143 protein-coding genes and 4 pseudogenes (2 of these 147 cut by a window edge) are annotated in these 230,686 nt (G+C 73.1%); 75 read left to right on the forward strand and 72 right to left on the reverse strand.

All coding sequences use genetic code 11. From position 1 onward, the window contains the following. Together OG948_RS03425 and OG948_RS03430 are read right to left on the reverse strand one after the other, a co-directional pair. Positions 1-4,369, reverse strand: partial view of a non-ribosomal peptide synthase/polyketide synthase gene (locus OG948_RS03425; RefSeq protein WP_406293721.1) — the beginning only. Its footprint begins 21,596 nt before the window's first position; the window shows 4,369 of its 25,965 coding nt (coding positions 1-4,369); it begins with the start codon at positions 4,367-4,369; its stop codon lies off the left edge, out of view. After that, positions 4,366-14,058, reverse strand: coding sequence for an amino acid adenylation domain-containing protein (locus OG948_RS03430; RefSeq protein ID WP_406293722.1), 9,693 nt, complete (start codon positions 14,056-14,058; stop codon positions 4,366-4,368). Before OG948_RS03430 ends, OG948_RS03425 begins: the two co-directional genes overlap by 4 nt. A gap of 664 nt (positions 14,059-14,722) precedes the next feature. On the opposite strand from OG948_RS03430, the gene OG948_RS03435 reads away from it, so the two are divergent. From OG948_RS03435 to OG948_RS03455, 5 genes are all read left to right on the forward strand, one after another. Then, positions 14,723-15,415 (forward strand): alpha/beta fold hydrolase, encoded by a 693-nt coding sequence (locus tag OG948_RS03435; RefSeq protein WP_406293723.1) that lies wholly within the window; start codon positions 14,723-14,725, stop codon positions 15,413-15,415. A gap of 17 nt (positions 15,416-15,432) precedes the next feature. Next, positions 15,433-17,367 carry an ABC transporter ATP-binding protein gene (locus OG948_RS03440; RefSeq protein ID WP_406300171.1) on the forward strand — a complete coding sequence of 645 codons (1,935 nt, stop codon included), beginning with the start codon at positions 15,433-15,435 and terminating at the stop codon, positions 17,365-17,367. 189 nt (positions 17,368-17,556) lie between these two features. Further along, positions 17,557-17,982, forward strand: a complete 426-nt coding sequence (locus tag OG948_RS03445; RefSeq protein WP_395867992.1) for a GntR family transcriptional regulator — start codon at positions 17,557-17,559, stop codon at positions 17,980-17,982. Between the two features lie 4 nt (positions 17,983-17,986). After that, a complete protein-coding gene (locus tag OG948_RS03450) occupies positions 17,987-18,901 on the forward strand; it encodes an ABC transporter ATP-binding protein (RefSeq protein ID WP_406293725.1) in 915 nt (304 codons plus the stop codon). After that, positions 18,898-19,938, forward strand: a complete 1,041-nt coding sequence (locus OG948_RS03455; RefSeq protein ID WP_406293727.1) for a hypothetical protein — start codon at positions 18,898-18,900, stop codon at positions 19,936-19,938. Before OG948_RS03450 ends, OG948_RS03455 begins: the two co-directional genes overlap by 4 nt. Before the next feature lie 158 nt (positions 19,939-20,096). On the opposite strand, the gene OG948_RS03460 is transcribed toward OG948_RS03455, so the two are convergent. Beyond that, on the reverse strand, positions 20,097-21,680 hold the full coding sequence (locus OG948_RS03460; protein WP_406293728.1) for an MBL fold metallo-hydrolase: 1,584 nt from the start codon (positions 21,678-21,680) through the stop codon (positions 20,097-20,099). Positions 21,681-22,144: 464 nt separating this feature from the next. On the opposite strand from OG948_RS03460, the gene OG948_RS03465 reads away from it, so the two are divergent. Beyond that, on the forward strand, positions 22,145-23,884 hold the full coding sequence (locus OG948_RS03465) for a fatty acyl-AMP ligase (RefSeq protein ID WP_406293730.1): 1,740 nt from the start codon (positions 22,145-22,147) through the stop codon (positions 23,882-23,884). 72 nt (positions 23,885-23,956) lie between these two features. Further along, entirely contained in the window at positions 23,957-24,253 is a 297-nt protein-coding gene (locus tag OG948_RS03470; protein WP_406293731.1) for an acyl carrier protein, read from the forward strand. Here the strand turns inward: OG948_RS03470 and OG948_RS03475 are convergent. The 5 genes from OG948_RS03475 to OG948_RS03495 all read right to left on the reverse strand — a co-directional run bounded on the left by OG948_RS03475 (position 24,231) and on the right by OG948_RS03495 (position 28,692). Beyond that, complete coding sequence (locus tag OG948_RS03475; RefSeq protein WP_406293732.1) at positions 24,231-24,380, reverse strand: hypothetical protein; 150 nt, start codon at positions 24,378-24,380, stop codon at positions 24,231-24,233. The two genes, OG948_RS03470 and OG948_RS03475, sit on opposite strands and share 23 nt — an antisense overlap. Before the next feature lie 13 nt (positions 24,381-24,393). Next, a complete protein-coding gene (locus tag OG948_RS03480; protein WP_406293733.1) occupies positions 24,394-26,511 on the reverse strand; it encodes a radical SAM protein in 2,118 nt (705 codons plus the stop codon). Between the two features lie 52 nt (positions 26,512-26,563). Continuing rightward, positions 26,564-27,670, reverse strand: coding sequence for a hypothetical protein (locus OG948_RS03485; protein ID WP_406293735.1), 1,107 nt, complete (start codon positions 27,668-27,670; stop codon positions 26,564-26,566). A 230-nt stretch (positions 27,671-27,900) separates the two neighbouring features. Further along, positions 27,901-28,260, reverse strand: coding sequence for a hypothetical protein (locus tag OG948_RS03490; protein ID WP_395868007.1), 360 nt, complete (start codon positions 28,258-28,260; stop codon positions 27,901-27,903). 42 nt (positions 28,261-28,302) lie between these two features. Further along, entirely contained in the window at positions 28,303-28,692 is a 390-nt protein-coding gene (locus OG948_RS03495; RefSeq protein WP_406293737.1) for a hypothetical protein, read from the reverse strand. 468 nt (positions 28,693-29,160) lie between these two features. Between OG948_RS03495 and OG948_RS03500 the strand changes: the two genes are divergently transcribed. The 7 genes from OG948_RS03500 to OG948_RS03530 all read left to right on the forward strand — a co-directional run bounded on the left by OG948_RS03500 (position 29,161) and on the right by OG948_RS03530 (position 41,751). Then, complete coding sequence (locus OG948_RS03500) at positions 29,161-31,464, forward strand: TOMM precursor leader peptide-binding protein (RefSeq protein ID WP_406293738.1); 2,304 nt, start codon at positions 29,161-29,163, stop codon at positions 31,462-31,464. Between the two features lie 131 nt (positions 31,465-31,595). Beyond that, complete coding sequence (locus OG948_RS03505) at positions 31,596-33,185, forward strand: SagB family peptide dehydrogenase (protein WP_406293739.1); 1,590 nt, start codon at positions 31,596-31,598, stop codon at positions 33,183-33,185. Next, a complete protein-coding gene (locus OG948_RS03510) occupies positions 33,169-33,984 on the forward strand; it encodes an HlyD family efflux transporter periplasmic adaptor subunit (protein ID WP_395868014.1) in 816 nt (271 codons plus the stop codon). The genes OG948_RS03505 and OG948_RS03510 overlap by 17 nt, the downstream gene beginning before the upstream one ends. Beyond that, positions 33,981-36,251, forward strand: coding sequence for an NHLP family bacteriocin export ABC transporter peptidase/permease/ATPase subunit (locus OG948_RS03515; RefSeq protein WP_406293740.1), 2,271 nt, complete (start codon positions 33,981-33,983; stop codon positions 36,249-36,251). The genes OG948_RS03510 and OG948_RS03515 overlap by 4 nt, the downstream gene beginning before the upstream one ends. 150 nt (positions 36,252-36,401) lie before the next feature. After that, positions 36,402-39,428 carry an NHLP bacteriocin export ABC transporter permease/ATPase subunit gene (locus OG948_RS03520; RefSeq protein WP_406293741.1) on the forward strand — a complete coding sequence of 1,009 codons (3,027 nt, stop codon included), beginning with the start codon at positions 36,402-36,404 and terminating at the stop codon, positions 39,426-39,428. Positions 39,429-39,496: 68 nt separating this feature from the next. Then, entirely contained in the window at positions 39,497-40,882 is a 1,386-nt protein-coding gene (locus tag OG948_RS03525) for a cytochrome P450 (protein WP_406293743.1), read from the forward strand. After that, on the forward strand, positions 40,879-41,751 hold the full coding sequence (locus OG948_RS03530; protein ID WP_406293745.1) for a class I SAM-dependent methyltransferase: 873 nt from the start codon (positions 40,879-40,881) through the stop codon (positions 41,749-41,751). The genes OG948_RS03525 and OG948_RS03530 overlap by 4 nt, the downstream gene beginning before the upstream one ends. Positions 41,752-41,873: 122 nt before the next feature. On the opposite strand, the gene OG948_RS03535 is transcribed toward OG948_RS03530, so the two are convergent. Continuing rightward, positions 41,874-44,867, reverse strand: coding sequence for a LuxR C-terminal-related transcriptional regulator (locus tag OG948_RS03535; RefSeq protein WP_406293747.1), 2,994 nt, complete (start codon positions 44,865-44,867; stop codon positions 41,874-41,876). 558 nt (positions 44,868-45,425) lie between these two features. On the opposite strand from OG948_RS03535, the gene OG948_RS03540 reads away from it, so the two are divergent. Together OG948_RS03540 and OG948_RS03545 are read left to right on the forward strand one after the other, a co-directional pair. Next, on the forward strand, positions 45,426-45,665 hold the full coding sequence (locus tag OG948_RS03540) for a DUF397 domain-containing protein (RefSeq protein WP_406293749.1): 240 nt from the start codon (positions 45,426-45,428) through the stop codon (positions 45,663-45,665). Between the two features lie 148 nt (positions 45,666-45,813). Next, positions 45,814-46,740: a Scr1 family TA system antitoxin-like transcriptional regulator gene (locus OG948_RS03545; RefSeq protein ID WP_406293751.1), complete on the forward strand. Its 927-nt coding sequence runs from the start codon at positions 45,814-45,816 to the stop codon at positions 46,738-46,740. 45 nt (positions 46,741-46,785) lie between these two features. On the opposite strand, the gene OG948_RS03550 is transcribed toward OG948_RS03545, so the two are convergent. The 4 genes from OG948_RS03550 to OG948_RS03565 form a co-directional block, all read right to left on the reverse strand. Next, positions 46,786-47,598, reverse strand: coding sequence for an SAM-dependent methyltransferase (locus tag OG948_RS03550; RefSeq protein ID WP_406293752.1), 813 nt, complete (start codon positions 47,596-47,598; stop codon positions 46,786-46,788). A 223-nt stretch (positions 47,599-47,821) separates the two neighbouring features. Continuing rightward, a complete protein-coding gene (locus OG948_RS03555) occupies positions 47,822-48,283 on the reverse strand; it encodes a hypothetical protein (RefSeq protein WP_406293754.1) in 462 nt (153 codons plus the stop codon). A gap of 61 nt (positions 48,284-48,344) precedes the next feature. Beyond that, on the reverse strand, positions 48,345-49,472 hold the full coding sequence (locus OG948_RS03560; RefSeq protein ID WP_406293756.1) for a helix-turn-helix domain-containing protein: 1,128 nt from the start codon (positions 49,470-49,472) through the stop codon (positions 48,345-48,347). A gap of 929 nt (positions 49,473-50,401) precedes the next feature. Beyond that, complete coding sequence (locus tag OG948_RS03565; RefSeq protein ID WP_406293758.1) at positions 50,402-51,205, reverse strand: class I SAM-dependent methyltransferase; 804 nt, start codon at positions 51,203-51,205, stop codon at positions 50,402-50,404. A gap of 280 nt (positions 51,206-51,485) precedes the next feature. Here OG948_RS03565 and OG948_RS03570 point away from each other — a divergent pair, with 280 nt between their 5' ends. Further along, positions 51,486-52,271 carry an SAM-dependent methyltransferase gene (locus OG948_RS03570; protein ID WP_406300172.1) on the forward strand — a complete coding sequence of 262 codons (786 nt, stop codon included), beginning with the start codon at positions 51,486-51,488 and terminating at the stop codon, positions 52,269-52,271. A 277-nt stretch (positions 52,272-52,548) separates the two neighbouring features. On the opposite strand, the gene OG948_RS03575 is transcribed toward OG948_RS03570, so the two are convergent. From OG948_RS03575 to OG948_RS03600, 6 genes are all read right to left on the reverse strand, one after another. Continuing rightward, the gene (locus tag OG948_RS03575) at positions 52,549-54,843 is read right to left on the reverse strand and encodes an FtsX-like permease family protein (RefSeq protein WP_406300173.1); all 2,295 of its coding nucleotides are present in this window, start codon (positions 54,841-54,843) and stop codon (positions 52,549-52,551) included. 20 nt (positions 54,844-54,863) lie between these two features. Then, complete coding sequence (locus OG948_RS03580) at positions 54,864-55,544, reverse strand: ABC transporter ATP-binding protein (protein WP_406293760.1); 681 nt, start codon at positions 55,542-55,544, stop codon at positions 54,864-54,866. Further along, positions 55,541-56,065, reverse strand: a complete 525-nt coding sequence (locus OG948_RS03585; RefSeq protein WP_406293761.1) for a PadR family transcriptional regulator — start codon at positions 56,063-56,065, stop codon at positions 55,541-55,543. Before OG948_RS03585 ends, OG948_RS03580 begins: the two co-directional genes overlap by 4 nt. A 220-nt stretch (positions 56,066-56,285) precedes the next feature. Further along, positions 56,286-57,077 (reverse strand): S1 family peptidase, encoded by a 792-nt coding sequence (locus tag OG948_RS03590; protein ID WP_406293763.1) that lies wholly within the window; start codon positions 57,075-57,077, stop codon positions 56,286-56,288. Positions 57,078-57,409: 332 nt separating this feature from the next. After that, the gene (locus tag OG948_RS03595; RefSeq protein ID WP_406293764.1) at positions 57,410-57,727 is read right to left on the reverse strand and encodes a peptidylprolyl isomerase; all 318 of its coding nucleotides are present in this window, start codon (positions 57,725-57,727) and stop codon (positions 57,410-57,412) included. Positions 57,728-57,875: 148 nt separating this feature from the next. Continuing rightward, on the reverse strand, positions 57,876-58,832 hold the full coding sequence (locus tag OG948_RS03600) for an SDR family NAD(P)-dependent oxidoreductase (protein ID WP_406293766.1): 957 nt from the start codon (positions 58,830-58,832) through the stop codon (positions 57,876-57,878). A gap of 65 nt (positions 58,833-58,897) precedes the next feature. Between OG948_RS03600 and OG948_RS03605 the strand changes: the two genes are divergently transcribed. After that, positions 58,898-59,347, forward strand: coding sequence for a MerR family transcriptional regulator (locus tag OG948_RS03605; RefSeq protein WP_406293767.1), 450 nt, complete (start codon positions 58,898-58,900; stop codon positions 59,345-59,347). 65 nt (positions 59,348-59,412) lie between these two features. On the opposite strand, the gene OG948_RS03610 is transcribed toward OG948_RS03605, so the two are convergent. Further along, positions 59,413-60,108 carry a GntR family transcriptional regulator gene (locus OG948_RS03610; protein ID WP_406293769.1) on the reverse strand — a complete coding sequence of 232 codons (696 nt, stop codon included), beginning with the start codon at positions 60,106-60,108 and terminating at the stop codon, positions 59,413-59,415. A 193-nt stretch (positions 60,109-60,301) separates the two neighbouring features. Between OG948_RS03610 and OG948_RS03615 the strand changes: the two genes are divergently transcribed. Together OG948_RS03615 and OG948_RS03620 are read left to right on the forward strand one after the other, a co-directional pair. Continuing rightward, positions 60,302-61,504, forward strand: coding sequence for an amidohydrolase family protein (locus OG948_RS03615; RefSeq protein ID WP_406293771.1), 1,203 nt, complete (start codon positions 60,302-60,304; stop codon positions 61,502-61,504). A gap of 216 nt (positions 61,505-61,720) precedes the next feature. Next, positions 61,721-61,930, forward strand: a complete 210-nt coding sequence (locus OG948_RS03620) for a hypothetical protein (RefSeq protein ID WP_406293773.1) — start codon at positions 61,721-61,723, stop codon at positions 61,928-61,930. 89 nt (positions 61,931-62,019) lie between these two features. Here the strand turns inward: OG948_RS03620 and OG948_RS03625 are convergent, their stop codons facing one another. After that, positions 62,020-62,628: a PadR family transcriptional regulator gene (locus tag OG948_RS03625; protein WP_406293775.1), complete on the reverse strand. Its 609-nt coding sequence runs from the start codon at positions 62,626-62,628 to the stop codon at positions 62,020-62,022. A gap of 145 nt (positions 62,629-62,773) precedes the next feature. Here OG948_RS03625 and OG948_RS03630 point away from each other — a divergent pair, with 145 nt between their 5' ends. From OG948_RS03630 to OG948_RS03650, 5 genes are all read left to right on the forward strand, one after another. Further along, positions 62,774-63,232, forward strand: coding sequence for a hypothetical protein (locus OG948_RS03630; protein ID WP_406293776.1), 459 nt, complete (start codon positions 62,774-62,776; stop codon positions 63,230-63,232). 77 nt (positions 63,233-63,309) lie between these two features. Then, positions 63,310-64,521, forward strand: a complete 1,212-nt coding sequence (locus OG948_RS03635) for an FAD-dependent oxidoreductase (RefSeq protein ID WP_406293777.1) — start codon at positions 63,310-63,312, stop codon at positions 64,519-64,521. Positions 64,522-64,723: 202 nt separating this feature from the next. Further along, positions 64,724-65,182, forward strand: a complete 459-nt coding sequence (locus tag OG948_RS03640) for a hypothetical protein (protein ID WP_406293779.1) — start codon at positions 64,724-64,726, stop codon at positions 65,180-65,182. A 5-nt stretch (positions 65,183-65,187) separates the two neighbouring features. Then, a complete protein-coding gene (locus OG948_RS03645) occupies positions 65,188-65,745 on the forward strand; it encodes a thiol-disulfide oxidoreductase DCC family protein (protein WP_406293780.1) in 558 nt (185 codons plus the stop codon). 11 nt (positions 65,746-65,756) lie between these two features. Then, complete coding sequence (locus OG948_RS03650) at positions 65,757-66,542, forward strand: TetR family transcriptional regulator (protein ID WP_406293781.1); 786 nt, start codon at positions 65,757-65,759, stop codon at positions 66,540-66,542. Here OG948_RS03650 and OG948_RS03655 read toward each other — a convergent pair. After that, positions 66,470-67,501: a GlxA family transcriptional regulator gene (locus OG948_RS03655; protein ID WP_406293783.1), complete on the reverse strand. Its 1,032-nt coding sequence runs from the start codon at positions 67,499-67,501 to the stop codon at positions 66,470-66,472. The genes OG948_RS03650 and OG948_RS03655 overlap by 73 nt on opposite strands. Positions 67,502-67,592: 91 nt before the next feature. On the opposite strand from OG948_RS03655, the gene OG948_RS03660 reads away from it, so the two are divergent. The 3 genes from OG948_RS03660 to OG948_RS03670 all read left to right on the forward strand — a co-directional run bounded on the left by OG948_RS03660 (position 67,593) and on the right by OG948_RS03670 (position 70,207). Further along, complete coding sequence (locus tag OG948_RS03660) at positions 67,593-68,321, forward strand: DJ-1/PfpI family protein (protein WP_406293785.1); 729 nt, start codon at positions 67,593-67,595, stop codon at positions 68,319-68,321. Between the two features lie 413 nt (positions 68,322-68,734). Further along, on the forward strand, positions 68,735-69,352 hold the full coding sequence (locus tag OG948_RS03665; RefSeq protein WP_406293787.1) for an HD family hydrolase: 618 nt from the start codon (positions 68,735-68,737) through the stop codon (positions 69,350-69,352). 90 nt (positions 69,353-69,442) lie between these two features. After that, positions 69,443-70,207: a nucleotidyltransferase domain-containing protein gene (locus tag OG948_RS03670; RefSeq protein ID WP_406293789.1), complete on the forward strand. Its 765-nt coding sequence runs from the start codon at positions 69,443-69,445 to the stop codon at positions 70,205-70,207. A 43-nt stretch (positions 70,208-70,250) separates the two neighbouring features. Here the strand turns inward: OG948_RS03670 and OG948_RS03675 are convergent, their stop codons facing one another. Next, positions 70,251-70,733, reverse strand: a complete 483-nt coding sequence (locus OG948_RS03675) for a MarR family winged helix-turn-helix transcriptional regulator (RefSeq protein ID WP_406293791.1) — start codon at positions 70,731-70,733, stop codon at positions 70,251-70,253. A 29-nt stretch (positions 70,734-70,762) separates the two neighbouring features. On the opposite strand from OG948_RS03675, the gene OG948_RS03680 reads away from it, so the two are divergent. The 3 genes from OG948_RS03680 (at position 70,763) to OG948_RS03690 (ending at position 74,682) form a co-directional block, all read left to right on the forward strand. Further along, positions 70,763-72,274, forward strand: a complete 1,512-nt coding sequence (locus OG948_RS03680) for an FUSC family protein (RefSeq protein ID WP_406293793.1) — start codon at positions 70,763-70,765, stop codon at positions 72,272-72,274. Positions 72,275-72,300: 26 nt separating this feature from the next. Beyond that, positions 72,301-73,095: an SDR family NAD(P)-dependent oxidoreductase gene (locus tag OG948_RS03685; protein ID WP_406293795.1), complete on the forward strand. Its 795-nt coding sequence runs from the start codon at positions 72,301-72,303 to the stop codon at positions 73,093-73,095. A 501-nt stretch (positions 73,096-73,596) separates the two neighbouring features. Then, entirely contained in the window at positions 73,597-74,682 is a 1,086-nt protein-coding gene (locus OG948_RS03690; RefSeq protein WP_331769141.1) for an IS110 family transposase, read from the forward strand. 25 nt (positions 74,683-74,707) lie between these two features. On the opposite strand, the gene OG948_RS03695 is transcribed toward OG948_RS03690, so the two are convergent. The 3 genes from OG948_RS03695 to OG948_RS03705 form a co-directional block, all read right to left on the reverse strand. Further along, entirely contained in the window at positions 74,708-74,920 is a 213-nt protein-coding gene (locus tag OG948_RS03695; RefSeq protein WP_406293797.1) for a hypothetical protein, read from the reverse strand. 119 nt (positions 74,921-75,039) lie between these two features. Beyond that, the gene (locus tag OG948_RS03700; RefSeq protein WP_402230215.1) at positions 75,040-75,660 is read right to left on the reverse strand and encodes a YigZ family protein; all 621 of its coding nucleotides are present in this window, start codon (positions 75,658-75,660) and stop codon (positions 75,040-75,042) included. Positions 75,661-75,778: 118 nt separating this feature from the next. Continuing rightward, complete coding sequence (locus OG948_RS03705; protein ID WP_406293798.1) at positions 75,779-76,672, reverse strand: LysR family transcriptional regulator; 894 nt, start codon at positions 76,670-76,672, stop codon at positions 75,779-75,781. A gap of 158 nt (positions 76,673-76,830) precedes the next feature. On the opposite strand from OG948_RS03705, the gene OG948_RS03710 reads away from it, so the two are divergent. Then, entirely contained in the window at positions 76,831-78,105 is a 1,275-nt protein-coding gene (locus OG948_RS03710; RefSeq protein WP_406293800.1) for an MFS transporter, read from the forward strand. 99 nt (positions 78,106-78,204) lie between these two features. Then, the gene (locus tag OG948_RS03715) at positions 78,205-78,618 is read left to right on the forward strand and encodes a VOC family protein (RefSeq protein ID WP_406293802.1); all 414 of its coding nucleotides are present in this window, start codon (positions 78,205-78,207) and stop codon (positions 78,616-78,618) included. Between the two features lie 30 nt (positions 78,619-78,648). On the opposite strand, the gene OG948_RS03720 is transcribed toward OG948_RS03715, so the two are convergent. Beyond that, positions 78,649-79,335, reverse strand: a complete 687-nt coding sequence (locus OG948_RS03720) for a helix-turn-helix domain-containing protein (protein WP_406293804.1) — start codon at positions 79,333-79,335, stop codon at positions 78,649-78,651. Positions 79,336-79,382: 47 nt separating this feature from the next. On the opposite strand from OG948_RS03720, the gene OG948_RS03725 reads away from it, so the two are divergent. After that, entirely contained in the window at positions 79,383-79,628 is a 246-nt protein-coding gene (locus OG948_RS03725; protein WP_395868080.1) for a hypothetical protein, read from the forward strand. Here OG948_RS03725 and OG948_RS03730 read toward each other — a convergent pair. From OG948_RS03730 to OG948_RS03740, 3 genes are read right to left on the reverse strand one after another with little or no spacing between them, the layout of a single operon-like run. Then, positions 79,538-80,236, reverse strand: a complete 699-nt coding sequence (locus OG948_RS03730) for a GNAT family N-acetyltransferase (RefSeq protein WP_406293805.1) — start codon at positions 80,234-80,236, stop codon at positions 79,538-79,540. The two genes, OG948_RS03725 and OG948_RS03730, sit on opposite strands and share 91 nt — an antisense overlap. Continuing rightward, entirely contained in the window at positions 80,194-81,267 is a 1,074-nt protein-coding gene (gene tsaD, locus OG948_RS03735) for a tRNA (adenosine(37)-N6)-threonylcarbamoyltransferase complex transferase subunit TsaD (RefSeq protein WP_406293807.1), read from the reverse strand. Before tsaD ends, OG948_RS03730 begins: the two co-directional genes overlap by 43 nt. Before the next feature lie 9 nt (positions 81,268-81,276). Then, positions 81,277-83,181, reverse strand: coding sequence for a hypothetical protein (locus OG948_RS03740; protein WP_406293808.1), 1,905 nt, complete (start codon positions 83,179-83,181; stop codon positions 81,277-81,279). Between the two features lie 194 nt (positions 83,182-83,375). On the opposite strand from OG948_RS03740, the gene OG948_RS03745 reads away from it, so the two are divergent. The 3 genes from OG948_RS03745 to OG948_RS03755 all read left to right on the forward strand — a co-directional run bounded on the left by OG948_RS03745 (position 83,376) and on the right by OG948_RS03755 (position 89,166). Beyond that, positions 83,376-85,658: an ATP-binding cassette domain-containing protein gene (locus tag OG948_RS03745; RefSeq protein WP_406293810.1), complete on the forward strand. Its 2,283-nt coding sequence runs from the start codon at positions 83,376-83,378 to the stop codon at positions 85,656-85,658. A 181-nt stretch (positions 85,659-85,839) separates the two neighbouring features. After that, positions 85,840-87,093 (forward strand): SLC13 family permease, encoded by a 1,254-nt coding sequence (locus OG948_RS03750; RefSeq protein WP_406293811.1) that lies wholly within the window; start codon positions 85,840-85,842, stop codon positions 87,091-87,093. A gap of 96 nt (positions 87,094-87,189) precedes the next feature. Then, positions 87,190-89,166, forward strand: coding sequence for a hypothetical protein (locus tag OG948_RS03755; RefSeq protein ID WP_406293812.1), 1,977 nt, complete (start codon positions 87,190-87,192; stop codon positions 89,164-89,166). An 82-nt stretch (positions 89,167-89,248) separates the two neighbouring features. Here OG948_RS03755 and OG948_RS03760 read toward each other — a convergent pair whose 3' ends face one another. Both OG948_RS03760 and OG948_RS03765 read right to left on the reverse strand, forming a co-directional pair. Beyond that, positions 89,249-90,043, reverse strand: a complete 795-nt coding sequence (locus OG948_RS03760; protein ID WP_406293813.1) for an ABC transporter permease — start codon at positions 90,041-90,043, stop codon at positions 89,249-89,251. Beyond that, positions 90,040-91,059: an ATP-binding cassette domain-containing protein gene (locus OG948_RS03765; RefSeq protein WP_406293814.1), complete on the reverse strand. Its 1,020-nt coding sequence runs from the start codon at positions 91,057-91,059 to the stop codon at positions 90,040-90,042. The genes OG948_RS03760 and OG948_RS03765 overlap by 4 nt, the downstream gene beginning before the upstream one ends. 210 nt (positions 91,060-91,269) lie before the next feature. Here OG948_RS03765 and OG948_RS03770 point away from each other — a divergent pair, with 210 nt between their 5' ends. The 4 genes and pseudogenes from OG948_RS03770 to OG948_RS03785 form a co-directional block, all read left to right on the forward strand. Next, positions 91,270-92,112: a TetR/AcrR family transcriptional regulator gene (locus tag OG948_RS03770; RefSeq protein WP_406293816.1), complete on the forward strand. Its 843-nt coding sequence runs from the start codon at positions 91,270-91,272 to the stop codon at positions 92,110-92,112. Positions 92,113-92,204: 92 nt separating this feature from the next. Continuing rightward, complete coding sequence (locus OG948_RS03775) at positions 92,205-94,910, forward strand: DEAD/DEAH box helicase (protein WP_406293817.1); 2,706 nt, start codon at positions 92,205-92,207, stop codon at positions 94,908-94,910. Beyond that, entirely contained in the window at positions 94,907-95,797 is an 891-nt protein-coding gene (locus OG948_RS03780) for an SWIM zinc finger family protein (protein WP_406293818.1), read from the forward strand. The genes OG948_RS03775 and OG948_RS03780 overlap by 4 nt, the downstream gene beginning before the upstream one ends. 177 nt (positions 95,798-95,974) lie before the next feature. Continuing rightward, positions 95,975-103,783 (forward strand): annotated as a pseudogene (locus OG948_RS03785) (SDR family NAD(P)-dependent oxidoreductase); the annotation flags it as partial. A 262-nt stretch (positions 103,784-104,045) separates the two neighbouring features. Here OG948_RS03785 and OG948_RS03790 read toward each other — a convergent pair. The 6 genes and pseudogenes from OG948_RS03790 to OG948_RS03815 form a co-directional block, all read right to left on the reverse strand. Continuing rightward, a pseudogene (locus OG948_RS03790) lies at positions 104,046-108,278 on the reverse strand (type I polyketide synthase); the annotation flags it as partial. Positions 108,279-108,286: 8 nt separating this feature from the next. Next, a complete protein-coding gene (locus OG948_RS03795; protein ID WP_406293820.1) occupies positions 108,287-113,194 on the reverse strand; it encodes a type I polyketide synthase in 4,908 nt (1,635 codons plus the stop codon). Then, positions 113,191-119,898: pseudogene (locus tag OG948_RS03800) on the reverse strand (SDR family NAD(P)-dependent oxidoreductase); the annotation flags it as partial. The gene OG948_RS03795 and the pseudogene OG948_RS03800, both read right to left, overlap by 4 nt. Before the next feature lie 73 nt (positions 119,899-119,971). Further along, a complete protein-coding gene (locus tag OG948_RS03805; protein WP_406293822.1) occupies positions 119,972-130,546 on the reverse strand; it encodes an SDR family NAD(P)-dependent oxidoreductase in 10,575 nt (3,524 codons plus the stop codon). Positions 130,547-130,594: 48 nt separating this feature from the next. After that, positions 130,595-140,140, reverse strand: a complete 9,546-nt coding sequence (locus tag OG948_RS03810; RefSeq protein WP_406293823.1) for a type I polyketide synthase — start codon at positions 140,138-140,140, stop codon at positions 130,595-130,597. 68 nt (positions 140,141-140,208) lie between these two features. Next, on the reverse strand, positions 140,209-155,070 hold the full coding sequence (locus tag OG948_RS03815; protein WP_406293825.1) for an SDR family NAD(P)-dependent oxidoreductase: 14,862 nt from the start codon (positions 155,068-155,070) through the stop codon (positions 140,209-140,211). Positions 155,071-155,903: 833 nt separating this feature from the next. On the opposite strand from OG948_RS03815, the gene OG948_RS03820 reads away from it, so the two are divergent. The 3 genes from OG948_RS03820 to OG948_RS03830 all read left to right on the forward strand — a co-directional run bounded on the left by OG948_RS03820 (position 155,904) and on the right by OG948_RS03830 (position 159,994). Then, positions 155,904-158,678: an AAA family ATPase gene (locus OG948_RS03820; protein ID WP_406293826.1), complete on the forward strand. Its 2,775-nt coding sequence runs from the start codon at positions 155,904-155,906 to the stop codon at positions 158,676-158,678. A 171-nt stretch (positions 158,679-158,849) separates the two neighbouring features. After that, the gene (locus tag OG948_RS03825) at positions 158,850-159,554 is read left to right on the forward strand and encodes an HAD family hydrolase (protein WP_406293827.1); all 705 of its coding nucleotides are present in this window, start codon (positions 158,850-158,852) and stop codon (positions 159,552-159,554) included. Further along, a complete protein-coding gene (locus OG948_RS03830; RefSeq protein WP_406293829.1) occupies positions 159,554-159,994 on the forward strand; it encodes an NUDIX domain-containing protein in 441 nt (146 codons plus the stop codon). The genes OG948_RS03825 and OG948_RS03830 overlap by 1 nt, the downstream gene beginning before the upstream one ends. Positions 159,995-160,094: 100 nt before the next feature. Here OG948_RS03830 and OG948_RS03835 read toward each other — a convergent pair whose 3' ends face one another. Beyond that, positions 160,095-161,021 carry a galactosyltransferase-related protein gene (locus OG948_RS03835; protein WP_406293831.1) on the reverse strand — a complete coding sequence of 309 codons (927 nt, stop codon included), beginning with the start codon at positions 161,019-161,021 and terminating at the stop codon, positions 160,095-160,097. Between the two features lie 370 nt (positions 161,022-161,391). Beyond that, positions 161,392-161,970, reverse strand: coding sequence for a TetR/AcrR family transcriptional regulator (locus OG948_RS03840; protein WP_406293832.1), 579 nt, complete (start codon positions 161,968-161,970; stop codon positions 161,392-161,394). Between the two features lie 193 nt (positions 161,971-162,163). Between OG948_RS03840 and OG948_RS03845 the strand changes: the two genes are divergently transcribed. Beyond that, positions 162,164-163,060: an SCO6745 family protein gene (locus OG948_RS03845; RefSeq protein ID WP_406293834.1), complete on the forward strand. Its 897-nt coding sequence runs from the start codon at positions 162,164-162,166 to the stop codon at positions 163,058-163,060. A 207-nt stretch (positions 163,061-163,267) separates the two neighbouring features. Here OG948_RS03845 and OG948_RS03850 read toward each other — a convergent pair whose 3' ends face one another. Both OG948_RS03850 and OG948_RS03855 read right to left on the reverse strand, forming a co-directional pair. Continuing rightward, positions 163,268-163,837 carry an urease subunit beta gene (locus OG948_RS03850; protein WP_406293835.1) on the reverse strand — a complete coding sequence of 190 codons (570 nt, stop codon included), beginning with the start codon at positions 163,835-163,837 and terminating at the stop codon, positions 163,268-163,270. A 13-nt stretch (positions 163,838-163,850) separates the two neighbouring features. Further along, on the reverse strand, positions 163,851-164,630 hold the full coding sequence (locus tag OG948_RS03855) for a sirohydrochlorin chelatase (RefSeq protein ID WP_406293837.1): 780 nt from the start codon (positions 164,628-164,630) through the stop codon (positions 163,851-163,853). 406 nt (positions 164,631-165,036) lie between these two features. Here OG948_RS03855 and OG948_RS03860 point away from each other — a divergent pair, with 406 nt between their 5' ends. Next, positions 165,037-165,462 (forward strand): type II toxin-antitoxin system PemK/MazF family toxin, encoded by a 426-nt coding sequence (locus OG948_RS03860; RefSeq protein WP_406293839.1) that lies wholly within the window; start codon positions 165,037-165,039, stop codon positions 165,460-165,462. A gap of 87 nt (positions 165,463-165,549) precedes the next feature. Here OG948_RS03860 and mnhG read toward each other — a convergent pair whose 3' ends face one another. From mnhG to OG948_RS03900, 8 genes are all read right to left on the reverse strand, one after another. Further along, positions 165,550-165,900 carry a monovalent cation/H(+) antiporter subunit G gene (gene mnhG, locus OG948_RS03865; protein ID WP_406293840.1) on the reverse strand — a complete coding sequence of 117 codons (351 nt, stop codon included), beginning with the start codon at positions 165,898-165,900 and terminating at the stop codon, positions 165,550-165,552. A gap of 1 nt (position 165,901) precedes the next feature. Then, positions 165,902-166,165 (reverse strand): monovalent cation/H+ antiporter complex subunit F, encoded by a 264-nt coding sequence (locus OG948_RS03870; protein ID WP_406293842.1) that lies wholly within the window; start codon positions 166,163-166,165, stop codon positions 165,902-165,904. Continuing rightward, complete coding sequence (locus tag OG948_RS03875; RefSeq protein ID WP_406293844.1) at positions 166,162-166,731, reverse strand: Na+/H+ antiporter subunit E; 570 nt, start codon at positions 166,729-166,731, stop codon at positions 166,162-166,164. The genes OG948_RS03870 and OG948_RS03875 overlap by 4 nt, the downstream gene beginning before the upstream one ends. Next, the gene (locus OG948_RS03880) at positions 166,728-168,299 is read right to left on the reverse strand and encodes a Na+/H+ antiporter subunit D (protein ID WP_406293846.1); all 1,572 of its coding nucleotides are present in this window, start codon (positions 168,297-168,299) and stop codon (positions 166,728-166,730) included. The genes OG948_RS03875 and OG948_RS03880 overlap by 4 nt, the downstream gene beginning before the upstream one ends. Then, positions 168,296-169,090 carry a Na(+)/H(+) antiporter subunit C gene (locus OG948_RS03885; protein WP_406293848.1) on the reverse strand — a complete coding sequence of 265 codons (795 nt, stop codon included), beginning with the start codon at positions 169,088-169,090 and terminating at the stop codon, positions 168,296-168,298. The genes OG948_RS03880 and OG948_RS03885 overlap by 4 nt, the downstream gene beginning before the upstream one ends. After that, a complete protein-coding gene (locus tag OG948_RS03890; protein ID WP_406293850.1) occupies positions 169,087-171,969 on the reverse strand; it encodes a Na+/H+ antiporter subunit A in 2,883 nt (960 codons plus the stop codon). Before OG948_RS03890 ends, OG948_RS03885 begins: the two co-directional genes overlap by 4 nt. 287 nt (positions 171,970-172,256) lie before the next feature. Then, on the reverse strand, positions 172,257-172,613 hold the full coding sequence (locus tag OG948_RS03895) for an arsenate reductase family protein (protein WP_406293852.1): 357 nt from the start codon (positions 172,611-172,613) through the stop codon (positions 172,257-172,259). Positions 172,614-173,261: 648 nt separating this feature from the next. Next, positions 173,262-176,606: an AfsR/SARP family transcriptional regulator gene (locus OG948_RS03900; protein ID WP_406293854.1), complete on the reverse strand. Its 3,345-nt coding sequence runs from the start codon at positions 176,604-176,606 to the stop codon at positions 173,262-173,264. Between the two features lie 185 nt (positions 176,607-176,791). Here OG948_RS03900 and OG948_RS03905 point away from each other — a divergent pair, with 185 nt between their 5' ends. From OG948_RS03905 to OG948_RS03915, 3 genes are all read left to right on the forward strand, one after another. Further along, the gene (locus tag OG948_RS03905; RefSeq protein ID WP_406293856.1) at positions 176,792-177,850 is read left to right on the forward strand and encodes an NADP-dependent oxidoreductase; all 1,059 of its coding nucleotides are present in this window, start codon (positions 176,792-176,794) and stop codon (positions 177,848-177,850) included. Between the two features lie 48 nt (positions 177,851-177,898). Continuing rightward, positions 177,899-178,489, forward strand: a complete 591-nt coding sequence (locus OG948_RS03910) for an NAD(P)H oxidoreductase (protein WP_406293858.1) — start codon at positions 177,899-177,901, stop codon at positions 178,487-178,489. Positions 178,490-178,719: 230 nt separating this feature from the next. Next, the gene (locus OG948_RS03915) at positions 178,720-179,805 is read left to right on the forward strand and encodes an IS110 family transposase (RefSeq protein WP_331770823.1); all 1,086 of its coding nucleotides are present in this window, start codon (positions 178,720-178,722) and stop codon (positions 179,803-179,805) included. A 463-nt stretch (positions 179,806-180,268) separates the two neighbouring features. On the opposite strand, the gene OG948_RS03920 is transcribed toward OG948_RS03915, so the two are convergent. The 5 genes from OG948_RS03920 to OG948_RS03940 form a co-directional block, all read right to left on the reverse strand. Continuing rightward, the gene (locus OG948_RS03920; protein ID WP_406300174.1) at positions 180,269-182,809 is read right to left on the reverse strand and encodes an ABC transporter permease; all 2,541 of its coding nucleotides are present in this window, start codon (positions 182,807-182,809) and stop codon (positions 180,269-180,271) included. Beyond that, positions 182,809-183,558, reverse strand: a complete 750-nt coding sequence (locus OG948_RS03925) for an ABC transporter ATP-binding protein (RefSeq protein WP_395868157.1) — start codon at positions 183,556-183,558, stop codon at positions 182,809-182,811. The genes OG948_RS03920 and OG948_RS03925 overlap by 1 nt, the downstream gene beginning before the upstream one ends. A 306-nt stretch (positions 183,559-183,864) precedes the next feature. Then, positions 183,865-184,491, reverse strand: coding sequence for an ArsR/SmtB family transcription factor (locus tag OG948_RS03930; RefSeq protein ID WP_406293859.1), 627 nt, complete (start codon positions 184,489-184,491; stop codon positions 183,865-183,867). A gap of 107 nt (positions 184,492-184,598) precedes the next feature. Further along, the gene (locus OG948_RS03935) at positions 184,599-185,126 is read right to left on the reverse strand and encodes a DUF1697 domain-containing protein (protein WP_406293861.1); all 528 of its coding nucleotides are present in this window, start codon (positions 185,124-185,126) and stop codon (positions 184,599-184,601) included. A gap of 208 nt (positions 185,127-185,334) precedes the next feature. After that, positions 185,335-185,901 carry a TetR/AcrR family transcriptional regulator gene (locus OG948_RS03940; RefSeq protein WP_406293863.1) on the reverse strand — a complete coding sequence of 189 codons (567 nt, stop codon included), beginning with the start codon at positions 185,899-185,901 and terminating at the stop codon, positions 185,335-185,337. 111 nt (positions 185,902-186,012) lie between these two features. Between OG948_RS03940 and OG948_RS03945 the strand changes: the two genes are divergently transcribed. After that, positions 186,013-186,507 carry an FBP domain-containing protein gene (locus tag OG948_RS03945; protein WP_406293864.1) on the forward strand — a complete coding sequence of 165 codons (495 nt, stop codon included), beginning with the start codon at positions 186,013-186,015 and terminating at the stop codon, positions 186,505-186,507. Between the two features lie 125 nt (positions 186,508-186,632). Further along, positions 186,633-187,472 carry an NAD(P)H-binding protein gene (locus tag OG948_RS03950; protein ID WP_406293866.1) on the forward strand — a complete coding sequence of 280 codons (840 nt, stop codon included), beginning with the start codon at positions 186,633-186,635 and terminating at the stop codon, positions 187,470-187,472. Positions 187,473-187,622: 150 nt separating this feature from the next. On the opposite strand, the gene OG948_RS03955 is transcribed toward OG948_RS03950, so the two are convergent. Further along, positions 187,623-188,774 (reverse strand): serine hydrolase domain-containing protein, encoded by a 1,152-nt coding sequence (locus OG948_RS03955; RefSeq protein ID WP_406293868.1) that lies wholly within the window; start codon positions 188,772-188,774, stop codon positions 187,623-187,625. A gap of 175 nt (positions 188,775-188,949) precedes the next feature. Here OG948_RS03955 and OG948_RS03960 point away from each other — a divergent pair, with 175 nt between their 5' ends. The 4 genes and pseudogenes from OG948_RS03960 to OG948_RS03975 all read left to right on the forward strand — a co-directional run bounded on the left by OG948_RS03960 (position 188,950) and on the right by OG948_RS03975 (position 192,470). After that, on the forward strand, positions 188,950-189,651 hold the full coding sequence (locus OG948_RS03960) for a PadR family transcriptional regulator (RefSeq protein ID WP_406293869.1): 702 nt from the start codon (positions 188,950-188,952) through the stop codon (positions 189,649-189,651). Positions 189,652-190,020: 369 nt separating this feature from the next. After that, positions 190,021-191,115: an ATP-binding cassette domain-containing protein gene (locus OG948_RS03965; protein WP_406293871.1), complete on the forward strand. Its 1,095-nt coding sequence runs from the start codon at positions 190,021-190,023 to the stop codon at positions 191,113-191,115. Then, positions 191,112-191,931, forward strand: a pseudogene (locus tag OG948_RS03970) (ABC transporter permease). Before OG948_RS03965 ends, OG948_RS03970 begins: the two are co-directional and overlap by 4 nt. Before the next feature lie 137 nt (positions 191,932-192,068). After that, entirely contained in the window at positions 192,069-192,470 is a 402-nt protein-coding gene (locus OG948_RS03975) for a VOC family protein (RefSeq protein WP_406293872.1), read from the forward strand. A 23-nt stretch (positions 192,471-192,493) separates the two neighbouring features. On the opposite strand, the gene OG948_RS03980 is transcribed toward OG948_RS03975, so the two are convergent. The 3 genes from OG948_RS03980 to OG948_RS03990 form a co-directional block, all read right to left on the reverse strand. Then, positions 192,494-193,312 carry a glutamate racemase gene (locus OG948_RS03980; protein WP_395868177.1) on the reverse strand — a complete coding sequence of 273 codons (819 nt, stop codon included), beginning with the start codon at positions 193,310-193,312 and terminating at the stop codon, positions 192,494-192,496. Between the two features lie 212 nt (positions 193,313-193,524). After that, the gene (locus OG948_RS03985) at positions 193,525-195,402 is read right to left on the reverse strand and encodes a DUF2201 family putative metallopeptidase (RefSeq protein ID WP_406293873.1); all 1,878 of its coding nucleotides are present in this window, start codon (positions 195,400-195,402) and stop codon (positions 193,525-193,527) included. Between the two features lie 12 nt (positions 195,403-195,414). Then, complete coding sequence (locus OG948_RS03990) at positions 195,415-196,476, reverse strand: ATP-binding protein (protein ID WP_406293875.1); 1,062 nt, start codon at positions 196,474-196,476, stop codon at positions 195,415-195,417. Between the two features lie 310 nt (positions 196,477-196,786). Here OG948_RS03990 and OG948_RS03995 point away from each other — a divergent pair, with 310 nt between their 5' ends. Beyond that, positions 196,787-197,593, forward strand: coding sequence for an arylamine N-acetyltransferase (locus tag OG948_RS03995; RefSeq protein WP_406293876.1), 807 nt, complete (start codon positions 196,787-196,789; stop codon positions 197,591-197,593). 27 nt (positions 197,594-197,620) lie between these two features. Here OG948_RS03995 and OG948_RS04000 read toward each other — a convergent pair whose 3' ends face one another. Both OG948_RS04000 and OG948_RS04005 read right to left on the reverse strand, forming a co-directional pair. Continuing rightward, positions 197,621-198,517, reverse strand: a complete 897-nt coding sequence (locus OG948_RS04000; RefSeq protein ID WP_406293877.1) for an RNA polymerase sigma-70 factor — start codon at positions 198,515-198,517, stop codon at positions 197,621-197,623. A gap of 173 nt (positions 198,518-198,690) precedes the next feature. After that, positions 198,691-199,953 carry an NAD(P)/FAD-dependent oxidoreductase gene (locus tag OG948_RS04005; RefSeq protein WP_406293879.1) on the reverse strand — a complete coding sequence of 421 codons (1,263 nt, stop codon included), beginning with the start codon at positions 199,951-199,953 and terminating at the stop codon, positions 198,691-198,693. 256 nt (positions 199,954-200,209) lie between these two features. Here OG948_RS04005 and OG948_RS04010 point away from each other — a divergent pair, with 256 nt between their 5' ends. Both OG948_RS04010 and OG948_RS04015 read left to right on the forward strand, forming a co-directional pair. Next, positions 200,210-200,815 carry a hypothetical protein gene (locus OG948_RS04010; protein WP_406293881.1) on the forward strand — a complete coding sequence of 202 codons (606 nt, stop codon included), beginning with the start codon at positions 200,210-200,212 and terminating at the stop codon, positions 200,813-200,815. Next, positions 200,802-201,122 (forward strand): winged helix-turn-helix domain-containing protein, encoded by a 321-nt coding sequence (locus OG948_RS04015; protein WP_406293883.1) that lies wholly within the window; start codon positions 200,802-200,804, stop codon positions 201,120-201,122. Before OG948_RS04010 ends, OG948_RS04015 begins: the two co-directional genes overlap by 14 nt. Positions 201,123-201,266: 144 nt before the next feature. On the opposite strand, the gene OG948_RS04020 is transcribed toward OG948_RS04015, so the two are convergent. Both OG948_RS04020 and OG948_RS04025 read right to left on the reverse strand, forming a co-directional pair. Next, positions 201,267-201,644 carry a DUF952 domain-containing protein gene (locus tag OG948_RS04020; RefSeq protein WP_406293884.1) on the reverse strand — a complete coding sequence of 126 codons (378 nt, stop codon included), beginning with the start codon at positions 201,642-201,644 and terminating at the stop codon, positions 201,267-201,269. A gap of 99 nt (positions 201,645-201,743) precedes the next feature. Next, positions 201,744-202,172 carry a DUF4440 domain-containing protein gene (locus OG948_RS04025; protein ID WP_406293886.1) on the reverse strand — a complete coding sequence of 143 codons (429 nt, stop codon included), beginning with the start codon at positions 202,170-202,172 and terminating at the stop codon, positions 201,744-201,746. 229 nt (positions 202,173-202,401) lie between these two features. Between OG948_RS04025 and OG948_RS04030 the strand changes: the two genes are divergently transcribed. Next, positions 202,402-203,289 carry a class I SAM-dependent methyltransferase gene (locus tag OG948_RS04030; protein ID WP_406293888.1) on the forward strand — a complete coding sequence of 296 codons (888 nt, stop codon included), beginning with the start codon at positions 202,402-202,404 and terminating at the stop codon, positions 203,287-203,289. 202 nt (positions 203,290-203,491) lie between these two features. Here the strand turns inward: OG948_RS04030 and OG948_RS04035 are convergent, their stop codons facing one another. Beyond that, on the reverse strand, positions 203,492-205,129 hold the full coding sequence (locus OG948_RS04035; RefSeq protein WP_406293890.1) for an MFS transporter: 1,638 nt from the start codon (positions 205,127-205,129) through the stop codon (positions 203,492-203,494). 213 nt (positions 205,130-205,342) lie between these two features. Here OG948_RS04035 and OG948_RS04040 point away from each other — a divergent pair, with 213 nt between their 5' ends. Next, positions 205,343-206,341 carry a TetR/AcrR family transcriptional regulator C-terminal domain-containing protein gene (locus OG948_RS04040; protein ID WP_406293892.1) on the forward strand — a complete coding sequence of 333 codons (999 nt, stop codon included), beginning with the start codon at positions 205,343-205,345 and terminating at the stop codon, positions 206,339-206,341. A 37-nt stretch (positions 206,342-206,378) separates the two neighbouring features. Here the strand turns inward: OG948_RS04040 and OG948_RS04045 are convergent, their stop codons facing one another. Further along, complete coding sequence (locus OG948_RS04045) at positions 206,379-206,807, reverse strand: response regulator (protein ID WP_406293894.1); 429 nt, start codon at positions 206,805-206,807, stop codon at positions 206,379-206,381. 170 nt (positions 206,808-206,977) lie between these two features. Between OG948_RS04045 and OG948_RS04050 the strand changes: the two genes are divergently transcribed. The 7 genes from OG948_RS04050 to OG948_RS04080 all read left to right on the forward strand — a co-directional run bounded on the left by OG948_RS04050 (position 206,978) and on the right by OG948_RS04080 (position 213,627). Then, positions 206,978-207,634 carry a class I SAM-dependent methyltransferase gene (locus tag OG948_RS04050; protein ID WP_406293896.1) on the forward strand — a complete coding sequence of 219 codons (657 nt, stop codon included), beginning with the start codon at positions 206,978-206,980 and terminating at the stop codon, positions 207,632-207,634. Positions 207,635-207,719: 85 nt separating this feature from the next. Continuing rightward, positions 207,720-208,496 carry an SGNH/GDSL hydrolase family protein gene (locus OG948_RS04055; protein WP_406293898.1) on the forward strand — a complete coding sequence of 259 codons (777 nt, stop codon included), beginning with the start codon at positions 207,720-207,722 and terminating at the stop codon, positions 208,494-208,496. A 138-nt stretch (positions 208,497-208,634) separates the two neighbouring features. Further along, complete coding sequence (locus tag OG948_RS04060) at positions 208,635-209,480, forward strand: siderophore-interacting protein (RefSeq protein ID WP_406293899.1); 846 nt, start codon at positions 208,635-208,637, stop codon at positions 209,478-209,480. Positions 209,481-209,669: 189 nt separating this feature from the next. Beyond that, positions 209,670-211,121 (forward strand): M1 family metallopeptidase, encoded by a 1,452-nt coding sequence (locus OG948_RS04065; RefSeq protein WP_406293901.1) that lies wholly within the window; start codon positions 209,670-209,672, stop codon positions 211,119-211,121. Positions 211,122-211,284: 163 nt separating this feature from the next. Beyond that, positions 211,285-212,544 carry an MFS transporter gene (locus OG948_RS04070; protein WP_406293902.1) on the forward strand — a complete coding sequence of 420 codons (1,260 nt, stop codon included), beginning with the start codon at positions 211,285-211,287 and terminating at the stop codon, positions 212,542-212,544. 74 nt (positions 212,545-212,618) lie between these two features. Then, on the forward strand, positions 212,619-213,173 hold the full coding sequence (locus OG948_RS04075) for a TetR/AcrR family transcriptional regulator (protein ID WP_406293903.1): 555 nt from the start codon (positions 212,619-212,621) through the stop codon (positions 213,171-213,173). Between the two features lie 34 nt (positions 213,174-213,207). Then, the gene (locus tag OG948_RS04080; protein ID WP_406293905.1) at positions 213,208-213,627 is read left to right on the forward strand and encodes a YchJ family protein; all 420 of its coding nucleotides are present in this window, start codon (positions 213,208-213,210) and stop codon (positions 213,625-213,627) included. A 7-nt stretch (positions 213,628-213,634) separates the two neighbouring features. Here the strand turns inward: OG948_RS04080 and OG948_RS04085 are convergent, their stop codons facing one another. Further along, positions 213,635-214,306: a B3/4 domain-containing protein gene (locus OG948_RS04085; protein WP_406293907.1), complete on the reverse strand. Its 672-nt coding sequence runs from the start codon at positions 214,304-214,306 to the stop codon at positions 213,635-213,637. A gap of 62 nt (positions 214,307-214,368) precedes the next feature. On the opposite strand from OG948_RS04085, the gene OG948_RS04090 reads away from it, so the two are divergent. After that, entirely contained in the window at positions 214,369-214,977 is a 609-nt protein-coding gene (locus OG948_RS04090) for a helix-turn-helix domain-containing protein (RefSeq protein WP_406293909.1), read from the forward strand. 133 nt (positions 214,978-215,110) lie between these two features. On the opposite strand, the gene OG948_RS04095 is transcribed toward OG948_RS04090, so the two are convergent. Continuing rightward, positions 215,111-215,938, reverse strand: a complete 828-nt coding sequence (locus OG948_RS04095; RefSeq protein ID WP_406293910.1) for an MOSC domain-containing protein — start codon at positions 215,936-215,938, stop codon at positions 215,111-215,113. A gap of 120 nt (positions 215,939-216,058) precedes the next feature. Further along, positions 216,059-216,901: an SDR family NAD(P)-dependent oxidoreductase gene (locus tag OG948_RS04100; RefSeq protein ID WP_406293912.1), complete on the reverse strand. Its 843-nt coding sequence runs from the start codon at positions 216,899-216,901 to the stop codon at positions 216,059-216,061. Positions 216,902-217,043: 142 nt separating this feature from the next. Between OG948_RS04100 and OG948_RS04105 the strand changes: the two genes are divergently transcribed. Both OG948_RS04105 and OG948_RS04110 read left to right on the forward strand, forming a co-directional pair. Further along, positions 217,044-218,666, forward strand: coding sequence for an acyl-CoA dehydrogenase family protein (locus tag OG948_RS04105; RefSeq protein ID WP_406293913.1), 1,623 nt, complete (start codon positions 217,044-217,046; stop codon positions 218,664-218,666). A 78-nt stretch (positions 218,667-218,744) separates the two neighbouring features. Beyond that, positions 218,745-219,407, forward strand: coding sequence for an HAD family hydrolase (locus tag OG948_RS04110; RefSeq protein ID WP_406293915.1), 663 nt, complete (start codon positions 218,745-218,747; stop codon positions 219,405-219,407). A gap of 54 nt (positions 219,408-219,461) precedes the next feature. Here the strand turns inward: OG948_RS04110 and OG948_RS04115 are convergent, their stop codons facing one another. Then, positions 219,462-220,337 (reverse strand): alpha/beta fold hydrolase, encoded by an 876-nt coding sequence (locus OG948_RS04115; protein ID WP_406293917.1) that lies wholly within the window; start codon positions 220,335-220,337, stop codon positions 219,462-219,464. A gap of 247 nt (positions 220,338-220,584) precedes the next feature. Between OG948_RS04115 and OG948_RS04120 the strand changes: the two genes are divergently transcribed. Beyond that, complete coding sequence (locus OG948_RS04120; protein ID WP_406293919.1) at positions 220,585-224,649, forward strand: BTAD domain-containing putative transcriptional regulator; 4,065 nt, start codon at positions 220,585-220,587, stop codon at positions 224,647-224,649. On the opposite strand, the gene OG948_RS04125 is transcribed toward OG948_RS04120, so the two are convergent. Beyond that, complete coding sequence (locus OG948_RS04125) at positions 224,646-225,320, reverse strand: TetR/AcrR family transcriptional regulator (protein WP_406293920.1); 675 nt, start codon at positions 225,318-225,320, stop codon at positions 224,646-224,648. The two genes, OG948_RS04120 and OG948_RS04125, sit on opposite strands and share 4 nt — an antisense overlap. 210 nt (positions 225,321-225,530) lie before the next feature. On the opposite strand from OG948_RS04125, the gene OG948_RS04130 reads away from it, so the two are divergent. Beyond that, entirely contained in the window at positions 225,531-227,144 is a 1,614-nt protein-coding gene (locus OG948_RS04130; protein ID WP_406293921.1) for an MFS transporter, read from the forward strand. Positions 227,145-227,247: 103 nt separating this feature from the next. Here the strand turns inward: OG948_RS04130 and OG948_RS04135 are convergent, their stop codons facing one another. After that, positions 227,248-228,099, reverse strand: coding sequence for a phosphotransferase family protein (locus tag OG948_RS04135; RefSeq protein ID WP_406300175.1), 852 nt, complete (start codon positions 228,097-228,099; stop codon positions 227,248-227,250). Between the two features lie 211 nt (positions 228,100-228,310). Here OG948_RS04135 and OG948_RS04140 point away from each other — a divergent pair, with 211 nt between their 5' ends. Next, the gene (locus OG948_RS04140) at positions 228,311-228,802 is read left to right on the forward strand and encodes a hypothetical protein (RefSeq protein ID WP_406293923.1); all 492 of its coding nucleotides are present in this window, start codon (positions 228,311-228,313) and stop codon (positions 228,800-228,802) included. A gap of 37 nt (positions 228,803-228,839) precedes the next feature. Beyond that, on the forward strand, positions 228,840-229,637 hold the full coding sequence (locus tag OG948_RS04145) for a TetR/AcrR family transcriptional regulator (protein WP_406293924.1): 798 nt from the start codon (positions 228,840-228,842) through the stop codon (positions 229,635-229,637). Between the two features lie 45 nt (positions 229,638-229,682). Here the strand turns inward: OG948_RS04145 and OG948_RS04150 are convergent, their stop codons facing one another. Beyond that, entirely contained in the window at positions 229,683-229,949 is a 267-nt protein-coding gene (locus tag OG948_RS04150; RefSeq protein WP_406293925.1) for a helix-turn-helix domain-containing protein, read from the reverse strand. A gap of 47 nt (positions 229,950-229,996) precedes the next feature. On the opposite strand from OG948_RS04150, the gene map reads away from it, so the two are divergent. Beyond that, positions 229,997-230,686, forward strand: partial view of a type I methionyl aminopeptidase gene (gene map, locus OG948_RS04155; RefSeq protein WP_406293927.1) — the 5' portion only. It continues 78 nt past the right edge of the window; the window shows 690 of its 768 coding nt (coding positions 1-690); the start codon lies at positions 229,997-229,999; its stop codon lies off the right edge, out of view.

The following is a 230,686-nucleotide window of genomic DNA, read 5'->3' on the forward strand; positions in this document are numbered from 1 at the left end:
CGAGATCGAACTTCACCCCCGGCCGCGGCCCGGGCCGCACCTCGACCGCCAGACCGGGCAGGGCGACACTCGCGTCGAGGGTGTTCTGCATGGTCAGAACCACCTGGAAGAGCGGATGGCGCGCCGACGATCGAGCGGGCGCCAGCTCCTCCACCAGCCGCTCGAACGGCACGTCCTGATGCCCCAGCGCCCCCAGCCCCGCCTCCCGCACCCGGGCCAGGACGGTGGTGAAAGTGGGATCGGCGGACAGATCGGTACGGATGACCAGGGTGTTGACGAAGCACCCGATCAGCGGGTCCAGGCTCTCGTCCGTGCGCCCCGCGACCGCCGAACCGATCGGGATGTCCGTACCCGCACCGAGCTTCGCCAACAACACCGCCAGCGCGGCCTGGAGGACCATGAACACCGTCACGCCCTCGGCCCGCGCCACCTCCACGAGCCGCGCGTGCAGGTCCGCCGACAGCTCCAGGGGCACGGTGTGCCCGAGGTGACTGGCGACCGCCGGGCGCGGGCGCTCCACGGGCAGCGCGAGTTCCTCCGGCGCATCGGCCAGCGCGTCCCGCCAGTACGCCACCTGACGTGACAACACGCTGTCCGGGTCCCGGTCGCCGCCCAGCAACTCCCGCTGCCACAGCGCGTAGTCCGCGTACTGCACCGGCAGGGGCGCCCAGTCCGGCTCCCGACCCGCCAACCGGGCCGCGTAGGCGGTCGAGAGGTCCTGCCCCAGCGGCGCCATCGACCAGCCGTCGGCGGCGATGTGATGGACCACCACGACCAGGACGTGCTCCTCCGGCCCGACCGTGATCAACGACGCCCGCAGCGGCGGCTCCGCCGACAGATCGAAGGCGTACCCACTGGCCCGCGCCACCGCGTCGGCCGACTCGTCGGCGTCGGCCGCCTCCACCCGGCACAACTCCCACGCCACCTCATCCGGGCGCAGGATCCGCTGGTACGGCTCACCGTCGGCGACCGCGAGCACCGTCCGCAGCACCTCGTGCCGGGCGATCACGTCCCGGAACGCCGCCGCCAGCGCGTCGACGTCGGGCCTGCCGACCAGCCGAAGCACGTTCGGGGCGTTGTACGTCGCGCTGCGCCCCTCCAGTTGCTCCAGGAACCAGAGTCGGTACTGGGCGAACGACAGTGGGATCCGCTCCGGCCGCTCCCGCATCGTCACCGCGGCCCGCGCCGTGTCCGCGTCGTCCAACACGGCCGCCACCCCGGCGACGGTGGGCGTCCGGAACAGCTCGCGAATCTCCAGCTCGACGCCGAGCGTGCTGCGAATCCGGGACGCGAGCCGGGTGGCGAGCAACGAATGGCCGCCGAGCTCGAAGAAGTTGTCGTCGATCCCGACGGTATCGCGCCCGAGCACCTGCGCGAACACACCGCACAGGATCTCCTCGCGCACGGTGCGCGGCTCCCGGCCGGGTCCGGTGTGGTGGTCGGGTGCGGGGAGGGCTTTGCGGTCGAGTTTGCCGTTGCTCGTGAGCGGGAGTGCGTCGAGGGCGACGACGGCGGCGGGGACCATGTACTCGGGCAGACGGCCGGCGGCGAAGCGCCGGAGGGTGTCGGGCAGGGTCGCCGGGGGTGTGGCGGTGTCTCGGGCGGGGACGACGTAGGCGACCAGGTGGGTGCCCGCGCTCTCGTCGGTGCGGGCGACCACGACGGCCTGCGCGACCTCGGGGTGGGCGGCGAGCGTGGCCTGCACCTCGGCGGGTTCGATCCGGAAGCCCCGAATCTTGACCTGATCGTCGACCCGTCCGGCGAACAGCACCTGGCCGTCGTGTGTCCACCGCGCCCGGTCGCCGGTGCGATACATGCGCTCGCCGGAGCCGAACGGGCACGCCACGAAACGTTCCGCGCTGAGACCCGGGCGGCCGACGTAGCCCCGGGCGAGTTGGACACCGGCGAGGTACAACTCACCCGTGACGCCGGGCGGGACGGGTGCGAGGTTGTCGTCGAGGACGTACACCCGCGTGTTGGCGATCGGTGCGCCGATCGGGACCGACGCGCCTTCCCAGCCCGGTGCGCAGTACCAGGCCGTGACGTCCACGGACGCCTCGGTGGGGCCGTACAGGTTGTGCAACTCCACACCCTCGAACAGCGCATGGAAGCGGTCCTGGGTCCCCACCGACAGGGCCTCGCCACTGCACACCACCAGACGCAGATCCTGCGCGCAGGCCGCGGCCGTCGGCTCCTCCAGGAACGCATCCAGCATCGAGGGCACGAAGTGCATCACCCCCACCCGCTGCTCGCGCGCCAACGCGGCCACATACGCCGGATCCCGATGACCACCCGGCCGGGCCACCACCATCGCCGCCCCCGACAGCAGCGTGGCGAACAACTCCCACACGGAGACGTCGAAAACGAACGGCGTCTTGTGCATCACCCGATCACCGACACCGAACCCATACCGATCCCACATCCACACCAGGCGATTCACCACACCCGCGTGCGGCACCACGACACCCTTCGGCACCCCCGTCGAACCCGACGTATAGATCACATACGCCGCGTTATCGCCGGTCAACGCACCACCACGCTCGAAGTCGCTCAGCGTGCCGCCATCGAACCCGGCCACCCGCGCCACGACCTCGGCGTCATCGACGATGAGAACCGGCGCCGGTGAAGAGGTGTTCGACACCGACGACGCCCACGTCCCAGCGGTGACAACCAGCGCCGGGCCCGCGTCCCGCAGGAGCAGTTCGACGCGCTCGGTCGGGTATCGCGGGTCGATCGGGAGATACGCGGCGCCCGCCTTCATGACCGCCAGCAACGACACAACCAGGTCGATCCCGCGCTCCAACACCACCGCGACAATCGACTCCGGACCCACCCCCAACCCCACCAGACACCGCGCAAGCCGATTCGCCCGCACATCCAATTCCGCGAACGACAACTCGACGCCCTCGAACACCACCGCCACCGCACCCGGCGACGCCACCACCCGAGCCTCGAACAACCCCACAACCGAAGCCGAAGCCCGATCCACAGCGGTGTCGTTCCACTCCACCAACACCCGAGACCGCTCATCGTCGGTGAGCACATCAACTGCCGCGAGCCGGATGCCCGGGTCCTCGGTCACCGTGCGCAGCACACGCACCAATCGGTCGGAGACGGCCGCGACCGATGCCGCGTCGAACAGATCGGCAGCGCCGGTCAGACCCCCCGACAGACCGGCCGGGCGACCGCGCCGGTCCACCTCCTCCGCGAGGATCAGTTCCAGGTCACATTTCGACGCCGGGCGCATCCCCGCGACGCTCTCGACCTCCACCCCGGCGAATGCGAGCCCGGCCCGCTCCGTGTTCTGGAGCGTCAACATCACCTGGAACAACGGGTGCCGCGCCAACGACCGCGCCGGCGCCAACTCCTCCACCAACCGCTCGAACGGCACATCCTGATTCCCGAACGCGGCGAAGCCGGTGTCCCGAACCCGGCCCAGCACCTCCCGGAACGTCGGATCCCCGGACAGGTCGGTGCGAATCACCAGGTTGTTGACGAAGCACCCGACCAGCTCATCCAGCCCTTCGTCCGTCCTTCCGGCGACGGCCGACCCGATCGGGATGTCCGTACCGGCGCCCAACCGCGACAACAACACCGCCAGCGCCGCCTGAAGGACCATGAACACCGTGGCGCCTTCGGACCGCGCCAACCCCGTCAACCGAGCGTGCAGTTCGGCCGAGATCTCCAGCGGCACGTTGTGGCCGACATGACTCGCCACCGCCGGGCGGGGCCGGTCCACCGGGAGTTCGAGCTCCTCCGGGGCACCCGCCAGCGCATCCCGCCAATACGTCACCTGACGTGACAGCACGCTGTCCGAATCGTCGGCCTCGCCGAGCAACTCCCGCTGCCACAGCGCGTAGTCGGCGTACTGGACCGGCAACGGCGCCCACTCCGGCGCTCGTCGGCCACACCGCGCGGCGTAGGCGACCGAGATGTCCCGGCCCATGGGCCCCCACGACCAACCGTCGCCCGCGATGTGGTGCACCACCAGAACCAGCACGTGCTCCTCGGGCCCGACCGGGAACAGGGAGGCCCGCAGCGGCGGCTCGCACGCCAGGTCGAAGGCGTATTCACCCGCCCGGCGCACCGCGTCGGGCAGATCCGCCGCGTCGACCGAGCCCATCACCTGTAGTTCCCAGCACAGTTCCTCCGGCTCCAGGATGCGCTGGAACGGCTCGCCGTCCACGACGTCGTAGACGGTGCGGAGCACTTCGTGACGTACCACGACGTCCCGCAGCGCCGCCGACAGCGCGTCACGATGCAGCCGCCCTGTCAACCGCAGGACCGCAGGGATGTTGTGTGCCGGATTGGGCCCTTCGAGTCGGCTCAGGAACCACAACCGTCGCTGCGCGAATGACAACGGAATCATCGGGGCTCCTCTGGTCTACGCATGGGCCGCAGTACCGGCCGCCGACCTGACGTCTGATTGCCGATCCGACCCGCGAGCCCGGCGACCGTGGGCGCCTGGAAGAGCTCGCGGATCTCCAGGTCGACACCGAGCGTGCTGCGAATCCGGGAAACGAGCCGAGTGGCGAGCAACGAATGGCCGCCGAGCTCGAAGAAGTTGTCGTCGATCCCGACGGCATCGCGCCCGAGCACCTGGGCGAAGGCCGCACACAGGGTCTCTTCCTGCGCCGTACGCGGTGCCCTGTACGCGGTCACGGTGAACTCCGCTGCCGGGAGTGCCTTGCGGTCGAGCTTGCCGTTGCTCGTGAGCGGGAGTGCGTCGAGCACGACGACGACGGCGGGCACCATGTACTCCGACAGCCGCGACGCCGCGAACCGCCGCACGTCGTCGGACAGGGCGTCATCGGACACCTCGCCGTCCCGGGCCGGGACCACGTAGGCGACCAGGTGCGTACCGGTGGCCTCGTCCACGCGCGGGACGACCACCGCTTGGGCCAGACCCGGATGAGCGAGCAGTGTCGTCTGCACCTCGGCGGGTTCGATCCGGAAGCCCCGAATCTTGACCTGATCGTCCACCCGGCCCGCGAACAGCACCTGACCGTCGTGGGTCCACCGGGCCCGGTCGCCGGTGCGATACATGCGCTCGCCGGAGCCGAACGGGCACGCCACGAAGCGCTCGCCCGTCAGCCCGGGGCGACCGACGTAACCCCGGGCGAGCTGGACACCGGCCAGGTACAACTCACCCGTCACACCAGGCGGAACCGGCGCGAGGTTGTCGTCCAGGACGTACACCCGCGTGTTGGCGATCGGTGCGCCGATCGGGACCGACAAGCCTTCCCAATCGGGGGTGCAGTGCCAAGCCGTGACGTCCACGGACGCCTCGGTGGGGCCGTACAGGTTGTGCAACTCCACACCCTCGAACAGCGCATGGAAGCGGGCCTGGGTCCCCACCGACAGCGCCTCGCCACTGCACACCACCAGACGCAGATCCTGCGCGCAGGCCGCGGCCGTCGGCTCCTCCAGGAACGCATCCAGCATCGAGGGCACGAAGTGCATCACCCCCACCCGCTGCTCACGCACCAACGCGGCCACATAGCCCGGATCCCGATGACCACCCGGCCGGGCCACCACCATCGCCGCCCCCGACAACAGCGTCGCGAACAACTCCCACACGGAGACGTCGAACACGAACGGCGTCTTGTGCATCACCCGATCACCGACACCGAACCCATACCGATCCCACATCCACACCAGGCGATTCACCACACCCGCGTGCGGCACCACCACACCCTTCGGCACCCCCGTCGAACCCGACGTATAGATCACATACGCCGCGATATCGCCGGTCAGCACACCACCACGCTCGAAGTCGCTCAGCGTGCCGCCATCGAACCCGGCCACCCGCGCCACGACCTCGGCGTCATCGACGATCAGAACCGGCGGCCCGTCGACAACGGGCGCCGACGCCGTATCCGTCACCACCAGCACGGGCCCCGCATCCCGCAACAGGAACCCGACCCGATCCGCCGGATAGCCCGGATCGATCGGCAGATAAGCGCCGCCCGCCTTCAACACCGCCAGCAAGGAAACAACCAGATCGATCCCGCGCTCCAACACCACCGCGACAATCGACTCCGGACCCACCCCCAACCCCACCAAACACCGCGCAAGCCGATTCGCCCGCGCATCCAACTCCGCGAACGACAACTCGACGCCCTCGAACACCACCGCCACCGCACCCGGCGACGCCACCACCCGAGCCTCGAACAACCCCACAACCGAACCCGAACCCGCGGCCGGGGCCACCTCCACAGCCGTGTCGTTCCACCCCACCAACACCCGAGACCGCTCATCGTCGGTGAGCACATCAACTGCGGCGAGCCGAGTGTCCGGCGCAGCGGCGGCCGTCCGCAGTACCCGGACCAGCCGATCGGCGACCTCCGCCACCGAGTCCGCGTCGAACAGATCGGCGGCGCCGGTCAGACCCCCCGAAAGACCGATCGCGCGACCGCGCTCGTCCACGATCTCCGCGAGGCTCAGTTCCAGGTCGAACTTCGATGCCGGCTTCATTCCGGAGACCGTCTCGACGTCCAGACCGTCGAACTCCAACCCGGCCCGACCGGCGTTCTGAAGCGTCAACATCACCTGGAACAGCGGATGGCGCGCCAACGACCGCGCCGGCGCCAACTCCTCCACCAACCGCTCGAACGGCACATCCTGATTCCCGAACGCCGCCAGGCCCGTCTCACGAACCCGGCCCAGCACCTCCCGGAAGGCCGGATCGCCGGACAGGTCGGTGCGCAACACGAGCGTGTTGACGAAGCACCCGACCAGCTCATCCAGCCCTTCGTCCGTCCTCCCCGCCACGGCCGACCCGATCGGGATGTCCGTACCGGCGCCCAACCGCGACAACAACACCGCCAGCGCCGCCTGAAGGACCATGAACACCGTGACGCCCTCGGCCCGCGCCAACTCAAGCAATGGGCCGTGCAGTTCGCTCGGGATCTCGACCGGGACGCTGTGGCCGGCGTGGCTCGCCACCGCCGGACGCGGGCGGTCGACCGGCAGTTCGAGCTCCTCCGGGACGCCCGCCAGTGCCGCCCGCCAGAAACCCACCTGTCGCGCCAGCACACTGTCCGGATCGTCGGCCGCGCCGAGCAACTCCCGCTGCCACAGCGCGTAGTCGGCGTACTGGACCGGCAACGGTGCCGTCCACTCGGGCGCCCGTCCCGCGCGCCGGTCCGCGTAGGCCAACGCGATGTCCCGGCCCAGGGGTCCCCAGGACCAGCCGTCTCCCGCGATGTGGTGGAGCACCACCACCAGGACGTGTTCCCGGACGTTCGCGGACAGCAGCCACACCCGGATCGGCGGCTCGGTCGCCAGGTCGAAGGTGCACGTCGCCATTCGGGCCACCTCGGCCGCCACGTCGTCCGCCGCGACGTCGACGAAGGTCGGCTGCCATGTGATCTCGTCGGGGCTCAGGATCTCCTGGTACGGCTCGCCGTCCACGACGGTGAACACGGTGCGCAGCACCTCGTGCCGGGCGAGCACGTCACGCAGCGCCGCGCTCAGGGCCGTACGGTCCGGGTCGCCCGTCAGGCGGGCCACTACCGGAATGTTGTAGGTCGGGTCGGGGCCGTCCAACTGACCGAGGAACCACAGCCGTTGCTGGGCGTAGGAGGGCGGGACGCGCTCCGGGCGGCTCCGGGCGGCCAGGGCCGTTCGGGCCCGATCGGCGCCGGCGAGCGCGGTGACGAGGCCCGCCGGGGTCGGTGTCTCGAACAGGGCCCGGACTGCGAGTTCCACGCCCAGCGCGGAGCGGGCCCGGGAGATGAGTCGGGTGGCCAGGAGCGAGTGGCCGCCCAGTTCGAAGAAGTTGTCGTCCACGCCCACCGCGTCCAGGCCGAGGATGTCGGCGAAGACGCCGCACAGGATTTCCTCCCGCGGGTTGGCGGGCCGGCGTCCGGTCGATTCGGCGGCGCCGGGTTCCGGCGCGGGCAGCGCGTCGCGGTCGAGCTTGCCGTTGCCGGTGAGGGGCAGTGCGTCCAGGACCACCAGGGCCGAGGGCAGCATCTGCTCGGGCAGCCGTCGGGCCAGGAACACCCGTACCGCGTCGACCGGTTCCTCGTCGTCACGGTTGGCGTCGAGGACGAGGTAGGCGATCAGGCGGGGGCCGCCCGGTGCGTCCTCGCGGGCGATCACCGCGGCCTGGGCGACCAGGGGGTGGGTGAGGATGGTGGCCCGGATCTCGGCGGGTTCGATCCGGAAGCCTCTGATCTTGACCTGGTCGTCGACCCGCCCGGCGAAGGCGAGTCGTCCGTCCGGGGTCCAACGGGCTCGGTCGCCGGTGCGGTACATGCGCTCGCCCGTGCCGAACGGGCAGGCCACGAAGCGCTCACCGGTCAGCCCGGGTCGGTTCGTGTAGCCGCGCGCGAGGCCCGCGCCGGCGATGTGGAGTTCGCCGGTCACCCCGATCGGCACCGGGTTCAGGGCCTCGTCGAGGACGTAGGCCCGGGTGTTGCCGATGGGGGTGCCGATCGGGACCACGCCGTGCTCGACCATCTCGGCGGTCAGCCGGGTGGTGGTGACGCCGATGGTGGTCTCGGTCGGCCCGTAGTGGTTGAACACGGCGCGGTCGCCGGCCGCGTGCAGCAGCTCGCGTACCCACGGCGCGGGGGCTGCCTCACCACCCAGGATCAGGGTGCGGGCGGGCAGTACGGCTGCCGGGCCGCCGCGTTCGGCGAGCGCGGCCAGGTGGGAGGGTACGGCCTTGACGTGGTCGATCCGGTGTTCGGCCAGGTAGTCGGTCACGGCTTGGGGGTCGAGCACGGTGTCGGCGTCGAGGATGTGCAGGTGGCCGCCGCTGACCAGGGAGGTGAACACGGTCGTGTTGCCCAGGTCGGTGACCTGGGACTGTAGCAGCGCGTAGCGGGCTCCCGGTGTGCCGAGGCCGATCCGCGCGGGCACCGAGGTCACGTAGTTGGCCAGCGCGCCGTGGGTGACCGCGACGCCCTTGGGTGTGCCGGTCGAACCGGACGTGTAGATCACGTAGGCCAGTCCGGCCGGATCGAGGACCGGATCCGGTACGGGGTCCGCCGTGCCCGGCCCGGTGGGCAGGTCGTCCATCGAGACCATGCGCACCTTGCCCGCCGGGAGGTCGTCCAGCACCTCTTCGGTGGCGATCAGCAGCACGGCCCGGCTGTCCGTGAGCAGGAAGGCGATCCGGTCCACCGGTTGGCGGGCGTCGATCGGGACGTACGCGGCGCCGGCCTGCCATACGCCCAGGATCGCCGAGGTCATCGCGAGGCCTTGAGGCAGGCACAGGCCCACCACCGATTCCGGTCCGACGCCGGATCCGAGCAGGTATCGGGCCACCCGGTCGGCGTGCTCGCGCAGTTCGGCGTACGAGGTGTGTGTTTCGCCGCAGGTCACCGCCGGGGCATCGGGGGTACGTGCGGCCTGGGCGCGGAAGAGTTGCGCGATGGTGTGGTGGGGGACGTGGAGCGTGGTGTCGTTCCACTCGGCCAGCACGCGGGTCCGCTCGGCCCGGTCGAGCAGGTTCACCCGGCCGGCTCGGATGTCGGGGGTCTCGGTCACCGCGCGCAGCACCCGGACCCAGCGCTCCGCGATGGTACGGGCCGTATCCGCGTCGAACAGGTCGACGGCGGCGGTCACCGAGCCGGTGAGTCCGGCGGGTTGGGCCTGCTGGTCGAAGGTCTCGGCCACCATGACGTCGAGGTCGAACTTCACCCCGGGGCGTGCATCAGGCAACAACTCGACGGTGACGTCGGGCAGTTCCAGAACCGTTTCGACACTTTCCTGCATCGTCAGCACGACCTGGAAGAGCGGGTGTCGGGCCGTGGACCGGGTGGGGGCGAGTTCTTCGACGAGTCGCTCGAAGGGCACGTCCTGGTGGGCGAAGGCGCCCAGGGTGGTGCGTCGGACCCGGGCCAGCAGTTCGGTGAACTCGGGGTCGCCGGTGAGGTCGGTGCGCACGACGAGCGTGTTGACGAAGCAGCCGATCAGGGGATCCAGCGTCTCGTCGGTACGGCCGGCGACCGCCGAGCCGATCGGGATGTCCGTGCCGGCGCCCAGGCGGGACAGCAGCAAAGCCAGGGCCGCCTGGAGCACCATGTAGACGGTCACGCCCTCGGCCCGGGCCAGTTCCACCAGCGCGCGGTGCAGGTCCGCGGGCACGTCGAGCGGGACGCTGTGCCCGAGATGGCCGGCCGCGGCCGGCCGGCCGCGGTCGGCGGGCAGGGCCAACTCCTCGGGGGCGCCGGCCAGGGCCGTGCGCCAGTGGTCGATCTGGGCCCGGATCGGGCTGTCCGGATCGTCCTCCGCGCCGAGGAACTCCCGCTGCCACAGCGCGTAGTCCGCGTACTGCACCGGCAACGGCGCCCAGTCCGGGGCCCGGTCCCCGCGCCGGGCCGCGTACGCGGTCGAGATGTCGCGGCCGAGCGGTCCCATCGACCAGCCGTCCGCGGCGATGTGATGCACCACCACGACCAGCACGTACTCGCCGAGTCCGAGGGCGGAGGCGGGACCGGAATCGGAACCGGTCCGGGCCTCGGCTCCGGCGTCGACAGCGTCGCCATCACCCGCGAACAACCAAGCCCGAAACGGAGGTTCCACCGCGAGGTCGAACGCGTGCGTGGCCGCGCGCTGTACGGCGGCGGGAAGTTCGTCCGCCGGGAGATGAATCGTCGACAGACTCCACCCCACCTCGTCCGTCGGCAGAATCCGCTGGTACGGGCGGCCCTCCTCGGCCGGAAGCACCGTGCGCAGCACCTCGTGCCGCTCCAGCACGTCGCGCAGCGCGGCGGACAGCGCCGCCGGGTCCGGATCTCCGGACAGCCGCAGGATGATCGGCGCGTTGTAGGTGGTGCCGCGCCCTTCCAGTTGGGCCAGGAACCACAGTCGTTGTTGTGCGAAGGACAGCGGGATCCGGTCGGGACGGGGCTGCGCGGCGAGCACGGGCCGGTTCCGGGTCGAGCCGGTGATCGCGCCGGACAGGTGGGCGGCGAGGCCGGCGGGGGTGGGGGTGCGGAACAGCTCGCGCATCTCCAGGTCGACGCCCAGCAGTGCGCGGACGCGGGAGATCAGTCGGGCGGCGAGCAGCGAGTGGCCGCCGAGTTCGAAGAAGTTGGCGTCCGGTCCCACCGCCGCCAGGTCCAGGACGTCGGCGAAGATCCCGCGGAGGATGTCCTCTTCCGGGGTGGTCGACCTGTCGACGACCGTGTGCCGGCGCGGGTCGGGCAGCGCGCTCCGGTCGATCTTGCCGCTGACGGTCAGCGGGAACGCGGGCAGCGGCACGATCGCCGAGGGCACCATGTACTCCGGCAACCGCTCGGCCAGGTACCGGCGCAGCGCCTCGGCCGTTGCGCTCTCGCCCCACACGTCGAGGTCGGCGACCGTGCCCGCGGCGGCGCCGTCGGCCTCGCCCGAGGACTCCGGGCCGACCACGTAGCCCAGCAGTCGCCGGTCGCCGGATTCGCTCTCCCGGGCGATCACCACGGCCTGGCCGACGAGGGGGTGGGTTCGCAGTGCCGCCTCGATCTCGGCGGGTTCGATCCGGAAGCCTCTGATCTTGATCTGTTCGTCGACCCGCCCGGCGAAGGCGAGTTGCCCGTCGGGGGTCCGGCGCACCCGGTCTCCGGTGCGGTACATCCGCCCGCCGGCCCGGAACGGGTCGGCGACGAAGCGTTCGGCGGTCAGCCCCGGGCGGCCCAGGTAGCCCCGGGCCAGGCCGGCGCCGGCGACGTAGAGCTCGCCGGTGACCCCGATCGGGACCGGCGCGAGGCAGTGGTCGAGGACGTACACCCGGGAGTTGGTGATCGGCGTGCCGATGTCGGGGTCGGTGTCCGGGCGCAGCGGCCGGGACATGGTCGCGCACACGGTGGTCTCGGTCGGCCCGTAGGCGTTGATCATGCGTCGGCCCGGTGCCCATCGGCTCGCCTGTTCGCGGCCGAGGGCCTCGCCGGCGGAGACCAGGGTGCGCAGGCAGGTCAGCTCTCGGGGGTCGAGGACGGGGAGCACCGCCGGGGGCAGCGTGGCGTGGGTGACGCGGTGTCGGGTGATCACGTCGGCGAGGCCGCTGCCGGGGAGCAGTTCCTTGGCCGGGGCCACCACCAGGGCCGCGCCGGTGCACAGCGCCATCACGATTTCCCAGGTCGCGGCGTCGAATCCGATCGAGGCGAATTGCAGGATCCGGCTGTCCGGGGTGACGTCGAGCCGGTCGACCTGGGCGGTGACCAGGGAGGCGATGCCGGCGTGGGTCAGGGCCACGCCCTTGGGTCGTCCGGTGGAGCCGGAGGTGTAGATCACGTAGGCCAGGTCGGCGAGCCGGGCGCGGGTGGGGATCGGGTCGGCGGGTCGGGCGTCGATCGCGGCGCGGACCGAGGGGTCGTCGAGGGCGACGGTGAGCAGGCCGCGGACGGGAAGGTCGTCGAGGAGGTCGTCCGAGCCGAGCAGGACCGAGGCGCGGCTGTCGGTGAGCATGTACGCGAGGCGTTCGAGTGGTTGGCGGGGGTCGACGGGCAGATAGGCGGCGCCCGCCTTGAGCACGGCGGTCAGTGCGACGATCAGGTCGACGCCGCGGTCCAGGACCACCGCGACCACCGATTCGCGGCCCACCCCCAATGCGGTCAGGTGGGCCGCCAGGCGGTTCGCGCGGGCGTCCAGTTCGGCGTAGTCGATCGGGTCGGTGTCGCAGAGCACGGCGGGGGCGTGCGGGGTGTGTTCGACCCGGGCGCGGAACATGTCGGCGGCGGTCAGGGCAGGTACCGGGGCGGTGGTGTCGTTGCCGCGGGTGGTGAGCGTGTGCCGCTCGTCCGGGTCGAGCAGGTCGATCCGGCCGATCGGTTCGGTGGGGTCTGCGGCGGCGATGCGGTGCAGCACGCGCAGGAAGCGGGAGGCGAGGTCGCCGGCCGTCTCGGGGGCGTGCAGGTCGAGGTTGACGTCGACGTCGATGTCCAGGCCGGTGTCGGCGGATCGGTCGTAGACGTTGAGCTGGCGGTCGACGATCGGGCCGTGCGAGAGGTTGCGGACGGTGGCGGGGCAGTCGCCGAAGCGCATCGAGTAGTCGAAGCTCATCACGTTCACGACCAGGCCGCACAGTGCCGCGCCGTCGACGCTGTTCAGGTCGCGGAGCATGTCCTCGTAGCGGTAGCGCTGGTGGCGCAGGCCGGAGAGCACGGCGGTGGAGGTCTGTGCGACGAGTTCGCCGACGGTGGTTCGCGGGTCCAGTCGCAGTGGCAGCGGCATCACGTTGGAGGTCATGCCGGGGATGGCGAGTGCGCGGCGCCCGGTTCGGCCCAGGACGGGGATGCCCAGGATCACGTCGCGGGCGCCGGTGCTGCGGTGTTGGTGCGCGGCCGCGGCGGCGATCACCAGTCCGGGGAGGTTGGTGCGCAGCCGGGCCGCGGCGGCCTTGAGCCGGGTGGTGTCGCGCAAGTCGACCGCGGCGCTGTGCCGGGTCTGCGCGCTGGGCAGGCTGCGCGCGTACCGGGTGTCGGGGGACGAGGTCTCGGCGGGGCCCGAGAGCGTGTCGTGCCAGTACCGCCGGTCCCGTTCGAAGTGTGCCGAGGCGCGGTAGGCGCGGTCGGCGTCGATCAGCACCGAGACCGATTCCAGGGGCGGTTCGTCGGGGGTGCGGCCGGCCAGCAGCGCGGTGTAGACGCGGGCGACCCGGTCGGCGATCAGCGATCCCGCGTGGCCGTCCATCACCAGATGGTGGGCGCGTTGGTACCACAACACCCGGCCGGGCGCCAGGGTGAGCACGACGGAGGTGAACAGGCGGTCGGTGGAGGGGTCGAGCCTGCGGGCCAGGTCGCGGCGCATCCAGTTTTCGGCGGCGGCTCGCGGGTCGGCTTCGGCGCCGACGTCGACCACGCGCACGGGGTGCTCGTCCGCCGGGTCCGGGTATTGGCGGGGTGCGCCGTCGACGGTGCGAAAGCGGAGCCGGTGGGTCTCGGCCTGGTCGAGCACGCGGCGTACCGCGCTCACGAACAGGTCCACGTCCACGTCGCCGTGGATCTCCAGGTATTCGCCGACGTTGTAGACCGTGTGCTCCGGCGCCACCTGGTGCGCGTACCACACGCCCAGTTGACCGGCCGTCAGTTCCCAAAGCCCAGGCGCGGTTGCGGCCATTCGCTCTCCCCCAGGTGATGTCGGCGGCCGCGACCGGGAGAAGGTCGGTACTTCTCCATAGAGATCCGTGAAGACCGGCCGAGACGAGTGTGGTCCGCGGCGTGTGCCGATTCGGGAATCCGTCGTCGGTTTCACCCGTGCGTCGACGGTATTCTCGGCCGGATCCGACTCGACCGGATTCGCTGCCGCCCTTCCGGTCGAGGGCGTCCGGCCTTGCCGGGGCGGCTTTTTCGGGATTCTCTTCGCTTCCGGCCGTCATCCTCATCAGCGTGCTCGGGGGATGTCAACCGGCCGATCGGGGGCGGGCGTTCGGCGGATTCGGTGCCGCTCGTTCAACTGCGGCGGCGCCACGGTTGAACACCCGCGGGCCCCGCTCGCGGGCGTCGTCCCAGGTGGTCGCGTTGAGCCCGGCGGCCTGCCGATGACATGGTGAATCGCGGCGGGATCGCGGCGAGCCGGTCGCCTCGGCGCCCGCTACGGTCGGGGCGCGGACGCTCGGGCCGGCGTGGCCCGGGGGCGGCATCCCGTTCCCGACGGCGAATGGAACTCATCGACCATGCCTTTCCTGCACGCCAATGGCATCCGTCTTTCCTACGAGCGCTCGGGTCGCGGGGAAAGTGTTCTTCTCATCATGGGTTCGGGCGCCGCGGGTCGGGTCTGGACCATGCATCAGACTCCCGCGCTGCATCGGGCCGGATTCGAGACGGTCGTCGTCGACAATCGGGGAATCGCGCCCTCGGATGTACCGCCGGGGAAATATTCGCTCGAGGACATGGTGGCCGATACCAAGGGTCTGATCGACGCTTTGGATCTGGCTCCGTGTCGTCTGGTCGGGCTTTCCCTGGGTGCTTTGATCGCACAGGAACTCGCGGTACACCACCCCGAGTCGGTGCACAGTGCGGTGCTCATCGCCACGCGGGCGCGATCGGATGCCATCCGGCGGGCGCAGACTCTCGCGGAACGGGCGGTGGACCAGGACGGTGTCCGTCTGCCGCCCGCCTATCGCGCGTTGAACACGGCGATCCAGATGTTGTCGCCGAGCACGTTGAACGACGACGCCTCGGCCGCGACGTGGCTGGAGATCTTCGAGTTGTCCGGCGACGCGGACTCCACCGGTGGCCAGGCCTGGGTGGACCTGGACGTGGATCGGCGTGCGCAGTTGGGCCGGATCACCGTGCCGTGTCGGGTGGTGGCGTTCGCCGACGACCTGATCTCGCCCGTGCATCTGGCCGCCGAGGTGGCCGACGCCATCCCGGACTGCGACCTGGTCACGATCCCCGACGCGGGCCACCTGGGCCACCTCGAACGTCCCGAGGAGGTCAACTCGGTGATCGTCGAGTTCCTCGAAAAGTACTGAGAGGAAGTTCCGTGAGCATGATGGCCGCCCCGGGCATGGGGCCGACGCTGCGTCTGGACGATTCGATCACCCGGCAGCGGGTCTCGCCGGGCACGGTCCGGCGCGTGCTCCCGTACGCGGGCCGCCATCGCCACTGGGTGGTGCTGGCGCTGGTGGCGACGATCGTGGACGCGGTCATCATGGCCGCGAGTCCGTTGATGTTGAAGACGGTCATCGACGACGGCATCCGGCCGGGCGACTTCTCCGTCGTGGTGTGGTTGTCCGTGGCCATCGCGGTGTTGGCCGTGGTGGACGCGGGGGCGATCTACTGCCAGGCGTGGTTCTCCGGGCGGGTCGGCGAGGGGCTGGTCTACGAGCTGCGCACCGAGGTGTTCACGCACGTACAGCGGCAACCGTTGGCGTTCTTCACCCGCACCCAGACCGGGTCCCTGGTCAGCCGGCTGAACACCGACATCATCGGTGCGCAGCAGGCGGTGACGACGTTGTTGACGCAGGCGGTGTCCACGTTCCTGACGGTGGGTCTGGTGCTGGCCGCGATGTTCTATCTCTCGTGGCAGATCACCTTGGCCGCGCTGGTGCTGATCCCGATCTTCCTGGTGCCCGCAAGGTACTTCGGTCGGGCCATGCAACGACTGGCCCGGGAGGAGATGCAACTCGACGCCGAGATGGGCTCGATGATGAACGAGCGCTTCAACGTCTCGGGCGCGATGCTGGTCAAGCTGTACGGGCGCCCGGTGGAGGAGTCCGACGCGTTCGCGCGGCGGGCGGCCCGGGTGCGGGACATCGCGGTGGTCTCGAACGTGTACGCGCGATTGTTCTTCATCCTGGCGACGTTGTTGACCGCGCTGACCACCGCGCTGGTCTACGGGTTCGGCGGGCGGCTGGCCATCGACGGCACCCTGGAGATCGGCGCGCTGGTGGCGATGGTCGCGCTGTTGTTGCGGTTGTACGGGCCGATCAATCAACTCTCCAGCATCCAGGCGAGTTTCATGACCGCGCTGGTGAGCTTCGACCGGGTCTTCGAGGTGTTGGACCTGCAACCGCTGATCGTGGAGGACCCGCAGGCGCACGACCTGCCCGCGGGGAGCGACGACGGCACGTCGGGCCTGGATCTGGAGTTCGACGACGTGTGGTTTCGCTATCCGAGCGCCGAGGAGGTCTCGCTGGCCTCGTTGGAGAGCACCGGGGCGCGGGTGCGGGAGTCGGCGCAGGACGACTGGACGCTGCGGGAGTTGAGCTTCACCGTGCCGCAGGGCGGGATGACCGCGCTGGTCGGCTCCTCGGGCGCGGGCAAGACCACGATCACCAATCTGGTGCCGCGCTTGTACGACCCGGTTCGCGGCGCGGTCCGGGTGGGCGGGCACGACCTGCGCGAGCTGACCCTGACCTCGCTTCGGGACACGATCGGCGTGGTCACCCAGGACGCTCACCTGTTCCACGACACGATCCGGGCGAATCTGCTGTACGCCCGCCCGGAGGCGACCGAGGCCGAGGTGGTCGCCGCGTGCGAGGCCGCCCGGATCCAGGAGGTGATCGACGCGCTGCCCGAGGGCCTGGACACCGTGGTCGGTGACCGCGGCCACCGGCTCTCCGGCGGCGAGAAGCAACGGGTGGCGCTGGCACGGCTGTTGCTCAAGTCGCCGCCGATCGTGGTGCTGGACGAGGCGACCGCGCACCTGGATTCGGAGTCCGAGGCGGCGATCCAGCAGGCGTTGGAGACCGCGCTCAAGGGCCGGACCTCGCTGGTGATCGCGCACCGCCTGTCCACGATCCGCGACGCCGATCAGATCCTGGTGGTGGACGCGGGTCGGATCGTGGAACGCGGCACGCACCACGCCCTGTTGGCGGCCGGCGGGATCTACGCCGACTTGTACCGCACGCAGTTCGCCGACCGGAAGGACGTGCCGGATCCGGACCTGCTCCCGGAGACCTCCGCGCCGGGACCGGCCTGACCGCTACGTCCCTCTCTCCCCCGCCCCACCGGCCCGGTCCGCCCGGGAACGGCCGGGGTACGCCGCGACATCGCGGCGTACCCCGGCCGTTTCGTCGTTTCGCCGGTGGGCGATCGTGTTCGAATCCGTGTGCGCCACACCACACGCAGTAGACTAAAGTGCTAGCATCCTAGTTAAAGCGGAGTGACCATGATCGACTTCCATTTGGACACCCGCTCCGGTGTTTCCCCGTACCTGCAGTTGGTCCATCAGGTCCGACAGGCCCTGCGCCTGGGCATGTTGTCGGTCGACGACCAACTGCCGACGGTCAAGGAGGTCGTCTCCAAGCTCGCGATCAACCCCAACACCGTGCTCAAGGCCTATCGCGAGCTCGAACACGAGGGCCTGGTCTCGCCCAGGCCGGGCGTGGGCACCTTCGTCACCCGCACTCTCACCGACGGCTCGCTGGCGGCACACGAGAGCCTGCGCGAGGAGTTGCGGAGCTGGTTGGACCGGGCCCAGGAAGCGGGCCTGACCACGGACAGCATCGAGGCTCTGCTCATGACCACCTTCCGGACCACGCTGCGGTCCACCGAAGCAGCCCATACGGAAAACGTGCGAACACCAGAAAGGTGAGGCAATGACTCCGGTTCTGGAAACCGAGGGACTCGGCAAGCGCTACGGCCGGCACGACGCCTTGGCCGACTGCACGCTGAGTGTCCCCTCCGGACGCATCATCGGCCTGGTCGGCCCCAACGGGGCAGGCAAATCGACGCTGCTGGGTCTGACCTGCGGCCTGATCGCCCCGACCGCGGGCACCATCAGCGTGCTCGGCAACCGACCCGCCGCGAGCGCCGACCAGTTAGCCCGGGTCGGTTTCGTCGCGCAGGACACCCCGGTGTACCCGGGCCTGACGATCGCCGACCACCTGCGCATGGGGGCGCGGCTGAACCCGCGCTGGGATCGGCGGTTGGCCGAGGAGCGGATCCGCCAACTCGGCCTGGACCCGGCGCAGAAGGCCGGCCGCCTCTCCGGCGGCCAGCGCGCCCAACTCGCGCTCACCATCGCCGCGGCCAAACGCCCCGAGTTGCTGATCTTCGACGAACCGGTGGCCGCCCTCGACCCGCTCGCGCGCCGCGCGTTCCTCCAGAACCTGATGGAGGTCGTGGTCGAGATCGAGGTGAGCATCATCCTCTCCTCACACCTGCTCTCCGACCTGGAGCGGGTCAGCGACTACCTGATCGTGCTCGCCGCCGGACGCGTACAACTCGCCGGCGAGGTGGACGAACTACTGGCGAGCCACTACCGATTGACCGGAGCGCGCGGCGAACTCGATGCGCTGCCAGCGGCGATCAACGTGGTCACCGCCGAACACACCGCCAGGCAGAGCACGTTGGTGGTGCGGACGTCCGGCTCGGTGCCGCACCATGTCAGTGCCGCCGAGCATGTGGACCTGGAGGACATGGTCCTGGCCTACATGACCCAGGCCGCCGACAGCGCCGCGGGCCTGCCCGCGCCGCGCACCCGGATCCAGACCTCGGAGGCCCCGCGATGATCTGGCTCACCTGGCGACAATTTCGCACCCAGGCCCTGATCGCGCTCGGCGCGCTGGCCGTGCTGGCGATCTACCTGGTCTTCCTCGGCCTGTCCATCCGCGACGACTACGACGCGCACATCGTCGGCTGCCAGGCGCTGAACGCCTGCGCCACCGCGAAGGACGCCTTCGAATCCGACTACAAGGCGCAACTGACCCTCGTCGGCGCCCTGCTCATCGTGGTCCCGGCGGTCCTGGGCACCTTCTGGGGCGCGCCGCTGGTCACCCGCGAGCTGGAGAGCGGTACCCACCGACTCGTCTGGAACCAGAGCGTGACCCGCGCGCGTTGGCTCGCGGTCAAGCTCGCCGTGATCACCGTCGCCGCGCTGATCCTCACCGGAGTCTTCTCCGCCCTGCTCACCTGGGCGGCCCGCCCCTTCGACCGGCTCCAGGGCACCCGCTTCACCCCGCTCGTCTTCGACGCGCGCAACCTCGTGCCGCTCGGCTACGCCGTCTTCGCGTTCGTCCTGGGCACCACCATCGGCCTGCTGATCCGACGCACGCTGCCGGCCATGGCGGTCACGCTGGTGCTCTTCGCCGTCGTGCAGGTGGTGATGCCGTACGTGCGGCCGCACATGCTCCCGGCCAAGGAGGCGGCGGTCGCGGTGAACGGCACCACGCTGCCTCGGGTGAGCAGCTTCATCCTGGACGGCGACGCCGGCGGACCGGACGAACGGGTCGCCACCGGCGCGACGCTGCGCATCGAGGACTACCGCATGCCCGGCGCGTGGGTGCTGACCGGATCCACCAAGATCCGCACCGCCGACGGCAAACCCGCCATCACCGGCCCCGAGGTGCAGAGCTGCCTGGAGCCCGCGAAGTCCGGGTTGGCCGAGTCCGGCGAGTGCCTGGCCGCGCAGAACCTGCACTTCGACGTGAAGTACCAGCCCGCCGGCCGGTACTGGACGTTCCAGTGGGCCGAGACCGCGATCTTCCTCGGCGGCGCGCTGCTGCTCGCGGGCTTCGCGCTCTGGCGCATCCCCCGCAACCTCACCTGAGCCGGTGGCCGGTCCGGTCGGACCGGCCACCGTCCCCGGCCCCTGCCCCGCGCACACGATCGGCCGACCGCGTCCCACGCGGTCGGCCGATCGGGCGTGCGGGTCGGCGCCGGGTCAGTGCTCCCGCACACGCGGGGGCCGGCCGGCGCGCCGGGACGTCACCAGCGCCACTCCTGCTGCCCGAACAGGTGCCCGGCCTTGATCCCGTGGTCGGCGCACCAGGTCAGGAACTCGTCCACCTGCTTGAGCTGGTAGGTGTCCTCGTTGTAGGTGGTGGCCATCACGTGACCCAGCCAGCTCTCCTCGCCCATGGCGTAGACGTACGCCTCGTTCGCCCCCAGCTCGGTCATGATCGCGGCGGCCTGCTCCGCGTTCGAGCCGGACAGCTTGCGGGACTTGCTCATCTTGCGGGTCACCGGCTTGGTCAGCAGCGCCTGGTAGAGCCAGGTCAGCGGCGCGCCGTCGCACTCCATGCCCAGGAACGCGTAGTGCGCGGTGCCCAGGTGATTGCGCACGTGCCGGTAGAGCTGCGGGTCGATCCCGGAGGAGTCCGCGCCCACGTACGCGGTGCGCCCGGCCAACTCCACCCAGTACGTGGACTTGCCGCGGATGTCCAGGTCGCAGTGCTCGCCCAGGAACGGCGTGGCGACCACCTTGCCGCCCGGGAACGGCACCTCCTCGAAGTCGTCGACCTCGATCACCGGAAAGCCCATGTGCCGCAACATCAGTGCCATGGAGGGATCCTCGAGGTTGCCGCGCGAGGGGCGCGGGACCACGATCGCCCCGACCCGGCCGCGCAGTTGCAGCAGCGTCTCCAGCACGATGTGGTCCTGGTGGCCGTGGGTGATCAGCGCCAGGTCGATCCGGTCCGGCAGGTCGTCCAGCGTGTACCGGTCGCCGGCGGAGCTGTCCGCGCTGATGAACGGGTCGGTCACGATGGCCGCTTCGGGGGTCTGGAGCACCAGACACGCGTGCCCGAAGTAGCGGATCCGGCCGCCCGCCTCGACGTGCCGATCCTCGGACAGACTGGGCCTGTCACTGAGCAGCGTGCCCAGTCGCACGGCCTGGGCGTCGTCGAGTTCGAGCGCCTCGCGCAGTCGGCCGAGCGAGCTCGCCGTGGTGCGGGCCCGGAACAACTCCTCGAGACCGGGATGCCGGAAGGGGATGGGCAGTTCCAACACGTCCGGTCCGGGCAGCCGGGGCGTGCTCAGGATGAACGGCCGCTCGGTGCCCGGCTCCAGGGACAGTTGCACCGACTGCCGGGACTCGACGTACGCCTGGCTCGCGTAGGCCAGCGGCTCGATGAAACGCACCGAGGCCTGGTTGTCGGTGTCGTAGGCCAACTCGACCAGGCCGCCCAGTTCGGGCGGGAGCTTGGGGTACAGCGGGGTCAGGTCGAACCCGGTGGCGTTGGCCCGCAGCAGCTCCTGCGCCTCGGCCACCGCCGCGGCCAGGCGCAGCATGTCCGCCCGTTCCCGCTTGATCGTCTCCAGCAACTCCTTGACCTCGGCCGAGCGTTCCGCGCCGATGTTGACGAAGTAGCCGCCGCGCAGCGCCGGGTTGTCACTGGCGGCGATGTGCACCTGGGGCGATTGCACGTACGACTCGAGCATCGGCACCTGGAGGTAGGCCAGGTTCATCGCCGCCTGGATCGGCGCCACCGTGTGCAGCCAGGCGTAGAACCTGTCCACGAGTGGTTCGACGATGACCTTCGAGCGCAGGAAAACAGGTGTATCCGTCATCTGGGCACTCCGCTTCGAGGAGATCCGGGGAAATGGACGACCCTGGCGGGCAGACCAGGCAACCATGGCGTGCGTGCGCCGCGTCGTGCGCCGCTCACGGCGGTGCGACCGGCGCCATCGGCGGACATCCGACGTCGGCCCTGGACGAAGGCGCCCGGGCAGAAGGGTGATGCGGGCACCGCCGCTGCCATTTTCGGACCGGCCGGGCGGACGGACAACCACGCCGCCTCGTACAGGCGTTCAACTGCGGCGACGCACCGGTTGAACGCCCGGACCGGCCGGGCGCCGGGGCCGCGATGTACCCGCCGCCGCGGCCGGCCGGCCTGTCCGCCCCGTGACGGCGCCGGTAGTGTCCGGTGGCCATGGACCGGGTGCGGCGGCGCTCGCTCGTGCCCTCGTCCGTTCCCGCAGCACGCACCTTCCCATGCCCGAGCACTTCCGCCCGGCCGCCGAAGGACACTCGCATGATCGATGACCTGGACCACGCGCCGGATCTGGTGACGCTGCTGCGCCGGCACGCGGCCGAGCGGCCGCAGGCCGAGGCGGTCGCCTTCCTCGCCGATCCGGACGATCCGGTGGGCGGATTGCGGCGCCGCACCTACGCCGAGTTGGATCGCGAGGCACGCGGCCGGGCCGCCTGGCTGCAACAGCACCTCGCGCCGGGCTCACGGGTGCTCCTACTGCACCCCAACGGTCTCGAGTTCGTCGCGGCCTTCCTGGGCTGCCTCTACGCCGGGATGATCGCCATCCCGGCTCCCCTGCCCGGGCGCTACCGGCATCAGCGGCAACGGCTCGTCGGGATCGCGGCGGACGCCGGCATCGGCGCCGTGCTGACCACGTGCGCCGACGCGGCCGAGGTGCGCGAGTGGCTCGCCGGCTCCGGAACGGCCGACGTGCCGGTCGTCGCCGGCGACGAACCGGGCCTGGACGGCGACGCGGACGCCTGGACACCGGTGCCGCTGGACCGATCCACGACCGCTCTGCTGCAATACACCTCGGGCTCCACCGGCAGCCCCAAGGGCGTGGTCGTGCGGCACGGCAACATCCTGCACAACGCCCTCGCCGGGATGCGCGGCATGACCTGGCCCGAGGACATGCGGCTGGGCGGGTGGTTGCCGCTCTACCACGACATGGGACTCAACGCCCAGTTGTTGTGGGGTCTGCTGGCCGGCGGCAGCGCCGTGCAGATGCAGCCGAGCGCCTTCGTGCGACGCCCGTTGCGCTGGTTGCGACTGATCGACGCGTACGGCGTCAATGTCTCGTTCGCGCCCAACTTCGCCTTCGAGCTGTGCCTGCGCAAGATCGGCGAGGCGGACGTGGCCGGCCTGGACCTGTCCCGCTGGGACGTGGCGGTGTGCGGCTCGGAGCCGATCGACCCGCTCGTGCTGGCCGCGTTCGCGCAGCGGTTCGCCCCGGCCGGCTTCCGGCCGCAGTCCCTGCTGCCCGGCTACGGCCTGGCCGAGGCCACGTTGTACGTGTCCGGGCGGCGCGGACGGACCCCGCTGACCACACGCGTGGACCTGGGCGCGCTCGCCCGGGGCACGTTCGTGCCCGCGACGCGGGGTGGGGCCACGCGCGAGGTGATCAGTTGCGGCCCGCCCACCGAGGCATGCGAGATCCGCGTGGTGGATCCGGACTCGCGCGAGGTGCTGCCCGAGGGTCGCTTGGGCGAGATCTGGGTGCGCGGTCCGGGCGTCGCGGGCGGCTACTGGGGACACGGCGACGGCGGCGGTGTGTTCGGCGCGCGCACCGCGCTCGGCGAGGACGGCGACCATCTGCGCACCGGCGACCTGGGAGTGCTCCACGACGGCGAGTTGTACGTACAGGGTCGCCTCAAGGACATGCTGATCGTGCACGGACGCAACGTGTATCCGCAGGACGTGGAGCAGGAGTTGCGCGTGCATCACCCGGAACTGGGCCGGGTGGGAGTGGTGTTCGACACCGGCACCAACGGTTCCTCCGCCGGGTCCGCCGAGGTCGTGGTCACCCACGAGGTGACCGGGGTGCCCCAGGAGCGCCTGCCCGCGCTCGCGGCCGCGATGCGGCACACCGTGGGACGCGAGTTCGGCGTGCGGGTGGGCACCGTGGCGCTGCTCAGCCCGGGCACCGTGTTGCGCACCACCAGCGGCAAGGTCCAGCGCTCGGCGATGCGCGAGTTGTTCCACGAGGGCAGGTTGGCCTCGCTCTACCGGGATCCGCAGTAGCCGTCCGCGCCGGCCCGCCGGATCGGATCGGCCGATCCCGCGCCGCGCGCCGCCGTGACCAAGGAGCCGCACATGCCCGCTTCTCCCGCGCACGTCCTGCGGGCCGAATTGCAGAGCTGGCTCTGCGGCTTTCTGGCCGAGGAGTTGAAGCTCTCGCGCGATGCGATCGATCCCGGCACGCCGATGACCGACTACGGGCTGGACTCGGTGGCGGCGTTGTCCGTGCTCGCCGAGGCCGAGGAGCGCGTGGGTTTCGAGATCGAACCGGACGCGCTCTGGGAGTTCCCGACGGTCGCCGCGTTCACCGAGTCGTTGGTGGGCCGGATGGTGGCGGCGGACGCGACGATCAGCGGCGACGCGCCACCGTGAACAACACACCCAGCAACATGCCACCGACCACGCAGACCACCACGCCCGCCCTGGTGTCGAGCATGAAGGCCAGGACGATCGCGGTGGCGTAGAGCATCGGGGCGGCCACCCGCACGGTGCGATTCATGACTGCCTCGATCTCAATGGAGCGTAGGGGCCGGTAGCGGCCGGCCGGCGGATCGGGCGGTGGTCGCGCAGTCGTGGATCGGCCGGCCGCTGCCGTGCCACACGGACAGGGCGTACGCGCTGAACGGGTAGTGGATCCGGGCCTGCGGCACCGCGACCCGGCCCCGGACCGGACCGGTGTCGGCATCGGCATCGGCGTCCGCGCCGAGGCCCGCGTCCGTGTCGGCGGCGATCTCGTCGTCGGCCGGGGGGACGTCGCCGTGCTCGCGCAGGATCGCCCACAGCGCACCGGGCACCGCGAACTCGTGCGTCTCGGCCACCTTGTGGATGCCGGCCCGGAACACCGCGGCGGCGGCCAGGTCCAGCTCCGTCACCCGGTCCAGGTCCGCGCGCTCGGGCAATCGCGCCGCCGCGACCGGGTCCGCGCCCAGACGCTCGTAGAGGAAGTCCAACGCCGCGTACGCGTGTTGCCGGGCACGGTCGGGGTTGCGCACCATGCGATGCAGGATCGCCTGGTAGTGCACCTCCTCGTGGATCAACTCGTCGCCGAGTTCGGCGTACAGCGCCTCGCGCGGGAAGCGCTCGGGTTCGCGCCACGAGCGGGTGTAGTCGCCGAACCAGTACGCGGCGATCGGATCGGGGCCGCCCGCGCGCAGGTGTTCGCCCAGCGCCGCGACCAGGTCGACCGTGCGCGTGCCGGTGGTGTGCGCCAGCACGCGCAGGGTGCAGCGCAGCAGGCACTTGTGGAACAGCGTGAGCGGGATGCGCAGTTCCATGCCGCGCAGCCAGTCCACGAAGTCCATCCGGGCGTGGCCGGTGACCACGTCGGCGATCAGGTCCGTGTTGCCCGGGTCGCACGGCATGCGTCGGGTGGTCAGCGCGTGCTCGTCGCGAAAGCGCGCGTGGGTGTAGTCGGTGTTGTTGAGCAGCAGCAGCGGGTAGACCACCGGCGATCCGCCCGCAGCGACCGCCTCCTCGACGCCGTCCAGGTGGGTGGCCAGCGACTCGCCGGGCAGGCCCCAGATCAGATCGGTGTAGGTCGGGATGCCCCGGTCGCGGAACTGCCGTTGCATGCGCCGGTAGTTGTCCACCCGGATGTTGGTGCGGTTGGCCAGTTGCAGCACCTCGGCGTCGAAGGACTGCGCGGACAGCGTGATCGCGCCGGTCAGGCCGGCCCGGTGCAGGATCGAGGCGATCTCCACGACGCGCCCGTTGGTGTTCTTGGCCCAGTTGGTCATCACCAGCAGCCGTTTACGGTGCCGCGCGCACAGCTCCACCAGGTGCCGGGCGATCTCGGTGTCGCGCGGCAGGATGCCGAAGTTGGCGTCGGCGATGAACAGTTGGGTGCCGTTGCCGGCGTGGGTGACGATCCGGTCGAGTTCGGCCCGGATGCGCTCCAGCGAATATTGGCGGACCTTGGAGTTGGTGGCGCCGCCCCAGTAGCAGAACGCGCACGAGTACGGACAACCCCGGTTGGTCTCGTAGACGATCATCCGGGACGCGGCCAGGTCCTGGTCCGACCACACGCCCGGGTCCAGCAGCGGGGAGGGGAGCGCGTCCAGGTCGCTCACCCGAGGCGCGTCGGCGGTGTCGATCGGGCGCCCGTTCGGCCCGGGTCGGCTGATCCCGGGGATCGCGGCCAACGCGGCGCCGAGCGTCGGGTCGGCGAGCGGGGCGTCGGGGTGCGCGAGGAACGCCCGCAGCAGATCCCGGAAGCGCAACTCGCCTTCGCCGTGCACGAGTACGTCCACCCACGGCGCCTGGGCGAACAGCTCGCGCTGTTGGTGGGTGACGTCGTTGCCGCCGACCACGATCCGACAGCGCGGCCAGCGCTCCTTGACCCGCCGGGCCAGCTCCAGGGTGCGGGCCCGGTTCCAGAAGTAGACGGTGAAGGCCACCGCGAGCGGGTCGTCGAGGCCGTCCAGCACGGTACGGGCCGCGCGCGCGTAGGCGCCGCCGCCCTGGAGGTGCACGTGCTTGTGGAAGGTCGTCGCGGCGGCCAGCCCGGGGTCGGCCTGGGCCGCCGCCTGGAGCTGCCCGAGCACGGCGCTGTAGCGGACGCCGGGCATCACGGTCAGCTCGACCAGGTGGACCTGGCGACGACGGGCCGGTGCGGCGGGCGACGGCGACATCCGGGGAGCCTCCTGCTGGGGTCGGTGACGAAGCGGACGGACCGGCGGGTGCTCAGGTGACGGAGAGGGCGTAGTCGCCGTAGGCGATCAGTTGCACGCCGGTGCCCGGGGCAGCGGCCGGCGGGATGTGGCTGAGCGAGACCACCAGGCGGTCGACCACGTACTGCGGTGCGCGGGCTCCCTCGGGACTGCCCGCGAGCGCGGCCTCGCGGCTGCCCGCGTCCAGCGGTACGCCGTCCTTGCCGCCGGAGGCGGTCATCGTGTCCCGGACCTGGACGGCGGTGAAGGCGAGCACGCCGCCGTCGCGGGTGCGCAGCAGGAACGTCGGGTAGCGCGGCGCGTCGGTGGGGATCACCCGCTCCAGCAGGGCGCCCTTGGCGCGCAGCGCCTGCACTCCGGCGGTCCAGCCGCCGGTGAGCTGCCCGGTGAGCGTCTTGGTCGGCGACAGCGGCACCTTGGGGTCGCGCTTGCCCTGGGCGTAGTCCTGGTACGCGCGCCCCAGCGCGGCCGGGTCGGCGAGCAGACCGGCGGTATCGGCGACCGCCGGGGCGCCGCCGGTGGCGTCCTGTTCCAGTTCGGGGATCTCGGAACGGTCGGTGACGAACGGGTAGTAGGCGACCTTCCACGGCGCGTCCTCGCGCTCCTGCACGAACAGCAGGTACTTGGGCGAGGGGGAGACCGTGTCGGACTGGAGCAGTTGGGTGATCGCGACGAAGAACTTCGGATAGCCGGTCAGTCGGGGGAAGACGAACCTGGGCTGCACGTATCCGGTGGTGGGCACCACGACCGCCTGGGTCTTGGCCACCTGGAGTCCGGCCTTGCTGCCGGTCGAGGCGGGCGGCAGTTCGATCGCGTCCACCGCGGCCGGGTCCAGGCTCGCGTTGATCCGGGTGTTGGCCGCGGCGTACTCGTGCAGCAGCCGGGTGGCCTGTTCCACGCCCACCGGGGGCGCGGCACCCTGGGGTTTGGCCGGTTTGGGGTCGGCGGGGGTGTCCCCGCAGCCGGCCAGCACGGCGCCGGCGACCAGCACGGCCGCAACCAGCGTGGCCAGCCGGCGGCGAACGCCCGAGGCCGCCCGGCGGGCGTCGCCGGGCGTGGAGGTGACGCGCACCGGGAGGGGGCGCGGTGCGCGCACATCCGGCGCGGCTGGTCCGGGCATCTCTCTCCGCCTCGGGTCGGTGGAACGGGGCGGTTCCGACGCCGCGGGAGGACGACTCCCGGGGCGCCGGAACCGGCTGTACGGACAGCGGTGGATCAGGCGGTCCCCCACGTGCCGATCGGGCGCGGGTGCGGGCGATCGGGCGCGGGTGCGGGCGATCGCGTGCGGGTGCGGCCGATCGGCACTCGATCGGGCGCCGATCGGTGCTCACCCGGCCGATCGGGCGTCGATCAGGTGCTGGTGCAGCACGGCGAGCAGGAACAGCTGTACGCGTCGCCGCCGGCGACCGAGTCCAGGTCGGCCTCGGACAACTCGCGCGTCTCCAGCAACGGCGAGTCCAGCACCCACAGTTCGTATCGACCGGTCTTGGCGCCCTCCGCCCAGGCGTGCACCTGGGCCTCCAGGTCGGGCTCGCCGCCGGCCTCACGGATGATGCTGACCGTGGCACCGGCGGGTAGCTCGAAGCCCATTTCCGCGAGGGCGGCTCGCGGGTCCGATTCCAAGCGGGCCGCGTAGTCGTCGTCCGACCACGCCGAGGTCAGCACCTTGGCGTAGAAGCCGACGAACGCGGCTCTTTCCCTGGGCTCCATGCGAGCCTTCCTCTCCGCGACGTCGGTCGGGTGCGCTGCGGATCAGGTGCAGCAGCAGCACGGAGAACAGCAGCAGCAGTACGTGGTGTCGTCGGGGTTCTGCGGCGAGTCCAGGCCGCCGCCGGCGACGGACTCGAGGTCGGCCTCGGAGAGCTCGCGCAGCTCGATCTGCGGCGAGTTGGGCACCCGCAGCTCGTACGAGTTGCTCTCGGCACCGCTCTCCCACAGCTCGACCTGGCTGTCCAGGTCCGGCTCGCCGCCGAGGTTGCGCACGATGCGCACCGTGGCGCCGGCGGGCAGTTCGAGGCCGTGCTCGGCCAGCGCGGAGCGCGGGTCGTTCTCGAGCCGGGCCGCGTACTCGTCGTCCGACCAGGCCGCGGTCAACACCTTCGTGTAGGACCTGACGAACGCGGCCCTGTCCCTGGGGTCCATGCGAATCTCCTTCATGGGGTCCGACTTCGGGTCGTGCAGCGAATTCCACGCCGATTCGAATCGGTCCGAAATTACGACGCCCCACCTGCTCGGCGCCTGTTCACGCCGGTTTCGGATCGACGTCGGCTGCGATACCGGAAGCATGCGGAGGCGGCCGACGGCCCGTCAATGCCCGAATTCATAATTACCCGAGCCCATGATTACGGCGCCCCTCCCCCGCATCCCGGCGCCCGCCTCCCGCAGGTCAAAGTGCCGGTCCGGGAGGCTAATCGAGACACCCCCCAACGTTAGGCGGCACCCCCCGATAGGGATCCGAGGGGCACCCCCATACCCGAGTGCGCGACCACCGGAGAAACAGCGGGGAATCGCCGAAACGACCTTGTCCGGGCGTATCGGCGGCGGCTAAGAATTACCGGCAGCAGCCGTCGACGCCGCTCGTGGAATTTCGACTACGCCGGGAGAGAATTCGTGGACCTGCCTCGTCTCAAGGCACATCTCGTCGCTCGCGCCTTCGGTCCCGACCGGGTCTTCCTCGTCTGCGAGGACGGCCACTACCTCGTGCAGGGCAAGGCGGTCACCGCCGTGTTGCCGTATCTCGACGGCACGCACACCATCGCGGAGATCACCGAGAAGCTGGCCGAACGCTTCACCATGGGTGAAGTCGTCTTCGCCGTCTCCAAGTTCCAGCGCTTCGGACACCTGGTGGACGGCGCGGTGGGCGAGGACCGGGCCACCGCCGCGGCCTGGGAGGGCCTGGGACTGGATGCCGCGACGGCGCTGCGCCGACTCGGCGAGGCCCGGATCGAGGTGGCCGCGCTGGGCGCGGTGGACGCCGCCGCCGTGGTCGCCGCGCTGCGCGAGATCGGCGCGACGGTGACCCCGGTGACCCCGGCCGAGGTCGGCGCCGGGACGAGTGAGGGACGGCGCGGACCGGACCTGACGGTGGTGCTCACCGACGACTACCTCGACCCCCGACTGGACGCGATGGACGCCCGGTTGCGCGCCGAGGGGCTGCCGTGGCTGCTCGCCAAGCCCACCGGGGCCGAGGTGTGGACCGGCCCCTACCTGGTACCCGGGAAGACCGGCTGCTGGCACTGCCTGGCCCACCGGCTGGCCGGCAACCAGCAGGTGGAAACCTTCCTGCGACGGCGCGACGACGGCACCGTCGCGGACGAGCCGATCCGCACGTCGCTGGCCGCCACCGCGTGGTCGGTGGGCCTGTCCGCGCACCTGGTCGCCGCGGCCGCCGCCGAACTGCTGGCCGCCGGCCGCTCCGACCACGAGGGCGTCCTGGTCTCCCTGCACGTCGCCGGCCGGCGCCTGGAACAACACCGCCTGATCCGCCAACCCCAGTGTCCGGCCTGCGGCGACCCCGCGCTCCTGCTCGACCGCGACCCCAGAATCGAACTCGTTGACCAGCCGGTGGTGTTCGACGACGAGGGCGGCCACCGCACGATGCGCCCGGACGACACGTTCAAGCGCCTGGAGAAGCACATCAGCCGGCTGCTGGGCGCGATCAGCTCGCTGCGCCTGCTCAACGACGTCGACAACGGCGTGACCTTCAGCTACTCGGCGAGCCACAACTTCGCGGTCCCCGGGCACAACATCGCGATGTTGCGACGCAACCTGCGCGGGCAGAGCGGCGGCAAGGGCCGCAGTGACGTCCAGGCGCGGGTCAGCGGGGTCTGCGAGGCGATCGAGCGCTACTCGGGCGTATGGCGCGAGGACCGCACCACCGAGCCGGGCTCGTTCGCCGAACTGGGCCCGGATCTGGCCGTGCACCCCTACGACCTGTTGCTGTACTCCGACAGCCAGTACGAGACGCGCGAGAGCTGGAACCGCGAGTCGGCCGGGCGGCTGCACCTGGTGCCCGAGCGCTTCGACGAGGACCGGCGCCTGCAGTGGTCCCGCGCGTGGTCGCTGACCGGGGACCGGCCCCGCCTGGTGCCGGCCGGCTACTCCTGGTTCGGCCACCCCGACCTGCACGAGCACTTCTTCTGCTTCAGCGACGGCAACGGCAACGCCTCCGGGAACACCCTCGAAGAGGCGATCATGCAGGGCCTGTTCGAGAGCTGCGAGCGGGACGCGGTCGGCCTGTGGTGGTACAACCGGGCGCTGCGCCCCGGCTTCGACCTGGACTCGCTGCGCGAGCCGTACGTGGACACCCTGCGCGAGTTCTACGCCGGGATGCAGCGCACCCTGGAGGTCGTCGACATCACCACCGACCTGGGTGTGCCCACGTTCGCCGCGGTCTCGCGGCGCACCGACCACCCGGTGGAGGACATCCTGCTGGGCTTCGGCGCGCACCTGGACGTACGGATCGCGGTGCTGCGCGCGCTCACCGAGGTCAACCAGTTCCTCCCGGCGGTGATCAACCGCAACCCGGACGGCACCACCAAATACTGGGAGGACGATCCGCACACCCTGGCCTGGCTGCACACCGCCACCGCCGAGCGCGAGCCGTGGGCGCTGCCCGCGCCGCACCTGCCGGCCACCACCCTGGCCGGCTACGGCACCCTGCACAGCGGCGACATCGCGCGCGACATCCGCGACACGGTGGACCGGCTGCGCGCGGTCGACCTGGAGGTGATCGTGCTCGACCAGTCGCTGCCCGACCTGGAGTTGCACGTGGCCAAGGTGATGGTGCCGGGGCTGCGGCACTTCTGGCGGCGCCTGGGTCCGGGCCGGATGTACGACACGCCGGTGCGGCTCGGCTGGCTCGACGCGCCCACACCCGAGGCCGAGCTCAACCCGTACAGCGTCTTCTTCTGAGCACCCGGGCGGCCCGGGGCGCGGCCTCGTCCCGCGCCCCGGGCCGGCCGGCTCCGGCCTCGCGCCCCGGACCGGCCGCACCGCCCGCCCCGGCGCGGCCCTCGTACGGCCCGACCTGCCCCGGAGGTTCCATGACCAGCCTCGGCACCCCGCCCGCGGCGGCGGTCGCCACACCCACCGAGTCCGCGCCGGTGGAGCTCATCGCCCTGCATCCCGGCGCCCGGGTGAGCACCGCCGCGGACGGCGCGACGCTGCTCTTCCTCGGCCCGCGCGGGCTGGCACTGGGCGTGCTCACGCCGGGCGTCACGGCGGCCGTCGCGCTGCTCGCCGCCCACCCGTGCGTCGAGGACGACCTGCATCAGGTGGTCATCGCGCGCGAGGGCGAGGCGGCGCTGCTCAAGCTGCCCACGCTGCTGCGCCGGCTGCGCACCGGCGGCTGGCTGAGCATCCGCCTGGAGGCGGCCGGCCGGCCCCTGCTGACGCTGCGTCCGCTCGCGCCGCCGGCGCCGCGGGCCGCGCGCGGCACCGCGGCCGTGGACCGCACCCGGCTGCGGTTGTCCCGCTTCGCGGTGCTGCGCCGCGACGGCGAACACACCGTCCTGGAGTCGCCGTTGGCCCCGGTCGCCGCCGACCTGCTCGACCCGGCGCTGGCCGCGCTGCTCGCCGGCCTGCCGCACCGGCCCGCCGAATCGCCACCGGGCGTCGGCCGCGCGCTGGACCTGCTGGCCCGACACGGCCTGCTGGTGGATCCCGAGACCGAGGACGCCGATCCGGACCGGGCCCAGTGGTCGCCGCACGAGTTGTGGTTCCACGGCCGCACCCGCGCCGGACGCCACGACCTGCCGTACGGCGGCACCTACTGGCGAGCCGCCTCGGCGCCGCCGCTGCCCGCGGTACGCCCGGCGTTCCCCGGCGACGCGATCGACCTGCCGCGCCCGGACCCGGACGCGGTGCGCCGCGCGGACCCCACCCTCACCGAGGCGCTGGAGGGCCGCCGCTCGATCCGCGCGCACGACGACGCGGCGCCGCTGACCCTGGACCGACTCGGCGAGTTCCTGTACCGCACGGCCCGCAACCGGGCGATCTTCCACGAGGAGCGCCAGGAGATCGGCGACCGCCCCTACCCCTCGGGCGGGCGCTGCCACGAGTTGGAGCTGTACCCACTGATCAACAACGTCGAGGGCATCAAGCCCGGGCTCTACCACTACGACCCGCAGGAGCATCGCCTCGAACGCGTCGCCGAGCCCGGCCCGGCGGTGCACCGGCTGTCCGAGGTGGCCCGCGCCACGTCCCTGATGACCGCGCCGCCGCAGGTGGTGCTGGTGGTGAGCGCGCGCTTCGGCCGGGTGATGTGGAAGTACCAGACGATGGGCTACGCGCTCGTGCTCAAGCACGTGGGCGTGCTCTACCAGACCATGTACCTGGTGGCGACCGCGATGGGCCTGGCCGCGTGCGGGCTCGGCGGCGGCGACTCCGACATGTTCGCGCTGGCCACCGGCAACCGGTGGGAACACGAGGGCAGCGTCGGCGAGTTCCTGCTCGGCACGATCGGCCCCGAGCCGCACCGGGTCGAACCCGATCACGTCGAACCCGATCACATCGACCCTGATCACATCGACCCTGATCACATCGAGCCGGATCGCGTCGAGCCGAGCCGGGTCGAGCCGGACCACCCCGAGCGCGCGGGCCCGACGGGAGGCCGCGATGCACTTTCGTCGTGAGGCCCTGGAGGCGCTGAAGGCACCCGAGGAACTGGACGCGCCGATCCGCTTGGCCCGCCCGCGCGCGTGGGCCCTGCTGCTGGCCCTGGCCCTGCTGGTCGGCTGCGCCGCCGGGTGGTCGGCGACCGGCACCCTCCCGCGCAAGGTGAAGGTGCCCGGCATCCTGACCCACCCATTGGGCGTCTCGCGGGTGCAGAGCCCGCAGACCGGCCTGGTGTCCAACCTGTTCGTGGACTCGGCGACGCTGGTGCCCAAGGGCACCCCGGTGTTGTCCGTGGTCGACCAGCAGGGCGCCACCCAGATCGTCCGCGCGCCGTTCGCCGGCCGGGTGATCGGCGTCCTGGTCTCCAGCGGCCAGTACATCTCGGTGGGCACCACGTTCATGACCGTCGAGCGCACCGACGCCAACGACGACCGACTGCTCGCCACGCTGTTCGTCTCACCGCGCAGTGCCGGCATGTTGCGCCCGGGCACCCAGGTGGACGTGTCCGTACAGTCCGCGCCCTCCCAGGCGTTCGGGCTGCTGCGCGGCCGGATCACCGCGATCGACCAGTTCCCCTACACCGCCCAACAGGTGACCGACTTCCTCGGCGGCGACCAACAGGCCGCGGCCCGATTGTTGTCCGCCGGCGGCGCGGTCCGGGTCACCGTCGACCTGGAGACCGATCCGCGCACGCTCAGCGGCTATCGGTGGACCAACAAGTCCGGTCCGCCGTTCCGGATCGACTCGCAGACCCCCATCACCGGCTTCGCCCGCCTGCCGGGCGAGCGCCCGCTCGATTGGCTGCTTCCTGGATGACCACCACCTCGCCCCCGCCGGCCGGGGCACCGGCCGGACCGCCCGCCCCGGCCGAGCCGGAAAGACGCCGCCGCGAGTCCGGCGAACGCCGGACGTCGGTCCGCACCCCCACGGTCATCCAGTTGGAGGCCGTCGAATGCGGCGCCGCCGCGCTGGCCATGGTGCTCGCCCACTTCGGGCGCCACGTGCCGCTGGAGGAACTGCGCCACGCGTGCGGCGTCTCCCGGGACGGCGCCAAGGCGGCGAACCTGCTGCGCGCCGCGCGCGCGTACGGCCTGACCGCGCGCGGCATGCAGATGGAGACCGCCGCGCTGCTGCGCGACCGGCCACCGGCCATCCTGTTCTGGAAGTTCAACCACTTCGTGGTCTACGAGGGTCCGGCCCGCCGGCTCGGCCGCCCGGTGATGCGCCTCAACGACCCGGCGCAGGGCCGCCGGGTGGTCACCCTCGAGGAGTTCGACGCCGCGTTCACCGGCATCGTGCTCACCTTCGAGCCCGGCCCGGACTTCCGCCGCGGCGGGCACTCGCCCCGACTGCTCGCCGACCTGCGGGCGCGCTATCGCAGCAGCGGCGGCGCGCTGCTGCTCGCGTTGCTGGCCAGCCTGCTGCTGATCCTGCCCGGGCTGGCCACGCCCGCCTTCACCCGGGTGTACATCGACCGGGTCCTCACCGGCGGCGACCACTCGTTCCTGCCCGCGCTGCTCGCCTCGATGGGGCTGGCGGCGGTGGTCACGGTCGGGCTGACCATGCTGCAACAGACCCACCTGCTGCGCGTCGAGTCCGCGTCCTCGATCCGCAGCTCGGTTCGCGTGGTGCGCCATCTGCTGCGCCTGCCCGTGGTGTTCTTCACCCAGCGCAGCCCCGCCGAGATCGGCAAACGGGTGTCCTCGAACGCCACGATCGCGCAGATCCTGTCCCGCGACGTGGCCACCACCGCGGTCAGCACGCTCCTGGTGATGGTCTACGCGGGCCTGTTGTGGACCTACGACGCGCAGCTCACCGTGGTCGGGGTGGGCGTGGCGATGCTCAACATCGTGGTGCTCAAGCTGGTCTCGCGGATGCGCACGGACACCGTGGCCCGGCTGCGCGCGGACCGCTCCGGTCTGGTCGCCGCCTCGTACAACGGCCTGCAACTGATCGAGACGCTCAAGGCCTCCGGCGCCGAGGGTGACTACTTCAAGCGCTGGGCCGGGTTCCAGGCCCGGGTGGTGTCCGGACAGCAGACGCTGGGCGCGCCCACCTCGATCCTGGCCGTGGTCCCGCCGCTGCTGGCCGCGGTGGACAGCGGCCTGTTGTTGTGGATCGGCGGACTGCGGGCGATCGACGGGCACATGTCGATCGGCCTGCTGGTCGCCTTCCAGACACTGGTCAACTCGTTCAGCCGGCCGGTGGCCCAACTCGCCAACCTCGGGCCGCGCCTGCAGGACGTGACCGCCGACCTGCACCGGCTCAAGGACATCGAGAAGTTCCCGCCCGCACCGGAGTTCCTGGAGGACGAAAAGGCCCGCCGAGCCCGGTTCGGGAACGGGCACGACACCACCCCGGTGCTCGCCGGCCGGGTCGAGCTCTCCCATGTCACCTTCGGCTACAGCCCGTTGGGCAAACCGCTCCTGGACGACTTCTCGCTGCGGGTGGGCCCGGGCGAGCGGGTCGCGCTGGTCGGCGGTTCGGGCAGCGGCAAATCGACGGTGAGCCGGTTGATCGCGGGCCTGTACGAGCCGTGGAGCGGCGAGTTGCTCTTCGACGGCCGGCCCCGACGGGACTATCCGCGCGATGTGATGGGCACCGCGGTCGCGTTCGTGGACCAGGACATCTTCCTCTTCGAGGGCACCGTGCGCGACAACGTCACCCTGTGGGACGACTCGATCCCGGACGAGGCGGTGGTGGCCGCGCTGCGCGACGCGGCCGTGTACGACGTGGTCGCGGCCCGCCCGGGCACCATCCACAGCCCGATGGCCGAGGGCGGCAAGAACTTCTCCGGCGGCCAGCGGCAGCGCCTGGAGATCGCCCGCGCGCTGGTCCGCAATCCCAGTGTGCTGGTCCTGGACGAGGCCACCAGCGCGCTGGACGCGCAGACCGAGGCGACCATCGACGACAACCTGCGTCGGCGGGGCTGTGCGTGCGTGATCATCGCGCACCGCCTGTCCACGGTGCGCGACAGCGACGAGATCGTCGTGCTCGAACAGGGCCGGGTCGCGCAACGCGGCAGCCACCACGCGCTGGCCGCCGTCGCCGGGCCGTACGCCGAACTCATCCGCGACCAATAGGCGCCGGCCCAGGCGCGGTTCCGCCCGCACCTCGGCCGGCCCATCGCCTTCGACGCCGTGCCCGTCCCCGCCGCCCGGGACGTCCCCGGCACCGGAGGTCGCCTGCACGCCTTGCCCGCCGCCCGCGAACCGCCCGATGGAGGAAGCAGGATGACCGAGCCCCCGCAGGGCTTCGAGCCCGCCGAGCCGCCCGACGACACGCCGTTGGACCTGCGCGCGCTGGGCGACCGGCTGGGGCCGGAGGTCGCCGGTGCCTTCCCGCTGGTCGGCGCGCACGAGGTGCGGTTCGTCACCGCCGGCATGGTGGACGTGTTCGCCACCACCGAGGAGGAGGGCGGCCGCTGGCAGTTCCTGTGCCGGGTGGGCGCCGGGACGGCCTTGTGCGGGGTGCCGGCGGGCGGCACCGCGATGCTGGGCAAACCGCTGCCCGGCGGGGCCGTGCGCACCGCCGCGCTCACCGACGTGCTCGGCGCCGCCGCCGGGGACGACGGGTTCGCGGGCTGTTTCGCGGCCGGCCTGGACCGCGGCCTGGGCGCGCTGGCCGACGCGGTCCGGATGGGCCTGCCACCGCGTACCTTCACCGCCCTGGAGGCCGGCGACGGCGCGGAGATGCCCGCCGGCGGCTCGGCCCGCTCGGTCGAGGGCACCTTGTGGGTACGGGTGCTCTCCGGCGCGGTGGCCATCGGCGGGCCGAACGAGGACGCCGGCGAGCCCGACGAGCGCGGACCGGGCGGCGCGGACCGGCCCGCCGTCGAGGCCACGAGCGATGCCGAGGCGGTGCCCACCGTCGGGTTCGGCGGCCGGCTCGCGATCGGCGCCGCCGACTGGCTGTACTCCGCCGCCGGCGCGTTCGTGCACGCGGTCCGCACCCGCGACGTGCTCTCGGAGGCGGTGTTCGCCGCCGACCTGGCCCGCCATCAGCACACCCTGATGCAGCGCGTGGACGAGCGGCTGCGCGGCCGACGCGGCAACGCGGGTCGGGAACTGGACGCCCGGCGGCTGGTCGACGCGGACGCGCTGCGCCGCTCCTCGCGCGCGTTGGGCGCGGTGCTCGACCCCTATCGGCCGGCCCACCGGCCCGGCCTGGACGCGGCCGATCAGGACGACTACCTGGCGGTGGCCCGGGTGGTCGGGCAGGCGGGCGGTGTCCGGGTCACCCGCTCGGGCACCTCGGAGGCCTCCGACGCCCGGCTGCACCCGCTGGAGCGGATCGCCGTCTCCTCCGGCTTCCGGGTGCGCGACGTGCAGTTGGTGGACCGCTGGTGGCGCACCGACTCGGGCCCGCTGGTCGGCCATGTGCGCGCGGTGGACAACGATCCGGACACCCGCCGCCCGGTCGCGCTGGTGTGGCGGCGGCGGCGCTATCACCTGCTCGACTCCTCCGGCGCCGACTGGAGGCCGGTGACCCGGGCGCTGGCGGACAGGCTGGAGCGCCGCGCGACGATGTTCTACCCGCCGCTGCCCGAGCAGCCCGGCGGCCGGGGCGCGCTGCTGCGCTTCGGCGTCCGGGGCAGCGCACGCGATCTGCTGGTGCTGCTCGCCTGCGGGTTGGCGGCGGCCCTGCTCGGTCTGCTGGTGCCGGTGCTGACCGGCAAGGTGCTCGGCGTGTTCGTGCCGCAGAGTGATCGGGTCCTGGTCTCCCAGATGTGCGTCGTCCTGATCGCGTCCGCACTGCTGGCCGCGGCCTTCTCCGCGGTGCAGAACCTGTCCCTGCTGCGGATCGAGGGCCGGTTCGAGGCGTCCGCGCAGGCGGCCGTGTGGGACCGGCTGCTCCGGCTGCCCACCGGGTTCTTCGCCTCCGTCTCCTCCGGCTCGCTCAGCAGCGCCGCGATGGGCATCAGCGGATTGCGCGAGATCCTCAGCGGGGTCACCGCGTTGTTCGTCCCCGCGTTCCTGGTCTTCACGGTCGATCTGGGCCTGCTGTTCTTCTACAGCGTGCCGCTCGCGCTGGTGGCCTGCCTGCTCGCACTGCTGGGCGGCGCGGTCTGCGCGGTCGCCGGACTGCGCCAGATGCGCTGGCAACGCGAACTGGTGGCCGAGGACCACCTGTTGTCCGGCCGCATGTTCCAACTGCTCTCCGGTCTCCCCAAGTTGCGCGTCGCCGCAGCCGAGGACCGGGCGTTCGCGTTCTGGGCGATGGCCTTCGCCCGCGGCCGCATGCTGACCGTACGCACCCGCCGCCTGCAGAACCTGGTCACGGTGTTCAACTCGGCCTACCTGCTCGCCTGCACACTGGTGCTGTTCGCGATGGTCTCGGGTCCGGCCTCCGGGCAACTGGACGTCGGCGACTTCCTGTCCTTCAACGTCGCGTTCACCCTGATGCTCGGCTCGATGTTGCAGATGACCGCGAGCGTGACCATGGTGGCCGCGGCGGTTCCGCTGTACGAGGGCGTGCAGCCGGTGCTCCGGGCGCTGCCCGAGGTCCTGGAGTCCAAGCAGCCGCCCGGCGATCTGTACGGCGGTATCGAGGTCAGCCGGTTGTCGTTCAGCTACCACCGGGACAGCCCGCCGGTGCTGGAGGACGTGAATCTGCGCGCCCGTCCCGGCGAGTTCGTCGCCATCGTCGGTCCGACCGGCTGCGGCAAGTCGACCCTGCTGCGGTTGTTGATCGGCTTCGAGGAGCCGACCACCGGTTCGGTGCTCTACGACGGGCAGGACCTGGCGTCGCTGGATGTGGCGGCCGTGCGCCGCCAGTTCGGCGTGGTGTTGCAGAACGGCCAACTGTTCGCGGGCAGCGTGCTGCACAACATCTGCGGACTGCGCGACTACACCCTCGACGAGGCCTGGGAGGCCGCCGAGATGGCCGGTCTGGACGACGACCTGGGTCGCATGCCGATGGGCATGCACACCGTCCTCAACGACGGCGCGGTGACCCTGTCCGCCGGCCAGCGGCAGCGCCTGATGATCGCCCGGGCACTGATCGGCCGACCGCGCATCCTGTTCTTCGACGAGGCGACCAGCGCGCTGGACAACCGCACGCAGGAGGTGGTCACCCAGAGCACCCGCCGGCTCAACGCCACCCGGATCATCATCGCGCACCGGCTGTCCACGGTGATGCAGGCCGACCGCATCGTCGTGCTCGACGCCGGGCGGGTGGTGCAGCAGGGACCGCCGGACCAGTTGCTGGCCGACGAGGACGGGCTGTTCCACCGGCTGGTGCAACGTCAGATGGCCTGATTCGAGTGGTTCGTCGCCGAGTTCGCGTCCGTCGCCGGTATCCGCAGTCCAGCTCCGGGAGGTCCCTCGTGTCCGAATCCCCCGTCCGCCGGCGTCCACCCGGGCCCGCCGACGAACTCGACCTGGTCGGCATCCGGGACGACCCGCTGGCCTTCCTCACCGAACTCGCCGCCGAGTACGGCGACCTGTGCAGCCATCGCACCCGGGGCGAGGTGGTGTGGTTCGTCAATCGCCCCGATCTGGTCCGGCACATCCTCAAGGACAACTACACCGCGTGGACGAAGGCGGGCACGCCCGACGACTTCATGCTCACTCCGCTGCTCGGCACCGGCCTGCTGACCAGCGACGGGCCCACCTGGGAGCGGCAACGGCGTTTGTGCGCGCCGGCGTTCCGGACCCGGCAGGTGGAGGCGTTCGACACGCTGATGACCGACGCCGCCACGGATCTCGCCGACGCGTGGAGCGAGGCCGCGCGGGCCGGGCGCCCGGTGCGGGTGGACCACGACTTCACCGCGCTGACCCTGCGGATCGTCGCGGACGCCCTGCTGGGCGCGGATCTGACGGCGGCCGGGCCCGGATTCGGGCGTGCCGTCGACGACATCAACCGCTTCATCGGCCACTTCGACGGCGAGCCGAACGCGTCGGTCGTGGACGACGCCGCGTTCCGCCGGCTGCGCGGGTCGTATCTTGCCGCGCAGACCTTCCTGGAACGGGTGGTCGGGATGCTGGTGGCCGCCCGCCGTTACACCGGACCGCCCTCGGATCGGCCCGCCGACCTGCTGGACGCGATGCTCGCCGCGCGCGACGCGCACGGGGACGCGTTCAGTGATCGCGAGTTGCACGATCAGGTGCTGACCATGGTGATGGCCGGGCACGAGACCACGGCCAAGGCGCTGAGTTGGACGGTGCATCTGTTGGACCGCCGGCCGGAGTACGCGGCGGCGGTCCGGGCGGAGTTGGCCGAGGTGCTCGGTGGCCGGGCACCCCGGGCCGAGGACCTGCCGCGCCTGGATCTGACCCGGCGGTGCCTGGAGGAGGCGATTCGGCTGTATCCGCCGGTGTGGCTGATCTCCCGGCGGGCGAACAAGGAGGATGTCCTCGACGGACTCACGGTGCCCGCGGGCACGCTGGTGTGCATCAGTCCGTGGACCCTGCACCGGCACCCGCGCGTGTGGGACGCACCCGAGGAGTTCCGGCCCGAGCGCTTCACCGCGACCGCGCGGCAGGGGCGACCCGCGCACGCGTACGTGCCCTTCGGCGGCGGGCCCCGGGTGTGCATCGGCCAGTCGTTCGCGACCACGGAGGCGATCCTGGTACTGGCCACCATCCTGCAACGGCTGGAACTGCGCGGCGTGGTCGGCCATCCGGTGGTGCCGGAGGCGCTGGTGACGCTGCGCCCGCGGGACGGGCTGCTGATGACGCCGCACCTGCTCGCGGACGGCGGCTCGCGGTGAGCGGCGCGATCCACCCCGGCGGCAGCTATCGGCCGCAGGCCGAGTGGGGCGGGGTGCCGGCCGAGGTACGCCGGCTGGAGACCCAGGCGGAGCTGAGCTGGGCGCATGAATGGCGGGTGCTCGCCGAGTGGGCGCCGACCTCGGGCGGGGCGGTGCTGGACGCGGGCTGCGGCACGGGAGCGGTCACCCGGCGGCTGCGGGCGCGACTGGCCGACCTCGGCACGCGGGTGGTGGGGTTGGACGCGGACGAGCGACTGTTGGCGGTGGCCCGGGCGCAGGGGCCGGACGACGGGATTCGCTACGTGGCGGGCGACCTGGCCCGACCCCCGTTGCCGGCGGCGGGGTTCGACCTGGTGCTGGCTCGGTACGTCTTCCAGCATCTGGCCGATCCGGTCGGCGCCGCGCGGTCCCTCGCGGGTCTGTTGCGGCCGGGCGGACGGCTGGCCGTCGTCGACGTGGACGCCGGGCTGTGGGGCTGCGCCGACCCGGACATGTCGGCCTTCTCAGCCGAGGCCTACCGGGCGCTGGGTTCGGCCCAGGCGGCGGACGGCGGGGACCGGTTGGTGGCCCGCAGGCTGCCGCGGATCCTGCGGGCGGCGGGCCTGGAGGAGGTCACCGTACGGCCGTTCGCCTACACCAGCGACGAGGTCGGCGGCGTGGGCGCGCTCGCGCCGCAGTTGTCCCCGGAACGGTTGCTCCCGCTGGTCGAGCGAGGTGCCCTGGGGTTGGGCGTGTACGCCAGGGCGATGGCCGCGTGGGAACGGTTCGTCGCACTGGACGGGTTCACCATGCTGCTGGGCTTCGCGGTGAGTGGGCGGGTGCGCCGAGCCGGGCCCACCGCGTCTCGCCCGCGCCGAAGCGCGCCGTAGGCACGGATCGGCCCGGGTCGGCTCGGGTCGGGCCGGATCGGCTCGGCTCGGCTCGGGTCGGGTCGGGTCGGGCCGGCTCGGGTCGAGACGCGGGTCGGGCCGGCTCGGGTCGGCGTCGGCGGCTACTTCGAGGCCAGCCGGGTGGACAGCGCGGAGCGGCCGGAGATGCCCAGCTTGCGGTAGACGTGCGTCAGGTGCACCTCCACCGTGCCGCGGGTGACGCACAGGAACTCGGCGATGGCACGGTTGGTATGCCCGGCGGCGGCGAGTTCGGCGATCTGGCGTTCGGAGGGGGTCAGCGAACCGGGACCGGACAGGCTGCTGCGACGCAGCCGGCCGCCGCAGGCCAGCAGGTCCTTGTGCGCCCGCTCGACCAACAGGTCCCAGCCGCACTCCTGGGCCAGGCCCATCCCGCGCCGCAACGACTGCCGGGCCGCCGCCGGTTGTCCGGCCAGCGCGTACATCCGGCCCGACTCCACCAGGGACTCGGCCAGTTGCAGGCGGGCGCCGGAGTGTTCGAGGACGGCGACCGACTCCTCCAGGAGTCGGGACGCGGCGCGCGGGGGTTCGATCCGCGCCCGGTTGCGCAGGGCCTCACCGATGGTGGCAGCGGCGCCCCAGCGCCGGGCGATGTCCAGACCCTCGTCCAGCAGCGGCACCGCTTCGGCGCGCCGGTCCAGCTCGGTCAGCGCCAGCGCCGCGCCGCCCCGCCAGTCGCTCAACGCCGGGTTGACGATGCCCAGTTCGGCCAGTCGTCGGCCGCATTCGAGATAGTCGGTCAGTGCTCCTCGGATGTCCCCCATCGCGTGCCGACATCGCCCGCGCACGCCCAGCGCGGTGGCCCGGGCCCGGGGTACCCCCAGGGATCCGCGCAACATCGCGGCGGCGGCGTCGTGTTGTCCCAGGATCACCCGGATGCGCGCCAACTGCACCCGGGTCGGTTGGGCGAGGGCGGACAGTTCGGGGCCGCGCGCGAGTCGGCTCGCGGTGCGCGCCTCGGACAGCGCCTCGGGCAGGTTGCCGGCCCGCAGCGCGATGTCCGCGCACAGGCAGTGCGCCACCACGGCCGGCAGGCCGATCCGCGAGTGGGCGGGCCCGATCGGGATGGTCGCGGTCAGGCCCGCGGCCCACGCCCGGGCCTCGTCGAGCCGTCCGGCCCAGGCCAACACCACGACACTGCGCAGCAGGAGCAGGGCCGAGGCGCTGCCGCGCGGCGCTTCGCCGGAGAGCGCGCGTTCGATCAGGTCCAGCGCCACCGAGCTGGGTTCGGCCCGGCACGCGCTGTCCGAGGCGAACGCGGCGAGCAGTTCGCGTTCGCCGGCGGTGACTCCGGTGACTCGTGTGAAGTCCACCGGCGAGTCCGTGCCGTGCGGCAGTTCGCGGGTGGGCCGGCCGCCGTGGGATGCACCCTGGTGGACGACGGCGCGCAGGCGCAGCCGCACGTCGGGGTCGGGGCAGTCCTGCTCGGCCAGTTCGCCCAGTCGCGACGCGGTGCTGCGGGCCGGCCGCATCACCGACTCGACGCAGTCCCCCTGGCGCAGCACGTGCGCGTGGCACAACTCCAGCACCGCCTCGGCGCGTTCGGCCGGGTCGGTCAGCAGTCGCAGCGCCTCCTCCAGGTGCCGCGCGGCGGCCTCGGGCGCGGTCGGCACCTCGGCCCGCCCGAGCAACACAAGCAGACGGGCCCGGTGTTCGGGGGCCGGGTCGTCGCGCAGGGCCCGCCGGGCGTACTCGGCGCAGCGCAGCGTCGCGCCCGCCTCCAGCGCGGTGCGGCCCGCCTCGTACAGCACCGCGCCAGCCCACGCGTGGTCGTCGACGTCCAGCGTGTCGATCCGCAGCAGGTGTTCGGCGACGCGCACGGGGGGCGCGCCATAGTCGCCGAGGCGCCGGGCGGCACGCAGGTGTCGGTCGCGCAGCAGCTTCTCCGGGATGGTGTCGTGGACGGCGTCCCGCAGTTCGGGGGTGCGGAACATCAGTCGGCTGCCGACCGGGGCGCGGCGGAGCGCGCCGATCCGGACCAGTTCGGCCAGCGGGCCGTCCAGCCGGTCCGGGCCGGTGCCCAGCAGGTCGGCGACGATGTCCAGGTCGGCGCCGTCGCCGAACAACGCGGCGGTCTGGGCCAGCGCGCGGACCCGCTCGGATTGTCGGGCCAGCCGGGTGGTCACCGCCGCGGCCTCGATCCGGGCGGCGATGCGGCGGAGGTGATCGGCCCGGGTCGGCCGGGGCCTGCCGTCGACGTGGATCCCGGTGCGGGTGGGCCCGAGTTCCGGGGGCAATCCGGCCTGGAGTTGGGTGTCGACCAGCCGGGCCAGGTATTCGGGCACGCCGCCGGTGACCTGGTGGCACAGCCGTACGAACGGTTCGTCGGGGGCTCGGCCGCCGTAGGCCCGTTGCACGAGTTCGCGGGCGCTGTGCACGGACAGCGGGCGCAGCGTGGCCACGTGGCACGCGGCCTGGGCGCCGATGTCCTCGAGCGCGTCCCGCGCGGGCAGGTCGTCGTCGACGCGTACGCCGAGCACCACCAGCAGCGGCAGTCGGGACAGTCGGCGGACCAGGTGCGCGAACCACCGCAGCGAGGCGTCGTCCATCCACTGCGCGTGGTCGACGACGATCACCCGGGGGCAGCGGCGCACTGCGGGCAGCAGCGCCTCGTAGAGTTCGTCGAACAGTTGCCGGTCGTTGTCGGGGACGGCGTGCGGCAGGGCCCGGCGCAGTTCGTCGAAGCGAGAGTCGCCGGGAGTGTCCACGGCGTCGTCGAGGCCGGTGAGCAACTGGCGCAGCGCGGCGAAAGGTTGGTCCGCGTCGCGGTGTTGGCACGAGACCAGGATCGGCGCGGCGCCGGCGCGGCGTTGCCGGTCGGTGAACTCGACGAGCAGTTCGCGGCACCACATGCCGGACGGGGTTCTGATGATCACGGCGCGCCCGCCGGCGCCGGTGCGAGAAGCGCGCGCGTGCGCGAGCAGATCGGAAAGTTCGGATACCCGCTCCGGTTCCACTGAAGCGTCCCTTCCCCCGGGCGCGGCCCCCACCGCGGCGCTGTGCGGGGAAAGTGGGCACAGCGTTGCTCGTCGGGGACGCCGCCGGCGGCTCCCCGCGGGGCCGGAGCGGTGTGTCACGTTCCGGGACGTGGGAGGACGTCCCGCCTGTCCAGCCGTGCGTGGGTGGTTCCGGTCGTGCCGCGCGGCCCCTCCCCGTCGGGTTCCGCGGTCGCGGAACCGCGGCGTGGGGCACGCCGATCAGCTGTGTCACACCATCAGCGGGTTCCTTGTTACGCCATTGCGGCGGCGGGCCACAAGTCCCGATTGCCAACTGCGCGCAAGGATCTTGTGACCGTGTGTTGAACAAATCCCAAGTTCGCTCCGAGCACCGGTCAACCCTCTGATTTCGGCCGGATCCGTCTCCCGGAGACCGGTTTCGAGGGGTCGGGTCGGTTGCCGTGGGCGCCCCGGGTACGGGGCGGTTCGTTCGGGGCGCGCGCGACCGGGGGACCGGGCGCGACTTCGGGCGTCTGCGCCGGCCCGGATCGGGCACTCTTTCGGGGGACTTCGCGGTCGGTTTCCCGTGACTGGACGTTCGCTCGGTTCCATGATGCAAATGCAGGTGGTTTTGCGAGACGGCTGTCGCGTCCGTGATCGCGCCGTGCGGGTCGCGATCGGGCGGGATCGGAAAGGGTGATGAGCATGCGTGCCGGTAACGGGGATCCGGCGGACTCGTTCGGGTCCGTGACGTGGGTGAAGAGCAGCGCGAGCACGGCCGAGGGCAACTGCGTCGAACTCGCCGTGCTGCCCGACGGGGAGGTCGCGGTGCGCGATTCGCGGTGCGCGCGGGGACCGGCTCTGGTCTACGCGCGGGCGGAAATCGCCGCGTTCGTCGCGGGTGCCAAGAACGGCGGGGTCGATTCCCCGATCGACTGATCCGGGCCGGGCCGGGCCGGGCGAGGCGCGGGCGGTGCGGGCGAGGTAGGGGGACGGTCCGGGCCGGGCTCGGCGGTGGGATCGACGGACAGGCGGGTTTCGACTCGCGATAATGGCGTGCGTCGACACGTCCATTCCTGGAGCCCGTATGTCCGCCGACCGCCCGGCCCGCGCCCCGTCGATCGCACCCGTGGTGTCACTGACCCAGCAGAGCAATCCGGCCGCGGCCGTGAAGGTGCTCGGGGCCACGCTGCGCAAGTTGCGCCTGGACAACGGCAAGGGGCTCAAGGACGCGGCCGAGGCGATCCGGGCCTCGATGTCCAAGATCAGCCGTCTGGAGCGGGGCGAGAGCCCGCCACGCGCCCGGGACGTCTTCGACCTGGTCCACTTCTATGGGGTGCGGGACGAGGAATCCCTCTCCGAGATAGAGGAGTTGCTCAAGAAGGCACTGGAGCGGGCGTGGTGGAGCCATTACAGCGACGTGATGCCGGGCTGGTTGGCACGGTTGATCGGCATGGAGGACTCGGCCACCAAGATCGACACCTATGAGGTGCACGTGGTCCCGGGCCTGTTGCAGGTGCCCTCGTACACCCGCGCGATCGTACGCACCGGGCTGCCGCGCGCCGACGACGAGGAGGTCGAGCGACGGATCGACCTGCGGTGCCGGCGCCAGGCGTTGCTCGCGGACGAGCGCCGACCGGACCTGACCGCACTGCTGGACGAGGGCATCCTGCGTCGCCCGGTCGGCGGCCCGGAGGTGATGGCCGAGCAGATGCGCCACCTGCTGGCGGAGTCGGCCCGGGATCGGATCAACATCCGCGTCGTACGCTTCGACCGCGCCGCCAGCATCACGCCGCCGTCGCCGATGACGTATCTGCGCTTCGCGTCGGGCGGCCCGAGCGAGATGATCTACCTGGAACAGGCCAACAGCGCCACGTACTTGAGCAGGCGCGCGGACATCGACGCCTATCGGGAGATCCTGCTGCGACTGTGGGCCGCCGCCGAGGACCGCCTGTCCAGCGAACGCATGCTGCGCGACGCCGAACGGCGGTTCGCGGCGGGCCGCACCGACTGATCCGCGCGCCGGTGTCCCGGCGATCGGCGGGCGGTCCGGGTACGGTCAGGGAATCCGGGCCAGGCCGCCGTACTCGATCCATTCCTCGGTCTCCTGGCGCGCGGTGACATGCGAGTCGGGTCGCCACGTGGAGACCTCGACCAGGCCCGGTTTCATGATGGTCAGCCCGGCGAAGTACGCGTCCACCTGGGCGGGTTCGCGTACCCGTCCCCAGTTGCCGCCGGTCGCCTCGGCCATGAAGTCGCTGACCCCGTCCCGGATCTTCGCGTCCTCACTGACCAGTTGGCAGATCACCATGAAGCTGCCCGCCGGCAGCCGTTCGGCGACCCGACGGATCATCGCGGCGGGCTCGGCCGCATCGGGCAGGCAGTGCAGCACCGACACGAACAACGCGGCCACCGGCTCGTCGAGACGGATCAGTCGCCGCACTTCGGGGTGGTCGAAGATGCCGGCGGTGTCGGTCATGTCCGCCTGGATCACCGCGGTGTTGTCGTTCTCCTCCAACAACATCCGGCCGTGCGCCAACACGATCGGGTCGTTGTCGACGTAGACCACCCGGGAATCGGGATCGACACCCTGAGCCACCTGGTGCACGTTCTCCCGCGTCGGCAGCCCGGATCCGTGGTCGAGAAACTGGCGAATCCCGTACTCGGCGGCCAGCACCCGCACCACCCGCTGGAGGAACGCCCGGTTGTTGCGCGCCAGTTCGCAGGTACTGGGCACGATCTTGAGCAGCTCCGCACAAGCCACCCGATCGGCGGGGTAGTTGTCCGTACCGCCGAGATACCAGTCGTACATCCGAGCCGCACTGGGCGTGTCCACGTCGATCTCGAAAACGTGCTTCTTCGCGTCCCCCACCAGACCCCCTCGATTCCGCACCCGCCCGGGCACGCCGCCACCGTCCCGGCCGCCCCCGGCCATGCTAGGCGCGCACCCGGCCCCCGGACAGCCACTCCTTCGAGAAGCCCGGTGCTCGACCCGCTCGTGATGTCGACGCGATCCGCCCCGCCCGCCGTCGAGCGCCGCCGAAACCATCCACCGGACGACGTCCGTCGCGGCCCGACGCGGTCGGAATGCTCCGTCACGATGGGCCGTTGCTCGCTTCGGGGTTGCGTTCGAGGGTTTTGACCATGGCGCTGGGCAGGGTGCGTTCGGCCGCGACCAGGTGTGCCGCCACCTCGGGTGGGTCGGTGCCCATCAGGTCGGCGGTCGCGGTGAGGGTCAGGCCCAGCCGATAGTGGAGCAGCACCGCGTCCGCCTGGGGCCAAGGGAGCGCGTCGTGCAGGGTGTCCCGCGCGGGGACGGGCATCGGGCCGGGGGCGCGGATGACCGCCCGGCCGAGGATCCGCCACGCACCGGCGGTCGGGTTCGGTCCGCGCAGGATGTCCGCCCAGTTGACGGCCAGTTCCGCCACCGCCGATTGCACGGCTCGATCCCCGCGGACCCGGTCACCCACCCGCAGGCGGGCGTACTGCGCCCAACGGGCCCGGTAGAGCAGGCAGAACGCGGCGAAGTCGAGCGGAGCACGGGACCGCCCGACCACGCCTGCGCCTGCGCGTACTCCGGCGGGCGCGACGAGACCGACGGGCCGGGTCGCACGCGGGTCACCGGACATCGGCAACACCGGGACGGGCGTCCGCACCCGGGTCGGCGCCCGTGAGCGCCGTGAAGGGGAGTCCACCGGGTGGGAATCCGGTGTCGCCGAGGCGGATCAGGACGCCGTAGTGCACGTGGGTCCACAACCGGCGGATCACATCCGGGTGCGCGCCCAGGCGCTCGACCAGAAGTTCGGCGGTGCCGCGATCCGGAATCAGCTCGCCGGCCAGGATGCGCCCCACCGAGTCGGGGGTGAGCGGCGCGCCGCCGATACGCTCCGGCACGGGTCGCCCGGCGGCCAGCCACAGGCCGCGCAACATCTGCGCCAACAGCAGTGCCAGGTCCCGAAGTTCGCGTCGGATGTGGTGGTCGATCCCGCGCGAGCACTCCCACAGGGCACGCAACTCGCGCGCCTCGCCGCCCAGTTTCCCGGCCAGCGTCTCCACCACCGGCCACGACGCCCAGACCTCGCCGGCCAGGATCCGGTCCAGGAATGCCTCGCTGATCCCCGCCTGCCAGGCCAACTCCGCGGCGGTCACTCCGTCGGCACGGCGCAGTTCACGCAACGCGGCGGCCAACCGCTCGCCCGCGTGCTGCGACGACGAGAGGTCCTCGTCGCCGCCGGCGTCCGCGCCGGGGTCCGCCCGGGCGCCCAGCCGCGCGGCCAATTGCGCGGACCACTCCGGACGCAGCCGCGTCGCCGAGGCCGGACGTGCCTCCCCCACCACCGCCCGATAGCGCTGGGTCTCGCCGCTGAGCCGATCCGCGTAGGCCAGCCGCACCCGCAGCGGCTCACGCGTGCGCTCGGCCTCCTCCAGCGCGCACGCCACCCGGCGCAGGATCGCCACGATTCCCGTCTCCAGGCCGCGAGGATCGACCCGACCGGCGTGCTCGGTGAACTCGGTGGACTCGACGGCCTCCGCGGCCCGCACCCGGGCAGCCCGCTCGCCCGCCTCGACCCGCACCGACATCCCGCGCACCTGTGCCCGTGCCTGCGCCCGCGCCCGCTCGCGCACCCGCTGTGCCCGTCGCCGACACGTCGGGTCGCAGTACAGCCGCTTGCGGCCGGTCACCTTGCGTTGTGCGAATCGTCGACCGCACGCCGCGCACCGGGTGATGCCCCTCCGGGCGTTCATCCCCTGTTTCTCCCCTCCGGTTTCGACCGAGGCGGCGACGGCGAGCCCGGAAACGTCCCGGCTCGCGATACGCACGCGCCTCACGAACGACCCCTGGGCGCCCGATCCGAGCGCGACACTCGCAGTGCCCGCGGCCCCCGCAACGCCCGCGATCTCCACGTCCTCGCACCCCGCCTCGTCGATCCTCGGACTTCGCATCGTTCCCCCCGAGCGAAAGCACGGAATGGTACTTTCGGGAATCGCCGGAGGCGGTCCGAAAACCCTCCGCCGGATAACTCGATCAACATCTTCGATTCCTTGATCGTTGTTCCCGATGACCTCGGACGGGTGACCGCCATCCGGGGTCATTCGACGTTTCGGAAGCTACTCCCAGAATTTCTCCGGCACCAACGAATCCGCGGAAATGCAAATGCACGGGCACGGCCCCGAGTATCCGAAACGATCGAGGACGTCCTGCGGATCCGACAGCAGTGACCCACCGAACCGCCGAGAACCGCAGGCCCGGAAACATAAAAGCACAGGTGCCGCCAAGATCCGATCGGAATTCGTCAAAGCGTCCGATCGGCCCGATTTTCGCACCTACCCCCGAGCGGACCCGCACGCATGGCGAATCCACTCTCCCGAGTGATACGCATGCAATTGCATATGCAAAGCAACGACCTCCACCCCATTCGGGAATTCCGACAATCCCGACACCGACCCCACCCGCCGCACCCCCACGCCCACTCCGGCGCACCGACAACCGTCGCCATCCGCCCGCGCACGCGCCCCCGGACCGGAAGTGCTCCGAGGGCGCATTCGTATTCATCGGTGCCGACCACGATCACCGGCAGCCCGCACCCCCGACTCGGTGGCCGGCAACCCGCGCACCCGACTCACGGCCTGGCAACCCGCGCACCCGACTCCGTCCCCGCCCCCACGCACCCGACTCAGTCCCCCGCCCGCGTGCCCCGGATCGCCCAGGCCCTGGCCGTGAGCGTGATCGACCCGTCCGCCCGGGTCGGCACCGCCGCGCGCAGCGCCTCCCGCAACCGGTCCCGGGCGGGCGGCGAAAGCGCGGCCACGTAGCCGGGCGCGGGTCCCTGCCCGGCCAGGAACGGCTCCCACAGGTCGTCGAAGTCGGCGAACCCCGTCACCACCTCGATCGGCACGACCGACACGTCGACCAGTCCCGCCGCCGACCACAGCGCACGCAGCCGATCCGGGCGGCACACCGTGAACCGCCGCCCCTCGTCCCACCGGGCCGCCACCGGATCCACCGCACCGGCGGCGCCCCAGAACCACCGGAGCAATCCCATGCCCTCGGCGTAGTCCCACACATACCCGGCGACCAACCCACCGGGCCGCACCACCCGGGTCGCCTCCAGCACCGCCGTGTCGGGCGCGGGCAGGAAGTTGAGCACCAGCCCGCCGACCAGCACATCGCACGCCGCGTCGCGGACCGGCAGCGCCAGGGCGTCGGCGACCACGAACCCGGCCGGCGCCGGCACCGCGGCCCGAGCCCGGGCCACGAATCCGGCCGACCGGTCCAGCCCGAGCACCCACCGGGGCCTGCACCGGTCCACCACGGTCGCGGTCAACGCGCCGGTACCGCAGCCCGCGTCCACCCAGCGCAGCCCCGCGTCCGCGTCGAGCCACGCCACGAACTCGGCCGCGACCGCCCTGCTCCACCGCCCCATGTACCGCTCGTACGCGTCGCCGAGCGCCCAGGTGTCGAAGCGTCGTTCGGTCATCCCTCCACCATCGCCGACCCGCCGCGCCCCGGCCACAGCGGCGCCGATCGGCACGACGGCGAGCCGCGCACGCTCCGGTCCACCCGAGCCCGACACGCCCGGCCACCGAAGCGAACCGAACGGTCGGCGCCTGGCACAATGGTTCGGGAACCGGTTCGATCGCGCCGGTCGATGCCGCCCTTCGTTCGAAGCGCGCCCGCTGAACGGCGAACAGGCGCCGGGTGCACGGCGCGCAGGGAAGAGGAACCACCCCGTGAGCGAGAGTCGACCCGACGAGGGCATGCCGACATCGAGTCAGGACGTGGCGCACAACGCCCGGGTCTGGAACCACTGGCTGGGTGGCAAGGACAACTACCCGATCGACCGCAAGGTCGGCGACCACGTCACCGACATGTTCCCCTCGATCGGCGAAGTCGCCCGCGCCGATCGGGTCTTCCTGGGCCGCGCGGTGCGATTCCTGGCCGGCGAGGCGGGCGTGGACCAGTTCCTGGACATCGGGACCGGGCTGCCCACCGCCGACAACACGCACGAGGTCGCCCAGCGGGTCGACCCCACCGCGCGGATCGTGTACGTGGACAACGATCCCCTGGTGCTGGCGCATGCCCGAGCCCTGCTCACCAGCACCCCCGAAGGCGCCACGGACTACATCGACGCCGACGCGCACCACCCGGACGCGATCATCGCGACCGCGAAGGCGACGCTGGACTTCGAGCGACCGATCGCGGTGATGCTCCTGGGCAGCCTCAACTTCATCCTGGACACCGACACGGCCGTGGACATCGTGCGCCGGCTCATGGCGGCGGTGCCCTCCGGCAGCTACCTCGTGGTGACCCACCCGACCACGGAACTCGGCGGCGAGGGCAACGTCGAGGCGATGCGGTTCTGGAACGAGAACGCGAAACCGCCGATCACCGCCCGCAGCCGCGCCGAGTTCACCCGGTTCTTCGAGGGTCTGGAACTGCTCGAACCGGGCATCGTCTCCTGTTCCCGCTGGCGCACCGACGCCCCCGCCGACGAACTGCCCCCGGTCGTACCGCAGTTCGGCGCGGTCGCCCGCAAGGCCTGACAGCCGCCGAGCCCGGCCCGCCGGCCCGGGCGGCCGCGCCGCAAGGCGTGCCCCGCGTCCCGGGGGGCGCGCTCACGCTCTCGGTGGCGCCCGATGCCGACCCGAACCGCGCCGGCACTGCGCCGGGTTGCCCGGATACGCCGCCATCGCGGTGAACAAGCGGCGCCTGAACACCCCGCTGGTGCGGCGGCACGACACCACCCGCGAAACGGCGATGCCGGGCTCGGAAATCCGCACCCGGCACCACCACCATCCATCGACCGGGGCCCGCGCACCCCTACTCCGTACGCAGCCCGTCCGGTCGCATCAGCCGCCACAGCGGCGGCAGGCTCAGCGCCGTGACCAGCAACACCACCCCCGCGCCGATCCCGGTCATCGCCGCCATCCCGGACCAGTCCACGGTGAACGGCCGACCCACCATCCCGAGTAGCGCGGCGCCCAACCCCACGCCGGTGGCCACCGCGAGCATCAGCCCCAGGACCACCGGGATCGCCGACTGATACAGGATCGACCAGCTCAGCGTGCTGCGCCTGGTGCCGAACGCGACCAGCACCGACAACAATTTCCGCCGCTCGCGCAGTTGCTCCAGCATGGTCACCAGCAGGCTCGCGCCGATCAGCGCCAGCACCACGGCCGTGCCGATGAACAGCGCCGTGCGCACGTTGGCGAACCGCCGCGATTCCTCGGTCGAGGACAGATCGTAGACCGAGGACAGCGGGTCGACCCGGGCCGCGGCGTTGCGGACCAGGTCCCGGGCGTCCGGAGCCGCCGGGTCGATTTGGATGTCCATCGAGAGGGTCAGGCGCTTGGTCGCGGCCTCCGGCACCGCGCTCGGCGTCGCCAGCACGCCGTCGTACGAACGCCCGCTCGGGTCGGCCCGCCCCGGAACCGCCGCCGCGGCCGCCGGAATCCGCCACGGCGTACGGGCCGACCGTTCCGAGTTCGGGCCGTACGACGGATCGACGATGACCTGCTGCCCGGGGGCCACCTGCATCTCGCCGAACGGACTCGCGCGGGCCTCGATGATGAACGTGTCGCCATCGGCGCATCGATCGATCCGGGCCAGCTCGCGCAGCGCGTCGCAGTTCCCGATGGTCAACGAGGTCGAGCCGCCCGGGTCCGCCGCCCGATCGCCGATCCGGGTGCTCGCGTACCCGAAGGCGGACCGCACGCCCTTGCTCTCCCGGATCGCCCGGGTGATCTCGGCGACCTTGTCGCTGCCCGCCCGCACATCGGACGACATCGACATCTGCGCCCGCTCGGTGTCCTGGCCGGTCTCCTTGACGTAGTCCTGATCGACGCCGAGGAAGAGCATCTGCAATGCGATGGCGCCGGCCACCGCGACCGCGATGCCGTTGACCGACCGCGCGGCCAGGCCGCTGCCCAGTTGCAGCCGGCGCACCGCGAGTTGCCACGGCACCCGACCGGCGCCGAGCCGGAACACCACGGCCTCGACCAGCCACGGCAGCAGCGCGGTGACACCGACGAGCAGGAGAACCGTGCCGGCGACCACCTGAAGTTCGTTGAACTCGCCGCGATCGGCACCGCGACGGATCATCGGGAACAACAGCGCCACGCCCGCGAGCGGCAGCAACAACCGCCACCACACCCGGCGCCGGATCGGCGTACTGGTGCGCACCACGCCGAGCGGCTCGATCGCCACGGAGCGCAGTGCGAACAGCGTCACCGCGACGGCGGCGGCCGGCACCGCGAGCGCCACCAGGACCGCGAGCGGTACGCTCGGATCCAGGTCGCTCGGGAAGATGCTCAGGTCGAACGCCGCCGCGACATCGGTCGGTTGCCGACCGATCAGGAAGAAGCCGAGCCCGAAGAGCAGCCCGAACAGCGAGCCCGCGAGCGCCTCACCGGCCGCGATCCAGCGGGTGGTCCGGGAATCCGCGCCCACCAGCCGCAGCGCCGCGAGCCGTCGGTCGCGCCGTTCGCCGCCGAACCGCACCGCCGTGGCGATCAGTACGGCGACCGGCATCAGCAGCACCACGAACATCACCAGGACGAGCAGGAGCAGCCTGGCGTCCAGCTTCTCCGCCGGGATCGAGTTGCCGAACCCAGTGATCCGCAACGTCGACATGGAGTCCGCGGCGAGCGCGTCGCTGCCGACGTAGTAGACCAGTTCGTCCGGACCGATCAGCCCGTGGTCGCCGATCCGGCCCACCGTGCGGTAGGGGAAGCGCTCCTTGAGCAACCGCCCCCGGTCCGAGCCGAGCAGTTCGGCCAGGGCGGGCGAGACGACCATCTCGCCCGGGCCGGGCAGCTTGCGCAATCCCGGCGGGATCGGCGCGTCCGGGCCTTCCGCGCGCAGGATCCGGCCGCGGATGTCCTCACCCTTGTAGGCGGTGTCCGCCATCCCGATCAGCAGCGTGTTCGCGCCGGCTTCGGCCGCCCGGCCCGCGTGCTCGTCCCGGGCCCGCCCGCGGTCGTCCCGGGCGCCCAGCGCGCCGGGGATCGCGGTGGTCAGCAGCAACAGCGCCACGCCCAGCCCGACCCCGATCGCGGTCAGCAGCGTACGGGTCCAGCCCTCCCGGCCGCCGGTGACCGCGAATCCGGCGCCCATTCCCAGGTCGCGCCACACCTTCACGCGGCACGCGCCATGTCTCGGGACCGGCCGTCGCGGACCACGATCTCGCGGTCGGAGTAGGCGGCGATCCGGGCCTCGTGGGTGACCAGCACGATCGCCGCGTCGGTGGTGCGGGCCGCCTCGATCAACATCTGCATGACACGTTCACCGTTGAGCGAGTCCAGCGCACCGGTCGGCTCGTCCGCGAACACCACCCGCGGGCGGATCACCAGGGCGCGGGCCACCGCGATCCGCTGGCCCTGCCCGCCGGAGATCTCACCGGGTCGTTTGCCCGCGAGGTCGGCGACCTCCAGGCGCTCCATCCACTCGCGGGCTCTCGCCTCGGCCTCCTTGCGCTTGACCGCGTTCAGCCGCAGCGGCAGCGCGACGTTCTCCAGGCAGGTCAACTCGGGTACCAACTGGCCGAACTGGAAGACGAAACCGAAGTCGCCGCGGCGCAGCGCGCTGCGCTGCCCGTCCGTCATGGCGGTCACGTCGCGGCCGTCGTAGCGAATGGCACCGGAATCGGGCCGGACGATGCCGGCCAGACAGTGCAGCAACGTGGATTTGCCCGATCCGGACGGACCCATGATGGCCACGACCTCGCCCGCGCGGATGGTGAACTCCGCGCCGGCCAGCGCGGGCGTCGCACCATACGTCTTGTGCAGATCCTGGCCACTGAGCAGGGCGTCGGTCACGTGCGGATCTCCTGGGTGAGTTCGCCGAGGCGTGCGGTGGTCAGTTCCAGCCACCGCAGGTCCGCTTCGAGGTGGAACAGCGCGTGGTCGCAGATCAGTCGGTCGCCGAGGTCGCCGTCGATCTTGCGCCGGGTGAGGTCGCGCATCATGCGCAGGTGCTCGGCGCGTTGGGTGTCCAGGATCTCGTTGGCGTCCCGGCCGGTGAGCAGCGCCAGGACGACCTTCGTGTAGAGCGTCGACTGGAGGTAGGGCTCGGGCTTCTCGGGTTGGCCGAGCCACTGCTCGACGTCGGTGACCCCGGCGTCGGTGATCGAGTAGCGCTTGCGCTCGGGGCCGCCGCCGGTCTCGAGGCCGTCTATCTCCACGAGCCCGTTCTTCAGCAGCCGCGACATGGTCGAGTAGACCTGGCCGTAGGCGAGCGAACGGTCTCGCCCGAAGCGCTCGTCGAAGCTGCGCTTGAGGTCGTAGCCATGGCGGGGGCCGGACTCCAGGAGCCCGAGCAGGGTGTGTCCGATTGACATGCGGAGCACTATACATAGCAGGTATACCTAGTGTGTATAGCGAGATCGACCCGCGCGGGCCTGGGCTGATGGAGGGCGGACGGGCAGGTGTGCGGCGGGATCGACGAGGGCGCGCCGCCCGATCGGCGACGCGCCCTCGTCCTCACGAATACGGTTGTTCGGCCGAACCCGCCTGCTCAGCCGTGGCGGATCACGCGGTGTTCCGGACTCCCGGAACCGCTCAGAGACCAAGCCCCTTGGTCACGGCGCTCGCCCGGGTGAACACCGATTCGGGCTGCTCGCCCGTGCAGTACTTGTTGCCGGTGGACACGATCCCGATCAGCTTCCCCTTCTCCACCAGCGGCCCGCCGGAGTCGCCGCGGCAGATGCTGGTGCCGGGGTTGTCGGCCGGCGCCTGGCCGCACACCCGGGTGGCCGGGCTGTCCTCGGGGAACGTGTAGGGCTCGCACCGCGGCAGCGGCGAGAGCACCAGGGTGGTCCGCTTGAGCCGCGTGGTCGTCGCGCCGCCGTCGGTCTTGCCCCACCCGTAGACGGTCGCCTTGTTGCCGACCTTGTAGAGCGCGTCGTCCTTCGCGCCGGCGATCGGCAGGGGCTTCCGGCTCAGCGAGCGGTCCAGTTCGAGGACGGCCGCGTCGTAGGTGAGCGTGCCCTCCTCGAACTTCGGGTGCACCTTGGTCTTCGTCACCTTGCGGGTCTGTCCGCCCGTGCCGGACAGGTCCAGGCGCCCGGCGACCACCGTGATGGCGGTCGGGTCCTCCAGCCCGTTCACACAGTGCGCCGCGGTGAGCACCTTCCTCGGGGCCACCAGCGTTCCGCCGCACAACTGTTGGCCGTCGGCGGTGAACAGGGCCACGGCGTACGGCGCGGCACCGGCGGGCGCGTCGGTGCCGAAGCGCACGGCCGAGGCGGGCGCCGCGCAGACGCCGATCGCGGCGAGCGCGACGGCCGCGGCGCCGAACACCTTCCTCGACATGCGTCGGTGGGTGTCCTGCGTCTGCCGAGTACGAGTCATCTCGCGGTCCCCTTCGATCGGACGGCCGTGCGACGGGGTCCCGACGGAACCGACGGCCCCACCCTTTGCACGCGCGCGGTCGCCCTGCGGATGCATCCCCTTTCGCACCGGCCCACCCGCACGCGAAGAGCGCTTCCACCGATCGGACCTGCCCGGCCCACGCCCGGAATCGACCGACGCCCGCGTCCGGCTCTGCCCGGTGCCGCGTGCGGACCCGCCCGGCCCACGCCCGGATCCGTCCGACACCCGCGTCCCGACTCGCCCGGCGCCGCGATCGAACCCGCCCGGCGCTCGCGTCCGGACCGGCCGCGCGCGAGGAACGCGTTGCCCGGTCAGTCCTCGTCGACGAAGCGGGCCGGGCGGGTGCCCGCGAGCTTGATGATGTGGAAGCCGTACTGGGACGCGACGAGATCGCTCAGTCGACCGGGACGCAGCCGCACCAACGCCTCGGCGAACGCGTCGGCGTAGTCGTCCTCCTGCCCCCAACCCAGATCGCCGCCGTTGGCGGCGGACAGCGGGTCCTTGGAACGTTTCCGGGCGATCTCGCCGAACCGCCCCGGATCCCGGGCGAGTTCCTCGAGGATCGCCCGGCCCTCGCTCTCGGTCTCCACCGCGATGTGCAGGGCGTGGTATTCCAGCGCGTCGGACAAGGTCGCTCCCGGGGTCGTCGCCACCCGGCGCGCTCGGGCCGAGCGCGGTCACCGAGTTGTCGGTCATGTGGATGATAAGGCCGCCACACGACCGGGCGGGACCGACCGGAACGCGCCACGCCGGCCCCGCGCGACCGGGTCTCCGCGGTCAGCCGAACGCGTCCACTCCGGTGAGTCCGGCCGACATCCGCCACAGGCGGGCCGCCCGCTCCGGGTCCGCGGCCCAGGGCTTGACCCCGCCCACGAGCATGTCGTCGCCGGTCGCGGGCTCGGCGATGTCGCAGTCCTGGAGGTAGGCGCCGCCGTGCCCGTCGAGCAGTGCCGAGGTGGCCGCCCAGACGGTGGTGGCCGCGCCCTGGGCGGGTGTCTTGAAACCGGCGGCCGGTGCGCCGGAGGGGGTGATCCAGCCCTGTGCGAGCTGCTCCTCGCGGGGGATGTGCCGTTGCAGCGGGGTCAGGATGCTGCCCGGGTGCAGGGCGAAGGCGTGCACACCCCGACTCGCGCCGAGCTCGTCCAGGTGTCGAGCGAAGAGCGCGTTCGCGGTCTTGGACTGCCCGTACGCGACCCATCGGTCGTAGCCGTTGCGAAAGTGCGGGTCGGCCCAGCGGATGTCGGAGAGGAAGTGTCCCGAGGAGGCCACCGACACCACCCGGGCGCGGCCCGGCGTCAGAGCCGGAAGCAGCCGGTTGACCAGTGCGAAGTGGCCGAGGTGGTTGATCGCGAAGTGGGCCTCCCAGCCCGGCCCGACCAGGGTCTTCGGCCAGGCCATCACACCCGCGTTGCAGATGATCAGGTCGAGCGGGCGGCCGGTGGCCAGGAGCCCGTCGGCGAAGACGCGGATGCTCTCCTGGTCCGCGAGTTCGAGGGCGTGCACCCGGGTGCCGGGCAGGTCGCCCAGCGCGGCTCTGGCCGGGTCGACCCTGCGGGCGGGCACGATCACGTGCGCGCCGGCCGCGACCAGCGCGCGGGTGGTCTCCAGGCCCAGGCCCGAGTATCCGCCGGTGACCAGCGCGGTCGTGTCGGACAGGTCGATGCCGGCCAGGACGTCGTGGGTACTGCTGTGGGCGCCGAAGCCGGAACCGATCCGGCGTTGCGTGATGATCATGTCCGCGACGCTAGAAGCTGGAGTGCGGTCTAGGTCAACGTCCGGCCCGAGGTAGCCTCATCCGCATGATCGGGGCTGTCGGTGGAACTGTCGGTGGGACCGAGGACACGGATCGCCTGTCCATCGGCGAGGTCGCCGAGGCGACCGGGCTGAGCGTGCACGCGCTGCGCTTCTTCGAGCGCGAGGGCGTCTTCCTACGCCCGATCCCGCGCTCCGCCGGCGGCCGGCGGGTGTACGAACGCGCGGACGTGGACTGGCTGTTGTTGTGCAATCGGCTGCGCGACTCGGGGTTGCCGATCGCCCGGCTCAAGGAGTTCGCCGCGCTGGTGCGCTCGGGCCCGGGCAACGAGCCGCAACGACTGGCCCTGTTGCGTGAACACGAGGAGACCGTGCGGGCCCGGGTCGCCGACCTGAACGCGAGCCTGGACGTCATCCACGGCAAGGTGGTCGCGTACGAGGAGCACGTGCGCGCCGGTACCGCCGCCGGGGTGTGGGCCCCGACGCCGGATCGCTGACGGCGGCGGACGCCCGCGATGTCGGGCCGCCGCCGGCGGTGCGGGAGGGCCGGTCGGGGCCGCGCTCAGGGCGCCCGGTCGGCGTCGGTGAGGGCGGCCATGGTGATCCGACGGTTGGCGACCACGTGGTCGTGGGCCAGCCGCCGCGCCCGATCCGCGTCGCCGGCCCGGATCGCCGCGTACATCGCCTCGTGTTCGCGGCACATCACCGGATGGTCCTCCGGCTGCGCGGTGAGCCGGAACAACCAGCGCAGTCGGCCGTTCAGCGGTTCCATGATGGCGACCAGCATCGGGTTGCCGGACAGCGCGACGATCTCCGCGTGGAAGGCCGCGTTCGACGCGGCGATCTCGCCCGCAGCCCCCGCCTCGCCGGCCCGCCTCGCGGCGGCGAGCAACGCGCCCAGCCGATCCCGGCCGGCGGGGTCGGCCCGCTCGGCGGCCAGGCCCGCGGCCAACTCCTCCAGGCTTTCCCGGATGTCGAAGAAGTGCGCGAGGTCCGGACCGAGCAGTCGGGCGACCACCGCGCCCCGGCGCGGGTGCCCGGTCACGAAGCCCTCGGCCTGTAGCCGCTGCACGGCCTCGCGCACCGGTACCCGGGAGACCTCCAGCTCGGCGGCGATCTCGCGTTCGACCAGCCGGCGGCCCGGTTCGAGGTCGCCCTCGATGATGCGTTCGCGCAGTTCCTCGTACACCTGATCACGCAGCGAGCGGTCGGCCGCGCCGATGCTCGGCCGAGGTCGGGCCGGCCCGTTGTCCTCCATGCCCCGCACTTCCCTCCTCGGCCCGTCCGGCCTCGCCCGGCGAACGGCCGGTCGTCGATCGTCGGCTCCGCAGATCATCGCAGTGTGTGCCCGGTGTCGAATCGAGACCCACGAAACCCTTGTTTGGTATTCGGTATACCAGCTACGTTGAGCAACCTCCGCTCTCCGAGAAGAGGTCGCCTTGTCCGGTCCCGTGTCCGTAACATCCCATCCCGACCTGCTTGCCGACGTGACGCTGCCCGATGGAAGCCGGGCCGACCTCACCCTTCGTGACGGTCGCATCGCCGCCGTGACGCCTGCGGTCGAGCGCGTGGGCCCACCTCCCGCCGGCGCGCTCGACCTGGCCGGGGCGCTCGTGCTGCCCGCGTTCGTGGACGGGCACATCCACCTGGACAAGACCTTCCTGGGCGCCGACTGGCAACCGCACGTGACGGGCGGCACCATCCGCGAGCGGGTCGCCGCCGAGCGCGCGCTGCGCGAACGGGTCCGGGTGCCGGTCGGCGAGCGGGCCGAACACCTGGTCCGCCAGGTCGTCGCGCTGGGTACCGGGCACGTGCGCTCACACGTGGACGTGGATCCGTGGCTGGGCCTGACCGGCCTGCACGCGCTGGTCGAACTGCGCGAGCGCTGCCGGGATCTGCTGTCGATGCAACTCGTGGCCTTCCCACAGAGCGGCATCGTCACCGCCCCGGGGGTGGCCGACCTGCTCGACGCGGCGCTGCGCGAGGGCGCCGACCTGATCGGCGGCCTGGACCCGCTCGGCTTCGACGGCGACGTGACCGGCCACCTGGACGTGGTCTTCGGGCTCGCCGAACGGCACGGCGCGGGCGTCGACCTGCACCTGCACGACGGCGGCGCGCCGGGTGCGGCGCAACTGCGCGAGATCGCCGCGCGCACCGCCGCGCTCGGCCTGGCCGACACCGTCACGGTCAGCCACGCGTACTGTCTGGGCGCGTTGGCCCCCGCCGAGTTCGCCCGCACCGCCGACGCCCTCGCGGCGGCCGGCGTGTCGATCCTGACCAACGGCCCGAGCGGCCCGATGCCGCCGGTGCTCGCGCTGCGCGAGCGCGGTGTGCGGGTGTTCGCCGGTTCGGACAACATCCGCGACGCGTGGTGGCCGTACGGCACCGGGGACTTGCTCGAACGCGCGACGATCGTCGGCCTGCGCCAGGATCTGTGCACCGACGCCGAACTCGCCGTCGCCGCCGACCTGGTCACCGACGCCGCCGCCGCGGCGCTCGGTCTGGCCGACTACGGGCTGCGGGTCGGCGCGCGCGCCGACCTGGTGGTGGTCGAGGCGACCTCGACGCAGGCCGCCGTCGCCGCACACCCCGCCCGCCGACTGGTGCTGCACGGCGGCCGGGTGGTCGCCACCGCCGGCCGACTCGCGAACTGAGCACACCGCACCGACCACCCAACCGGTGCCACCCCACTCACCCACTCTCGACCGCCTCCGACCACGGGCCCACCAGCCCCACTCGCCCGAGCCTCGACCGCTCCCGAACACGGGCCCACCCACCCCTCGCATCCGGTCCTCGACCTGTCCCGACCACCGGGTCGACCCGTCCCGCCGAGCCGGTCGCACCCCTCCCCCGCCCCGGAGAAAACCCTCATGACCATCCGTCAGGAATCCGCCGCGCCCTCCGTCGCGGCCCCCGTCGACCCCGGCAACACGCTCGCGAACGCCCGCATCGGCACCGCGGACCTGGTCTTCCCGCTGCCGATCGTGTTCTGCGCGGGCCTGTTGATGGCCCGACACATCCGCCGCACCGACCCCGAGCGCTATGCCCTGCTGACCACGACCGACGTCGAACGGGACTGACCCCCGCCCACCGCGCCGCGTCACGCCCTCGGCGCCGCTCGCCTCGACCCACCCGCGTCGAGGCGAGCGGCGTCGAGGGCGTTCGTGCGCTATCGCGCGGCCTGCTCGGCGAATGCCGCCAGCGACTCCTGGTCCCAGCTCAGCCGGCCCTCGGTCAGGTCGTCCAACACCCCTTCGACCCAGCCCAGTTCGGCGGAGGTGACCGCACGCAGGTACTCGTCCTCCAGGGTCACCACGCGCGGCAGTCCAAGCCCGGCCGTATTCGCCGCGTCCGCCTCCAGCGCCGCCAGATCGGCGACGAGCCGCTCCCGCCGCCGAGCGAGCAACGCGTGCGTGGTCTCGGGCGTGAGCAGCGCGAGGAAGGACAACGCGGCCGGGAACTCGGGGAATTCGTTGCGCGGCGTCTCCAACATCTCCGCCATCCAGGTGTGGCACGCGGCCCGACCCGCCGCGGTGATCTCGTAGACCGTGCGCTCCGGGTACTGCTGATCGCGCTCGGTCTCGCGCACCGTGACCAGCCCGGCCTCGCGCAGCCGATTGATCGTCTTGTACAGCGAAGCGCGCTGACCCACGTTGACGACCTTGTCCTTGCCCCACTGCTTGATCCGCTGCTGGATCGCGTACGGGTGCATCGGCTCGCGATAGAGCAGGCCCAGGAGCGCCAAGGCCAGCGGTGATCTGCGGAAAGTCGTCGTCATGCGCCCAGCGTACTAGAGGCCCGGCAACTAACCCCATTGAAACTAGTTGCACTGACACTAGTGCCCATGCCACTATTCATTCATCGACAGCGGGCAACCGGAGAACCCAGCCGGGAGCGCCGCGCCACCCCTGGAAGGACCCGCCATGACCACCGCCCCGATCCGCGTCCACGCCGACCACACCACCACCAAGCGCCTGGGCCACTGGACCACCGCGACCTCCTTCGAGATCCGCGAGCGCCGCGCCGCCACCGTGCTCGACCTGCGCTCGCCGCGGATCCACGACGGGGACATCGAGATCCGCGTCGACCTGGACCACGCGATGCTCAAACTGCTCGTCGCCGACGACGCGGTCGTCGAACAGAGCGACCTGCGCTGGTCCGGCCGGGGACGGGTCAAGGACGCCTTCCGACCGACCGCCGCCGGCAAGGGCAGGGTGATCCGCCTGGTCGGCCACATCGACACCGGCGAGATCCGGATCCACCGAGGCGGCGTCGCGGTGCTGTCCGCGATGTTCAGCCGGGAGTACGTCCGCGACGTCCGGCGCGCCCACCGCGAAGGCGACCTGCCCACCGTCGCCGACCCGGCCGCGCCCACCACCTGACCCGCGCCGAGCACCCGCGTGACCCGCCCTCGGCGCGGACCCCCGCCACCACTCCACTCCACCTCGGGAGCAGCGACATGACCCGCGTCAAGACCGCGTTGATCATCGGCGGCGGCATCGCCGGCCCGGTGACCGCCCTCGCACTGCGCAAGGCCGGCATCGAGGCCACCGTGTACGAGGCGTACTCCGGTTCGGCGAGCGCCGACGCCACGGGTGGCGTGCTCAACATCGCGCCCAACGGACTGGACGCCCTGCGGGTGGTCGGCGCCGAGGAGGCGGTGTGCGCGATCGGCCAACCGATGGCGGACATGGTCTTCGAGAACGGCCGGGGGCGCCGCATGGGCGGCGCGGCCGGCCTGTCCGGCCTGCCGCCCACGCGCACCGTGCGGCGCGCCGACCTGCACCGCGTGCTGCACGAGCACGCGGTGGGCCAGGGCGTGACGATCGAGCACGGCAAGCGACTGGTCGGCGTCGTGGAGACGCCGGCCGGAGTCACCGCCGAGTTCGCCGACGGCGACACCGCGAGCGCCGACGTCCTGATCGGCGCCGACGGCATCCGATCCACCGTCCGCACGCTGATCGACCCCGACGCACCGGGACCGCGCTACGTCGGCCTGGTCGGCTTCGGCGTCGGCGACTACGTCCCGGGCAACGGCGACCCGAACGCCCGTCCGGGCACCATGCACTTCGCGTTCGGCAAGCGCGCCTTCTTCGGCCACTGGACCCAGAGCGACGGCAGCGTCGCGCTGTTCAGCAACCTTCCGCACGAACCGATCAGCACCGCCGAGGCCCGCGCGATCCCGGGCGAGACATGGCTGCGCAGGCTGCGCGAGGCACACGCGGGCGACGTGCCCGCCGAGCGGCTGCTGCGCGAGGCCGGTCCGGAAAACCTGCTCGTGGCCGGACCGCTGGAGTTGATGCCCGCACTGCCGCACTGGCACCGCGACCGACTGGTCCTGGTCGGCGACTCCGCGCACGCCCCGTCCGCGAGTTCCGGTCAGGGCGCGTCACTGGCGATGGAGAGCGGCCTGCAACTCGCCCGCTGTCTGCGCGACATGGACGACCCCTCGGCCGCGTTCACCGCGTACGAGCGGCTGCGCCGCCCGCGTACCGAGAAGATCGCCGCGGACGCCGCGCGGACCAACAACAACAAGGCCGCGGGGCCGGCGACCAAGGCGCTGATGGGCCTGCTGATGCCGATCATGACGCGCACGTTCCTGACCCCGGAGAAGATGCTCGGCTTCGCCCAGCGACACCACGTCGACTGGGACGCGCCGGTCCTCGCGTAGGGCGTGTCGGCACATCCCCGCCGGCCGCGAACACCCGTCGATCCCACCGCACTCGCGGTGGGTTCGGCGGGTTTTATCGTTTCCGCCCGAAGTGTTCGCCGCGCCACCCGAAACCTCGTCACGGCGACTTGAACGTGTTCAAAAACAGGTCTACAGTCACGCTCGTCGGCCAGTTTGAACACGTTCAAAAAGGAGCCGGTCAATGGACATGACCGTTGTCACGTACGCCATCTACCTGGTCATCAGCGTCGGGCTCACCGTCTGGGTGGCCCGAACCCTCAGCCGCAGCGGGCAGGTCTTCCTCCAGGACGTCCTGCGCGGACGCGAGGAACTCGCCGCCGCCGTCAACCACCTCCTGGTGGTCGGCTTCTACCTCGTCAACCTCGGCTTCGTCGCGCTCTACCTCAAGGGCGGCGGCACCATCGACAACGCCCGCGACTCGGTCGAGGCGCTGTCGGTCAAGCTCGGGACCGTGCTGTTGGTCCTGGGTGTGCTGCACCTGCTGAACGTCTACGTGCTCAATCGCATCCGGCAGCGCGGTCTGGCGGACGAGGCCTACGGCCCCGGGGGCGGCGCCCAGCGGGCGCGGAAGGTCTCCGGCCGGGACTTCGGCCCGCCGGTGCACCCGCAGAGCACGACCCGACCGGCACCCGGGGTCTGATCCCGATGATCGCCCTTCCCGCGCACCCCGCCGAGAACCTTCCCGAGAACCTTCCCGAGAACACCGTGCCGGGCCGATCGGAGGGGACGGCCCGGCACGGCGCCCCCACCCCCGAACCGCCCACCCCGATCCGCCGCCTCACCGTCCTGTACGACGCCGACTGCCCGTTGTGCACGGCACTCTCGGACTGGATCGCCCGGCAGCCCACCCTGCTCGCCGTCGACCTGCTCCCGGCCGGCTCGCCCCGGGCCCGCAACCGCTACCCCGAACTCGACCACGTCGCGACCGTGCGCGATCTGACCGTCGTCGGCAGCGCCGGCGAGGTGTGGACCGGCCCGGCCGCGTGGATCACCGTGGCGTGGGCACTGCGCGCCTACCGCGGCCTGTCCTATCGGCTCGCCACGCCGATGGGCATGCCGATGGCCCGGGCCGCCGTACTGGCCGCGGCCCGGATCCGGGCGGTCACCCGGCGGCAGCCGCTCCCCCCGTATCCGTACGAGGATCCCTACCACGAACCGTGGACGGTGGTCGCGTGTGGCGACCGGTGCGAGCTCGAGCACTAACCTTGCCTGTCGTGGAGCACGTGGAAGGCACCGACGCATCGAACCCGGCCGACAAGAGCGACCGGCCGGACCGGGGCGGTCGGCCCGGCAAGAGCGAGCAGACGCGGTCTCTGATCCTGGAGACCGCGCTGCGGCTCTTCCGCGAGCGCGGCTACGACAAGACGACCATGCGGGCCATCGCCCAGGAGTCCGGCGTCTCGGTCGGCAACGCCTACTACTACTTCGGCTCCAAGGAACACCTGATCCACGGCTTCTACGACCAGGTCACCCACGAGCACGTCGACCGTTGCCGGCGGGACCTGCGCGGGGTCCGCGACTTCGGCGACCGGCTCCAGGTCGTGCTGTCCGCGTGGTTGGACGTCGCCGAGCCGTACCACGCGTTCGCGGTGCAGTTCTTCCGCAACGCCGCGGACCCGGAGAGCCCGCTCAGCCCGTTCTCCGCGGAGTCGTATCCGATCCGCGAACAGGTCACCGGGCTGTTCGCCGACGTCCTGCGCGGCTCCTCGCTCCGGATCGACGACGAACTCGCCGAGTTGCTGCCCGAGTTGCTGTGGCTGCACCTGATGGGCATCGTGCTCTTCTGGGTCTACGACCGCTCCCCCGAGTGCGCCAAGTCACGCGCGTTCGTCGCGCGCACCACGCCGATGGTGGAGCGGGTGATCTCGCTGTCCCGGTACAAGGTCTTCCGGCCGCTGGTGCGCGACGCGGAACGGCTGATCCGCGACTACATCGTGCCCGAGGGCATCGCGGCGGCGGACACCGGCGGCCCGTCCGGATCGCCGGCGGATCGCCGATAGGCCGACGGCGAGCACGCGTACAGGTCGGCGAAGGCCAGCCGCAGCGTCTCCGTGGTGCCGAACCCGCAGCGGCGCGCGATCGCGCTCAGCGGCAGCCGGGTGGACACCAGCAGCCGGGCCGCGGCCTCGGTGCGGGCCACCCGCACGTGCCGGCCCGGCGAGGTGCCCAACTGGGCGTGGAAGAGCCGGGTCAGGTGCCGCGCGCCGATGCCCACCTCGCGGGCCAGCGCCGGGGTGCTCAGGTCGGCGTCCAGGTTGCCGGTCACGTACGCGGTCGCCCGCCGCACCAGCGGGTGTTCGGGCGGCGGCGCGGCCACGAACATGGACACCTGGGCCTGGTTGCCGGGCCGCTGGAGGTAGGTGACCAGGCCGCGCGCGGTGTGCCGGGCCAGGTCCGGCCCGTGGTCCTCCTCGACGAAGGACAGCGTCAGGTCGAGCGCCGCGGTCACCCCGGCAGACGTGGAGATCCGGCCGTCGCGGATGAACAGCGGGGCCGCGTCCACCGTGACCGCGGGCCGGTCGGCGGCCAGTTGCCGGGCGTACGCCCAGTGTGTGGTGGCCCGTCGGCCGTCCAGCAGCCCGGTCGCGGCCAGCACCGAGGCGCCCGTGCACACCGACGCCACCCGCCGCGCCTCCCGGGCCGCCCGGCGCAGGTGGCCGACGAAGCGTTCGTCCTCGGCGGCCCGCTCGTGGCCGTACCCGCCGCAGATCAGCAGCGTGTCCACCGCGCCGACCACGTGTTCGAGCGGGATGTGCGGGGTCAGGTCGAAGCCGCCGGAGCACGCGATCGGCCGGCCGCCGAGCCCGGCCAGGCGGACGTCGTAGGGCGGGTCGGCGCCGAGCGTGTTCGCGGTGATCAGCGTCTCGGTGACGCAGGCGATGTCCAGGAGCGCGGAGTTGGGGTAGCCGACCACGATCACCCGGCGTGCGTCCGGGCGCGGGGTCGGGTGAGTGTCCATGGCCCGGAAACCTAGTGTCCGAAGGACCGGGATCACAAGGATTCGGACATCGTCCTCGTCACCGTCGGCGCGGGCACGCGAAGGTCGTCCCATGACCGCATCCACCGCGCACGACGCCGCCGCTCCCCCTTCCGCTCCCAGGACCATGGCCTTCGTGTTGTACGAGGGGCTGACCCTGCTCGACCTGGTCGGGCCGCTCGAGGTGTTCACCGCCCTGGCTCGGTTCGGGCTCGGCTTCGAGGTGACCGTGGTCGCCGCGAACACACACCCGGTGTCCACCGGCACCCCGCTCCGGGTGGCCGCCGACCGCACCTTCGCCGAGGTGCCCGCGCCGTATCTGCTGTGTGTTCCCGGCGGCGAGGAGGCGACGCTGCGGGCCCTCGCCGATGCCCCGCTGCTCGACTACGTGCGCACCGCGTCGGCCGCCGCCGCCTGGACCACCTCGGTGTGCTCGGGTTCGCTGATCCTGGGCGAGGCCGGCGTGTTGACCGGGCGCCGGGCGACCACGCACTGGATGTTCCGCGACCGGCTGACCGCCTTCGGCGCGCGACCGGTGGCCGAGCGCTGGGTCGAGGACGGCGACGTGGTCACCGCCGCGGGCGTGTCCGCCGGGATCGACATGGCGCTGCACGTGGTCGAGAGGATCGCCGGCGCGGACGTCGCGCGCGCGATCCAGTTGGGTATCGAGTACGACCCCGAGCCGCCGCAGGGGCCGATCGACTGGGCGGGCGCGGACGTCGCCGCGTTGGCGCCGATGGCGACCACGATGGTCGAGAACGCGCTGGCGGATCACCCGGCGCTGCTGGCCAAGTTGCGCTAGTGCCGCGCCCGGCGACGTTTGCCCCGTCGCGGTGTCCGGTGCGGTGCCTCGGCATGCCGCCGGAACGTTCTCGTACTGGAGGACTCGGACGTTTCGGCGGTGCGGCGGTGCGGCGACGGGCCGTGCCGGGCGCCGCGACGGGGCAAACGTTGCCGGGCGCGGCACTGGCTCGGGGGCCGCGCGACGGTCGCGGCGCCGCGGGCCGGCGCGGGGATGCGGCTCCCGCGGACCCGGGGGGCGATCCTCGGCGCGACCGCGTTGCATATCGTGGAGGCGTCCGCGATCACCGCCGACCGCGCGCACCGCCGACCGACTGTCGGCCGGCGGTCGTCGACCGTCGGCTGTCGGCCGCCGCGCTCGCGCGACGGTCGGGCGATCCGGACGCCGCCCGACCGTTCGACCGAGGAGTTGCCTTGTCCGGTGTCCCGCTGTTCCCGCCCACCGACGCGCACTTGGCCGCGCAGATCGGCTTCATCCTGGAGATCGACCGGCTCAAGGGTGTGGTCCGGCGCAATCTGGTCGCGGACGCGTCGCGCCGCGAGAACACCGCCGAGCACTCGTGGCACCTGGCCATGCTGGCCGGCACGCTGGCCGAGCACGCCGCAACCGAGGTCGACGTCGCGCGGGTGACCCGGATGTTGTTGATCCACGACCTGGTCGAGATCGACGCGGGCGACACGTTCTACTACGACGCGGTCGCCGAGGTGGACCAGTCCGAGCGCGAACAAAAGGGCGCGGACCGGATCTTCGGTCTGCTGCCCACCGCGCAGGGGGCGGAACTACGGGCCCTGTGGGAGGAGTTCGAGGCCCGTGAGAGCCCGGACGCGCGCTTCGCCAAGGCGATCGACCGATTCCAGCCGTGCCTGCTCAACTTCCACACCGAGGGCGGCACGTGGCGCGAGTACGACCTGACCCGCACCGAGGTGCTCGCCAAGCAGGGCAGCACGATCGCGGACGGCTCGCCGTCGTTGTGGGCCTACACCCTGGAACTGATCGACGAGGCCGTCACCCGCGGCTACCTGCGGCCCTGACCGCGCCGGGCCCGGGGCGAGTCCGTCGAGCCCCCACCGGGCCCGGCGCGGGTCGAAGGGCCCGCGTGCGGCGCGTTGTAGCCTGCGATCATGACCAGTGACGCATCCTTCACGACCCACGTCACCGAACGGCTCGCGGCGCTGCCCGGCGTCGCGGCGGTCGCGCTCGGCGGGTCGCGCGCCCAGGGCACCCACCGCCCGGACAGCGACTGGGACTTCTCGGTCTACTACCGGGACGGATTCACCCCGGACGCGGTCCGCGGCCTCGGCTGGCCCGGCGAGGTGTCCGAGTTCGGCGCGTGGGGCGGCGGGGTGTTCAACGGCGGTGCCTGGCTGAGCGTCCAGGACCGGGCGGTCGATCTGCACTATCGCGAACTCGCGGACGTGGAACTGCGGTTGGCCCAGGCGCGGGAGGGCCGGTTCGAGGTCGAGCGGCTGCTGTTCCACCTGGCGGGCGTGCCGACCTACCTGGTGGTGGCCGAACTCGCGGTCAACCGGGTGCTGTTCGGTGACCTGCCGCGCCCGTCCTACCCGGAGGCGCTGCGCCGCACCGCACACACCAGGTGGGGCGACGACGCGCGGCTGACCCTCGCGTACGCCGACGGGGCGCACGCCGGCCACGGCCATGTCACCGACGTCGCGGGCGCGATCGGGCGCGCGGCGTGCGAGGCGGCACACGCGGTGTCGGCCGGTCGCGGCGAGTGGGTGACCAACGAAAAGACCCTGCTGGATCGCGCGGGCCTGCGCGGCGTCGACGAGATCGTGTCCCGGCTGACCCCCACGACACTGTCCACCGCGATCGCCGAGACCGGCGCCCTCCTCGACAACGCGCTCACGGCGAGCCGACCGGGCTGATGTAGCCGGCCACACGAGTCGACCATGCCAATATAGTCAGCTATTACTTACCATCATTCTCGTCGTCGGCCATCCTCCGCATCAGTTCGGCGGCAAGTCCGAGGAGCCGGCGCTCGGTCTCGGTCAGCGACTCCATCGCCGTCGCCAGCCAAGCGTCGCGCTCGGCCGCGTCGGCCAGCAGCACCGCCCGGCCGGCCGGGGTGAGGGTCAGCACGGACTGCCGGCCGTCCCGCTCGTCGCGTGATCGATGGACCAGGCCGTCGCGCTCCAGATCGGCGAACACCCTGGTGAGCGACTGGGGTTGCTGGCGTTCGGCGGCGGCCAGCGCGCCGGGCGTGCTCGGGCCCGCGCGCAGCAGCCGGCCGAGCACGCCGACCTTGTTGCTGCTGAGCGCGCCGGCGGAGCGACTCGCCCGCATCCGGCCCGCGATCCTGGTGACCGCCCGACGGATCTCCGCCGCCTCCTCCCGGGACACCGCCCCGGCGGACCCGCCGGGTGTCGATTCTCGGCCCATCGCACTGGTCATATTCCTAAGCTATCACTTAGCATTCGAATATGGAATCGCCTCGCGCGACTGTCGTCGCGACGACCTCGATGCTCGCCGCGTACGGCTCGGCGCTGTTATTGGAACGTGGTGCGCACCTGCGGGTGGACGTCGTCGTCACGGCGGTCGTGCTCGCACTGACCCTGTCCCGCGCGCAGTACGACGCGGCCCCGGTGGACCGCGTGCTCGCGTGCGTCGTGGTGCCGCCGGCCACAGTGGCCGCGACCGGGATCGCCGCCCTGATTCCCCGGCACCCCGCGCTCGGCGGGGCCCTGTTCGCCGGCGCGATGGCCGCGACGATCGCACTCCGCCGGTTCGGCCCCCGGGTCGCCGCCGCCGGCACCGCCTCGGCTCTCCCCCTGGTGGCGAGCCTGGTCCTGCCGGCCGACGACGGTCCGTCCCCCGACCTCGCGCACACCCTGTGGCTCGGTCTCGACGCGCTGATCACGTGCGCGTGGGTCGGCGCGGTGCATCTGCTCGCCGCACCGCCCCGGTCGCACCCGAATCCGCACCCGAGCCCGGTCACGGCTGCCGGCGGCGCGCGGCGATTGTCGGCGAGTACGCGCATGGCCGTCCAGACCGGTGTCGCCCTGGGTGCTTCGTTCGCGTGCGGTCGGCTGTTGTGGCCCGAGCACTGGTCCTGGGCGGTGCTCACCACCTACATCGTGTGCGGCGGAGCGCGCGGCCGGGGCGACGCGCTGCTCAAGGGCGTCCAGCGCGCCCTCGGCGCCACCACCGGCACCCTGCTGTCCGGTCCGCTCGCGGACGCCTTCGGCCCGCACGACACTCGCGCGGTGCCGCTCGTCTTCGCACTGCTCGCGCTCGGCACGTGGCTGCGCCCGGCCAACTACGCCTACTGGGCCGCGTGCGTGACCGCGGTGCTCTCCCTCCTCTACGGCTACTTCGGGCAATCGGCGGCGGACCTGCTGCCCGACCGCCTGGCGGCGATCCTGCTCGGCGCCGCGTTCGGGGTGGCCGCCGCGTGGCTGATCCTGCCGATCCGCACCGTGGACGTGCTGCGGCGCCGGGTCGCCGACGCGCTTGCCGCGCTCACCGACCTGCTCGGCCGCCGAGGTGCGCGGGACCCGGTGGCCGAGCACCCGCTGCACCGCTTCGACGCGGCCGTCGCCGGGCTGCGGGATCTCGAACCGGCGCTGCGCGCACACCACCGACTCGTCCGGCATCGCATCACGGGCCACCATCTCGCGGAAGCGATCGACGCGCTGCGCGCGTGCGCGGCTCCGACCCACCTCCTGGCCGACCGACCCGCGACGGCCGGGGAGCACGCCCGAACCCGCGCGGCGGTGGCCGCCAACGTCGTCGCGGTCCGCCGCGCGATCGGCCGCCGCCCGGGCCCGCCCTACCGCCCACTGCCCGCCGAACACCGTTTCCCGGCTGGGCCGTTCACCGATCTCGACGCCGCGCTCGGGCGCCTGGCCGCGATCTTCGGGCCGCCGGCGGACGACCCGCCGCAAGCCCCGCCCGCCCCGCCGAACGCCACGGCGGATTTCCGCCAGACCTGAGCTATCCGCGCAGCAATGATTGAGCCATGAACTTGAACCTGAAGAACAAGGTCGTCGTGGTCACCGGTGGCAGCAAGGGCATCGGTCTGGCGATCGTGCGCGGCTTCGCCGAGGAGGGCGCCCGAGTCGTCGCCGGCAGCCGCACCATATCCACCGAACTGGCGGCGCTGCGCGAGGAGTTCGACGTACTACCGGTGGCCGTTGACCTGGCTCACCCGGATGGTCCGGCCGAGTTGGTGCAGGTCGCCGTCGACGCCCACGGCGGGGTCGACGTACTGATCAACAACGTCGGTACCGGTGCGCCGACGCCCTCGATCATCGGGGTCGAGGACGCCGAGTGGCAGCGGATCTTCGAGATCAACCTGTTCAGCGCGGTGCGCGCGACCAGGGCCGCGATGCCGTCCATCGTCACCCGGGGCGGCGGCTCGGTGGTCACCATCAGCTCGCTGAACAGTCACCTCCCGTCCTCGTCGCTGGTGCACTACTCGGCTTCGAAGGCCGCGCTGAGCTCGTACTCGAAGTCGCTCGCCGAGGAGTTCGGCCCGCGGGGTGTGCGGGTGAACACCGTCTCGCCCGGTCCGGTGCGCACGCCGCTGTGGACCGACCCGGGGCAGTTCGCCGACATGATGGCCGCGTCCGCCGGGACCACCGCGCAGGTGTTCATGGACGAGGTGCTGCCGCAGGCGATGGGTGTGCTCACCGGTCGCGTCTCCGAGCCGCGGGAGATCGCCGACGTCGTGCTGTTCCTGGCCTCCGAGCGGGCCGCGAACATCATGGGCGTGGACTACGTCGTCGACGGCGGCATGCACAAGGCGATCTGACCCCGTCGGGTGCGGCCGGGGACCGGCGAAACGGTCCCCGGCCGCGCCACCACCCTCACCGAATGCGGACCCGGATCAAACCGGCGACGCGCGCACCATTCGGGCGCGCGCTCGCCCCACCCCTGGCGGAGCATCCGACTCGCACCGCCGTCCCCCGACGCGCGGGCCTTCGCCGGACCGTTCCGCTGCTCACCGGAGCGCGGGTCCGCAGGTGCGTTTCACTCGCTTCGTCGTCGGACCCGCCGACGCGGGGTTGCCCGAGAACCCCTGACAGTGATCATGTGACTGGTGGTTCTGCTGATGAGCCTGACTCGCCCCCTGACTGACGTCGTTGACTGTCCTGTATGGGATTTGTCGGCTCGTCGGCGGGACCACCACGCACGCGGCCGGACGGGCGTTTGTGACCTCATAGGAGCTTGGTCCAGAAGCCCCGTCACTGTCTTGTCCACCCGCCCGACCGGCGCGTGCCGCCCTCGGCTCGGACAAGCGGCAAGGACGGACATGACCAGCATGACGCACGACGGAGCGGAGATCACCGGCGGAGTCGACACGCACGGCCTGACCCACCACGCGGCCGTGATCGACCCGCTCGGCCGGCATCTGGCCGACCGGGAGTTTCCCGCGACCGTCCGCGGCTACCGGGACCTGCTTGACTGGATGCGCTCGCACGGCACTCCGACCGCGGTCGGGGTGGAGGGCACCGGCGCCTACGGAGCCGAACTCGCGCGGGTCCTGACAGCGGCCGGCGTCACGGTCGTCGACGTCGACCGGCCGGACCGCAAGACCCGCCGGACGAAGGGCAAGTCCGACCCGATCGACGCCTACGCCGCTGCGACCGCAGTGCTCTCCGGACGGGCCACCGGCATCCCCAAAAGCCGCGACGGAGTGGTCGAGGCCGTGCGCGTGCTGCGGGTCGCCCGCCGCAGCGCGATCAAGGCCCGCACCCAGGCGATGAACCAGATCCGCAACCTCGTGGTGACCGCCCCGGCGATGCTGCGAGAGCAGGTCGCGGGCCTGGACCGGACCGCCCTGATACGCACCCTGGCCCGGCTGCGGCCCGGCGACGACGTCTCCCGCCCGCTCGCGGCGACCAAGGCCTCGCTGCGGCGCCTCGCCCGCCGCCACCAGGCGATGGACACGGAGATCGCCGAGCTCGACGCCGAGATCGGCCCCCTGGTCGAGCAGGCGGCCCCGGCCCTGCTGAAGCTGTTCGGTGTCGGACCGGAGACCGCCGGCCAGCTACTGGCCTCGGCCGGGGACAACCCCGAGCGCATGCGCTCGGAGGGCGCGTTCGCGCACCTCGCCGGCGTCGCCCCGATCCCGGCCTCCTCCGGCCGCACCCACCGCCACCGCCTCAACCGGGGCGGCGACCGGGCCGCGAACAACGCCCTGCACACGATCGTGCTGGTCCGCATGCGCTACGACGAACGCACCCGCGCCTACGTCGAACGCCGCACCAAGGAAGGGCTGTCGAAGAAGGACATCATGCGCTGCCTCAAGCGATTCGTCGCCCGCGAGGTCTACCGCGCACTGACCAGCACACCAGCGGAACGAATCACCCAAATCAACCTCGCTCCTGCGGCTTGACATGCATAGGAGCATCCCGGCGCGATCAGCCGCTGCCGGTCGGTGGAACCGTCACGCCGTATTCCCGTGCGGCGTGCAACGCGTCCTCCAATTCGTCCAACGCGGGGGACAACGCGTTCGTGTCGTGCGTGGCGCTGGCCTCGGACAACACCGCGCGAGCCCGAATCACCCGCTCGCGAACGGCCCGGTCGACCTCCGCATGGTCGGTCGCCGACTTCTCGTCGTATCCAGCCGTCATCACTTCCTCATTTCCCGCAGCCCCGTGCGAGCACCCCATACACCCCTTGGTGTTCCGACCTGGGGCGCGTTTCAACCGGACCGGCGCACACCGGCGTGAGAAGTCCGTCAGGAAATGTTTCAGGAGGCGTCGACTTCGACGAACGTGCGCCCCGTCTCGCGGGCGCTCGCCCGGCCGCCGGTCAGGTCGGTCAACCGCGCGGTGAAGCGCTCCCGATCCGGCTCCGGCACGCACACGTCGATCGCCACCTCGGCGCCGTAACGGATGTCGCGCACCTCGTGGCCGAGCCCGCGCAGGTCGTTCTCCAACCGGCCGGCGTGCGCGTGGTCGACGTCCACGGTCAGCACCAGCATCGGCCGCAGTTCGACCACCCCGACCGTGTCCACCGCCTCGGTCACCGCCGAGCCGTACGCCCGGATCAGGCCTCCGGCGCCGAGCATGATGCCGCCGAAGTACCGGGTCACCACGGCGACCGTCTCGGTGAGCTCGCGGCGCCGCAGCACCTGGAGCATCGGCGCACCCGCCGTCCCGGACGGTTCGCCGTCGTCGTATCCCTTCTCCTGGCCGCCCGCGATCCACGCCGAGCAGTTGTGCCGCGCGGAGGGGTGCAGCGCCCGGCGCCGGGCCAAGAAGGCTTGCGCCTGGGCGTCGTCGGCCACCCGCGCGACGGCACACAGAAAGCGCGAGCGCCGAACCTCGACCTCGACCTCACCTTCGGACTTGATCGTGAGCAGCGGCATGACCAGGTCCTTCGGTACGACATCGGTGAACGCCCCCACGGTATGGCCCGTCGGCGCGGGCGGTCGCCATCGGGCGTGTCCGCAAAGCCCCACGGTGGGTCGAAGACACGCCCCGGCGTCAGGCGGCCATCGGCGGCCGGCTCGACATCGCGACGAAGGAGCGCAGCAGGTTCGTCTCGTGCCCGGTCCGCCAGGTGAGCGTGACCGCCGACTCGGCCAGGCCGGTGACCGGCACGAACGCGACGTCGGGTCGCCCGTTGTAGCCGGCGAACTGCGCGCAGAACAGCAGCGCTCCCCGCTCGGCGGCGATCAGCGACAACACCTCCTGGAGGGTGCCGGCGACCGGTCCGCGCGGGATCGGGCGACCACCCGGGGTCACCGTCGGCGACTGGAGTTCACGCCAGCGCGCCGGGGCCGGACCGGCGATGTCCACGAGCGCGCACTCGGCCAACTCCTCGGCGTCCACGTGCTCGCGCCGCGCGAACGGGTGCCGAGTGGAGACCCCGAGCACGAGCGGGTCGGCCGCGATCACCGGGCCGGTGCGCAGCGCGGGGTCGACCACCGGCAGGGTCACGAACGCCGCGTCGATCTCGCCGCGCAGCACCGGGCCGAACGGATCCGACAGCGGCGTCTCGACCAGGTCGGCGCGGGCCTGCGGATGTCCGGCGCGGAAGTCGCCGACCAGGTCCAGGAGGGTGCCGTAGGGCGTGCCGACGAAGCCGATCCGCAGCACGCCCTCGATGCCCCGGGCCCGGGAGCGGGCGCGCTCGACCGCGTCGGTGAGTTCGGCGTACGCGGGCCGCACCTCGGCCAGGAACAGTGCGCCCTGCGGCGTGAGCTCGACCCGGCGGCTGCTGCGCTCGAACAGCCGGGCGCCGATCCGCTCCTCCAGTTGCCGCAGCAGTTGGCTGACCCGGGCCTGCGACGTGTAGAGCCGGGCGGCGGTGCGGGTGAAGTGCAGTTCCTCGCTCAACACGACGAAGCACTCCACCTCGCGGAACTCCACGCTCATCCGCGCTCTCCTCCCCCTCGGGCACGGGTCGACCGGGCCCGTACGCGGTGCCCGCTCGGATCGACACCGGACTTCGACCTGCGAGCATAAGCGAGGCTTGTGCACGCATGCGATCTTGGCCGTTGTTCGGTCCCGGCCCGGTGATCAGGGTTGACGCCATGTCCAACCCAGTCGTCGACACCGCTTCGTCCCCTTCGTCCACCGGCGCTCCCGGGTCCGCCGCCGATCCCGAGACCTCCGATCCCGGGTCCGCCGCCGCATCCGGGTCGGTCTCCGAGACGGCCGGCGCCCGGTCCTGGCTCGCCGTCGCGGCCATCTCCGTCGGCACCTTCGCGGTGGTCAGCACCGAGATGCTCCCGGTCGGCCTGCTCACCCCGATCTCGCACGGCCTGCACGTGTCCGACGGCACCACCGGGCTGGCCATGACGCTGGCCGCGGTGGTCGCGGGCTTCGCCGCGCCGATCGTGCTCGTCGCCGCCGGCCGGGTGGATCGGCGGATCGTGCTGGCCATGATGATGTTCGTGCTGCTGGCCGCCAACACGATCAGCGCGTTGGCACCGAACTTCGCCACCCTGCTGATCGCCCGGGTCCTGGTCGGCGCCGGCCTCGGCGGCTTCTGGGCGATCGGCGCGAGCCTGCCGGTCCGCCTGGTGCCCGCCCGATCGGTCGGCCGGGCCGCCGCGATGATCTTCGGCGGGGTGTCGGTGGCCTCGGTGGTCGGTGTGCCGATCGGCACGATGATCGGCGAATGGGCCGGTTGGCGCGTCGCGTTCGCCGCCATGGCCGGGCTCGCCGCGGTGGTCCTGGCCGCGCTGTTGGTGCTGCTCCCGCCGCTGCCCGCCGAACGGGCCGTGCGACCGAGCGAGTTGCGGGCGCTGCTGGGCCGCGGTCCCGTACTCCTGGGCGCCGCGGGGCTGGTCCTGGTGATCGCCGGGCACTTCGGCGCGTACACCTACGTCCGGCCGGTCCTGGAGCGGGTCGGCGACCTGGGTCCGGGGCCGATCGGCGGGCTGCTGTTCGGGTACGGCGTGGCCGGTGTGGTCGGCAACTTCGTGGCCGGCGCGTACACCGGACGCGCCCCGCACGGCACGCTCGCGGTCGCGGCCGGGCTGCTCGGCGTCTCGGTCGTGCTGCTCGCGTCGGCCGGCACCTGGACGCCGGGCACGGTGGCGGCGATGCTCGCGTGGGGGCTCGCGTACGGCGCGGTGCCGGTGGGGTTGCAGGCGTGGTTGTCGCGCTCGGCGCCGGACGCCCCCGAGGCGGCGTCGGCGGTGTTCGTGACCGGCTTCCAGGTCGCCATCGCCCTCGGTTCGCTGCTCGGCGGCGTCGCGGTGGACGCGGTGGCCACGTCCGCCGTGTTGTGGTTCGCCGGCGCTCTGGCCGCGGCGACCGGGTTGCTGGCCGTGACGGCGGCTCGTCGGGCACGGGCCTGAACTCGTCCGGACGCGGCACGCGAACCCGTTCGGGTTCCTCGCGCGAACACGTCCGATTCGTTCAAGATCCCGGCCGCCGGCGCCGGCTAGCGTGAGGGCATGACTTCTCCCGCGTTGCGTTTCCACTTCATCGGCCTCGTGGTCGCCGACATGCCCGCGTCGCTCGCGTTCTACCGCGCGCTCGGCCTGGACATCCCCGCCGGGGACGACGCGCTGCCGCACGTCGAGGTGACCTTGCCCGGCGGGCCGCTGCTGGTCCTGGACACGGTCGGGACGGTCCGCTCGTTCGACCCCGAGTGGACCGCGCCGACCGGCGGTCATCGGGCCGCGCTGGCGTTCATGTGCGCCGATCCGGCCGCGGTGGACAAGCTGTACGGCGAACTGGTCGCGGCCGGACACACCGGCCACCTGCCGCCGTGGGACGCGTTCTGGGGCCAGCGGTACGCGGTCGTGCACGACCCGGACGGAAACGGCGTCGACCTGATGGCACCCCTGCCGGACGCCGCCGAGTAGCCGGCCGGGCAGCGGGGCGACCGCCGGGATTCAGCCCAGCAGGGTGCGCAGCGGGACGCCGGCCAGTGCCTTGACGTCCCGCGCGAAATGGGCCTGGTCGGCGTAGCCGGTGACGGCCGCGACCCTGGCGGCCGGGAGGCCCCCTCGGGCCAGGTCCAGCGCGCGGTCCAAGCGCAGTACCCGGGCCAGCGTCTTGGGCCCGTAGCCGAACGCGGCGAGCGAGCGGCGGTGCAGTTGACGCTCGCTCAGGTTGACCCAGGCCGCGACCGCGGCGACGTCCGCGCCGGCCCGCAGTTCGCCGACCACGGTGCCGGCGAACCGGGCGCTGTCGGCGTCGTGCTCGCGCAGCCGCTCGGCGGCCACGTGTTCCAGGACGGCGGCCGGGTCGGCGGCGGCGGCGATCCGCTCGGCCAACTCCCGCGCGTCGCGCTCGCCCCACACGTCGGCCAGCGGGACCCGCCGATCGCGCAGCGCGTCGGCGGGCGACCCGAACAGCGCGGGCCCGAACCCGGGGGCGCAGCGCACCGCCGCGTAGCGCGCTCCCGGGCTGTCCCGGACCAGGTGCGCGGCGGTGTCGGGGCCGGCCACGATCAACTCGTCGCCGGACCAGATCAGGTCCATGCACCCGTCCGGCAACACGCGACCGGATCCGGCCGTCTCGACCGTGCGGGTCCACACGATCAGCGGTGCCAGCCGGGAACGACGTTCGACGTACACGTCCCCAGTATCCCCGGGGCGGGCGGCGGTACCGTTGGGGTGTCAGCGTGCACGTCCGAACAGGGCAGGGGCTCATGGGCAACGAAGAGCAGCGTGGACATCCGTCGGTCGAGGAGACTCCCGACAAGGCCGCCGATCGCACCGCCGAGGCCGCTCGCGCCGAGCGCTGGGGCAAGCTGCCGGAACGGGTGGCGCCGGCCGATCAGGTCGAGGAACTCCCGGCCGATCCGCCCAACGACCCCGAGTTCGGCCGCGACGCGAACAACGACTGGTTGCTGCGTTCCGCGCCCTGACGCTGCGGCGCATCCGCATCGTGCGCCGGGTGCCGGGGGTGCAGCAGCACCACGGTGCCCGGCCACTCGGCCGAGGCGATCCGCCGCCAATCCTGGCGCGCGTAGAAGCGCAGGGCCGGTTCCGCCCGCGTGGAGGTGAGCAGCCAGGAGCGGCCGTCGACGGCGTCGGCGGTCACCGCTTCCAGCAGCGCGGCGGCGGCTCCGGTGCCCCGGGCCGCACCCGAGACCGCGAGTTCGTCCACCTCCAGCGCGCCGCACAGCCAGGCCAGGGTCCGCTTTGGACCCAGCGCCTCGGCGACCCGGTCGTACGAGCGGCCGGTGGGCATCGGTGTCGTGGTGGTCCACGCGGTGGAGAACCCGAGCACGGCGCCGGTGGGTTCGGCGAGGGCGACGACGCCGACGAAGCCGGGCCGGCCGGCGTCCGCCGCCAGCCTGCGCAGGTACTCGTCGGCCTGCTCCGGTTCCTCGTCCCACGGCGGTTCGGCGAAGGCCTCGGCGTAGACGGCGCGGATACCCTCCGCGTACCGGGTGAGGTCGGCGGCGGTGAATCGGCGGATCTCCGGGGTCATCCGGCCGCTCGCGCGGGTGTCGCCACGGGGTGCAGGCACGCGTACTCCAAGGGTGCGGACGGGTCGATCGACACGTCGAGCGGGGCCGGCGCGCCGCCGGCACGGATCAGCAGGTCGCCGACGGCGGCGATCATCGCGCCGTTGTCGGTGCACAGGCGCGGCGGCGGCACCCGCAGCGTGATGCCCGCGGCGGCACAGCGCTCGGCCGCGAGCGAGCGCACCCGGGAGTTGGCCGCGACGCCGCCGACCACGACGAGGGTGCGCACGTCGTGCGCGACACAGGCCGCGACGGCCTTGCGGGTCAGCACGTCGGCCACCGCCTCCTGGAGCGCGGCGGCGCCGTCCGCGACCGGCAGCTCGGCGCCGGCGGTGCGCGAGCGCTCGGCCCAGCGGGCGGCGGCGGACTTGAGGCCGGAGAAGGAGAACGCGTACGGGTCGTCGCGCGGTCCGGTGAGCCCGCGCGGGAAGGCCACGGCGCGCGGGTCGCCGTCGCGCGCGGCGGCGTCGATCGCCGGTCCGCCCGGATAGGGCAGGCCGAACACCCGGGCCACCTTGTCGAAGCACTCCCCCGCCGCGTCGTCGAGCGTGTCGCCGAGGTGGGTGATCGGGTCGCGGGCGAGGTCGCGCACGAGCAGCAGCGAGGTGTGGCCGCCGGAGACGATCAGCACGACGCACGGGTCGGGCAGCGGGCCGTGTTCGAGGGTGTCGGCGGCGACGTGTCCGGCCAGGTGGTGCACGCCGTACAGGGGCACGTCCAGCGCGAGCGCGAAGCCCTTCGCGGCGGCCACGCCGACCTGGAGCGCGGTGGCCAGGCCGGGACCGGTGGTCACCGCGACCGCGCCGATGTCGCGCCGGCGCAGCCCGGCCGCGTCCAGCGCGGCACGCACCGTCGGGGTGACCGCGTGCACGTGCGCGCGGGCCGCGATCTCCGGTACGACGCCGCCGAATCGGGCGTGTTCGGCCATGCTGGTGGCCACCGCGTGGCCGAGCAGCCGGCCGTCCCGGACCAGGCCGACTCCGGTCTCGTCGCAGGACGATTCGATGCCGATGACGATGGGTGAGGCGCTCATGGCACGAGCTTAGTTGCCATGACTGATTACTTGCACATCACTTGCAATAGCTGCGACGATCCGGGCCCGCGCCGCGCGGGCACGCTCGACGAGCGCCTCGTCCAGGCGTATCCGGTCCCGGTCGTCGTCGATCAGCGGCGGGCGCTCGGGCGGGTCGACGATCGTGTCCAGGGCGGGCAGCAGCGGGGCCGCCGCCGCGCCCATCTCGTCCAGCAGGCGGTACACGGACGCGGCGTACACGTCGGCGTCCAGGAATTGCGGCAGCGACGCGAGCAGGACCGGCAGCGCGGCGGCTCCGGCATGCCGCCACAGGGGTTCCAGGACGCGGGCGTAGGTCCGGCCGGGGTCCGCCGCCATCGACCACAGCGCGGCCGCATGGCGCGGGCTCAGGCCGCCGTTGTCCACCAGCCACTCCAGGAGCACCACGGCCTGGCGCGGTCGTCGGATCACCGATTCGAGCGCGTCGAGGCGGGCCTCCGCGAGCCGGCGATCGCCGGTGATCCGGATCAGCGCCAGGGCCGCGTGTTGCGCGAGCGTCTCGGGCGCCTCGGCGACCAGGCGCTCGAGCAGCGGTACGGCCTCGCCCGCGGCCGGGCCGAACTCGCCCAACACCTGCGCGATCCGCGCACGCGGCCACGTGTGCGCCTCGACGCTCGCCACGTCGGACAGCGTCGCGATCAGCGCGGGCACCATCGCCGAGTCGGCCGGCGCGTCGGGGTTCAGCGCGGCCACGGCCGCCGGCAGCAGGCACCCCCGCTCGCGCGGCGAACGTACACAGGAGGCGGCGTCGTGCCTGACCAGTCGGTCGAGTCCGGCGGCCGGCAGGAGCGCCGACGGGTCGTCGGCGAAGCCGGCCGCGGCCCGCGTCAACCCCGGGTGCGTCGCGTCCGTCGCCGCCGTGAGCAGTGCCGCGCGAACCGCCGGCAGTGCCCGGCGATCGCCCTCGCGCGCGAGGGCCACGACGGCCGGCCAGCCCGCGATCGGGTCTGCCGTCAGTTGTGCCAGGCGGTCGGCGGCGCCCCGGGTGGCGTGTGTGGAGCCGCCGATCGTGTGCAGCGCGGCCGCCCGTACGTCCGGGTCCTCGTGGTCGAGCGCGTGGCGGAGGGCCGGCAACAATCGGACCGGGCCGGCCCGCCACTTCCCGATCGCCTCGCGGCCGAACCCGATCCCCACCCGCGCCGTCGTCGGGTCCGGGGAACGCATCAGCAGGTCGGCCCACAGGTACCAGTCGATCTCGGCACGTCCGCCGCGCTCGAACGCGGAGGCCAACAGCTCGGCCGCGCTCCACGTGACCGGCGAACCCTGACCGGACAGGCGCTCGGCCGAGCCCAGTGCGCCCCGGATCACCCGCTCCCATCTCCCCCGCCGCTCCGGCGCGCACAGCGCGAGCGCCGCGAAGCCCGCCCGCAACCGCACGGCCGGATCCGGGTGTTCACGCAGGTGCCCGGCCAGATCCAGGCGCGCGGCCTCGGCGCCGGGGGCCCAACGGCCGAGCGCGGCCTCGACGAGTGCCAGACCGGCCACCGGGTCGGCGGGTGGTTCGTGGGCCGTGTGCAGTGCCCGGTCGAGATCGGCCTGCGCGAGCAGCCAGGCCGCCGCGCGGCGTACCCGTTCGTCGGGGTCGATCAGCAGGTTCGCGGCGATGTCGGCGGCGGCCGGCCATCGTTCGACCGCGTGGCTCACGGTGGTCGACAGCGTCATCACGCGCAGCCGGACGGCCGGATCCGGATCGGCGCTACGCGCCAACATCTCGCGGGCCGTCGGGCCGTCGCGATCGGCCAGGATCGCCTGGTACATCGCGTCGCCGTAGCCGGCGAAGAGCGGATCGTGCACCGTCGGGCTCGGGGGCGTCTCGACCGTCTCGGCCGTCTGGGTCGGGTCGCTCGGCTCGGGCGCCGACGTCGGGGCGTTCACGCGCGGGGGCGGTCGCCGCCCTCTCGGTTCGGGTTCGTCATGGCGGCGATGGTGCTGGATGGACACCGTCCCGCGCAACCCGTTTGCGCGCCGTCGCATCGGTCCGCGCGATCCCGGACGGTTCCGCGACCGGTGCCGAATCGCTCGGAAATCCTTGACAACACGTGTCAGGGACCCCTTCGTACGTTGGTGCCATGAACTACGACAGCATCGTGATCACCGGCGCCCGGGAGCACAACCTCAAGGGGGTGTCGCTGCGCATCCCCAAGAACCGGATCGTGGTGTTCACCGGAGTCTCCGGATCGGGCAAGTCGTCGATCGTGTTCGACACCATCGCGGTCGAGTCGCAACGGCAACTCGCCGAGACGTTCACGGCGTTCATCCGCAACCGGCTGCCCAAGCACGAGCGCCCCGAGGCGGACTCGATCGAGCACCTGTCGACGGCGATCATCGTCGACCAGCGCCCGATCGGCGGCAACTCGCGGTCCACGGTGGGCACGATGACCGACATCCACCCGCTGTTGCGCGTGTTGTTCTCGCGGCACGGCACCCCGTCGGCGGGACCCTCCAACCACTATTCGTTCAACGACCCGAACGGCATGTGTCCGACCTGCGAGGGTCTCGGGCACACCGTCCGGCTGAACCTGGACGCGCTGATCGACCCGAGCCGCACGATCGGCGACGGCGCGATCCGGCACCCGGGGTTCGCGGTCGGCGGCTGGCAGTGGCAGCTCTACGCGAACCACGACCTCTACCCCACCGACGTCCCGATCCGCGAGTTCACCGACGAGCAGTGGCGGCTGTTCCTGTACGGCACCGGCGCCAAGGTGGAGATCGTCAACAACAACGGCCGGCACCACATCGACTACGAGGGGTTGGTCGACCGGTTCAACCGGCTCTACCTCAAGCGGGACACCTCGGCGCTGGCCGAGAAGAGCCGCGAGACGATCGCCCGGTTCGTCACCGACGGAGCGTGTCCGGACTGCGCGGGGGCCCGGCTCGACGAAGCGGCGCGCACGTCGCTGATCGAGGGCCGCTCGTTGTCGGACTACGCGGCGATGGAGATCGGCGACCTGGTCGAGGTGCTCACCGGACTGGCCGATCCGATCGCCCGGCGGGTCGCCCGACCGGCGGCGGTCGCGCTGGAGCGGATCGTCGCGATCGGGCTCGGCTACCTGCACCTGGACCGGCCCACCTCGACGGTGTCCGGCGGCGAGGGGCAGCGGCTGAAGATGGTGCGCTACCTCGGGTCGAGCCTGACCGGGATGACGTACATCTTCGACGAACCGAGCGTGGGGCTGCATCCGCGCGACGTGGTCCGACTCAACGACCTGCTCACCCGACTGCGGGACAAGGGCAACACCGTGCTGGTGGTCGAACACGACCCGGACGTGATCGCGATCGCGGACCACGTCGTCGACGTCGGCCCGGGAGCGGGCATCCACGGCGGCACCGTCACGTTCGAGGGCAGCTTCGCCGAACTGTGCGCCGCGAACTCGCCGACCGGGCGCGCGCTGCGCCGGCTCAGCCCGCTCAAGCCGAGCTTTCGCCGGCCCACCGGCGCGCTGGAGATTCGCGCCGCGAACCTGCACAACCTGCGGAACGTGGACGTCGACATCCCCACCGGCGTGCTCACCGTGGTCACCGGCGTCGCGGGCTCGGGCAAGAGCACGCTGATCTCGGACGTACTGGTCGCCGCGCACCCGCAGGCGGTGGTGGTCGACCAGTCGGGCGTGGGCATCTCCTCGCGCTCGACGCCGGCGACCTACGTCGGCGTGCTGGACACCGTACGCAAGCTGTTCGCGAAGGCCAACGACGTGGACCCGGGGATGTTCACGTTCAACTCGCTCGGTGCGTGTCCCGAGTGCCAGGGGCGCGGCGTGATCCGGACCGACATGGCGTTCATGGACCCGGTCACCACGCGCTGCGAGGCGTGCGAGGGGCGGCGGTTCCGGGACGAGGTCCTGGCGTACCGGCTGCGCGGCAAGTCGATCGTGGACGTGTTGGCGCTGACCGCCGAGGAGGCGGTGGACTACTTCACCGAGAAGGCGCTGCGCACCCGGGTGCGGTCGCTGGTCTCGGTCGGGCTGGGCTATCTGACCCTGGGGCAACCGCTGAGTTCACTGTCCGGCGGCGAGTTGCAGCGGCTCAAGCTGGCGAGCGAACTGCACAAGGCCGGCAGCGTGTACATCCTCGACGAGCCGACCACGGGCCTGCACATGTCCGATGTGGAGACACTGATCCGGCTGCTGGACCGGCTCGTGGACGCGGGCAACACCGTCGTGGTGGTGGAGCACAACCTTGACGTGGTCAAGCGCGCCGACCACGTCCTCGACCTGGGTCCGGGCGGCGGCAAGCACGGCGGCACGGTGGTGTTCGAGGGCACGCCGGCGGAGTTGGTCAAGGCCGAGGACTCGGCGACCGCGGAATTCCTGCGGGCCGCGTTGGCGACGGCGGAGCGGGCCCGGGCGAGCTGACACTTCGGACGAACTCGGCTCCGGGGCGGGCGACGCGGCTCCGAGCCCGGACCGACTCTGCTCCGGGCTCGGGCGACTCGACTCCGGGCCCGCCGTCGAGCCGGAAAAAGGCGGCCGGCAGGGTGGTGGGCCGCTCGTCGGCCCGGTCGGTCGATCGGCACCGTTCGACTTCGCCGGGGAGATGACCGTGGGTACCGCCGCCGCCGAGACGTTGTCCGTCGTGCTGCTGGCCGCGGTGCTCGCGTTCGCCGTGGCCCGGCCGCGCGGGTGGCCCGAGGCGGTCGCCGCGGTGCCGGCGGCGGTCCTGGTGGTGGCCGCCGGGGCGGTGTCCTTCGACGCGGCCCGGGAGCAGGTGCGCACCTTGTCGCCGGTGGTCGCGTTCCTGGCCGCCGTGCTGGTGCTGGCCAAGCTGTGCGCGGACGAGGGCCTGTTCGTCGCGGCCGGCAACGCGGTGGCCCGGTTGTGCCGGCGTCGGCCGGGTCGGCTGTTGTCCGGGGTGTTCGTGGTCGCCGCCGTGGTGACCGCCGTGCTGAGCCTGGACGCGACCGTCGTACTGCTGACGCCGGTGGTGTTCGCCACGGCGGCGCGGGTCGGTGCCCGAGCCCGCCCGCACGCGTACGCGTGTGCGCATCTGGCCAACTCGGCCTCGCTGTTGCTGCCGGTGTCGAATCTGACCAACCTGCTCGCGTTCACCGTCAGCGGCCTGTCCTTCGGGCGCTTCGCGCTGCTGATGGCGCTGCCGTGGCTGGTGGCGATCGTGGTCGAGTACGTGGTGTTCCGCCGCTTCTTCCGCACCGACCTGGCAGCGCCGCTCACCCCGCCGACGGCGGCACCGACCACCGGGGTGCCGATCTTCGTGCTGGTCGTCCTGGCCTGCACGCTGGCCGGGTTCGCGGTCACCTCGCTCGCCGGACTCGAACCGGTGTGGGCCGCGCTCGGCGGTGTGCTGGTGCTCGGCGTGCGCGCGCTGCGCCGCCGGCACACCACGGTGCGCGGCCTGCTCGGCGCGGCCGATCCGCTGTTCTGCCTGTTCGTGCTCGCGCTGGGGGTCGTGGTCACCGCCGTGGTCGACAACGGGCTCGGCGACGCGCTCGCCCACGTGTTGCCGGCCGGGTCCTCGTGGCCGGCCCTGCTCGCGATCGCCGCCGTCGCGGCCGGTCTGGCGAACCTGATCAACAACCTGCCGGCCGTACTCGCGCTGCTGCCGCTCATCGCGAGCACCGGCGCGGGTCCGGGGCCCGTGCTCGCCGTGCTGATCGGGGTGAACCTCGGCCCGAACCTGACCTACGTCGGGTCGCTGGCGACGCTGTTGTGGCGGCGGGTGTTGCGCGAGCACGACACGGACGCCGACCTGGCGGCCTTCACCCGGCTGGGGCTGCTGACCGTGCCGCTGGGGCTGGTCGCGTCGACGACCGCGTTGTGGCTGGTGCTGTAGACGTCGTTGCCGGCGTCGCCGGTGTCGTGAGCTGTGGCAACGGGTGCGAGTGGGGCGCCCCCGGCCGCGTCGGCGCGACGCGATAGGGATGTCGGCATGGCACCTACGACGTTTGATCCCCGGGATCAGTGGCTCCCCCAGGCATTGTCGGGCCTGACCACCGGTTCGGGGATGTGGAGTTGGAATGTATTGGCGAGCGTCGAGCGGGTCGGCGGCTACCTCGCCGGCACCTGGGATCCGCCGGCCGAGGAGGACGGGCCGGGGATCATCGGCGACGGGTCCTGGCCGCCGCTGATCGGCCGGATCGGCGCGATCGCGCTGCGCGCGGCGGCCCCGAGCACCTCCGCGCAGCACCGCGAGGCGCTGCTGGGGTTCCTGGAGAACTGGGCGGGCACGCCGATGGCCGACCCGACGACCCGGATACGCGTGGGTTCCGCGCGCGCCGACGCCAAGGCCGTGCGCGACGAGCGCGGGGCCACGATCGCCACGACATGGCCGCGCGACGGCCGTTGCGGCGTGCTCCAGGTGCGCGCCGGAGACGCCGATCCGCCCGTGTTCGGCGAGCCGACCGACTGGGTCGAGGTCGCGCACGGCTGGGGCGACGCGCGGCAACTGCGCCGACTGGTCGCGCTGGTACGCGAACGCGGGCCGGTCGCCTGGGATCCGGCGGCGGCGCGACTGCTCGCCGAGGAGACGGGTGTGTCCCGGGCGGCGGCGGTGCTGCTGCTGACCGGCGATGCCGGCGGGATCCGCACGCTGCCGCCGCTGGATCCCGACCAGCGCCGCCTGCTCGGGCTGAGCACGGCCGAAGCCGACGCCGGTTACGGCGAGTTGGGCCGGCTGACCGAGCTCGAGCGGCTGGAACTGTTCGCGCGCGTGTTGCCCGAGGACCCGGCCGACCTGTGGGAGGCCGCCGCCCCGGGTACGCTCGCGGCCGGGATCGCCGCCGCGTGGCGGGAGCGGTTCGGGCGGGCGCGACCGGTGCCGGAGCAGACCCTCGCCGTGCTCGCCGAGCTCGGTCCAGTCACCCTGCACACCCCGGCCGCGCACGTGTGCGCCGCCTTCCTGGCCCCCGAGAGACACCCGCTGACCAGCCGGAACCACGACTCGTGGCTGGTGGAGGGCACGCATGGGACGTACAGCACCAGCGAAGGGCAGGGCGAGCGCTGGTTCGCCGAGTTCCTGATGGCGCTCGACGTCGCGCTGCCGACCGTCTACGCCGAGTTGCCCGCCGGGGATCCGGTCCGCGCCGGGCTGCCCGCCGTGGTGGCCGCGGTGCGCGCCCGGCTCGACCATCCGGGACTGCTGCTGAACGCCGGGTACACCGCGCGCTCCAACGAGGGCGCCGACCACCTGCGGGGCCTGTTCGGCGATCGCCCGCATGCCGGACCGCTCCCGCTGACGTCGGCGAACTTCGACGACGGCCTGACCATCGCCACCCTCGCCGAACCCACCGAACGCGCCCCCGATCCGTTCGTACGGCTGTACTTCCGGCCCGCGCTCTACGGCGACGACGAGCGTTCGAACCTGCTGCGGCGGGTCGCCTCCGGTGGCGCGCCCGTGCGCGACGCCGTCGACATGCTGCGCGGGGACTGGTGCGCGCGGGTGGTGGATCGGGTGGCCGGCGACGCGCTGCCGGTCGGCGGGTACGAGGGCAATCCGGCGCTGAGCGCGCCGGAGACCGTCGCGCGGGTCGAGAAGGCGCTCGGCGTGGACGCCGACGCCGCCGCGCTGTACCTGCAACTGCTCGCGATCGCCCGCCCGAGCGATCGCCGGGTCCGGCTGTGGAACGGCTGGAACGCCGCCCGCCACCGGCAGGCCGCGGCGGCGTTGGTGACGGCCGGCGTGGTGGTCGCGGACAAGCGGGCGCGCGCCGGTCGTGGGGTCTTCCTGCCGGGCGGCTGGGCCGAGGCCCGCAAGCCGCTGTGGCCGATCGAGGTGTGGAAGGCGAATCTGCTGGGTGTGCGCTTGATCGGCAAACGGGTGTGGGAGGACCAGGTCTGGCGCCTGACCCTGCCCGAACTGTTCGCCCACGCCTGGGATCTGGTCGAGCGCGGGGACGGGCCCGCCTGATCGCGGTCGGTGGATGGCGCGTCCGGCCGCGCGCGGGTTCGCGAGCGGCCGGACTCCGACCCGGTGCCGGGACGGGGCGGCCCTACCGACCGAGTCCGCGATAGCGGCGCACCGACAGCGGCGCGAAGATCGCGATGAGCACCAGCGGCCAGACGAAGGCCATCGGGACCGCGTGGTCGGCGACCCAGGAGCCGCCGGCCCAGCCGGGGTTCCCGAACAACTCGCGGCCGGCGCCCGCGCTCGCGGACAGCGGGTTCCACTCGGCGATCGTGCCCAGCCAACCGGGCATCGTCCGCGGCGCCACGAACACGTTGGACAGGAAGCCCAGCGGCCAGACCAGGATCTGTAGGGCCGCGACCGACTCCGGCCCCTTCGCGCGCAGGGCCAGGTAGATGCCCATCCACAACACCGCCAGCCGCAGCGCCAGCAGCAGCGCGACGGCGAGCGCCGCCCGTCCCGGTCCCTCGTGCCACCGCCAGCCCACCGCGAGCCCGCAGCCGATCAGCACGAGCAGTCCGACGGCGGCGTGCAGCATGTCGGCGAGCACCCGACCGCCGACCACCGCCGAACGCGACATCGGCATCGACCGGAACCGGTCGGTCACCCCGCGCGAGGCGTCGCCGGCGACCGCCGTGAAGGTGGACTCGATGCCGAAGACCATCGTCATCGCGAACATGCCCGGCATCAGGAACTCGCGGTAGTCGCCGCCACCCGGCACGTCCATTCCGCCGCCGAACAGGTAGCCGAACATCAACACCATGAGCACCGGGAACAGCAACCCGACCAGTACCGGCGCGGGTTGGCGGGCCCAGTGCGCGAACGCGCGCCGGGTCAGCGTCCAGGTGTCCAGCACGGCCCAGCGCAGTGCGGTACTCATCCGGCCACCTCCGCCTTGTCGCCCGTGCCGGGTTTGCCCGCGCGAGGCGGTCCGCCCGCGCGGTCGTCCGGTTTCTCGTCCCGGCGCACTCCGGTGATGGTCAGGAAGACCTCGTCGAGCGTGGGTCGGCGCAGCGCGATGTCCTCGGCCTCGATGCCCGCGTCGTGCAGCGCCCGCACGGTGCCGGTCAGCGCGGCCACCCGGTCGGCGACCGCGATGCCCACCCGCCGCTCGTCGGGATGGATCTCCGGATTGCCGGCGCCCACGTCGGTCAGGATCGCGGCCGCGGCGCCCAGGTCGAGCGGGTCGCGGACCACCACGTCGATCCGGTCGCCGCCGAGCCGGGACTTGAGCTCGGTGGGTGTGCCCCGGGCGATCACCCGGCCGTGGTCGACCACCGAGATCGCGTCCGCGAGCACGTCCGCCTCCTCCAGATACTGCGTGGTCAGCAGCACGCTGGTGCCGCCCGCGACCAGTTCGCGCACCGCGTCCCACACCTCGGTGCGCCCGCGCGGGTCCAGCCCGGTGGTCGGCTCGTCCAGGAACAGCACGTCGGGCGCCAGGATCAGCGACGCGGCCAGGTCCAGCCGGCGCCGCATGCCGCCCGAGTACGTGGTCACCGCCTGCGCGGCGACGTCGGTCAGCGCGAACCGCTCCAGCAACTCGCCCGCCCGGACCCGGGCCGCGCGGGCGCCCAGGTGGTGCAGCCGGCCGAACATCTCCAGGTTCTGCCGCCCGCCGAGCATCTCGTCCAGTGCGACGTGCTGCCCGAGCAGCCCGATCCGGGCCCGTACCCTCGCCGCGTCCCGCGTCACGTCGAGCCCGGCCACCTCGGCCCGCCCGCCGTCCGACACCAGCAGTGTGGTCAGGATCCGCACCGCCGTGGTCTTGCCCGCCCCGTTGGGCCCGAGCAGCCCGTGCACCGTCCCGACCGGCACCTCCAGATCGAACCCGTCCAGCGCCCGCTCGGCGCCGTAGGTCTTGGTCACACCCTCGGCGGAGATCGCCAGTGGCATGTACACCCCTTCATGTTCGGCTTGTCGCAGTCTCGGGCTCATCCCTCGAAAGCCAACTCTGTACAACGTACGAAGTTGCTCCGTACGCCGTACCGTACGACATACGGAGTTGTCGCGCAAGCGCCTCCCCGATCGAATCCACGACACTTGTCCATCAATTCCGGATGACGTACCGTACGCCATACGGAGTTTCCCGAGAGAGGCACGCACGTGGCACGAGAAAAGAGTGGGCGCGCCGATCCCGCGCGGACGCTCGCGTTGTTGTGGCGCACCGGCGAGGGGCCGACCAGGGGTCCCAAGCAGGGGCTGACCGTGGACCGCATCGCGCTCGCGGCCATCGCGATCGCCGACGCCGACGGGCTCGGCGCGCTGTCCATGCGCGCGGTCGCCGAGCGCCTGGGGGTCGGCACCATGTCGCTGTACACCTACGTGCCGGGCAAGGCCGAGCTGCTGCACGTCATGTTCGACACCGTGCTCGGCGAGAGCGAGCTGCCCGACCCCACCGGGCTCGGCTGGCGCACGGCGCTGGAGCGGCAGGCGCGCGCCGACCACGCGCTCGCCCAGCGACACCCGTGGGTGGTGCAACTGTGGGGCCCCGGGCTGCTGTTGATGGGCCCCAGGATCACCGCCCGGGCCGAGGTGGCGCTGCGCACCGTCGCCGACCTCGGGCTGACCGAGGCCGAGATGGCGCACGTGGTCGGACTCGTGGACGCGTACGTCCGTGGAGTCACCCAGGTCGCCGTCGACGTCAGCCGGGACGCGGTGAGCAGCGGCGTGGGCTACGAGGACTGGTGGGCGGAGAGCACGCCCTACCTCGAACGCCTCATCCAGCCCGCCCGCTTCCCCACCCTCACCCGGGTCTGGGCCGCCGGCACCTACGAGGAGCCGCCCGAGGCGAGCTTCGAGTTCGGCCTGCGCCTGGTCCTGGACGGCATCGAGACGCTGATCCGCTCCCGCGAGCCCGCGAAGTCCGCGGACCCCGCCCGGCACGACGAGCCCGCCGAGGCCGCAGAACCCGTCCGGCCCTCCGAACCCCCCGCGACACAGGAGTAACGAACATCGCCACCCGCGTCACCCACGCCCCGCCCGACCTGATCCGACGCGCCGCCACCTTCGCGCCGGCCGATCCGCCCCGCGCCGGCACCGTGGCCTTCTGGCCGCACCCGACCGGCGCCGACACCGTCACCGTGCTCGACGCCGACGGCATCGAGCACACCCATCCCGCCGTGCGCGTGCCGGTCACCGACGCGGTCCGGCTGCTCTCCCGGGCCCGCCGGGCCCCGGACGCCCACCCGGCCGCCGCGTTCTGGGGCGCGGCCACCGTGCTCGCGCTGCAACTGGTCGCGCGCGGCCGGATGTTGCCCGGCCTCTCCCCCGGCGACCACGACGCGTGGCGGGCCGGGCCGCTGGACGCCGCCGACGTGGAGCGGGTGCGAGCGCTCGCCGACGCGATGCCCGGCGAGGCGCGGGCGATCCCGACGCCGGGCGGCGTGCTGCTCCCGGAGGCCGCGCCGCTGGTCCGCGCCTTTCTGGACGCGGTCGCCGACACCATGCCGCGCACCGCCGCGGGGCCGCGCGTCGGCGACTCCACCGCGTCCGCCGACGACACCTCCGCGTTCGCCGCCGCCGCTCCGCGCCGGTTGCCCGAGTTGCGCCCTTGGTCGGACCGGGTCGCCGCCGGGATCGACACCGGCGTGCGGATCTCGCTGCGGCTGGAGACGTACGACGTCGAACACGCGCCGTTCCGGGCCGTGGTCCAGGTGCACTCGCTCGCCGACCCGACCGCGGTGATCGACGCGGACACCCTGTGGACCGGCACCGACCCGCGCTTCGGCGAACGCGCCCGGCTGGACGTACTGCTCGCGCTGCGCCGGGCCGCCCGGGTGTGGCCCGCCCTGGAACCGCTGCTGAACGCCGGCGTGCCGGACCGCGTGGTGGTCGGCGACGACGACCTCGGCGCGCTGCTCGGCGCCGCGACCGCCCGGCTGGCCGCCGCCGGCGTCGAGGTGCACTGGCCGCGCGATCTCGTCCGCGGCCTCACCGCCAAGGCCGTGGTCGGCGGCCGCGACCGGGCGCCCGGTGATCTGCGCGCCTTCCTCGGCGGCGACACCCCGCTCGGCTTCGACTGGCAACTCGCGCTCGGCGAGCACCCGTTGACCGCGGCCGAGATGGACGCGCTGGCCGAATCGCACCGACCCGTGGTCCGCCTGCGTGATCAGTGGGTGCTGGTCGACCCCGCCCTGGCCGCCAAGGCACGCAACCGCTCGATCAAACCGCTCACCCCGATCGAGGCGCTGAACGCGGCCCTGACCGGCGGCACCGAGGTGGCCGGCAAGCGGATCGAGGTGGGCACCTCGGCGTGGCTGGACGACCTGCGCGCGCGGATCGCCGATCCGGACGCCGGCGGCGAGCCGATCGCCGCGCCCGAGGCGCTCGCCGCGACCCTGCGCGACTACCAACTACGCGGCCTGCGCTGGCTGGATCGCATGACCTCGCTGGGCCTGGGCGGCTGCCTGGCCGACGACATGGGCCTGGGCAAGACCGTCACCCTGATCGCGCTGCACCTGCACCGCCGAACCCTGTGGAGCGACCCGGCCGAGGCGGCGCCGACCCTCGTGGTCTGCCCGGCCTCGCTGCTCGGCAACTGGGAGCGGGAGATCGAGCGCTTCGCGCCGGGTACCCCGGTGCGCCGCTTCCACGGCGCCACCCGCACCCTCGACGACCTCGGCGACGGCTTCGTGCTCACCACGTACGGCACGATGCGCCTGGATCGTGCCCGCCTGGCCGCCGTGCCGTGGGATCTGGTGGTCGCGGACGAGGCGCAGCACGTCAAGAACCACGGCTCCGGCACCGCCAAGGCCCTGCGCGCGATTCCGGCCCGGGCCAGGGTCGCGCTCACCGGCACCCCGGTGGAGAACCGGCTGTCCGAGCTGTGGGCCATCCTCGACTGGACCACCCCGGGCCTGCTCGGCAACCTCGCCGCGTTCCGCCGCCGTTGGGTCAAGCCGGTGGAGGCAGATCGGGACGGCCCCGCGGCGGAGCGACTGGGCCGGCTGATCGCGCCGTTCCTGCTCCGCCGCCGCAAGTCCGATCCGGGCATCGCCCCGGAGCTGCCCGCCAAGACCGAGACCGATCAGCCCGTGTCGCTCACCCGCGAGCAGGCCGGCCTGTACCAGGCGGCGGTGCGCGAGGCGATGGCCGAGCTGCGGGACAGCAAGGGCATGGCCCGGCGCGGGCGGATCGTCGGCCTGCTCACCGGCCTCAAGCAGATCTGCAACCACCCCGCGCAGTACCTCAAGGAGGGCGAACCCCGCCTGGACGGTCGCTCCGGCAAGCTCGAACTGCTCGACGAACTCCTGGACACCATCCTCGCCGAGGACGGCGCGGTCCTGGTCTTCACCCAGTACGTCACCATGGCCCGACTGCTCGCCCGGCACCTCGACGCCCGGGGCATCGGCAACCAGCTCCTGCACGGCGGCACTTCGCCCGCCCGCCGGGACACTCTGGTCGCCCGCTTCCAGGACGGCGAGGTGCCCGTCTTCCTGCTCTCGCTCAAGGCGGCCGGCACCGGGCTCAACCTCACCCGCGCCGACCATGTCGTGCACTACGACCGCTGGTGGAACCCGGCCGTCGAGGAACAGGCCACCGACCGCGCGTACCGCATCGGCCAGACCCGGCCGGTCCAGGTGCACCGGTTCATCGCCGAGGGCACCATCGAGGACCGGATCGCCGAGATGTTGCGCGACAAACGCGCGCTGGCCGATTCGGTGCTCACCGGTGGCGAGGCCGCGCTGACCGAACTCTCCGACACCGAACTCGCGGACCTGGTCGAGCTGAGGAGCGCCCGATGACCGATCAGCGCCCGATGAGCGCCGAACCCGCCCGCGTCTTCCCCGCGTTCACCGCCCGCCGGTCACGCGGCGCCACGGGGCAGACCTGGTGGGGCCGTGCCTGGACCAACGCCCTGGAGGACTCGGCGCTTTCCGAGGAGCCGATGCGCAGGGGGCGGGCCTGCGCCAACGCGGGCCGGGTCGGCCCGATCACCGTCGGCCCGGGCCGAATCTCCGCGACCGTGCACGACGCGGACGGCACGCCGTACGAGACCGTGGTGCGGGTCGAACCGTTCACCGACGCGCAATGGGATCGCTTCCTCGACCAGGTGGCCGCCAAGGCCGGGTACCTGGCCGCGCTCGTGGAGCGGGACATGCCGCGCGATCTGGTGAGCGCCGCCGAGGACGCGGACGTCGTGCTGCTCCCGGGCATCGGCGATCTGGATCCGGAATGCGACTGTCCCGACTGGGAGTTGCCCTGCACGCACGCCGCAGCGTTGAGCTATCAGGCGGCCTGGCTGCTGGACGCGGACCCGTTCGTGCTGCTGTTGATCCGCGGGCTGGGCGAACGCGTGTTCCTGGACCGGTTGCGCGAGCGGGACACGATCACCCGCGTTCGCGCCCCGGCGGCCGAAGCGACCGGGTCGGGAGCGACCGGGTCCGGAACGACCGGGTCCGGGCTGCCCGGGTCCGGGGTGACCGCCCGGGAGGCGTACCGCCCGGCCGACCCGTTGCCCGCCGATCCGCCGCCGGTCCCGGACCCGGTCGCGCCGGCGCGCATCGCGCCGCCGCCCGGGATTCCGGCGGGTGCGCTGGAGTCGCTCGTCGCCGAAGCCGCGCGCCGCGCCCGAGAGCTGCTCGCGGAGCAGTACTCGGGCCGCCCGGTAGGGGGTCCGGGCCACGGATGAGGGGGTGGCCCGGGCCGAAGATGGGGTCGGGTTTCCGGCGTTCGGCCGATTAGCTTGGGGGCGGTCCAGTTGTGATCGTCCCCCGGGCCGGACATCCGCTCCGACCCGCCACCGCGACGAGCGGAGTTCGGCGTGACCGCCACCGCCCCTTCCGACCGGCTCGTCGAAGCGCTCCGGGCCGCCCTGACCCACAACGAGCGACTGCGCGCCCGAAACGCGGAACTCCTCGCCCGCGCCGAGGAAACGGTCGCCGGCACGGGCGAGCCGATCGCGATCGTCGGGATGGGCTGCCGCTACCCCGGCTCGGTCTCCTCCGCCGGGGACCTGTGGCGGTTGGTCGTCGACGGCACCGACGCCATCGGCGAGCCGCCGGACGATCGCGGCTGGGAGCGGCAGTTGCTCGATCTCGCGGCGGCCGGGATCGGCGTGGACCCGCCCCTGCGGGGTGGCTTCGTCGATCACGCCGACCGTTTCGACCCCGCCGTCTTCGGCATCTCACCCCGCGAGGCCCTGGCGCTGGACCCCCAGCAGCGGCTGCTGCTGGAGACCTCCTGGGAGGTCCTGGAGAGTGTCGGCATCGTGCCGTCCTCGCTCAAGCGCAGTGCGACCGGCGTCTTCATCGGCGGCACGATCAGCGGCTACGGCTTCGGGGTCACGGAGTTGCCCGAGGGCGTGGGCACCTACATGCTCAGCGGCACCTCGAGCAGCGTGCTCTCGGGCCGACTCTCCTACGTCTACGGCCTGGAGGGCCCGGCGATCACGGTGGACACCGCGTGTTCCTCCTCGCTCGTCGCGCTGCACCTGGCCGTACAGGCGCTGCGCAACGGCGAATGCTCGCTGGCCCTGGCCGGCGGGGTGACCGTGATGTCCACCCCCGCCATCTTCTACGGGTTCGGCGGCCGGGGCCTGATGTCGCCGAACAACCGCTGTAGTGCCTTCGCCGCCGCGGCCGACGGGACCGCGTGGTCCGAGGGCGTGGGCCTGGTGCTGGTCGAGCGGTTGTCGGACGCCCGCCGCAACGGTCGGCGCGTGCTCGCCGTGCTGCGCGGTTCGGCGGTCAACCAGGACGGCGCGTCCAACGGGCTGACCGCGCCCAACGGCCCCTCCCAACAGCGGGTGATCCGGGCCGCCCTCGCCGACGCCGGATCGACGCCCGACCAGGTCGACCTGGTCGAGGCGCACGGCACCGGCACCACGCTCGGCGACCCGATCGAGGCACAGGCCCTGCTGGCCACCTACGGACAGGGCCGCGACCCGGAACGGCCCCTGTGGCTCGGGTCGGTCAAGTCCAACATCGGCCACGCCCAGGCCGCGGCGGGCATCGCCGGTGTCATCAAGACCGTGCAGGCGCTGCGTCACGGACAGGTGCCGCGCACCCTGCACGTCGACGCGCCCTCACCGCACATCGACTGGTCCGCCGGGGATGTGCGGCTCGCCGTCGAAGCCCGCGACTGGCCACGGGTCGACCGGCCGCGCCGCGCCGCGGTGTCCTCGTTCGGGGTCAGTGGCACCAACGCGCACGTCGTCCTGGAACAGGCCGACGGCGCGGACGACCCGCCGCCGGCCGAGCCCCGGGAGCGGCGCCCGGAAGATGTGCTCGGCCGCGGACCGGTGCCGTGGTTGTTGTCGGCGGCCACGCCGGAGGCGCTGCGGGCCCGCGCGCGGCAACTGGCGCAGTGGTACGCCCGCGACCCGCGGCCGGACCCCGTCGCCGTGGGCGCCGCCCTGGCCCGCTCCCGGGCGGGCCTCGAACACCGGGCGGTGATCCTGGTCGACGACCCCGACCGGGCCGGCGAGCCGCTGCGCGCGCTGGAATCCGGCGCCGCGTCCCCGCTGTCGGTGGAGGGGTCGGCGACCGTACGCGGCAAGGTCGTCTTCGTCTTCCCCGGCCAGGGCTCCCAGTGGACCGGGATGGCGACCCGGCTCCGCGACGAGTGCCCGGCGTTCGCCGCCCACTTGGCCGCGTGCGAGCGGGCCCTCGCGCCGTGGATCGATCGGCGGCTGACCGAGGTGCTGGACGACGAGGCCGCGCTCGCCCGGGTCGACCTCGTACAGCCGGCCCTGTGGGCGGTCCTGGTCTCCCTCGCCCGGCTGTGGCAGGACCACGGCGTGCGGCCGGCCGCCGTCCTGGGCCACTCCCAGGGGGAGATCGCCGCGGCATGTGTCGCCGGCGCGCTGTCGCTGGCGGACGGCGCCAAGGTCGTCGCGCTGCGCAGCCGGGCGATCGCCGCGGAGTTGGCCGGACACGGCGCGATGGCCTCGGTCGCCCTGCCGGTCGCCGAGGTCCTGGGCCGGATCGAGGACGCCGGACTCGACCTGTCGATCGCCGCGCACAACGGCCCGCGCTCCACCGTGGTCTCCGGCCCGCCGGGCCCGCTCGACGACTTCGTGCGGGCGTGCGAGGCCGACGATGTGCGGGTGCGCCGCATCCCCGTCGACTACGCCTCGCACTCGGCGCAGATCGAGTCCCTGCGCGCGCGACTGACGGCGGAACTCGCGGACATCGTGCCGCGCTCCGGGGAGGTGCCGTTCTGGTCCACCGTCACCGGTGACTGGATCGACACCGCGGACCTGGACGCCGACTACTGGTACCGCAATCTGCGGCAGACCGTCCTGCTGGAGGAGGGCGTGCGGGCGCTGCTGGCGAGCGGTCACGGCGTCTTCGTCGAGGCGGGGCCGCACCCGGTGCTCACGGCGGCCGTCGAGGAGTGTGCGGACAGCGCCGAGGTGGACGCCGTCGTCGTCGCGACGCTGCGCCGCGACGACGATTCGTTGTTGCGCTTTCGCACCTCGTTGGCGGAGGCCGCGGTCCGCGGCACCCGGGTCGAGCTCGGTCCGCTGTTCGCCGGAATCGACGCGGCGGACCCGGAGTTGCCCACCTATCCGTTCCAGGGCGCCCGCTACTGGCTGATGCCCGGCGGCCCGGCCGGCGAGCCGTCCGCGCTCGGTCTGGACACCGCCGACCACCCGATCCTGGGTGCCGCGGTGGAGTTGGCCGACCGCGACGAGGTGGTCCTGACCGGCGCCCTCGGCGCGTTCGACCCGGCCGTGCGGCCCGACATCCGCGGCGTGCCCACGCTCGGCGCCGCGGCCCTGGCCGAGCTGGCGGTACGCGCCGCCGACGAGGTCGGCGGCGCGGTGACGAGGCTGACCCTGGACCGGCCGTTGGTGCTGTCCTCGACGGGTGCAACCCGCATCCAGGTGATCGCCGCCGGGAGCGGCGGCGCCCGTACGCTCACCGTGCACGCGCGCCACCCGGCCGTCGCGGACGGCCGGTGGGTCCGACACGCCACCGCCGTCCTCACCGATCCGGCGCCGCCGCCCGTCGCGGACCGGGACGCCTGGCCGCCCCGGGACGCCGACCCGCTCGCGCTGCCGGACCGGGACGGCGCCCGCGACGCGGCGGTGATCCGGGGGTTGTGGCAGCGCGGTGACGAGGTGTTCGCCGACGTGGCCCTGGGCGCCGAGGCCCGCGAGGTACGGGGATACCGCGTCCACCCCGCGTTGCTCGACGCCGCGCTCCGGGCCTGGCACCTCGCCCGACCGCCGCGGGACGACGGCACCGGCCGCGATCTGCTGCCCGTCTCGCTCGGCCGGGTCGCCGTGTACGCCATCGGTGCCGACCGCGCCCGCGTACGACTGCGTCCCGAGGCCGACGGCACGGTCACCGCGACGCTCGCCGACGCCGCCGGGCAGCCCCTGGTCACTCTCGGCCCGGTGGCCTTCGAGCGCGTCGCCGCAGCGGACTCGACGACTCCCCCAGGTCCGTCGCTGCCACCGGACGTGCTCTTCGGCATCGAGTGGGCGCCGGTGACCGCGGCGCCGGACGAGTCGCCCGGGAGTTGGGCGCTGCTCACCGAGGACCCCGACCACATCGCCCTGTCCGCCGCGCTGCGCGAGACGGGCGCCGAGGTGCACGTCCACCGCGACCCGGCCGCGCTGACCGCCGCCGTGGCCGCGGGCGCCCGCGCCCCGGACACCGTCGTCCTCCCGATCCACGCGTCGGGCGACGGACCCGAGGCCGCCGCGTGCACGGCCCTGGCCGCCCTGCAGGCGTTCCTGGGCGACGATCTGCTCGCGGCCGGCCGCCTGGTGTTGCTCACCCGGTCCGCGGTCGCCGCGCACATCGGCGAGGCCCCGGACCCGGAACTCGCGCCCCTGTGGGGACTGGTCGGTTCGGCCGGCGCCGAACACCCCGGGCGACTGCTCCTGCTCGACACCGACGCCCCGCTCTCCGCCGGCCTCCTGCGCGAAGCCCTCGCCGTCGGCGAACCCCGGCTGGTCGTACGCGAGGACACGCTGCGCTCGCCCCGGCTCGGCCGGGCCGCCGGCACTCCCGCACCCGAACACACCCCGCTCGACCCGAACGGCACCGTGCTGATCACCGGGGGCACCGGTACGCTCGGCGGGCTCGTGGCCCGCCACCTGGTGTCCGCCCACGGCATCCGCCGACTCGTGCTGCTCGGCCGTCGCGGCGCGGATGCCCCCGGCGCCGGGGAACTCGGCGCCGAACTCCGCGAGTCGGGTGCCCACGTCGACATCGTCGCGGGCGACGCCGCCGACCGGGACACACTGGCCACCGTCCTGGCCGCCGTACCCGCGGACCACCCCCTCACCGCCGTCGTGCACACCGCCGCCGCGCTCGACGACGCGGTCCTGGACGCGCTGACCCCGGAGCGCCTGGCCACGGTCTTCCGCCCCAAGGTGGACGCCGCCGTCCACCTCGACGAACTCACCCGCGCCGCGCCCCTGGCCGCGTTCGTGCTCTTCTCCTCGTCCGCCGGGATCCTCGGCACCGCCGGACAGGCCAACTACGCCGCCGCGAACACCTTCCTGGACGCGCTCGCCGCCCGGCGCCGCGCCCACGGCCTGCCCGCCACCTCACTGGCCTGGGGCCCGTGGGCACAGGTGAGCGAGCTGACCCGCAGCGTGCTCAGTACCGGCCGGGACCGCATGGTCGATGCCGGATTCCGCACCCTGTCCACGGCGGACGGCCTGGCCGTCCTCGACGCCGCGCTGCGCACCGACACCGCGCTGTTCGTACCGCTGCCGCTGGACCTCGACGCACTCGCCCGGCAACTCGCCGGCAATCCGCCGCCGCCGCTGTTCCGCGGCCTGCTCCGCACCCCGATGCGTCGGGTCGTCGGCGCCGGAGCGGGCGAGCCCACGGACCTGGCCGCCCGGCTGGCCGGTGAACCCCCCGCCGAGCGCACCCGGATCCTGCTCGACCTCGTCCGCGCCCAGGCCGCGGCCGTCCTCGGGCACGCCGGCGGCGACGCGGTCGGCGCCGGTCGACCCTTCCGCGAATTGGGCTTCGACTCGCTCAATGCGGTGGACCTGCGCAACCGGCTGGCCGCCGCCACCGGACTGCGCCTGCCGGTCGGCCTGATCTACGACCTCCCCACGCCGAACGCCATCGCCCAACACCTGCGTGCGCGACTCGGCGCGGACGGGGAGGAGCCCGCCGGCTCGGCCGCCCCGGTCGCCGCCCACCGCGCCGCACCGGCCGACGAGGACGACCCGGTCGTCGTCGTCGGGATGAGTTGCCGGCTCCCCGGCGGCATCGAATCACCGGACGCGCTCTGGGAGTTGCTGGTGTCCGGCGGCGACGCGATCGGTCCCGTCCCGGACGACCGCGGCTGGGACCTGAATCGGTTCGCCGCCCTGAACGGCGACCTGCCCGGCGTCGGCCTGCTGTCCGAGGGCGGATTCATCACCGGCGCCTCGGGTTTCGACCCGGCGTTCTTCGACATGAGCCCGGACGAGGCGTTGGTGATCGACCCCCAACAACGGGTGTTGTTGGAGCTGGCCTGGGAGGCGTGGGAACGCGTCGGTGAGGATCCGAGGCGGCTGCGGGGGTCGCGCACGGGCACCTACCTCGGAAGCTTCTTCCAGAATTACGTGTCCGACCTGCGCGAGGTTCCGCGGGCGAGCCTGCCCTACGTCTCGGCCGGCTCCGGCTCGCCGTTCGCCTGTGCCCGGGTGGCCTACACCTTCGGTCTGGAGGGGCCCACGCTCGCCGTCGACACCGGCTGCTCGTCCTCCGGCGTCGCCCTGCACCTGGCCTGCCAGGCGGTACGGCGCGGCGAGTGCACCTCCGCGCTGGTCGGCGGCGTCACGGTGCTCGCGTTCCCGGCCGCCTTCGACAACCTCGGCGGCATCGCCCCCGACGGCCGCTGCAAGTCCTTCTCGGCCGCCGCCGACGGCACCGGGTGGGGCGAGGGCGCCGGCGTGCTGATCGTCGAACTCCTCTCCGAGGCCCGCCGCCGCGATCACCCGGTGCTCGCGGTGATCCGCGGCTCGGCCCTGAACCACAACGGCGGCGGCAACGGGCTGACCGCGCCGCACGGACCCTCGCAGAGTCGGGTCATGCGGCTCGCGCTCGCCGAGGCCGGCCTGGGCCCGGCCGACATCGACGTCGTCGAGGCGCACGGCACCGGCACCGCGCTCGGCGACGCGGTCGAGGCCGAGGCGGTCATCGACGCGTACGGCCGACACCGTCCCGTCGACCGGCCGCTGTGGTTGGGCAGCGTCAAGGCCAACATCGGCCACCCGCATGCCGCCTCGGGTGTCGTCGGCGTCATCAAGACGATCCTGGCCATGCGACACGGCATCGTGCCCGAGGCCCTGCACGCCGCCGAGCCGCTGGCCGAGGTCGATTGGCAGGCCGGCGGCATCGCGCTGGCGCGTCGGGCGATGGCCTGGCCCGAGACCGGGCGGCCACGCCGTGCCGGGGTTTCCTCGTTCGGCGGCAACGGCACCAAGGTGCACTTCATTCTCGAACAGGCACCCGAGGAGCCGGCGACGCAACCCCCGGTGCCCGCACCCGACACCGGGTCGGCCCCGCCGCCCTGTTTGTTGTCGGCCCGCACCGGACCCGCCCTGGCCGAACAGGCCCGCCGGCTGCGCGAGCACCTGGTCGCCGGCACGCAGACCCTCACCCCGGCCGAGGTGGCCCGGTCACTGGCCACCACCCGCACCGCGTTCGAGGAACGCGCCGCGATCCCGGCCCGGGACCGGGCGGAACTCCTGGACGCGCTGGCCGCGTTGGCCGCCGGCACCGCCCATCCCACCCTGGTCACCGGCCGGTCCGTCGGCGAGAACGCCCGCCTGGTGGCCCTGTTGCCCGGCGCCGAGGAGCGCTCCCCCGCCGTCGAGGCCGAACTCTACGCCGCGTTTCCGGCCTACGCGCGCACCTGGGACGAGGTCGCCCGCGCCCTCGCTCCCCACCTGGACCGGCCGCTGCGCCCGCCGGGCACGAACGGCGAACCGGTCGGCGAGTCGGAAGCCGAACCGCACGTCGGTGCCGCCACGTTCGCGGCACACGTCGCCGCCTATCGACTGCTGGAGAGCCTGGGCCTGCGCCCGGACGCCGTCGCCGGGCGCGGCGCCGGACAACTCGCCGCCGCCCATCTCGGCGGCAGCCTGACCCTGCGGCAGGCGTCCTCGGTGGCCGCCGGTGGTACCGACGCCCCGGACGACCGTACGGTCGCGCCGCCGCGAATTCCCGTACTGGTGGCCGACAGCGGCGCCAGGATCGACGCCGCGGCCCTGCTCGCCGGCACCGAGCCGGCCGGCGGCGCGGCGACCGCGGAACGCGACTTCACGTGGCGGATCCACGACACCGACCTCGTGGTGGTTCTCGGCGCCCCCGGCGAGGACGGGTCCGACACCGGCGCAAGCCGGTCCGGCCCCGACACGGACCGGGCCCACTCCGGCGCGATCCACTCCGGCGCGGGCCGCATCGTGCACCTGCCATCGGGCACGCTGCCCGCACCTCGCGCGGTCGCCCTGGCGGTGGCCCGGTTGTACGCGGCCGGCGCCGACCCGGAGCCCGCCGACCTGTTCCGCGACCTGCCCACCCGGCGGGTCGACCTGCCCACCTATCCGTTCCAACGCGAGCCGTACTGGCTCGGCGCGTCCCGGACGAAGACCACCGACGAGGCGGGCGCCACGGTCGACGAACCCATCGACGCGTCCGTGTGACGGGGCGCGTCGCGCACGGGAGACGTTCGGCCCCGCCACCGAGCCGGCCCCAGCCGTGCCCCGAGCGGTACCGCCGGCGTGCGGCTCCGCGTGTCGTACCCGGGGCCGAGTCCGGCGCACGGTCTCAGCACTCGCGCGGTCCCAGGACTCGCGCGGTCCCAAAAGTCGCGCGGTATCCCAAGACTCGCACGGTCTCAAGAGTCGCACGGTCTCAAGAGTCGCGCGGTCCCAGGACTCGCGCGGTCCCAGGACTCGCGCGGTCTCAGGAGTCGCCGGGGCCGTCGAGCGCGAGGCGGATGAGTTCGTCGGCGTCCATCAGCGCGATCGACGCGGCGGCCTCCTCGGCGAGCGCGCCGGCGGCGGCCGATCCGGCCGGGTCCTCGGTGGCGGAGGGTGGTTCGTCGACCGGCTCCGGGGCGAGGTCCGCCCGCAGCCTGCGGGCCAGATCGACCGGCGTGGGGTGATCGAAGACCAGCGTGGCGGGCAGCCGCAGACCGGTGTCGGCGGTGAGGCGGTTGCGCAGTTCCACGGCGGTGAGCGAGTCGAAGCCGAGGTCGCGGAAAGCCCGGTCCGGATCCACCACGCCGGCCGACCCGTGGCCCAGCACCACGGCGACATGGGCGCGGACCAGGTCGAGGAGGAACTCCTCCCGGTCGGCCGGGGACAGTCCGGACAACCGCTGCGCCGGCGAGGGTCCCGCGGCGGCCGTGTCGTCCGACGCGGCGCGCCGGGCCGGGACCGGGGCGAGGTCGCGCAGGATCGGCGCCGCCGGACCGGTGTCGAGGATCCGGTCGACGGGGATCCGGCGAAACACGAGGGAGTCGGCGCGCAGCACGGGGGCACCCGCGCCGTCGGCCGCCAGCACGGTGACCGTGTCGGCGCCTGCGGGCACGAGCCGCACGCGCAGCCGCCGCGCGCCCGAGGCGTACAGCGAGACGCCGCTCCAGGCGCACGGCACCGGGATCCCGGCGTCCCGATCACCGGAGTCGTCCGGGCTGTACGCCAGGAGTGCGGCGTCCAGCAGCGCCGGGTGCAGGCCGTATCGTCCGGCCTCGTCGCGTTCGCGGTCGTCGAGCGCGACCTCGGCGTATACCTCGGTGCCGACCCGCCAGGCCTGTTCCAGGCCCCGGAAGGCGGGCCCGTACGCATGGCCCGAGGCGCGGGCCTGCTCGTGGAGGTCGGCGGTGTCGAGCGGGACGGCGCCGGTCGGCGGCCATGCGGTCGACTCGAAATCGGCGGCCGGTCCGGTGAGGTCCACGGGGTCCACGGGGTCCACGGGGTCCACGGGGTCCACGGGCCCGAGTGTGGCACTGGCGTTGCGCTGCCAACCTCCGTCGTCCGCCGCCCGGTCGGTGGCGAGGCGGGAGTGCGTGGTCAGGCTGCGGCGGCCGGTCTCGTCGGGCGGGCCGACCACGATCTGGATGCGTACCGCGCCGGTCGGCGGCACGATCAGCGGGGCTTCGAGGTCGAGTTCGTCGAGTCGACCGCAGCCCGCCTCGTCGGCCGCACGGATCGCCAGGTCCACGAAGGCGCTGCCCGGCAACAGGATGCTGCCGGCGAGAGTGTGGTCGGCGAGCCAGGGGTGGGTGCGCGCCGAGATCAGGCCGGTGAGCACGAGGTGACCGAGTTCGGACAGGGTGGTGCCGGCGAGCAGCAGCGGGTGGTCGACGGGGGCGAGCCCGAGCTCGGCGGCGTCACCCGCGCCGGCCCGGCCGGTGCCGGACTCCAGCCAGTAGTGCCGGTGTTGGAACGCGTAGGTCGGCAACGGGACGCGCCGGCCGAAGCCGGCGCCGAGGACCGCGGTCCAGGCCACCGGCAGCCCGTGCACGTGGGCTTCCGCGAGCGAGCCGAGGAAACGCTCCACGTCCGGCCTGCCGCGGCGCAGGGTGCCGAACGCGACGGCGGACCGGTCCGTTCCGTCCAGCACCTGCTCGATCACCGGGGCCAGCATGGGATGGGCGCCGACCTCGACGAAGGCGGTGTGTCCGGCTTCGAGGAGAGCGTGCACGGTCTCCTCGAAGCGCACGGTCTGCCGCAGGTTGCGGTACCAGTACTCGACGTCGAGGCCGGCGGTGTCCTGCCGGCCGGCGGTGACCGTCGAGTAGAAGGGGATCTGGCCCGGGCGCGGTTCGATCCCGGCGAGGGCGTCGGCGAGCCGGTCGCGGATCTCCTCCACGTGGGCGCTGTGCGAGGCGTACGTGGTGGGGACGCGCCAGTGGCGTATCCGCTCGCCCTCGTACACCGCCGTCAGTTCGTCCAGGGCGGCGGTGTCGCCGGCGATCACGGTGGAGCCGGGTCCGTTGATCACGGCGACCGACAGCCGTCCGGGCCACCGTTCCAGCCGGGCCGCGACCCGAGCGGCCGGCTCGCCGACGGAGAGGATGCCGCCGCGCCCGGCCAACACCCCGACGGCCTGGCTGCGCCGGGCGACGATCTTCGCGGAGTCCGCCAGGCTCAGGCCGCCCGCGATGTAGGCCGCGGCGATCTCGCCCTGCGAGTGGCCGACCACGGCGGCGGGTTCGACGCCGCAGGAGCGCCACAGTTCGGCCAGGCCGATCATCACGGCCCACAACACCGGCTGGAGCACGTCGACGCGCGCGAGCCACACCTTGGCGGCGTCCGCGTCGGCGCGCAGCACCTCTTCGAGGGACCAGTCCACGTACGGGTCCAAGGCTTGCCCGCAGGCGGCGATGCGTTCGGCGAACACCGGCGCGCTGTCGAGCAGTTCCACCGCCATCCGGGCCCACTCCGAGCCCTGGCCGGGGAAGACGAACACGACCCGTTCGCCGTACCGGGCCTGGCCCCTGGCGACCGCGGCGACCGGGGTGCCCGCGGCGAGACCGGCCAACGCGTGTCGGAGTTCGTCGCGGCCGGCGGCCCGGACGACCGCGCGGTGTGGCAGGGCGGACCGGGTGGCGTGCAGGGAGTGTGCCAGGTCGGGCAGCGAGGCGGCGCGGCCGGCGTCGGTGTCCAGGTGGGCGGCCAGTCGGGCGGCCTGGGCACGCAGGCTCTCGGGGCCGGCCGCGGAGACGAGGAAGGGCAGCACGGCAGGGTCGCGCAACACCGGCGAATCGGGCTTGCGATCCTGCTCCGGCTCCGGTTCCGCGTGGTCGTCGGCGGTCGGCTCGGGGGCCTGTTCCAGGATCAGGTGCGCGTTGGTGCCGCTGATCCCGAAGGACGAGACGCCGGCGCGGCGCGGTCGTGCGCCGCCGGGCCAACTCCTGGCCTCGGTGAGCACTTCCACGGTGCCCGCGGACCAGTCCACGTGCGGGGTCGGCTCGTCCACGTGCAGAGTCTTGGGCAGCACGCCGTGGCGCATCGCCATGACCGTCTTGATGATCCCGGCCGCACCGGCGGCCGCCGCGGTATGGCCGAAGTTGGACTTCACCGAGCCGATCCACAGCGGCCGTTCGGGGTCGCGGCCGCTGCCGTAGGCGGCGATCAGGGCCCGGGCCTCGATCGGGTCGCCCAGCCGGGTACCGGTGCCGTGCGCCTCCACCGCGTCGATGTCCGCGGGGGCCAGGCCCGCGTCGGCCAGCGCCTGTTCGATCACCCGTCGTTGCGCGGGGCCGTTGGGGGCGGTGAGGCCGTTGCTCGCGCCGTCCTGGTTGACCGCGCTGCCGCGCACCACGGCCAGTACGGGGTGGCCCTTGCGGCGCGCGTCACCAAGCCGTTCGACCAGGAGCATGCCGACGCCCTCGGACCATCCGGTGCCGTCGGCCGCGGCGGCGAACGGCTTGCACCGGCCGTCGGCGGACAACACGCGCTGCCGGCTGAACTCGACGAAGACGGCCGGGGTCGTGATCACGCCGGCCCCTCCCGCGAGCGCCATCGTGCACTCGCCGCCGCGCAGCGCCCGGACGGCGAGGTGCAGCGCCACCAGCGAGGACGAGCACGCGGTGTCCACGGTCACCGCGGGGCCTTCGAGGCCGAGCGCGTAGGAAACCCGGCCCGACATCGCGCTGCCGACGCCGCCGGTGAGCGCGTACCCCTCGACACCCTCGGGCAGGCGCCGCACCCCGCTGCCGTAGCCGCTGGGGGTGCCGCCGACGAAGACGCCGGTCGAACTGCCCCTCAGGGTGCGCCGATCGACCCCGGCGTGTTCGAACGCCTCCCACGAGGTCTCCAGGAGCAGCCGCTGCTGCGGGTCCATGGCGAGCGCCTCGTGCGGGGAGATCCCGAAGAAGGCCGGATCGAACTCGCCCGCGTCGTCCAGGAATCCGCCCTCTCGGGTGTAGCTGGTGCCCGGGTGGTCGGGGTCCGGGTGGTACAGGTCCTCGACCGCCCAGCCCCGGTCGGTCGGGAATCCGCCCATCGCGTCCACCCCGTCGGCGACCAGCCGCCACAGGTCCTCGGGCGAGCGCACGCCGCCGGGGAAGCGGCAGGCCATGCCGATCACCGCGATCGGCTCGGGGCGCTCCAACTCCGCGATGCGGGCCCGGGCTCGCTGCAGGTCGACCGTCGCGCGCTTGAGGTAGTCCCGCAGCCTGTCTTCGCTGCCGCTCATGAGTGCTCACCTTTCGGGGCCTGCCCGGGGGTTTCGAGATGGTCGTCGAGCAGCGCGAACAGTTCGTCGTCGGAGGCGGACGCGACACCCGCCTCGTCGGCTGCCGCGGTGTGCTCCCGGTCGAGCGAGCCGAGCCGTTCCAGGAAGCGCCGCATGCGCAGCGCGACTCGGGCTCGGAGCTGCGGATCCTCGTCCGCGACTCGCCCGAACGCGGCCTCCAGGACGTCGAGTTCGGCCAGGACCGGGGCGAGTACGGACTCGTCGTCGCCGGTCAGCGCGGTCCGCAGCCGGGCGGCCAGGTCGGTGGGGGTCGGGTGGTCGAACACCAGCGTGCTCGGCAGTTCGACACCGGTCGCGCGGCCGAGCCGGTCCCGCAGTTCGACGGCGGTCAGCGAGTCGAATCCCAGGTCGCGGAAGGCCTGGTCGGCCGGCACCTGCCCGGCCGAGGTGTGGCCGAGGACGGCCGCGACCTCGCCGCGCACCAGGTCCAGCAGGATCGTCTCGCGTTCGGCCGCGCCCGCGGCGCCCAGCCGACCGATCAGGCCGGGGTCCGCCACCCTCGGGGCGCCGGCCGGCGCGGCCCGCGCGGCGAGCGCGGCGCCGACCTCGGGGAGGCCGTCGAGCAGCGGGCTCGGACGCAGCGAGGTGAAGCGCGGGGCGAAGACGAGCCAGTCCACGTCGGCGACGACCACTTCGGTGTCCCCCCGGCCCACCGCGCGGGCCATCGCGTGCACGGCGGCTTCCGGGGGCATCGCCCGCAGGCCGAGCCGGGCGAGTCGGTCCCCGTCGGTCTGCTCGACCATGCCACCCCCGGCCCACGGACCCCAGGCGATCGACGTCGCGGCCAGGCCGCGGGCGCGCCGGTCGCGGGCCAGCGCGTCCACGTGTGCGTTGGCGGCTCCGTAGACTCCTTGGCCGCCGCTGCCCCAGACACCGGCAATCGAGGAGAAGAGCACGAACGCCGCCAGGGACCGTTCGCCCAGCACGGCATCCAGGTTGGCCGCGCCCGCCACCTTGCCCGCGGTGATCCGCGCGGCCTCGACCGGATCCGTGTCGGTGATCGGCGCGGCCTGCGCCACCCCGGCGGCGTGCACCACCGCGCTCAGCGGCGGCCCGTCGGCGTCGATCCGTCGCACGAGGCGCTCCACCGCGCTCCGGTCGGCCACATCGCAGCTCTCGATCAGCACGCCGACGCCCAGGGTGGTCAGTTCGGCCGCGAGGGCCTCGGCCCCCGGGGCCCGCGCGCCGCGCCGACCGGCCAGAACCAGCCGCTCCGCGCCCGCGGTCGCCGCCCACCGTGCCACGTGCGCGCCGAGGCCGCCGGTGCCGCCGGTGATCAGTACCGTGCCGGACGGCTGCCAGAGGTGGTCGTCGGCCTCGGTGACGGCCGGCCCGCGGGCCAGGCGGCGTACATGCACCCCGTCGGGACGGATCGCCACCTGGTCCTCGGCGCCGTGCGCGAGCACATCCGCGAGGCGGGACCACACGTCGACGGCCTCGCCGGTCCGCGGCTCCGCCGGTACGGCGCTCGCCGCACGCGGCCCGGCGTCCGCGAGGTCCACCAAGCCACCCCAGACGTTGGGCAGTTCGAGCGCGGCAACCCGACCGAGTCCCCAGATTCCGGCCTGGTCGGGGTACCCGGCCGGGTCGTGCTCGGCGATGGACACGGCGCCGGTGGTCAGGCACCACAACCTGGCCCCCGGCTCGGTGTCGGCGAACGCCTGGACGAGCGCGAGGGTGGCCGCCAGGCCGTGGGGGAGACGGGGCAGGTCGGCGCGCTCGCCCGGCAGGTCGGACAGCAGCGAGAGCACCCCGTCGAAGGGGCCGAAACGGCGCAGGTGCTCGGCGAGGACACCGCGATCGCACTCCGACGCGTCGACCTCGAGCCGTCGCACGGCGGCACCGCGCCGTTCGAGCGCACGCGCACACGCGTCGACGTGCCGGCTCGCCGGATGGCTCACCACGACCCAGGTGCCGAACGGTTCCGCGCCGGATCGTTCGGTCCAGGGCGCCCACTCGGCCCGATACCGCCAGGTGTCCGGGTCGTCGAAGGCGCCGCCGGCGGCCCGTGGGTCGGCCAACGGGGCCGGCCAGTGCCGCTGTCGCTGGAACGCGTAGGTGGGCAGGTCGACCGACCCGCCGCCGCCGGGGAGGAACGCGGTCCAGTCCACGGGCGTCCCGTGTACGTGCAGCGCGCCCAACGCCGCGGTGAGCGTGGCCCGTTCCGATCGATCCCGGCGAATCACCGGGACGGCGAGTGTCTCGACGGATGGGCCGCGGCATTCGCGGGCCATCGCGGTCAGCACCCCGTCGGGCCCGACCTCCAGCAGTACGGGCTCACCCAGGGCGCCGACCGCGGCGACACCATCGGCGAAGCGGATGGGTTCGCGTACCTGGCGCACCCAGTAGTCCGGGTCCGTCAACTCGCCCTGGGCGGCTACCGCGCCGGTGAGGTTGGAGATCACCGGGATCCGTGGAGCCGCGTACGAGACGCCCGCGAGCACCGTCCGAAACTCCGCGAGCATCGGCTCCATCCGCGCCGAGTGAAAGGCGTGGCCCACCCGAAGCCGCCTGGTCCGACACCCGCGCTCCGCGAAGAACGCGGCGACCGCCAACACGGCGGCCTCGTCCCCCGAAACCACCACGGAACTCGGCCCGTTGACCGCGGCCACACCGACCCCGCCGCCCCGGCCGACCAGGGCAGCCCGCACCTCGGCCTCACCCGCCCGCACCGCGACCATCGCCCCACCCGCCGGCAACGCCTGCATCAACCGACCCCGCGCAGCCACCACCACCGCCGCATCCGCGAGCGACCACACACCCGCCACACACGCCGCCGCAAGCTCACCGATCGAATGCCCCAACACGAACTCCGGCCGCACACCGAACGACTCCACCAACCGAAACAGCGCCACCTCCACCGCGAACAACCCCGCCTGCGTGAACACCGTCTCGTCCAACAACCCCTCGGTACCCTCCACCCCGAACACCACATCCCGCACCGAAAACCCGACACGCTCGGCAAGCCGCCGATCCAACTCCGCCACGACCGCATCGAAACTCGCCGCGAACACCGGGAACGCCCCGTACAGTTCACGCCCCATCCCGACCCGCTGACTCCCCTGCCCGCTGAACAGGAACACCGGTCGGCGGTTCGCCCGCGCGACGCCGACGGTCGTGCCTCCGGTCCGGCGTCCTTCCGCGACGGCGGTGAGCCCGGCGAGCAACTCGGCCCGGTCCGCGGCCGTCACCACCGCACGGTGGTCCAGCGCGGCGCGGGTGCCGGCCAGCGCGGCGGCGAGGTCGGCCGGGGCGATGTCGGCGCCGCCGGCCACCAGGTGCGCGTGCAGCCGCTCGGCCTGGGCGGCCAGGGCCGGTGGTGTCTTGGCGGAGAGCAGGTACGGCAGCACGCCCGGATCGGCCTGCGACGCGGCGCTCGGGGCGTCGACCGGCTCGGGCGGGCGGTACTCGAGAACCGTGTGCGCGTTGGTCCCGCTGATCCCGAACGAGGACACCGCGGCGCGCCGCGGCCGGCCGGTCTCCGGCCACGCACGCGCCCGGGTCAACAACTCCACCGCGCCCGCCGACCAGTCCACATGCGGCGTCGGCGCGTCCACGTGCAGCGTCCTGGGCAACATGCCGTGCCGCATCGCCATGACCATCTTGATCACCCCCGCCACCCCCGCGGCGGCGGTGGTGTGCCCGATATTGGACTTGAGCGCGCCCAGCCACAGCGGCGCGTCCGCGGGCCGTTCCCGGCCGTAGGTGGCGATCAGGGCCCGGGCCTCGATCGGGTCGCCGAGCGCGGTGCCGGTGCCGTGCGCCTCGACGGCGTCCACATCCCGGGTGCTCAGCCGCGCGTTCGCCAGCGCCTGCCGGATCACCCGCTGCTGCGAGGGCCCGTTGGGCACGGTGAGCCCGCTGCTCGCACCGTCCTGGTTGACGGCCGAGCCGAGGATGGTCGCCAGGACCCGGTGGCCGTTGCGGCGCGCGTCGGAGAGCCGTTCGACGAGCAGCATGCCGATGCCCTCGGACCACCCGGTGCCGTCGGCGTCGGCGGCGAACGCCTTGCAGCGGCCGTCGGCGGCGAGCACCCGCTGCCGGCCGAACTCCACATACACCCCCGGGTTGGCCATCACCGTGACGCCACCGGCCAGCGCCATCGAGCATTCGCCGGCGCGCAGCGCCTGGCCGGCGAGATGCAGCGCGACCAGCGACGACGAGCAGGCCGTGTCGATCGTGACGGCGGGCCCCTCCAGGCCGAAGGTGTAGGCGAGGCGACCGGAGGCGACACTCGCGGCGTTCCCGGTGGCGAGGTAGCCGCCGAGTTCGTCGGGTACGTCCATGCCGGCCAGGTAGTCCATGTCGACGGCACCGACGAACACTCCGGTGGCGGAGCCGCGCAGCACGGTCGGGTCGATCCCGGCTCGTTCGAACACCTCCCACGACGTCTCCAGCAACAACCGCTGCTGCGGGTCCATCGCCAGCGCCTCGCGCGGCGAGATACCGAAGAAGCCGGCGTCGAAGTCGGTCGCGTGCTCGACGAAGCCGCCCTCGCGGACGTAGCTGGTACCGGGGTGGTCGGGGTCGGGGTGGTACAGCCCGTCGACCGGCCACCCGCGATCGGTGGGGAAGCCGGTCAGGGCGTCGCGGCCCTCGGCCAGCATGCGCCACAGCTCCTCGGGCGATCCGACGCCGCCGGGGAAGCGGCAGGCCATCGCGACGATCGCGATCGGCTCCGCTTCCCGCTGCTCGGCGCGGCGCAACTCCGCGCGTGCTTCGTGCAGTTCCGCGGCCACCCGCTTGAGGTAGCCGACCAGCTTGTGCTGGTCCGGCGTATCGCGGTCCGGCATCGTGGTGGCGGTCCTTCCCAGGATCGGCGGAACGGGGCGAACGCGGGTCACGCCGGGCCCAGTTCGCGGTCGATGAAGTCGAGCACCTCGTCGGCGCTCGCCTCCTCGAGTCGCGCCGCCGCGTTCGACGGGGCGGTTTCCGGGGCGCCGTCGGCGCGCATCCCCCCGCCGCGCCACGCGGTGCGCAGCCGGTCGATCCGCGCGGAGATCTCGGCGCGGTCGTACCCGTCCGCGCGCACCCCGGCGAGCCGGGCCGCCAGGCGGTCGAGTTCCTCCAGCACCGCGGGCACCGCGACGGCGGCGGTGTCGGGCACGAGTTCCTTGAACAGGTGGTCGGCCAGGTCGGCCGGGGTCGGGTAGTCGAAGACCAGGGTGGCCGGCAGCCGCAGGTCGGTGGCGGCGTCGAGGCGGTTGCGCAGCTCCACGGCGGTCAGCGAGTCGAAGCCGATGTCGGTGAAACCGCGGTGCGGATCCACCGCGTCCGCGCCGTCGAGGGCCAGCACGGTGGCCGCGTGGCCGCGGACCAGATCCACCAACAACGGGCGCCGGTCGGCCTCGGCCAGTGCGGCCAGCCGCCGCACCAGGTCGGCGGCGGGTTCCGGCCGGGCTGCGCTCCGGGCACCGGGCCGCCCCGGGCCGCGGATCAGGCCGCGCATCGCGGCGGGCACGGCGCCGGCACCGCGGTGCAGGGCCGCGCCGTCGACGCGGACCGGCAACAGCAGGGGGTCGGGCAGATCCGCGGCGGTGTCGAACAGTGCCAGGCCCTGTGCCGAGGACAGCGGCACCATCCCGGAGCGCGCCGCCCTGGCCCGGTCGGCCGGGCCGAGGCCGGCGGTGATCTCGCTCGCCTGATCCCACAGTCCCCAGGCGAGCGACACGCCGGGCCGGCCGCCGGCCCGGCGATGGTGGGCGAGTGCGTCGAGGAAGGTGTTGGCCGCCGCGTAGCCTCCCTGTCCCGCACCGCCGAACACTCCCGCCGCCGAGGAGTACAGGGCGAACACGGCGAGGTCGGCGTCGGCGGTCAGCCGGTGCAGGTTCACCGCGCCGTCGATCTTGGGGCGCAGTACTCGGCGCAGTCGATCCGCCGTCGGCGAGGTGACGACACCGTCCTCGACCACGCCCGCGGCGTGCACGACGGCGGTGAGCGGGTGCGCGACGGGCACCCGGGCCAGTACTTCGGCGAGTTGCGCCCGGTCGGCCACGTCGCACGCGGCGATCTCGACGTGTACGGCGCCGAGCCCGCGCAGTTCCGCGCGCAGTGCCGCCGCGCCCGGGGCCCGCTCGCCGGCCCGGCCGGCGAGCACCAGGTGTCGGGCGCCGTGCTCGGTCACCAGGTGCCGGGCCAGCAGGCCGCCGAGCGCGCCGGTGCCGCCGGTGATCAGTACCGTGCCGTCGGGATCGAGCGCGGCGGGCACGGTGAGCACGATCTTGCCCACGTGTTTGGCCTGACTCATGTACCGGTAGGCGTGCGCGGCCTCCCGGATGTCCCAACTGCGCGTCGGGAGCAGGTGCACGGCGCCGCTGTCGACGAGGCCGACGATCTCGGTGAGGATCCGGCCGATGACCTCGGGGCCGGGGTCGACGAACGGCCGGTAGCTCACCCCCGGATACGACTCGGCCGTGTGGCCGGGGTCGCGCAGGTCCGTCTTGCCGAGCTCGATCAACCGGCCGCCGGGTGCCAGCAACCGCAGCGAGGCGTCCACGTACTCGCGGGCCAGCGAGTTGAGCACGACGTCGACGCCGCGGCCGTCGCCCGCGCCGGCGAAGGCGTGCTCGAAGTCGAGCGAGCGGGAGGAGGCGATATGCCGGTCGTCCAGGCCCAGTTCGCGCAGGGTGTCCCACTTGCCGGGACTCGCCGTGGCGTAGACCTCGGCGCCGAAGTGCCGGGCCAGTTGTACGGCGGCCATGCCCACGCCGCCGGCCGCCGCGTGGATCAGTACAGATTCGCCCGGCCTCAGGCCGGCGAGCTCGAACAGGGCGTGGTGGGCGGTTTGGAAGACGACCGGCATGCCGGCGGCCTCGGCGAAGGTCCACCGCGGCGGGATGCGTACGACGGCCCGGTGGTCGACGACCGCGATCGGACCGAGCGAGGCGGGCACCCGGCCCGTCACCCGGTCGCCGGGTTGCCAGTCGCCTGCGGCCGAGCCGACCTCGGTGACCACTCCGGCGGCCTCGGTGCCCATCCCGACGTGGGCGGGCACCATGCCCAGACCCACCAGCACATCGCGGAAGTTGAGGCCGGCGACGCGTACCGCGAGCCGGATCTCGTGCGGGGCGAGCGCGCGGGCGGCGGCCGGGAACGGCAGCGGCGCGAGCCGGTCCAGGTCGCCCGCTCCGGTGGTGTCCAGCACCCAGGGGCCGTCGGGGGCCGCGGGCAACAGCCGGTCGGTGTCGGCTCGGACGATCCGCGGGACCAGCGCCACGCCCGCGCGGACGGCCGTCTGCGGTTCGTCGGCGGCGAACGCCGCCCGTACCGCGTCGGGCAGCGCGGTCGGCGAGTCGGGATGCGCATCGAGGTCGGCGAGCAGGAACCGTCCCGGGTGTTCGGCCTGTACGGAGCGCAGCAGCCCCCAGACGGGCGCGTGGGTCAGATCGGTGACGCCCGCGTCGTCGCGGGCCGCGACCGCGCCGCGGGTGAGCACGACCAGCCGGGTCGCCTGCCACGCGGGGTGCATCAGCCAACCCTGGACGGTGTGCACCATACGTTCCACGGCCCGGTCGGCCGATTCGGGCAACTCCGGCGCGGAGACCGGGGCGAGCGGAAGCAGCACGACGGCGGGGGTCGCGGACTCCTCGGCGAGCGCGGCGGCATCGGGGTACGCGCGCGCCGCGATCCCGGTGCGCCGCAGCGCGTCGCCCAGACCGAAGGGGTCGACGCCCAGTACGGCCCACGGGCCCGCGATCGTCTCCCGCGACTGCTCGGGCGGTGCGAGCGCGGCCCAGTCGAGCCGGAACAGCGAGCCGCCGGCCGTTTCCGTGGGGCCGGCCGGGCGCGTCACCAGTTCGCGTACCGAGACCACGGGATTGCCGGAGCCGTCGGCGGCGACCAGTTCGACCGCGTCGGGGCCGGTGACCGACAGCCGTACGCGCAGCGCCCGGGCGCCGACGGCGTGCACGCTCACCCCGCTCCAGGAGAACACCAGCCGCGGCCGCCCGGTGTCCCGGCCGAGCCCGGTCAGGCCGCCGGCGTGCAGGGCGGCGTCGAAGAGCGCCGGGTGCAGCAGGAAGTCCGCGGCCTCGGCGGTGTGTTCGCCGGGCAGGGCCACCTCGGCGTACACCCGGCCGTCCAGCCGCCAGGCGGCGCGCAGTCCTCGGAAGGAGGGGCCGTACCCGAATCCGTCGGCCGCGAGGTCGGCGTAGAAGTCCCCGAGGTCCACCGGTTCGGCCCCGGCCGGCGGCCAGGTCGCCGAGTCGGCGGGGTCCGTGCCGGGCGCGCTCGCGGCGGCGGTCTCGGGGGCCAGGACGCCGACCGCGTGTCGGGACCACTCGCCGTCCGCGCCCGACCCGCGATCCACCGCGTCCTCGCGCCGGGAGTGCACCTCGACCCGACGGCGGCCGTGCTCCTCGACCGGCCCGACCGTGACCTGGAGCCGTACCGCGGCGTCCTCGGGAACGCCGAGCGGTGTCTGCACCGTGAGTTCGGCCAGATGCGGGCAGCCCGCACGGTCGCCGGCCCGGACGGCGACCTCCACGAACGCGGTGCCGGGGAAGAGCACGCTGCCGCCGATCGCGTGGTCGGCCAGCCAGGGGTGGGTGCGCCGGGACAGCCGTCCGGTGAGGACCAGTTCGTCGCTGCCCGCCAGGCCCAGCTCGGCGCCGAGCAGCGGGTGGCCGGTGGCGACCAGTCCGAGGCCGGCCGCGTCGGGCGTCGCCGCGCCGTCGTCGAGCCAGTAGCGCTTGCGCTGGAAGGCGTAGGTGGGCAGGTCGATCCGGCGGGCGCCGGTGCCGGCGAAGAACCGCTCGCCGTCGATCCGGCCGCCGGACAGGTGCAGCGCGCCGAGGGCGCGTACCGCGGTGACCGCTTCCGGTCGGCCACGGCGCAACGCGGGTACGCAGAGCGGGATCGTGGCGGGCACGGGCCGGCGGGCGGCCAGGCAGTCCCGGGCGAGCGCGGTCAGCACCCCGTCCGGGCCCAGCTCGATCAGCGCGGTCGCGCCCGCGTCGGCGAGCGCGGCGACGCCGTCGGCGAACCGGACCGTCCCGCGCACGTGCCGGGCCCAGTAGTCCGCGCTGCCCAACTCCTCGGCGCTCGCGGGGCGGCCGGTCAGGTTGGAGATCACCGGGATGCGCGCGGGCGCGGCCGTAACGGTGCCGGCCACCTCGCGGAAACGATCGAGCATGCCGTTCATGTGCACGCTGTGGAACGCGTGACTCGTGCGCAGCCGCCGGGTCTTGCGACCTCGTTCGGCGAACTGCCGGGCCAGCGCGAGCACCGGTTCGACGTCCCCGGAAAGCACCGCGGCGGCCGGGCCGTTGATCGCCGCGAGGTCGACGGCGCCGCCGTGTTCGGCGACCGCGGCGCGTACCTCCTCCTCGCTCGCGGCGACCGCGATCATCGCGCCGCCGGCGGGCAGTTCCTGCATCGCACAGGCCCGGGCGGCGACCAGCGCCGCGGCGTCCGGCAGCGACCACACCCCGGCCAGGTACGCGGCGGACAGTTCGCCGATCGAGTGGCCCAGCAACAGATCCGGGCGCACGCCCCACGACTCGTACAGCCGGAAGAGGGCGACTTGGAGCGCGAACAGGCCGGTCTGCGCGTAGACGGTCCGCCCGAGCAGTTCCTCGGTGACCGGGTCGTCGACGCTCAGCACGACCTCGGCCGGCGGCCGGTCGACCTGCCCGGCCAGTCGGGCGTCGAGCTCGCCCGCCACCGCGTCGAAGGCGTCGGCGAACACCGGCCAGGCCGCGTACAGTTCCCGACCCATGCCGGGGCGCTGGCTGCCCTGGCCGGTGAACAGGAAGGCCGTGCGCGGGCCTTGCCCGGCCCGGCCGCGCACGGCGTTCACCGCGTCCTCGCCCCGGGCCAGCGTGTCGAGCCCGGCGAGCAGGTCGTCGGGGCCGGTGCCCACGACGACCGCGCGGGAGTCGAGAGCGGCGCGCGACGTGGCCAGCGAGTAGCCGACGTCGGCGGGCCGGAGGCCGGGGCGGGCGCGCAGGTGCGCGGCGAGCCGGGCGGCCTGGTCGCGCAGCGCCTCGTCGGTGCGGGCGCCGAGGACCCAGGGCAGGGCGGGCGGGTCGATGCCCGCCGGGCCTCGGCCGGGGGCGTCGGTTGCCGCGTCGGCGGTGGTCGCCTCCGCGGGGAGGCGGTCGCCGGCCCCGGCCGTCGCGTCCGCGCCGCCCGGCTCCCCCGCCGCGTGCTCCGTGGCCGGCTTCGGTGCTTCCTCCACGATCACGTGCGCGTTGGTGCCGCTGACCCCGAACGACGAGATCCCGGCCCGGCGCGGGCGGCCGGTCGGCGGCCACGGACTGGGCCGGGTGAGCAGTTCCACACCGCCCAAGGACCAGTCGACGTGCGGTGTCGGCTCGTCCACGTGCAGCGTCCGCGGCAGCAGGTCGTGCCGCATGGCCTCGATCATCTTGATCACGCCGGCGACGCCGGCCGCCGCGCCGGTGTGCCCGATGTTCGACTTGACCGCGCCCAGCCGCAGTGGTTGCCCGGCGGGCCGGTCGCGACCGTAGGCGGCCAGCAGGGCCCGGGCCTCGATCGGGTCGCCGAGGACGGTGCCGGTGCCGTGCGCCTCGACCGCGTCGACATCGCGGGCGTTCAGCCGCGCGGCGTCGAGGGCTTGCCGGATGACCCGCTCCTGCGCGCGGTCGTTGGGGGCGGTCAGGCCGTTGCTGGCGCCGTCCTGGTTCACCGCACTGCCCCGGATGACGGCCAGCACCGGGCGCCCGGCCCGGTGGGCGTCGCCGAGCCGCTCCAGGAGCAGTACGCCCGCGCCCTCGGCCCAGCCGGTGCCGTCGGCCGCGGCGGCGAACGCCTTGCAGCGCCCGTCGGGGGCGAGGCCGCGCTGTCGGCTGAACTCGATGAAGATGCCCGGCGTCGACAGCACGGTGACGCCGCCGGCCAACGCCATCGTGCACTCGCCCCGGCGCAGCGCGTGCACGGCGAGGTGGATCGCCACGAGCGAGGACGAGCACGCGGTGTCGACCGTGACGGCCGGCCCCTCCAGACCGAGGGTGTAGGCGATCCGCCCGGAGGCGACGCTGACCATGCCGCCCGTGCCGAGGTATCCCTCGACCTCTTCGGGAATGGTGCCGAGCCGCTCGACGTAGCCAGAGGAGATGGCGCCGGCGAAGACACCGATCGGGCTGCCTTCGAGCGAGCTCGGGTCGATGCCGGCGCGCTCGAACGCCTCCCAGGAGGTCTCCAGGAGCAGCCGTTGTTGCGGGTCCATCGCCAGCGCCTCGCGCGCGTTGACGCCGAACAGTTCGGCGTCGAAGTCGGCCGCGCCGGCCAGGAAGCCGCCGCGCCGGGTGTAGGTCCGGCCGGAGCGGGCGGGGTCCGGGTCGTAGATGCCGTCGACGTCCCAGCCGCGATCGCGCGGAAAGTCGCCGACCGCGTCGACACCGTCGGCGACGAGCCGCCACAGCTCCTCCGGCGTACCCACCCCGCCGGGATAGCGGCAGGCCATGCCGACCACGGCGATCGGCTCGTGCGCCGCCGCCTCGACCTCGCGCAGCCGCTGTCGGGTCCGGCCGAGGTCCGCCGTGGCCCGCTTGAGGTAGTCGAGGAGCTTTTCTTCGTTGGTCGACACGCGAGCCCACTTTCGCCAGGTGGCCGGAGGGAAGCCGGGGAAGGCCGGATGGAGTCCTCGTACGTCGGGGTCAGTCGGTGCCCAGCTCCCGGTCGAGCAGGTCGAACATCTGCTCCGCGGAGGAGGCGGCCAGTGCCTCTCCGCCCAGGGCGGCGTCCGGCGCACCGGCGCCCGACGGGTCCCGCCAGGTCCACAGCAGGGTCTCCAGGCGCCGGGCGACCGCCGCCCGCGTCGCCGGGTCGGCGGGCAGCCGGGACAGGGCCTCCTCGAGTCGGCCGAACGCCATCGGCGCCGGACCGACCGCGGTCGCCGTCCGCGGCCCGAGTTCGCTGTCCAGGTGGGCGGCCAGGGCCTCGGTCGTGGGATGGCTGAACACCAGGGTCACCGGCAGATGCAGACCGAGCGCGGCACCGAGCCGACCGCGCAGCTCGACCGCGGCCATCGAATCGAGGCCGAGGTCGCGCAGCGGCTTGTGCACGGCCACGTCCGCTTCGGCCCGGCCCAGGACGGCCGCGACCTGGGCGGCCACCAGATCGCGCAACGCCCGCCGGCGGTCCTCCTCGCCCAACGCGGCGAGTCGGCGCAGCAGGGCGTCGCTCGCGGCGGTGCGCTCATCCTCGCCTCCCGCCGCGACATCGTCGGCCGGCCGGGCCGCACCGAGCCCCGGCCGGGCGGCCGGGCCGGCGTCCGAGGCCGGGGGCTCGACCTCGGCGAGCGCGACGCGGAGCTGCTCCGGCGAGACCGCGCGCAGTGCGAGCGAGCGCACCGTGAAGGCGGCGGCGCCGGTGGTGGTCGCCGCGACCAGCGAGAGCGTGTCGGGTGTGTCGCCTCCCGCCTCCAGCCGGATCCGCAACGAGGTCGCGCCGGGTGCGTGCAGCGTGACGCCGGACCAGGCGAACGGCATCCGGATCGCGTCGTCGTCCCCGGGCCGCGGGTCGGGCGTTCCGTCCTCGGCCCTTCGCTCCGTCGCACCGGTCTCCCCCGCCGCCGCGCCGACCGCTCGGAGCGCGGCCGTCAGCAGCACCGGGTGCAGTCCGTAGCCGGCGGCGCCGTGCCGCCGGTCGGCGGGGAGCGCGACTTCCGCGTACCGGGCCCCACCCGACCGCCATGCGCCGCGCAGCACGCCGTGGACCGGGTCCGCGGGGTCGCCGGCGGCCGGCACGGCCACGGGTACCGCTCCGACCGGGGGCCACACGATCAGGTCGTCCTCGGGACCGGGCGTCTCCTGAGCCTCCTCGATCGCGGGGGCGAGCAGGCCGTCGGCGTGGCGGGTCCAGTATCCGGCCGTCGCCGGGTCGTCCGGGCGCGCGTGCACGGCCACGACGTGGCGGCCGTCGGGGCGTGCGGGGCCCACCGACACCTGGAGCCGTACGCCGGCGTGCTCGGGCAGCGGCAGCGGCGCCCTGATGGTCAGTTCGTCGACCGTGCCGAGGCCGGTCGTCCGGGCCGCGTGCAGGGCGAGTTCGACGAAGGCGGCTCCGGGCAGCAGCGCGGTGTCCGGGGAGGTGTACTCGGCGAGCCACGGGTGGGTGGACCGACCGACGCGTCCGGTGAGCACGACCCCGGCCGCGTCGGCCAGGTCCACCGCCGCGCCCAGGACCGGGTGCCCGGTGGGCATCAGTCCCAGGCCCTGTGCGTCGGCCGCTGCGCCGGGCGCGCTCCGCAGCCAGTACCGCTCCCGCTGGAAGGCGTAGCCGGGCAGGTCCGTCAACCGCGGCTCGCTGTCGGCGAAGGCGACCCGCCAATCGACCCCGACGCCGTGCGCGTACGCTCGGGCCAGGGCGCCGGTGAAGCGGTCGGGGCCGCCCTCGCCCCGCCGCAGGGTGTCCAGGACCGCGGCCCGCGATCCGGCCGCCTCGACGATCTCCAGGACGGCGGTGGTCAGCACCGGGTGGGCGCTGGTCTCGATGAAGGTGTCGTGGCCTCGGTCGAGCAGCACCCGGACGGCCTCGTCGAAGCGCACGGTCCGCCGCAGGTTGGCGTACCAGTACTCGGCGTCCAGGGCGGTGCCCTCCAGTGGGCCGCCGGTGACCGCGGAGTGGAACGGCACGCTCGCGGCGCGTGGTTCGATGTCCGCAAGGGCCGCGAGCAGGGCTTCGCGAATCGGCTCGACCTGCCGGGAGTGCGAGGCGTAGTCGACCGGGACCCGCCGCGCCCAGACGTTTTGTTCCTCGGCCCGCGCGAGCACTTCGGTCAGCGCCTCCGGGTCGCCGGACAGGGTTACCGAGTGCGGGGCGTTGACCGCCGCGAGCGAGATCCGGTCGCCGAACGGCGCGGTCAGCTCGGCCGCTTCCTCGGCGGACAGGGCCAGCGAGGCCATCGCGCCCTTGCCGGACAGATCGAGGATCGCCTTGCTGCGCAGCGCGACGATCTTCGCGCCGTCCGCCAGCGAGAGCGCGCCCGCGACGCACGCGGCGGCGATCTCGCCCTGGGAGTGGCCCACCACCGCGGCGGGGTGCACGCCGTACGAACGCCACAGTCCGGCCAGCGAGACCAGCACCGCCCACAACACCGGTTGCACCACGTCGACCTGCTCCAGCCACCCGTCCGACGCAGAGCTCAGCACCGCGGTCAACGACCACTCGACGAACGGCGCGAGCGCCTCCTCGCACGCCCGGATCTGCGCGGCGAACGCGGGTGACGCGGTGAGCAGCCCGTCGGCCATCGTGGCCCACTGGGAACCCTGACCGGGGAAGACGAACACCGGACGGGCTCCAGCGTGGGCGACGCCGACCACCGCGTCGACCCCAGAGCCGCCCGCCGCCAACCCCGCAAGGGCCGCCGACAACCCCTTCCGGTCGGTTGCCGTGAGCACGGCCCGGTGGGCGAGGCCGGCGCGGGAGACGACCGACGAGTAGGCGAGATCGACCAACCAGGGGTCGGTCGTGTCCCGTTCGGGCAGCGCCTCGATGTGCTCGGCGAGCCTGGCGGCCTGTGCGCGCAGCGCCCGGTCGGAGTGCGCGGACAGCACGAAGGGCAGGACGGTGCCGGGGTCGGCGGCGGGGCGGGGGGCGCTTGTCCGCGCCGGCGGGGCGGGCGGCTGTTCGAGGATCACGTGCGCGTTCGTACCGCTGACGCCGAAGGCCGAGACGGCCGCACGGCGTGGCCGACCGAAGTCGGGCCAGGGGAGCGGCGCGGTGAGCAACTCCACGGTCCCGTCCGACCAGTCGACGTGCCGGGTCGGCTCGTCGACGTGCAGGGTGGCGGGCAATACCCCCGCGCGCATCGCCATCACCGTCTTGATCACGCCCGCGATGCCCGCGGCGGCCTGCGTGTGCCCGATGTTCGATTTCACCGAGCCGATGTGGACCGGACGTTGGGCCGGCCGGTCCCGGCCGTAGGTCGCGATCAGGGCCTGGGCCTCGATCGGATCGCCGAGCGCGGTCCCCGTCCCGTGCGCCTCGACCGCGTCCACGTCCCGCGGGGACAGGCCCGCGGCGGCCAGCGCCTGCCGGATGACGCGCTCCTGGGACGGCCCGTTGGGCGCGGTCAGGCCGTTGCTCGCGCCGTCCTGGTTCACCGCGGACCCGCGAATGACGGCGAGTACGCGATGCCCGGCGCGGAGGGCGTGCGATAGGCGCTCCAGCACCAGGACGCCGACGCCCTCGGCCGGGCCGAAGCCGTCGGCGGCCGACGAGAACGCCTTGCAGCGGCCGTCCGGCGCGAGGCCGCGCAGGCGGCTGAACTCGACGAACAGGCCCGGTTCCGACATCACGGTCACACCGCCGGCCAGGGCCGTCGTGCACTCCCCGCCGCGCAGCGCCTGGACCGCCAGGTGCAGGGCGACGAGCGAGGACGAGCAGGCGGTGTCGACGGAGACCGCGGGCCCCTCGAACCCGAAGGTGTACGCGACCCGGCCGGAGCCGACGCTCGGCGTGTTCCCGGTGCCCAGATACCCCTCCAGTTCCTCGGGGGCCCGGTCGAGCCTGCCCGCGTACCCCTGCGCGGCCAGACCGGTGTACACGCCGGTCCGGCTGCCGCGCAGGGCGTCCGGCGCGATACCGGCGTGTTCGAGGGCTTCCCAGGACGTCTCCAGGAGCAGCCGTTGCTGGGGGTCCATCGCGAGCGCCTCGCGCCGGCCGATGCCGAAGAGTTCGGCGTCGAAGCGGTCGGCGTCGTACAGGAAGCCCCCGGATCGGGTGTAGCTGGTACCCGGGTGCTCGGGGTCCGGGTGGAACAGCCCCGCGAGGTCCCAGCCGCGGTTCGCGGGGAACTCGGAGATCGCGTCCCCACCCGCCGCGACCAGGCGCCACAGGTCCTCGGCGGAGCGCACGTCCCCGGGGAATCGGCAGGCCATGCCGACGATCACGATCGCATCGTGCGTACCGGAGGCCGGCGCCGTGGGCTCCGCGGTGATCGCTTCCGGCTTCGCTCCGGGCAGTTCGGCGCCGAGCCGCCGGGCCAACGCGGCCGGGGTCGGGTGGTCGAAGACCAGGGTGGCGGGCAGCCGCAGCCCGGTGGCGGCGGCGAGCCGATTGCGCAGTTCGACCGCGGTCAGCGAGTCGAAGCCGAGGTCCTTGAACGCGCGATCGTCGGCGACCGCCGCCTCGTCACCGTGGCCGAGCACGGCGGCGACGTGCGCGCGGACCAGTTCCGACAACACCCGGGAGCGCTCGGCGGGCGCGAGGGTCGCCGTACGCCGCTGCCAGGACGACCCGCCCACGGCGTCGTCGGTCGCCGCGACCCGTCGGGTCGGACCACGAACCAGGCCGCCGAGCACGCCCGGCAGCACGCCCGTCCCGGCCGACGCGCGCAATGCGGCCGGGTCCACCCGCAGCGGCACCACCAGTGCCTGCGGCCGGGATCGGCCGGCGTCGAAGAGCCGCAGTCCGAGCGGGGTGGACATGGGCAGGATGCCGCCGCGCGCCATCCGGTCCAGGTCGTCTCGGCCCAGGTCGCCGGTCATGCCGCTGGTCTCTTCCCACAGCCCCCAGGCCAGCGACGTGCCGGGAAGGCCGGCGGCCTGCCTGCGGGCGGCGAGCGCGTCCACAAAGGTGTTGGCGGCGGCGTAGTTGGCCTGTGCCGCACTGCCCAGGACTCCGGCGATCGAGGAGAAGAGCACGAAGGCGGCGAGGTCGTGACCGGCGGTCAGCTCGTGCAGGTTGATCGCGCCGTCGACCTTGGCTCGCAGCACCCTTGCCAGTTGCCCGGGCGTCATCGACTCGACCAGGCCGTCGGCCAGGACTCCGGTGGCGTGCACCACCCCGGTCAAAGGCGCCGTCTCCGGGATCCGCGCCAGGACTTCGGCAAGGGCCTCCCGATCGCCCGCGTCACACGCCTCGACCACCACCCGAGCCCCCAGAGCGGAAAGCTCGGCCACCAACTCCGCGGCGCCCGCCGCGGCCATGCCACGGCGACCGACCAACACCAGGCTTCGCAACCCGTGTTCGACGACAAGATGACGCGCGACCAACGCACCCAACGTGCCCGTACCACCGGTGATCAACACCGTCCCGTCCCGATCGAGCGGCACCGGCATCCGCAACACCAACTTGCCCGTATGCCGCGCCCGCGACATCAACCGGAACGCCTCCGGCGCCCGCCGCACATCGAACGACCGCACCGGAACCGGCACCAACACACCCGACCCGAACAACGGCATCAACACCGCGAACAACTCCGCGATCCCCTCCGCGCCCACCGCCTCGACCAGATCGAACGCCCGATAGGCAACCCCCGGGAACGCGGACTCCACCACCTCCCCGTCCCGGACGTCCGTCTTGCCCATCTCCACGAACCGACCACCGTCGGCGAGCAGTTGCAACGAGGCATCCACGAACTCGCCTGCCAGGGAGTTCAACACCACATCCACACCACGGCCGTCCGTCCCGGCGCGAAAACGCTCCGCGAAGTCGAGGGTCCGTGAATCGCCGATGTGCGCGTCGTCCAACCCCATCGACCGCAGCGTGTCCCACTTGCCGCGACTCGCCGTCGCGAACACCTCGGCGCCCAGATGCCGGGCGATCCGCACCGCCGCCATCCCCACCCCACCGGCCCCGGCATGGATCAACACCGAGTCGCCCATGCCCAGCCGACCCACCGACACCAGGCCGTGGTACGCCGTCAGGAACGCCACCGGCACCGACGCCGCCTGCTCCCACGACCACGCGTCGGGCACCTTCACCACGGTCCGTACATCGGCCACGGCGGTCGGAGCGAACGCCGGAAACAACCCGAACACCCGATCCCCGACCGAGAAACCCGACACACCCGAACCGACCCCGGCCACCACCCCCGAACCCTCACCACCCATCGACGCCGCACCCGGATACACACCCAACGCAATCAACACATCACGAAAATTCAGCCCCGCCGCCCGCACCCCGACACGCAACTCCCCCGACCCCAACGGCTCCGACACCTCCGACACCTCAACCAACGCCAGGTCCCGCAACGTGCCGGTCCCGGGCGTATGCAACCGCCAGGCACCGGACGGCGGGGCCGGCGCGTCGGTCGCGCCGGCGACGCGGGCCAACCGGGGGACGAGCATGTCGCCGTGCCGCAGCGCGAGTTGCGGCTCCTCGCCGCGCGCGGCGGTGTCCAACAGATCCGCGGACTCCGGAGTGTCGTCCGTGTCCACCAGGACGAACCGGCCGGGGTGCTCGTTCTGTGCCGCCCTGACCAGCCCCCAGACCGGAGCGTGTAAGAGGTCCGTCACCGTGTCCCCCGGGCCGGCCGCCACCGCGCCGTGCGTCAGCACGACCAGCCGCGACCGCGCCTCCCCCTCGGCGGCGAGCCACCGCTGAATCCGCCCGAGTACGTCGGCCGTCGCCGCCACCACCGCATCCGCGAGCCGGTCGCCGAGGGGGGTCTTTGAGGGGGCACAGTCGAGCAGGGTCACGTCGTCGTCGCCCGGCCGTGCGACGGCCGGGACCGGGACCGGGATCCAGTCCAGGTGGAAGAGGCAGTCGGCGCTCTCGTCGCCCAGGTCGGCGATTCGCTCGGCGGCGACCGGTCGGAGAGTGAGGCTCCGTGCGGAGAACACCGGCCGGCCGGTGCCGTCGGTGGTCTCGACGGTCACGGAGTCGTCCTCGCCCACGGACAGGCGCACCCGCAGCGTCGACGCGCCCGAGGCCGACAGTCGTACGCCGCTCCAGACGAACGGCAGACGGATCGCGGTGCCGGCGTCGCCGATGCCGGTCAGCGCGGCCGCCTGCACCGCGGCGTCCAGGAGCGCCGGATGCAGTCCGAAGCGGCCGGCGTCTTCGCGTTGTTCGGCGGGCAGGGCCACCTCGGCGTACACGTCGTCGCGGACCCGCCAGGCCGCGCGCAGCCCCTGGAAGGAGGGGCCGTAGGCGTAGCCGACCTCGGCCAGGTCCGGGTAGAAGCGGTCCAGTTCGATCGGCCGCGCACCGACGGGCGGCCACGCGGTCGCGGCGAAGTCGGTGTCGGCATCGAAGTCGGCGTCGCTCCGCGCGACGGGTGTGACGGGGTCGGGCACGAGCAGACCGCCGGCGTGCCTGATCCACTCCCGGTCCGCGTCGTCGTCGATGCGCGAGAACACCGAGACCGCCCGGCCGCCGTCGGCGCCCGGTGCGGCGACCATGACCTGGATCCGGATGCCGCCTTGCTCGGGCAGTACCAGCGGCGCTTCCAGGGTCATTTCCTCCAGGAGGCCGCAGCCCACGGAGTCCCCGGCACGGATGGCCAGTTCGACGAACGCCGCACCGGGCAGCAGCACCGTCCCGGCGACCGCGTGGTCCCCCAACCAGGCGTGCGAGGACAACGACACCCGCCCGGTGAGCAGGAATCCCTGCCCGTCGGCCAGGGTCACCGATGCGCCCAGCAGTGGGTGGCCCTCGCCGGTGAGCCCGAGTCCGGCCGCGTCCTCGACTCCGCCGATCGAAACGTCACGCAGCCAGTACCGCCGATGCCGGAAGGCGTAGGTCGGCAACTCGACGTCCCCGGTGGGGTGGTCGCCCACGAGCGGCGACCAGTCCACGGCGAGCCCGTTGACGTACGCCTCCGCCAATGCGGCGGTGAAGTGGTCGAGTCCGCCCGCGCCCCGGCGCAGCGTGCCGAGCACCACCGCTTCGGCCTCGGCGGCTTCGACCGTGCTCTCGATCGGCGTCGTCAGCACCGGGTGGGCGCTCACCTCGACGAAGGCGTCGAACCCCCGGGACAGCAGGAGTCGAACCGTCTCCTCGAAGCGCACCGTGCGACGCAGGTTGCCGTACCAGTAGTTCGCGTCCAACGCGGTGGTCTCCACCCGCTCCGCCGTGACCGTCGAATAGAACGGCACCGAGGACGCCACCGGTTCGACGTCGGCCAACTCCGTCAGCAACCGCTCCCGGATCGACTCCACCCACGCCGAGTGCGACGCGTAGTCCACCGGCACCCGACGCGCCCACACGTCCCGCGCCGCGCACTCCACGAGCAACTCGTGCAACGCGACCGCATCACCGGACACCGTCACCGACGCCGGCCCGTTCACCGCAGCCACCGACACGCGACCCTCGAACGGGACCAGCAACTCCCGCACTCCGGCAGGCGACAACGACACCGACGCCATACCCCCGGAACCGGCCGTCTCCGCAATGGCCCGGCTCCGCAACGCCACGACCCTCGCGCCATCCGCCAACGACAACGCCCCGGCCACACACGCGGCGGCGATCTCCCCCTGCGAATGCCCCACCACCGCAGCCGGCTCCACCCCGAACGAAGCCCACAACCCGGCCAGCGAAACCATCACCGCCCACAACACCGGCTGCACCACATCGACCCGCCCCAGCCACTCCCCCGACTCCGGCTCCGGCTCCGATTCCGGCTCCGATTCCGCCTCGGATCCAACTCCGGCTCCGGACCGCAGGATCGACGTCAACGACCAATCCACAAAAGGCGCGAGCGCCGCCTCGCACTCCGCGATCCGCTCCGCGAAGACCGGCGACGAATCCAGCAGACCCGCGGCCATCCCCGCCCACTGCGACCCCTGCCCGGGAAACACCAGTACGGTCCGACCCGAGGACCGCGCCACGCCGGACACCACGCCCGGTGCCGGCTCTCCCGCGGCCAGCGCTGTCAGTGCCGCCGTCAACTCCGCCGGCCCCGAGGCCGATACGACTCCCCGATGCTCGAAGGCCGACCGTGACGCGACCAGCGCCGACGCCACCGCCGCCGGGTCCGACTCCCGGTGCCGCGCCACGAATTCGGCCAGTCGACCCGCCTGCGCCCGCAGCGCCGCCTCCGACTTGCCCGACACCACGAAGGGCAGCGTCCCGGGCGCGAGCGGCCGTGCCCTCCCCGCCGGTTCCGTGTCGACCGTCTGTTCGATGATCACGTGCGCGTTCGTACCGCTGATCCCGAACGACGAGACGGCCGCCCGCCGCGGACGATCGACCTCGGGCCAGTCCCGCGCCCGGGTCAGCAACTCCACCGCGCCCGCCGACCAGTCGATCCGGGTCGAGCGCTCCTCGGCGTGCAGGGTCTTCGGCAGGGTTTTGGCCCGGATCGCCAGGACGGCCTTGATCAGGCCCGCGACGCCGGCCGCCGCGCCGGTGTGGCCGATGTTCGACTTCACCGAACCCAGCCAGAGCGGGCGGTCCACGGGGCGGCCCCGACCATACGTCGCGAGCAGGGCCTGGGCCTCGATCGGATCGCCGAGCCGGGTGCCGGTGCCGTGCGCCTCGACCGCGTCGATGTCGGCGGCCGACAGGCCGGCATCGGCCAGGGCGAGGCGGATGACCCGCTGCTGGGCGGGGCCGTTGGGCGCGGTCAGGCCGTTGCCGGCGCCGTCCTGGTTGACCGCGCTGCCGCGTACCACCGCGAGCACCCGGTGGCCGGCCCGCCGGGCGTCGGCCAGCCGCTCGACCACGAGCACGCCCACGCCGTCGGCGAGGCCCATGCCGTCGGCGCCCTCCGCGAACGCCTTGCAGCGGCCGTCCTCGGCCAGCCCGTGCTGGGCACTGAAGCCGAGGAACTGGAGGGGGGACGACAACACCGTGACGCCGCCGACCAGGGCCAGCGAGCACTCGTCCTCGCGCAGCGCCCGCACGGCCAGGTGCAGGGCCACCAGCGAGGACGAGCACGCGGTGTCCACGGTCACCGCGGGGCCTTCGAGCCCGTACAGGTAGGACAGGCGGCCGGAGAGTACGGCGGCGGCCGTGCCGGTGGTCAGATGTCCGATGTACTCGTCGGGCACCGGACCGGTCCCCCAGCCGTAGTCCACGCTGTTGGTGCCCATGAACACGCCGGCTCGGCTGCCGCGCACGCCGGCCGGACGGATGCCGGCGTGCTCGAAGGCCTCCCACGAGGTCTCCAGCAGCAGCCGCTGTTGCGGGTCCATGGCGAGTGCCTCGCGCGGGGAGATCCCGAAGAAGTCGGCGTCGAAGCCCGCGACGTCCCGGATGAAGCCGCCGGACGCGGCGTAGCTGGTGCCGGGGTGTTCCGGGTCGGGGTGGTAGAGCCGGTCCAGGTCCCAGCCGCGGTCCCGGGGCAGCGGGCCGATCGCGTCCCCGCCGCGGTCGAGCAGGTCCCACAGGTCCCGTGGCGAGGCGATACCGCCGGGGAGGCGGCAGGCCATGCCGACGATCGCCACGGGTTCGGTGGACGTGGCTGCCGCCTCGAACGCCTCGATCCGCCGCTGTGCGTCGTGCAGTTCGGCCGTGGCCCACTTCAGGTACTCGCGGAGGGTCTCTTCATCGGCCACGGCGGTCCTCCGGTACTGCGGTCGCGGTGTTCGTGGAGTCGGGGCGGGTCACGGGGTTCCTCCGGCCGGGGAGCCGCGGCCCAGCCGGGTGTTGATGAACGCCAACATCTCGTCGTCGGAGGCGGCTTCGAGTTCCGCGGCGATGCTCGACGCGCCGGCGGGCGGCGCTCCGCCGGTGGTCGGGCCGGCCGTGTCGTTCCAGTCGGCGAGCAGCGCCCGGAGCCGCCGGGTAATGCCGGCCCGGTCCGTGTCGCCGACCGTGGCCGCGGCCAAATCGGCGGAGAGGCGGTCGAGTTCGGCGTGGATCACGGCGGCGCCCACGGGTTGGTCCGCCAGGAGTTCGGCGACCAGCAGGTCGACCAGGGCGCGCGGGGTCGGGTGGTCGAAGACGAGGGTGGTCGGCAGGTCGAAGCCGGTGCGCCGGTTCAGCCGGTTGCGCAGGTCGACGGCGGTGATGGATTCGAAGCCGAGTTCACTGAAGGCGCGTTCGGCCCGGATCTCCTCGACCGAGTCGTGGCCGAGAGCCGAGGCGGCCTGCGCGCGGACCAGGTCGAGCAGCCGGTGCGAGCGGTCGGCGGGGGATAACTCGGCCAACTCCAAGCGGAGTTCGTCTGCCGTGTCGGCGACGGCGCGGGCCTGCTCCGCGTGTGCGACGAGCGCGGTGCGGGCCTCGGGGACGGTGTCGATCAGTGGGCTGGGCCGCCGGGCGGTGAAGGCGCCGGTGAAGACCGGCCAGTCGATGTCGGCCACGGTCACGCAGGTGTCGTCGTGGTCGAGGGCCCGCTGCAGTGCGGCCAGGGCGACATCGGGGTCGAGCGGGCGCAGGCCGCCGAGGCCCAACCGGCGCAGCGCGCGGGCCGTTTCGGGATCGTCGGCCGCGCCCGCCTCGGCCGTCGGGTCCCAGACCGACCAGGCCACGGACAGGGCGTGCCGGCCCTGTGCGCGGTGTTGCCGGGCGAGGGCGTCGAGGTGTGCGTCGGCGGCGGCGTGGGCGCCGTGTTCGGCGCTGCCCCAGAAGGCGCCGACCGACGAGAAGTACACGACGGTGCGCAGCCGGTCCGGGTCGAGGAGTTCGTGCAGGATGTGCGCGCTGTCCACCTTGTCGGCCAGTGCCTTGGCGATGGTCACGGGGTCGATGTCGCGCAGGGCGGCCAGGTTCGGGGCGCCGGCGGTGTGCAGCAGGTCGGTGATCGGTCGGCCCGCCTCGGTGAGCCCGCGCAGCACGCCGGCCACCTCCCGCCGGTCGCTCATGTCGCACTGGGCGGTGGTGAACCCCGTGCCCGGGGCCAGTACCGCTTGCAGGCGGTCGGCGGCGTCGGGATCGATCCGACCGGCCAGGACGACGTGTTCGGCGCCGCGTTCGGACAACCAACGGGCGAGCCGGATCTCCAGGGGGCCGGTGCCGCCGGTGATCAGCACAGTGCCGAACGGCCACCAATCCCGTACGGCTTCGGTGTCGGCCGGCGGGGCGTGCGCCATCCGGCGGACGAAGACGCCGGCCGGCCGGATGGCGAGTTGGTCCTCGTGGGCCGCGTTGCCCAGTGCCCGGCACACCCGCTCGACGCCGTCCGCGTCCAGGTGCTCCGGCAGGTCGATCAAGCCGCCCCAGCGGTCCGGCAGTTCGAGGGCCGCGACCCGGCCCAGGCCCCAGATCCGGGCCTGTTCCGGGTCCGGGGGCGCCTGTTCGCCGTCGATCTCGACGGCACCTCGGGTGAGGCACCACAGGCGGGTGTCGGCGCCGACGTCGGCGGCGGCCTGGGCCAGGAGCAGCGTGCCGGTGAGGCCGGCCGGGGCCGCCGAGATGGGCGCGCCGGTGGTGCGGCCGAGGAAGGACAGGATCCCGATCGGCCCGGGGCCCTCGGGCAGCACCGTCTCGAGGTTGCGGGCCAGTTCGACGCGGGTGGCGCGGGCGGGTTCGACGGTGAGGGTGGCAACGGTCGCGCCCCGGTCGGCCAGTGCCGCGAGCAGTGCGTCACTCGTGTCGTCCGGGGCCGGCAGGACGGCCACCCACGCGGTGGGCACGGGGAGGCCGGCGGGCAGGTCGTCGGCGGGCCGCCAGACGGCGCGGTAGCGCCAACCGTCCGCCGCGCGCTGCTCGCGGGCGCGGCGGCGCCACGCGCGCAGGGCGGGCAACACCGCGTGCCACGGCTGCTCGTCGGGGGCGTCGACCAGGTCGGCGAGGGCTTGCGGTTCCTCCTCGTCGACCAGGTTCCAGAATCGGGTTTCGACCGGGTCGGCGGCCGGGACGCCGTTCGCACCGGCCGTGCCGTCGGCCGCGTCGAGCCAGTAGCGCCGCCGGTGGAAGGGATAGGTCGGCAGGTCGACGGGCCCGGTGCGCCGACCGGCGAGAGCGGCGCCCCAGTCGGGCACGACGCCGAGGACGGCCGCCTCGCCGACCGAGAGCAGGAACCGTTCGAGGCCGCCCTGGTCCCGGCGCAGGCTGCCGATCGCCGCGACCTCGGCGCCGACGGCCGCCGCCGTTTCCTGGATCACGGTGACCAGGGTGGGGTGCGGACCCATGTCGATGAACGTGTCGTAGCCCTGCGCCGGCAGGCCCCGGACCGTCTGTTCGAACCGCACGGTGTGCCGCAGGTTGGCGTACCAGTAGTCGGGGTTCAGCTCCGCGGTGTCCAACGGCCCGCCCGTCACCGTGGAGTGGAACGGCACCCGGCCGGTCACGGGTTCGATCCCGACCAGGTCGGCGCGGAGCCGATCACGGATCTCCTCGACGTGCGCGGAGTGCGAGGCGTAGTCCACCGGCAGGATCCGCCCGCGTTCGGCCTCCTCGACCAGCGCCCGGATCGCCGCGGGGTCGCCGGATACGACGACCTGACCGGGACTGTTGACCGCCGCGAGGGACAGCCGGCCGCCGGACCGCGCGACGCGCTCGACGGCCTCGGCCTCCGACATGGCGACGGACGCCATCAGGCCCCGGTCGGACAGGTCGCGCAGCGCCCTGCCGCGCAGCGCGACGATCCGCGCGCCGTCCTCGAGGGTCAGCGCGCCGGCGACGCAGGCCGCCGCGATCTCGCCCTGGGAGTGGCCGACGACGGCGGCGGGTCGTACACCGTAGGCGCGCCAGAGTTCGGCGAGGGAGACCATCACCGCCCACAGCGCGGGCTGCACGACGTCCACCCGTTCCAGGCCGGCGCCCTTCGGGTCGCGCAGCACATCGGTGAGCGACCAGTCCACGTACCGGGCCAGCGCCGCCGCACAACGCTCGATGTGCTCGGCGAACAGCGGTGCCTCGTACATCAGTTCGGCGGCCATGCCGGCCCACTGCGAGCCCTGGCCGGGGAAGACGAAGACGACGCGGGCGCGCGCGGGGCCGCTTCCCTCGACGACGCCCGACCGCGCCTCGCCCACCGCGAGGCCGTCCAGCGCGTGCCGGAGGCCGTCCCGGTCCCGGGCCACCACGACCGCGCGGTGGGCAAGCCGGGTGCGGGTGGTGGCCAGCGAGAACGCCAGGTCGGCCGGGGCGAGTTCGGGGTGACGCGCGAGATGGGTGCGGAGCCGGTCGGCGACCGCGCGCAGGTCGTGCTCGGTGCGGGCGGACAACGGGTACGGCAGTGGGACGGCGAGATCGTCGGCTACGGCTCCGTCGCCCTCGAAGTCCTCGCCCGCGGGGTCGTCACCCCCGGGCCGCACCGCGCCGGCCGGCTCGGGCGGCGCCTGCTCCACGATCACATGCGCGTTCGTCCCGCTGATCCCGAACCCGGAGACGCCGGCCCGGCGCGGCCGGTCGCCGTCCGGCCAGGGCACGCTCTCGGTGAGCAGTTCGACCGCGCCGGTCGACCAGTCGACGTGCGGGGACGGCGCGTCGACGTGCAGGGTCTTGGGCAGCAGACCGTGCCGCATCGCCATGACCGTCTTGATCAGGCCCGCCATGCCGGCCGCCGCCGCCGCGTGCCCGAGGTTGGATTTCACCGAGCCGAGCCACAGCGGCCGGTCGGCGGGCCGTTCCCGGCCGTAGGTGGCGAGCAGCGCCCGCGCCTCGATCGGGTCGCCCAGCGTGGTGCCGGTGCCGTGTGCCTCCACCGCGTCCACCTGATCGCACGTCAACTCGGCGTCGGCCAGGGCGAGTCGGATCACCCGCTGCTGCGCCAGGCCGTTCGGCGCGGTCAGCCCGTTGCCGGCGCCGTCCTGGTTGACGGCGCTGCCGCGCACGAGCGCCCACACCCGGTGGCCGCTCCGACGGGCGTCGGAGAGCCGTTCGAGCAGCAGTACGCCCGCGCCCTCGGACCAGCCGGTGCCGTCGGCCGCCGCGGCGAACGACTTGCAACGGCCGTCCCCGGCCAGCCCGCGTTGGCGACTGAATCCGACGAAGCCCGCCGGGACGGCCATCACGGCGACGCCCCCGGCCAGGGCCGTCGCGCATTCGCCGCGCCGCAGGGCCTGGACGGCGAGGTGCAGCGCCACCAGCGAGGACGAGCACGCGGTGTCCACGGTCACCGCCGGGCCCTCCAGCCCGAAGGTGTAGGCCAGTCGTCCGGACAACACACTGCCCGCGCCACCGGTGAGCGCATAGCCCTCCGCGCCCTCCGCGCCTCGCCCGCCGGCCCCGTAGCCGGAGGGCGAGCCGCCGACGAACACCCCGGTGGGGGTGCCCCGGAGCATCGCCGGGTCGAGCCCGGCTCGTTCGAACGCCTCCCACGACGTCTCCAGGAGCAGCCGCTGCTGCGGGTCCATGGCGAGCGCCTCGCGCGGCGAGATCCCGAAGAACCCGGGGTCGAACTCGGCGGCGGTGGGCAGGAAGCCGCCGTGCCGGGTATACGACGTTCCGGGGTGGTCCGGGTCCGGGTGGTAGAGGGCGTCCAGGTCCCAGCCCCGGTCGTTCGGGAACGGTCCGATGGCGTCGTCGCCGGCGGCGACCAGCCGCCACAGGTCCTCGGGCGAGGCGACGCCGCCGGGGAAGCGGCAGGCCATGCCGACGATCGCGATCGGCTCGTCCGACGCCGCCCGCCCGCCGACCGGGACCGGCGGAGCGATCGGCCTCTCCTCTCCCCGCAGTTCGTCGCACAGATGGCCGGCCAGCGCGGCCGACGACGGGTGGTCGAAGAAGGCGGCTACGGCCAGCGGGAAACCGATCAGGGTGCTGAGCCGGTCGCGCAGTTCGACGGTGGTGAGCGAGTCGAAGCCGAGGTCGCGGAAAGCCCGGTCGGCGTCGACCGCCCGCGGCGACGCGTGGCCGAGCACCTGCGCGACCTGGGCGCGGATCGCGTCGAGCGCGAGCGCGGGCCGGTCGGCGGGCGGTGCCGCGACGAGCAGACGGCCGAGTTCGCCGTCCGTCCCGCCCGTGCGCGCGCCGGCGCCCGCCGGGTCGCCGCCGGCCGGCACGAGTTCGCGCAGCAGCGGTCCGGGCCGCAGCGCGGTGAAGGTGGCCGTGAACCGCTGCCGGTCCAGGTCCGCGACGGCCACCACCGGCTCGGGGCCGCCGACCGCGCGGGCGAGCGCGGCCAGGCCCGCGTCCGGGGCGAGCAGGCGCAGGCCGCGACGAGACAGCCGTTCCTGGTCGTCCGCGCCGACCATGCCGCCGCCGGCCCAGGGCCCCCACGCGATCGAGGTCGCGACCAGTCCGCGCGCGTGGCGCTGCTCGGCCAGCGCGTCCAGGGCCGCGTTCGCCGCGGCGTAGGCGGCCTGCCCACCGCTGCCCCACACCCCGGCGACCGAGGAGAACAACACGAAGGCGTGCAACCGGCGCTCGCCCAGCACCGCGTCGAGATTCGCGGCGCCGACCGCCTTGCCCGCGAGGACGTCCGCGCAGCTTCGCGGGTCGGTGTCCAGGACCGCGCGGTCGCCGGCGACGCCCGCGGCGTGCACGACGGCTCCGATCGGGTCGCCATCGGCTTCCAGTTCGGCGACGAGGCGGGCCAGTGCGGCCCGGTCCGCGAGGTCGCAGGACGCGACGGTCGTGCGCGCGCCGAGGTCGGTGAGGTCGGCGACGAGTCGATCCACGCCGGGGGTGTCCGCACCCCGCCTGCTGACCAACACCACGTCGTCCGCGCCGCGTTCCGCGACCCACCGGGCCACCCGGGCACCGAGACCGCCGGTGCCTCCGGTGATCAGGATCCGGCCGGTCGGCCGCCAGTCGGCAAAGCCGCCCGTCGCTCCCGCGGCGGACAGCCGCCGCACCCGCACACCGGCGGAGCGCACGGCGATCTGGTCCTCGGCGCCGTCGGCGATCATCGCGGCGGCCCGGGACCAGGCCGGCTCGTCGGGCGCGTCCGGCAGGTCGATCAGGCCGCCCCACAGCGAGGGGTGCTCCAGCGCGACGGTACGTCCCAGCCCCCAGACCTGGGCTTGTTCGACGTGCCGCAGCGGATCCGACGGGCCGGTGCTCACCGCGCCCTGGGTCAGACTCCACAACCGCACCCGGCCGTCGAGTCCGAGGTCGCACAGTGCCTGGACGAGAGCAAGCGTGCCGGACAGGCCCGAGCTCAGCCCCGGGACGTCGCGGTCGGGCGCCGCGTCCCGCCCCAGAAGCGAGACGACGCCGGTGAGGTCGGGGTACGCCCGCAGCCGTTCGGTCAGCGACACGCGGTTCGCCGCGCCGGGTTCGACGACCAGGAGTTCGACGTGCGCGCCGAGCTCTTCGAGCGCGCGCCCACCCGCCGCGCCGAACGCGGTGCCGTCCGCCTCGGACGAGATCACCAGCCAGGTGCCGGACAGCCCGGCACCGGGCTTTTCGGCGACCGGTCGCCACCGGACCGTGTACCGCCCGCTCGCCCGGGGGTCGACGCCGACGGGTCCGCGCGCGGCGGCATCGGTCCGCACGGCGGCGGGGTGTTCGGCGCCGATCCAGTAGCGCCGCCGCTGAAACGCGAAGGTCGGCAACTCCACGCGCCTACCGCCGCGCTCGGCCAGGACACCGGCCCAGTCGACACGAATTCCCGCGGTGTGCAGGGTGGCCAGCGCGGTGCCCACGACCCGGCTGTCGGGGTGATCCCGGCGCAGGAACGGCACGATGGTCGGTCCGGTCCGCGGATCGGTGTTCTCCCGGGTCATCACGACGCCCACCGCGTCCGGGCCGATCTCCGCGAACGCGGTGGTGCCCTCGGCGGTGAGCGTGTCGATCCCGTCGGCGAAGCGGACCGGTTCGCGTACCTGGCGCACCCAGTAGTCGGGGTCGGTCAGTTCGGCGACGTCGGCGATCCGACCGGTGACATTGGAAACCACCGGGATCTGTGGAGCCGCGTACGAGACGCCCGCGAGCACCGTCCGAAACTCCGCGAGCATCGGTTCCATCCGCGCCGAGTGAAAGGCGTGGCCCACCCGAAGCCGCCTGGTCCGACACCCGCGCTCCGCGAAGAACGCGGCGACCGCCAACACGGCGGCCTCGTCCCCCGAAACCACCACGGAACTCGGCCCGTTGACCGCGGCCACACCGACCCCGCCGCCCCGGCCGACCAGGGCAGCCCGCACCTCGGCCTCACCCGCCCGCACCGCGACCATCGCCCCACCCGCCGGCAACGCCTGCATCAACCGACCCCGCGCAGCCACCACCACCGCCGCATCCGCGAGCGACCACACACCCGCCACACACGCCGCCGCAAGCTCACCGATCGAATGCCCCAACACGAACTCCGGCCGCACACCGAACGACTCCACCAACCGAAACAGCGCCACCTCCACCGCGAACAACCCCGCCTGCGTGAACACCGTCTCGTCCAACAACCCCTCGGTACCCTCCACCCCGAACACCACATCCCGCACCGAAAACCCGACACGCTCGGCAAGCCGCCGATCCAACTCCCCCACCACCGCATCGAAACTCGCCGCGAACACCGGGAACGCCCCGTACAGTTCACGCCCCATCCCGACCCGCTGACTCCCCTGCCCGCTGAAGAGCAAGGCCAGCCGGGCATCCGTGCGGGCCGTCCCCGTCACCGTCGCCGCGCCGGATCCGGGAACGCCGTCGGCCAAGGAGGCAAGTCCGGCGGTGAGTTCCGTGCGGTCCGCGCCGAGGACGGCGGCGCGGACGTCGAGGGCCGAGCGAGTCGCGGCGAGCGAGTAGGCGAGGTCGAGTGGGTCGAGCTCGGGACGCGCCTCGACATGGTCCAGCAGGCGTCGGGCCTGGGCACGCAGTCCCGCTTCGGAGCGGGCGGAGACGAGCCAGGGGATGCGGTCGTGGGCGGGCACGGGTTCGGGCATCGCCGCCGACGTCCCGCCGTGGTCTTCGGTTCCGGGTATCCCTTCGGCCGCTGCGGCCTGTTCGATGACAACGTGCGCGTTGGTCCCGCTGATCCCGAACGAGGACACCGCGGCGCGCCGCGGCCGGCCGGTCTCCGGCCACGCACGCGCCCGGGTCAACAACTCCACCGCACCCGCCGACCAGTCCACATGCGGCGTCGGCGCGTCCACGTGCAGCGTCCTGGGCAACATGCCGTGCCGCATCGCCATGACCATCTTGATCACCCCCGCCACCCCCGCGGCGGCGACCGAGTGGCCCAGGTTGGACTTGAGCGCGCCCAGCCACAGGGGCTGTGCCGGGTCCCGATCGCGCCCGTAGGTGGCCAGGAGCGCCCGCGCCTCGATCGGATCGCCGAGCACGGTGCCGGTGCCGTGCGCCTCCACCGCGTCCACCTGATCCGCCGTCAAGCGGGCGTTCTCCAGCGCCTGCCGGATCACCCGCTGCTGCGCGGGGCCGCTGGGGGCGGTCAGCCCGCTGCTGCCGCCGTCCTGGTTGACCGCGCTGCCGCGCACTACGGCGAGCACCTGGTGACCGTTGCGCCGCGCGTCGGTCAACCGCTCCAGCAGCAACACGCCCACACCCTCGGACCAGCCGGTGCCGTCGGCGGCGGCGGCGAACGCCTTGCAGCGGCCGTCCGGCGCGAGGCCGCGCTGCCGGCTGAACTCGACGAACAGGGACGGGTCCGACAACACCGTCACACCCGCGGCCAGCGCGAAGGAACACTCGTCCTGCCGTAGGGCCTGCGCGGCCAGGTGCAGCGCGACCAGCGAGGACGAACAGGCCGTGTCCACGGTCACCGCCGGGCCCTCGAACCCGTACGTGTAGGAGAGGCGACCGGACAGCACACTGGCGACGTTCCCGGTCAGCACATAGCCCTCGACGGCCTGTGGCACATCGCTCGGATTCTCGATGTAGCGGAGCGCGGAGGCCCCGACGAAGACCCCGGTGGCACTGCCCTTCAGCGCGATCGGGTCGATCCCGGCCCGCTCGAACGCCTCCCACGACGTCTCCAGCAACAACCGCTGCTGCGGGTCCATCGCCAGCGCCTCGCGCGGCGAGATGCCGAAGAACTCCGCGTCGAAGTCGCCCGCGTCGTCCAGGAAGCCGCCCTGGCGGACGTAGCTCGTGCCGCTCGCGTTCGGGTTCGCGTCGTAGAGCCCCTCGACGTCCCACCCCCGGTCGGTCGGGAAGTCGGAGACGACGTCGGCACCGGCCGCGACCAGCCGCCACAGGTCCTCGGGTGAGCGGACCCCGCCGGCATAGCGGCAGGACATCGCCACGACGGCGATCGGCTCCCGGGCGCGCGCCTCGACGGCGGCCAGACGCCGCCTGGTCTGGCGGAGTTCCTCGGCCACGCGCTTGAGGTAGTCGCGGAGTCTCTGCTCGGTGTCGCCGGCGTTCATCGTCCACGCCCTCCAGAGGTCGGGGGTCCGGATCGGTCGGCGGCCGACGCGTACGGCCGGCCGCAGGGTCAGTCGAGCCCCAACTCCTTGTCGAGCAGGGTGAACATCTCCTCGTCGGTGACGGCGTCGAAGCCGCCCGGCCGCTCGCCGCCGGCCGCATCGGTGCCGGCGTCGGTGTCGGTGTCGGTGTCGGGTCGCGCACCGCTCGGCGTCTCCTCGAGCCGCCACAGCAGCGCCCGGAGCCGGCGCACCACCGCGTCCCGCTCGTCGCCCGTGTCCGCGAGCGCGCCGGTGAGCGCCGCTTCGAGGCGGTCGATCTCGCCGAGCAGCGGCGCCGCCGGGGCGGGCTCCCGCACCGGGCCCAGCCCTTCGTCGAGGTATCGGGCGAGTGCCTGCGGGGTCGGGCAGTCGAAGATCACCGTCGTGGGCAGCCGCAGCCCGGTGGCCACGCCGAGCCGATTGCGCAGCTCGACCGCGGTCAGCGAGTCGAAGCCCGACTCCAGGAAGCCGCGTTCGGAGGAGATCGCGTCCATCGAGGCGTGCCCGAGGACCACGGCGCAGTGCCGACGGACGAGGTCGACCAGGATGCGCTCCCGCTCCGCCTCGGAGCGCCCCGCCAGTTGCCCGGTGAGCGCCGGCTCGGCGGCTGCCACGGACGCGGCGGCCCGCCGTTGCGGGGCACGCACCAAGGCGCGCAGAGGCGCGGGCAGGGCCCCGGACTCGGCCGCCTTGCGCAGCGCGCCGAGGTCGAACCGGACGGCGGCCGGGCTCGCCTGGGCCGTGTTCAGTGCCGCGGCGAACAGCCCGAGGCCCTGTTCGGTCGTCATCGCGACGATGCCGGAGCGACGCATGCGGGCCAGGTCCGTTCGGCCGAGTTGCCCGGTCATGCCACTGGCTTCGCCCCACAGTCCCCAGGCCACGGAGGTGCCGGGAAGGCCGGCAGCCTGCCTGCGGGCGGCGAGCGCGTCCAGGAAGGTGTTCGCCGCCGCGTAGTTGGCCTGCCCCGTGCCGCCCAGGACTCCGGCGATCGAGGAGAAGAGCACGAAGGCGGCGAGGTCGTGACCGGCGGTCAGCTCGTGCAGATTGATCGCGCCGTCGACCTTCGACCGCGACACCCGCTGCAATTGCTCGGGCGTCATCGACTCGACCGGTCCGTCGGCCAGGACTCCGGTGGCGTGCACCACCCCGGTCAAAGGCGCCGTGTCCGGGATCCGCGCCAGGACTTCGGCAAGGGCCTCCCGGTCGGCCACGTCACACGCCTCGACCACCACTTGAGCCCCCAGAGCGGAAAGCTCGGCCACCAACTCCGCCACACCCGCCGCGGCCATGCCACGACGACCGACCAACACCACACCGCGCACCCCGTGTTCGACCACCACATGACGCGCGACCAACGCACCCAACGTGCCCGTACCACCGGTGATCAACACCGTCCCGTCCCGATCGAGCGGCACCGGCATCCGCAACACCAACTTGCCCGTATGCCGCGCCCGCGACATCAACCGGAACGCCTCCGGTGCCCGCCGCACATCGAACGACCGCACCGGAACCGGCACCAACACACCCGACCCGAACAACGGCATCAACTCGCCCAGTAGCACCCCGATCCGTTCCGGCCCCGCCTCCAACAGGTCGAACGCCCGATAGGCAACCCCCGGGAACGCGAACTCCACCGCCTCCCTGTCCCGAATATCGGTCTTCCCCATCTCCACGAACCGACCGGCATCGGCCAACAGGCGCAACGACGCGTCCACGAACCGGCCCGCAAGCGAGTTCAACACCACGTCGACACCACGACCACCCGTCGCGGCCCGGAAACGCTCTTCGAAATCCAACGTCCGCGACGAGGCGATGTGCGCGTCGTCCAACCCCATCGACCGCAGCGTGTCCCACTTCCCGCGACTCGCCGTCGCGAACACCTCGGCGCCCAGATGCCGGGCGATCCGCACCGCCGCCATCCCCACCCCACCGGCCCCGGCATGGATCAACACCGACTCACCGGCCCGCAGACCCGCCAACTCGACCAACCCGTAGTACGCCGTCAGGAACACCACCGGCACCGACGCCGCCTGCTCCCACGACCAGCCCTCGGGGATCGCCGTCACCGTGCGCGCGTCCGCCACCGCCGTCGGACCGAACGACGAGAACAACCCGAACACCCGATCCCCGACCGAGAAACCCGACACACCCGAACCGACCCCGGCCACCACCCCCGAACCCTCACCACCCATCGACGCCGCACCCGGATACACACCCAACGCAATCAACACATCACGAAAATTCAGCCCCGCCGCCCGCACCCCGACACGCAACTCCCCCGACCCCAACGGCTCCGACACCTCCGACACCTCAACCAACGCCAGATCCGCCGACGTCCCGCCCGCCACGGCGTCCAGTCGCCACGGACCCGACGGTGGTACCAACGTCCCGTCCCGACCGGCTCGGACGAGCCTCGGCGCGAGTACGGTGCCCGCCCGCACGGCGACCTGGGTCTCGCCCGCGGCAAGGGCGATGCGAGCCGTCTCGACGGGGTCCGCCGCCTCGGCGGCGTCCGGGTCGAGGTCGATCAGCAGGAACCGGTCCGGGTGCTCGTTCTGCGCCGACCGCAGCAGCCCCCAAACGGGAGCGTGCCCGAGGTCGGACACCGCGTCACCGGGGACCGCCGCCACCGCCCCGCGCGTGACCACCACAAGGCGTGAGGTGGCGGATTCGGCGGTCGCCGTCTTCTTCAGCCACTCCTGCACCGCCGTGAGCAGACGTACGGCCGCGAGTTCGGCAACCGACACCACGTCCCCGACCACGACCGCCGGAACCGGGGTGCAATGGTGGACGGTCAAGTCCGGGCCCGGAACCGGGTCGTCGATGTCCGGAGCGGGTCGGTCGACGGGGGTCCAGAGCACCGAGTACAGGGAATCCGCCGCCGAGGAGGCGGCGCCCAGCCGGGTCGGATCGACGGGGCGCAGTTCGAGCGCGTCGGCGGAGAGCACCGGCCGGCCGGTGCCGTCTGCGGCCTGCACCGCGATCCGGTCGGGGTCACCGTCGACCGGCACCAGGCAGATCCGCAGGGTCGACGCCCCGACCGCGTGCAACGTGATGCCGTTCCACGCGAAGGGAAGCCGCATCGTGTGCTTTCGGCCCGCCTCGATCCCGTCCGCGACGAGGCCGTGCAGAGCGGCATCGAGCAGAGCGGGGTGGACTCCGAACCGGCTCGCCTCACCGCTGAGTTCGCCGGGCAATCGCACGTCGGCGAACAGTCTGCCGTCCAGGCCCCGGTACAGCGCGCGCAGACCTCGGAACGCGGGCCCGTAGCCGTAACCGGCGTCGGCGGCGCGAGCGTAGAAGCCGTCGAGGTCGATCGGCCGCGCGCCGGTCGGAGGCCAGACGGCGAAGTCGAACACCGCTTCGGCGGCGGCCTCGACCAGGACACCGGTGGCGTGGCAGGTCCATTCGCCGTCCTCGCCCGCCGCCTCGTCCCGGGAGTACACCGAGACGGTCCGGCGCCCGTCGGCGGCCGGTGGCTCCACGTGCACCTGGAGGGCACGCGCGCCGTGCGCGGGCAGCACGAGCGGTGTCTGCAAGGTCAGTTCGTCGACCCGCCCGCAGCCCACCCGATCGCCCGCCTGTACGGCCAACTCCGCAAACGCGGTTCCGGCCAGCAACACCGTCCCCGCGACGACGTGGTCACCCAGCCACGGTTGGGCCCGGAGCGAGATCCGGCCGGTCAGCACGACCGCGTCGGCTCCGGCCAGGCGCACGGTCGCCGCAAGCAACGGGTGATCCTCCGCGACCAGTCCGAGGCCGGCGGCGTCGGCGGGTGCGCTCGCGGTGCGGTCGAGCCAGTACAGCCGGCGCCGAAAGGCATAGGTGGGCAGATCGAGCTGCCGGTGCTCGGCCCGCGGGAGCACCGCCGACCAGTCGACCGGGCAGCCGCGTACGTGGACGAACGCGAGTGCGGAAAGCAGTGCCTCGAGTTCCGGCCGATCCCGGCGCAGCGCGGAGCCTGCCGCGATGTCGGAGACGACGTCGGGGGCGCGTTCCTCGGTGCCGGTCGGCGCGGCGAGACAATCGTGGACCAGCGCGGTCAACACTCCGTCCGGCCCCAGCTCCAGGAAGGTCCCGACGCCCGTCGCGCGCAGGTGTGCCACGGCATCCGCGAAACGCACGGCTCCGCGAACCTGCCGTACCCAGTAGTCCGGATCGTTCGATTCCTCGGCGCTCAAGAGCCGTCCGGTCAGGGTGGAGACGATCGCGAGTGTGGGTCGGGCGAAGGTCACCCCCTCCAGGACGCTCCGGAATTCGGCCGCCATCGCGTCCATCCGCGGGGAGTGGGAGGCGCGACTCACCTTCAGCCGCTTGGTCTTGCGGCCCCGCGCCGCGAACTCGGCCGCCAGCCGCAGCACCGGTTCCTCGTCACCGGAGAGCACCACCGAACTCGGCCCGTTCAAAGCGGCGATGCCCGCCGTGTTCCCGACGCCCGCCGCCTCCAGCGCCGCCGTCACCTCGGCTTCGCCGGCCTGCACCGCGACCATCGCCCCACCCGCCGGCAACGCCTGCATCAACCGGCCCCGCGCCGCGACGACCGACGCCGCGTCCGCGAGAGACCACACACCCGCCACATGCGCGGCGGCCAACTCCCCGATCGAATGCCCCAGCACGAAGTCCGGTCGCACACCGAAGGATTCGACCAACCGGAACAGCGCCACCTCGACCGCGAACAGCGCCGCCTGGGTGAACACCGTCTCGTCCAACAGTTGCTCGGTACCCTCCGCCCCGAGCACCACATCTCGCACCGAGAACCCCACGCACCCCGCCGGCCGACGATCCAACTCCGCCACCGCGGCATCGAAGGCGTTCGCGAACACCGGGAAGGCGCCGTACAGTTCACGCCCCATCCCGACCCGCTGACTCCCCTGCCCGGTGAACAGGAAGGCGAGGTCTCCCGTTCCGAGGACCGAGCCGCGAACCACGCCCGCCGCGGATTCGCCCGCGGCCAGCGCGTCCAGCCCGCTCGACAACGCGGCCCGCGAGGAACCGACCACGACGGCGCGCTCGTCCAGGGCCGCACGCGATCCGGCGAGCGCCGAGGCGAGCGCGGCGAGGTCGAGTTCGGGGTCGTCCCGCAGGTAGGCGGCCAGCGCGGCCGCCTGGGCGCGCAGCGCGTCATCGGACTTCGCCGAAACCGGCCAGGCCAGGACCCGTTCGGCGCCCGTCACTTCCGCGACGTCCTCGGCCGGCACGGGTTCGGGACCCTGTTCCAGGACCACGTGCGCGTTGGTGCCGCTCGCGCCGAACGAGGAGACGCCGGCTCGGCGGGGGCGACCGGTCTCGGGCCACGCGCGTGCCTCGGTGAGCGGTTCGACCGCGCCCACCGACCAGTCGACATGCGGGGACGGCACATCGCAGTGCAGGGTCTGCGGCAACACGCCCGCGCGCATCGCCATCACCATCTTGATCACACCGCCCACACCGGCGGCGGCCTGCGCGTGGCCGATGTTCGACTTCAGCGATCCCAGGTAGAGCGGCCTGCGCGCGTCGCGGTCCCGGCCGTAGGTCGCGATGAGTGCCTGCGCCTCGATCGGGTCGCCCAGCGGCGTGCCCGAGCCGTGCGCCTCGACCGCGTCCACGTCGGCGGTCGACAGACCGGCGTTCGCCAACGCCTGCCTGATCACCCGCTGCTGCGCCGGACCGTTCGGCGCCGTCAGGCCGTTGCTCGCGCCGTCCTGATTGACCGCCGTACCCCGCACCGTCGCCAGCACCCGGTGCCCATGCCGCCGCGCGTCGGACAACCGCTCCACGAGCAGCACACCGACACCCTCCGCCCAACCGGCACCATCGGCGGCAGCCGAGAACGCCTTGCACCGACCGTCCGGCGCCACGCCCCGCTGCCGGCTGAACTCGACGAAGACCTCCGGGGTCGCCATCACCGTCACCCCACCGGCGAGCGCCATCGAGCACTCGCCGCCGCGCAACGCCCGAACCGCCAGATGCAGCGCCACCAACGACGACGAACACGCCGTGTCCACGGTCACCGCGGGACCCTCGAAGCCGAAGGTGTACGCGACCCGGCCCGACGCGACGCTGCCGGCATTGCCGATCAGCAGGTAGCCGTCCACGCCCTCGGGCACCTTCTGCATGCCCGACGCGTAGTCGTGGTACATCACTCCGACGAAGACACCGGTCCGGCTGCCGCGCAGCGTGGCCGGGTCGATCCCGGCCCGTTCCAGCACCTGCCACGAGGTCTCCAGCAGGAGCCGCTGCTGCGGGTCCATCGCCAGCGCCTCGCGCGGCGAAACGTCGAAGAACGCCGCATCGAACTGCCCGGCGTCGTGCAGGAACCCGCCCTCGCGGGCATAGCTCTTCCCGGAGGCCGCCGGGTCGGGGTCGTACAGACCGTCCAGGTCCCAACCGCGGTTCGACGGGAACGGCGAGACGGCGTCCCCGCCTTCGGCGACCAGGTGCCACAAATCCTCGGGTGACCGCACTCCGCCGGGATAGCGGCACGCCATCCCGACGATGGCGATCGGTTCGTCGTCCACCACCGGGTCGGCCACGGCGGCGGGCGGCGCCTCCCGGGCACCGAAGAGTTCCTGTCGGAGCCTGCGCAGCAGCGCGGTCGGCGTCGGGTGGTCGAAGACGAGGCCGGCCGGCAGACGCAGACCGGTCGCGGCATCGAGCCGGTTGCGCAGTTCGAGGCCGGTGAGCGAGTCGAAGCCGAGGGACTTGAAGGTGGCGGTGATGTCGACGTCGACACCTTGGGGCAGGCCGAGTACGGCCGCCACCTGTTCGTGGACCACGGCCGACAGGGCGCGTTCCCGCTCGTCCGCCGGCAGCGCGGTGAGTCGTCGGGCCGACGGGGACCGCGACGGCAGGGCAGCGGCGCCGGCGGTGGGGCGTGCCGGCGCGGGAACGAGACCGCGCCACATTCCCATCGGCACGCCGCTCCCGGCACGGGCGCGCAGCACGGGCAGGTCCAACGCGGCGGGGATCAACAGGGCCTCGGTCGTGCCGAGTGCGGCGTCGAAGAGGCGCAGGCCCTGCTCGGTGGCGAGCGCTCCGACGCCCAGCCGGCCCATCCGCCGCCGATCGGCGCCGCTCATCGCGCCGGTCATCCCGCCGGCCTCGGCCCACAGCCCCCAGGCCAGCGAGGTGGCCGGCAGCCCGTCCGCGCGACGGGCGTGCGCGAGCGCGTCGAGATAGGTGTTCGCCGCCGCGTAGTTCGCCTGCCCCGGACCGCCCAGGATCCCGGACACGGAGGAGAAGAGCACGAACGCGGCGAGGTCGAGATCCCGCGTCGACTCGTGCAGGTTGACCGCACCGTCGATCTTGGCGCGCAGCACACCGCGCAACCGGTCCTCGGTCAACGCCTCGACCAGACCGTCGTCCAGGACTCCGGCCGCGTGCACCACACCCGTCAGTGGGGTCCGCACGCGGTCCAATACCCCGCTCAACGTCTCCCGATCGGCCGCATCGCCCGCCTCGACCGTCACCGACGCGCCCAGGTCCGTCAGCTCCGCCATCAACTCCGTTACTCCAGGTGCCTGTTCGCCTCGGCGGCTCAACAACACCAGGCTTCGCACCCCGTGCCGCGTAACGAGCCGACGGGCCACCAGCCCGCCCAACAGCCCGGTGCCACCGGTGATCAGGACCGTTCCGTCACCGAGACGCGCCGCAGCGCCGGTGGACGCTCCGGTGGCAGCGGCGGAGCCGACGGCGTGCCGAACCAGTCGCGGCACCAACACCGTGCCGCCGCGTATCGCCATCTCGCGCTCGCCGCAGGCCAGTACGCCCGGCAGGGCAGCCGTCCACCGCGCGTCGTCGACGTCCACCACCACAAAGCGATCCGGGTGCTCGGTCGCCGCCGACCGCACCAGACCCCACACCGCCGACGACGCGAGGCCCGGCAGCGAGGACATCTCCGAGTGGGCCGACACACCCACCGCACCGCGGGTCACCACGACCAACCGCGACCCGGCGAACCGCTCGTCCCCCAGCCACGCTCGCGCCACCGACAACACCCGCACCGCCACCCGGTGGGCCGCGGCGGCGTGGTCGTCGTGCGGCCCGGAGTCGGCGACGCAGGGAAACACGACCGCGTCGGGCACGCCGCCCGTGGCCGCCGCGTCCAGATCCGGGGCGTCGGCGTCGAGCACCCGAATCCCACCGGCGAAGGCGTCGTCGACCCCTGCGGCCGGAACCCAGTCGACGCGGTACAGATCGTTCTGCACGACCGCGCGCGCCGCCGCGAGCGCCTCGGCGGTGATCGGGCGCAGGGTCAGCGCCTCGATCGCGGCCACCGGGCTGCCCGTCGTGTCGGCCAGCAGCACGCGCACGGTGTGCGATCCGACGGGAGACAGCCGTACCCGCACGTGGGACGCGGCGCTCGCGAAGAGCGTCAGCCCCTTGAAGACGAACGGCAACCTCACCCGCTCCGTCCCGCCCGTGCCCGCGTCGCCGCCCCGGGAGAGCGCGGCGTGCAACGCGGCGTCGAGCAGCGCCGGATGCAGTCCGAAGCGGCCCGCACCGTCCGCCATGCCCTCGGGCAGCGCCGCCTCGGCGTAGATGTCGTCACCGGCCCGCCAGGCGGCGCGCAGGCCCTGGAACGCGGGCCCGTACGCATAGCCGCAGGGCACCAGGTCGGCGTAGAAGCTTGCGAGTTCCACCGGCTGCGCACCGGTCGGAGGCCATCTCCCCGTGGCGAAGGACACGTCCGGCGCCGGTCCGGCTTCGGACAGGGTCCCCACGGCGTGCCGGGTCCAGTCCGACTGCGCCGAATCGTCCGCGTTTCGGGCGAACACGGCGATCGGCCGGGACCCGTCGCTCTCGGCCGCGCCGACGTCGACCTGTAGCTGAAGCGAGCCATGCTCGGGAATCACCAGCGGTGTTTCCAGAGCCAGTTCGGCGATCCGGCCGCAACCGACCTCGTCTCCGGCCCGAATCGCCAGTTCCACGAAGGCCGTTCCCGGCAACAGCACCGTCCCGGCAACCGCGTGGTCCCGGAGCCAGGTGTGCGAGGACAACGCCGGCCGTCCCGTCAACAGGACTCCTTGCCCGCCGCCGAGTCGCAGCACCGCGCCGAGCAGCGGATGCCGCGCCGCGACCTGGCCGAGGCCGCGCGCATCACCGCCGGACACCGAACGTGCCGGCCAGTACCGCCGGCGCCGGAAGGCGTACGTCGGCAGTTCCACGGCCACGGCGTCGCGCCGTCGAGCACGGTCCCCCATCAGTGGGGACCAGTCGACGGTGAGACCGTTGACGTGTGCCTCGGCGAGAGCCGTGCCGAAGCGCTCCGGGCCGCCCTCGCCCCGCCGCAACGTGCCCACCACCACCGCTTTGGTCTCGGCGGCTTCGACCGTGCTCTCGATCGGCGTCGTCAGCACCGGGTGGGCGCTCACCTCGACGAAGGCGTCGAACCCCCGGGACAGCAGGAGTCGAACCGTCTCCTCGAAGCGCACCGTGCGACGCAGGTTGCCGTACCAGTAGTTCGCGTCCAACGCGGTGGTCTCCACCCGCTCCGCCGTGACCGTCGAATAGAACGGCACCGAGGACGCCACCGGTTCGATGTCGGCCAGTTCGGTCAGCAGCCGCTCGCGGATCGACTCCACCTGCACGGAATGCGACGCGTAGTCCACCGGCACCCGACGCGCCCACACAGCACGCGTCTCGCACTCCGCGAGCAGCTCGTCCAACGCGACCGGATCACCGGACACGGTCACCGACGCCGGCCCGTTCACCGCAGCCACCGACACCCGATCCCCGAACGGGACCAGCAACTCCCGTACACCGGCCGCGGGCAACGACAACGACACCATGCCGCCGGAACCCGCCAGAGCCCCGAGCGCCCGGCTCCGCAGCGCCACGACCTTCGCGCCATCCGCCAACGACAGCGCCCCGGCCACACACGCGGCGGCGATCTCCCCCTGCGAATGCCCCACCACCGCAGCCGGCTCCACCCCGAACGACCGCCACAACCCGGCCAGCGAAACCATCACCGCCCACAACACCGGCTGCACCACATCGACCCGCCCGAGCCACTCCCCCGACTCCGACCGCAGGACCGACGTCAACGACCAATCCGCACAGGGCGCGAGCGCCGCTTCACACTCCGCGATCCGCTCGGCGAACACGGGGAAGCGGTCCAGCAGTTCGCACCCCATCCGGACCCACTGCGCCCCCTGCCCCGGGAAGACGAGCACCGTTCGCCCCGAGGACCGCGCCCGACCCGAGACGATGCCCGGCCCGGACTCCCCCGCGCCCAACGCCGCCAGCCCGGCGGCCAATTCGGTCCGATCCGAGGCCAGTACGACGCCCCGGCGCGGCAGCAACGACCGCGACCCGATCAGCGCCGACGCCAGGTCGGACAACGCGTGCTCGGGCTCGTCCCGGACGAATCGCGCCAGCCGGGCCGCCTGCGCGCGCAGGCCGTGCTCGCCCTTCCCGGAGACGACGAACGGCAACAACCCGCCCGACGCGCCCTGCCCCGGCTCAGGGGTCGACTCCGTAACCGAGTCCGGCTCCGGTGCCGGCGCCAACTCCACGACCGGTCGCCGGGACTCGTCCGCCGCCTGCTCGATGATCACGTGCGCGTTCGTACCGCTGATCCCGAACGACGAGACCGCCGCCCGTCGCGGACGGCCGACCTCGGGCCATTCCCGCGCCCGGGTCAGCAACTCCACCGCGCCCGCCGACCAATCGATGTGCGGGGACGGTTCGTCGGCATGCAGGGTTCGCGGCAGCACCCCCGCGCGCAGCGCCATCACCATCTTGATCACACCCGCGACGCCCGCCGCGGCCTGCGCGTGACCGATGTTCGACTTCAACGACCCCAGATAGAGCGGACGTTCGCCGCCGCGCTCCTGACCGTACGTGGCGATGAGAGCCTGCGCCTCGATCGGGTCGCCCAGCGTCGTACCCGTGCCGTGCGCCTCGACCGCGTCCACGTCCGCGGCCGACAGTCCCGCACTCGCCAACGCCTGCCGGACGACCCGCTGCTGCGACGGACCACTGGGCGCCGTCAGGCCGTTGCTCGCGCCGTCCTGATTGACCGCCGTACCCCGCACCGTCGCCAACACCCGATGTCCATGGCGCCGCGCGTCGGAAAGCCGCTCCACAAGGAGCACACCGACGCCCTCCGACCAACCCGTACCATCGGCTGCCGCCGAGAACGCCTTGCACCGACCATCCCGCGACAAACCGCGCTGCCGACTGAACTCGACGAACATGCCGGGCGTCGACATCACCGTCACCCCGGCCGCCAGCGCCATCGAGCACTCGCCGACGTGCAGCGCCCGCACCGCGAGATGCAGGCCGACCAGGGACGACGAACACGCGGTGTCCACGGTGACCGCCGGCCCCTCGAAGCCGTACATATAGGCCAGCCGTCCGGAGACGACGCTGCCCGCGTTGCCCGTGAGCAGGTAGCCCTCGGAGCCGTCGGCGGCCTCGTCGAGCCGGGCGCCGTAGTCCTGGTTCATCGCCCCGACGAAGACACCGGTCCGACTGCCGCGTAGCTCGGCCGGGTCGATCCCGGCCCGTTCGAATACCTCCCACGACGTCTCCAGCAGGAGCCGCTGTTGCGGATCCATCGCCAGCGCCTCGCGCGGCGAGATCCCGAAGAACTCCGCGTCGAAGTCGGCGGCGCCACGCAGGAATCCTCCGTGCCGAACGTAACTGGTCCCCGCCTTGCCCGAGTCGGAGGCCGAGCCGGGGTCCGAGCCCGGGTCCGGGTCGTACAGCGCCGCCAGATCCCAACCCCGGTCGTCGGGAAACGGTGTGACGGCGTCCCCACCCGCGGCCACGAGTCGCCACAGGTCCTCGGGCGACTCCACCCCGCCGGGGTAGCGGCACGCCATGCCGACGATGGCGATCGGGTCCGTGTCGGTCGGCTGCTCCGGCCCCGTGTCGAACTCGGCTGCGACCGTCCCCTCGCTCGCGGCATCGAAGAGGTCGAGGAGCAGGGCGCCCAGATGCCGCGCGACGCCGACCGGCGTCGGGTGGTCGTACGCGAGCGTCGTCGGCAGCCGCAGTCCGGTGTCGGTGTTGACCCGGTTGCGGAACTCGACGGCGCCCGGCGAGTCCAGGCCCAGGGTCCTGAACGTCAGCTCGCCGTCGGCCGGACCCAGCGCGGAGCGGCCGAGGACCGTCGCGGCATGCGCGAACACCAGCTCGTGGAGCGCCTGTTCCCGCTCCTTTCGGGACAGCCCGGCCATTCGGCCGGCGATCGGGGGCCGCTCCCGTCCGGCCCCGGCGGACGCCTCGGCCGTGCCGCCGAGCCAATGGCGTTCGCGCTGGAACGCGTATGTGGGCAGGTCCACCCGGCGCACCCCGGCACCCAGGATCGGGCCCCAGTCGACCGCGATCCCGCAGGCGCACGCCTCGGCCAGTGCCGTGCGGAAGCGCTCGGAACCGCCCCGGTCGCGGCGCAGTGTGCCGAACACGGCGGCGCGCGAACCGGTGTCCTCGATCGTCTCCAGGACGGCCGCGGTGAGCACCGGGTGGGCGCTGCACTCGATGAAGACGTCGTGCCCCTGGTCGAGGAGGGTCCGGACGGCCTTGTCGAAGCGGACGGGTTGCCGCAGGTTGGTGTACCAGTACTCGGCGTCGAGGGTGGTGGTGTCCAGCGGTTCGCCGGTCACCGACGAGCAGAAGGGGATGCGGGACGGCCGCGGCTCGATGCCGGCCAGATCCCGAAGCAGCGATTCGCGAATCCCGGTGACCCGGCTGGAGTGCGAGGCGTAGTCGATCGGGACCCGCCGCGCCCGGATGCCTTGGGCCGCGCAGCCGGCGAGGAGTTCGTCGAGTGCGCCCGGGTCGCCCGAAACGACGACGGATGCCGGGCTGTTGACCGCGGCGACCGACAGCCGGTTCCCGAACGGCGCGATCAGCGTGGTGATCCGCTCGGCCGAGACGCCGACCGAGACCATGCCGCCGCGATCGGGCAGGCCGAGGAGGGCCCGACCGCGCAGCGCGACGACCTTCGCGCCGTCCGCCAAGGTGAGCGCACCGGCGACGCACGCGGCGGCGATCTCGCCCTGGGAGTGGCCGACCACGGCGGCGGGCCGTACACCGACGGAGGCCCACAGTTCGGCGAGCGAGACCATGACCGCCCAGAGCACGGGTTGTACGACGTCGACCCGCTCCAGCCATTCCTCGGACGTCGACCGCAGGATCGACGGCAACGACCAGTCGACGTACGGCGCGAGCGCCACGTCGCAGTCGGCGATCCGCCCGGCGAATACCGGTTCGGAGTCCAGGAGTTCGGCAGCCATGCCGAGCCATTGCGAACCCTGGCCGGGGAAGACCGACACCGGCCGGCCGGCGGAGCGGACCGGCCCGGTCACCACGCGCGGTGCGGGTTCCCCGGCGGCCAGCGCGCTCAGGCCCTCGATCGCGCCGGCCCGGTCGCCGGCGACCACGACGCCGCGATGGTCGAGCAACGCCCGTGTCGACAGGAGCGAGTGGGCGAGGTCGGGCAGGCCGAGTCCCGGCCGTTCCGCGATGAAACGTGCGAGTCGGGCGGCCTGGGCCCGCAGCGCCGGATCGGTGTGGCCGGAGACGACCAGGGGCAGCACGCCCGCGACGGTCCGGGCGGTCGCGCCGGCCGCGACCCGAGTGTCGGCCACGGCCTGCGCCTCGCCCGCCGCCTCGGAGAGCACGATGTGGCAGTTCGTTCCGCCCATGCCGAACGAGCTCACCCCGGCGATCCGCGGTCCCTCGCCCGCCGGCCACGCGGTCGACGCGGTCGGCACCGTCAGGCGCAGTTCGGCCAGCGGGATGTCGGGGTTGGGCTCCTCGTGGTTCAACCCGGCCGGGATCTCGCCGTGCGCGACCACCAGGGCCGCCTTCACCAGGCCGATCACGCCGGCGGCGGCCTCCAGGTGGCCGACGTTGGTCTTCACCGATCCCACCGGCAGCGGCCGGTCGGCGGCCCGGACGGCGCCGAGGACGGCGCCCAGCGCGGCGGCCTCGATCGGGTCCCCGAGCCTGGTGCCCGTGCCGTGCAGCTCGACGTAGCCGACCGTGGCCGGGTCCACGTCCGCGTGCCGGTACGCCCGGCGCAGCACGTCCTGTTGCGCGCTCGCGCTCGGTGCGGTCAGCGTCTCGCCGCCGCCGTCGTTGTTGACCGCGCCGCCGCGCAGCACGCAGTGGATGCGGTCGCCGTCCGCGAGAGCGCGGCGCAGCGGCTTGAGCAGCACCACCGCGCCGCCTTCGCCGCGGACGTAGCCGTTGGCCCTGGCGTCGAAGGTGTAGCAGCGTCCGTCCGGTGACAGCGCGCCGAAGCGCTCCATGCGTTCGGTGGAGCGCGGGGTCAGGATCAGGTTCACCCCGCCCGCCAGCGCGGTCTCGGATTCGCCGGAACGCAGGCTCTCGCAGGCCATCTGCACGGCGACCAGGGAGGAGGACTGGCCGGTGTCCACGGTCAGGCTGGGACCGCGCGCGCCGAGGAAGTAGGAGACCCGGTTGGCGATGATGCCGCGGTGCACGCCGGTGGTGCTGTGCGCGGTCACCGCGTCCGGGCCGTTGTCCTGGAGCAGCAGCGAATAGTCGTCGGAGAAGGCGCCGACGAACACGCCGGTGCGGGTGCCCGCCAGGGTGGCGGGCACGGTGCCCGCGTCCTCCAGCGCCTCCCAGCTCAGCTCGAGCATCAGGCGCTGGTGCGGGTCCATCGCGGCGGCCTCACGGCCGGAGATGCCGAAGAAGGACGGGTCGAAGGTGTCGACCGAGGCGAGGAAGGATCCCAGGCCCGACAGGCCGCCGATGCCCGCGCGGTCCGCGGCGGGGGGTGCCACGGTGTCGGCGCCGGCGCACAGGAGCCGCCACAGGTCCGCCGGCCCGGTCACTCCCGGCAGCCGGCACGAGATGCCGACGACCGCGATCGGCTCGCGGCGGCTCGGACCGGAATCCGGGACGGCGGACGTGTCGTGCGAATTCACGGACTCATCGCCCGGGTTCGCGGACGTATCGCCCGGGTTCGCGGACGTATCGGTGCCGGGGCGATCCCCACGTGCCATGTCACGCCCTTCCGTTCTGGACCGATCGCACCGTCGTGACGGCGCACCGGCGTGCCGGTCCGGGCCCGAACGCGCGGGCCCGGACGGAGGCGGTTTCTCACGGTGATGGCGATCCGCGCCGCGAGGTCGCGCGGCCCGGCTCGGCGGCTCCGGCGGCTGCTCCGCCGGACCGGGAATCCGGCCTCACGCACGGCCCCAGTCTTCGATCGCCGCGCCGGGGGACGCCACCCCTGTTCCGACCCCTGCCCACCCCGGAGCCCGCTCGACGGGCCGCCGATCCACCGGGAGCGGCGCCGGGGGCCCGACCGGCGCGGCCGGGGTACGCCGTCCGGCTGCGCGGGGCCGGCCTCGGAAGGGTTGACAGGTCGACGGTTCGACAGGTCGGCGCAATGGGCGACTTCGGTGGCCGGCACCGGGTTTCCGGCCCACGACCAGGCTTGCGTCGAAGAATCTCGAACGTCACCGGGGCCCCTGCTACGGTCGTCTCACGGTACCGAGCCGTCGGCACACACAGTGCGACCTCCATCGAGGCAGCCGACGAACGGCGGCACCGTCGACCATCGGAACGTCGGCGCGGCAGCGTGGTGTCCGTCGGCGTTTCCGTGTCCCCATCACGAATGTGGAGGAAGGTACATGGAGACTTTCGAGCGCCGGCATCGTCGACACACCCCGTTGCCGTCATTCGCCCCCTCCTTATGCACCCGGGCACGACGTCACTCGGAACGCGTCGGCGCCGTCCGCGACGAGTCCCGAACGTGAGCATCCGGGAGCGTTCGCAAGCGACCTCGGTATTGACCGGCCTCATCGACGGCGCACTCGCCGGCGAAAGCGGGATCGCCGTCGTGGCCGGCTCCGTGGCCATGGGCAAGACGACGCTGCTGGCCACGTTCGCCCAGCAGGTGCGCGCGGCCGGCGGCGCGGTGTCGGCCGCCGTGGCGTCCGAGTCGGAGACGGACATCCTGCTGGGTGTGCTCGCCCAACTGTTGCAGGAGGCCGCGCTGTCGGCCCCGGTCGCCGAGCAGGTGAACCAGTTGCTCGCGATCGGCCGGGCGCACATGACCGCCACGCCGAGGGATCCGACGGCGAAACTGTCCGCGGTGGACGCCCAGATCGTCCAGTCCCTGTGCGCGATCCTGATCGGCCTGGCCGGGCCCCGGCCGCTGGCCATCGTGGTCGACGACATCCAACACGCCGACGCGGCCTCGCTCACCTGTCTCGCCTATCTGGCGCGGCGGATGCACAACACTCCGCTGCTCGCGGTATTCAGCCACGACGACCGGCCGGACGAGCGATGCGCGGACTTCGTGGAGCAGTTGCTCCGGCTGCCGCACGCCCGTGGGGTGTGGCTGCCGCCGCTCGACGCGGACGGGGTGCGCGCCGCGGCGGTGGCCCGGCTCGGTGCCGTCGGCGCGGAGCAGGTCGCTGGTTGGGCACTGCGGGTGAGCGGGGGCAATCCGCTGCTGCTCAACGGGGTCCTCGAGGACTTCCACTTCGGTGGGCACGCCGAATCCGCGGGCTACGGGCGGGCGATGCTCTCGTGTCTGCACCGGAGCCCGCCGCCCACCGAGGCGGTGGCGCAGGCGTTGGCCGTGCTGGGTACCCCGGAGCCGATCGCCCGGCTGCTGGGCCTGGCGGCCGGTGACGTGGTGCGCTGCCTGGCGGTGCTGGACGCCTCGGGTGTGCTGGAGCGGGGCCGGTTCCGGCATCCCGCGGCGGCTTCGGCGGTACTGGCGGGCCTGGGTCCCGAGGCCACCGCCGCACTGCACCGGGACGCGGCCGAACTGACCTACGCCGAGGGGGCCGCCGCCCCCGTGGTCGCCGAGCATCTGCTGGCGGGTCAGCGGGTGCACACGCCCTGGGCGGTGCCCACGCTGGTCGCCGCCGCCACCACGGCGTTGTCCGAGGGCCGGGGCGCCCGGGCGGTCGACTACCTGCGCCTGGCCTGCACGTCGAGGGGCGACCAGGGGGAACTGGCGCGGACCAGGGTGGCGTTGCTCCAGGCCGAGCGCCGGATGGAGCTCGGCGTCCCCGACCAGCAGATCCCCGCCCTGCTCCGGGCGGTGCGTACCGGCTGTCTGGGCAGCGGCGACACCCTCGCCGTGGTCCGGGCGCTGCTGTGGGCCGGGCGTTTCGAGGCCGCCGGCGAGGCGTTGCTGCACCTGGCCGACCCGCCCCGGGCCGCGGTTCCCGAAACGGCGCTGGAACTGCGCGCCGCCCGGCTGTGGATGCGCTGCTCGTACCCCCCGCTGCAGAGGCTGCTACCCAGTGCCGAGCGGGACGGGGAGGACGGGGAGGAGTTGCGCGGGATCCCGTCCCCGACCGAGAGCCGGCGCCGGCACGACGCCGCGGCGGTGCTCGACTCGGTACTGACCCTGGGCCCGTGCGACCAAGCCGTGCGCAACGCCGAACGGATCCTGCACAACACCCGACTGCACGGCACCGACCTGGACACGATCGAATGCGCGCTGCTCGCGTTGATCTACGCCGAGCGACCGGCGCAGGCGCTGCCGTACTGCGACGAGTTGATCGCCGCGGCCCGGGAGCGCGGCGAGCCGGGCAGCGAGGCCAGGCTGCACGCGCTGCGGGCGGAGATCTGCATTCGGCTGGGCGACCTGCCCGGGGCCTTCCTGCACTCGGCCGCCGCGTTCGACGTGGTGCCGGCAGGCGAGTGGGGAGCGGCGGTCGGCTTCCCGTTGGCCAACATGTTGATCGCGCTGACGTCGATGGGACGTCAGGACGAGGCCACGGAGCTGCTGTACCTGCCGATCCCCGACACGATGTCGCAAAGCCGATCCGGACTGCACTATCTGTACGCGCGGGGGCGCTACAGCATGGCGGTCCGGGACTGGGAGGGGGCACTGTCCGACTTCCGCGGCTGCGGTGCGTTGATGGTCCGCTGGGGCATGGACGTGCCGGGGCTGATCGCGTGGCGCAACGACGCCGGCGAGGCGTGGTTGCGGATGGGTGAGCACGATCGTGCCCGCGCGGTCCTGGAGGAGCAGTTGGGCCATGGCGAGCACGGCGGTTCGCCGCGCACCCGCGGGGCGACGCTGCGCCTGCTGGCGGCGACGCACGAGCCGCACCGACGTCTCGCGCTGCTGCGGCAGGCCGTCGACGCGTTACAGGAGAGCGGCGACCGCTACGAATTGGCTCGGGCGCTGGCCGACCTCACCGAGATGTACAACGCCGTCGGCGAGACCCGGCGGGCCCGGGTGATCGGCTCCCAGGCGAGGATCATCGCGGACAAGTGCCGGGCGGAGCCGCTGAGCAGGCTGCTCCCCGCGGACCGTGAGCGGCCCGACACCGAATCCAAGTCCCGGGCCGTGGTGCTCACCGACGCGGAGCAGCGGGTCGCCGACCTGGTGGCGCTGGGGCATACGAACAGCGAGATAGCCAAGCTGCTCTACATCACGGTCAGCACCGTGGAGCAACACCTGACGCGGATGTACCGCAAGGTCGGGGTCAACGACCGGGCCCAGTTGGCGTCGGCGCTGTTCACCGGTCCGCACACGCAGGCGATCGGCGCGTAGCGCGCACGCGGCCGGCGCCCGCCGGGCTGCCCCGTCGGGCTGCCCCGGCCGGGCGCCGGGCGGCGTGAGGCCCCGGCACGGCATCGGTCGGAAAACACGATGATCATGCCTGGGGGCCGGCTCTAGGATGTTCGCCGCAGTGTCACCGAGCGGACAGAGACGAATCGAACCATGCGCACACCGACGGGCCACCCGCGTCAGGTCCTGATCTTCGACGCCGACGACACGTTGTGGGAGAACAACGTCCTGTTCGAGCGGGTCATCGAGGACTGGCTGGACTGGCTCGACCACCCCACCCTGGACCGGACCGAGATCCGCGCGATCCTCAACGACATCGAGGCCGCGAACGCGATCACGCACGGGTACGGGAGCAAGATGTTCCTGCGCAGCCTGGGCGAGGCGCTGGAGCGGCTGCACGCGCGGCCGGCCACCGCCGCGGAGTTGCGGCACATCGAGCAGCTCGCCGTCGCGCTGGTGGAGAACCGGGTGGAACTGGTCCCCGGGGTCGTCGAGACGCTCACCACCCTCGGCGCGCGCCACGACCTGATGCTGCTGACCAAGGGCGACACCGAGGAGCAGCAGCGCAAGATCGACGCGTCCGCGCTGGCCCACCACTTCAGCAGCGTGCACATCGTGCCGGAGAAGGGTGTCGACGCCTACCTAAACCTCACCCGCACGCACGGGCTCGTGCCGGAGACGACCTGGATGATCGGAAACTCCCCCAAGTCCGACATTCTTCCCGCGCGGGGCGCGGGTCTGGGCGCGGTGTTCATCCCGAACGCGCACACCTGGGTCCTGGAGCAGAGCGAGCTGGACCCGAACGACAGCCGGGTGTTGACGCTGACCGCGTTCCCGCAGTTGCTGGAGCACTTCTGATGGCGGCGGACCGGCCCGCCGGCCCGTCCGTCTCCTGTGTCTTCGTGTGCCACGACGGCGCCGGGAGGGTGTTGTTGGCCCGCCGGTCGGCCGCGGCCCGGGACGCGGCGGGCACGTGGGACACCGGCGCGGGCGCGTTGGAATGGGGCGAGACCTTCGAGCGCGCGGTGGCCCGCGAGGTACGCGAGGAGTACGCGACCGAGGCGTTGTCGATCGAGACCATCGGGGTGCGCAACGTGCTGCGCGGGGATCCGGTCGAGACGCACTGGGTCGCGGTGGTGTTCGCGGTCGCGGTCGACCCGGAGCGGGTCGCGATCGGCGAGCCGCACAAGTTCGACGCGCTGGAGTGGTTCGCGCCCGACGCGCTGCCCACGCCGCTGCACTCGCAGTGCGCGGCGGGCCTCGACCTGTTCCACGACCGGCTGAACCGGACCCGGTAGCCCGACCGGACCCGGCCACCCGACGGGGCCCGGTGGCCCGACCGGACGGTGGCCGAGGCCGCGCCGGCCGATCGGTCGCCCGCGCCCCGGGCGGCGAGGCTCAATGGCCGTAAGGCGTGCCGCCCGGGTCCGCGTGCGCGGCCAGGTCCTGTGCGATCATCGCGTCCGGCCCCGCCGCGGTCCGCGCGGCCAACAGCCGCTCGTTGGCCGCCTGTTGCTCGCTCCCGTCGTAGGGCGTGCGGTGCTCGAAGTGCAGGCAGCTCCAGGACCGGTCGAGGTGCCGGCCCCGGCGCAACCGGGTGCGCGCGGCAACCTTCGCGAGCAGGTCGTCGTCCTCGCTGCCCCAGCCCACATAGCGCGGGCAATAGCCGCCGACTAGGTCGAACGTACGGCGCTCCACCAGCATCGCCCCCCACTGATACGGCGCGCGCCACAACCGGCTCCGGGGCCCGTACGGCGCCCGCGCCCGCGGCGGGGGCAACACGCGCGGGATCGCCGGCTCACCCTCGGGCGCGCCGTGCGGCGGCGGATCCCACACCATGCGCTCGTCCGGGAAGCCGCGCAGCACACCGTCCGGATCCTCCCGCACGAAGCAGAACGGATCCCGGCCCACCGGCACCATGTCCACCGCGGCCCACCCGGACGGCAGTTCGGCGGCGCCGACGAGCCGGTACATCCACGGCTGGGCCAACGCCCCGCCGGCCGCCAACTCCAGCGCCCGCGCCACGAAGTCCCGCCCGAGCGGGGCCACGTCGGCGTCCGTCAGGTACAACACGGGCGCCCTGGCCCATTCCGCCGCCACGTTGCGCAGCAGCCCGGCGGCCAGGTTCGTGGCCGGGGCCCGGACCACCCGCACCCGTCGGCACGCGTCCAGATCAGGCGGCACGGTCAGTGCCGGTTCGCCGGCCGTCGCCAGCACGACCTCGCAGCGCACGCTCTGCGCCAGCCAGGCCGCCGCGACCGACGCGAACACCGCGCGCGCCTCGTGGTCGCCGTACAGCGGAACCACCACGCTCACTTCCGGCATGCTCGGCCTCCCGTCACCGGGTCGCACCGCGCACCCTCGCACTCGATGCCCGCGGTGGCGCGGTGAACCGCGGCTCGGCCTCGGTCGGCACCACGTGTGCGGGGCTCACGGACGCGGGACGCCCGGTCGCGAACCACACCATCCACCGGGACGTGCCGTCGAAGCGCGGGAAGCCCCCGGCTCGACGAGGCGCGGTTCTCCAGAAGGTCGAGCGGGTCGTGCCCGACCCGATTGTCAGGTGTACCGGCCCCCGACGTCACGGTCAAGAGTCCTTCGGTCACACATGGTGCACACCGGCGCCCGGAATCGTCGCTTCCGGGCGGCCGAGGCGGACGTCCGAGTCCGCCGGAGCGCGCGGCGCGGGTGTCCGTCACCCCTCGACGGGCCCGGCGAACAACATGCCGGCCATGGCCCGGAACGTGGCGCCCGGGTCGGCGGCGGCGGGGATCCCGCCGGACAGGTGCAGGGCGGCGTATCCGTGCGCCAGCGACCACGCGGCGAGCACCGCCTGATCCGGATCGCCCCGACGCTCGGCCGGCACGCCCGCGACCCCGCCGCGCAGCGACGCGCCGGCCCGGGCGCGCTGGCGCAGCAGTTCGGGATCGGCGCCGTCGATCGCGTGCGGGCGGTTCATCACCTCGAAGTGCGCCGGGTGTGCGAGCGCGAACAACACGTAGCGCACGCCCAGTTCGCGCAGCGCGTCCAGGTCGCCGGGAGCCACCTCGGCGAGCGCGTCGGCAAGCAGTCCGTAGCCCTCGGCCGCGATCGCGGTGAGCAGCCCGGTCTTGTCGCCGAAGTGGTGCGCGGGGGCGGCGTGCGACACGCCCGCGCGGCGGGCCAGGTCGCGCAGGCTGATCGCGCCGATCCCGTCCGAGGCGACCACGTCCAGCGCGGCGGCGAGCACGGCACGGCGCAGATCGCCGTGGTGATAGGGGCGTCCGGTGGTCATGGATCGATGCTACCCGGGATCTAGGCATTGACAAGTCCGGGCCGGGAGAGCAATCTTGTCATCGACAAGTTCGGGTCCGGCTCGGTGATCCGATCGATGACCGCACCCGGCGGCGAAGTCCCGGGGAGACACGTCCCGGAAGACGCGTCTCGGAAACACATCCGGAAGACAAGTCCCAGGAAGAGGAACCGACATGAGCGCGACGAACGAAACCCTGAACCCCGGACTGGTCCGCCGGATGTGGCAGACCCTGGAGCCGTTGCACGCGCTGAACTACTACTCGCCGGAGATGTTCAAGGAGGCCGAAGCCCTCGGGTACGCGGTGGACGAACGCTGGCCGGCCTACTTCGCGATGCGCGCGGCGGCGCTGGGCGCCGCCTCCGCCGAACTGGTCACCTCGACCTTCTACAGCTTCAGCCCGGCGATGGTCGCCCGGTACGTCCCGCGGGCCTGGGAGATCGCCGATCCGACCGCCGTCCTCGCGGCCCGGCTGCGTGCGGCCGACGCGACGCTGCGGGCGGCGCTCGGTGAGCGCGTACACGCCCCCGAGATCGCCGAGGCCGCCGCGCTGACCAGGGAGGCGGCCGAGGCCGCCGACCACGTGGGCCGGCCGCTGGCCGCCGCGCACGCCGCGCTGCCGTGGGCGAGCGAACCACACCTGGTGTTGTGGCAGGCGATCACCCGGCTGCGCGAGCACCGGGGCGACGGCCACATCGCGGCACTGGTGACCCACCGTCTGGACGGCGTCGAGGCGCTGGTCTCGCACAGCGCCGCGGGCGCGGCCCCGGCCGAGATCTTCGCAAGCCGACAGTGGAGCACCGACGAGTGGGACGCGGCCCGCGAGCGCCTCGCCGCCCGGGGCTGGCTCACCGCCGACGGCACCGCGACCGAGGCGGGCCGGACCGGCCGCGACTCCGTCGAGGCCCTCACCGACGAACTCGCCGCCCAGCCCTGGCAGGCCATCGGCGCGACCCGGGCCGCGCACCTGGCCGACCTGATCCTGCCCGCGGTCATGGACGCGATCGGCACGGGCCTGCTCCCGATGCAATCAACCCTCGGGATCGGAATGACCTACCCCCACCAAACCTGACCGAACGCCCCACCAAACCGGGCCCGAGCCACGCCCCCGGCCCGGGCCGGAACCGGTCCCGAGGCCGACGCCCGGGTCGGGGCCGGTACCGGAAGAGGCTCGAGGGCGGAGCCAGGGCCCGGGCCGTGGCCCAGACCGAGGTTCCGGGCCGGAGCCGAGGCGAAGGCGGAGCTCAGGCCCAAGCCGGCGTTCGTCCCGGATTCGGCTTCAGCGGGTGCCTTTTCGGGTGGATCGCGTCGTGGGTGAGGGCTTGGCCGGGGGGCCGGCGCCCGGTTTGCGTGGGGCGGGCCGGTTGGGTGGCCTGCCCGCCCTGGCGGTGGCCGGCACCGGACCCGCGGGCCGCTCCGCGTCGGCCGGCTGCGGCGCGGTGGGGTCGGCGCCGCCGGTCTGTGCCCGCGTGTGCGCCTCGCGCAGGCCGTGTTCGATCGCCCGCAGCGTCGCCTTGAGCCGGGCCGGCCGCCCGGCGGCAGGGCCGTGTGCCAGGTCGGTGCAGCCCACCAGGCGTCCCGTACCCGCGAACGGGCGTAGTTCGACCTCGCGCGTGCCGCCCGGCTCGAATCGGATCGACGTACCCGCCGCGATGTTCGCTCGTATTCCGAAGGTCGCCGCGCGGTCGAACACGAGCGCCGGGTCGATCTCGGCGAAGTGGTAGTGCGATCCGACCCGGATCACACCGGCGCCGGAGTTGCGCACCGAGACCGTCAACACGGGCCGATCAGGGGCCGGCGCGGCCGGGTCGTCGCGGTAGAGGTACCGCTGTGGTCGGACCATGACCATGGGATCGACGCTCCTAGGCGACGGGGAAGGGGGACGCGTGCACGAACTCGCGTCCGTGCGCCCGGCCGAGCGAATGGGCGTGGTCGAGCGCCGGCCGGTCCGGATGGGTGTGCACGGGCCAGTGCGCGCCGGTCGCCGCGAGGCCGTCGTCGCCGTGTACGCGGAAGCGCTCGACGGCCAGGCCGACCCGAGCGGCCAGCACCCCGGCCGCCGCCGGCCCGGACAGCAGCGGTGCCACGCCCGGAACGGGCGGCAGCACGAAGGACGCGGGCAGCGCGACGGTGCGGACCGCGCCCAACACCCGGCAGCGCTCCAGCGCCCGGCCCAGGTCCGGATCGCCGCCGATCAGCGCGACCTCGACGATCCGATGCGTGCCGTGCTGCCACACCAGGCGCGCGATCCGGTACAACTCGGCGTCCTCCTGCGGCTCCCCCGCCGGCGCCGCGACCAGCAGCGCGGCCCGCGCCGGCACCCGCGCGGCGGCCGCGCGCAGCCACTCGGTGAGTTGCTCCGTCCCGGCGAACGGCCGGCCCAGCAGCACCCGGGCCCGCTCCGCCGCCGGCAGCGCGAGCAGGGTGCGCGCCGTGTCCGCGACCAGCGTCGCGTCCCGACCCAGCGTGATCGGCACCACGCATACCCGATCCGCTCCGCCCCGCAGCAACGCGCACACCGCCCGGTGCAGTTGCCGTCCGCACGCCACCGACGTCACCTCGGGCCCGAACAGCCCCGGCAGCGCCGCGCCGTTCGCGCTCTCGTGGCCGCCGACCGCCACCACCGCCACCCGCTCCGACACGACTCAGCCGCCGATCGAGTCGACGCCGGACATCGCCCCGGCGCCGGCCGATGCCGAAGCCGTGGGCTCGTCGATCTCGCGGGGTTCCGGATTCATCGTGAATTCCTTTCTGCGGCGGGTACGACCGAGAGCCGGCTCGGCCCCGGGACGTGCGGTGGCCCCGAGCGGCCGGGCGCGGGCCCGGCCGACCGGCGTGCGGGCACGCCGGGCGCGGGCCTCGGATGCGACTGCCCCGCGGACCCGTGACGTACGCGCGAGCCGCAGGCCCGGGGCCTGGGTCGAGGGTTGTCTCGTCCCGGGTATCCGCCGGGGCGACCCGCCAACCTCGCGCATCGGAGTGAAATATGACCATCCGGCGAGGACCTCGGCCTCCCGGAGTCGGGCGCGGATCGGGTAGACAGGCATCATGAAGTTCCTCGTCGCGGCACTCGTGGTCGTCCTCGTCGCGGCCGCTCTCGTGTGGTTCGTGACCCGCCGGCCGCGCACCCCGCCGCCGGTGCCGTCCGGCCGCTCGGCCCGCCCGGCTCCCGGTCAGATCTGGTGGGCCTCGGTGCCCTTCGACGAGGGCGACACGGCCAAGGACCGCCCGTGCCTGGTGGTCCGGGTGGGACCGCGCGGCGCCGAGGTGCTCAAGATCACCAGCCGGGACCAGAGCACGCGCGACCGCTACGTGCGCATGCCCACCAAGACCTGGGATCCGGGCGCGGAGCGCCGCAGTTGGCTGGAGACCGGACCGCTGCGCACGATCGGCCACGACGCCTTCCGCCGCCCGGCGGGCGTCTGCGATCGACGCGTGTGGTCCCGGATCAGCCGCGCCCACCGGGTCCGCTGACGAGACGCCACGCCCCGCCGCCGCGCGCGGCCCCGCCTGCCCGCCCGCGCGTCCGACCGCCCGTGCGCGCCTGCCCGCCGCCGACGCTCAGTTCTTCGGGTCGACCTCGTCCGCGAGTTCGTCCACGACCAGGTCCCCGGTCGGCAACCGCGGCAGCCGATAGACCGCGTGCCCCACCAGATGGGTCGCCACCGGAACCGTGGTGAGTTGGAAGAACCCCACCATCACCAGCATCCCGACGTCGATCCCGCTGCGCAGCCGCAGCCCCAGACCGAGTGTGACCAGCAGCAGGCCGAGCACCTGCGGCTTGGCCACCGTATGCATCCTGGACAACGTGTCCGGGAAGCGCAGCAGCCCCACGCCCGCGACGAACGCGAGCGCGCAACCCGCGAGCAGGCACACCGCCGAGGCGCCGTCGGCGAACTCGCCGGCCCGCACGTCAGCCGTCCTCGCGGGCCGAGAAGCGCACGATCGACACCGAGCCCAGGAAGCCGACCAGGGCCAGCGCCAGCAGCACCGGAACGGTCGTGGTGTGCCGGTTCAAGGTGGCCTCCGCCGCGATCGCGGCCAACACCACCGCGAGCAGCATGTCCACCGCCACCGCCCGGTCCAGGGTCGACGGCCCGCGCACGAGCCGGATCAGGGCCGCCACCGCGGCCCCGCCGAGCAATACGATCACGGCACCGCCGACGAGCGCGTTCATGAACCACCTCCGGGGTCTGCCGCGGACACGCCGCGTTCCGCACGGGTACCGAACGCGGCGACCACCCGGGCCTCCAGGCGCACCACCGCCCGCCGGGCCGCCGCCACCGAGGCCGGCGTATCGGCGCCCAGGGCATGGATGAACAGCGTGGTCGGCCGGCCCTGGCGGATCTCGATCACGATGCTGCCGGGCATCACGTTCAGCGCGAGCACGGTGAGCGTGAGCAGCACGTCCGAACGGGTGGCCGACTCGACCCCCACCACCGAACTGCGCGGCAACCTGCCCGGCCACAACGCCTGCCACGCCACCCGCAGCGAGGACATCACCAGGTCGCCCACGAACATCACCACGAACCGAGCCAGCCCCCACGGCCGGAACGCGAGCCTGCCCCGACCGGACGACAGCGGCAGCAGTCCCGACAGCAGCACCGCGACCACGATCCCGGTCAGCACGTTGGCGACGGTCAGCGTGCCCCACAGCGCCACCCACACGGCGGTCAACCACACCACCAACAGCGGCGAGATCCGCCCGCGCCGGGACACCGCCCGAATCCGGGTCGCGGTCATCGGCCGGCCCCGCGTTCGAACCCGCCCGGCAGCGGCACCGCGTCGACGTAGCCGACCCGGCTCACCAGTTCCACACCGGTGCGATCGACCAGCGCGACCAGCGGACCTGCCAGCACCGTGAAGGCCGGCCCCACCGCGACCAGGGCGCAGGTCGCGTACGTCATCGCACGCGGCAATGCCCCGCCGGTGGCCGCGACATCACGCCCGCTCAGACTCGCGCCAAAGGAGTACGCGGTCGCGCCCGAGGTGTCCGGCGAGCTGCCGAACACCTGTCCCCACACCCGGGCCATCGCGTACAGCGTCAACAGGCTGGTCCCCACCGCCGCGCCGATCAGCACGTACGAGGCCGGCGTGCCGCTCTCCGCGCCCGCCTGCAACAGCAGCCACTTGCCCAGGAATCCGGACAGCGGCGGGATCCCGCCCAGGTTCATCGCCGGTACGAAGAACAACACCGCGAGCGCCGGCGACAGCCGCACCAGTCCGCCGAGCCGGCCCAGGTCGGTGCTCCCGCCGCGCCGCTCGATCAGCCCGGTGACCAGGAACAGCGAGGTCTGCACGGTGATGTGGTGGATCGCGTAGAACACCGTGCCGGCCAGGGCCGCCGCGCTCGCGAGCGCGATGCCGAACACCATGTAGCCGATGTGGCTGACCAGGGTGAAGGACAACAGCCGGTTCAGGTCGCTCTGCACGATCGCGCCCAGGATGCCGACGATCATCGTCGACGCGGCCACCACCAGGAGCAGTGTGCGCAGCCGTCCCTCCGGGAAGAGCAACGTCTGCACCCGGATGATCGCGTACACACCGACCTTGGTCAGCAGTCCGGCGAACACCGCGGTCACCGGCGCGGGCGCGGTCGGGTACGAGTCGGGCAGCCACGCGGACAGCGGGAACACCGCCGCCTTGACCCCGAATCCGATCAGCAACATCGCTTCCAGCACCAGTTGCACGCCGGGATCCACCTCGGGCAGCCGTACCGCGAGCTGGGCCAGGTTGACCGTGCCGGTCGCCGCGTAGACCATCGCGATCGCGGCCAGGAACACCACCGAGGACAGCAGGCCGACCACCACGTAGCCGGCGCCCGCGCGCACCCGGGCGGCGGTGCCGCCCACGGTCAACAACACGTAGCTGGCCGCGAGTAACACCTCGAAGCCCACGTACAGGTTGAACAGGTCGCCCGCCAGGAACGCGTCCGCCACCCCCGCGACCAGGATCAGGTACGTGGGGTGGAACACCGACAGCGGCGTGGCCTCGTCCTCGTCCGCACGGCCCTGGCCGATCGAGTAGACCAGGACGCCGAGGGTGACCGCGCAGGAGACCACCAGCATCAGCGCGGACAGCCGATCCGCGACCAGCACGATCCCGGTCGGCGCGGGCCATCCGGCCAACCTGGCCACCACCGGACCGTCCCGATCCGCCGCCACCAGGAGCGCGATCGCCACGCCGAGCACCGCGGTCAGCACCCCGATGCTGATCACCCGCTGGCCGCGCGGCAGTCGGGCGCCGATCGCCAGCTTGAGCCCGGCGCCGAACAGCGGCAACAGGACCGGCAACGGCGCCAGATGATTCATCGGCGGGGCCCGTTCCGGCCCCGCTCGTCGCGAACTCGACCCGCCGGATCGACGCGGCGCGGGAACTCGGTGTCGGGCACCGCGTCCACCACGCTGTCCGCGCGGGCGACGGCCGCCCGTTCGGCCCGCGCCTGCCGATTGAGCTCGCGCCGCGCCCGCCGGAAACGGGCCCGCAGTTCGGCCTGCTGGATGCGGTGCTCGGACTTGATCCCGCGCAGCCGCAGTTTCAGCTCCTCGCGCCGCTCGCCCGCGATCCGCTGCGCCTCGGGCCGGCCGCCCTGCCCCCGCTCGTCCACGCCCAGCCGTCGACACTCGTCGGCGTAGTTCGCCCGGGCCTCCACCGCCAACCGCCGCACCACCGCCCGACGCTCCGCCGTCTGCCTGCGCAACTCGCGGCGCAGCCGCCGGTGTTCGGTGCGCAGGTCGCCCCGCTCGGCGCGCCGCACCACGCGCAGGTCCTCGGCGTCGTCCTGGATCTCGTCGGTCCCGGTGAGTTCCCAGTGCCGGTGCACCATCGACAACACGAACGCGGTCACCGCGAGCGTGATCACGATCGCGGTCAACACCATCGCCTGCGGCAGCGGATCGTTCATCGCGCTCGGCAAGGTCACCCCGAGCACCGGCGCGCCGCCCGCGCGACCACCGCCGGCGAGCACGATCAGGTTGGCCCCGTTGCCGATCAGCACCACGCCCAGCAGGACCCGGGTCAGGCTGCGTTCCAGCACCAGGTACACCCCGACGCCCACCAGCACGGCTGCGGTCAGTACCAGGATCATCGTCGGGCTCTTCATACGATCACCGTCCGTTCGGCGTCCCGGTCCCGGGTCTGTTCGATGCGTCGGTCCAACTCCGCGCCGAGCGCGGTCAATACGTCCTGCACGAGGCCGATCACCAGCAGGTAGACGCCGATGTCGAAGAACACCGACGTCGCGATGTGCACGTCGCCGAACAGCGGCAGCGTGGCGTCGACCACCGTGCTGCGCAGCGCCGAGCCGCCCACGATCAGGCCGACCAGGCCGGCGCCCGCGCTGATCACCAGGCCGGTGCCGAGCAGCCGCCCGGCGGGCAACGGCGCGGCCTCGGCCAGTTCGTGGCGCCCGCCCGCGAGGTAGCGCAGGAGCAGCGCGAGGCCGGCGGTGATCCCGCCGGCGAAGCCGCCGCCGGGTGTGGAGTGGCCGCTGAACAGGAAGTACAGCGACAACACCAGCACGGTCGGGAAGGCGACCCGCGCGACCGTCTCGAAGAGCACCGTGCGCCGCTCGGGGGCGAGCGTGCCGATCACGACCGGTCCGGGGATCGGCTCCGCCGCCGGGTCCGGCTCGCCCGGCGGCTGGGTCCCGTCGGATCCGGGCGGCGTCGGCGGATTCGGTGCCCCGTCGCCGGGTCGCGGCAGGCCGTGGGCCCGGCGCACGAAGATCAGGCTGGTCACGCCGATCGCGGCGACCGCGAGGACGGCGATCTCGCCCATCGTGTCCCAGGCCCGGATGTCCACGAGCAGGACGCTGACGATCTCCTTGCCGCCCGCCTCCTTCGCCGCGGCGGCGAAGGCCTGGGACACCGGCGGATGGGTGCGCGCGGCGAACGCGGAGATCGCGACGCCCCCGAGCACCACGCCGGTGAGCACGCCCAGGCCGATGTGCACGGCCCGGCGCCCCGGTCGGGTGGTGTTCGCGAACCGGCGCGGGAGTCGGCGCAGCACCAGCAGGAACACCACCACGCTGACCGTCTCGACCAGTGCTTGGGTGAGCGCGAGGTCGGGGGCGCCCTGGAGGACGAACAGCGTCGCGCAGCCGTAGCCGGTGACGCCGACCAGGAGTACGGCGGGCAGCCGGTCCCGGGTGCCGGCGGCGATCAGCGCGGCGGCGGCGACCAGTACGCCGACCACGACCTGCGCGGCCGAGTCCGACCAGCGCGGCGGGTGCGGAAAGGGCAGCGGGAGGTGGGCCAGCGCGATCGAGGCGGTGGTCGCGATCAGACTGAGCAGGATCACCCCGACGTAGACCGGCATCGAGCCGCGCTGCGTGGTGCCGGTCAGTTGCAGGGCGCCTCGGTCCACACCGCGCACCAGCGCGTCGTACAGCCGCGAGGGTTCGATCCGCGCGGTGGCCAGTTGCAGGCGCACCACCGGCTCGCGGACCAGGAACAGCACGATGCCCACGCCGATCGCGGCGCAGGACAGGTACAGCGCGGTGCCCGGGCCGTGCCACAGGGTCAGGTGGTAGTCGGTCCCTTCGGCCGGGAATTCGTCGGCGTACGACGAGATCCAGTGGTCCAGCGACGCTGCCGCCGGGCCCAGCACCAGGCAGCCGGTGCCGAGCAGGAGCGCGGGGCCGAGCAACAGTCCGCCGAGCGGTTCGCAGCCGGTGGTGGGCACGCCGGGTTTGCGGGCGAAGGCGCCCCAGACGAAGCGCAGGCTGTACGCGGCGGTCAGCGCGGAGCCGGCGACCAGCAGGCCGAGCACGATGGAGTCGGTGCGGCCCCGGTGCAGGAACGCCTCGTACACGGCCTCCTTGGCGACGAACCCGACCGTCGGCGGCAACCCGGCCATGGACAGCGCGGCCACCACCGCGACCACGCAGGTGATCGGTATGGCCTTGGCCAGGCCGGACAGTCGGCGCAGATCCCGGGTGCCGGCGGCGTGGTCGATGATGCCGACCACCAGGAACAGCGTGGCCTTGAACAGGGCGTGTGCGACGAGCATCGCGATGCCGGCGAGCGCCGCGTCCCGGTTGCCCGCGCCGGTGACCACGATCAGCAGGCCGAGTTGGCTGACGGTGCCGTAGGCGAGCACTCGTTTGAGGTCGTCCTCGCGCAGCGCCCGCCATCCGGCCAGGAGCAGCGTCGCGCAGCCGGCGATCAGCACGATCGGCCGCCAGGGCATGATCTGGGCGAAGCCGGGGGCCAGTCGGGCGACCAGGTACACGCCTGCCTTGACCATCGCCGCCGCGTGCAGGTAGGCGCTGACCGGGGTGGGCGCCGCCATCGCGGCGGGCAGCCAGGAACCGAACGGCACGATCGCCGACTTGGACAGCGCGCCGACCAGGATCAGCACGATCGCGGTGGTCACCACGGTGCCGCCGGGCGGGTCGGCGAGGATCTCGGAGAGCCGGTAGGTATCCGCCTGCTCGCCGAGCAGGATCAGCCCGACCAGCATCGCCAGGCCGCCGAAGGTGGTCATGGTCAGTGCCTGCATCGCGGCCCGGCGCGAGCCCCGGTGTTCGCTGCGATGGCCGATCAGCAGGTAGGAGAAGACCGTGGTCAGCTCCCAGAACACGTACAGCAGGATCAGGTCGTCGGTGGTGACCAGTCCGATCATCGCCCCGGCGAACCCGACCAGGACTCCGGCGAACGCGCCGAGTCCGGGCTCGTCCGCGGCGAAGTAGCGCGCGCAGTACACCAGGACCAGGACACCCACGCCGGCCGCGAGGAACACCATCAGCAGCGCGAGCGCGTCGCACCGAAACGCGAGGAAGACGCCCTGCTCGGGGATCCACGGGCGCGATTCGACCACCGGCTCACCGTCGAACACCGAGGCGGCCTGGGCCAGTGCCCACCCCGTGGTCGCCACCGGGAGCGCGGCGAGCACGAGAAAGGCGTTCCGCCCGAGGCGTCGAACCAGCCACGGGGCGATCGCCGCGACCACGAAGTACGAGGCCACCGAGAAGATCATGACGCTACGTTATTGGGCATTACCCCCAAATCAGCATCAATCGGGCATATGTCCCTCGTTTTTCCATCCGCAACGGCGATCGGCCCTCTGGCGTGCCTTCCATCCCCCGTCGGCCTCCGTGGCGGCCGGCACCGCGCGTCCGCGTGCCGGAGCGCCCACACAGTGGTTCCATTCGGGCGTTTCGCCGGGGCGGTGAGCGCAGCGAGGAGCCCGAAGGCCGATGGAAGACACGCCCCACCGCGGCGGCGACGCGCCGTCCCGAGGCGGAACGCACCACCACCACCACCTCAGTCGAGCAGCGAGCGCACCGCCTCCGGCGTGCGCCCGACCACGGTGGCGCCGTCGTCAGCGGTGATGATCGGCCGCTGGATCAAAATCGGATGCTCCGCCAACGCGGCAATCCAACGCCCGCGATCGCTCGCCGCACGCCCCCACGTCCCCATCCCCAGCTCCCCCGCAACCGCCTCACCGGTACGCGTGATGTCCCACGGCTCCAACCCCAACCGCCCCAACACCGCCTCGAGCTCATCCACGCTCGGCGGCTCCTCCAAATACCGCCGCACGGTGTACTCGACGCCCCCCTCATCCAACAACGACAACGCGGACCGGCACTTCGAACACGCAGGATTGACCCAAATCTCCATACCCCGGACGCTACTACCCCACCAAAACCCCTCCCCTCCAACCACCCGACACCCACGAACCCCTCAGCCGGGCCGGCGCCCGAGAACCCGTTGGCCAACCCCTGGCCATCCGCGTTCGGCATCCTCGGCAAGGCATCGGACAACTTCGGTTTCGATGGGGCCGGGCGCAATCTCCTCGCCGGCGAAACGGGCGGCCAACAGTCGCCGAACCCCGGCGACCTTGATCATGGCCTCGCCACTGATCGCTGCACGATCCACGCGTCGAGCCCAGCCGCCGACAGCCACGGATCCCGTCCGTCCGGCACCGCACACCCGATCCCAAGTCCCGTCCACCACCCAGGCACGAAGCCACCGACATGCCACGCCCTACGACACCAGCGCGAGACCCGCCAACGACACTCAGCCGGCCGGCGCTTGTGGCCACCCCAACCCGACCAACACCCAACGCCCGCCGAAAGCCCTCAGGCCGGCCAGCGCTTGAGGCCACCCAACCCAACCAACACCCAACGCCCACCGAAACCCCTCAGCCCGGCCGGCGCTTGAGGCCACCCAACCCAACCAACACCCAAGCCCCACCGAAACCCCTCAGCCCGGCCGGCGCTTGAGGCCAACCCAACCCGGCCGACACCCAACGCCCGCCGAAAGCCCTCAGGCCGACCCGCGCTTGAGGCCCTCGTCGAAGGCGCGCGCATAGGCCGCAGGGCCGAGTGTCTTCCCGGCCGCCGCCGCGATCCGCGACACGTCGCCGCGTTCGCCGACAGGCAACGGCGCGCCGATGGAGGCCCGGAGCGCCTCCGCGCGGCCCAGGAGCGTCGCCGCCTCGGCCGCTCGGCCCGAGATCGACTCGGCCCCGGCCAGCCCCTCCAGCGCCAGCGCGACCGCCCGCGGATCGCCCGAGGCCCGCGCCGCCGCCAGCCCCTCCTCGTGCAGGTCCCGCGCACCGACCGCGTCCCCGCGCAGTTCCGCCACGAAGCCCAATTCGGCCAGCAGCAGCGTCACCCCGTAGAACGGCACGCCGTAGTCCTCGTGCAGCCGACGATTCCACTCCAGCGCACCGCGCAGGTGCCGCTCGGCCCCCGCCAGGTCCCCCGCACGTCGCGCGCCGAGCCCCAGCCCGACCGTCGCGAACTCCTCCGCGAACCGGTCCGACCGCTCGACCGCGAGCCGACGCGCCCGCTCGTGGAACTCCTCGGCCGACGCGAAGTCACCCCGCAACAACGCGATCCGGCCCAGCCCGGACCACCGGTACGACACATCCGTCCACAGGCCCAACTCCTCGGCCCCGCGCAGCCCTTCGCGATGCAGCTCGGCGGCCCGGTGGTATTCGCCCGACACCTCGGCCACATAGGCGAGTTGATCCGACGCCTGGACGAGCCCCCAGCGCTCGCCCAACGCCGCGAACCGCGCCGCGGCGTCCGCCGCCGCCTCGCCGGCCGCCACGTGGTCACCGCGGAACATCAGCGCCTTCGCCCGACCGGTCAACGCCGCCGCGATCCCCCACGCGTCGTCCGCCGCACGAAAGCCCGCCAGGGCCCGATCGATCAGCTCGCCACCCGCGTCCGCGTCCCCCACGTGCAGGTGGGCCAGGCCCAGGAACCACTCGGCCCGCGCCCTCCCCTCCGTGATCCCGTCGTAGGCCGCCAGCGCGTCCCGGCTCTGCCGTACCAGGTCGCTGCCGTCGCCGATCAACATCGCGAACCCGGCCCGCCAGGCTCCCGCCGCCGCGCGCAACGCGGCCGGCGCGCGGCCCTCGACCGCCAGCGCCGCGTCCAACGCCCGCCACGCCTCGCGGTGGCGCCCGCGCAGGAACCGGTACCACGCCGCCCCACCCGCCAACCGCAACGCGAGCCCCGCGTCCCCGCGCCGGGCCGCGCCATCGGACGCGGCGCGCAGGTTCCCGCTCTCCGCGTCCAGCCGGGCGAGCCACTCGCACTGATCGCGGCCGTACAACCGCGGCCCGGCGCGCTCGACGAACTCGGCCAGATAGCCGTCGTGCCGAGCCTGCACCACGTCGAACTCGCCCACCGCGTGCAGGTGTTCCACGCAGTACGCGGCGACCGACTCCAGCAGCCGGTACCTGGGCCCGTACCGCCCCTCCACCGCGACCACCAGCGAGCGGTCGACCAACCGACCGACCAGGTCGAGCACGTCGACCCGGGCCACGTCGTCGCCGGAGCAGGTCGCCTCGGCGGCCTCGGGAGCACACCCGTCCGCGTGAATCGCCAACCGGCGCAGCACGATCCGTTCCGGTGCGCCGAGCAGTTCCCAACTCCAGTCGATCATCGCGCGCAGCGTCTGCTGCCGGGCCGGCACCCCGCGCCGACCCACGCCGAGCACCCGGAACCGGTCGTCCAGCCGTGCCGCGAGACCGTGAACGCCGAGCCCGCGCACCCGGGTCGCGGCCAGTTCCAGGGCCAGCGGGATCCCGTCCAGACGCCGACAGATCGCCGCGATCGCGTCCGCCGTGTGCGCGTCCAGGACGAACCCGGGCGCCGCCGCGGCCGCTCGGGCCACGAACAGGCGTACCGCCGTGGACTCGGCCAACGCCGCCGGATCCGCCCCGGCGTCCGGCACCACCAGCGGCCGCACCACGCTCAGCGCCTCGCCGCCCACCGCGAGCGGTTCCTGACTCGTGGCCAGGATCCGCACGTCGGGTGCGGCCCGCAGCAACAGGTCCGCCAGCTCGGCGATCGGCTCGATCACGTGCTCGCAGTTGTCCAGGACCAGCAGCAGCCGACGGCCGCGCAGCGCGTCCGCCAACCGGGTCCGCGACTGGGCCGTGACATGTCCCGCGCCCGCCGCGACCTCGTCCCGGATACCCAGCGCCGAGGCGATCGCGTCGGCCAGATCGTCGCCGCTCGGATCGCGCCGGCCGGCCAACTCGACCAGCCACACCCCGTCCGGGAACGGGAAGTCGTCCACCGCCCGGGCCGCGCACTCCAGCGCGAGCCGGGTCTTGCCCACCCCGCCGGGGCCGGTCAGGGTCACCAGCCGGGCGGCCCCGAGCAGCTTGCCGACCTCGGCCACCGCGTCCTCCCGACCGACCAGCTCGGTCAACGCGGCGGGCAGGTTGGACCGCGCCCGCGCCGCCGCACCCCCCGCCGGATCCGCCGCCGAACCCACCGAGCCCGTCGCCGCGCCGACCGATGCGGCCCCGGACACGGAACCGGGCACGGAACCGGACACAGACCCGGGCGCAGATCCGGGCACGGACTCCGCCGCCGAGCCGGCCACGGAAACCGGCGCCAGCCCCGGATCCTGCGCCAGGATCGCCCGCTGCAACGCCGCCAGCTCCGGCCCCGGGTCCAGGCCCAGTTCGTCCGCCAACCGCTCGCGCAGCTCGGCGTACCCCGCCAACGCCTCCTCCTGCCGCCCGGACCGGTACAGCGCGCGCAGATGCGCGGCACGCAGCCGCTCCCGAACCGGATGCAGCGCCACCAGTTCACCCAACTCGTCGGCGAGCGAGGTGTGTTCGCCCAGTTCCAGGCGTGCCTCGGCGTGGTCCTCCAGGGCGGTCAGCCGCTGTTCGTCCAGCCTGGTGATCGCCGCGCGGGTGAACTCCTCGTCCCGGAAGTCGGCGAACGCCGGCCCACGCCACAGCGCGAGCGCGTCCGCGAACAAGCCCGCCCGGATCCGCGCGTCGACGCTCGCCCGCGCCCGCGCGGTCAGCTCGGCGAACCGGTCCGCGTCCACCGCGCCGGCCTCGACCCGCAGCTCGTAGCCGGGCGGGCGGTAGGCGACCAGTTCGCGCCCGCCGGGTTCGGCCGCCTCCAGCGCCCGGCGCAGTTGGGAGACCTTGGTCTGGAGCGTGTTCGCCGGATTGCCCGGCGGGTCCGCGCCCCACAGGTCCTCGACGAGCAGATCCGCCGAGACCGCCCGGCCCCGATGCACGAGCAGGTCCGCGAGCAGCGCGCGCACCTTCGACTCCGGGACTCGAACCGGCTGTCCGTCCGCGGTCCACACCGCCAGCGGACCCATCACCCCGAAGCGCATGCCGCCACGTTAGCGCAGGTCAACCGGCCTCTGACGGTGGACCGCGGGTGCCCGTGCGTAGACCCCCAGGATTCCGTGCGCGGCCGGCGGCACAGTCGTGTCATCGAGTTCGGGACAGCCCGAACAAGACACCCCGAGCAGCACAGACCGCAGCCCGGGAAGCACCGAAACAGGGAGCCCCCACCATGTCCGTCAACGCCAACGTCGACGCCGGCACCACCGGCACCACCAACCTTGTTACCACCGGCCGCGAAATCCGCCTGGCGGCCCGCCCGGTGGGCACTCCCACCACCGCCGACTTCGAGCTGGTCACCGCCGCGATCCCGGCGCTGGGCGAAGGTCAGCTCCTGATCCGCAACACCTGGATGTCGGTCGACCCCTACATGCGCGGTCGGATGGACGACGTCGAGTCGTACATACCGCCGTTCGAGCTGGGCGCGGTCCTGGACGGCAGCGCGGTCGGCGAGGTGATCGCCTCCCGTGCCGACGCGGTCCCGGTCGGCGCGACCGTGTCGCACTTCGCCGGCTGGCGCGAGTACGCGGTCGTGGACGCGGCCACCGCCGTCGTCCTGGACACCTCCGCCGTCCCCGCCCAGGCGTACCTGGGCGCGCTGGGTACCCCCGGCCTGACCGCGTACGCGGCGCTGACCGAGGTGTCCCCCGTCCGAGCGGGCGACACGGTGTTCGTCTCCGGCGCGGCGGGCGCGGTCGGCAGCGTGGCCGGCCAGATCGCCCGCAAGCTGGGCGCGGCCAGGGTGATCGGCTCGGCCGGCGGCCCGGCCAAGGCCGAGCGGCTGCGTACCGACTTCGGCTACGACGTCGCGCTCGACTACCGGGCCGGTGCGATCGGCGACCAGCTCGCCCAGGCCGCGCCCGAGGGCATCGACGTCTACCTCGACCACGTCGGCGGCGACCACCTGGCGGCGGCCATCGCGAACGCCAAGGTCGGCGCCCGGTTCGCGCTGATCGGCGCGATCAGCGGCTACAACGCCACCGAGCCGGTGCCCGGCCCGAGCAACCTCTTCCAGGCGTACATCAAGCGGCTGAACCTACGCGGCCTGTTGGTCACCGACCACTTCGCGCTGTTCCCCGAGTTCACCGAGCGCGCGATCGGTTGGCTGACCGACGGTTCGCTGCGCACCGACGAGACCGTGTTCGAGGGCATCGAGCAGGCCCCCGCGGCCTTCCTCGGCGTACTCGGCGGCGCCAACACCGGCAAGATGCTCGTCCGCCTGGCCGACTGACCCGGCCCCACCGCTCCGACCGGTACCACCACCGAGGAAGGCCCCGACATGACCACCGACGCGCCGCACGCCCTCGTCGTCCTCGCCCACCCCCGGGCCGACTCGCTGACCGCACGGGTCGCCGCGCGGGTCCGGGACCGGCTGCTGACCGACGGCCACAGCGTGGACGTACTCGACCTGCACGCCGAGGGCTTCGACCCGCGGATGACCGTCGAGGACGAACCCGACTGGGCCGACCGGGACAAGCACTACAGCCCGGAAGTACGCGCGCAGATGGCCCGGATCGAGGCCGCGGACACGATCGTCGTGGTCTTCCCCGTGTGGTGGTTCGGGCTGCCCGCCCTACTCCAGGGCTGGATCGACCGGGTGTGGAACTACGGCTTCGCCTACGGCCGCAGCCGCCCACGCCTGGCCGGAAAACGAATGTTGTGGCTCGGCCTGGCCGGCTACTCCCACGAACACTTCACCAAGGGCGGCTGGGACGACCTCCTCGACCGCCGCCTCCGAATCGGCATCACCAACTTCAGCGGCATCGAAAACGCCCGAGTCCACCTCTTCTACGACACGGTAGCCACCGGCGCCCACGACACCACCCTCCTCACCGAAGCAGAACAAGTCCTCACCACCTTCACCCCCTGACAGTGATCATGTGACTGGTGGTTCTGCTGATGAGCCTGACTCGCCCCCTGACTGACGTCGTTGACTGTCCTGTATGGGATTTGTCGGCTCGTCGGCGGGACCACCACGCACGCGGCCGGACGGGCGTTTGTGACCTCATAGGAGCTTGGTCCAGAAGCCCCGTCACTGTCTTGTCCACCCGCCCGACCGGCGCGTGCCGCCCTCGGCTCGGACAAGCGGCAAGGACGGACATGACCAGCATGACGCACGACGGAGCGGAGATCACCGGCGGAGTCGACACGCACGGCCCGACCCACCACGCGGCCGTGATCGACCCGCTCGGCCGGCATCTGGCCGACCGGGAGTTTCCCGCGACCGTCCGCGGCTACCGGGACCTGCTTGACTGGATGCGCTCGCACGGCACCCCGACCGCGGTCGGGGTGGAGGGCACCGGCGCCTACGGAGCCGAACTCGCGCGGGTCCTGACAGCGGCCGGCGTCACGGTCGTCGACGTCGACCGGCCGGACCGCAAGACCCGCCGGACGAAGGGCAAGTCCGACCCGATCGACGCCTACGCCGCTGCGACCGCAGTGCTCTCCGGACGGGCCACCGGCATCCCCAAAAGCCGCGACGGAGTGGTCGAGGCCGTGCGCGTGCTGCGGGTCGCCCGCCGCAGCGCGATCAAGGCCCGCACCCAGGCGATGAACCAGATCCGCAACCTCGTGGTGACCGCCCCGGCGATGCTGCGAGAGCAGGTCGCGGGCCTGGACCGGACCGCCCTGATACGCACCCTGGCCCGGCTGCGGCCCGGCGACGACGTCTCCCGCCCGCTCGCGGCGACCAAGGCCTCGCTGCGGCGCCTCGCCCGCCGCCACCAGGCGATGGACACGGAGATCGCCGAGCTCGACGCCGAGATCGGCCCCCTGGTCGAGCAGGCGGCCCCGGCCCTGCTGAAGCTGTTCGGTGTCGGACCGGAGACCGCCGGCCAGCTACTGGCCTCGGCCGGGGACAACCCCGAGCGCATGCGCTCGGAGGGCGCGTTCGCGCACCTCGCCGGCGTCGCCCCGATCCCGGCCTCCTCCGGCCGCACCCACCGCCACCGCCTCAACCGGGGCGGCGACCGGGCCGCGAACAACGCCCTGCACACGATCGTGCTGGTCCGCATGCGCTACGACGAACGCACCCGCGCCTACGTCGAACGCCGCACCAAGGAAGGGCTGTCGAAGAAGGACATCATGCGCTGCCTCAAGCGATTCGTCGCCCGCGAGGTCTACCGCGCACTGACCAGCACACCAGCGGAACGAATCACCCAAATCAACCTCGCTCCTGCGGCTTGACATGCATAGGAGCATCCCCAACCCAAAAGCGCCGGCCGGCCCCCAAAGACCCCGACCGGCGCTTCCGTCCGAGCCACCAAAACCACCCAACCCATGCGGCCCTTGAGCCCACCCAGCCCGGCCGACGTTCGAGGCCAAGCAGCCCGTGCGGCGCTTGAGCACACCAGCCCGGCCGGCGTTTGAGGCCAAGCAGCCCGGCCGGCGCCTGAGGCCACCCAGCCCGTGCAGCGCCTGAGCACAACCAGCCCGGCCGGCGCCTGAGGCCACCCAGCCCGTGCAGCGCCTGAGCACAACCAGCCCGGCCGGCGCTTGAGGCCAAGCAGCCCGGCCGGCGCCTGAGGCCACCCAGCCCGTGCAGCGCCTGAGCACAACCAGCCCGGCCGGCGCTTGAGGCCAAACAGCCCGGCCGGCGCCCGAGCACAACCAGCCCGGCCGGCACATGAGGCCACCGCATGAGGCCAACTCAGTCCCGCAACCCCATCGTGTCCGCAGGATTCCCCCGCAACGCCACGCGCCCCGGCACGACCGTGGCCACAAACGCCAACCCGCCCGCAGCCACCAACACCGCCGCATACGTCACCGGCGGCGCATAAGGAGACGCACTCCCGGTCATCCCGACGCTGTAAGCCGTCAACGTCGCATACGCAACCGCCGACCCCAGCACGGCCGCCAACAGCACCACCGCCCCGGTCTCCCACCGCAGCATCCGCAACACCTGCCGACGAGTCGTCCCCACCAGTTGCAGCAGCGCGAACTCCCGTCGCCGCGCCGAAGTCGCCATCACCAGCGTGTTGACCACCGCGATCCCGGTGAACGCGATGATCAGCCCCATCGCGACATAGTTGACCTGGGCCTGGGTGCCGGCCTGATCCCGGCGCGCCTGTTCGACCTCGCCCCGATCCAGCACCCGGACCCCGGGGAACTCGCCCATCGCCCGCTGCAACGGCGCCCGCGACACCGCGGTCGTACCGGAGACCAGCACCGCCTCCGCCGCCGGCCGGTCCACGTGCGCCGCCATCACCGCATGAGGCAGGGTCAGATCGCCGAAGCCCAGGCCGCGTTCGTACACCGCGATCACCTTCAGGGTGACCTGCACCCCGTCGCCCATGGTGATCCGCAGGTCGTCGCCGACCCCGACCCCCTTGGTCTTGGCGGCCAGTTCGCTGACCGCGACCGTGGTGTCGGTCAGCGCCGCGAGCGAACCGGAGCGCGTCTTCAGGTCGAGCGCGCGCTCCACCCCGCGCGGCGTCACGCCCTGGGCCGGGAACTTGTCCTGCCCGGCCCGGACGAACGAGTGCAGCACCTCGGTCACCACCTCGACCCCGGGCACCGCCCGCACCGCGTCGGCCGCCGCGGCCGGCACACCGGGGCCCGCGACCAGCGTGTACGAGGCCGATGTGCCCGCCTTCGCCTGCTCCCCCGCGGCATGGCTCGCCGTGGTCTGGGTGAACAGGATCGTCGATGCCATCGCCACCGCCAGGCTCAGCGGCGTGACCACGGCGGCCACCCGTTCCGCGGCGGCCCGCGCGTTCCGCGCCGCCAGGAAGCCGCTGATCGGCGACAGGCGCCCGACCACCGAACCGAGTACGGCCACGCCCGCGCGAGCGAGCAGCGGACCGAGCAGCGCGGTCGCAACGGCGGCGAGGATCACCGTCAGGAAGGTGACCGGCGTGGACTTGGGTTCGGTGTCCAACGTCCGCAACACCAGCAGGAGTACGACGTACCCGAGCGCCGCGGCCACACCGCCGATCGTGCGCGCGACGCCCAATCGCGGTCGTTCGATCGCCGCGTCCGCCAACGCCTCGGTCGGTCGTACGCGCGAGGCCCGGCGCACCGACACGCGCGCCGCCGTCCAGGCCGCGAGCAGCGTCAGCAGTACCGCGCCGATCAGCGGGATCGGGCTCAGCCTCAGTTCCAGCGTGTCCGGCAGTGCGCCGAACGCGACGAACCGCCCGTGCAACCAACGCGCCGGCCCCAACCCGGCGAACGCGCCGAGCGCGCCCGCGATCAGGCCCACCACGAGCGCCTCGCGGCCCACCATCCGGCGGATCTGCCGGGGCGTCGCGCCGATCGCCCGCAACAGCGCGATCTCGCGCCTGCGTTGTTGGATGGAGAGCGCGAACGTGCCCACCACGACCAGGATCGCCACCAGCAGCGAGGTACCGCCGAGCGCGCCGCCCAGGCTGACCAGGGTCACCCGGGCCTTGGCCGCCGCCGGGAACTCGGCCGGTCCGCGATCGGTACCGGTACGCACCTGCGCGCCGGTTCCGGCCAGCGCGTCCCGCACCGCCGCGCGCACGGTGCCCGGGTTCGCGCCGGGCGCGGTGAACAGGCCCACCGAGGCGACCTGTCCGGGATGCCCGGCCAGTCGCCGGGCGTCCGCGTCGGCGAAGAACACGGTCGCCTGCCGGGCCAGCGCATCCCGCCCGGGCGGCGCCGCGATGCCCACCACCCGGAAGGATCCCGGGGCCGCACCGGCCTGCACGGTGACCGTACCGCCGACCTCGACCGAGGCCCGGCGGGCGAGGTCCGCGTCCAGCACGATCTCACCGGCCGCCGTCGGCGCCCGACCGGCGCGCAGCGTGAACGGGGTCAGCCGGGCCGACTCCCACGCGTGGCCCCACGCGTTGTCGGCGGTGTCCAGGGCCCGGCCGCCGGCGGTGAGCACGTGGGCCGAGAAGGTCAGTTCCGGGACCACGGCCTCGAGGCCGGGTACCGCGCGCAGCTTGTCCACGGCGGCCGCGTCCAGCCAGGCCCGCTCGGTCAGCGGCTTCGACTTGACCTTGGTCTTGCCCTTCTTGTGCTTGGTCCAGTGCAGGTTCTGGTCCGCGGTGACCACGGTGTCGGTACCGGCGTAGCGCTCGATCCGGATGTCGCCGCGCAGGCCGGTCTCCAGCAGCGCGCCACAGGCCGTGACCAGTGCGGCCGCGCACACCAGCGCGACGAACGCGCCGATGAAGCCGCCCTTGCGGGCGCGCAGGGTACGCATGGCCAGGAAGAACATCAGGCCCACGCGCCCAGGTGCGTCATCCGGTCGGCGATGCGATCCGCGCCGGCTCCGGTGAGCGTGTCGGTGATCCGCCCGTCGGCGAGGAAGAGCACCTCGTCGGCGTAGGAAGCCGCGACCGGGTCGTGGGTGACCATCACCACGGTCTGGCCCATCGCGTCGACGGTGTCGCGCAGCAGCGCGAGTACCTCCTTGGCGGTGACCGTGTCCAGCGCGCCGGTGGGTTCGTCGGCGAAGACCACCTCGGGCCGGGTGACCAACGCGCGGGCGATCGCGACACGTTGCTGCTGGCCGCCGGACAACTCGGCGGGCCGGTGCTCGGTGCGCCCGGTCAGGCCCACCCGCTGGACGATCTCCGCCAACCAGGCCCGATCCGGCTTGCGACCGGCCAGGCGCAGCGGCAGCGTGATGTTCTCCAGCACGGTGAGCGAGGGCATCAGGTTGAACGCCTGGAAGACGAAGCCGATCCGCTCGCGCCGCAGTTCGGTCAGACCGGTCTCGGAGAGCCCGGACAGGTCGGTGTCGCCGAGCCGCACGGTGCCGCTGGTCGGCCGGTCCAGGCCCGCCGCGCACTGCAGGAACGTGCTCTTGCCGGAGCCCGACGGCCCCATGACGGCGGTGAAGCTGCCGCGCCGGATGCCGACGGTGACGTCACGCAGGGCGGTGACGGCGGCGGTGCCCTTGCCGTGGATGCGTCCGACTCCGGTCAGGGACACGGCGTCGGATATCTGGTCGTGCGAACTCATGGTGCGGTGCCGCCCTTGTCTCTTCTGATGGGGTGCGTGTCCGGTCGGATGCGGTGCGCGCCCGGCCGGCCGATTCCGGAGTCACCGACGCGTGCGCCGGCGCACGGCGCATCGGGAGCCCGGTCGTTCCGTGGCTCCACAAATCTGGGGCTCAGTGCTCTGAGGCTCTGTGCTCTGTGTTCTGGGACTCCGTGAATCCGTGGCTCCGCGCCGGGTTCGGGCTGCTCGGGTTGCTCGGGCTCGGATGGGTGCGCGGGGCCGGAGTGGCCCCACCGGTCAGGCGCAGGCGCGCGACCGGGCCGTCACTCAAGGCTCGGTCGCCCCCGGTTCCGTCCCCGGTTCGGTCGCCCCGGACTCGCCCTTGTCCCGCAGCCCGGGCGGGGTCGGGAACGCGAGGAAGCGGGTCTGCATCGCGCGCGCCTCCGCGGGCAATGGGCCGGTGCGCTTGTACCGGTTGAGGAGGGCGATGTACTCCTCGAAGAACTCGGTCAGTTCGGCCGGGGTGACGTGAATGGTCCCGCGCGAGTACGGCACGTCCATTCCCCCCTCGGCCTCGGTCACGTTCTGCGCGTCGCGGTACTCCTCCAGGTCGGCCGCGAAGGCCAGGCGGTTCAGCTCGTCGACGACCGGCCGGACCTCCTGGCTCTGCTCGCTGCGCGGCGGGAACCGCAGATCCCGCCGTACGGCGCGCCACCACCGTTCGCGCCCGTGTGCGTCGGGGTCCACGAAGTCCTCGACGAACCCGTGCCGGGCCAGCTCCCGCAGGTGGTAGCTGGTCGCGCCGGTGTTCAACGCCAGCGCGCGGGCCAGTGACGCGGACGTCGCGGGCCCACCCGCCTCCAGTTCCCGAAGGATCCGTTGCCGCCGGGGGTGCGCCAGGGCCTTCAGCGCTTCGAGTTCGCTGATGTCTCGGCGTTCCGGCGACCTGGTCACCTATGCACAATAATCTGTGCACAGGAAATTGTGCAATGGTTTCGGCAGCCGGCAGCGGGCGGCGACCGGCCGCCGGGCCCTGTCTCAGCCGGTCGTGCGGCTACCCGTCACTCCACCATCGCGAGCAGCTTGGTCACCGTGTTCCAGTTGCGCACGGTGGTCGTGTCGCGGAGCTTGCGGGCCAGGATCGGCGTCAGCCGGGCCTTGCCCAGCCCGTCCGGGAAGTACATGTACAACTCGCGCTCGCCCACCCGCAGTTCGTCCGGGGCGTAGTCGTCCGGGTCGATCCCGGCGAGCACACCGACGTCGGCCGCCGGGCTCAGGAACGCCACCGCGAACTTCGCCGGCTCGCGTACCTCCAGCGGATTGGCCGCGACCATCGCCCGCAGCTCCGCGCCGCTGCGCACCATCACGTCCACCGCGAACCCGAACTCGGCGGCCAGCAGTACCTCGATCGCCGCGACCAGATCGGCGGTCGGCTGTTCCGCGGCCTCGAACACCACGTTCCCGCTCTGCAACAGCGTCCTGACCTCGGTGTATCCCGAATCGGTCAGCGTGCGGCGCAGGTCCGCCATCGGGACCCGGCGGTGTCCGCCCACGTTCACGCCCCGCAACAGCGCCACATACTTCGTCACCACGCGCCTCCTTCGTCTCCGGGACCACCCGCTCGGACGCCGGTCCCCCACGCACCATGATCGAACCGAACACCGCCGCCGACACCGCACCGGGCCGAGGCACACCGACCGAACCCGAACGGGACCCACGCGGGAACCGAGCCGGGGCCGCCACGACCGACGCCCGAGACGAACCCGAACCCCGATCGGCCCGATCGGCCCGACCGACTCACTCGGGCCAGTTCTCCAACGCCACGTGCAGCGCCTCCACCGCCCGGTCGAAGGATTCGCTCGGCCGGCGCACGTGGCCGAACCCGCCGTTGCCCTCCAGCACCGCGAAGCCGTGGAACACGCTGCGCAACAACCGTCCCGCGTCGGTCAGATCCGGCTCCTCCAGGCCGTACGCGCGCAACATCGCGTAGGTGCTCTCGACGTTGCGCCGGTAGCCGTCGGAGGTGGCCAACAGGGCCGGATCGATCCGCGCCTGGGTGGCCGCGTAGCGCCCGGGCCGCGCCAGGGCGAATTCCCGGTACGCCCGGGCGAAGGCGATCAGCGCGTCCTTGCCCGCCCGGCCCTCCACCGCCGAGCCGATGCGATCGGCCAACTCGTCGGCGGCCAGCATCGCGATCCCCAGGCGCAACTCCTGGATGTTCTTGACGTGCGAGTACAGGCTCGCGTCCTTGACCCCGAAGCCTCGGGCCAGCGCGGTCAGGGTGATGTTCTCGAACCCCACCTCGTCCGCCAGGTCCGCCGCCGCGCGGGTCACCCGTTCCGCCGTCAGTCCCGCTCGAGCCACGCGCCACTCCTCCGTCGAGGCGCCGGTCGTCGCGCCCTCGGTACTTCCCAGAGCTTCCTAGAGCCTCTAGGTATTTGCCTAGGATACCTAGGCGCTGTTAGTTTCCGCCGCATGAACCCACTGACCGAGCAGGCAATCCGTACGTCGTTCGTCAATTGTTCCAAGGGTGCGGCCCAACGCCTGCCCGTGCCCCGTGACCTGGCCGAACGCCCCTGGGCCGAGCTGGATTTCCTGGGTTGGGGCGATCCGGGGGCGCCCGATCGCACCTACCTGGTGACCGAATACCGGGATGCGCCGGTCGGCGTGACCCTGCGCTTCCCCGCCCAGCGCCGCGGCTACCTGCACCGCAGCATGTGCTCGTTGTGCCTGACCACGCACCCGGGCGGCGGGGTCTCGCTGATGACGGCACGCAAGACCGGTCGGGCCGGCCGGGACGGCAACTCGGTCGGCGTGTACATCTGCACCGACCTCGCGTGCTCGCTGTACGTGCGCGGCCTCAAGGCGCCGGCCCCCGGTGGGCGTTTCGAGGAGTCGCTGACCTTGGACGAACAGGTCGAGCGCACCCGAGGCAACCTGTTCGCCTTCCTGGACAAGATCATCGAGTAGCCGGCGGCCGGACCCCGCACGGGTCCGGACCGGCCCCGGTCGCCTTGACCTCAAGTGCGGTGGAGGTTGCAGGATCGTCGGCGACGAGGGTGGAACCACCACCCGCGAATCGCGAGGGATGGCACATGATTCTGGTGACCGGGGCGACCGGAAACGTCGGCCGTCGGGTGGTGGATCGACTGCTCGCCGCAGGGGTCGGGGTGCGCGCCTTGGCACGCCGGCCCGAGGCGGCCGGTCTGCCGGCCGACGTCGAGGTGGTGCGCGGTGACCTGGCCGAGCCGGACACCCTGGGGCCGGCCCTGACCGGGGTCGACGCGGTGTTCCTGATCTGGCCCTTCCTCACCGCCGAGGGTGCACCCGGCGTCCTGGACGCGGTGAAGGCGCACACCGGTCGCGTCGTCTACCTCTCCTCCTCGCGGGTGCGCGACGACGTCGACGGGCAGGCCGATCCGATCAGCGCACTGCACGCCGGCATGGAGCGGGTGGTCACCGGGTCCGGCGCCGAACGCACGTTCCTGCGGGCGGACACGCTCGCGAGCAACACGCTGGGCTGGGCCGGCCAGATCCGCTCCACCGGCGTCGTACGCGGCCCCGACCTGCCCGCCAAGCCGATCGTCGACGAGCGCGACGTCGCCGCCTGCGCGGTCCGCGTCCTGACCGAGCCCGGCCACGCGGGTGCCACCTACGTCCTGACCGGCCCGCAGGTGCTCGGTCGCGCCGATCAGGTCCACCTGATCGGCGCGGCGATCGGCCGCGACCTGCGGTTCGAGCCGGTCCCGACAGCCGACGCACGGGCCCAAATGCTCGCCGACGGCCGCCCACCCGCCCTGGTCGACGCCCTCCTCGCCGGCGCCGACGCACCCCCGGAGCCCGCACTCGTGACCACCACGATCGAGACCCTCACCCGAACCCCACCGCGCACGTTCGAATCCTGGGCCCGCGACCACGCCCCCATCTTCACCTGACCGAACACCCCGGATTCCGGCGCAAGCGCCACGCGACGTGCGGTCGGCCCCGAATCGGGCCGACTCGGGCCGACTCGGGCCGACCGCACGTCGCCGTTCGCGATCACTCGCCGGCCGCACCGATGACCACATCCGGGCCGACGGGTCCGCTCAGCCGTTCGCCGCCCGGATCACCGCCCGCATGAGGCGGGTGTTTTCCGGGGCCGCGCCGCCCGGGTAGGCGAAGCGGCGGCGGGCGTAGCCGTACGCGATGCCCGAGTGCGGGGCGGCGAAGGCCAGCGAGCCGGCCGCGCCGCTGTGTCCGAACGCGTCGGCGCCCAGGAACGGGTATTGCACCCCCAGCGCCTCGAAGCCGAGCGCGAAGTGGTCGTGCTCGTCGGTGACCAGGTCGGTGCCGCCCCAGTGCACGCGCGCGAACTCGGTGATCGTCTCCGGCTTGAGCAGCGCGGGCCGACCGTCGAGTTCGGCGATCGCGGCCGCGTACATCCCGGCCAGGCCCCGCGCGTTGCCGACGCCGCCGGAGGAGGCCGGACCCAGCGCCCGCACCTCGCGCGAGTTGGCGAACTCGACCAGGTCGGTGGGTGGTTCGGCATTGAGGTTGAAGGCGACGCCGGTGCGGCCGAACCGGTCGGGCGCGTTGGCGCTCATCCGCGCCCGCTGCGCGGGAGTGGGCGCCATCGGCAACATGTCGAGCGTGCGGGCCTCCGCCTCGGCGGGCAGGCCGAGGTACATGTCCAGATCGTAGGGCGCCCGCACGCGCTCCTCGTAGACCTCCTGGATCGAGCGCCCCGTGGCCCGCCGCACCACCTCACCGGTGAGCGCGCCGATCACGAAGGCGTGGTAGCCGTACGCCGTGCCCGGCTGCCAGAACGGCCGGTGGCCGGCCAGTCGTTCGGCCGACAGCCGGTCGTCGGCCAGTTCCGCGCGGGTGAAGCCGCCGTCCACGCCGATCGCGCCGGAGCGGTGCGCGAGCAGCTCGCGCAGGGTGAGTTCGCCCTTGCCGTGCGCGGCGAACTCCGGCCAGTAGTGCGCGACGGTGCGGTCCGGATCCAGCACGCCGTCTTGGACGAGCAGCGCCACCACCAGGTGCGCGGCGCCCTTGGTCGCCGAGTAGACCGGAGTCAGCGTGTCCCCGGTGACCTGGTCCCCCGCCCACAGGTCGACCACCCGACGACCCTCCCGGTACACCGCGAGCTGGGCCCCCGGCTCGTCCGGCAGCTCGGCCAGGACGGTGGCGAACTCCGCCCGGACCTCCTCGAACCCCGCCGCGACGCTCCCCGACACCACGATCCCGCTCGACATGTCTCCCCCTCGATCTTGAACCTTCACCGAACGCCAACCCCGGGGAACGGCGCGGAAATTCCGGCGATCCCGGGCACGTGCGAATCCATTGCCGCCAACTGTGTGGGAGCCCTGGACGCGCACTACTCGCAGTCATATATTCGTTGACGAGTAATCGAGGTTCCGGAGGCGGTCCATGGCAAGGCGCAAGGTCGACGGCACACTGGCACTCGCCGTGCTGGTGTTGGTCGCCGAGCAGCCGCGCCATCCGTACGAGATCGCGCAGGTGCTGCGCAGCCGGGGCAAGGACAACAGCATCAAGATCAATTACGGATCGTTGTACACCGTGGTCCGCAACCTGGAGAAGCACGGCCTGATCGCCGCCACCGGGGTCGAACGCGAGGGCCGCCGGCCCGAGCGCACCACCTACGCGGTGACCGAGACCGGCGACGCCGAGATGCGCGAATGGCTCGGCGAACTGCTCTCGGTCCGGGTACACGAGTTCCCGCGCTTCGAGGGCGCCCTGTCCCTGATGGGCGTGCTCTCTCCCGATGAGGTGACCGACCTGCTCCGGCGACGCGTCGAGTCCATCGACGCGCACATCGCGCACGGTCGCGCCGAGGTGGACAAGCTCGCGAGCCACCTGCCGGCGGTGTTCCTGGTCGAGAACGAGTACGAACTGGCCATGGCCGAGGCGGAGGGCCGGTGGGTGCGCGGCCTGCTCGCCGCGATCGCGGACGGCTCGTTGTCCGGCGTGGCCGAGTGGCGCCGCTTCCACACCACCGGCGAGACCCCGGCCGGCTGGGCCGAGTTGGACGGCGCGAATCCCGAGCACGCACCCGCCGAACGCACCGAGAACCACCGGGAGACCGCCGTCGACGACGACTCCAGCCGGTAAGTCCCGCCACGTCGGACCGAGACGGCCTGACCCGAGGCAGCCGCCCCAAGGCAGCCGGACCCGAAGCTGCCGAATCCGATCCGCCCGACCCCGAGAGCGTCGATCCCCGGAGAGCCGATACCGAGAGAACCGATACCGAAGCCGGCGATCCCGGCGCATCCGATACCGAAACAACCGAAGAAGAGGCCCCCGGACGGTGCTCGAACACCGCTTCCGGGGGCCGGGAACCTCGAACCGAAACCCTGCGCCAACAGGGACCGGCACGTACGAGGTGCACCGAACTCATCGTATCCCCGGTCCTCTTGTCGCAGGTCGGCGAGCCATCCGGCTCCGCCATACCGAATGTCGACCGGAGGGATCCACTCCGTCATGGAGCACACCGCACGGACGGCGGCAACCGTCCACGGCGCTCGCACGCGCCACACCGGCGTCGCCGGCACCGGCGCGCCCGCGATCGAGGCGCACGACCTCGTCAAGACCTATCCCCTCAAGGGCCGCCCCGAGGGCGTGCCGGCATTGGCCGGACTGAGCCTGAGCGTCGCTCCCGGCACCGTCTTCGGCCTGCTCGGGCCCAACGGCGCGGGCAAGTCCACCACCGTCAAGATCCTCACCACCCTGGCGACCGCCGACTCCGGCTCGGCCCGGGTGGCCGGACACGACGTGGTCCGCGATCCGGCCCGGGTCCGCCGGGCCATCGGCGTGGTCGCCCAGCGCTCCGGCGCCGACCCGGCCGCCACCGGCCGGGAGAACCTGATCCTGACCGGGCGCCTGTTCGGCATGCGCGGTCGCGACCCGGGCCGGCGCGCCGACCACCTGCTCGACCGCTTCGGCCTGACCGAGGCCGCGCGTCGCCCGGTCCGCACCTACTCCGGCGGCATGCTGCGCCGGCTGGACGTGGCGCTGGGCCTGGTGCACCACCCCGAGGTGCTCTTCCTGGACGAGCCCACCACCGGACTCGACCCCGAGGCCCGCGCCGACATGTGGGACGAGATCGGCGGGCTGGCCGGCGAGGGCCTGAGCATCCTGCTCACCACGCACTACCTCGACGAGGCCGATCGGCCGGCCGCGCGGCTGGCCATCGTCGACCGCGGCCGGGTGGTCGCCGAGGGCACGCCCGAACGGCTCAAGTCCGAACTGCGCGGCGACGCGGTGCACGTGGACCTGCTCGATCCGGCCGGGCCGGCGGTGCGGGACGCGTTGGCCCGGGTGCCGGGCGTCCGGGAGATCACCGTCGACGCCCGTGTGGTGCACGCCCGCGCGGACGACGGGGCCGCCGCCGTACCCGAGGTGTTGGCCGCACTGGAACGGGCCGGCGCCCGGGTCGGCGCGGTCACCGTGTCCCGTCCCTCGCTCGACGACGTCTACCTGCGCCACGCCGGCCGCCGCTTCGGCGCGAACGGCGTCGGCACCACCGACGTCACCGGCACCGGCGACACCGCGGACATCGAGGGAGAAGCGCGATGACGACGACCACCGCACCGAACCCCGCACGCGGGCTCGGGCCGCGCGAGGTGATCAGCCACACCTGGTACATGACCGACCGCCAGTTCCGGGTCTTCGCCCGCCAACCGGCCTACCTGGTCATCACCCTGATCCAGCCGGTGATCTGGCTCTTCCTCTTCGGCCGGCTCTTCCGCGACATCGTCGACCTGCCCGGCTTCGGCACCGGGTCCTACCTCGACTACCTCGTCCCGGGCGTGGTGGTGATGAACGCGGTCTCGGCGAACATGTGGGCCGGCATGGGCATGCTGGAGGAGATCGAGCGAGGCACGCTCGACCGCTTCCTGGTCACCCCGCTCCGGCGCGGCGCGCTGATCAAACGCGAACATCGTGGCGCAGGGCTGTTCGACCGCGTTCCAGTCGCTGGTGATGATCGGCCTCGGTCGGCTCGCCGGCGCGCACTATCCGGGTGGCCTCACCGGGATCCTGGTGCTGATCGTGGTGTCCTCGGTGCTGGGCACCGTCTTCGGCGCCTTCTCCAACGCGCTGGGCATGGTCGCCCGGCAACGCGAGACGGTGATCGCGCTGAACACGTTCCTGCTGTTGCCGTTGACGTTCCTGTCCTCGGCGTTCATGCCCGCGTCCCGGATGCCGGGCTGGATGCGCGAGGTCGCCCGGTTCAATCCGCTGAACTGGGCGTTGGAGGCGGCCCGGTCGGCGATGCGCGCGGACCCCGACTGGGCCCTGGTCGCCGAGCGCGGCGCGGCCCTGATCGCACTGGCGGCCTTCGCGGTCCGGCTGACGGCGCGCGCGTTCCGCGGATATCGAAACTCGGTCTAGCGCGTAGGCACGCACGCGGGTGTCGCACCCCGGCTCGGCTCGCCCGATCCGTGCCGGTCCACTCGATCGCCGGACGGCCGAGCCGGGGTGGACACACCCTGTCCGAGGGCGGGGACCCGCCCGCTAACCTCACCCCCATGATCAGCACCGACACACACGTACGAATCGCCCGTCCCTCGCGGGACCTGGCCGCCGCCGAGCGGTTCTACGTCGAGGGCCTGGGCCTGGAAGTCCTGTGGCGCACCACCGAGCGCGTCTCCGGCGAATGGGACCTGGTCATGGTCGGCCTCCCGGGCGGCGGCTGGCACTTCGAGCTCACCATCGACCCGGAGAACCCGCTGCCGCCCACACCCACGGCCGAGGACCTGTTCGTGCTCTACCTGGGCGAGCCGATCGACCCGGCCCTGATCGACCGCCTCGTCGCCGCCGGAGGCACCCGGACCGCCGCGCACAACCCCTACTGGGACAAGTACGGCGTCACCGTCGTCGACCCCGACGGCTACCACCTGGTGCTCAGCACCCGGACCTGGAACGCGTAGGGCGCGAGGCCGGCCCCATCGGCTCAGGCAGGCTGCGTGCGCGCCGCCGGGCCGACCGGGGTCGACCCCTGCGGCGCCGGTCGGCTGCCCTCGGCGAGCGCGCGGCCGAGCGGGTAGGCCAGCGCGTTCGGCGGCAGCGTGCCGGGGCGTCCGCTGAGCGTGACCTCGATCGTGCCCGGCACCGCGTCCGGATCCTCGGTCAGGCCCAGCCGGCGCAGCGTCTGCCGGGCGACCGCCTCGGCGCTGTCGTACAACCCCACCCCGGCGGGCAGCGCGGCCAGGATCCGGTCGGTGACCAGCGGATAGTGCGTACAGCCGAGGACCACGCCCGCGCAGTCCGCGGGGGTGCGGCGCGCGGCGTCGGCGATCGCGGCCTCGACGGCCGGCCGGTCGGCCCGGTCGATCGCCTCGGCGAGACCGGGGCAGGCCACCCGCACCACGGTGCGGCCCGCGGCGAACTCCTCGATCAGCCGGGCCTGGTACGCACTCGCCGTGGTCGCGACCGTGGCCCACACCGCGAACGGGGCGCCGGACGCGGCGGCGGGCTTGATCGCCGGTACGGTGCCCACCACCGGCACGGCCGGTTCGCAGCGCGCGCGCAGCGTATCCAGCGCGGTGACGGTGGCGGTGTTGCACGGCACCACGATGCCGTCGGCGCCGCGCTCGGCGGCCAGCTCCGCGGCGGCCAGCACCCGTCGGGTGATCGTCGCCTCACTCCGGTCGCCCCACGGCATGTGGTCGGGGTCCGTACACAACAACAGGTCGAGATCCGGCCGCAACCGCCGCAGCCATCCCGCCGTCGGCAACAGCCCCATCCCGGAATCGATCAACGCCACAAGCATGCCGCCCAACCTAGCCGCCCCCACGCCATCGCCCCACAAGGGCCACCTCCTCGGCGTGGTGCACCCCCACCGCCATCCTGTCCACCCGGGTTCCGATATCGCGTGCCGGGCGCGGCGACCACACCCGACTGCGCTCGTCGGACCGGTCCGAGCGCACCGAATTCCCACGACCGGACGCCGCCCGCCGGCTCGCGGCGGGTGGCTCGATCGCCTCATCGGACGCGGAACACCGGGCCGCGGGGTGTGAAGGGCAGGCGGGCGCCTGCCGGGGTCAGGAAGGCGTGTTCGCGGCGGATCCGGAGGGTGTCGCAGTGGCCGTCGGTGATCACCAGGATGGGGCCGTCGGCGGGAAAGTCGTCGGCGCGCTCCAGCAGGCGGATCCCCGGTTGCAGCACCGTGCCGCCGCGCCCGCGCACCCGCGCCTTGTGCGCGATGTCCTCCACCGGCAGGTACCCGGCGTCGTAGGCGGCGGCGTCGCAGTAGACCACGCGCGCGGCCGGTACGTCCCGCGCGGTCGCGTAGGAGGCGATCGCGCCCAGCGCCTTGCCCAGCAGCGCCGGGTCCATCGATCCGGAGGTGTCCAGCACCACGCCGAACGTACACAGCCGGTCGACGTCCTGCGGCCGGATCCGCCCGGGGCGCGGGATGTCCGGCGTGGAAGCCTGCCGGCGGCTCGCCCGCGCGTAGCTGCGCACCGGTTCCGGCCGACGCACGTGCTCGTCGAACCACCGGGCCAACCGAACGTCCCACGCGGGCGGCGGCTGTTCCAGCGTGCGGATCTCCTCGATCAGACCTGCGGGCAGCAGCCCTCGGCCCGGGTCGTGGTAGGCGAGCCCGGCACTGAGCGCGCGTCGATAGAACGCGTCCAGGTCGACGAACGAACCGCCGGGCCCGCGCTCCCACGGCATCGGTCCCGAGGACCCGCGGCGGCTGGACCGCCGGGCCGCCGCGGCCGGTTCGGAGAGCCACTCGCCCAGTACGTCGCCGTGCTCGCGCGAGCCGGGGGTGCGCAGTTTGCGGGCCCGGCGCAGGTCGGTGGTGAGCGTGTCGTACACCGATTCCGCGGACAGTCCGGCCAGCCGCGGGTCGTACAGCAGCCCGTGCGGCAGCACCCCGACGCCCATCTCCACCAGCCACCCGTTGATCACGTAGTCGCACGCCACGTTGAACAGGTGCGCGTCTCGGTGCTCGCGCCGGCGGTCGTGGCGCAGCGCGGCGTGCAACATCTCGTGGGCGAGCACGAATCGCCATTCCTCGGTACTCAGGCCGGCGTGCGGGTTGACGTAGATCTCGCCGTGCTCGGGGCTGACCGCGGCGATGGTGATGTCCCAGGAGCGGGCCAGTTCGAGGTCGGCGACGATCGTGAGGCCGGCGGCGAGGGCGCCCAGGAGCGGGTACGAGGAGACGAACCAGGCCAGCGCCCGATCCCAGGGGCCTTCGGCGCGGGCGGTTCGACCGGCGCGCTCGCCGGCGGCGTCGTCGAGCGAGGAGGCGACCATCTCGACGAGGCCGCGGGCCAACACGGCGGGCCAGTCCCGGGGGGCCGGGTCGGTGGGGGCGGGCGGCGGTTCGCGGCGCATGCAGGGCGAGGTGCCGTTGGCGCCGATCCGGCGCAGCGCCTCGGGGACGCCGTCGCGGCGCCAGCGCTCGGTGAGTTCGCGCTCGTCGCCGGCGGGCAGCTCGGGCAACTCGTCCAGTGGTGTGCCGACGCCCAGGCCGGCGGCGAAGCGGTGGACCGCGACGCAGCACGCGGTGTTGTACGCCGCGTCGATCTCGGCGGCCGGATCGCCCAGACCGACCTCGGCGAGGGTGTGTGCGTCGAGGTGGCCCAGGGCCAGGTGCAGCAACAGGTGGGTGTACGCGCGGCGCCAGAGCGCGGGTGGCACGTAGCGGTGCCGGTCGACGACCAGGATGCCGTCGTCGGTGATGTGGCCCAACTCGCCCGGGCCGTGCGGGGCGTAGCTGTGCGTGATCAAGCGTCCGACATGGTCCAGGGGCGGGACGCAGGCCAGCTTCCAGCCGGCGTTGCGGGCCTTGAGGACCCGCTCGGCGTGGTCGGCGGCGGGGTTTCGGGCGCGGCGTGCGGACATCGGCGCGGCTCGTCAGCGCCGCGCGCCGACCAGGCGCGGCAGGTCGCGGGCGGTCTCGACGAGGAACCACGCGGGCAGCGGGGCGGCGCCGGTGTCGTCCTCGGCGATCACGAGTTGGGCCATCTCCAGGGATATCTCGGCGAGTTCGACCAGGAGGGCCTTGGCCCGGTAGGCGAACTCGCGCAGTGCGGGCGAGACGTGTCGACGGTCCGCGGGCAGGTCCTTGGCCAGGCGCGCGCGAAAGCTCTCCACCAGGAAGAACAGCAGGTCGCGGTCGGCGGGCGCGGCCGGCCAGCGGGCGTCGCCCTTGACGATGGCGTCCAGGCCGTAGGCGTTGCGCACGGTCTTGAGATAGCCCAGGAACGCGGCGGCGTGGGTGGGGGTGAGCGTGCCGTGTGCCAGCATCCGCACGTGCTCGTCGACGACGTCGGCGCCGAACGAGTACAGCCCGTCGGAGAGCATGTGCCACGCGCGCGGCGTGGAGAACGGCTCCTCGGTCTTGGGCGGTGCGCTCCACAGGTGGTCCGGGCGGGCCCGCACGTGGTCCAGCACCCAGGGGTGGATGCCGTGCGCGGCGGCCCAGTCCAGCCAGTCGCCGGCCGAGGCGCGCAGGTGTACGTGCACCAGGCGGTTGATCAGGGCCGAGGACATCGGCCGGGCCAGCGCGTTGTCGCTCGCCCGGTTGCCCGCGCCGATCACCACGGAGCCGGCCGGCAGCGTGTACGAACCGATCCGGCGGTCCAGGATCAGCGAGTAGAACGCCTTCTGCACATCCGGTGAGGCGGCGTTGAGTTCGTCCAGGAACAGGCAGTACGGCTCGTCTCGGGCGATCTGCTCGGGCGGGCAGAATCGACTGCGCCCGGCCACGATCTGCGGTACGCCGATCAGGTCCTCGGGAGCGAGCTGGGTGCCGAGCAACGATACGCATTCCAGTCCGAGCGATCGGGCGAAGTCCCGTACCAGCGAGGACTTCCCGATCCCGGGCGCGCCCCACACGAACACCGGCCGCACCAGCGCGGTATGCAACAGAACCTCGGGCAACGCGGCGGGAGTGATCGCATGTACGGCCTGCACGACAACCTTTCGGGAACCAACGTCACGATCGGGCCGGCACTCGCGAGGGGGCGCGACGACCACTCCCGCATGATGTCCCCACATCCCGAACCGTGTCGCCCGATTTTCCCGCCCCCGAGGGCCGCCCACCTGCCCCGACGGACGGCGAACCACACCCGGCGCGCCGGGATTCGGGGGCGCGGGTGCTCGGGATCGCCGCTGCGGTGTCGTCGGGGTCTCCCCGCGCGACGCGTGCCGAGCGGCGTCGGCATGATCATGACGGGGGCCGGCCGGCATGATCGGCCGCACGCACTCACAGCACGGAGACCCGATGGACCGCGATCGCGCCGACGCCTACCTGGCCCTTCTCGACGCCGCCCGCCCGGCGCGTCCCGACGCGGCTGCCCTGGCCGACCTCCAGTGGCGGCACCTGCTCGCGGTGCCCTTCGAGAACCTCGACATCCACCTCGGTCGGCCCGTCGAGCTCACCGAGGAGGCGATCCTGGCCAAGTTCCTGGACCGGCGGCGCGGCGGCTTCTGCTACGAACTCGGCGGCGGGTTCGCCGCCCTCCTGCGCGCGCTCGGCTACCGGGTCACCCTGCTCGCCGGGCGCACGTACGGCGACGAGGGCCGCGTCGGGATCCCGTTCGACCACCTGGCGCTGCGCGTCGACCTGGACGAACCGTGGCTCGTCGACGTCGGCTTCGGCCGGTTCACCCACCATCCGTTGCGCCTGGACGTGCGCACCGATCAGGAGGACCCGGGAGGGGTGTTCCGAATCCTCGACCACGAGAACGGTGAACACGGCGATCTCGACGTGCTGCACGACGGCGTGCTCCAGTACCGCCTGGAATCCCGCCCGCGCGAACTCCGCGATTTCGTGACCGGCTGCTGGTGGCACCAGACCGCCCCCACCTCGCACTTCACCCGCGCCCCGCTGTGTTCGCGCCCGACCCCGGACGGCCGGATCACCATCTCCGACCGCACCATCGTCCGCACCACCGGATCCGAACGCCGCGAGGAACCCCTCGCCGACGACGCCGCCCTCCTGGCCGCCTACCGCGACCTCTTCGGCATCACCCTCGACCACGCCCCGGCCCGCCCGAACCCCGCCCCCATCCCCTCCGCGACACCGTAGCCGTAGCCGTCCCCCCGCCCCCGCTCCTCAGCGCAGGGTGAGCGGGGTCTCGGATGCGACGCGGTTCAGCTTCTCCGGGTTGCGGACGTAGTAGAGGCCGATGATGCGGGAGTCCTCGATCCGGACCGCCATGACGCCGTCGACGACGCCGTCCAAGCGCACGACGAGTGCCGGGTTGCCGTTGACCACAGTGGGTTCACAGGTGAGCGTGCCGTCGAGCTTGCCGGAGCCGCCGATGTAGAAGCGGGCCACCTTGTCGGCGCCGAGCATCGGGTGCAGCGCGGCCCGCTTGACGCCGCCGCCGTCGCTCACCAGGACGACCTCGGGGGCGAGCACGTCGAGGAGACCCTGCATGTCCCTGGTCTCCAGCGCGCGCCGGAACGCCGCCACGACCGCACGGGCCGCGCTCGGGGAGACCGACTGGCGGGGGCGGCGGGCGTCGACGTGCCGGCGGGCCCGGTGCGCGATCTGGCGCACCGCCTCGGGGCTCTTGTCCACGGCGGCCGCGATCTCGTCGTAGCCGACGTCGAAGACCTCGCGCAGCACGAAGACGGCGCGCTCGGTCGGCGACAACGTCTCCATGACGAGCATCATCGCCATCGACACGCTCTCGGCGAGCTCGACGTCCTCGGCCACGTCCGGCGCGGTCAGCAGCGGTTCCGGCAGCCACTGGCCGACGTACGCCTCCCGGCGGCGCTTCATGGTGCGCAGCCGGTTGAGCGCCTGCCGGGTCGTGATCCGGACCAGGTAGGCGCGCGGGTCGCGCACCTGCTCCAGGTCGACCTCGACCCATCGCAACCAGGTCTCCTGGAGCACGTCCTCGGCGTCGGCCGCCGATCCGAGCATCTCGTAGGCGACGGTGAAGAGCAGGTTGCGGTGCGCGATGAAGGTCTCCGTCGCCTGGTCACCGGTGTGCTCGCTCATATCTGGCTCCCTCTCCTTCGCCTGTGCGGCGCCAGGTCGGCGACGGTCCGCCACGCGCGGGACCGCCGATGATCGCATCTCGTGCGGCGACGCCCCGCGACGAGGGTGTGGCCGCACGGGATGCGCTGCTGAGGCGTCGTGGGCGCACGGATCGACCACGAGTGCCCGATCGATCAGGCTGTCTGTTCGTCGAGCCGGCCGGCGCCGCCGGCCTCGCCGCGAAGTGCCCCGGCCGCCGTGCCGGTACCGGTGGTCGGCGCCTCGTCGCGCCGCGCCCGCAACAGTTCCCGGCGCTTGGCACCTCCCGAGACCCGGTGCAGGCCGTACGAACCGGGCTTGCCCGCCTCGCCGGCCAGGTGCTTGACGGTGCCGTCGCACACGAGGGCCTTGAGCCTGGCTCCGGGACGACCGCCGATGTGGAACCACAGCGCGACGTCGTACCGGTGCGCGAACTGGAAGATGCCGGCGCGGCGGCCCAGGCTGATGCACTGGCCGGCGAACACCTGGTTGAGGACCGCGGGTTGCTCACCCGCGATCCGGCTGAGCACGGTGTCGGCGGCGCGCGCGCCCAGCGGCATCGCGGCCTGGCAGCTCATCCGCAGCGGCAGGTCCGAGGGCGCCGCCGAGTCCCCGGCCGCGACGATGTGCGGGTCGTCCACGCTCGTCAACGTCTCGTCCGTGCGCAGCCGGCCCAGGGCGTCGGTGCGCAGCCCGCTGCGCGCGGCCAGGTCCGGCACGCCGAACCCGGCGGTCCAGATGGTCACTTCGCTCGGCACCTCACGGCCGTCGCCGAGTTCCACGGCGTCGCGCGTCACCGCCGTCACCTTCGTGTCGGGGCCGTCGAGCACGGTCACCCCGAGTGCGGCAAGCCGCCGGGCGACCGAGCGCCGCCCCCGCGGGTGCAGGTACGGGCCGAGCACCCCGCCGCAGACCAGGGTCACCGCGCGACCGCCCTCCGCCAGTTCGGCGGCCGTCTCGATGCCGGTCGGACCGGCCCCGACCACGGTCACCGCGGCCGTCGCCGGCGCGGCGTCGACGATCGACCGCAGCCGCCGCGCCTCCTCCAGCCCGGCGATCGGGTGGGCGAACTCGGCCGCTCCGGGTACGCGCGGGTCGGCGCTGCCACTGCCCACCGCGTAGATCAGGTAGTCGTACCCGATGGTGCCGCCGGTCGCCAGGCGCACGCTGCGTTCGGCCGGGTCGATCCGGGTCACGCTGTCGACCACCAGGCGCACGCCCTCGCCCAGGACCTTCGGGTAGTCGACGACCGCGTCGTGCGACCCGGCCACGAGTTGGTGCAGGCGGATCCGCTCGACGAAGTTCGGGCGCGGGTTGATCAGCGTCACCGTCACGTCGTCGCGCTGCGTCAGGCGGTTGGCCGCCATGACACCCGCGTATCCGCCGCCGATCACGACCACATCGGTGTTGCCGCTCATGGTGTCTCCTCCGGTCTTCAGGTGTTCGGCCTCAAGACACCTCCTGATCGAGTGTTGTGACAGTTTGTGAGCCAGGTCACTCCACGCGGGTACGTTTTTTCCCGCCGCGTGCGTTCGCCCACGCCCCCTCGGCCGGCCAAGCACCCCACCCCGCCGCTTCCTCAACCGACACCTTCAGGTTTGTGTCGCAAACCTGTTTGCAATGTGCTCGGCAAGCCGTAGAGTCTGTGACACAAACCAGTTTGGGAGGGGCGCGATGGATCGTGCGAGTCTCGAGTCCGCGGCGGCGAACTACTCCTACCTGAGGGGACTGCTCTCGATTCCGGCCGGTGTGTTGCTCGTCGTCGCCGGGCTTTCCAACACGAGGTGGGGGCCGTTGGACCACGCCTGGGTCACCTGGGCGGTCGGCGGCCTGATGGTCTTGGCCGGGGCGGCCTACCTGTGGATCAACCGCTACTACACGGAGACCTTCGGGCGGATCACCCCTTCGAGCCGCGACCGCACGCGGGCCGCGGTCACCGCCGCCGTCGGCGCGGCCCTGGTCGCGGGCGCGGTGAGTCTGGACTGGAACGTCGACCTGCCGCTCACCGCGACCACCGCCGTGTTCGCGGTGGTCATGTTCGCGTCCTACGCCGTCGCCATGCGGCCGAGGCCGCACCACGTGGCCGTCTGGGGCACGCTCGTGGTGGTCGCCCTGCTGCCGATCTGGGGTTATGTGGGGCCGACGGCCAGGATCAACGTGGGACTTATGCTCGTCGGCGTGGCAACCATGGTGACGGGAGTCCTCGATCATGCCGCGCTCGAACGCACCTTCGCCCCCGACCGGGCACCGGACCTCGGCGACGGCGATGTCGACGCCTAGCGACGGGCCGATCGTCGATCGGCTGATCCACGAGCCGGGCCGGCTGGCCATCATGACGGTGCTGTCCACGGTGGAATCCGCCGACTTCGTCTTCCTCCAGCGCGTGACGGGGCTGACCAAGGGCAACCTCTCCAGCCACCTGACCAAGCTGGCCGAGGCCGAACTGATCACCATCGAGAAGCGGTTCGTTCACCGCAAGCCCAACACCAACGTCGCGCTGACCCCGCAGGGCCGCGAGCGCATCGCCCGGCACTGGGAGCAACTCGACAACCTGCGCAACCTCTCGGGGCAATCCCTCCCCGAATAACCCCACTTCGACGCGCCCCCGACGCCGACCCGCACGCACGCGCCGCCCGCCCCGGGCGAACACCCGGGCGGCCGGCGCCCGGGTGTGCCCGCCCCCGTGCGATCACCGAACACCGATCTCCCGGCCGGCCCGGCTGCCCGCCGATCAGCCGCCGTGCGCCCGCAGCACCCTCAGAACGGCCTCGGCGACCGTGTCGCCATCCGGCGCAGCGGGCAGGTCCAGCGGCGCGGTCCACACCACCGCGGCCGGCTGCACGGCGCCGTACACGTGCGGGAACAATTCCCCACCCCGCGAGGGCTCCCAGCGCAGCGTCGAGCCGAGCGCGGCCGGATCCACCGCGACCAGGGTCAGCGCGTCGCGGCCGGCGAAGTGGCGCCGCGCCGTCTCGGCCACCTGCGCACCCGTGGACAGGTGCACGTACCCGTCCACCAGGTCGACCCCGGCTCCCTCGAACGCCCCGCGCCGCAGCGCGGCCGTCCATTCCTCGGTGCCCACCAGCTTGTAGACGATCTCGTCACTCATGCCCCGACCCTAGGGTTCGTCTTCGGTCCCGCATCGCCGGCCCGACGCGAGCACCTTCGATCCCCACCGCCGGCCCGACGCGAGCACAACGGCTCCGGTTCAGGTGCGCTCGACCCAGGTCTCGTGCAGATGCCGCCAGCGCAAGCCGTGCTCCGTGGCCGCGTCGCGTTCGAACACCACCGTCGCGGCCCGCGTGTCGCCGCCGCCGTCCGCACGCACCTGCACCTCGCGGTACGCCGCCACCACGAACTCGCCCGCCGAGGCCACCACGCGCACGTCCTCGATGGTGATCCGCAGCCCCGGCACCGCACCCCGCGCGCCGTCGACCATCGCGAGCACCTGCGGCCGGGTCAGCGTGCCACCGCCGGGTTCGACCAGCGTGAAACCCGGGGCGTGCGCGAGCGCGAATCCGCCCGAATCCCGGTTCGCGCCGGTGAGCAGACCCTCGATCAGCTCATGCAACCGGACGATCTCCGCCCGGCACGCGACCGCGTCGTCCACCGTCCGCCGCGACTCCGACACCGACATCCCACTCTCCCCGCAGTCGTCCTGCCGCACCACGCGTGCATCGCGCCGAACGACGCATCCGTCCTGCCCGGCAACGTACCGGAACCGCCACCGCCGCCGACCACATCGCGGCCGACCGTTCCCACCGACGTGGATTACCGCGCCCATGTGCCGACGTTGTCCCCCGCGACACGGACGATCGACCCGGCCGCCCACGGCAATGAGCGCCCCGACCTCGGGAGAACCAGCGATGACCACCCACCCCGGCCCCGACGACCCGTATCGGGACGCGGACGCTCGATACCTCGAACGCGAAGCCGAACTGCACGCCCCGTTCCTGGAACAGGCCGCCGCGCGTCTGCGCGACCTCGCGCTGCACGGCGACCACACGCTGGCCCGGGTGGACCGCATCCTCGACCTCGGCGGCGGCCCCGGCGTCGCCTCCTGCCTGCTGGCCCGCTACTTCCCCAACGCCGAAGTGGTCGCCGGCGCACCCAGCACGGCCCTGCGGGTACGCACCGGCGTCCGCGCCCGGCGCGAGGGGCTGGGCCACCGGGTCCGCACCCACCGCGTCGACCTGCCCGCCGACCTGGGCGCCCTGGGCAGCGCCGACCTGGTCTGGGCCGGCGACGTCGTACACCACCTGGGCGACCAACAGGCCGCCCTGGACTCGCTGGCCCGCGTACTCCGCCCGGGCGGCGTGATCGCGGTCGTCGAACGCGGGTTGTCCCCGCGCTTCCTGCCCCGCGACATCGGCATCGGCCGACCCGGCCTCCAGGCCCGCCTGGACGCCGCGCACGAGGACTGGTTCGCCGAACTGCGCGCGACACTGCCCGGCACCCGCGCCGCGGTGGAGGACTGGCCGGCCATGCTGGCCCGGGCGGGCCTGGTCCCCACCGGTTCGCACTCGTTCCTGATCGACCTGCCGTCGCCGCTGGACGCCGCGCCCCGCGAACACCTGCACGCCGAACTGACGCAGCGCCGGGCCCTGTTGGCCGACCGCCTCGACGCGCAGGACCGCGCCACGCTGGACGCGCTGCTGGACACCGACGCCGGCACCGGCATCCTGTGGCGTCCGGACGCCTTCTACCTCGCCGCGACGACCGTGCACACCGCCCGCGCCTGCACCCGGAGATGACCCGCGACGAACACCGCGGCCGAACCTCGCGGCGACACCCGACAGCCGACTCGGAACGCGGGCGGCGGGTAACGCGGCGGCGGGGACGAGGACGCGGCCGGCACCGAGCCGACCGCGTCCTCGTCCCCGCCGCCCCGTTCACCACCGGCGGTCCAACCCGCCGTTCACCGCCGGCCGTCCACCCCGCCCTTCACACGGCCGCTCACCGACCGCACGTCCCCCGCGCGTCCACCGCCTCCCCGACCCCGGCCTCCGCCTTGTCCCGCTCCGCGACCGAAGCCGCCACCGGCGTCGAAGTCCCCTCCTCCGCACCGGCGTTCGCCACCGGCACGCCCCGCAGGAAGCGCGCGCAATAGGCCGCCGCGACCACCATCACCACGGCCGCCCCGATCGCCGCCGCGTTCATCCCGTCGCAGAACGCGTCCCGCGCCGAGTCCACCAACGCTCGCCCGGAGTCCCCCGGCAGGTCCGCCGCGACCGCCTGCGCCCCGCCGAGCGTCTCCCGGGCCGGGCCACTGGGCGCCGTGTCGGCCATCGCCCGGTGGTAGACCGCGTCGCCGATCGTGCCGAGCAACGCCATGCCCAACGCGCCGCCGAGTTCGCTCCCCGACTCCAGCACCGCGGAGGCGGACGCGGCGCGGTCGGCCGGCGCGACGCCCATCGCCATCTCGGTCACCTGCGTCATCACCGCGACCACGCCCGCCGCGTACACCGCCGACCCACCCAGCAACAGCCCCAACGAGGAGTCCGACCGTGCCCCGGCCAGCACCGTGAAGCCGCCCGCGGCCAGCACGAACCCGCCGCACATCACCCAGACCCGATCCATCCGGCGGGCCAGCACGGTGGCCACCGGAGTGGCCACGGCCACCGCTCCCGACGGCACCAGGCTCCACAGCGCGGCCCGCAGCGGGCTCATCCCGAGCACCGACTGGAGGTACTGCGTGGTGAAGATGGCGAAGCCGACGATCGCGAACATCGACAGCACGTTGGCCACCACCGACCCGCCGAATGCCCGCATGCGCAGCAGTTCCAGGTCCAACAGCGGGTGGGCGGTGGTGAGTTGACGGCGCACGAACAGGGTGCCGACGACCAGCCCGAAACCGATGCTCAACACCGGCAGCGTGGCCGCGCCGGAGCGGGCGATCTCCTTGATGCCGTAGACCACCGGCAACAGCGTGCCCAGCGACAACACCGCGCCGATCAGGTCGAACGGCCCCTGCGCCAGGCCGCGATGGCGCGGAACGAACACCGGGACCAGGAACAGCAGGATCGCCATCGCCGGCACGTTGATCAGGAAGATCGAGCCCCACCAGAAGTGTTCGACGAGCAGACCGGACAGGATCGGCCCGAGCGAGATCCCGCCGGTCATCACGGCGGTCCACAGCGCGATCGCGGTCCCGCGCTGCTTGGGGTCGGCGAACATGGTGCGGATCAACGCGAGGGTGGACGGCATCAACGCCGCGCCGCCCACGCCCAGCAACGCCCGGGCCGCGATCAGCGTCTCCGCGTTGTGCGCGTACGCCGCGGCCAGTGACGCGCCGCCGAACAGCGCCGCGCCCACCAGCAGCAGTCGGCGCCGGCCGATCCGGTCGCCGAGCGCGCCCATCACGATCAACAGGCCGGAGAGCACGAAGCCGTACATGTCCAGGATCCACAACTGCTGCGTACCGGTGGGCTCCAGCGCGCGGCCGATGAACGGCACCGCGAAGTAGAGCACCGACACGTCCATGCTCACCAGCAGCAACGGCAGCAGCAGGACGGCCAGCCCGAGCCACTCCCGCCGCCCCGCCAACGCTCCGGGCCCGGACCCGGACTGCTCGGATGTCTCGATGGTCGTCATGGAACTCTCCCCCACTGGTGCACCTATACGGCGTACGCTTCGACGCGTACAGAGTAAGCACCTCCGCAGGACCAGTGCAACGAAGCCAAGTTCCCCGCAAATAAAGACTTCTCCAAGTAGTACACTCAGACTGGTGCACTACCTCGACGGCAAACGTGCCCTATAGTGCACTGACCGCCGCCCCCATGCCCCGACAAGCCCCGGGAGCCCCCGATGGCACGACCCACCACGCCGGCCTCCGCCCCGAATCCCGTGCCCCCCGCCGCCCCTTCGCTCCGGATCGCCGCCGAGTTGCGCCGCCGGATCGAGACCGGCGAATTGCGGCCCGGCGACCGGGTCCCCTCCACCCGGGCGATCACCGCCGAATGGGGCGTGGCGATGGCCACCGCCACCAAGGTCCTGACCGCACTGCGCGAGGCCGGACTGGTGCGCGCCGTACGCGGCGTCGGCACCGTGGTCGCCGAGCACCCCGACCGGTCGGCCCGCGCCGACCGGCCGGATCGCCCGCGCACCGCGGCCATCGCCGTACCCTCGGTGCACCCCCCGCGCACCGAGGCCGAACTCACCCGCGAGCGAGTCGTCTCGGCGGCCGTGGCGATCGCCGACGAACGCGGCCTGGCGGCGGTGTCGATGCGGCAGATCGCCGCCGAACTGGGGGTGGCCGCGATGACCCTGTACCGGCACGTGCCCGGCAAGGAGGACCTGCTCGCGGCGATGGCCGACAGCGTGTTCGGCGAAATCCCCCTGCCGTCCCACGAACGGGTGGGCTGGCGGGCCCGTCTGGAGACCTCGTGCCGGCTGCAATGGCGGATGTACCGCGAGCACCCGTGGCTGGCCCACGTCATGTCGATGACCCGCCCGCTGCCCACCCCGCGCGGCATGGCCCATGTGGAGTGGGCGATGGCCGAGTTCGAGGGGCTGCCGCCGAGGGTGGTGATACACATCGCGGTGACGATGCTGAACTACGTACGCGGCACCGCGGTCAACATCGCGGCCGAGTTCGAGGCCGAGCGCGCCACCGGCATCTCCAGCGAGGAATGGATGCAGGCGCAGGACGAGGCGATGGACCTGATCCTGCGCGGCGGTCACTTCCCGATGTACGCCGCCGCGCTGAGCGATCCGGGCGTGGAACTGGATCTGGACTCGCTGTTCGGCTTCGGACTCGACCGCCTGCTGGACGGCATCGCCCTGCTGGTCCCCCCGGCCGGGTGACCGGGCCGCGCCCGAACGGCCGGTCGTCGGCCGCGGTTCACCCGCGCGGCAGGGTCACCAGGCCCAGGAAGAACTCGTCGATCCCGCGCACCGCCTCCAGGAACGACTCGAGTTCGACCGGCTTGGTCACGAAGGCGTTGGCGTGCAGGTCGTAGCTGTGCCGCACGTCGTCGGGCGCGGCCGAGGTGGTCAGCACCACCACCGGGATGGTCCGCCAGCGCTCGTCGGCCTTCATCGCCGAAAGCAGCTCGCGACCGTCCATCCGGGGCATGTTCAGATCCAGGATCACCAGGTCCGGCCGAGGACTCGCGCGCAGCCACTCCAGCGCCTCCATGCCGTCCGCGACCCGACACAACGTGTGTCCGCCATCGCGATCGAGCAACGCCTCCTCGATCATCAACGCGTCGCCGGGATCGTCCTCCACCAGCAACACCGTCAGCGTTCGTGTCATCGCGGTCTGGCTCATCGCACCACCTTCGGCTCACGGCCCCGACCGACCCGCGACCCGGACCGGCACCCACCCAGCGAACTCGGCGCGCTCACCACCGACCCACACCCCGAAGGCTAACGCCTCCGGCCCGCCGGACAGCAGGGCCCGCCCGGCTCGCCGCGTTCGTCCTTGACGCCGTCCACGACATGGCCCATCGTGGAGCGTCGATCACGCTCGGCAACCAGGGGGAGTACGCCATGCGGATGAACACGGTCGAGAAGATCGTCGTCGCCAGTCCCCTCCGGCGGGCCCCGCAGATCTGGTACGAGACACCGCTGCTGCTGCGCCTGGGCGGCCGGCTCGACCCCGGCGCGCACGCCCTGGAGATCGGCTGCGGCACCGGTAGGGGCATCGAGCTGATCCTGAACCGCTTCGGCGCCGCCCGAGTGGACGGCATCGACCTCGACCACGCGTCGCTGGCCAAGGCCCGCCGGCGCTGGCACGGCAACAGCCGGGTGGCACTGGTCGAGGGCTCGGCCACCGATCTGCGCGGCACCATCGGCGCCGCGGACGCGAGTTACGACGCCGTGTTCGACTTCGCGATCGTGCACCACATCACCGACTGGCGCGCGTGTCTGGCCGAGGTCGGCCGGGTGCTGCGTCCCGGCGGCCGGTTCTACTTCTCCGAGATGACCGCCCGCGCACTCGCCCGACCCACCCTCGCGTTCCTGTTCGACCACCCCACCGAGGACCGCTTCGACGACCGGGGCTTCCTCGCCGAACTCCCTCGGCACGGGCTCGACGTGCTCGGCAGCAAGTCGCTCCTGGGCGACTACTTCTTCGGCGTGGCCCGCCGCCGCTGAGCGGTCGGCACCCCACCGCCGAATGGTCGGCACCGGGCCCCTCCTCCCGTGGATCGGCGCGCGCGGCGGCTAGGCTTTTCCGGCCATGCACACACCACACCCCACCTTCACGAACTTCGTCGCGGTCGGTGACTCGTTCACCGAGGGCATGTCCGACCTCGCCCCCGACGGCACCTACCGCGGCTGGGCCGACCTGCTCGCGGATCGGCTGGCCCTGGACACACCCACGCTGCGCCACGCCAACCTCGCCGTACGCGGAAAGCTGATCCGCCAGATCGCCGACGAACAGGTGGACGCCGCCGTCGCGCTCGGCGGCGACCTGATCACCCTCGCCGGCGGTCTCAACGACGTGCTGCGCCCGCGCTGCGACGTCGGCGCGGTGTGCGCGGTGTTCGAACAGGCCGCCGCCAAGCTCGCCGCCGGCGGCGCGCACCTGGTGCTGTTCCGCAGTACCGACCCCACCCGCCGGCTGCGCTCGTCGGCACGACTGATGCCGCGGATCGAGCAGTTGGTGGCCTTCGTGGACACCGTCGCCGCCCGGCACGACGCCACCGTGGTCGACCTGTTCACCGCCCGCGTCTTCGACGATCCCCGGATGTGGGCCGACGATCGCCTGCACCTGTCCACCGAGGGACACCGGCGCGTCGCCGAGGCCACCGCGCAGGCGATGGGCCTGCCCGCCGGGTTCGACTGGCGCGCGCCGCTGCCCGCCGCCGCGCCGCAGGCCTGGACGGATCGCCGGCGCGCCGACATGCGCTGGGCCCGGACCCACCTGGGCCCCTGGCTCGCCCGCCGCGTCACCGGTCGCTCCTCCGGCGACGGACGCCCGCCCAAGCGCGCCGACCTGACCCTGTGGCGATGAGCGACCACGCGGCACCGGGCGCGGGTCCCGTCGGGTGCCCGACGCGACCGGGGTGCCCCCCGGGGAACGGTTCGAGGTGCGATCAGGTTAGGTTTACCTAAGTCGCACAGCGCAGGTGACACGGCGAGGAGAAGCTCCATGGCGGAACGCCCGGTACGCAAGACCCGCAAACTGATCGAACTTCAGGTACACAGCACCGAACGGGTCGGCCCCCACCTGATCCGGATCGTCGCCGGCGGCGACGGTTACCGACACTTCACCGACAACGGCTACACCGACGCCTATGTCAAGGTGCTCTTCCCGCAGCCCGGGGTGAACTACCCCGAGCCGTTCGACATGGAGACCATCCGCGCCGAACTCCCGCGCGAGGACTGGCCGCGCACCCGCACCTACACGGTGCGCGCGAACAACCCGAACACCGGCGAGTTGACCATCGACTTCGTGCACCACGGCGACGAGGGCCTGGCCGGCCCGTGGGCGGCCGGTGCCCGGGTCGGCGACACGGTGCGGCTGCTCGGTCCCGGCGGCGCCTACGCCCCCGACCCCGAGGCGGACTGGCACCTGTTCGTCGGCGACGAGAGCGCCTACCCCGCGATCAGCGCCTCGCTGGAGCGGCTGCCCGCCGCGGCCAAGGCGATCGCGCTCCTCGAGGTGGGCACGTCCGACGAGGCCCCCACCGGCACCGTCCCGGCCACCCACCCCGACCTCGATCTCGACATCACCTGGATCACCCGCGACGCCGGTCCCGATCTGCTCGAAGCGCTGCGCGCGCTCGACTTCCCCACCGGCCGGGTGCACGCGTTCGTGCACGGCGAGGCCGGTGTGGTCAAGGAGTTGCGCCGACACCTGGTCGACGAGCGCGGCGTCGAGCGCACCGACATCTCCTTCTCCGGCTACTGGCGCAAGGGCCGCGACGAGGACGGATTCCAGGCGGACAAGGCCGCCGAGAAGGCCGCCGAACGCGAGGCCGAACAGCGCGCCTGACCCGCACCCGACCGCGCGAGGGCCCGGGATCCGCCACCGGATCCCGGGCCCTCGCGCGGTCGTGCGGAACCGTTTCCCTCGTGTGATCACCGAGAATCCGAGCAAACCCCTAGAACCGACCGGGCCACCCGAGTGAAAGCGCGCGTCGGGCACTACCGCGAGCGACGAAGCCGGCACAGGGTGGGGCGCATGAGACGTCCACCACACGCCCTCGTGGCCATCGCGACCGCCCTCACCCTCACTGCGGCCGGCGCAGCCGGCGCGCACGCGAGCGACGCTCGGCCCACTCCCGGCGCGCCCGGGATCGGCGACCCGCTGCTGCCGCTGAGCGGCAACGGCGGCTACCGCGTCGACCACTACACACTGGACTTCGACTGGCGGGCGCCCGGCGCGGCGTTCCCGGCGACCACCACCGTCAAGGCCACCGCCACCCAGGCGCTGTCCCGGTTCGACCTCGACTTCGCGGGCAACACGCTCGGCCGGGTCACGGTCGACGGCACGACCGCGACCGCCACCCGCGAGGGTGACGAGTTGGTGATCACCCCGACCCGCCCGCTGCGCAAGGGCCGCGCGTTCACCGTCCGGGTCGAGTACACCGCCGACCCCACCCAGCAGCGGCACCGCGACGACGCGATCGAGACGTTCGGCTGGATTCCCACGCCCGACGGCACGGTGATCTACCCGCAGCCCGACGGCGCCAAGATGATCTTCCCGAGCAACGACCACCCGAGACTGCGGGCCCGGACCACGGTCAACATCACCGCCGCCGACGACCTCACCGCGCTGTCCAACGGCACCCTCACGGACAAGCGTCCGATCGCGCCCGGCCGCACCCGCTGGACCTACGACAGCCGGCAGCCGGTGGCGGGCCAACTCTTCCAGCTCGCCATCGGCAAGTACACGCTGATCGACGGCCCGACCACCAACGGCACCCGGCTGCGCGACGCGGTACCGCCGGACCTGGTCGACCCGGTCGAGCAGTACCGCTCGCTGACGCCCCGTCATCTGGCCTGGGTGGAGAGCAGGCTGGGTCCCTATCCGTTCGACAGCTACGGGCTGCTCGTGGCGGACACCGACCTCGGCGTCGCGCTGGAGACCCAGTCGTTGTCCCTGATCCCCAAGGCCGACCTGCTCGGCGACAAGATCAACGCCGAACGCAACATGGTGCACGAACTCGTGCACCAGTGGACCGGCGACAGCGTGGCCATGGAGCGCTGGTCCGACCTGTGGCTGAGCGAGGGGCACGCCCGCTACTACGAGCGCGTCTACAGCGAGGAGAACGGCGGCGCCAACCTGGAGGCGCTGATGCGCGACACCTACCGGCAGCACGACATCTGGCGCCGGGACACCGGCGCGCCGGCCGAGCCCACCGAGCCCAACCTGTTCAAGCGCATGCGCTACGACGGTTCGGCGCTGGTCCTCTACGCGCTGCGCATCGAGGTCGGCGCGGACACCTTCGCCCGGATCGAACGTGCCTGGACCAGCCGCTTCCGCGGCCGCGCCGCGAGCACGGCGGACTACGTCCACCTCGCCTCCGAGGTGGCCCACCGCGACCTCGCGCCGTTCCTGAACCCGTGGTTGTACGGCGCCAAGACGCCGCCGATGCCCGGACACCCGGACTGGACCGTCGACCCGGCCTGAGCCACGCGGCACCGATGACGCGGCGGTCGGCCCCGGGGCCGACCGCCGCGTCCGCACGTCGGGCCCAGGCAACGCCGACGCGAAGCGACTTGGCGGACCGCACACCCCGTGATAGAAACTGGAACGAACGTCCCACTTTATTTTCCTATCGACGGGAACTCCCGTGCGTAACCCCTACCGAGAAATCTTCACCGCGCCCGGCGCCAAGGGATTCTCGGCAGCCGGCTTCATCGCCCGCATGCCCATCTCGATGACCGGCATCGGCATCGTCACCATGCTTTCCGAACTGCGCGGCGAGTACGGCCTCGCGGGCGCCGTGGCCGCCACCTTCGCGCTGTCCACCGCGCTGATCGCGCCGCAGATCTCCCGTGTCGTGGACCGCTACGGGCAGAGCCGCGTGCTCGTCCCGGCCACCGCCGTCAGCGTCATGGCGCTGGGCGCGCTCCTGCTCTGCGCGCGCTACGACGCCCCCGCCTGGACCCTGTTCGTGTGCGCGATACCCGCCGGCTGCATGCCCAGCATGGGCGCCATGGTCCGCTCCCGCTGGCTGGTCCTGTACCGCGGCTCGCCGCACCTGCACACCGCGTTCTCCTTCGAGTCCGTGGTCGACGAACTGTGCTTCATCCTCGGACCGATCATCGCCGTCCAGCTCTCCGTCTCCGCCTTCCCCGAGGCCGGCCCGCTGGCCGCGATCGCCTTCTTCACCATCGGCGTCCTGCTGTTCACCGTGCAGCGCGGCACCGAGCCCCCGCCGCACCCGCGCGCCGCCGGCAGGACCACGTCGGTGATGCGCATCCGCGGCCTCCAGATGCTCGTGGTCACCCTGATCGCGATCGGCGCCATCTTCGGCACCGTGGACGTGGTCACCATCGCCTTCGCCGAGGAGCACGGCCGACGCGGCTCGGCGAGCTTCGTGTTGGCCACCTACGCGGCCGGCTCCTGCCTGGCCGGGATCGCCTTCGGCGCGTTCAAGTTCGCCGCCCCGCTGCCCCGGATGTTGCTGATCAGCGTCGGCATCACCGCCGTGACCATCCTGCCGCTGCTGCTGGTCGGCAACCTGCCCGCACTCGCGGTGGCCGTGTTCTTCGCGGGCATGTCGATCTCGCCCACCATGATCCTGACCGTCAGCCTGGTCGAACGCCTGGTCCCGCCCGCGCGGTTGACCGAGGGGATGACCTGGACCACCACCGGCATCGGCATCGGCGTCGCGGCCGGCTCCTCGCTGTCCGGCCTGGTCGTGGACCACTTCGGGACCCGGGCCGGCTTCGGCGTCGCCGTCGGCGCGGCCCTGCTCGCCGCCTCGGTGGCTCTCGGTGGATACCGTGTGCTGCGCCGGACCGCGCCGCGCGCGGGCGGGACCACCGTCGCGGTCGGCGGCTCGCCGACCGGCGTCACCCCCGTACGAGAAGGTGAATCCCACTGATCGAGGAAGTCGTCGACGGCCGCCGGGCCAAGGGCGAACGCCGCCGCCGGGCGCTGATCGAGGCCACCCTGCGGGTGGTCGAACGAGACGGAGCGGCCGGCGTCAGCCACCGCACCGTCTCGCGCGAGGCGGGCCTGCCCACCAGCGCCTCCACGTACTACTTCGACGGCGTCGACGACCTGCTCACCGCCGCGCTCACGTCGTGCATGACCGCGGACGCGATCCACGTGCGCTCGATCGCCGCCGCCCCCGGCGACACCCGGCGCGCGTTGGCCGAACACCTGAACCACATCTGCACGTCGCCGGGCCTGCTGGTCGCCGAGTACGAGCTGTTCCTGCTCGCCGCGCGGCGACCGGAGTTGCGCGAGTCCACCGACCACTGGATGGCCGCGGTCACCGACTTCGCGCTGCGCTTCACCACCGACGCGGTCCGGGTCCGGGTGTTCGTCGGCGCACTGGACGGGCTGCTCATCCAGGCCCTGCTCACCGACGCGCCGCCCAGCACCGACGAGTGGGAGGCGATGATCCGCGATCTGTTGCCCGGGCCGTGCCTGGCACCGCCGACACCCTCCGGGTCCTCGGCACCCTCGGCGCCGTCGACCCCCTCGGCGCCGGAACACACCGGGTAGGCGCGGCACGGTCCGGTTGGGCCAGAATCGGGGCATGTCCCGACGCACCCCGCGGCCCCGACCGGACGCCGTCACCGCCGCCTCGCCCTGCCCCTGCGGCCTGCCCGACACCTACGGCGCGTGTTGCGGCGCGCGGCACGCCGGCTCCCCCGCGCCCACCGCCGAGGCGCTGATGCGCTCGCGCTACAGCGCGTTCGCCGTGCGCGACGCGGCCTACCTGCTGCGCACGTGGCACCCCGACACCCGACCGGAGCACCTCGACCTGGACGAGCGCACCCGCTGGCTGGGCCTGGAGGTGCTCGCGAGCACCGACGGCGGGCCGTTCCACCAGGAAGGCACCGTCGAGTTCATCGCGACCTACCTCGAGCGCGGGCAGCAGGACACGCTGCGCGAACACAGCCGGTTCGTCCGGTACGACGGCGCCTGGGTCTACGTCGGCCCGTTGCCTCGCTGACGAACGGTCAGACGCCGACCAGCCGGCTTTCGATCCGCACCGACGAGGACAGGTCGCGCAGCCGCTTGGCCAGATCCTCGCCCGCCTCGTGCAACGCGTCCAGGGTCATCGGCTCCAGCCGCTCGAACAGGAACAGCGCGTCGGTGGTGTGCTCGGTGATCCGGGTGCGCACACACTGACGCCAGTTCCATCGGCGACACGTGACGCCCTCGTCGTCGCACCACACCACCTCGCCCGGCGCGGGGTGGTCGATCGCGGGGATCCCGGCCTCCAGGACCTCGAACGGCTCGGTGCCCTCGGCCCGGATCAGCCGGGCCGCGCCGCGATAGCGCGACAGGTCCTCGCCGCCGACCGGCAACACGTGCCGCACCGAGACCGCGTTGTACAGGTCGACCAGGCGGTTGACCTCGGGCAGCCCGCCGCGCCGCATCAGCGCTTCCACCGAGCAGCGGGTGCGCTGCGGCTTGGCGCCGAAGGCGCGGTACGCCTGTCGCCACGCGGCCACGTTCGGATGTTCCTCGGGCGGGGTGGTGGGCAGCGACAGGGTCGCCTCGGCCAGCGCGGCGCGGGAGCCGTCGTCGCTGGGGCCGCCCGGCAGTCCGGTGGCGACCAGCGCGAGCACGACCGCGTCGGGGCGCAGCGCGTGCACGGCCGGGTCGATGGTGATGGACGTGAGCACGTTCGGGTTCTCCTCCGCGACTGGGCGACCCGGTCGGGCCGCGGTCCATTACAGTAGACCGCATGGAGCAGAATAATGACCCGCTGGCCGATCCCGGTCAACCCGCGGTCAGCCGCGCGATCGCGGCCAACGTCCGGGCCGCACGCACCGCGCGCGGCTGGTCGCTGGAGGCGCTCGCGGCGCGCAGCGGCCTGAGCAAGGGTGCTCTGGTGGGCGTCGAGCAGGGCCGGGGCAACCCGGGCGTGCTCACCCTGGCCCGGATCGCCGACGCGCTCGGCCTGCCGCTGACCGGCCTGGTCGACGGGGCGCCGGCGCCGGTCGTCGAGGTGGTCCCGGCAGGCGGCGGGACGCGGCTGTGGCAGGGCGCACACGGCGGCCACGGCGACCTGTTGATCGGCAGCGACCCGCCCGTCCCGGCCGAGCTGTGGCGCTGGACGCTGGCTCCCGGCGACGCGCACGTCAGCGCGGCGCACGGCGCGGGCGTCCGCGAACTGCTCACCGTCCTGGACGGCGTGCTCACCCTGGAGGTGGCCGGCGAGCGGGTGGACGTCCCGGCCGGCGCGTGCGCCCGCTTCGCGGCCGACCGGGCGCACTCCTACCGCAACGACGGCGCGAGCACCGCCCGGTTCATCGGCGTCGTGCTCCTGCCGAGCCGGTCCGACATCGGCTGACTCGGCCCGCTCTCGGCCCGCCCGCTCTCGGCGGACCCCGGGCCGCCCGGCCTCGGCCGGCCCGACCCCACTCCACCCCGGCCGGCCCGGCGGCGGCCGGCCCCGGGGCTTCCACCGCTCGTCCCGCCCCGGGCTACACCTCGGCCGTGCCCCATTCGCCGACCACCAGTTCGTCGCCCACCGACAACTTGCCCGGGCGCAGCACGGCGAACTTGGCGCCGAAGGCCACTCCGCCCGCGGCCGCGCGGCGGTAGCCGGCGAAGGTGCGCAGCGGTTCGGGGCCCGCCTTGGTCCCGGCGACCTGGTCCACCATCGTGACCGCGCAGCGGATCGCGAGCTTGGCGTAGCCCAGTTCCGCCTCGCCGACGCCGAACCGCCGGAGCCGGTCCTCGGTGTGCGGTTCGGACCACCCCTGGACCACGACGTTCGGCCGGAAGCGGTTCATCGGCAGCGGCGACTCGCCCCGCTGGGCCAGTCGCGCGTTGAGCAGATCGAGCGAGCCGCGGGAGAGCACGTGCAACGGGGAACTGTCCGCGTATCCGGCGGTGCCCGGGATCGCGCCGTCGGTCACCCGGTCGTGCTCCGGCGGCACCCGGACCAGCTGGCTGCCCACGCCGAGCGTGTCCGAGATCCAGTCGGCGACCGCGTCCCCCTGGTCGATGCCCCGGAACGGGTTGCCGAACAGGTCCACGTCGCGCCGGACACCGGCGGTGTCCACGTCGATCGTCACCGGCGCGACGCCGGTCCGGTGCAGGGTGAGGCGTTCGCCGGCGGTGTCGATCTCCGGGCGGATCGACGCCAGGAGCGGATCGCGGCGCTGGGTGCGGTAGACGCCTTTCGTGTCGACCACCATGAAGGCGCGGTCGTGGGCGAGTCCGGCGCGGGTCAACAGCGCCCGATCGCACGACGTCCCGGCGCAACCCTTGATCGGGTAGTAGGTGAGTTCGACGACTGTGGCCATCACCCGACACTATCCACGGCGTGCTCGCCCGGACCCGCCGGCCCACCACCGCGCGCTCGTCCCGTCGCGCGACGCGGATCCCTCGCACGCGACGGCGGACGGCGGCATCGGACCCGCCGCTCAGGCGTCCGCCGGATGCAGTTCCTTCCACACCCGCTGGGCGAACACCGTCGTGCCCGCGTGTGCGTCGGCCTCCTCGGCGGTGGCCAGCCAGCCGACGATCTCGCCCGGGATGTCGGGCGTGGCGGCGGTGAAGTTGGCCTGGAGGTGGCCGCCGGATCCGCGCGCCTTCTGGGATTCGGTGAGCACGAAACCGGGGTCCACGTTGAACGCGCGCAGCCCGCGCTCGCGATACTCGGCGTGCAGCACGCCGGCGACCCGCCCGAACGCGGCCTTGGACGCGGCGTAGCCGACCCCCCAGCCGCCCGCGCCGGCCGGGCCGGGCGGATCGAGTCGGACCGAGCCCGACGTCATGTTCACCACGTGACTGCGCGGGTGCTCCAACAGGTGCGGCAACAACCTTTGGATCAGTACCAGTTGGTGCAGGTAGTTGCCCACGAGCAGGTTCTGTGCGGCCTCGATCGGCAGGTCGAGGATCCGGTCCATCGCGCCGGGGCCCTGGTATATGGCGTTGTTGAAGAGCAGATCGACGCGCCCCCACGTGCCCAGCGCGGTGTCGCACGCGTCGAGGATGGACCGCCGGTCCATCAGGTCCATCCGGATCGGCAGCGCCCGCCGGCCCAGCGCCTCGATCTCGCCGGCGGTGGTCTCCAGACTGCCGGGGATCGCGAACGGCGTGGGGTCGGCGGTGGACGACGTGGGCCCGCCGCGCCCCTCCCCCTCGCGCACGGTACGGGCGGTGAGCACCACGTCGTAGCCGGCGCGGGCGAGGGCGAGGGCGCCGCAACGGCCGATTCCGCGACTGGCACCGGTGACGAAGGCGACGGGAGTGTGCTGAGGCATGCGCCGACCATGCCGGATTACCTTGACAGAATCCAGTAAATCTTCGAATCCGTCGAATCCCGCGGCGAGCCGCGCACGACACGTGCCGAGCAGCGTGCGCCCGGTCTTGTTACCGACGCGTAGCGCTGCTTGACTGCTGGACATGTCGACGCACGAGGTCACCAACCAGGTCCCGGCTCCGACCGCGCGGGACACCGCCGCCGATCCCGCGCTGTACGAGGCGCTGCACCGCGAGGGCGCCGGCTGGGCCGAGGCCGAGGTCCGTGCACTCGGGCTGCGCGCGTGGGAGGAGCCGGCCCAGGAGTGGGGTCGGCTGGCCAACGAGCACGAGCCGATCCTGCGCAGCCACGACCGCCACGGGCACCGGATCGACGAGGTCGAGTTCCACCCGGCGTGGCACGAGCTGATGACCGTCGCGGTGGAGCACGGCCTGCACGCGAGCCCGTGGCGCGAGGACCGCCCGGGCGCGCACGTCGCGCGCGCGGCGAAGCTGTACGCGTGGAGCCAGGTCGAGGCGGGCCACATGTGCCCGATCTCGATGACCTACGCCTCGGTGCCCGCGCTCCGCGTGCAGCCGGAACTGGCCGAACTCTACGAGCCGTTGCTGGCCTCGCGCCGCTACGACTTCGGGCTGCGCGAGCCGTCCGGCAAGCTCGGGCTGATCGCGGGCATGTCGATGACCGAGAAGCAGGGCGGCTCGGACGTCCGCACCAACACCACACGCGCGGTGCCCTCGGCGGACGGCTCCTACCGGCTGACCGGGCACAAGTGGTTCACCTCCGCGCCGATGTCCGACCTGTTCCTGACCCTGGCCCAGGCCCCGGGCGGGCTCTCCTGCTTCCTGGTCCCGCGCGTGTTGCCGGACGGCAGCCGCAACACGTTCCACCTGATGCGCCTCAAGGACAAGCTCGGCAACCGCTCCAACGCGTCGGCGGAGATCGAGTACGAGGGCGCGTACGCCCGCCTGATCGGCGCCGAGGGCCAGGGCGTGCGCACCATCGTCACGATGGTCAACGCCACCCGGCTCGACTGCGTGATCGGGGCCGCGTGCGGGATGCGGGTCGGCGCGGTCAGGGCCGCGCATCACGCGGCGCACCGACGGGCGTTCGGTGCGGCGCTGATCGATCAGCCGCTGATGCGCAACGTACTGGCCGACCTGGTGATCGAGTCCGAGGCCGCGACCACGGTGGCGCTGCGGCTGGCCGGCGCCGGCGATCGTGCGCTGCGCGGGGACGCGGGCGAGGCGGCGTTTCGCCGGATCGCGGTCGCGGTGTCGAAGTACTGGGTGTGCAAGCGCGGCCCGGCGCACGCGGCCGAGGCGCTGGAATGTCTGGGCGGCAACGGCTACGTGGAGGAGTCGGGGCTGCCCCGGCTGTACCGCGAGGCGCCGCTGGTGTCGATCTGGGAGGGCTCGGGCAACGTCGCCGCGCTCGACGCGTTGCGCGCGATGGCCCGCGAACCGGCGTGTGTGGACGCCTTCTTCGCCGAGGTCGACTCGGCGGCCGGCGCGGATCACCGACTGGACGAGGCGGTGGCGGCGCTGCGCAAGGAACTGGCCGACCCGAACGACGCGCAGTTCCGGGCCCGGCGGATCGTCGAGACGATGGCGGTGGTGCTCCAGGGCGCGCTGCTGGTGCGCGCCGCGAGCCCGGCGGCCGACGCGTTCTGCGCCACCCGCCTGGCCCGCGAGGGCGGCCACGCCTTCGGCACCCTCCCGGCGGGCACCGACACGGGCGCGTTGTTGTCCCGGGTGCGGGAGGAGTAGGTGCCGGCCCGAGCCTTCCGGCCCCGCCGCCCCTGCCCCGGGCTCCGTACGGACGAAACGCCGTTCTAGGCTCCGGTCATGATCAACTCCGTTCGACTGGTGATCTTCGACTGTGACGGCGTCCTGGTGGACAGCGAGCCGATCGCGATCCGCGTACACGTGGCGCTCGGCGCCGAGCACGGCTGGCCGCTCACCCCGGCCGAGGTGGTCGAGCGCTTCGTCGGCCGCTCCTCGGCGGCGATCGCCGAGCAGATCGCCGAGCGCGTCGGAGCGGACACCGCCGCCGAGTGGACACGCGGCTTCGAGAGCCGGCACGCGGCCGAGGTGGACACCGCGCTGAGCCCGGTCGAGGGCATCGAGTACGCCGTGGACACCCTCGCCGAACTCGGCCTCGCCACGTGCGTGGCGTCCAGCGGCGGCCACGCCAAGATGGCGCACACCCTGGGCCGCACCGGCCTGTACGAGCGGTTCGCCGGCCGCATCTTCAGCGCCACCGAGGTCGCCCACGGCAAGCCCGCACCCGACGTGTTCCTGCACGCCGCCCGCCGCATGGGGGTGTCGCCCGAGCACTGCGTCGTGGTCGAGGACAGCGTCAACGGCCTGCTCGCCGCCCGCGCGGCCGGGATGCGCGCCTTCGCCTACACGACGGACCTGATCGCGCCGCACCTCTTGGAGGGTCCGGGCACCACGCTGTTCAAGTCCATGCGCGACCTGCCCGCCCTGATCACCGACCTGGGCTGATCCGTACGGGAATTCGGACCCGCGTCCCCGTTCGGGGATTCGGGCCCGGGTCGCTCAGCGGAACAGCTCGCGCAGGGTGCCGCCCACCTGCGTGGGCGCCTCCTCGGCCATGAAGTGTCCGCACGACACCGTGGTGTGCCGCAGGTCCGGCGCCCACGCCCGCCAGCGGGCCGCCGCGTCGAAGCCCAACGCGGCACCCCAGTCCTGTTGGAGTACGGCCACCGGCATCCGCAGCCGATTCCCCGCCCGCCGATCCGCCTCGTCGTGCTCGACGTCGATCAGCGCCGACGCGCGGTAGTCGGCCACGATCGAGGGGATCGCCTCCCGCGAGGCCCGCAGGTAGGCGGCCCGGACATCGGCCGGAATCGCCGCCGGATCGTTGCTCCACAGGTCCAGGAAGTGGCCGAAGAAGGCGTCCGGGCTGCCGGCGATCAACTGCTCCGGGAGCCCGACCGGCTGCGCCATCAGATAGAGGTGGAAGCCGACGGCGGCGGAGGTGCCACGCAGGACGTCCCACATGTCCAGGGTCGGCAGTACGTCCAACGACGCCAATCGGCGGACCGCGTCCGGGTGGTCGAGCCCGGTCCGGAACCCGACCAGCGCACCCCGATCGTGGCCGGCCAGCGCGAACCGCTCGTGGCCCAGGGCGCGGGCGAGCGCCACCACGTCCGCGGCCATCGTGCGCTTGGCGTAGGTCAGCCCGTCCCGGTCCACCGGCTTGTCGCTGTCACCGTAACCGCGCAGGTCCGGACAGATGACCGTGTGGTCGGCGGCCAGGTCGGCCGCGACATGCCGCCACATCAGATGGGTCTGCGGAAAGCCGTGCAACAACACGACCGGGCGGCCCGACCCGCCCACGGCGACGTTGAGCGCGACGCCGTCGTCGACGGCGACCCGGCGGTAGTCGAAATCGGGAATCCTGAGGGTCATCGGTCTTCCTTCGGTGGGTGTGCCGACCGGGTCGGCACGGCGGATCGAGGACGGCTTCAGCCTGCGGCCCGCGGATCAGCGATCGATGAGCACCCGATGAGCGACGTCGGCGCGACCGCCGCCGGCGGCGGCGTCGGACCGACCCCGATCCGCGCCCGCGACGCGCCTGGCACCCGCGCCGAACAGGGTGTTCGCCGGCTCCGGGATAGGTTGGCCGGGATCGGGCGGGACCGGAGAAGGGTGTGGCGTGACGTCGTCGGTGCGCTTCGTCGTACTCGGCCCGGTGACCGCCGAGGACGCGCACGGACCGGTGGACCTCAAGGGCCCCCGACACCGCGCCGTACTGGCCCGGCTGCTGATCGCCCGCGGCCGGGTCGTCCCGGTCGACCGGCTCGTCGGCGACCTGTGGACGGACCCGCCGGCGAGCGCCGTGGCCAGCATCCGCACCTTCGTCTCCGCGCTGCGCCGGGCCGTCGAGCCCGACCGGGCCCCGCGCGCACCCGCCGGCCTGCTGGTCACCACCGGCCCCGGCTACGCGCTGCGGCCCGCCCCCGACGCGGTGGACGCGTGGCGGTTCGAGGCTGCCGTACAGGAATGCGGACACCTGCTCGACGCCGACCGGCCGCACCCCGCGCTCACCGGGATGACCGCGGCGCTGGCACTGTGGCGCGGACCCGCTTACGCGGAGTTCGCCGACCAGCCCTGGGCGCTGGGCGAGGTGGCCCGACTCGACGAGCTGCGCCTGCTCGCGGTGGAACGGCGGGCCCGCGCCGCCCTCGCCCTGAACCGGGCCGCCGAGACGGTGCCGGACCTGGAGGCGCACGTCCGGGAACACCCGTGGCGCGAGGACGCCTGGGCCCTGCTCGCGCTGGCGCTGTACCGCACCGGCCGCCAGACCGAGGCCCTCGCGCTGCTTCGCCGGGCCCGCCGGGCGCTCGCCACCGAACTGGGCCTGACCCCGAGCCCCGACCTGCGCCGACTGGAAACCGACATCCTCCGCCAGGCACCACACCTGAACCGGACGGCCCACCTCCCGGACGGCCGAGCCGATCCCCGAACCGCACGGCCGGCACACCCGACACCACCGACACACTCGCCCGCCGAGCACACCTCGGGCGACCAGCCGCACCCGCACCCGATCGGGACCCCGCAACCGCCCGCGCGCTCGCCCGACGAACCCACCATCGGCAACCCACCGCACTCCCACACCACCGAGACCCCCGCACCACCTGCGCACTCGCCCGCCGAGCACACCCCGGGCGACCAGCCTCACCCGCACCCGATCGGGCCCCCGGCACCTTCTGCGGGCTCGCTCCACGACACCACCTCGGGCAACCCTCCGCGCCCGCACCCCGCCGAGAGCCCGGCACCACACCCGGCACCACCCGCGCACCCACCCGACGAGCACATTCCCGGCAATGGCCGGCCGCGTCCGCACACCACCGGAACCCCGGCACCGCCCGCGCGCTCGCCCGACGAACCCACCCCCGGCGACCCGCCGCCGCAGCCGTCGCCGGCCCACGGCCCGCCACCGCGCGTCACGCCGCCCTCGTCGCCCCCGCGTCCCACCGGCGACCGGACGCCGCGCACCACACCACCCACAGGCGCGGCGACGAACCGGGAAGCGCGTCCCGACCCCGACCCGACCGGCCGTCCCGCCCCCACGGGCGTACCCGCACTCGTACCCGCGCCTCCGGACACCGCGGGCGCGCCGTCGGCCGACGCGCCCTTCGTGGGTCGGGGCGCCGAGCTGCACCGGCTCACCGCGACCGCCGAATCCGTCGCGGCGCGCCGCCGGCTCCAGCCGGCGCTGATCTCCGGTGAGGCCGGCGCGGGCAAGACCGCGCTGGCCAGGGCGCTGACCCGGCACCTGGCCGAGCGCGGCTGGACCACGGCGTGGGGGCGAAGCCCGGAGTACGCCGACGCGCCCGCCGCCTGGCCGTGGATCGAGATCGGCACCGAACTCGCCGAGGCCGGCCACCCGTTCGACCCGTCGCACACCGAGACCGGCCACCCGCCCCAGCCGTCGCACGCCGAAACCGGCCACTCGTTCGAGCCGCGCGCCGCCGACCCCGATCCGGATCGGCCGCCCACCGATCCGGCCGCCGCCCGGTTCCACCGCTACCTGGCGCTGGTGGCGCATCTGTCCGAGGTCGCCGCGCACGGGCCGCTCCTGCTGGTTCTCGACGACCTGCACTGGGCCGGCGAGCAGACCCTCGCCGTGCTCACCGCGCTCACCGCACGACCCCTCGACCGCCCGGTGCTGGTGCTGGGCACCTACCGGGACACCGAGGTCTCCGCCGCGCTCACGCACGCCCTCGGCCGGATCGCGCGCGCCGAGCCGACCCGGGTCCAACTGGCCGGGCTGCCCGAACCGCACGTGCGCGAGCTGGTCCGGGCCGCCGCCGGTCGGGACGTGGACGACCCGACCGCGCGCGCGATCCACCGGCGCACCGCGGGCAATCCGTTCTTCGTCCGTGAACTTGCCCGGCTGCTCGCCGACTCCGACGCGCACGCCGACGTGCTCGCGGGCGTCCCGGCGGGTGTGCGGGACGTGATCCGGCATCGGCTGGCCGGTCTGCCGGAGGAGTCCCGCGCGGTGCTCCGGCACGCCGCCGTGCTCGGCCTCGACGTCGACCTGGACCTGTTGATCGCGCTGACCGGCGACGAGGAGGCCACGCTGGACGCGGTCGAGTTCGCGCTGCCGGCCGGTTTCCTGCTCGACGCGGGCCCGGACCGGGTGCGTTTCGCGCACGCCCTGGTTCGCGACACGCTGTACGGCGACCTGCCGCGCGCCCGCCGCGCCCGTGGGCACGCCGCCGCCGCACACGCCCTGGAACGCCTGCGACCCGAGGATGTCGACGCGCTCGCCCACCATTTCGTTCGGGCCGAGGGCCGGGTGCCGGCCGAACGCACCGCGCGCTACGCCCGGGCCGCCGCCGAACGGGCCGAACGGCGGTTCGCTCCGCACGAGGCGGCCGGGTGGTGGCGCGCGGCGGTCGACGCGTGGGATCGCGCCTCGGCCGAGGGCGACTCCACCGCCGACCGCGCCCGGGCCCGACTGGACGCGGTGATGGGCCTGGTCCGGGCGCTGGCCTTCGCGGGCGAGTTGGGCGCGGCCCGCCGACATCGGGACCAAGCCGTCGCCGCGGCCGAGGAATTGGGCGACGCGCCGCGGACCGCACGGGTGATCGGCGCCTTCGACGTGCCCGCGATCTGGCCCCGCACCGACGACACGGAATCGGCCCGCCGTGTCGTCGCGGCCACCGAACGCACCCTGGCCGCATTGCCCTCCGACGCGGACGAGGCGCGCGGCCGGCTGCTGAGCACGCTCGCCCTGGAACTGCGCGGCGCCACCGGCGACCGGGGGCGGGACGCGGCCCGCGAGGCGGAGGCGATCGCGCGCCGCGTCGACGACCCGGCCCTGCTCGCCTTCGCGCTGGACGGCCGCTTCCTGCACACCTTCGAACGAGCCGGCCTCGCGACCCAACGCGCGGCGATCGGCGCCGAGTTGCTCGACCTCGCACAGCGTCGGCAACTCCCGGCGTTCGAGGTGCTCGCCCACCTGATCCTGCTCCAGGCACACGCCGCCCGGGCCGACTTCGCCGCCGCCGACCGGCACGCCGCGTCGGTCGATCGCATCGCCGAGCGCTACGAGCTCCCCCTGGTGTCCGTGTTCACCGACGGCTACGCCGCGCTGCGGCTGACCGTCGCGAACCGTCCGGGGTCGGCGGCCGCGTACCGGGAGCTCGCGGCCCGGCTGCCGGGGACCGGAATGCACGGAATGGCGGACGGCTTCCTGCCGTTCGCGCTCGCCTGCCTGCGGGTCCAGGCCGATCGTCCGGTCGAGCCGACACCGGAGGCCGGGCCCGACCCGGACACGCCGTGGATCCGCCCGCTCGAACTGCTCGCGGCCGGGCGCCGGGGCGCAGCGGCCGAGGCGTTGCGGCAGCTCCCCGAGTCACCGTGCGACCTGCTCCTGGAGGCCCGTCTGTGCCTGGCCGCCCGGGCCGCCGTCGCACTCGACGATCGGCCCGCGATGGCCCGGATCCGTGCCGCACTGCTGCCCGCGGTGGCCGAACTGGCGGGCGCGGGCAGTGGGTTGCTCACCCTGGGCCCCGTCGCCCGACACCTGGGCGACCTGTGCGCCGCGACCGGCCGCCCCGCCGAGGCCCGCGAACACTACCGACGGGCGCTGGACCTGGCCCACCACGCCGCGGCACCACACTGGATCACCGCGATCCGGGCCGCCCTGACCGAATCCGGCGACGACCGGGCCGGTCCCGAGACCCGGACAGACCCCGAGCCCTAGACGTCGTCCGACGCCGCGACCCGCGCGACCACGTCGATCGCCCGCTCGGCCGGCACGCCCAGCGCCACCAGCGAGGCCACCGCCTGGTCCCCCGCCGTCACCCGCATGTCCTCGTTGACCCCCTGGAGCAGCGCGACACACATGCCCTCCAGCGCGAGCGCCAGCACCGGCGCGGGCAGGTGGTCGGCGAACACGCCCGCGCGCTGTCCGGCGGTGATCAGCGCGATCGAGCGTTCCCGTACCGGAGCCAGCATCGCCGGGATCCCGCCATCGCCCAGATTGCGTTGGGCGAAGCTGATCAGCAGCCGGTATCGATCGCCGCCGCGCCACGCGGCGAGGGCGAACCGGGCCAGCGCCTCATCCGGCGAGTCCTCGTCCCGCGTCGCGTCCTCGACCGCGCCCAGGATGTCCCGGCGGGCCTCCTCGGCCAGCCCCGCGACCAGCGCCTCGCGGCTGGGGAAGTGCCCGTACACCGTGCGCCGCACCACGCCCACCGCCCGCGCGATGTCGTCCATCGACGCGTCCGCGTCACGGATCAGTTCGGTCCTGGCCACCGCGAGGATGCGCTCCCGGTTGGACTGCGCGTTGCGCCGACGCGGCGGCGCGGCGGACCCGGCCTCCTCGTGGCCGGCTGCGGCCGGAGCCGGCTCGGCTCCCGGTTTCGTCTGCATCGCGCGTTCCTCTCTGGGGTGACCTGGAGCCTGCCAGAAATCCGCTCCCGACGGCAGCGACGCGACACACCGAACCGGTGCGGCGGCGAATCGTCGGATTCACCCCGACTCGTTCCTTCATATTTGCACAGCACTGTGCAATCAACTAAGTTGCACATCGTTGTGCAATTACTGCGGCTGCGCCGGCCGCCTGCTCCGAAAGGCGTTCCGATGTCCGTATTCGCCACCACTCCGGTCGACCGGATGGATCGGCCGTACTCACGCCGCTGGTGGGCCCTGGGCGTGCTGTGCCTGAGCCTGCTGATCATCGTCATGGCCAACACGTCGCTGATCGTGGCCGCTCCCGACATGACCCGCGACCTGGGCCTGTCCGGCCGCGACCTGCAATGGGTGATCGACGCCTACACCGTGCCGTACGCGGCGCTGATGCTGATCCTGGGCGCGATCGGCGACAAGTACAGCCGGCGCGGCGCGCTGATCACCGGCCTGGTGATCTTCGCCGCGGGCTCGGTCGGCGGTTCCCTGGTGCACTCGACCTCGGGTGTGATCATCGCCCGCGCGGTGATGGGCCTGGGCGCCGCGGTGATCATGCCCGCGACGTTGTCCCTGCTGGTCGCCTCCTTCCCGCGCGGCGAGCGGGCCAAGGCGATCACCGCGTGGACCGCGACCTCGGGTCTGGCCATCGCACTCGGCCCGCTGCTCGCGGGTTGGCTGCTGGAGAGCCACGCGTGGGGCTCCACGTTCCTGATCAACGTGCCGGTCGCGCTGATCGCCGTGGTCGCCGCCCTGGTCGTGGTCCCGCCGTCGAAGGCGCACGACTACGGCCGACTCGACCTGGTCGGCGGCGCGCTCTCGATCGCGACGCTGGGCTCGCTGGTGTACGCGATCATCGAGGGTCCGCACTTCGGCTGGGGCACCGGCCCGGTGACCGCGCTGGTCGTCTTCGTGATCGGTCTGGGCGCCTTCATCGCCTGGGAACTGCGGCACCCGCGCCCGATCTTCGACCTGCGCAAGTTCGGCGAGCGGGTGTTCTCCGGCTCGATGCTCGCCGTCCTGCTGTTCTTCCTGGGCACCTTCGGCGCGATCTACTTCCTCACCCAGCACCTCCAGTTCGTGCTCGGGTACACCCCACTGGAGACCGGCGTGCGACTGCTCCCGCTGGCCGGCGCGGTGTGCCTGGGCGCGATCGCCACCGGGCAACTCACCCCGCGGCTGGGCATGCGCGTGACGGTGACCACCGGCATGGCGCTGGGCACGATCGGCGTGCTGCTGATGACACGCGTCTCGGACGGCTCGGGCTACGGCGCCTTCCTCGCCCCGCTGCTGCTGCTCGGCGTCGCGATCGGCCTGAGCGTGTCGCCCTGCACGGAGGCGATCATGGGCTCGTTCCCGGAGAACGAACTGGGCGCGGGCGGCGGCGTCAACGACACCGCCGTGGAACTGGGCGGCGCGCTGGGCATCGCGATCCTGGGCTCGGTGCTGGCCACCTCGTACGAGTCGGAGCTGACCGAGGCCGTCGACGGCAAGCTGCCCCCGGCCGCGATGGACGTGGCCACGGACTCGATCGGCGGCGCGCTCGCCGCGGCCGAGCAGGTCGGCCGCGTCGCGGGTCCGGAGCAGGCACAGGCACTGGTCCAGGCCGCCGACCACGCGTTCACCCAGGCGGTCGCGCACACCAGCCTGGTCGGCGGCATCGTGCTCGCCGCGGGCACCGTCCTGGTCGGCCTGATCCTGCCGAACCGGGCCCGCACCCAGGCCGCGCGCGCGGACGTGACGGACGCGGATGTCGACGCGCCGGAGCGGGAGAAGGAGTCGGTGGGCTGAGTCGGCGGCACGCCGGACAAGGGCGGTCGACCTCGCGTCGGCCGCCCTTTCGGCTGTCCTGCGGCTGTCCTGCGGCTGTCCCGGTCCGCGACCTCGGGCCGCCTCAGCCCCTGGGCAGGGTCCGTACCGCGCGGCCGACCCACGCCTCGAAGCGCTGCCACTCGACGAGTTCCTCGCGGGTCTTCGGCTCCGGCCAGTCCAGCAGCGCGTCGCCCGCGTCGAGCAGATCCCAGTAGGGATGGTGGTCGTCGGTCCGACCGGATGCCTTGGCGTACGCGGGCAGGAACTCCTCGGCGACGGCCACCCCATGACTCAGCGCGAGATTGAGCCGGATCCGGGCCAGGTCGATGCCGCGCGGACCGACGCAGCCGGTGGTCCAGTCCACGACGCCGCCGATCCGCTCGCCCACCCAGAGGAGTTGCTCGGCGTGGAAGTCGCGGTGAATGAAACCCGGCGCCGCGTAGGGGGGTTCCTCGGCCGGCGCGTCGAGCATGCGCCGCCACACGTGTGGGCGGGTGGTCCAGGTCGGCACGGTCCGCGCGCCGTCGACCGCCGGGTCGTAGTAGGGCGCGTACTGCGCCGAACCCGCGTCGCCCGGGTCCACCGCGTGGATGGTCGCCAGCAACTCGGCGGCGTGCCGGAGCAGTACGGCCGGTTCGGCGGGCGGCTCCGGTGTGCCGGGAACACGCGTGGTCAGCAGCGCCGGGGCCGGGCCCTCGAGTCGGGCCGCGATCAACTCGGGTGCGGGGACCGGGGTATCGGCGAGCAACCGCAGCGTCCGGGCCTCCTGCTCCGGTCGGTACCACGGGTCCGCGGCCAATCGCTCCGAATCGTGGAAGACCCGCAGGACCAGGTCGCCGACGCCGTACAGCCGGTTGGCGCCTTCGCCCATGGGCTCGATCGGGAGGTCGCCGACGAGTTCGCGCAGCCAGGCGAGGGTCTCGGTGTTCGGCATGGGCACGGACGGGGCTCCTGTTCGTCGGGGTCGGCCGCGCGTCCGGCCGAGCCCGGCATCGCGACCCCGACCACCGCGCGGCGATCCGAGGACAAGCCTGCCAGGCCGGCCGCCGAGCTTGAACTTCACACACGTTGACTTTAAGTCCGCGCACTCGCCAGGATGACTTAGGCAAGCCTTACTTCGTTTCGATTCCCGGGGGTGGCGGCTGATGGGCCTGAGCTTCTCCCCCGACGCGTCCCGGCCGGACTTCCTGCCGGGCCTGCTGGTGTGGGGCGTGGGCAGCGGCCTCGCGTCGAGTCCGGTGATGTCGATCGCGGTGAACACGGTGCCGGCCGAGCGGGCCGGGATGGCGTCCGGAACGGCGAACGGGCTGTTCCCGATCGGCGCGGCGGTGGGGATCGCGGTGCTGGGCGTGCCGTTCGCCGCCCGGTTCGACGCGGTGGTCGGCGCGCGGGCCGGGGTCCCGGACGCGGTCCGCGCGCGGATCGTGGCCGCCGCGCGGGACGGCGACGCGGACCGGGTCCGGGATCTGACGCCGGCCCGGGGCGGCGAGGCGGTGACCGCGGCGATCGAGCACGCGTACGCGGCGGGCGCCTCGGTGGTGATGTACGGCGTCGCGGCGCTCGCCCTGGCCACCGCCGCCCTCGCGCTGATCCTGGTCCGCCAACGCGACCTGGTCCCCCGGGATGCCCCGGCGTGACGCGGGTCGCCGATCGGCTCGGCCTATCCTGGGCGTCATGTCCACCGGCCCCACCCGCAAGCGCCCCACCCATCGCGGCGGTCGGCCGACCCTCACCCGCGAGGGCATCGGGCGGGCCGCACTGGAGTTGGTCGCGCGGGACGGCGGGGCGGAGCTGACCATGCGCTCGCTCGCCGCGCACCTGGGCGTGTCGCCGCGCGCGCTGTACAACTACGCGACGGACCGCCGGGCCGTACTCGAACTGGCCGCGCCGGCGTGGCAGTCGGACTGGCTGGTGCCCGAACTGGACCCGGCCCGCCCGGCCGAGAGCGTGCGCGCGCTGTGCACGGGGATGCGCGCGTGGTATCGCCGGCACCCGCGCGCGGTGACCATCGCGGTGGACGAGAACCTGACCGCCGCGATCCACCCGCGCACACCGCGCAACAACGAGGCGATCCTGACCTTCCTGGTCGCGGTCGGCCCGGACCTGGTCACCGCGAACCGGATCTTCCGCGAACTGGTCCTGCGGGTCGCGGCGTTCGTGCGGCTCAACGACGCCTGGCACGACGCGCCGCCCGCCGACCTCGACCCCGAGACCTGGGACGCCGCCCCCGCCGTGTGGCTGCCCCCCGGCCCGGCCGCGAGCGCCGAACTGCCCACCACGGGCCGGATCGCCGCGTCGGTCCCGGTGGACTCGATCGACGAACAGTTCGCCTTCACGGTGGACCTGCTGATCGCGAGCATCCAGGCGCTGATCCACCGACCGGGCGCACCGGCAGACCGCCCGGGCGAACCGACCGGCCGAGCCCGAGCCCGCCGGACGGCGCCGAGGCTCGGGGCCGGGCCGTGGACATGACGGAACCAGGCCGGGCCGTGGACGGCGCCGGGCCTCGGGCGGAACCTAAGCCGAGAGCACGTCCGGATCCGGGATCGCGCACGCCGCCGCGACCTCGTCCAGGGACAGGCCCAGTTCCAGGGCGAGCGCGGCGATCGTGAAGAACGCGGGTGTGGGCGCGCGGCCCGTCTCGATCTTGCGCAGCGTTTCCGGCGACAGACCCGCCGCGATGGCGACGTGGCCGATGCTGCGCTCTCCGCGCGCACCGCGCAACAACGCGCCCAGATGCAGGCCGCGCTCGCGCTCCAGTGGGGTCAGTGGGGTTCGGACCATGACCATGATACTAATACCGGTATAAGAATTGGTCGAGGAGGGACCTCGTGGTCGAGATCAAAACCCGAGCCGAAATCGCCGCGATGCGCGAGGCCGGCCGTGTCGTGGCGAATGCGCTGGAGGCGACCCGCAAGGCCGCGGCCATCGGCGTGTCGCTCAAGGAGTTGGACGAGGTCGCGCACGCGGTGCTGCGCGAGGCCGGGGCCACGTCCCCGTTCCTGGGCTACAAGCCCTGGTCCGCGCCGGTGCCGTTCCCGGGCGTGATCTGCGCGTCGGTCAACGACGTCGTGGTCCACGGCATCCCGACGGACTACCGGCTGCGCGACGGCGACCTGCTGAGCGTCGACTTCGGCGCGACCCTGCGCGGCTGGACCGGCGACGCCGCGATCACCTTCACGGTCGGCACGCCGCGTCCGAACGACCTCGAACTGATCGCGACGACCCGCCGCGCACTGGACGCGGGCATCGCGGCGGCCGTCCCGGGCGGTCGGCTCGGCGACATCTCCGCCGCGATCGGCGCGGTCGCCCGCGAGGCCGGCTACGGCATGCCGCAGGACCTGGGCGGCCACGGCATCGGCCGCACGATGCACGAGGACCCGCACGTACGCAACGAAGGCCGTCCGGGCCGGGGCATGCTGCTGCGCCCGGGTCTGGCCCTGGCCCTGGAACCGATGCTCATCGCCGGCGGCAAGGACCGCTGCTTCACCGCCAAGGACGGCTGGACCATCCACAGCGTC

Origin of the sequence: Embleya sp. NBC_00888, assembly GCF_045207655.1 — a bacterium.
Taxonomy (GTDB): domain Bacteria; phylum Actinomycetota; class Actinomycetes; order Streptomycetales; family Streptomycetaceae; genus Embleya.

Bases quoted from the DNA above. Each gene is read 5' to 3' on its own strand.
- OG948_RS03560 (WP_406293756.1), bottom strand. From the start codon at position 49,472: ATGAACGCCCGGAGGGGCATCACCCGGTGCGCGGCGTGCGGTCGACGA.
- OG948_RS03585 (WP_406293761.1), bottom strand. From the start codon at position 56,065: ATGTCAATCGGACACACCCTGCTCGGGCTCCTGGAGTCCGGCCCCCGC.
- OG948_RS03670 (WP_406293789.1), top strand. From the start codon at position 69,443: ATGACCAGTGACGCATCCTTCACGACCCACGTCACCGAACGGCTCGCG.
- OG948_RS03605 (WP_406293767.1), top strand. From the start codon at position 58,898: ATGATCGGGGCTGTCGGTGGAACTGTCGGTGGGACCGAGGACACGGAT.
- OG948_RS03975 (WP_406293872.1), top strand. From the start codon at position 192,069: ATGATCAGCACCGACACACACGTACGAATCGCCCGTCCCTCGCGGGAC.
- OG948_RS03825 (WP_406293827.1), top strand. From the start codon at position 158,850: ATGCGCACACCGACGGGCCACCCGCGTCAGGTCCTGATCTTCGACGCC.
- OG948_RS04045 (WP_406293894.1), bottom strand. From the start codon at position 206,807: ATGAGCCAGACCGCGATGACACGAACGCTGACGGTGTTGCTGGTGGAG.
- OG948_RS03900 (WP_406293854.1), bottom strand. From the start codon at position 176,606: ATGCGCTTCGGGGTGATGGGTCCGCTGGCGGTGTGGACCGCGGACGGA.
- OG948_RS03955 (WP_406293868.1), bottom strand. From the start codon at position 188,774: ATGTCGAGCGGGATCGTGGTGTCGGGGAGCGTCGCGGCGGGGTTCGAG.
- OG948_RS03980 (WP_395868177.1), bottom strand. From the start codon at position 193,312: ATGCTTGTGGCGTTGATCGATTCCGGGATGGGGCTGTTGCCGACGGCG.
- OG948_RS03705 (WP_406293798.1), bottom strand. From the start codon at position 76,672: ATGAGCGTGGAGTTCCGCGAGGTGGAGTGCTTCGTCGTGTTGAGCGAG.
- OG948_RS03750 (WP_406293811.1), top strand. From the start codon at position 85,840: ATGACCGTGGGTACCGCCGCCGCCGAGACGTTGTCCGTCGTGCTGCTG.
- OG948_RS03480 (WP_406293733.1), bottom strand. From the start codon at position 26,511: ATGTCGCCGTCGCCCGCCGCACCGGCCCGTCGTCGCCAGGTCCACCTG.
- OG948_RS04145 (WP_406293924.1), top strand. From the start codon at position 228,840: ATGTCCACCGGCCCCACCCGCAAGCGCCCCACCCATCGCGGCGGTCGG.
- OG948_RS04110 (WP_406293915.1), top strand. From the start codon at position 218,745: ATGATCAACTCCGTTCGACTGGTGATCTTCGACTGTGACGGCGTCCTG.
- OG948_RS03840 (WP_406293832.1), bottom strand. From the start codon at position 161,970: ATGACCACCGGACGCCCCTATCACCACGGCGATCTGCGCCGTGCCGTG.
- OG948_RS04105 (WP_406293913.1), top strand. From the start codon at position 217,044: ATGTCGACGCACGAGGTCACCAACCAGGTCCCGGCTCCGACCGCGCGG.
- OG948_RS03895 (WP_406293852.1), bottom strand. From the start codon at position 172,613: ATGGAGATTTGGGTCAATCCTGCGTGTTCGAAGTGCCGGTCCGCGTTG.
- OG948_RS04130 (WP_406293921.1), top strand. From the start codon at position 225,531: ATGTCCGTATTCGCCACCACTCCGGTCGACCGGATGGATCGGCCGTAC.
- OG948_RS04055 (WP_406293898.1), top strand. From the start codon at position 207,720: ATGCACACACCACACCCCACCTTCACGAACTTCGTCGCGGTCGGTGAC.
- OG948_RS03590 (WP_406293763.1), bottom strand. From the start codon at position 57,077: ATGACTCGTACTCGGCAGACGCAGGACACCCACCGACGCATGTCGAGG.
- OG948_RS03490 (WP_395868007.1), bottom strand. From the start codon at position 28,260: ATGGAGCCCAGGGAAAGAGCCGCGTTCGTCGGCTTCTACGCCAAGGTG.
- OG948_RS03965 (WP_406293871.1), top strand. From the start codon at position 190,021: ATGGAGCACACCGCACGGACGGCGGCAACCGTCCACGGCGCTCGCACG.
- OG948_RS04015 (WP_406293883.1), top strand. From the start codon at position 200,802: ATGTCGACGCCTAGCGACGGGCCGATCGTCGATCGGCTGATCCACGAG.
- OG948_RS03675 (WP_406293791.1), bottom strand. From the start codon at position 70,733: ATGACCAGTGCGATGGGCCGAGAATCGACACCCGGCGGGTCCGCCGGG.
- OG948_RS03910 (WP_406293858.1), top strand. From the start codon at position 177,899: ATGACCACCGACGCGCCGCACGCCCTCGTCGTCCTCGCCCACCCCCGG.
- OG948_RS04065 (WP_406293901.1), top strand. From the start codon at position 209,670: ATGAGACGTCCACCACACGCCCTCGTGGCCATCGCGACCGCCCTCACC.
- OG948_RS03570 (WP_406300172.1), top strand. From the start codon at position 51,486: ATGCCGACATCGAGTCAGGACGTGGCGCACAACGCCCGGGTCTGGAAC.
- OG948_RS04140 (WP_406293923.1), top strand. From the start codon at position 228,311: ATGGGCCTGAGCTTCTCCCCCGACGCGTCCCGGCCGGACTTCCTGCCG.
- OG948_RS03995 (WP_406293876.1), top strand. From the start codon at position 196,787: ATGGACCGCGATCGCGCCGACGCCTACCTGGCCCTTCTCGACGCCGCC.
- OG948_RS04020 (WP_406293884.1), bottom strand. From the start codon at position 201,644: ATGAGTGACGAGATCGTCTACAAGCTGGTGGGCACCGAGGAATGGACG.
- OG948_RS03920 (WP_406300174.1), bottom strand. From the start codon at position 182,809: ATGTTCTTCCTGGCCATGCGTACCCTGCGCGCCCGCAAGGGCGGCTTC.
- OG948_RS03850 (WP_406293835.1), bottom strand. From the start codon at position 163,837: ATGGTCATGGTCCGACCACAGCGGTACCTCTACCGCGACGACCCGGCC.
- OG948_RS03660 (WP_406293785.1), top strand. From the start codon at position 67,593: ATGACCGCATCCACCGCGCACGACGCCGCCGCTCCCCCTTCCGCTCCC.
- OG948_RS03885 (WP_406293848.1), bottom strand. From the start codon at position 169,090: ATGAAGAGCCCGACGATGATCCTGGTACTGACCGCAGCCGTGCTGGTG.
- OG948_RS03505 (WP_406293739.1), top strand. From the start codon at position 31,596: ATGACCAGCCTCGGCACCCCGCCCGCGGCGGCGGTCGCCACACCCACC.
- OG948_RS04060 (WP_406293899.1), top strand. From the start codon at position 208,635: ATGGCGGAACGCCCGGTACGCAAGACCCGCAAACTGATCGAACTTCAG.
- OG948_RS03610 (WP_406293769.1), bottom strand. From the start codon at position 60,108: ATGGAGGACAACGGGCCGGCCCGACCTCGGCCGAGCATCGGCGCGGCC.
- OG948_RS03565 (WP_406293758.1), bottom strand. From the start codon at position 51,205: ATGACCGAACGACGCTTCGACACCTGGGCGCTCGGCGACGCGTACGAG.
- OG948_RS03655 (WP_406293783.1), bottom strand. From the start codon at position 67,501: ATGGACACTCACCCGACCCCGCGCCCGGACGCACGCCGGGTGATCGTG.
- OG948_RS04010 (WP_406293881.1), top strand. From the start codon at position 200,210: ATGGATCGTGCGAGTCTCGAGTCCGCGGCGGCGAACTACTCCTACCTG.
- OG948_RS04005 (WP_406293879.1), bottom strand. From the start codon at position 199,953: ATGAGCGGCAACACCGATGTGGTCGTGATCGGCGGCGGATACGCGGGT.
- OG948_RS04090 (WP_406293909.1), top strand. From the start codon at position 214,369: ATGGAGCAGAATAATGACCCGCTGGCCGATCCCGGTCAACCCGCGGTC.
- OG948_RS03860 (WP_406293839.1), top strand. From the start codon at position 165,037: ATGAAGTTCCTCGTCGCGGCACTCGTGGTCGTCCTCGTCGCGGCCGCT.
- OG948_RS03445 (WP_395867992.1), top strand. From the start codon at position 17,557: ATGATCGACTTCCATTTGGACACCCGCTCCGGTGTTTCCCCGTACCTG.
- OG948_RS03755 (WP_406293812.1), top strand. From the start codon at position 87,190: ATGGCACCTACGACGTTTGATCCCCGGGATCAGTGGCTCCCCCAGGCA.
- OG948_RS03635 (WP_406293777.1), top strand. From the start codon at position 63,310: ATGACCCGCGTCAAGACCGCGTTGATCATCGGCGGCGGCATCGCCGGC.
- OG948_RS03435 (WP_406293723.1), top strand. From the start codon at position 14,723: ATGCATCAGACTCCCGCGCTGCATCGGGCCGGATTCGAGACGGTCGTC.
- OG948_RS03780 (WP_406293818.1), top strand. From the start codon at position 94,907: ATGACCGATCAGCGCCCGATGAGCGCCGAACCCGCCCGCGTCTTCCCC.
- OG948_RS03710 (WP_406293800.1), top strand. From the start codon at position 76,831: ATGTCCAACCCAGTCGTCGACACCGCTTCGTCCCCTTCGTCCACCGGC.
- OG948_RS03485 (WP_406293735.1), bottom strand. From the start codon at position 27,670: ATGCCCGGACCAGCCGCGCCGGATGTGCGCGCACCGCGCCCCCTCCCG.
- OG948_RS03575 (WP_406300173.1), bottom strand. From the start codon at position 54,843: ATGGGCGCCGGATTCGCGGTCACCGGCGGCCGGGAGGGCTGGACCCGT.
- OG948_RS03915 (WP_331770823.1), top strand. From the start codon at position 178,720: ATGACCAGCATGACGCACGACGGAGCGGAGATCACCGGCGGAGTCGAC.
- OG948_RS03695 (WP_406293797.1), bottom strand. From the start codon at position 74,920: ATGACGGCTGGATACGACGAGAAGTCGGCGACCGACCATGCGGAGGTC.
- OG948_RS03875 (WP_406293844.1), bottom strand. From the start codon at position 166,731: ATGACCGCGACCCGGATTCGGGCGGTGTCCCGGCGCGGGCGGATCTCG.
- OG948_RS04025 (WP_406293886.1), bottom strand. From the start codon at position 202,172: ATGTCGGTGTCGGAGTCGCGGCGGACGGTGGACGACGCGGTCGCGTGC.
- OG948_RS03905 (WP_406293856.1), top strand. From the start codon at position 176,792: ATGTCCGTCAACGCCAACGTCGACGCCGGCACCACCGGCACCACCAAC.
- OG948_RS03960 (WP_406293869.1), top strand. From the start codon at position 188,950: ATGGCAAGGCGCAAGGTCGACGGCACACTGGCACTCGCCGTGCTGGTG.
- OG948_RS03760 (WP_406293813.1), bottom strand. From the start codon at position 90,043: ATGAGTACCGCACTGCGCTGGGCCGTGCTGGACACCTGGACGCTGACC.
- OG948_RS04080 (WP_406293905.1), top strand. From the start codon at position 213,208: ATGTCCCGACGCACCCCGCGGCCCCGACCGGACGCCGTCACCGCCGCC.
- OG948_RS04135 (WP_406300175.1), bottom strand. From the start codon at position 228,099: ATGCCGAACACCGAGACCCTCGCCTGGCTGCGCGAACTCGTCGGCGAC.
- OG948_RS04000 (WP_406293877.1), bottom strand. From the start codon at position 198,517: ATGAGCGAGCACACCGGTGACCAGGCGACGGAGACCTTCATCGCGCAC.
- OG948_RS03545 (WP_406293751.1), top strand. From the start codon at position 45,814: ATGTCCGCCGACCGCCCGGCCCGCGCCCCGTCGATCGCACCCGTGGTG.
- OG948_RS03985 (WP_406293873.1), bottom strand. From the start codon at position 195,402: ATGTCCGCACGCCGCGCCCGAAACCCCGCCGCCGACCACGCCGAGCGG.
- OG948_RS03600 (WP_406293766.1), bottom strand. From the start codon at position 58,832: ATGATCATCACGCAACGCCGGATCGGTTCCGGCTTCGGCGCCCACAGC.
- OG948_RS03765 (WP_406293814.1), bottom strand. From the start codon at position 91,059: ATGCCACTGGCGATCTCCGCCGAGGGTGTGACCAAGACCTACGGCGCC.
- OG948_RS04125 (WP_406293920.1), bottom strand. From the start codon at position 225,320: ATGCAGACGAAACCGGGAGCCGAGCCGGCTCCGGCCGCAGCCGGCCAC.
- OG948_RS04050 (WP_406293896.1), top strand. From the start codon at position 206,978: ATGGCCCATCGTGGAGCGTCGATCACGCTCGGCAACCAGGGGGAGTAC.
- OG948_RS04100 (WP_406293912.1), bottom strand. From the start codon at position 216,901: ATGCCTCAGCACACTCCCGTCGCCTTCGTCACCGGTGCCAGTCGCGGA.
- OG948_RS03870 (WP_406293842.1), bottom strand. From the start codon at position 166,165: ATGAACGCGCTCGTCGGCGGTGCCGTGATCGTATTGCTCGGCGGGGCC.
- OG948_RS03950 (WP_406293866.1), top strand. From the start codon at position 186,633: ATGATTCTGGTGACCGGGGCGACCGGAAACGTCGGCCGTCGGGTGGTG.
- OG948_RS03680 (WP_406293793.1), top strand. From the start codon at position 70,763: ATGGAATCGCCTCGCGCGACTGTCGTCGCGACGACCTCGATGCTCGCC.
- OG948_RS04030 (WP_406293888.1), top strand. From the start codon at position 202,402: ATGACCACCCACCCCGGCCCCGACGACCCGTATCGGGACGCGGACGCT.
- OG948_RS03475 (WP_406293732.1), bottom strand. From the start codon at position 24,380: ATGAATCGCACCGTGCGGGTGGCCGCCCCGATGCTCTACGCCACCGCG.
- OG948_RS03690 (WP_331769141.1), top strand. From the start codon at position 73,597: ATGACCAGCATGACGCACGACGGAGCGGAGATCACCGGCGGAGTCGAC.
- OG948_RS03450 (WP_406293725.1), top strand. From the start codon at position 17,987: ATGACTCCGGTTCTGGAAACCGAGGGACTCGGCAAGCGCTACGGCCGG.
- OG948_RS03455 (WP_406293727.1), top strand. From the start codon at position 18,898: ATGATCTGGCTCACCTGGCGACAATTTCGCACCCAGGCCCTGATCGCG.
- OG948_RS03630 (WP_406293776.1), top strand. From the start codon at position 62,774: ATGACCACCGCCCCGATCCGCGTCCACGCCGACCACACCACCACCAAG.
- OG948_RS03845 (WP_406293834.1), top strand. From the start codon at position 162,164: ATGAGCGCGACGAACGAAACCCTGAACCCCGGACTGGTCCGCCGGATG.
- OG948_RS03890 (WP_406293850.1), bottom strand. From the start codon at position 171,969: ATGATCTTCTCGGTGGCCTCGTACTTCGTGGTCGCGGCGATCGCCCCG.
- OG948_RS03540 (WP_406293749.1), top strand. From the start codon at position 45,426: ATGAGCATGCGTGCCGGTAACGGGGATCCGGCGGACTCGTTCGGGTCC.
- OG948_RS03430 (WP_406293722.1), bottom strand. From the start codon at position 14,058: ATGGCCGCAACCGCGCCTGGGCTTTGGGAACTGACGGCCGGTCAACTG.
- OG948_RS03520 (WP_406293741.1), top strand. From the start codon at position 36,402: ATGACCGAGCCCCCGCAGGGCTTCGAGCCCGCCGAGCCGCCCGACGAC.
- OG948_RS03830 (WP_406293829.1), top strand. From the start codon at position 159,554: ATGGCGGCGGACCGGCCCGCCGGCCCGTCCGTCTCCTGTGTCTTCGTG.
- OG948_RS03515 (WP_406293740.1), top strand. From the start codon at position 33,981: ATGACCACCACCTCGCCCCCGCCGGCCGGGGCACCGGCCGGACCGCCC.
- OG948_RS03625 (WP_406293775.1), bottom strand. From the start codon at position 62,628: ATGACGACGACTTTCCGCAGATCACCGCTGGCCTTGGCGCTCCTGGGC.
- OG948_RS03700 (WP_402230215.1), bottom strand. From the start codon at position 75,660: ATGCCGCTGCTCACGATCAAGTCCGAAGGTGAGGTCGAGGTCGAGGTT.
- OG948_RS03510 (WP_395868014.1), top strand. From the start codon at position 33,169: ATGCACTTTCGTCGTGAGGCCCTGGAGGCGCTGAAGGCACCCGAGGAA.
- OG948_RS03645 (WP_406293780.1), top strand. From the start codon at position 65,188: ATGATCGCCCTTCCCGCGCACCCCGCCGAGAACCTTCCCGAGAACCTT.
- OG948_RS03945 (WP_406293864.1), top strand. From the start codon at position 186,013: ATGAACCCACTGACCGAGCAGGCAATCCGTACGTCGTTCGTCAATTGT.
- OG948_RS03810 (WP_406293823.1), bottom strand. From the start codon at position 140,140: ATGAACGCCGGCGACACCGAGCAGAGACTCCGCGACTACCTCAAGCGC.
- OG948_RS03470 (WP_406293731.1), top strand. From the start codon at position 23,957: ATGCCCGCTTCTCCCGCGCACGTCCTGCGGGCCGAATTGCAGAGCTGG.
- OG948_RS03495 (WP_406293737.1), bottom strand. From the start codon at position 28,692: ATGGACCCCAGGGACAGGGCCGCGTTCGTCAGGTCCTACACGAAGGTG.
- OG948_RS03460 (WP_406293728.1), bottom strand. From the start codon at position 21,680: ATGACGGATACACCTGTTTTCCTGCGCTCGAAGGTCATCGTCGAACCA.
- OG948_RS04150 (WP_406293925.1), bottom strand. From the start codon at position 229,949: ATGGTCCGAACCCCACTGACCCCACTGGAGCGCGAGCGCGGCCTGCAT.
- OG948_RS03745 (WP_406293810.1), top strand. From the start codon at position 83,376: ATGAACTACGACAGCATCGTGATCACCGGCGCCCGGGAGCACAACCTC.
- OG948_RS04035 (WP_406293890.1), bottom strand. From the start codon at position 205,129: ATGACGACCATCGAGACATCCGAGCAGTCCGGGTCCGGGCCCGGAGCG.
- OG948_RS04095 (WP_406293910.1), bottom strand. From the start codon at position 215,938: ATGGCCACAGTCGTCGAACTCACCTACTACCCGATCAAGGGTTGCGCC.
- OG948_RS04115 (WP_406293917.1), bottom strand. From the start codon at position 220,337: ATGACCCTCAGGATTCCCGATTTCGACTACCGCCGGGTCGCCGTCGAC.
- tsaD (WP_406293807.1), bottom strand. From the start codon at position 81,267: ATGAGCGCCTCACCCATCGTCATCGGCATCGAATCGTCCTGCGACGAG.
- OG948_RS03835 (WP_406293831.1), bottom strand. From the start codon at position 161,021: ATGCCGGAAGTGAGCGTGGTGGTTCCGCTGTACGGCGACCACGAGGCG.
- OG948_RS03925 (WP_395868157.1), bottom strand. From the start codon at position 183,558: ATGAGTTCGCACGACCAGATATCCGACGCCGTGTCCCTGACCGGAGTC.
- OG948_RS03620 (WP_406293773.1), top strand. From the start codon at position 61,721: ATGACCATCCGTCAGGAATCCGCCGCGCCCTCCGTCGCGGCCCCCGTC.
- OG948_RS04040 (WP_406293892.1), top strand. From the start codon at position 205,343: ATGGCACGACCCACCACGCCGGCCTCCGCCCCGAATCCCGTGCCCCCC.
- OG948_RS03465 (WP_406293730.1), top strand. From the start codon at position 22,145: ATGATCGATGACCTGGACCACGCGCCGGATCTGGTGACGCTGCTGCGC.
- OG948_RS03880 (WP_406293846.1), bottom strand. From the start codon at position 168,299: ATGAATCATCTGGCGCCGTTGCCGGTCCTGTTGCCGCTGTTCGGCGCC.
- OG948_RS03440 (WP_406300171.1), top strand. From the start codon at position 15,433: ATGATGGCCGCCCCGGGCATGGGGCCGACGCTGCGTCTGGACGATTCG.
- OG948_RS03685 (WP_406293795.1), top strand. From the start codon at position 72,301: ATGAACTTGAACCTGAAGAACAAGGTCGTCGTGGTCACCGGTGGCAGC.
- OG948_RS03640 (WP_406293779.1), top strand. From the start codon at position 64,724: ATGGACATGACCGTTGTCACGTACGCCATCTACCTGGTCATCAGCGTC.
- OG948_RS03715 (WP_406293802.1), top strand. From the start codon at position 78,205: ATGACTTCTCCCGCGTTGCGTTTCCACTTCATCGGCCTCGTGGTCGCC.